Source organism: Chitinimonas prasina (assembly GCF_030160395.1).
Taxonomy (GTDB): Bacteria; Pseudomonadota; Gammaproteobacteria; order Burkholderiales; family Chitinimonadaceae; genus Chitinimonas; species Chitinimonas prasina.
Genome location: NZ_BSOG01000001.1, coordinates 559,688 through 788,515, shown reverse-complemented (window position 1 = coordinate 788,515; position 228,828 = coordinate 559,688). Strand labels below are relative to the sequence as shown.

At 62.0% G+C, this 228,828-nt stretch carries 201 protein-coding genes and 5 tRNA genes (2 of these 206 only partly in view); 122 read left to right on the top strand and 84 right to left on the bottom strand.

Annotated features, from left to right (window positions below; genetic code table 11):
• Together QQK16_RS03770 and QQK16_RS03765 are read left to right on the top strand one after the other, a co-directional pair.
• Positions 1-927: the 3' portion of a secretin N-terminal domain-containing protein gene (locus QQK16_RS03770; protein WP_284195088.1), read on the top strand. 1,464 nt of this gene lie to the left of the window's left edge; the window shows 927 of its 2,391 coding nt (coding positions 1,465-2,391); its start codon lies beyond the left edge, outside the window; the stop codon is at positions 925-927.
• A gap of 439 nt (positions 928-1,366) precedes the next feature.
• On the top strand, positions 1,367-2,956 hold the full coding sequence (locus QQK16_RS03765; RefSeq protein WP_284195087.1) for a hypothetical protein: 1,590 nt from the start codon (positions 1,367-1,369) through the stop codon (positions 2,954-2,956).
• A gap of 403 nt (positions 2,957-3,359) precedes the next feature.
• On the opposite strand, the gene QQK16_RS03760 is transcribed toward QQK16_RS03765, so the two are convergent.
• The 13 genes from QQK16_RS03760 to gspD form a co-directional block, all read right to left on the bottom strand.
• Entirely contained in the window at positions 3,360-5,057 is a 1,698-nt protein-coding gene (locus QQK16_RS03760) for a matrixin family metalloprotease (RefSeq protein WP_284195086.1), read from the bottom strand.
• Positions 5,058-5,349: 292 nt separating this feature from the next.
• Complete coding sequence (locus QQK16_RS03755) at positions 5,350-5,814, bottom strand: type IV pilus modification PilV family protein (protein WP_284195085.1); 465 nt, start codon at positions 5,812-5,814, stop codon at positions 5,350-5,352.
• Entirely contained in the window at positions 5,807-6,316 is a 510-nt protein-coding gene (locus QQK16_RS03750) for a prepilin-type N-terminal cleavage/methylation domain-containing protein (RefSeq protein WP_284195084.1), read from the bottom strand. The genes QQK16_RS03755 and QQK16_RS03750 overlap by 8 nt, the downstream gene beginning before the upstream one ends.
• On the bottom strand, positions 6,294-6,755 hold the full coding sequence (gspG, locus tag QQK16_RS03745) for a type II secretion system major pseudopilin GspG (RefSeq protein ID WP_284195083.1): 462 nt from the start codon (positions 6,753-6,755) through the stop codon (positions 6,294-6,296). Before gspG ends, QQK16_RS03750 begins: the two co-directional genes overlap by 23 nt.
• 79 nt (positions 6,756-6,834) lie before the next feature.
• Positions 6,835-8,043, bottom strand: coding sequence for a type II secretion system F family protein (locus tag QQK16_RS03740; RefSeq protein WP_284195082.1), 1,209 nt, complete (start codon positions 8,041-8,043; stop codon positions 6,835-6,837).
• On the bottom strand, positions 8,043-9,611 hold the full coding sequence (locus QQK16_RS03735; RefSeq protein WP_284195081.1) for a GspE/PulE family protein: 1,569 nt from the start codon (positions 9,609-9,611) through the stop codon (positions 8,043-8,045). The genes QQK16_RS03740 and QQK16_RS03735 overlap by 1 nt, the downstream gene beginning before the upstream one ends.
• Positions 9,612-10,358 (bottom strand): hypothetical protein, encoded by a 747-nt coding sequence (locus QQK16_RS03730; protein ID WP_284195080.1) that lies wholly within the window; start codon positions 10,356-10,358, stop codon positions 9,612-9,614.
• Positions 10,355-11,041: a hypothetical protein gene (locus QQK16_RS03725; protein WP_284195079.1), complete on the bottom strand. Its 687-nt coding sequence runs from the start codon at positions 11,039-11,041 to the stop codon at positions 10,355-10,357. Before QQK16_RS03725 ends, QQK16_RS03730 begins: the two co-directional genes overlap by 4 nt.
• A complete protein-coding gene (locus QQK16_RS03720; RefSeq protein ID WP_284195078.1) occupies positions 11,013-12,293 on the bottom strand; it encodes a PilN domain-containing protein in 1,281 nt (426 codons plus the stop codon). Before QQK16_RS03720 ends, QQK16_RS03725 begins: the two co-directional genes overlap by 29 nt.
• Positions 12,290-13,210 carry a hypothetical protein gene (locus QQK16_RS03715; RefSeq protein ID WP_284195077.1) on the bottom strand — a complete coding sequence of 307 codons (921 nt, stop codon included), beginning with the start codon at positions 13,208-13,210 and terminating at the stop codon, positions 12,290-12,292. Before QQK16_RS03715 ends, QQK16_RS03720 begins: the two co-directional genes overlap by 4 nt.
• Positions 13,211-13,214: 4 nt before the next feature.
• Positions 13,215-13,814 carry a prepilin-type N-terminal cleavage/methylation domain-containing protein gene (locus QQK16_RS03710; protein ID WP_284195076.1) on the bottom strand — a complete coding sequence of 200 codons (600 nt, stop codon included), beginning with the start codon at positions 13,812-13,814 and terminating at the stop codon, positions 13,215-13,217.
• Positions 13,815-13,821: 7 nt separating this feature from the next.
• Complete coding sequence (locus tag QQK16_RS03705; RefSeq protein ID WP_284195075.1) at positions 13,822-14,610, bottom strand: ABC transporter permease; 789 nt, start codon at positions 14,608-14,610, stop codon at positions 13,822-13,824.
• Positions 14,607-16,916, bottom strand: coding sequence for a type II secretion system secretin GspD (gene gspD, locus QQK16_RS03700; protein ID WP_284195074.1), 2,310 nt, complete (start codon positions 16,914-16,916; stop codon positions 14,607-14,609). The genes QQK16_RS03705 and gspD overlap by 4 nt, the downstream gene beginning before the upstream one ends.
• Before the next feature lie 246 nt (positions 16,917-17,162).
• Between gspD and QQK16_RS03695 the strand changes: the two genes are divergently transcribed.
• Positions 17,163-19,091, top strand: coding sequence for a PIG-L family deacetylase (locus QQK16_RS03695; RefSeq protein WP_284195073.1), 1,929 nt, complete (start codon positions 17,163-17,165; stop codon positions 19,089-19,091).
• Between the two features lie 55 nt (positions 19,092-19,146).
• Positions 19,147-21,000, top strand: coding sequence for a glycosyltransferase family 2 protein (locus tag QQK16_RS03690; RefSeq protein ID WP_284195072.1), 1,854 nt, complete (start codon positions 19,147-19,149; stop codon positions 20,998-21,000).
• Positions 21,001-22,227: 1,227 nt separating this feature from the next.
• On the opposite strand, the gene QQK16_RS03685 is transcribed toward QQK16_RS03690, so the two are convergent.
• The 12 genes from QQK16_RS03685 to QQK16_RS03630 all read right to left on the bottom strand — a co-directional run bounded on the left by QQK16_RS03685 (position 22,228) and on the right by QQK16_RS03630 (position 34,035).
• On the bottom strand, positions 22,228-22,788 hold the full coding sequence (locus tag QQK16_RS03685; protein WP_284195071.1) for a dihydrofolate reductase family protein: 561 nt from the start codon (positions 22,786-22,788) through the stop codon (positions 22,228-22,230).
• A 394-nt stretch (positions 22,789-23,182) separates the two neighbouring features.
• Positions 23,183-23,710, bottom strand: coding sequence for an REP-associated tyrosine transposase (locus QQK16_RS03680; RefSeq protein WP_284195070.1), 528 nt, complete (start codon positions 23,708-23,710; stop codon positions 23,183-23,185).
• A 287-nt stretch (positions 23,711-23,997) separates the two neighbouring features.
• Complete coding sequence (locus QQK16_RS03675) at positions 23,998-24,765, bottom strand: hypothetical protein (protein WP_284195069.1); 768 nt, start codon at positions 24,763-24,765, stop codon at positions 23,998-24,000.
• 197 nt (positions 24,766-24,962) lie between these two features.
• Entirely contained in the window at positions 24,963-25,928 is a 966-nt protein-coding gene (locus tag QQK16_RS03670; protein ID WP_284195068.1) for a GNAT family N-acetyltransferase, read from the bottom strand.
• Between the two features lie 7 nt (positions 25,929-25,935).
• Positions 25,936-26,727, bottom strand: coding sequence for a class I SAM-dependent methyltransferase (locus tag QQK16_RS03665; RefSeq protein WP_284195067.1), 792 nt, complete (start codon positions 26,725-26,727; stop codon positions 25,936-25,938).
• A 97-nt stretch (positions 26,728-26,824) separates the two neighbouring features.
• Positions 26,825-28,087, bottom strand: a complete 1,263-nt coding sequence (locus QQK16_RS03660) for an ABC transporter ATP-binding protein (protein ID WP_284195066.1) — start codon at positions 28,085-28,087, stop codon at positions 26,825-26,827.
• A gap of 1 nt (position 28,088) precedes the next feature.
• Positions 28,089-28,700 carry a 2OG-Fe(II) oxygenase gene (locus QQK16_RS03655; RefSeq protein ID WP_284195065.1) on the bottom strand — a complete coding sequence of 204 codons (612 nt, stop codon included), beginning with the start codon at positions 28,698-28,700 and terminating at the stop codon, positions 28,089-28,091.
• A complete protein-coding gene (locus QQK16_RS03650; protein WP_284195064.1) occupies positions 28,697-29,320 on the bottom strand; it encodes a glutathione S-transferase family protein in 624 nt (207 codons plus the stop codon). Before QQK16_RS03650 ends, QQK16_RS03655 begins: the two co-directional genes overlap by 4 nt.
• A gap of 2 nt (positions 29,321-29,322) precedes the next feature.
• Entirely contained in the window at positions 29,323-29,910 is a 588-nt protein-coding gene (gene metW, locus QQK16_RS03645; RefSeq protein WP_284195063.1) for a methionine biosynthesis protein MetW, read from the bottom strand.
• Positions 29,907-31,049 carry a homoserine O-succinyltransferase MetX gene (gene metX / locus QQK16_RS03640; protein WP_284195062.1) on the bottom strand — a complete coding sequence of 381 codons (1,143 nt, stop codon included), beginning with the start codon at positions 31,047-31,049 and terminating at the stop codon, positions 29,907-29,909. The genes metW and metX overlap by 4 nt, the downstream gene beginning before the upstream one ends.
• Positions 31,050-31,147: 98 nt before the next feature.
• A complete protein-coding gene (gene msbA, locus QQK16_RS03635) occupies positions 31,148-32,935 on the bottom strand; it encodes a lipid A export permease/ATP-binding protein MsbA (RefSeq protein WP_284195061.1) in 1,788 nt (595 codons plus the stop codon).
• A gap of 71 nt (positions 32,936-33,006) precedes the next feature.
• A complete protein-coding gene (locus QQK16_RS03630; protein WP_284195060.1) occupies positions 33,007-34,035 on the bottom strand; it encodes an extracellular solute-binding protein in 1,029 nt (342 codons plus the stop codon).
• 239 nt (positions 34,036-34,274) lie between these two features.
• Here QQK16_RS03630 and QQK16_RS03625 point away from each other — a divergent pair, with 239 nt between their 5' ends.
• Together QQK16_RS03625 and QQK16_RS03620 are read left to right on the top strand one after the other, a co-directional pair.
• Complete coding sequence (locus QQK16_RS03625) at positions 34,275-35,621, top strand: flagellar cap protein FliD N-terminal domain-containing protein (protein ID WP_284195059.1); 1,347 nt, start codon at positions 34,275-34,277, stop codon at positions 35,619-35,621.
• Positions 35,614-36,438 (top strand): substrate-binding periplasmic protein, encoded by an 825-nt coding sequence (locus tag QQK16_RS03620; protein WP_284195058.1) that lies wholly within the window; start codon positions 35,614-35,616, stop codon positions 36,436-36,438. The genes QQK16_RS03625 and QQK16_RS03620 overlap by 8 nt, the downstream gene beginning before the upstream one ends.
• A gap of 194 nt (positions 36,439-36,632) precedes the next feature.
• Here the strand turns inward: QQK16_RS03620 and QQK16_RS03615 are convergent, their stop codons facing one another.
• The 3 genes from QQK16_RS03615 to QQK16_RS03605 all read right to left on the bottom strand — a co-directional run bounded on the left by QQK16_RS03615 (position 36,633) and on the right by QQK16_RS03605 (position 38,287).
• Complete coding sequence (locus tag QQK16_RS03615) at positions 36,633-37,406, bottom strand: SIR2 family NAD-dependent protein deacylase (protein WP_284195057.1); 774 nt, start codon at positions 37,404-37,406, stop codon at positions 36,633-36,635.
• Between the two features lie 5 nt (positions 37,407-37,411).
• Positions 37,412-37,981, bottom strand: a complete 570-nt coding sequence (locus tag QQK16_RS03610; protein WP_284195056.1) for a phosphoglycerate mutase family protein — start codon at positions 37,979-37,981, stop codon at positions 37,412-37,414.
• Between the two features lie 129 nt (positions 37,982-38,110).
• Positions 38,111-38,287, bottom strand: coding sequence for a hypothetical protein (locus QQK16_RS03605; RefSeq protein WP_284195055.1), 177 nt, complete (start codon positions 38,285-38,287; stop codon positions 38,111-38,113).
• A gap of 1,072 nt (positions 38,288-39,359) precedes the next feature.
• Between QQK16_RS03605 and QQK16_RS03600 the strand changes: the two genes are divergently transcribed.
• Positions 39,360-40,160: a transporter substrate-binding domain-containing protein gene (locus QQK16_RS03600; RefSeq protein WP_284195054.1), complete on the top strand. Its 801-nt coding sequence runs from the start codon at positions 39,360-39,362 to the stop codon at positions 40,158-40,160.
• 132 nt (positions 40,161-40,292) lie between these two features.
• On the opposite strand, the gene QQK16_RS03595 is transcribed toward QQK16_RS03600, so the two are convergent.
• Entirely contained in the window at positions 40,293-41,027 is a 735-nt protein-coding gene (locus QQK16_RS03595) for a substrate-binding periplasmic protein (protein ID WP_284195053.1), read from the bottom strand.
• A gap of 535 nt (positions 41,028-41,562) precedes the next feature.
• Here QQK16_RS03595 and QQK16_RS03590 point away from each other — a divergent pair.
• Together QQK16_RS03590 and QQK16_RS03585 are read left to right on the top strand one after the other, a co-directional pair.
• Positions 41,563-41,895: a hypothetical protein gene (locus QQK16_RS03590; RefSeq protein ID WP_284195052.1), complete on the top strand. Its 333-nt coding sequence runs from the start codon at positions 41,563-41,565 to the stop codon at positions 41,893-41,895.
• Between the two features lie 215 nt (positions 41,896-42,110).
• Positions 42,111-42,494 (top strand): hypothetical protein, encoded by a 384-nt coding sequence (locus QQK16_RS03585; RefSeq protein WP_284195051.1) that lies wholly within the window; start codon positions 42,111-42,113, stop codon positions 42,492-42,494.
• Between the two features lie 145 nt (positions 42,495-42,639).
• Here the strand turns inward: QQK16_RS03585 and QQK16_RS03580 are convergent.
• From QQK16_RS03580 to QQK16_RS03530, 11 genes are all read right to left on the bottom strand, one after another.
• A tRNA-Thr gene (locus tag QQK16_RS03580) sits at positions 42,640-42,714 on the bottom strand.
• A gap of 89 nt (positions 42,715-42,803) precedes the next feature.
• Positions 42,804-42,879 (bottom strand) — tRNA-Phe (locus QQK16_RS03575).
• A 78-nt stretch (positions 42,880-42,957) separates the two neighbouring features.
• Positions 42,958-43,473, bottom strand: a complete 516-nt coding sequence (locus QQK16_RS03570; protein ID WP_284195050.1) for a hypothetical protein — start codon at positions 43,471-43,473, stop codon at positions 42,958-42,960.
• A complete protein-coding gene (locus QQK16_RS03565; RefSeq protein WP_284195049.1) occupies positions 43,470-44,084 on the bottom strand; it encodes a hypothetical protein in 615 nt (204 codons plus the stop codon). The genes QQK16_RS03570 and QQK16_RS03565 overlap by 4 nt, the downstream gene beginning before the upstream one ends.
• Positions 44,081-45,709 carry a hypothetical protein gene (locus tag QQK16_RS03560; protein WP_284195048.1) on the bottom strand — a complete coding sequence of 543 codons (1,629 nt, stop codon included), beginning with the start codon at positions 45,707-45,709 and terminating at the stop codon, positions 44,081-44,083. Before QQK16_RS03560 ends, QQK16_RS03565 begins: the two co-directional genes overlap by 4 nt.
• Positions 45,709-46,911, bottom strand: a complete 1,203-nt coding sequence (locus QQK16_RS03555; protein ID WP_284195047.1) for a type II secretion system F family protein — start codon at positions 46,909-46,911, stop codon at positions 45,709-45,711. The genes QQK16_RS03560 and QQK16_RS03555 overlap by 1 nt, the downstream gene beginning before the upstream one ends.
• A 10-nt stretch (positions 46,912-46,921) precedes the next feature.
• Complete coding sequence (locus QQK16_RS03550) at positions 46,922-48,607, bottom strand: GspE/PulE family protein (RefSeq protein WP_284195046.1); 1,686 nt, start codon at positions 48,605-48,607, stop codon at positions 46,922-46,924.
• Positions 48,608-48,615: 8 nt separating this feature from the next.
• Entirely contained in the window at positions 48,616-50,403 is a 1,788-nt protein-coding gene (locus tag QQK16_RS03545; protein WP_284195045.1) for a tetratricopeptide repeat protein, read from the bottom strand.
• A gap of 9 nt (positions 50,404-50,412) precedes the next feature.
• The gene (mshL, locus tag QQK16_RS03540; protein ID WP_284195044.1) at positions 50,413-52,284 is read right to left on the bottom strand and encodes a pilus (MSHA type) biogenesis protein MshL; all 1,872 of its coding nucleotides are present in this window, start codon (positions 52,282-52,284) and stop codon (positions 50,413-50,415) included.
• Positions 52,285-52,343: 59 nt separating this feature from the next.
• Positions 52,344-53,705 carry an ExeA family protein gene (locus QQK16_RS03535; RefSeq protein ID WP_284195043.1) on the bottom strand — a complete coding sequence of 454 codons (1,362 nt, stop codon included), beginning with the start codon at positions 53,703-53,705 and terminating at the stop codon, positions 52,344-52,346.
• A 2-nt stretch (positions 53,706-53,707) separates the two neighbouring features.
• A complete protein-coding gene (locus QQK16_RS03530) occupies positions 53,708-55,117 on the bottom strand; it encodes a sigma-54-dependent transcriptional regulator (protein WP_284195042.1) in 1,410 nt (469 codons plus the stop codon).
• 202 nt (positions 55,118-55,319) lie between these two features.
• Here QQK16_RS03530 and QQK16_RS03525 point away from each other — a divergent pair, with 202 nt between their 5' ends.
• From QQK16_RS03525 to tatC, 24 genes are all read left to right on the top strand, one after another.
• Positions 55,320-56,150 carry an ABC transporter ATP-binding protein gene (locus QQK16_RS03525; protein ID WP_284195041.1) on the top strand — a complete coding sequence of 277 codons (831 nt, stop codon included), beginning with the start codon at positions 55,320-55,322 and terminating at the stop codon, positions 56,148-56,150.
• A gap of 49 nt (positions 56,151-56,199) precedes the next feature.
• Positions 56,200-56,937, top strand: a complete 738-nt coding sequence (gene mlaE, locus QQK16_RS03520) for a lipid asymmetry maintenance ABC transporter permease subunit MlaE (RefSeq protein WP_308446994.1) — start codon at positions 56,200-56,202, stop codon at positions 56,935-56,937.
• Positions 56,937-57,419 (top strand): outer membrane lipid asymmetry maintenance protein MlaD, encoded by a 483-nt coding sequence (mlaD, locus tag QQK16_RS03515; RefSeq protein ID WP_284195039.1) that lies wholly within the window; start codon positions 56,937-56,939, stop codon positions 57,417-57,419. The genes mlaE and mlaD overlap by 1 nt, the downstream gene beginning before the upstream one ends.
• Positions 57,420-57,434: 15 nt before the next feature.
• A complete protein-coding gene (locus QQK16_RS03510; protein WP_284195038.1) occupies positions 57,435-58,043 on the top strand; it encodes an MlaC/ttg2D family ABC transporter substrate-binding protein in 609 nt (202 codons plus the stop codon).
• A gap of 2 nt (positions 58,044-58,045) precedes the next feature.
• Entirely contained in the window at positions 58,046-58,321 is a 276-nt protein-coding gene (locus tag QQK16_RS03505; protein ID WP_284195037.1) for an STAS domain-containing protein, read from the top strand.
• Positions 58,322-58,459: 138 nt separating this feature from the next.
• Entirely contained in the window at positions 58,460-59,347 is an 888-nt protein-coding gene (locus QQK16_RS03500; RefSeq protein WP_284195036.1) for an MlaA family lipoprotein, read from the top strand.
• Between the two features lie 97 nt (positions 59,348-59,444).
• Entirely contained in the window at positions 59,445-60,350 is a 906-nt protein-coding gene (locus QQK16_RS03495; protein WP_284195035.1) for an ABC transporter ATP-binding protein, read from the top strand.
• A 40-nt stretch (positions 60,351-60,390) separates the two neighbouring features.
• Entirely contained in the window at positions 60,391-61,146 is a 756-nt protein-coding gene (locus tag QQK16_RS03490) for an ABC transporter permease (protein WP_284195034.1), read from the top strand.
• 47 nt (positions 61,147-61,193) lie between these two features.
• Entirely contained in the window at positions 61,194-61,433 is a 240-nt protein-coding gene (locus QQK16_RS03485) for a BolA family protein (RefSeq protein WP_284195033.1), read from the top strand.
• Entirely contained in the window at positions 61,415-61,537 is a 123-nt protein-coding gene (locus tag QQK16_RS03480) for a hypothetical protein (RefSeq protein WP_284195032.1), read from the top strand. The genes QQK16_RS03485 and QQK16_RS03480 overlap by 19 nt, the downstream gene beginning before the upstream one ends.
• Positions 61,538-61,587: 50 nt before the next feature.
• The gene (gene murA / locus QQK16_RS03475; protein WP_284195031.1) at positions 61,588-62,853 is read left to right on the top strand and encodes a UDP-N-acetylglucosamine 1-carboxyvinyltransferase; all 1,266 of its coding nucleotides are present in this window, start codon (positions 61,588-61,590) and stop codon (positions 62,851-62,853) included.
• 231 nt (positions 62,854-63,084) lie between these two features.
• Positions 63,085-63,732, top strand: coding sequence for an ATP phosphoribosyltransferase (gene hisG, locus QQK16_RS03470; protein ID WP_284195030.1), 648 nt, complete (start codon positions 63,085-63,087; stop codon positions 63,730-63,732).
• 81 nt (positions 63,733-63,813) lie between these two features.
• The gene (hisD, locus tag QQK16_RS03465) at positions 63,814-65,112 is read left to right on the top strand and encodes a histidinol dehydrogenase (RefSeq protein ID WP_308446993.1); all 1,299 of its coding nucleotides are present in this window, start codon (positions 63,814-63,816) and stop codon (positions 65,110-65,112) included.
• A complete protein-coding gene (hisC, locus tag QQK16_RS03460; protein ID WP_284195028.1) occupies positions 65,112-66,176 on the top strand; it encodes a histidinol-phosphate transaminase in 1,065 nt (354 codons plus the stop codon). The genes hisD and hisC overlap by 1 nt, the downstream gene beginning before the upstream one ends.
• 71 nt (positions 66,177-66,247) lie before the next feature.
• Entirely contained in the window at positions 66,248-66,841 is a 594-nt protein-coding gene (hisB, locus tag QQK16_RS03455) for an imidazoleglycerol-phosphate dehydratase HisB (RefSeq protein WP_284195027.1), read from the top strand.
• Positions 66,842-66,870: 29 nt separating this feature from the next.
• Positions 66,871-67,527 (top strand): imidazole glycerol phosphate synthase subunit HisH, encoded by a 657-nt coding sequence (gene hisH, locus QQK16_RS03450; RefSeq protein WP_308446992.1) that lies wholly within the window; start codon positions 66,871-66,873, stop codon positions 67,525-67,527.
• A gap of 13 nt (positions 67,528-67,540) precedes the next feature.
• Complete coding sequence (gene hisA, locus QQK16_RS03445; protein ID WP_284195025.1) at positions 67,541-68,278, top strand: 1-(5-phosphoribosyl)-5-[(5-phosphoribosylamino)methylideneamino]imidazole-4-carboxamide isomerase; 738 nt, start codon at positions 67,541-67,543, stop codon at positions 68,276-68,278.
• A gap of 94 nt (positions 68,279-68,372) precedes the next feature.
• Positions 68,373-69,143, top strand: coding sequence for an imidazole glycerol phosphate synthase subunit HisF (gene hisF, locus QQK16_RS03440; protein WP_284195024.1), 771 nt, complete (start codon positions 68,373-68,375; stop codon positions 69,141-69,143).
• On the top strand, positions 69,140-69,538 hold the full coding sequence (hisI, locus tag QQK16_RS03435) for a phosphoribosyl-AMP cyclohydrolase (protein WP_284195023.1): 399 nt from the start codon (positions 69,140-69,142) through the stop codon (positions 69,536-69,538). The genes hisF and hisI overlap by 4 nt, the downstream gene beginning before the upstream one ends.
• A 187-nt stretch (positions 69,539-69,725) precedes the next feature.
• Positions 69,726-70,058 (top strand): phosphoribosyl-ATP diphosphatase, encoded by a 333-nt coding sequence (locus QQK16_RS03430; protein ID WP_284195022.1) that lies wholly within the window; start codon positions 69,726-69,728, stop codon positions 70,056-70,058.
• 3 nt (positions 70,059-70,061) lie between these two features.
• Positions 70,062-70,421, top strand: coding sequence for a histidine triad nucleotide-binding protein (locus QQK16_RS03425; RefSeq protein ID WP_284195021.1), 360 nt, complete (start codon positions 70,062-70,064; stop codon positions 70,419-70,421).
• Between the two features lie 47 nt (positions 70,422-70,468).
• Positions 70,469-70,687 (top strand): Sec-independent protein translocase subunit TatA, encoded by a 219-nt coding sequence (gene tatA, locus QQK16_RS03420; RefSeq protein ID WP_284195020.1) that lies wholly within the window; start codon positions 70,469-70,471, stop codon positions 70,685-70,687.
• Between the two features lie 3 nt (positions 70,688-70,690).
• Positions 70,691-71,167: a Sec-independent protein translocase protein TatB gene (gene tatB / locus QQK16_RS03415; RefSeq protein WP_284195019.1), complete on the top strand. Its 477-nt coding sequence runs from the start codon at positions 70,691-70,693 to the stop codon at positions 71,165-71,167.
• A gap of 14 nt (positions 71,168-71,181) precedes the next feature.
• Positions 71,182-71,928, top strand: coding sequence for a twin-arginine translocase subunit TatC (gene tatC, locus QQK16_RS03410; protein WP_284195018.1), 747 nt, complete (start codon positions 71,182-71,184; stop codon positions 71,926-71,928).
• 182 nt (positions 71,929-72,110) lie between these two features.
• Here tatC and QQK16_RS03405 read toward each other — a convergent pair whose 3' ends face one another.
• Positions 72,111-73,280, bottom strand: a complete 1,170-nt coding sequence (locus QQK16_RS03405) for a Do family serine endopeptidase (protein ID WP_284195017.1) — start codon at positions 73,278-73,280, stop codon at positions 72,111-72,113.
• 23 nt (positions 73,281-73,303) lie between these two features.
• Between QQK16_RS03405 and QQK16_RS03400 the strand changes: the two genes are divergently transcribed.
• The 6 genes from QQK16_RS03400 (at position 73,304) to QQK16_RS03375 (ending at position 78,589) form a co-directional block, all read left to right on the top strand.
• Positions 73,304-74,050: a Nif3-like dinuclear metal center hexameric protein gene (locus QQK16_RS03400; protein ID WP_284195016.1), complete on the top strand. Its 747-nt coding sequence runs from the start codon at positions 73,304-73,306 to the stop codon at positions 74,048-74,050.
• Between the two features lie 395 nt (positions 74,051-74,445).
• Positions 74,446-75,033, top strand: a complete 588-nt coding sequence (petA, locus tag QQK16_RS03395; protein WP_284195015.1) for a ubiquinol-cytochrome c reductase iron-sulfur subunit — start codon at positions 74,446-74,448, stop codon at positions 75,031-75,033.
• A 15-nt stretch (positions 75,034-75,048) separates the two neighbouring features.
• Positions 75,049-76,404 carry a cytochrome b gene (locus QQK16_RS03390; RefSeq protein ID WP_284195014.1) on the top strand — a complete coding sequence of 452 codons (1,356 nt, stop codon included), beginning with the start codon at positions 75,049-75,051 and terminating at the stop codon, positions 76,402-76,404.
• A gap of 18 nt (positions 76,405-76,422) precedes the next feature.
• A complete protein-coding gene (locus tag QQK16_RS03385; RefSeq protein WP_284195013.1) occupies positions 76,423-77,241 on the top strand; it encodes a cytochrome c1 in 819 nt (272 codons plus the stop codon).
• Between the two features lie 163 nt (positions 77,242-77,404).
• Positions 77,405-78,010: a glutathione S-transferase N-terminal domain-containing protein gene (locus QQK16_RS03380; RefSeq protein ID WP_284195012.1), complete on the top strand. Its 606-nt coding sequence runs from the start codon at positions 77,405-77,407 to the stop codon at positions 78,008-78,010.
• Between the two features lie 84 nt (positions 78,011-78,094).
• A complete protein-coding gene (locus tag QQK16_RS03375; RefSeq protein ID WP_284195011.1) occupies positions 78,095-78,589 on the top strand; it encodes a ClpXP protease specificity-enhancing factor in 495 nt (164 codons plus the stop codon).
• A 128-nt stretch (positions 78,590-78,717) separates the two neighbouring features.
• Here the strand turns inward: QQK16_RS03375 and QQK16_RS03370 are convergent, their stop codons facing one another.
• The 6 genes from QQK16_RS03370 to purM all read right to left on the bottom strand — a co-directional run bounded on the left by QQK16_RS03370 (position 78,718) and on the right by purM (position 85,500).
• Entirely contained in the window at positions 78,718-80,313 is a 1,596-nt protein-coding gene (locus QQK16_RS03370; protein WP_284195010.1) for a methyl-accepting chemotaxis protein, read from the bottom strand.
• 243 nt (positions 80,314-80,556) lie between these two features.
• Complete coding sequence (locus tag QQK16_RS03365) at positions 80,557-81,813, bottom strand: RsmB/NOP family class I SAM-dependent RNA methyltransferase (RefSeq protein ID WP_439954230.1); 1,257 nt, start codon at positions 81,811-81,813, stop codon at positions 80,557-80,559.
• Between the two features lie 11 nt (positions 81,814-81,824).
• The gene (locus QQK16_RS03360) at positions 81,825-82,502 is read right to left on the bottom strand and encodes a DUF3108 domain-containing protein (protein ID WP_284195008.1); all 678 of its coding nucleotides are present in this window, start codon (positions 82,500-82,502) and stop codon (positions 81,825-81,827) included.
• Between the two features lie 65 nt (positions 82,503-82,567).
• Positions 82,568-83,731 carry a DUF3108 domain-containing protein gene (locus tag QQK16_RS03355; RefSeq protein ID WP_284195007.1) on the bottom strand — a complete coding sequence of 388 codons (1,164 nt, stop codon included), beginning with the start codon at positions 83,729-83,731 and terminating at the stop codon, positions 82,568-82,570.
• Between the two features lie 4 nt (positions 83,732-83,735).
• Complete coding sequence (gene purN / locus QQK16_RS03350) at positions 83,736-84,332, bottom strand: phosphoribosylglycinamide formyltransferase (RefSeq protein WP_284195006.1); 597 nt, start codon at positions 84,330-84,332, stop codon at positions 83,736-83,738.
• Positions 84,333-84,456: 124 nt separating this feature from the next.
• Positions 84,457-85,500, bottom strand: coding sequence for a phosphoribosylformylglycinamidine cyclo-ligase (gene purM, locus QQK16_RS03345; RefSeq protein ID WP_284195005.1), 1,044 nt, complete (start codon positions 85,498-85,500; stop codon positions 84,457-84,459).
• 245 nt (positions 85,501-85,745) lie between these two features.
• Between purM and QQK16_RS03340 the strand changes: the two genes are divergently transcribed.
• Positions 85,746-86,816 (top strand): AI-2E family transporter, encoded by a 1,071-nt coding sequence (locus tag QQK16_RS03340; protein WP_284195004.1) that lies wholly within the window; start codon positions 85,746-85,748, stop codon positions 86,814-86,816.
• Positions 86,813-87,532: a DnaA regulatory inactivator Hda gene (gene hda / locus QQK16_RS03335; protein WP_284195003.1), complete on the top strand. Its 720-nt coding sequence runs from the start codon at positions 86,813-86,815 to the stop codon at positions 87,530-87,532. Before QQK16_RS03340 ends, hda begins: the two co-directional genes overlap by 4 nt.
• 27 nt (positions 87,533-87,559) lie before the next feature.
• Here the strand turns inward: hda and QQK16_RS03330 are convergent, their stop codons facing one another.
• The 6 genes from QQK16_RS03330 to yedA all read right to left on the bottom strand — a co-directional run bounded on the left by QQK16_RS03330 (position 87,560) and on the right by yedA (position 97,109).
• Positions 87,560-89,194 (bottom strand): hypothetical protein, encoded by a 1,635-nt coding sequence (locus QQK16_RS03330; RefSeq protein WP_284195002.1) that lies wholly within the window; start codon positions 89,192-89,194, stop codon positions 87,560-87,562.
• Between the two features lie 2 nt (positions 89,195-89,196).
• Positions 89,197-89,628 carry an HIT family protein gene (locus tag QQK16_RS03325; protein WP_284195001.1) on the bottom strand — a complete coding sequence of 144 codons (432 nt, stop codon included), beginning with the start codon at positions 89,626-89,628 and terminating at the stop codon, positions 89,197-89,199.
• A gap of 324 nt (positions 89,629-89,952) precedes the next feature.
• A complete protein-coding gene (locus QQK16_RS03320) occupies positions 89,953-93,786 on the bottom strand; it encodes a DUF3683 domain-containing protein (RefSeq protein ID WP_284195000.1) in 3,834 nt (1,277 codons plus the stop codon).
• 153 nt (positions 93,787-93,939) lie between these two features.
• Complete coding sequence (locus QQK16_RS03315; RefSeq protein ID WP_284194999.1) at positions 93,940-94,446, bottom strand: hypothetical protein; 507 nt, start codon at positions 94,444-94,446, stop codon at positions 93,940-93,942.
• Positions 94,447-94,553: 107 nt separating this feature from the next.
• Positions 94,554-96,068: a threonine ammonia-lyase, biosynthetic gene (gene ilvA / locus QQK16_RS03310; protein ID WP_284194998.1), complete on the bottom strand. Its 1,515-nt coding sequence runs from the start codon at positions 96,066-96,068 to the stop codon at positions 94,554-94,556.
• A gap of 96 nt (positions 96,069-96,164) precedes the next feature.
• A complete protein-coding gene (yedA, locus tag QQK16_RS03305; protein ID WP_284194997.1) occupies positions 96,165-97,109 on the bottom strand; it encodes a drug/metabolite exporter YedA in 945 nt (314 codons plus the stop codon).
• A gap of 46 nt (positions 97,110-97,155) precedes the next feature.
• On the opposite strand from yedA, the gene QQK16_RS03300 reads away from it, so the two are divergent.
• A complete protein-coding gene (locus QQK16_RS03300; protein WP_284194996.1) occupies positions 97,156-98,739 on the top strand; it encodes a two-component system sensor histidine kinase NtrB in 1,584 nt (527 codons plus the stop codon).
• On the top strand, positions 98,736-100,091 hold the full coding sequence (locus QQK16_RS03295) for a sigma-54-dependent transcriptional regulator (protein ID WP_284194995.1): 1,356 nt from the start codon (positions 98,736-98,738) through the stop codon (positions 100,089-100,091). Before QQK16_RS03300 ends, QQK16_RS03295 begins: the two co-directional genes overlap by 4 nt.
• A gap of 98 nt (positions 100,092-100,189) precedes the next feature.
• On the opposite strand, the gene QQK16_RS03290 is transcribed toward QQK16_RS03295, so the two are convergent.
• The 8 genes from QQK16_RS03290 to QQK16_RS03255 form a co-directional block, all read right to left on the bottom strand.
• On the bottom strand, positions 100,190-101,461 hold the full coding sequence (locus tag QQK16_RS03290) for an Hsp70 family protein (protein ID WP_284194994.1): 1,272 nt from the start codon (positions 101,459-101,461) through the stop codon (positions 100,190-100,192).
• A 124-nt stretch (positions 101,462-101,585) separates the two neighbouring features.
• Entirely contained in the window at positions 101,586-102,233 is a 648-nt protein-coding gene (gene can / locus QQK16_RS03285) for a carbonate dehydratase (protein ID WP_284194993.1), read from the bottom strand.
• Positions 102,234-102,428: 195 nt separating this feature from the next.
• Positions 102,429-102,806: a DUF2237 family protein gene (locus tag QQK16_RS03280; protein WP_284194992.1), complete on the bottom strand. Its 378-nt coding sequence runs from the start codon at positions 102,804-102,806 to the stop codon at positions 102,429-102,431.
• Positions 102,807-103,493: 687 nt separating this feature from the next.
• The gene (locus QQK16_RS03275) at positions 103,494-105,557 is read right to left on the bottom strand and encodes a TerD family protein (protein WP_284194991.1); all 2,064 of its coding nucleotides are present in this window, start codon (positions 105,555-105,557) and stop codon (positions 103,494-103,496) included.
• 205 nt (positions 105,558-105,762) lie between these two features.
• The gene (locus QQK16_RS03270; RefSeq protein ID WP_284194990.1) at positions 105,763-106,002 is read right to left on the bottom strand and encodes a DUF6959 family protein; all 240 of its coding nucleotides are present in this window, start codon (positions 106,000-106,002) and stop codon (positions 105,763-105,765) included.
• A 221-nt stretch (positions 106,003-106,223) separates the two neighbouring features.
• Positions 106,224-106,299, bottom strand: a tRNA-His gene (locus QQK16_RS03265).
• A gap of 52 nt (positions 106,300-106,351) precedes the next feature.
• Positions 106,352-106,428 (bottom strand) — tRNA-Arg (locus tag QQK16_RS03260).
• Between the two features lie 41 nt (positions 106,429-106,469).
• Positions 106,470-106,546: transfer RNA gene (locus tag QQK16_RS03255), tRNA-Pro, on the bottom strand.
• A gap of 120 nt (positions 106,547-106,666) precedes the next feature.
• On the opposite strand from QQK16_RS03255, the gene folD reads away from it, so the two are divergent.
• The 10 genes from folD (at position 106,667) to QQK16_RS03205 (ending at position 114,249) form a co-directional block, all read left to right on the top strand.
• The gene (folD, locus tag QQK16_RS03250) at positions 106,667-107,521 is read left to right on the top strand and encodes a bifunctional methylenetetrahydrofolate dehydrogenase/methenyltetrahydrofolate cyclohydrolase FolD (RefSeq protein WP_284194989.1); all 855 of its coding nucleotides are present in this window, start codon (positions 106,667-106,669) and stop codon (positions 107,519-107,521) included.
• A 13-nt stretch (positions 107,522-107,534) separates the two neighbouring features.
• Positions 107,535-108,560, top strand: coding sequence for a quinone-dependent dihydroorotate dehydrogenase (locus QQK16_RS03245; RefSeq protein WP_284194988.1), 1,026 nt, complete (start codon positions 107,535-107,537; stop codon positions 108,558-108,560).
• Positions 108,561-108,563: 3 nt separating this feature from the next.
• Positions 108,564-109,136 (top strand): GNAT family N-acetyltransferase, encoded by a 573-nt coding sequence (locus QQK16_RS03240; protein ID WP_284194987.1) that lies wholly within the window; start codon positions 108,564-108,566, stop codon positions 109,134-109,136.
• Positions 109,133-109,876 (top strand): RnfABCDGE type electron transport complex subunit B, encoded by a 744-nt coding sequence (locus tag QQK16_RS03235; RefSeq protein ID WP_284194986.1) that lies wholly within the window; start codon positions 109,133-109,135, stop codon positions 109,874-109,876. Before QQK16_RS03240 ends, QQK16_RS03235 begins: the two co-directional genes overlap by 4 nt.
• Positions 109,873-110,103 (top strand): hypothetical protein, encoded by a 231-nt coding sequence (locus QQK16_RS03230; protein ID WP_284194985.1) that lies wholly within the window; start codon positions 109,873-109,875, stop codon positions 110,101-110,103. The genes QQK16_RS03235 and QQK16_RS03230 overlap by 4 nt, the downstream gene beginning before the upstream one ends.
• 36 nt (positions 110,104-110,139) lie before the next feature.
• Positions 110,140-110,490, top strand: coding sequence for a PilZ domain-containing protein (locus tag QQK16_RS03225; RefSeq protein WP_284194984.1), 351 nt, complete (start codon positions 110,140-110,142; stop codon positions 110,488-110,490).
• 22 nt (positions 110,491-110,512) lie between these two features.
• Positions 110,513-111,145 (top strand): endonuclease III, encoded by a 633-nt coding sequence (gene nth, locus QQK16_RS03220; protein ID WP_284194983.1) that lies wholly within the window; start codon positions 110,513-110,515, stop codon positions 111,143-111,145.
• Positions 111,142-111,594 carry a GFA family protein gene (locus QQK16_RS03215; protein WP_284194982.1) on the top strand — a complete coding sequence of 151 codons (453 nt, stop codon included), beginning with the start codon at positions 111,142-111,144 and terminating at the stop codon, positions 111,592-111,594. Before nth ends, QQK16_RS03215 begins: the two co-directional genes overlap by 4 nt.
• Positions 111,578-112,135 (top strand): 1,6-anhydro-N-acetylmuramyl-L-alanine amidase AmpD, encoded by a 558-nt coding sequence (gene ampD / locus QQK16_RS03210; protein WP_284194981.1) that lies wholly within the window; start codon positions 111,578-111,580, stop codon positions 112,133-112,135. The genes QQK16_RS03215 and ampD overlap by 17 nt, the downstream gene beginning before the upstream one ends.
• Positions 112,136-112,344: 209 nt before the next feature.
• Positions 112,345-114,249, top strand: a complete 1,905-nt coding sequence (locus tag QQK16_RS03205) for a potassium transporter Kup (protein WP_284194980.1) — start codon at positions 112,345-112,347, stop codon at positions 114,247-114,249.
• Between the two features lie 64 nt (positions 114,250-114,313).
• On the opposite strand, the gene tal is transcribed toward QQK16_RS03205, so the two are convergent.
• The 3 genes from tal to phoB all read right to left on the bottom strand — a co-directional run bounded on the left by tal (position 114,314) and on the right by phoB (position 117,661).
• Positions 114,314-115,387: a transaldolase gene (tal, locus tag QQK16_RS03200; protein WP_284194979.1), complete on the bottom strand. Its 1,074-nt coding sequence runs from the start codon at positions 115,385-115,387 to the stop codon at positions 114,314-114,316.
• Between the two features lie 188 nt (positions 115,388-115,575).
• Positions 115,576-116,889, bottom strand: coding sequence for a phosphate regulon sensor histidine kinase PhoR (phoR, locus tag QQK16_RS03195; protein WP_284194978.1), 1,314 nt, complete (start codon positions 116,887-116,889; stop codon positions 115,576-115,578).
• Positions 116,890-116,974: 85 nt separating this feature from the next.
• Entirely contained in the window at positions 116,975-117,661 is a 687-nt protein-coding gene (phoB, locus tag QQK16_RS03190; protein ID WP_284194977.1) for a phosphate regulon transcriptional regulator PhoB, read from the bottom strand.
• A 189-nt stretch (positions 117,662-117,850) separates the two neighbouring features.
• Between phoB and QQK16_RS03185 the strand changes: the two genes are divergently transcribed.
• From QQK16_RS03185 to QQK16_RS03135, 11 genes are all read left to right on the top strand, one after another.
• Entirely contained in the window at positions 117,851-118,225 is a 375-nt protein-coding gene (locus QQK16_RS03185) for a DUF971 domain-containing protein (RefSeq protein ID WP_284194976.1), read from the top strand.
• Positions 118,222-118,962: a bifunctional demethylmenaquinone methyltransferase/2-methoxy-6-polyprenyl-1,4-benzoquinol methylase UbiE gene (gene ubiE, locus QQK16_RS03180; protein ID WP_284194975.1), complete on the top strand. Its 741-nt coding sequence runs from the start codon at positions 118,222-118,224 to the stop codon at positions 118,960-118,962. Before QQK16_RS03185 ends, ubiE begins: the two co-directional genes overlap by 4 nt.
• Entirely contained in the window at positions 118,962-119,639 is a 678-nt protein-coding gene (locus tag QQK16_RS03175; protein ID WP_284194974.1) for a zf-TFIIB domain-containing protein, read from the top strand. The genes ubiE and QQK16_RS03175 overlap by 1 nt, the downstream gene beginning before the upstream one ends.
• 97 nt (positions 119,640-119,736) lie before the next feature.
• Complete coding sequence (locus tag QQK16_RS03170; protein ID WP_284194973.1) at positions 119,737-120,357, top strand: NYN domain-containing protein; 621 nt, start codon at positions 119,737-119,739, stop codon at positions 120,355-120,357.
• A gap of 3 nt (positions 120,358-120,360) precedes the next feature.
• The gene (locus tag QQK16_RS03165) at positions 120,361-120,939 is read left to right on the top strand and encodes a ubiquinone biosynthesis accessory factor UbiJ (RefSeq protein ID WP_284194972.1); all 579 of its coding nucleotides are present in this window, start codon (positions 120,361-120,363) and stop codon (positions 120,937-120,939) included.
• A complete protein-coding gene (locus tag QQK16_RS03160; protein ID WP_284194971.1) occupies positions 120,936-121,646 on the top strand; it encodes an alanyl-tRNA editing protein in 711 nt (236 codons plus the stop codon). Before QQK16_RS03165 ends, QQK16_RS03160 begins: the two co-directional genes overlap by 4 nt.
• Positions 121,647-121,679: 33 nt before the next feature.
• Positions 121,680-123,200: a ubiquinone biosynthesis regulatory protein kinase UbiB gene (ubiB, locus tag QQK16_RS03155; RefSeq protein ID WP_284194970.1), complete on the top strand. Its 1,521-nt coding sequence runs from the start codon at positions 121,680-121,682 to the stop codon at positions 123,198-123,200.
• Positions 123,201-123,265: 65 nt separating this feature from the next.
• Complete coding sequence (locus QQK16_RS03150) at positions 123,266-124,495, top strand: porin (RefSeq protein WP_284194969.1); 1,230 nt, start codon at positions 123,266-123,268, stop codon at positions 124,493-124,495.
• A gap of 11 nt (positions 124,496-124,506) precedes the next feature.
• Positions 124,507-124,914: a hypothetical protein gene (locus tag QQK16_RS03145; protein ID WP_284194968.1), complete on the top strand. Its 408-nt coding sequence runs from the start codon at positions 124,507-124,509 to the stop codon at positions 124,912-124,914.
• A gap of 453 nt (positions 124,915-125,367) precedes the next feature.
• Entirely contained in the window at positions 125,368-125,646 is a 279-nt protein-coding gene (locus QQK16_RS03140; protein WP_284194967.1) for an HU family DNA-binding protein, read from the top strand.
• Positions 125,647-126,292: 646 nt separating this feature from the next.
• Positions 126,293-128,107: a monovalent cation:proton antiporter-2 (CPA2) family protein gene (locus QQK16_RS03135; RefSeq protein WP_284194966.1), complete on the top strand. Its 1,815-nt coding sequence runs from the start codon at positions 126,293-126,295 to the stop codon at positions 128,105-128,107.
• A gap of 280 nt (positions 128,108-128,387) precedes the next feature.
• Here QQK16_RS03135 and QQK16_RS03130 read toward each other — a convergent pair whose 3' ends face one another.
• The 3 genes from QQK16_RS03130 to QQK16_RS03120 all read right to left on the bottom strand — a co-directional run bounded on the left by QQK16_RS03130 (position 128,388) and on the right by QQK16_RS03120 (position 132,164).
• Positions 128,388-129,041, bottom strand: coding sequence for a glutathione S-transferase family protein (locus QQK16_RS03130; RefSeq protein WP_284194965.1), 654 nt, complete (start codon positions 129,039-129,041; stop codon positions 128,388-128,390).
• Positions 129,042-129,169: 128 nt separating this feature from the next.
• On the bottom strand, positions 129,170-130,117 hold the full coding sequence (locus QQK16_RS03125; protein ID WP_284194964.1) for a complex I NDUFA9 subunit family protein: 948 nt from the start codon (positions 130,115-130,117) through the stop codon (positions 129,170-129,172).
• A gap of 118 nt (positions 130,118-130,235) precedes the next feature.
• A complete protein-coding gene (locus QQK16_RS03120; RefSeq protein WP_284194963.1) occupies positions 130,236-132,164 on the bottom strand; it encodes a lytic transglycosylase domain-containing protein in 1,929 nt (642 codons plus the stop codon).
• Positions 132,165-132,268: 104 nt separating this feature from the next.
• Here QQK16_RS03120 and QQK16_RS03115 point away from each other — a divergent pair, with 104 nt between their 5' ends.
• The gene (locus QQK16_RS03115) at positions 132,269-132,622 is read left to right on the top strand and encodes a 2Fe-2S iron-sulfur cluster-binding protein (protein WP_284194962.1); all 354 of its coding nucleotides are present in this window, start codon (positions 132,269-132,271) and stop codon (positions 132,620-132,622) included.
• 575 nt (positions 132,623-133,197) lie between these two features.
• Positions 133,198-135,033 carry a S8 family peptidase gene (locus QQK16_RS03110; RefSeq protein ID WP_284194961.1) on the top strand — a complete coding sequence of 612 codons (1,836 nt, stop codon included), beginning with the start codon at positions 133,198-133,200 and terminating at the stop codon, positions 135,031-135,033.
• Between the two features lie 215 nt (positions 135,034-135,248).
• On the opposite strand, the gene QQK16_RS03105 is transcribed toward QQK16_RS03110, so the two are convergent.
• The 3 genes from QQK16_RS03105 to QQK16_RS03095 form a co-directional block, all read right to left on the bottom strand.
• Positions 135,249-136,463, bottom strand: coding sequence for a deoxyribonuclease II family protein (locus QQK16_RS03105; protein ID WP_284194960.1), 1,215 nt, complete (start codon positions 136,461-136,463; stop codon positions 135,249-135,251).
• Between the two features lie 188 nt (positions 136,464-136,651).
• On the bottom strand, positions 136,652-139,738 hold the full coding sequence (locus tag QQK16_RS03100; protein WP_284194959.1) for an efflux RND transporter permease subunit: 3,087 nt from the start codon (positions 139,736-139,738) through the stop codon (positions 136,652-136,654).
• 83 nt (positions 139,739-139,821) lie between these two features.
• A complete protein-coding gene (locus QQK16_RS03095) occupies positions 139,822-140,973 on the bottom strand; it encodes an efflux RND transporter periplasmic adaptor subunit (protein ID WP_284194958.1) in 1,152 nt (383 codons plus the stop codon).
• Between QQK16_RS03095 and QQK16_RS03090 the strand changes: the two genes are divergently transcribed.
• From QQK16_RS03090 to QQK16_RS03030, 13 genes are all read left to right on the top strand, one after another.
• Entirely contained in the window at positions 140,972-141,214 is a 243-nt protein-coding gene (locus QQK16_RS03090; protein ID WP_284194957.1) for a hypothetical protein, read from the top strand. The two genes, QQK16_RS03095 and QQK16_RS03090, sit on opposite strands and share 2 nt — an antisense overlap.
• Before the next feature lie 52 nt (positions 141,215-141,266).
• The gene (locus tag QQK16_RS03085; protein ID WP_284194956.1) at positions 141,267-142,265 is read left to right on the top strand and encodes a sulfate ABC transporter substrate-binding protein; all 999 of its coding nucleotides are present in this window, start codon (positions 141,267-141,269) and stop codon (positions 142,263-142,265) included.
• A 133-nt stretch (positions 142,266-142,398) separates the two neighbouring features.
• A complete protein-coding gene (locus QQK16_RS03080; protein ID WP_284194955.1) occupies positions 142,399-143,037 on the top strand; it encodes a peroxiredoxin in 639 nt (212 codons plus the stop codon).
• A 76-nt stretch (positions 143,038-143,113) separates the two neighbouring features.
• Positions 143,114-143,638, top strand: a complete 525-nt coding sequence (locus QQK16_RS03075; protein ID WP_284194954.1) for a hypothetical protein — start codon at positions 143,114-143,116, stop codon at positions 143,636-143,638.
• Between the two features lie 151 nt (positions 143,639-143,789).
• Positions 143,790-145,157: a cystathionine beta-synthase gene (locus QQK16_RS03070; RefSeq protein WP_284194953.1), complete on the top strand. Its 1,368-nt coding sequence runs from the start codon at positions 143,790-143,792 to the stop codon at positions 145,155-145,157.
• 71 nt (positions 145,158-145,228) lie between these two features.
• A complete protein-coding gene (locus QQK16_RS03065) occupies positions 145,229-146,383 on the top strand; it encodes a trans-sulfuration enzyme family protein (protein ID WP_284194952.1) in 1,155 nt (384 codons plus the stop codon).
• A 93-nt stretch (positions 146,384-146,476) separates the two neighbouring features.
• Positions 146,477-147,478: a sulfate ABC transporter substrate-binding protein gene (locus QQK16_RS03060; protein WP_284194951.1), complete on the top strand. Its 1,002-nt coding sequence runs from the start codon at positions 146,477-146,479 to the stop codon at positions 147,476-147,478.
• 62 nt (positions 147,479-147,540) lie between these two features.
• Positions 147,541-148,374: a sulfate ABC transporter permease subunit CysT gene (gene cysT / locus QQK16_RS03055; RefSeq protein WP_284194950.1), complete on the top strand. Its 834-nt coding sequence runs from the start codon at positions 147,541-147,543 to the stop codon at positions 148,372-148,374.
• Between the two features lie 9 nt (positions 148,375-148,383).
• A complete protein-coding gene (gene cysW / locus QQK16_RS03050; RefSeq protein WP_284194949.1) occupies positions 148,384-149,262 on the top strand; it encodes a sulfate ABC transporter permease subunit CysW in 879 nt (292 codons plus the stop codon).
• A gap of 170 nt (positions 149,263-149,432) precedes the next feature.
• Positions 149,433-150,473, top strand: a complete 1,041-nt coding sequence (locus tag QQK16_RS03045) for a sulfate/molybdate ABC transporter ATP-binding protein (RefSeq protein WP_284194948.1) — start codon at positions 149,433-149,435, stop codon at positions 150,471-150,473.
• Between the two features lie 646 nt (positions 150,474-151,119).
• On the top strand, positions 151,120-152,094 hold the full coding sequence (locus QQK16_RS03040) for a hypothetical protein (RefSeq protein ID WP_284194947.1): 975 nt from the start codon (positions 151,120-151,122) through the stop codon (positions 152,092-152,094).
• Positions 152,095-152,405: 311 nt separating this feature from the next.
• Positions 152,406-152,690: a hypothetical protein gene (locus QQK16_RS03035; RefSeq protein WP_284194946.1), complete on the top strand. Its 285-nt coding sequence runs from the start codon at positions 152,406-152,408 to the stop codon at positions 152,688-152,690.
• 1,420 nt (positions 152,691-154,110) lie between these two features.
• On the top strand, positions 154,111-154,560 hold the full coding sequence (locus tag QQK16_RS03030) for a hypothetical protein (RefSeq protein WP_284194945.1): 450 nt from the start codon (positions 154,111-154,113) through the stop codon (positions 154,558-154,560).
• Between the two features lie 368 nt (positions 154,561-154,928).
• On the opposite strand, the gene QQK16_RS03025 is transcribed toward QQK16_RS03030, so the two are convergent.
• From QQK16_RS03025 to QQK16_RS03015, 3 genes are all read right to left on the bottom strand, one after another.
• On the bottom strand, positions 154,929-155,498 hold the full coding sequence (locus tag QQK16_RS03025) for a YceI family protein (RefSeq protein ID WP_284194944.1): 570 nt from the start codon (positions 155,496-155,498) through the stop codon (positions 154,929-154,931).
• 76 nt (positions 155,499-155,574) lie between these two features.
• Positions 155,575-156,123 (bottom strand): YceI family protein, encoded by a 549-nt coding sequence (locus tag QQK16_RS03020; protein ID WP_284194943.1) that lies wholly within the window; start codon positions 156,121-156,123, stop codon positions 155,575-155,577.
• Between the two features lie 52 nt (positions 156,124-156,175).
• Entirely contained in the window at positions 156,176-156,700 is a 525-nt protein-coding gene (locus QQK16_RS03015) for a cytochrome b (protein ID WP_284194942.1), read from the bottom strand.
• 229 nt (positions 156,701-156,929) lie between these two features.
• Here QQK16_RS03015 and QQK16_RS03010 point away from each other — a divergent pair, with 229 nt between their 5' ends.
• The 19 genes from QQK16_RS03010 (at position 156,930) to QQK16_RS02920 (ending at position 181,079) form a co-directional block, all read left to right on the top strand.
• A complete protein-coding gene (locus QQK16_RS03010; protein ID WP_284194941.1) occupies positions 156,930-158,639 on the top strand; it encodes an Hsp70 family protein in 1,710 nt (569 codons plus the stop codon).
• Complete coding sequence (locus QQK16_RS03005) at positions 158,639-160,642, top strand: hypothetical protein (RefSeq protein WP_284194940.1); 2,004 nt, start codon at positions 158,639-158,641, stop codon at positions 160,640-160,642. Before QQK16_RS03010 ends, QQK16_RS03005 begins: the two co-directional genes overlap by 1 nt.
• A gap of 214 nt (positions 160,643-160,856) precedes the next feature.
• On the top strand, positions 160,857-161,705 hold the full coding sequence (locus QQK16_RS03000) for a hypothetical protein (RefSeq protein ID WP_284194939.1): 849 nt from the start codon (positions 160,857-160,859) through the stop codon (positions 161,703-161,705).
• Between the two features lie 156 nt (positions 161,706-161,861).
• Positions 161,862-164,456, top strand: coding sequence for a CHASE2 domain-containing serine/threonine-protein kinase (locus QQK16_RS02995; protein WP_284194938.1), 2,595 nt, complete (start codon positions 161,862-161,864; stop codon positions 164,454-164,456).
• Between the two features lie 9 nt (positions 164,457-164,465).
• Entirely contained in the window at positions 164,466-165,296 is an 831-nt protein-coding gene (locus QQK16_RS02990; protein WP_284194937.1) for a Stp1/IreP family PP2C-type Ser/Thr phosphatase, read from the top strand.
• 18 nt (positions 165,297-165,314) lie between these two features.
• Positions 165,315-166,061, top strand: coding sequence for an FHA domain-containing protein (locus QQK16_RS02985; RefSeq protein WP_284194936.1), 747 nt, complete (start codon positions 165,315-165,317; stop codon positions 166,059-166,061).
• Positions 166,062-166,067: 6 nt separating this feature from the next.
• Positions 166,068-168,296 (top strand): CHASE2 domain-containing protein, encoded by a 2,229-nt coding sequence (locus QQK16_RS02980; RefSeq protein WP_284194935.1) that lies wholly within the window; start codon positions 166,068-166,070, stop codon positions 168,294-168,296.
• 65 nt (positions 168,297-168,361) lie between these two features.
• Positions 168,362-169,084, top strand: coding sequence for a 3',5'-cyclic-nucleotide phosphodiesterase (locus QQK16_RS02975; RefSeq protein ID WP_284194934.1), 723 nt, complete (start codon positions 168,362-168,364; stop codon positions 169,082-169,084).
• Between the two features lie 12 nt (positions 169,085-169,096).
• Positions 169,097-171,460: an ATPase, T2SS/T4P/T4SS family gene (locus QQK16_RS02970; RefSeq protein WP_284194933.1), complete on the top strand. Its 2,364-nt coding sequence runs from the start codon at positions 169,097-169,099 to the stop codon at positions 171,458-171,460.
• Between the two features lie 35 nt (positions 171,461-171,495).
• Positions 171,496-173,082: an HD family phosphohydrolase gene (locus tag QQK16_RS02965; protein ID WP_284194932.1), complete on the top strand. Its 1,587-nt coding sequence runs from the start codon at positions 171,496-171,498 to the stop codon at positions 173,080-173,082.
• A gap of 78 nt (positions 173,083-173,160) precedes the next feature.
• The gene (locus QQK16_RS21560; RefSeq protein ID WP_439954228.1) at positions 173,161-173,343 is read left to right on the top strand and encodes a prepilin-type N-terminal cleavage/methylation domain-containing protein; all 183 of its coding nucleotides are present in this window, start codon (positions 173,161-173,163) and stop codon (positions 173,341-173,343) included.
• A 93-nt stretch (positions 173,344-173,436) separates the two neighbouring features.
• Positions 173,437-173,619 carry a prepilin-type N-terminal cleavage/methylation domain-containing protein gene (locus QQK16_RS21555; RefSeq protein WP_439954227.1) on the top strand — a complete coding sequence of 61 codons (183 nt, stop codon included), beginning with the start codon at positions 173,437-173,439 and terminating at the stop codon, positions 173,617-173,619.
• A 31-nt stretch (positions 173,620-173,650) separates the two neighbouring features.
• Entirely contained in the window at positions 173,651-174,025 is a 375-nt protein-coding gene (locus QQK16_RS02950) for a hypothetical protein (protein ID WP_284194931.1), read from the top strand.
• 25 nt (positions 174,026-174,050) lie between these two features.
• Positions 174,051-174,854 (top strand): ABC transporter permease, encoded by an 804-nt coding sequence (locus QQK16_RS02945; protein WP_284194930.1) that lies wholly within the window; start codon positions 174,051-174,053, stop codon positions 174,852-174,854.
• A 29-nt stretch (positions 174,855-174,883) separates the two neighbouring features.
• Positions 174,884-175,690: a hypothetical protein gene (locus QQK16_RS02940; RefSeq protein ID WP_284194929.1), complete on the top strand. Its 807-nt coding sequence runs from the start codon at positions 174,884-174,886 to the stop codon at positions 175,688-175,690.
• Between the two features lie 10 nt (positions 175,691-175,700).
• On the top strand, positions 175,701-176,606 hold the full coding sequence (locus QQK16_RS02935) for an ABC transporter ATP-binding protein (protein WP_284194928.1): 906 nt from the start codon (positions 175,701-175,703) through the stop codon (positions 176,604-176,606).
• 46 nt (positions 176,607-176,652) lie between these two features.
• Positions 176,653-178,653 (top strand): O-linked N-acetylglucosamine transferase, SPINDLY family protein, encoded by a 2,001-nt coding sequence (locus tag QQK16_RS02930; RefSeq protein ID WP_284194927.1) that lies wholly within the window; start codon positions 176,653-176,655, stop codon positions 178,651-178,653.
• 291 nt (positions 178,654-178,944) lie between these two features.
• Complete coding sequence (locus QQK16_RS02925) at positions 178,945-179,556, top strand: fused MFS/spermidine synthase (RefSeq protein WP_284194926.1); 612 nt, start codon at positions 178,945-178,947, stop codon at positions 179,554-179,556.
• Positions 179,553-181,079, top strand: a complete 1,527-nt coding sequence (locus tag QQK16_RS02920; protein ID WP_284194925.1) for a spermidine synthase — start codon at positions 179,553-179,555, stop codon at positions 181,077-181,079. The genes QQK16_RS02925 and QQK16_RS02920 overlap by 4 nt, the downstream gene beginning before the upstream one ends.
• 228 nt (positions 181,080-181,307) lie before the next feature.
• Here QQK16_RS02920 and rpoH read toward each other — a convergent pair whose 3' ends face one another.
• Together rpoH and QQK16_RS02910 are read right to left on the bottom strand one after the other, a co-directional pair.
• On the bottom strand, positions 181,308-182,153 hold the full coding sequence (gene rpoH / locus QQK16_RS02915) for an RNA polymerase sigma factor RpoH (RefSeq protein WP_284194924.1): 846 nt from the start codon (positions 182,151-182,153) through the stop codon (positions 181,308-181,310).
• A gap of 141 nt (positions 182,154-182,294) precedes the next feature.
• On the bottom strand, positions 182,295-182,783 hold the full coding sequence (locus tag QQK16_RS02910) for a MarR family transcriptional regulator (protein WP_284194923.1): 489 nt from the start codon (positions 182,781-182,783) through the stop codon (positions 182,295-182,297).
• Positions 182,784-183,598: 815 nt separating this feature from the next.
• Here QQK16_RS02910 and QQK16_RS02905 point away from each other — a divergent pair.
• The 24 genes from QQK16_RS02905 to QQK16_RS02790 all read left to right on the top strand — a co-directional run bounded on the left by QQK16_RS02905 (position 183,599) and on the right by QQK16_RS02790 (position 216,563).
• Positions 183,599-185,428: a S8 family peptidase gene (locus QQK16_RS02905; protein WP_284194922.1), complete on the top strand. Its 1,830-nt coding sequence runs from the start codon at positions 183,599-183,601 to the stop codon at positions 185,426-185,428.
• Positions 185,429-185,918: 490 nt separating this feature from the next.
• Entirely contained in the window at positions 185,919-186,635 is a 717-nt protein-coding gene (locus QQK16_RS02900; protein WP_284194921.1) for an autoinducer binding domain-containing protein, read from the top strand.
• 457 nt (positions 186,636-187,092) lie between these two features.
• On the top strand, positions 187,093-187,683 hold the full coding sequence (locus QQK16_RS02895) for an acyl-homoserine-lactone synthase (protein WP_284194920.1): 591 nt from the start codon (positions 187,093-187,095) through the stop codon (positions 187,681-187,683).
• A gap of 27 nt (positions 187,684-187,710) precedes the next feature.
• A complete protein-coding gene (locus QQK16_RS02890; RefSeq protein WP_284194919.1) occupies positions 187,711-189,948 on the top strand; it encodes an AMP-binding protein in 2,238 nt (745 codons plus the stop codon).
• Complete coding sequence (locus tag QQK16_RS02885; protein WP_284194918.1) at positions 189,932-190,198, top strand: acyl carrier protein; 267 nt, start codon at positions 189,932-189,934, stop codon at positions 190,196-190,198. Before QQK16_RS02890 ends, QQK16_RS02885 begins: the two co-directional genes overlap by 17 nt.
• Positions 190,195-191,301 (top strand): Rieske 2Fe-2S domain-containing protein, encoded by a 1,107-nt coding sequence (locus QQK16_RS02880; RefSeq protein ID WP_284194917.1) that lies wholly within the window; start codon positions 190,195-190,197, stop codon positions 191,299-191,301. Before QQK16_RS02885 ends, QQK16_RS02880 begins: the two co-directional genes overlap by 4 nt.
• Before the next feature lie 67 nt (positions 191,302-191,368).
• Positions 191,369-193,282 carry an aminotransferase class I/II-fold pyridoxal phosphate-dependent enzyme gene (locus tag QQK16_RS02875; protein WP_284194916.1) on the top strand — a complete coding sequence of 638 codons (1,914 nt, stop codon included), beginning with the start codon at positions 191,369-191,371 and terminating at the stop codon, positions 193,280-193,282.
• Between the two features lie 110 nt (positions 193,283-193,392).
• Positions 193,393-194,985, top strand: coding sequence for an amino acid adenylation domain-containing protein (locus QQK16_RS02870; protein ID WP_284194915.1), 1,593 nt, complete (start codon positions 193,393-193,395; stop codon positions 194,983-194,985).
• On the top strand, positions 194,985-197,663 hold the full coding sequence (locus QQK16_RS02865; protein ID WP_284194914.1) for a polyketide synthase: 2,679 nt from the start codon (positions 194,985-194,987) through the stop codon (positions 197,661-197,663). The genes QQK16_RS02870 and QQK16_RS02865 overlap by 1 nt, the downstream gene beginning before the upstream one ends.
• A gap of 3 nt (positions 197,664-197,666) precedes the next feature.
• The gene (locus QQK16_RS02860; protein WP_284194913.1) at positions 197,667-198,839 is read left to right on the top strand and encodes an acyl-CoA dehydrogenase family protein; all 1,173 of its coding nucleotides are present in this window, start codon (positions 197,667-197,669) and stop codon (positions 198,837-198,839) included.
• Between the two features lie 149 nt (positions 198,840-198,988).
• Complete coding sequence (locus tag QQK16_RS02855) at positions 198,989-201,826, top strand: aminotransferase class III-fold pyridoxal phosphate-dependent enzyme (protein ID WP_284194912.1); 2,838 nt, start codon at positions 198,989-198,991, stop codon at positions 201,824-201,826.
• A 14-nt stretch (positions 201,827-201,840) separates the two neighbouring features.
• Positions 201,841-202,977 (top strand): hypothetical protein, encoded by a 1,137-nt coding sequence (locus tag QQK16_RS02850; protein ID WP_284194911.1) that lies wholly within the window; start codon positions 201,841-201,843, stop codon positions 202,975-202,977.
• 65 nt (positions 202,978-203,042) lie between these two features.
• Positions 203,043-203,837 (top strand): outer membrane lipoprotein-sorting protein, encoded by a 795-nt coding sequence (locus tag QQK16_RS02845; protein ID WP_284194910.1) that lies wholly within the window; start codon positions 203,043-203,045, stop codon positions 203,835-203,837.
• 10 nt (positions 203,838-203,847) lie between these two features.
• The gene (locus QQK16_RS02840; protein ID WP_284194909.1) at positions 203,848-205,272 is read left to right on the top strand and encodes an ABC transporter permease; all 1,425 of its coding nucleotides are present in this window, start codon (positions 203,848-203,850) and stop codon (positions 205,270-205,272) included.
• Positions 205,269-206,537 (top strand): ABC transporter permease, encoded by a 1,269-nt coding sequence (locus QQK16_RS02835; protein ID WP_284194908.1) that lies wholly within the window; start codon positions 205,269-205,271, stop codon positions 206,535-206,537. Before QQK16_RS02840 ends, QQK16_RS02835 begins: the two co-directional genes overlap by 4 nt.
• A gap of 70 nt (positions 206,538-206,607) precedes the next feature.
• Positions 206,608-207,324, top strand: a complete 717-nt coding sequence (locus QQK16_RS02830) for an ABC transporter ATP-binding protein (RefSeq protein WP_284194907.1) — start codon at positions 206,608-206,610, stop codon at positions 207,322-207,324.
• Positions 207,314-208,546: a hypothetical protein gene (locus QQK16_RS02825; protein WP_284194906.1), complete on the top strand. Its 1,233-nt coding sequence runs from the start codon at positions 207,314-207,316 to the stop codon at positions 208,544-208,546. Before QQK16_RS02830 ends, QQK16_RS02825 begins: the two co-directional genes overlap by 11 nt.
• 65 nt (positions 208,547-208,611) lie before the next feature.
• Positions 208,612-209,640, top strand: coding sequence for an SAM-dependent methyltransferase (locus QQK16_RS02820; protein ID WP_284194905.1), 1,029 nt, complete (start codon positions 208,612-208,614; stop codon positions 209,638-209,640).
• A gap of 50 nt (positions 209,641-209,690) precedes the next feature.
• On the top strand, positions 209,691-212,429 hold the full coding sequence (locus QQK16_RS02815) for a PEP/pyruvate-binding domain-containing protein (RefSeq protein WP_284194904.1): 2,739 nt from the start codon (positions 209,691-209,693) through the stop codon (positions 212,427-212,429).
• Entirely contained in the window at positions 212,423-212,731 is a 309-nt protein-coding gene (locus QQK16_RS02810; RefSeq protein ID WP_284194903.1) for a hypothetical protein, read from the top strand. The genes QQK16_RS02815 and QQK16_RS02810 overlap by 7 nt, the downstream gene beginning before the upstream one ends.
• A complete protein-coding gene (locus tag QQK16_RS02805) occupies positions 212,698-213,501 on the top strand; it encodes a 4'-phosphopantetheinyl transferase family protein (RefSeq protein ID WP_284194902.1) in 804 nt (267 codons plus the stop codon). The genes QQK16_RS02810 and QQK16_RS02805 overlap by 34 nt, the downstream gene beginning before the upstream one ends.
• Before the next feature lie 4 nt (positions 213,502-213,505).
• The gene (locus tag QQK16_RS02800; RefSeq protein ID WP_284194901.1) at positions 213,506-215,230 is read left to right on the top strand and encodes an acyl-CoA dehydrogenase family protein; all 1,725 of its coding nucleotides are present in this window, start codon (positions 213,506-213,508) and stop codon (positions 215,228-215,230) included.
• A 104-nt stretch (positions 215,231-215,334) separates the two neighbouring features.
• On the top strand, positions 215,335-215,889 hold the full coding sequence (locus QQK16_RS02795) for a hypothetical protein (protein WP_284194900.1): 555 nt from the start codon (positions 215,335-215,337) through the stop codon (positions 215,887-215,889).
• A gap of 2 nt (positions 215,890-215,891) precedes the next feature.
• Positions 215,892-216,563, top strand: a complete 672-nt coding sequence (locus tag QQK16_RS02790; RefSeq protein ID WP_284194899.1) for a GNAT family N-acetyltransferase — start codon at positions 215,892-215,894, stop codon at positions 216,561-216,563.
• A gap of 171 nt (positions 216,564-216,734) precedes the next feature.
• Here the strand turns inward: QQK16_RS02790 and QQK16_RS02785 are convergent, their stop codons facing one another.
• From QQK16_RS02785 to QQK16_RS02745, 9 genes are all read right to left on the bottom strand, one after another.
• Positions 216,735-217,178 (bottom strand): DUF2214 family protein, encoded by a 444-nt coding sequence (locus QQK16_RS02785; protein WP_284194898.1) that lies wholly within the window; start codon positions 217,176-217,178, stop codon positions 216,735-216,737.
• Positions 217,175-218,389: a heme biosynthesis HemY N-terminal domain-containing protein gene (locus tag QQK16_RS02780; RefSeq protein WP_284194897.1), complete on the bottom strand. Its 1,215-nt coding sequence runs from the start codon at positions 218,387-218,389 to the stop codon at positions 217,175-217,177. Before QQK16_RS02780 ends, QQK16_RS02785 begins: the two co-directional genes overlap by 4 nt.
• Entirely contained in the window at positions 218,386-220,185 is a 1,800-nt protein-coding gene (locus QQK16_RS02775; protein ID WP_284194896.1) for a uroporphyrinogen-III C-methyltransferase, read from the bottom strand. The genes QQK16_RS02780 and QQK16_RS02775 overlap by 4 nt, the downstream gene beginning before the upstream one ends.
• 5 nt (positions 220,186-220,190) lie before the next feature.
• Complete coding sequence (gene hemC / locus QQK16_RS02770) at positions 220,191-221,120, bottom strand: hydroxymethylbilane synthase (protein WP_284194895.1); 930 nt, start codon at positions 221,118-221,120, stop codon at positions 220,191-220,193.
• 106 nt (positions 221,121-221,226) lie between these two features.
• Positions 221,227-221,727 (bottom strand): DUF2199 domain-containing protein, encoded by a 501-nt coding sequence (locus tag QQK16_RS02765; RefSeq protein ID WP_284194894.1) that lies wholly within the window; start codon positions 221,725-221,727, stop codon positions 221,227-221,229.
• Positions 221,727-223,061: a deoxyguanosinetriphosphate triphosphohydrolase gene (locus QQK16_RS02760; protein ID WP_284194893.1), complete on the bottom strand. Its 1,335-nt coding sequence runs from the start codon at positions 223,059-223,061 to the stop codon at positions 221,727-221,729. Before QQK16_RS02760 ends, QQK16_RS02765 begins: the two co-directional genes overlap by 1 nt.
• A 141-nt stretch (positions 223,062-223,202) precedes the next feature.
• Complete coding sequence (locus tag QQK16_RS02755; protein ID WP_284194892.1) at positions 223,203-224,831, bottom strand: isovaleryl-CoA dehydrogenase; 1,629 nt, start codon at positions 224,829-224,831, stop codon at positions 223,203-223,205.
• Positions 224,832-225,065: 234 nt separating this feature from the next.
• Positions 225,066-225,236 carry a YodC family protein gene (locus QQK16_RS02750; protein WP_284194891.1) on the bottom strand — a complete coding sequence of 57 codons (171 nt, stop codon included), beginning with the start codon at positions 225,234-225,236 and terminating at the stop codon, positions 225,066-225,068.
• Between the two features lie 212 nt (positions 225,237-225,448).
• Positions 225,449-228,828: the 3' portion of a beta strand repeat-containing protein gene (locus QQK16_RS02745; protein ID WP_284194890.1), read on the bottom strand. Its footprint extends 1,258 nt past the window's final position; only the last 3,380 of its 4,638 coding nucleotides appear in the window; the start codon falls outside the window, past its right edge; its stop codon occupies positions 225,449-225,451.

The window sequence follows — 228,828 nt, the reverse complement described above, 5'->3', positions numbered from 1 at the left end:
CCGCGTATCATGGCCCGCAATGGCGAATCAGCAACTATCCAAGTGGGCCAGGAAGTGCCCATTATTACCAGCCAGCAGAGTGATTCAAATACCAATACCAATAATGGCGGCCCCTTGCAGACGGTGCAGTACCGTACCTCTGGCGTCGTGCTCAAGGTACGCCCCGTGATTCACGCCGGCGGCAGGGTAGAGCTGGAAATCAGCCAAGAGGTCAGCAGCCCGACTGCGACCGATACCGGTGTGAGCAGCAGCCCAACCTTCAGCACCAAGCGAGTGGACACCAAACTGTCGATACGGGATGGCGCCACCGTGCTGATAGGGGGGCTGATTGAGCAGCGGGGCACCGACAACAATGCGGGTGTCCCCTTCCTGAAAGATCTGCCCTTGGTGGGCCAATTGTTTGGCCGCACCCAGAAGGACGATGACCGTACCGAGTTGCTGGTGCTGATCACCCCCTATATCTTGAATGACGACTACGAAACCGAAGCGATCAGCGATGCGCTAAGGGCCCAAACCAAGGATGGCTGGGGGCGCGCTACATCCGATGGCTTGTCTGTCATCCCCAACCGGCCTGCAGCTCCGCCTGTTATGGAAGCTCCCAAGGCCTCGATTCCTTCGGTTCCCACCCCGGTTGTGGCTGAGCCCGCCGAGCCACTGCCAGCGACCAGCTTGAGTGATGGCAGCAAGGGATATGAGACGACTGCTGTTGATACGCCCAGAGCAGATACGCCTGTGTCGATGCAAGAGGCAGCCGGTGTCAATGATGCGGCTCCTCCCATAGCCGCTCCTGCTACTCCTGTACCAGTAGCGCCCAAGGCGGCTGCACCTGCGGCCGCACCTAAAGCCGGGGCGCCGAGAGAAACGGTAGTGACCGATAAGGCCTTGCTGGATGAAATACTGCGGGCTGCAAAGGGGCAGGGCAAGTAGTGAATATTAAGACTGGCTGTGGTGTAAATGTTGCAGCCATCGAAGGTAAGGGGGGCGGATTGGATATCAGCAATGTGGCGTGGGTTTTCTTTGGAAAGTAATGTAAGCCCATGATTATGCTGCTGCTTTTCGGGTTTTTTGGCTGATGTGTCATATTGCCAGACAGAAGCCCCGAAAGCCGCGCCGCTGCTGGGAGTTATGGCGTTGACACCCTTCTCCCCTTTGCTATACTGCGCCTGTCTTTCGAAAGACATTACCTAGTTATTAGTCCCACGCCGATCAATCTGGAAGGAAGATCACTGTGAAAACAAAGAATCAAATGATTAAGGCCGCTGTAGCTCTCGCCTTCGCTGGCGTTGCTGCCTCTGCCTTCGCAGTTACCAGCTCGACTGGTAGCCTGACTGCGACCACTGGCGCAACCGTCAAGGTCGCTACCCACATGTTCGGCACCAACTCCGACGAAACCCTGATCCAGCTCAGCAACGTCAACATGAACCTGGACGCTGTTACCGTTGCTGCTGGTCAGCTGGTTACCGTCAAGTACACCCTGGACAAGGGCGCCGTGTTCGGTGAGGCTGTGCGTGTCAGCGCTGTCGAGGCTAACGCAGGTACCGTAAGCGCTACCAACAATGCACTTGAAGTTGCTGACGTCGCTGCCGTGTTCTCGACCGCTGTTGGTGGTCAGGCTTTCTTCGTCTATGCCGGTGACAAGTTTGTCAACCCGGTTAAGCTGTCGGGCGGCGAGATCGGTGACAACACAGTGGTTATTCAACTGGAAACGGTGGGCGCCACCGATATCCCTGCCACCCTGGGTGTTGCCGAATCGAACTTCAAGTTCGGTGCGATTAAGATCAAGAAGCTGAAGGAAGCTGGTTTCGCCACTCCTGGTACTAAGGTTTCGCTGGGTCAGGAATTCCGCGCTACTACTGCTACCGCGAATGGCATCCAAACGACGACTGCAGTTGCTGTGCTGGAGTCTAAGGAAGCCCTGAGCGCGACGGTTGTCGGCAATGCCAAGATCGATGCGACCACCAACGGCGTTGACAACTTTGCTACGCCTAGCACCCCCCTGTACATTCAGGTTGGTGATCAGCGTAAGTCGTTCACCCAGACTCCGGCTTCGTTCACCGATGCCAACCGTACTGCTGTGATCGGCCAAGTTACGCTGAACCTGGTTGCTGGTGTGAACAAGGAAGACGGCGTTGCGTACGACTTCAACGGTTCGGATGACATCAAGCTGACCTTGGGCGGCGCTGAGGCTGGTAAGCTGAAGGCCTTCGTGGGTGCCGTTGCAACCGGCGCTGGTATCTGGTTGTCGGCTGACCCGCTCGAGTGCGAAGCTGGTGATTCGGCTCCGACCGCTTCGGCTGCTGGCCTGCGCTACCTGGCTGCAGTGAATGACACCGCCGGTACCATCACTATCGCCATCAACTCGGGTTCGGTTGCTTCCAACACCACCCAAGCTACGGCTACCTACAATGTTTGTGTCCGTTCCAACGGCACTGACGCTGTGGAAGAAGTGAAGGAATCGGGCTGGAAGCCTTCGTACGAAGTCAACTGGTTCAACCCGCGTTACATCAAGCGCAATGTTGAAGACAAGACCCTGGCTCCGCTGGTCAACAACGGTACCACCCTGGCAGTGCCGCTGGTCTACAAGACCGACACCATTGCTGCTGGTTACCAAACCTTCGTTCGTATCCAGAACACTTCGGCCACTGCTGGCCGCGTGACCATCCAGTGCTTCCGTAACAAGGGCAAGGGTTACGAGTTCGACGGTGGTACGCCTGCAGTGGACAGCGTTGTGAAGACTGCTACCCTGCTGAACCTGCTGGGTGCTTACCAGTCGACCGTGCTGGCCGGTAACAAGGTGGTTGAGGCCTGTAACTTCGATGCTCAAGCTGGCAACCAAGACTTCCACTACGTGCGCGTGACCGGTGAATTCCCGACGATGGATGTCGTGCAATTCTCCTTCGCACCGAATGGCACTGTGACCCAGCTGCACACCCACGACTTCAACACCCGTCAGTAATATTTGACGCTAGTTGAAATCTGAGAACGGGGGCTTCGGCCCCCGTTTTTTATTGCCGTGACAAGATGTTGAGAATGCCCTGCAGGGTAGTGATAGGGGGGGTGACCTTGCTGCGTCATCGGGTCGCGTCTACCCAATGTCAGCGTAATGAGTACCAGGGTATCGGGGGTTCTGCTTTCTCGAGGGCAAGGGGGAAGCTGCTTAGGAATGTGGTTTGGTGGCGGATGTGCTTATCGGAGCACACTTTATAGCGTCGCTACTTTCGCTATGTAAATTACGCAGGTTGGTTTTTAGCGATGCCTTGATAGTCGCTAGCCATTGCCCGCAGAGAGGCCTTTGCTGGCGGGGCGTCAGTGCGTTATTGGACCTGGTATCCCAGCTATAGCGTTGACAGGACTGGATTTCAAAAGGTCTGTACCAGTTTGTATTGGCCGCGGTTGACGACGTCTTCTAGAGAGGTGCCGTAGCCGATATAGAGTGTGGTGCCGGTTGGGAGCCAGCGGATGTCCATTGCGGTGAGGGCGCTGAAGGTGATGGCGGCGGGGGCGGTGAGGGTGCTGAGTTCGGCGGGGATGTCGCTCCAGCCTTGGCGGGTGCGGTAGTACCACTTTGTTCCTACCTGTGCGGCCTGGTAGATTTTCATGGGGCCGGTTTGGGCGATCTGGATGTGGGCGGTGCCGAAATAGCTGAATTGGCTGCCGGTATGGTCATAATTGATGAGGTCGCGGTCTATGCGGCCTTGGGCGTTGGTGGTGAAGTTCAGGCGGCGTATATTGTTTGCACTATCGCTATCGTTGCCGCCATAGTATTTATTTGGATCGTAGGGGTAGCGTGGCTGGTCGGATTGCAGCCAGAGTTCGACCTGATTATTGCTGCCTGCCAGCGGGACAAAGGGGGCGCCTGTGACCAGGGGGCCGGTGCTGCCGTTGGGGTAGAACTCGATGCGCTTGGCGCCGATGCTGGAGTAGTTATCCAGTCTCGGAGTGATGTTGCCGTTGCTGGCCTGTTCGGCGATTAGGGCGTATTCGATCCGGTTGAGTGGCGCGAGGCTGCCGCCCTGGACGGTGAATTCCTGTTTGGCGGCGACTTTGCCTTTTACTACGGCTTGAATCTGCCATTTTCCGTTAAAAGGGAAGTTCTTGCGTGGTAGTGCCGTGCCGCCTGCGCTGCTACGGGCTGTGGTGTCGTAGGTTTCCCAGGTGGTGCCGGCGGGTGTGATGAAGCGCCAGGCGATGGCGTCGCCGATGGTGAGGCTGTTCCAGGCCAGGTTAAAGTAGAAGTAGGCGTTGCTTGAGACATCCAGCGTCTGTAGTGCGGGAGGCGGGGTGCCGCCGTTGTCGAAGCGGTCTGCGATCAGTATGCGCATGCCGCTGCTGCCGGGTTCCAGCGGGGCGTTGCTGTGGTCGGGCAGGGTGATCATGCCGCGTCCGCCGTAGAGTTCGGCGCAGATGGCGATGTCGTCGCCGGTCAGATCTTCTATCTCGCTGAGATAGGGGGCGGCGTAGAGTATGGAGTAGGGGTCGTCGCTGTGGTGGAAGTTCAGCAGGTGGCCCAGCTCATGCCGGGCAGCGCGGATGCCGCCGTTGTCCAGGCGGCTGCGCAGGGAGGACTGGGTGCTGTTGATATTGATGCGTATGGCGCCGCCGGAAAAATAGGGGTAGGGCATGCTGCTACCGAAACGGGGGCCGGCGTCCATGAAGGCAAATTCGCCTATGTCCTTGTAGCCGACCACCACGATCTCGTTGGCATTGTTGACATCTACCGAGGTGACGCCGCCATAGGTGCCGGTGACCTGGCAGACGTTCTCCCAGTCGGCAAAGGCATTCTTGAAGAAGTTGATGATCTCGCTATCGCTGACATCGCTGGGGCGGCCGCTGGGGTTGTAATACCAGGTGACCTGACCATTGGCCCAGCGGGCGGGCATGTCATAGAGCAGTACGCCCTTGGGGGTGACGGTGCTTGCTGCAGCGTGCAGCCTGGTAGCCTTGGGTGGGTGGACCATTCGTGCCGGGTCGAGGATGGGCGCGGGCGGTTCAGCGGCCCAGCAGGCGTTGACGAGGCTGATGGCTACCAGTGAGAGGCGGCTGCAGGCGTGAAACATGATGGTCTCCATGCAACGGATGCGACGAGGCTATGTAGGCAGTATACGAGCTTGGCCGGCACTGTGTACCTATCGCCGTGGCGAACTGGGGGGGGCGTGTGTGATCTGGCGTGGCGGCTGGTGCTGCCATGGCTTGCTGCCCTTGCTATCGCTCGCCCGATCGGACTGGGCGGTGGCAATCTGGCGCCGCCTAAAAAAACACTTCTGGTCGCCTGGTGTGAGTGTGTTCTACCCACGACGCCTGCTGCCTAGCCTGGTCAGAACCGTTGCGACCGGAGGGCGCGAGCGGCGCTTAGGTGGTCGGGGGGGCGGGCGGCGGTGCTGTGCCGCTGGCGGCGGCAGGGCGGCGGGGGAGGCGGTGGTAGTTGAGCAGCTGGTAGCGTTGTGGGCGATCTTCACTGCCCCAATATACGTCTATCTGTATGACTTCCAGCCGGGGGGCGTCGGGTAGGCGCTGGTACAGGCCTTCGTCCAGCAAGGGGTAGGGGGTGCTGGTTATGCGGTAGGTGTAGCGGGTGCCGTTGTAGATTTCCTCCGCCTCATCGCCCTTGATGTCGGCGTTCTTGCTGGCCAGGGTTTCGTCCAGCTTGCTGCGGGCCAGTGTGGCGGCAACGGTCTGGTCCTGCGCGCGCTGGGTGAGGCGCAGCGAGCCGCTGTAGGCGATCAGCAGGCTGGCCAGCCCCAGGCCCAGTATGGTCAGGGCCACCAGGACTTCCAGCAGGGTGAAGCCGCGCTGTCGCTTGTCCTGTCTAGACATCGGGCGTCTCGCTGGCGAGAGGCTGGATGCTCAGGCGGCCGGTGTGGGGGGAGATATGGAACTGCCAGCCGGGGCGGGATGGGCCCTGCAGGGCAAAGCGCAGGCTGCTGGCGCTGCCGTCGGCCAGGAATTCCAGGCTCAGGATTGTGGGGGGGGCTGCCGGGGCTGCCGCGGGATCGGCAGTTGCCGCGACCTCTGGTAGCGCGACAAACAGCCAGCCTTCGGGTGGGCGCCAGTCGCCACGCGGGGTGTGCAGGACGTTGGCTTCGATATCGATTTCGGCAGCCTGGGTCTTGCGCCGGAAAACGGCATCGCTGCGCAGGCGGTCTATCTGTTCCACCAGCTGTCGGGGTAGATCCCGTTCAGGCGAGGGCTGCAGCATGGCCCACAGGCGGGGGCCGGTGAGGCTGGCGGCGATGGCCAGCAAGGCCATCACCACCATCAGCTCAAGCAGGGTAAAGCCGTGCCGCTGGGCGTGGCTACTGGGCCTTGTCCGTGTCACTGCCGGCTTCCCAATTCGTCAGGTCGGCGTCGTTGCCCTCGCCACCTTCCTTGTTGTCGGCACCGTTGGACCATAGATCGAAATCGCCGTGTTCACCGGGGGCGCGGTACTGGAACACATTGCCCCAGGCATCCCTAGGCGTTTTCTTGAGATAGGGGCCGCGCCAGCGACTAGCGCCGGGGGTGTCTTCTGCCGGGGCTGTCTGCAGCAGCAGCAGGCCTTCCTCGGTGGTGGGATAGCGGCCGATATCGAGGCGGAAGGCGTCCAGCGCTGTCTCCAGTGCGGTGAGCTGGGTGCGGGTGGCGTCGAGCTTGGCGCCGTCCACCTTGCCGAACAGCTTGGGCACCACGATGGCGGCCAGTAGGCCCAGTATGACCATCACGATCAGGAGTTCGATCAGGGTAAAGCCGAGTGCGCGGCGGGCGTGTGGTTTGTGCATAGATTTCCTGGTATTGCGCGGATGGCGAGCGGTATGCCTGGATGGTAGCGGGTTTGTTGTGGACAAGCAGGTGATTGCCTTACAGGCCCATGTCGTTGATGGAAAAGATGGCAGATAGCATGGACAAAACAATGGCGCCGATCAAGCCACCCATGATGATGATCATGGTGGGCTCGAACAGTGCGATCAGGCGCTTGGCGGCCTTGCGCACATCGGCGTCGTATTGCTCGGCAACCTTGATCAGCATGGCGCCGACATCGCCGGTCTCCTCTCCCACGCTGACCAGATTGGACAGCAGGGGCGGGAAGAACGGGTCATTGCGCATCGGTGCCGCCAGCCCCTCGCCGTCGCGTATGCCGCGTTCCAGCCGGCCGAGTGCCTGATTGACGTGGATATTCTCGGATAGCCGCGAGACGATGTGCAAGGACTTGAGTATGGGTACGCCGGCCTGCAAAAGGGTTCCCATGGTCCGACAGGCGCGACTGAGGTTGGCCTTGAGCAGCAGCGAGCCCAGCAAGGGCAGGCGCAGTACCAGGCCGTGCCACCACAGCTGGCCAGGGCGGGTGCGGCCATAGGCCCAGGCGGTGATCCCAAGTATCAGTCCGGCCGCCAGCAGTTCCAGGCCATGCTGGCTCAGCAGGCTGGAGGCACCGATCAGGAAGGCGGCGCTGCCGGGCAGCTCCTGCCCCATGCTGTCGAAGACATCGGCAAACTTGGGGATGACGGCCAGCGTCAGTACAGCGATGGCGGAGATGCCGAACAGCAGCAGGGTGATGGGGTAGATGGAGGAGGAGATGAGGAAGTTGCGGAACTCGATGCTGCGTTCGTAGAACTCGATCAGGCGTCGCAAGGTCAGCGGCAGGATGCCGCCCTCTTCACCCGCCCGTACCATATTGACGTACAGCCCGGGAAAGGTTGCGCCATGGCGCTCAAAGGCAGCGGCCAGGGTGCTGCCGCGCTCGATGTCGAGCAGCAGCTCGCCCACGATATGGCGTGCAGCCTCGCCGGGCAGGGTGCCGCGCAGCAACTTGAGCGCCCTGTCTATGGGCAGGCCGGCATCCAGCAGGCTGCCCAGCTGTTCGGTCAGCTCCAGTACCTGGCTGCGGTTGAGGCGAGCCGCTGGCCGCTGGGTCAGCAATTGGCCCAGGCTGACACGGGGCTTGATCGAGAGTATGTGGAAGCCATCTGCCCGCAAGGCGGCTTCGGCCTGGGCCAGGTCGCTGGCTTCGAGGCGGCCGCTGACCTCGCGGTCGGTGTCGGCCAGGCGGATGCGGTAGTTGAACTGCACTAACCGTCCTCCCGCGTGACGCGGCCCAGTTCTTCCAGGGTGGTCTCGCCTGCCAGGGCCTTGAGTATGCCGGCCTGGCGCATGGTGCGTACCCCTTCTGAGAGGGCGATGCTGCGTAGCTCGGTGCTGGGCGCCTTGCGCAGGATGGCGGACTTGATGGCCTCGGTGACCGGCATGATCTCGTAGATGCTTTGCCTGCCGCTGTAGCCGGTATGGCTGCAGTGGCCGCAACCGCGACCATGCCATAGCGTGGTGGCCGAGTCGGCCTGGTAGCCTTCCTGCGCCAGGAACAGGCGGTCGGCTGCGTCGGCGGGGCGTGGCTCGCGGCAGTGCGGACAGATCAGCCTGACCAGCCGTTGGGCCAGCACCATGATGAGGCTGCTGGCGATCAGATAGCTTTCTGCGCCCATGTCCTGCAGCCGGTGGGGGGCGCTGAAGCTGTCGTTGGTATGCAGGGTGGACAGTACCAGGTGGCCGGTCAGGGCAGACTGGATGGCGATGTCCACGGTCTCGGGGTCGCGGATTTCGCCGATCATGATGATGTCGGGGTCTTGCCGCACGATGGCGCGCAAGGCACGGGCAAAGGTCAGGTCTATCTGCGGCTTGACCTGGACCTGGTTTATGCCGTGTATCTGGTACTCCACCGGGTCTTCCACCGTGATGACCTTGACGTCAGGGCGGTTGATCTCGGACAGGGCGGCGTAGAGCGAGGTGGTCTTGCCCGAGCCGGTGGGGCCGGTCACCAGAATCATGCCGTGGGGCTGGGCGATGGCATGGCGGAACGCCGCCAGGGTGTCGGCTTCGAAGCCTAGCCGAGCCAGCGACAGGCTGGCATCACGCTGGTCCAGCAGGCGGATGGCCATGCTCTCGCCGTAGACCGTGGGCAGGGTGGAGACACGCATGTCGATCTCACGCTCGCCCAGGGCCATCTTGATGCGGCCGTCCTGCGGCAGGCGCCGTTCGGCGATGTTCATCCTTGCTCTGAGCTTTAGGTGCGAGATGGTAGGCAGAAACATGCGCCGGGGCGGCGATTCCACATCGTGCAGCACGCCATCGAGCCGGTAGCGGACCTTGAAGACGTCCTGGTAGATCTCCAGGTGGATATCGGAGGCGCCGCGTTCGGCTGCTGTCTGTATCAGGTATTGGGCCAGCCGGACCACCGGTGCGTCTTCGGCCTGGCTGCGCAGGCTTTCCAGATCGTCTTCATCGCCAGCCTGAGCGTCTTCGGGGGTGTTGGCCATGCTGCGACCGTCGTGCTGGCCGGCCAGGAGGGCGAGACCCTGAGCAATCAGCTCGGGGGAGGCCAGGGCCAGGTGCAGTTCGCGCTGGCCGGCAAATTGCCTGAGCGCCTCCAGTGCCGCCCAGTTGAGGGGGTAGCTGCAGGCGACCTTCAGGGTTTCACCATCGAAACCCAGCGGCAGCAGGCTGTTGGCTGCCAGGAAGGCGCTGGGCACACCCTGCATGGGCAGCGGCGGTGGGTCCAGTGCGTCGGCGCCCAGCAGGGGCAGCCCCAGTTGCCGGGCTGCCGCTGCCAGATCCAGCGGTGGGAGCGAAGGAGTGGCGATCATCTATTTGGGCGGGTTGTTCTGCTGGTTTTGCTGATTCTGCTGATTGCGCCTGGCCAGCTGGATGGCTTCCAGCAGGGTCATGCCGGTGGGGGCGGGCGTGGCAGGCTGGTTGGTCTCGGGCTGCTGGCCCGGTTGCGGCGCTGCCGGGTTGCTGGCAGGGGGTTCCTGCACCGGCGGGGCGGCGATGACGGGGGCGGGCAGTGCTTGGACTTCGGCCGCGACAGCCGGGCTGGCCTCGCCATTGTCATTGACGATGGTGGGTACGGGTGCGGCCAGCACGATGGCGACCTGATCGGGCGGTGGCAGGGCCGTGCCGACGGCGGGTCGGCCCTTGACGATCTGGTAGGGCAGGGTGGTGGTGCCGCTGCCGGCATCCAGTACCACCTCGCTGGCATTGATCTGGCTGATCCGGTATTCACCCAGGTTGTCGCCCACGCCGACCAGCCGCAAGGGCCGGGCAGGCTTACCGGCCTGCGGCGGTGCCTGCAGCTTGGGTGAAAGCACCTCCAGCAGGGCCTTGCGAGTGCTGCCAGCCAGGATGATGCCCCGCACCCGGACTTCGGACTCGGTCAGTGCCGGTGGGGGCGGGGGCGGCGGAGCCGGCGCCTGCCAGCTTTGCCGCTTGGGGTCGAAGGGATTGCTGGTGACGATGCGTTCCAGGCTGGGCTTGGCGGGTTTGGCCTGGGCGGGCGGGGCCGGGGGGGTGGTCTGGGCCAGCGAGCCGGCAAACAGTAGGGCGATCATCATGGCATCTTGCTCCCTGCGGGCAATGCTGCTTTGAGTGGCTTGCCGGGGCGATTATCCGCCTTGGGCGGAAAATAAAGTGCGGCCAGCTCCAGCTGCACCCGGAACTGCTGGCGCGCCACACCGTCGGCGGAATTGATGTCGATACGTGTCATGCGCTGCAAGCGGCCGGTGCTGTTGACCAGCTGGTCTATGGCCAGCAACTGCTGCGGTATGGCCGAAAAGGTGAGGGTAAGGCCCAGCTGGCTGGGCTGGCCGCGGCTGATGCTGCCTGGCTGGGCGGTGGCATCGCTGATGCCCTGGCTGCTCAGTTGGCTCAACCATTCTTGCTGCCAGGCGGCTTGGGCGGCTTCGGCGGTGGCGCCCTGCAGGGCGTTCTGCAGCATGGCGGCATGCTCGGGCTGGCTATCGCGTAGGCCTTGTTCTATGCGTTTTTTCTGCTCGGCCAGGGTCTTGATCTCGGCCAGGTCGGCGGCGGCGCGGCCATGCAGCTTGCGCTGGCCGGCCAGCTCGGCCAGCGTGCTGTCCAGCCACAGCAGGCAACCCAGCAGCACGATGGCCAGCACGCCCAGCACCTTGAAACCCAGCAGCCGGTACAGCCGCTCAAGGTTGCGGCGCCAGCGGGGCCAGGGTGATAGCCGGGGTAGCCGCATGGGCTCAGGAGGCTTGGGCAGGCTTGCGGACATGGAATTCCAGACTGAACTGTTTGGGTGGGTCTATGGTGGGGGCCGGTTTGCCAGTATCCAGCGGCGCCAGGCCCAGCGGCTTCAGCCGTTTCTGCATGTCGGCCTGGCTGGCGCCTTCGCCGGCGATCAGCACCTGCTTGCCATCATGCCGATAGCGGGTGAGCCAACTGCCATCGGGCAGCAGGGGAGTGGACAGGGCAAGCGCATCGAGCAGGGCTGGGCCACGGACAAAGCTCTCGGCGGCCAGCAGTTGCTCGCGCAGCGTCAAGAGTTCGCGGCGCTTGGCCTGCAGGCGCTTGTGGGCCGGCTGCATCTTATCGGCGGCTTCGTTGAGCTTGTCGGTCTCGGCCCGGAGATTCTGCTGCTGCCAATGCAGGCCGCCCATGCCGGCAACCAGCAGCAGGCCGACCGCTGCGGCCCAGGGGGTAAAGCGCGAGACCAGCCAATCGCGCGAGGGTGGCTGCCACCAGCCCCTGGCACCGGCCAGCCAATGGCTGAATACCTGCTGGGACAGGTCGGGCGGGGCCTGTGGGCTGAGCACATGGCGGCCACCCAGGGTGGCTTCCAGCTGGGCCTGCTGCTCGGCAGGGAAGCCGGAATGCAGCACAGGCGCGCCTTCGCTGTGCCCCAGACTGGCCAGCAGCAGCGACAGTCGTTGCGGCCAGCCGGTCTGGGCGGTGCTGAGAGAGGCGACGGTGATGGGGATGCCGGCGCCATCGCAACGCCAGACGATCAGCTGACTGGCCTGGCACCAGAGCCAATAGGCATTGCGGCTGGCTGGGCTGGCCTGAGCCAGCAGTTGCGCTGCCGGGTAGCATTCCTGCAGGCGCATGCCCAGCTTGTCTAGCGTGGTGCGCAGGTTCTGCAGCTCGCTGGCGGCGATCCAGCACAGCCTGAGCTGGTCGGCCGGGCCGGCCTGGCTGCAGATGGCCAGCGAGGCGGCTGGGTAGGGCAGCTGACTGGCCAGCAGTTCGGCCTCCTGCTCCGGCGGTGCCAGGGTTTTGCTGCGGGGGGCTTGCAGCAGCCCGCCACTGGCGGCGTCTGGCACGGCCAGTACCCGGCAGCCTGGTGGGACGCCCCAGGCCAGCAGGCAGGGACGCAGGGTGCCGGGCAGTTGTTCCAGCAAGGGGGCTTCGCCGCTGTCCAGCCGCCAGGGCAGGGTGGCGTGCTCGGCACGATACCAGCCGCGCCAGTCACGGCGGTAGAGGCTGACCTCGAGATGAGCGGCATTCAGGACTATGACCAGTTTCACGGCGGGCTCGTTGTATCGCTTCGGCTATCTTCGGTTTCGGTGAGCAGTATCAGGGGTTGGCTGTGCCAGCCGCTGTCGCGCCTGAGCAACTGCACTTCGGCGTAGAGAGGGCTGCCATCCAGCTTGAGACGTGCCAGCAAGGCTGTGCCAGGCGAGAGAAAGCGGCCACTATCGCTACCGAAAGTGTCCAGCCATAGCTTTCTATCGACCTTGCCGTCAGAGCGCAAGCGTTTGAGCGTTGCCAGTTGTTCCGCAGTGTAGCCTGTCAGGGCGGCGACCACAGGCAGGGGCGTGGTTTCGGGGTCTACCCATTTGCCACCGCTGCCCAGGGTGATGAGGTCGTAGAAGCTGGGGTTGTCGCTGCCTGCTTCGCTGGTTTGCAGCAAGGCAGGGGGGAGGCCGGCGATGTCACGAAAGCTGCTGCGGTCGGTAAAGCCGGTATCGGGCCGGGCGGCAACGATGAGGCCGGCGTACTGTGCGGCGGCTTCGGGCGCTATGCCTAGTTCCTGCAGCAGCCGGGTGTATTCCTTTTCATCCAGCAGGTTGAAGTCGGGCTGAGCGGCGCGGTCTTCCAGGGTGATGCGGACCTGCTGCTCGCCTATGGTGACCTCCTGCTCGTCGCCGGCCCCCCAGCGCGGCAGCTTGCTCAGTACCGGGTCGCCGGCATGGGCGGGCGCTGCCAGTTGCTGGGCCAGATCGAGCTGCGCCAGCAGCAGGGTATGGGCAGCCTGCAGGGTGTGCTCGTCCTGGGTGCCGCTGACCTGGTTGATCACCAGCTGCATGCCCAGCCGTTCGCGGTAAGCCACGGTCAGGGCCAGGCTGGCCAGGGCGATCAGCACGGCCATGACGTACAGCAGGACATAGCCTGACTGGCCGGCCGGGGGGCGGGCCTGAGTGGGATGGGCGGGTGTACGCAAGGGGCTAGCCACGGCTGAAGACCAGCGGGGGCAGTGTGAAATAGCTGCCGCCAAGGTGGAGCCGGAAGGCGACCGGCGGGGGGGTAGCGCTGCTGTCCAGCCAGCGGTAGGCGGTAGGCTGGCGCTCGCTACCCTCCTGGGCGGCCGTGGGCTTGGGACTATCTGGATCGGCCTGCAGGTATTCGAAGCGACATTGCGTCAGCTGGTCCAGCAGGGTCTCGGCCTGGATGGCGGGTTCTTCGTCGCTGGCCGTGGCGGCCTTGTCAGTCTTGGGGCGCTCGGTGCTGATCAGCTCCAGCCGCCAGGTTTGCTCACCGTCCTGCTGGCAGCGCAGGCCCTGCTGCGCGGCGTCCTTCTTGCCTACCCATAGCTCGGCATCGCTACCCTTGGCGATGGCTAGCCCAGGAGCAAAGCGCAAGCGCAGATAGCTGGCCACTGCCTGCATCTCTTGTAGCTCGCTATAGAAGGCACGGGTGCGTTGGGTGTGCTGCAGGCCCAGGCGGAAGGCGCTGGACAGGGCGATGCCTATGGCGGCCGCCAGCAGCATGGCGATCAGTAGCTCGATCAGCGTGAAACCCTGTTGGCGGCGGCGGGCTTGGGGCATGGTGCGATCACAGCACGTCGGCAAAGCCCTTGCGCAGCAAGCGGAATGCCGACAGGCCCAGCAGCGCGACCAGGCCGGCTACCAGCCAGTAGGCCAGCAGCAGCTCGCCTGCAGGTTGTGCGGCGCCCAGCAGCCAGCTGCGGGAGAACTCGATGGGCAGGGTCAGCGGGTTGATGATCAAAAGTCGGGCTATCCAGTCGGGGAGTATCTCGACCGGATAGAAAATCGGGCTGAGGAAGGACAGCAGGGTCAGGATGAAGGCGACCACCGGGGCCAGATCGCGCAGATAGACGCCGAAAGCCGAGACCAGCCAGCATAGGCCCAGGGTCATCAGGGCCAGCGGCAGCATGACCAACGGCAGCCACAGCAGGCCCAGCGGCAGGCTGTGATGGACCACGGTATAGAGCACTGACCACACCAGTACGCCGATCAGCCAGTTAAAGCCGGCGGTGGCGATGGTGACCAGCGGTAGGGCCGGCAGGGGAAAGATGACTTTCTTGACGTAGTTGGCGTTGGCCTGCAGCAGGCCGGGCGCCCGCCCCAGGCTTTCGGCGAAGAACTGCAGGAACAGCATGCCGGCAAAGACATTGAGGGCAAAGGCGGTTTTATCGTTGGCGGCATCGCCTACCCAGCGTGCCTTGAATACCTCGCTGAACACCCAGGTGTAGACCGCCAGGGTGAGCAGCGGTGTCAGCACGGTCCAGAACCATCCGAGAGTGGTGCCCCGATAGCGGGCGGCGATCTCGCGCCGCGACAACTGGCCCACCAGATACAGCAACGAACGCAGCTTTCTCATGGCTTGGGTGCATCTATGGCCAGGGTGGGCGGCAGGCCGGCTTTCTGGCGCCTGGCGGTGTTCAGCAGTTCGCGGACTTCTTCCATGGCGTCGTCCAGTTGGCGGTTCAGCCGGTCGGCGTCGCTTTGGTTGTTGATGACGTAGGGGGTCAGGGTCAGCAGCAATTCGGTCCGTTCTGTCTTCTTGGTTTGTGCCCGGAACAGATTGCCCAGGACGGGGATGTCCTTCAGATAGGGCACGCCTGTTTCGTTGACGCTACCGTTGTCCTGGATCAGCCCGCCTATGACCAGGGTCTTGCCTTCCTGCAGGCTGACCTCGGTCTGCACGCTGCGCTTGGTGAAGCGGGGCAGGGTGGTGGCGCCATTGGTATCGTTGGCCACGGTGCTGACTTCCTGGTTGATTTCCAGGTTGACCAGGCCCGATTCGTTGATGCTGGGCTTGACCTGCAGGATGATGCCGACGGTGCGGTAGGTGAAGCTTTCGGCGATGGTGGAGCCGGTGGTGCCGGTGTTGGCGTTGCTGATCTGCTGGGTCCGTACCGGGACTTCCTGGCCGATTTCTATCTTGGCTTCCTTGCCATCGCTGGCGACGATGCGGGGCGAGGCGAGGATGGTGATGTCGTCGTCGTTGGCCACGGCCTGGATGGCGCCCATGGCGGTGCCCACGCTGTCGGTGACGCTATAGAGCAGGCCGCCGGCCTTGGCGTCTATGGTGCCGCCCAGCTTGGCGGCTGCCTTGTAGATCTGGCCGTCTATGCTCAGCTTCTCGTGCAGCAGGGTCCACTCTATACCCAGGCGGTTCTGCTTGCTCAGGCCGACCTCGATTACATTGGCCTGTATCAGCACCTGGCGGGAGACGGTGTCGAGTTGCTCCAGCAATTGCAGTATCTGCAGGTAGTCTTGCCGGCTGGCCTTGATGATCAGCGAGTTGGATTTCTCGTTGGGGATGATCTGTACCTCGCCCGACAGGCCGGTGCCCGAGGCGCTGGTGGTGGGGACGTTGCCTTTTTGCACCACCTTGGTGGCCCCGGTGCTGGTGGCCGGTGCGGCGCCACCGTAGATCTGGCTGATCAGGCCGGCCAGGTAGGCGGCCGTGCTGTTCTTGACGGTGTAGATGTTGATGCGGGAGTTGAGGCCTTCCTTGGGGGCGATATCGACTTCGCGTATCTGCTTGCGGGCGGCTTCCAGCACGTCTCGGTTGGAGGCGGCCACCAGGATGGCATTCATGCGCTTGATCGGCATGAAGAACACCTTGTTGGCTTCGGTGCCCCGCCAGTTGTACATCTGCGAGGTCTTGAACAGGGTTTCCATCTCGCGGGCTACTTCGGTGGCATCGCCGTTTTCTATCTGCACCATCTCGGTCTGGACCTTGGCCAGATAGTCGATATCCAGCGACTGCACCAGTTCCTGCAGTTTTTTGACGTTGCGGGCGCGGTCGACCACGATCAGGTAGTGATCAGTGGGGTCGTTGACCAGGGTGGCCTGCGGGCCGATGAAGTTGCGCAGGGTGGCGATCAGGGCCGAGGGCTGCACATGGCGGGGCGCGAAGATCTGCACCACGCTGCCGTTGTCGCCCACGGCGGTACTGGAGACGGTATCGCGGGCGGCTAGGTTGTCGCGCACCACCTTGTACAGATTGCCGTCGCGGATGATGGAGATGTTGTTGAGCGCCAGCACGCTTTGCAGCACGCCCAGCAGGTCTTCTGAGTTGACCGGGCTGAGGCCGTTGATGTTGACCTTGCCGGTAATGCCCGGATCGACGATGTAGTTGAGCTGCAGGATGTCGCCCATGATGGTCTGCACCACCTCGTAGACATCGGCATTGTCGAACCGCAGGGTGACGCCACCCGCGCCGACCAGTTGCGGCTGCTGTGTCAGTACCCTGTCGCGCGGGGCGATGGGCTCGATGGCGGCGACCGTCTGCGTGGTGGGGGCGGTAGCGGTGGGTGCCGGGGTGGCGGTGGTGGTGGCCGCCGGCGTGGTTGCTGCAGGCTTCGCTGCCGTGGTACTGGCGGGTTTGACCCGTGTCTCGGTGGGCAAGGGCTTGGCCACGGGCTGCGCGGTCGGCGGCGTGGCCGGGGCGGGCGTGACGGCTGTGGGTGTGGCAGGCTGGGCCGGCGGTGGCGGCACGCCGGGCGGCAGGTTGCGCTGCATCTGCCGTATGGCATCCAGCAGCGTGGGTGCGGCGGCGGGGGCAGGCGGCGGCGGGGTTTCTTCGGCCAGGGCTGTGGTCAGTGCCAGTGTCAGAACGATGTTCCGGGTGCAGTCCGGAAGGCGGGGCGTGGGCTTGCTGATTTTGCTTGGCATCGTTTGAGTGTCGTCTCTGGAGGGGACTGGCCAATCTATGTATAGGGAGGAAGCGGTTCCGAGAACCTGGAATGATCCGTCAGCCTGAGAAAATCTTATCATACTGGCCGAGCAGCATAGGCTGCGCCGCGCGATTGCCTGCTGCAGCACATGCCTGGTGCAGGGCAGCCACCCAGCCATGCTGCCGCACCCTGCGGCAGATGCAGGGGTAAAATGCGGCCGACGCGCTACAGACATTGGATAACCATGCCGGACACCCACACCCTACGCGAAGAGAACCTGGTTCCTTTTATGGCTGAACCCGTGACTGCGGCCCGCCTGCTGGTCTTTGCGCCGCACCCTGATGACGAGGTGTTCGGTTGCGGCGGCACCTTGGCCCTGCATGCCGCCACGGGTGCGGAGATCCAGGTGGTGATATTGACCAGTGGAGAGCATGGAGAGTTCGGCAAGGACCCGGCGGCCAGGCGAAATGAAAGCGCCCAGGCCGCCAGCTTGCTCGGTTATGCCGCGCCGGTGTTCTGGGGCTTGCCGGACCGGGGGGTGGTATGCGACGAGGCCCTGGTGGGCCGCATGCTGGCCCTGATGAGCGAGTTTGCACCTGAGCTGGTGTTTGCTCCCTCGGTATGGGAGGTCCACCCTGACCATGTGAATACGGCCCTGGCGGCCCTGGAGGCTTTTCGCCGCTGGGCGGCGCCGACGGCACGCTTGCTGGGATACGAGGTGGGATCGGCGCTGCAGCCAGACGCCCTGTTTGACATCACTACCACGTTTGCGGCCAAGGAAGCCGCCATGGCGGTATTTGCCAGCCAGTTGGGCGTGCAGCGCTATGACAGGCAGATCAGCGGGCTGAACCGGTTTCGCAGCTATACCTTGGGTGCTGCCGAGGCGGTAGAGGCCTTCCATGTGACGGAGGCGGAGGATTGCCGCCATGGGCTGCCGGACAGCCTGCAGGGGATTGCCGGCTACCGCCGCGTTATCCAGCACAAGCTGGCTGCCAGCCGACCTGCGACGGTGAGTGTGTGCCTGCCAGAGGTAACTCCCGCCCTGCTGCCCTCGCTGCTGGCCGACCTGGCACACCAGACCCATGCTGCGGTAGAAGTGCTGGTGGACCGCGAGGTTTTGGCGGCGGCAGTGCTGCCGGCAGGCTTGAGCGAGGCGCTGGCGCTGGTGGGGGTGGCAGAAGCGCATCCCGGTGGCCTGTGGGGGGCCGCCAGCGGGCACTTTGGCATGGTGCTACGGGGCGGCGTAAGGCTGCTGCCTGACCACCTTGCCAAGCTGCTGGCCAGCTTGCAGGAGGATGATGGCGCCGTGCTGGCCGTGGCGGCCTGTGCTGCCGATGCCAACCTGGCACATGCGCAGGAAGGCTTGTTGCCGCCCGCAGGCAGCGCTGCGGCTTGGTGGACTTTGGCGCCCCTGTTGCCTGCCGCGGCCTATTTGTTCCGGCTGGATGGGGTGGTCTGCCCCGATGCGGGGGCTGTGCAATCGGACTGGGTGCATGCGCTGGCCACGGCCAAGTATGGGCGCGTACTATGCCTGCCACAGCCTACCGTACACCTGCTTGAGCGTCTGCCTATGCCGGATTGCCATTTGGTTGCCGATATTCTGGCGCGGTTTGGGCGTAACGTGGGTGCGGAGACAATACGCGAGTTGCTGGGGGTAGTGAGCCAGATCGGGGCGGTGCAACTGGCCCGCGAGACGGCATTGCTGACTTCGCTGGAGCAATATGCGCCTGCCGTAGTCGGCTTGCGGCGTAGCCTGGCCGAGCGGGATACCACCCTGGCCCAGCGGGAGGCGACACTGGCTGCACGGGATGCGGAGCTGGCGCACCTGTTAGGGGATATGGCGAGCTTGCGGGCGACGATTGCGGCGGAGCGGCATGAGCTGGCCGCCCAGCTGGCGGCCAATGGCCAGTTGTTGGCGCAACAGGTGGCGTTGGAGCGGGGCTTGGGGGCTGAGCGGCTGGCCTTGGCTCAGGCCACTGCGCAGTGGCAGCAGGCGCAAGCACAGGCCGAGCAACTGCGCCTGGAAACAGCGCAAAGACTGGCCGAGCAGCAGGCGCAGGCACAGCTTGCGCAGGCTGAGGCGTTGCGGTGCCAGGCCCAGCAGTATGAGGCCAGCCGATCGTGGCGCTGGACCCGGCCCTTGCGCTGGCTGACAAGTTTGCTGGCTCGTTGAGCCGCATGCCTTTATCATCAGCGCCCGCCGCAACGTACTGAAGTGTTTGGAAGCCATGTCGGATTTGGTCAAAGAAATGGATGTGCTGGTTGTCTGTTACCAGCCCGCACGGGAAGGCCTGGATGAGCTGCTGCAGAGCCTGGACAGGGAAAGGCTGCGCAGCGGGGTGTCGTTGCGGCTGCTGGTGTGGGACAACTCGATCAGCGAGGACGCGCGGGAGCGGGTGAACCAGTGGGTGGCTGCGGCACCAGCTGCGTTTGCGGCACAGGTATGGCGTGATGGCGGCAACCTGGGTTTTGGCGGCGGCCATAATGCCTTGCTGGCCCATGCCAAGGCCGATTGGCTGTTGCTGCTGAACCAGGACCTGACGCTGGAGCCCGATGCGCTGGGCCAGTTGCAGCAACGCGCTGGCAGTGCCGCTGATGTGGCGGTATGGGAGATGCGCCAGCTGCCCTATGAGCATCCCAAGGTATATGACCCCAGCAGCCTGGACACGCCCTGGTTCAGCGGTGCGGCCTTCCTGATACGGCGTACGGCCATGTTGCAGGTGGGGGGGTTCGAGCCGCGCATATTTATGTATGGCGAAGATGTAGACCTGGCCTGGCGACTACAGGCCAAGGGCTGGCGTACCTGCTACCTGCCGCAGGCGGCGGTGGTGCACCATACCTATCGCTATGCCCATGAGGTCAAGCCCTTGCAGGCGCTGGAAGGCACGCTGACCAATCTGTGCCTGCGGGCCCGCTTTGGCAACTGGAGCAATGTGGCACGTGGCCTGGCCATGCTGGGCACCGAGATCATGATGCCGTCCAGTTTCCCTGGCCGGCGCTGGGGACTGATCAAGCTGTTCTTCCGCTTCTGGCTGCGTTTTCCGTATTTCTGGCGCAGTGGCCGGGAGTGGCGCGGCAAGGGGCAGTCGCAGTTCCTGTTCTGGAACTATGCCATGCACCGCGATGGCGCCTTCGAGGTGTTCAAATCCCGCGTGGGTGTGGACGTGGCCGAGCTGCCGCTGGTGTCGGTGATCGTGCGTACGCACGCCCGCCCGGATGTGCTGCGTGAGGCGCTGCAATCGCTGGCGAACCAGACCTACCCACGGCTGGAAGTGGTGGTGGTGGAGGATGGCGCACCCACGGCCCAGGCCATGGTGGAGGCCGAGTTTGCCGGGCGCATGAATGTGCGTTATTTCGCCACCGGGGAGAAGGTGGGGCGCTCGGAAGCCGGTAACCGCGCCATGGCTGCGGCCCAGGGCGAGTGGATGAATTTTCTGGACGACGACGACCAGCTGTTTGCCGACCATGTGGAAGTGCTGCTGGAAACGGCCCTGAGCCAGGGCAAGCGCGGCGCCTATGGCCTCGCCTGGGAGGTGGCGACCGAGATCGACTCCTACAGTCCTTTCCGCTACCGCGAGCTGAACCATGCGACGGTGCACAGGCAGCCGTTTTCGCGCTTGACCATGTGGCACCACAACTACCTGCCCATTCAGGCGGTGCTGTTCCACCGCAGCCTGTTTGAGCGGCATGGCGGCTTTGCCACCGAGATGGACCAGCTGGAAGACTGGAACCTGTGGACCCGCTATACCCTGCATGACGACTTTGTGATGGTGGAGAAGACCACCTCCAAGTACCGGGTGCCGGCCAATGCCGAGGTGCAGCAGGCACGGCAGGGCAAGCTGGACGAGGCTTACCAGTATGCGCTGGCCAAGCAGGCCGAGATGAAGCTGACCATGACGCCGCAGGAGATATTGGCGCTGGTGGGGGATTTCAACCGCAGCCAGACGGTGGTCTATATCACCAAATCGTCGCTACGCCATATGTTCCAGACCTGGCCGGGCCTGCGCTGGCTGTATGCCCGGCGGCAGGTGGTGCGGCTGGGGTTGCGGCGCATGCGGGCTTGGTTGCCGGGGCGGGCGTAGGTTTGGGTGGTGTTGATGTAGCGTGGGGGTGTGGTGGCGTTGGTGGGCGGTGAGTGCTGGGAAATGCTTGGTGTGCCGGCGTGTTTTGAGGTGCTTGCCGAGTGAGGGCGTGCGGCGCAATGCGCTTTGCTTATTGCGCCCTACGCGCTTAATCCTAGGAGACGTCGTTCGTATGAGACCAGGCGCACTCGTTGCAATCGGAGCCGTGATACTGCCCAGTGCGGCGTTCGCACTTGGGGGCGAAGGAATGGTTGGGGGCTTACTCAAGGGTGCTGGGATCCTGGTCGCTTGGTTCGTCATAATGATCTGGAGCTTTTTTTGGCCTTTTAGGCCATTCGAATTCGCTTGGTTCTTGACATGGGCTGTGCGCTTGAGCGTGCCAATGTACGTCTTGTGGGAAGTCCTTGCGATTGATGGCTTAAAAAATACGGACTGGGAGAGGCAAGAGCATAAGGCGAAGCAAGAGCATAGTCGTCGCGAGCTTGCTGCTACGTTCAAGGCTAGTTGCGAGGCACACGCTCCGAATGCAACACGCATCCTCCAAGTAGAGACCGCGGAACGTCCAAAGACTGTCTATGTGGAGGATTCGGACGGGCTGTCCGGGCCAGAAATAAGCTCGCGCTTGGCAGAGTGCGCGCATCGTCGCGTGCCCGCCTGCCGGGCGCTGGGCCTTGATGCAGTTGAGTCGGCCTGGAGAGACGCGAGAGGGTTCTCATACTGCAGAGTAGGGATCGATCCGTCGCGTCCTAGAGAGTGCCTTCTTGAGTTCAAGCGAACCGATGTTGGCACCGAGCGACTCACGAGCACATCGATCAAACAGCCGATCTCCCGGTATGTTATTCGAGTTAAAAGCACATCGCGTAGCTTCCGTCCCGACCAAGTGAGAAGTTATCGGGTTACGCTTGAATCACTTCAAACGAAACAGGTGCTGGCAAGGACAGAGCTACTGATGAGCAGTTTGGCACCTCCTTGCCAGGACTTTGGGACCGAAGTCGCCAGCATGCTGATGCGCAGCTTCTCTATCCGCTAATCGAACAGCAACCCTTGCGCTGAAAGTGAAAAACCCGGTGGCGGCATACGTCCTATTGCGACGAGGGGAGTGCGCCGACGTGACCAAGGCTCAAGATGCTGCTGCCACGCTAGCTTATGCCGTCTTTACGGCGCAATGCGCTTTGCTTATTGCGCCCTACGCATGGCGTTTTCTGGGGGGCTATTCGCGGGTGATGGCTATCTTCTCGGTTCATACCGCATTGCTACCGCGCCTGAGCCGACATCCAGCCGGCTGACGAACTGCAGATCTAGCGGCTTTGACAAGCCCGCGAACAAGGTTGGGCCATGGCCTACCAGCCTGGGATGTATCACGAACTCGTACTCATCTATCAGGCCCAGCTCAGCCAAGGCTTGGGGGAGCTGCACGCCGCCGACGAACAGCCCTTTGCCGGGTTGCTGCTTGAGTTGCTGCACAGCGCTGCCCAGGTTGCCGCGCAAGCGTTCTGCGTTCCAATCGACCTGCTCCAGGGTGCTGGACACCACGTACTTTTTTGCGGCGTCTATCGTCCGTGCGAAGGGTTCCATCCAGGGCGCCATCCAGTCGGGTCTTGTTCCTGTTTGCGCTGGCGACCGAAACGCGGCCTCCATCATTTGGTAAGTCACCCGGCCGAAGAGGAGGGCGTCGGCCTGTTTGAGGTTTTCGATGGCGTGACGATGCAGCGCTTCGTCTGAGGGCATCATCGTGTGATCGTAGCAGCCATCCAGTGTGATATTGATGGAGTAGCGAAGCGGGCGCATGGTGTGCTCCTGACGTGGCTGGACGTTGTAGTTTAGTGGCACCTGCGCGCGCGGGAGGCTTGGTCTGGTCATAAGCGGGTGCGGCCTTGGTGTGTCGATACACATCAAGGTGGGCCATGCCGAGTGAGGAGATGCGGCGCAATGCGCTTCGCTTATTGCGCCCTACGCATTCAATGCGGCTAGTTATCGCGTATTGCCATGGGAGGACGATGGTGTCTCGTACTTGGGTATATCGAGACAGTATGGGGTGGCTCTATGAGCCGCTAACAAAACCCTTCTGGCGTTGTTGTGCGAGCTTGCCGTACCCACGTACTGCCATCGCTCGCACGCCTAGCCAGAACCGCTACGCTAGGTTTTGTTAGCCGCTCTAAGCTAGCGCGCAGTGCGCCCGTATTCAATCGCTGTAGCTCAGTCCACCGCTTGGTACGCCAGCCCAATCTGCGGGATAGACTCCCCTGGCAACCAGCCGATGGAATGTGGAATAGGGCCAGTCTGATACGGATTGGACGAGGCCATGCTTTACCGGGTTGATATGTACGTAATCCATATGTGACCGATAGTCCGTTTCATCACGGATAAGGTGCTCCCAATAGCGCCGTTGCCAGATGCCACGTTCACCCCTCTGCATGCGGGTGGTGCTGCGTATCTCCAGTTTGGGGATTTGCTTGGAGAAGTGGCCCTTTATCAGGCGCCAGCGCAGGGAGAAATCAGCGTCGCCGTGTGGTAGTTCGATTACACAGTGCAGGTGATCGGGTAGTACCACCCAGCCATGGATGATGAAGGGATGCGAGGCGCGCACGTGCGCTACTGCGGCGCGCAGCGCAGCAACGTGGCGTACCAGGAGATCGTTGTTGTGCCGTTGCAGGAGGTTGACGGTGAAGAAGTAGGTGCCGCCAGGGCACCAGGCGCGCCGGTAATCCATGGGCAGATTTTGCCCAGCGGAATCGTGCGGCGCAATGCGCTTTGCTTATTGCGCCCTACGGTGATGGTGGCGTGCCTTGCATTGGGGTGTTTGCTGGGTGAGGGTGCATTGTGTGGGCAAGCCATCGTGCCTTTGGGTGGCGTTGGCTCGACTGCGTCTGGGGGGCTTTGCGTAGCTTTTCCTGTGGATGTTGAGGTTGCGACCGTAGTTGAATCTGCCAAGCGTGCCATGCGGCGCAACGCGCTGTGCTGATTGCGCCCTACGGAGTGGGGTATCCCGGCGTGGGATCAGGTGAGGGGTTGCAGCACCATGCTGGACTTGTTTTCCTGTCGTTCGCCGGCGCCGGATGAGCGGTTTTTTTCTTCCTTGCGGATCAGGACCAGGCGGTCGCCGACTACGCTGTAGCTGCGGTCTTCGTCGCTTTGCTGCTCGAAGCTGACGACGATGAAGGCGCGGCCGGAGAGGTTGAGGCGCATGGTGCTGGCGAGTGGTGTGCCGTCTGCGGCGATCCAGATGGTCAGGCGTCCTTCGAAGTCCTTGACGTATTTCCGGTCGCGTTCGGCCAGTTTATCTATGGTTTTCTCGAAGATCAGCTTGCGGGCGGGTTTGCCGTTGTAGGTGTCGGCGGTTTCGCCTTTGTAGGTGCTGTCTTCGATCTCGCGCGCCAGCGCGGTGGCGGCGGAGGTCATGCTGCGCAGTTCGGTGAAATCCAACGCGCGAAGGGCGTACAGGGTGGGGGTCTTGCTGTTTTTGTCTTTGCTGTTAGCGCGTTGTTCGTTCTCGGCCCGCGTCAGTATGTCCTTGCCATACAGCAGTTGCAGGCCGCGGCTGCTGTCTTCCAGGGTGAGGCTGGCTTGGCCATGGCGGTCTTCTGCTTCTTTGCCGTCGCCCTGGCGCGTGCTGGTTTTGATCTCCAGGGCGGCTTTCAGCGGCATCTGCCCCTGCAGGCGGGTTAGGGCGGCCTTGAGGTCGGCCAGGCCATCGGCATGGGCCTGTAGGCTAACGAGCAGCAGGCAGGCCAGCAGGGCGGGGATGTGGATACTGGGCAGGTGCATGGGCGGCTTCCTGTTGGGGGGAGTGCTGAGACAGGGGGCTGCCGGGGGGAGTTCGCGGGCGGCTGAAATTCGTTTCGCCTGCGGCTTTGTGAGCCGGTTCAGGCTGCGCTGCCGTTTAACGCCAGGGTTGCCCTGGCGCTTGCACAGTACCTCATCGCTGTCATCACCTACCAATGACCTGCGTCCATAACAGGCCCTTACCGGAAGTCGGTATCGCCGGCGGTGAGCAGCCAGCGGTTGGCGACGGCATCGGGGCTGGGGCCGGGGGACCAGGCGTTGCAGGGGATGAGGACGTCGATGTCGATCTGCTTGGGGCGGCTGAGGAAGTGGCGGGCATGTGCCTGGCTGAGCCACATGGTGAGCAGGGGAGTGTCCTGCTGGCGGGCGATCTGGGCGGCGGCTTGGGCGCAGGCGTCCCAGTCCTGGGGGGCGGCGACCAGGTCGAGCAGTTCCATGTTGCTGGCGTGGCGCCGTAGTACGACCAGTCCGATGGGCTGGCGGCTGAGGCGATGGCGCAGCAGCCAGAGCTGGTAGTCCACGGTGGGGTGGTTGAGGTAGCGCTGCTGCAGGCGGGCGGCGTCGCGCAGGCCCAGGATGTCGTGTGGTAGAGAGGTGTGCATGGCCTGCCAGAGTTGGGCCAGCTCGCGGCTGTGTGGGTGCAGCTGTTGCAGGCGTTCGGCTTGCTGCGACCAGGGGAGGGGTGCGACCTGGGCGGTGAGCCAGTGCAGTTCGATGACTTCGCCGGTGGGCTGATACAGGCCCAGCCGCTGGGCGACCTGCATGGCGCGGCGGTTGGGGAAGCCGAAGCCGTGCAGATAGGGGCGGCCGTGACCGATGTAGCGGTCGAGGAAGGTGGAGGCGACTTCGAAGAAGGGGCCTTTGCGGCTGAGCGAGCTGCGATCCTGCTGTCTGACCATGACGTCGCCTATCTGTACGGCCAGACAGGGTTTGCCGGCGTCGAGCACGGGGCGCGGCATGGCGCCGTAGTGGGCGGTCAGGTGGCCGTCGGCCTGCCATAGGCCCATGGCCAGGCCGCGTCCTTCGCCATACTTCCAGTGCCAGAGTTCGGGGGGCATGGCGCTGCCGAAGGCGACGCTGAACAGGTCGTTCATGGCGCTTGCGTCGGCTTCGGTGAGGAGGCGCAGGGTGGCGGCGTCGGTCATGGCGGGGTCAGGCGGCTTGGACCGGGCTGGGGCGGGTGAATTCCAGGTAGCGGTACTGGTATTCGCCCTGGGCGTAGTGGTGCTGGTAGCGCTGGTTGGCGGTCTGCAGGTGATCGAGCATGGCGTCGTCGATGGGCAGGGTGGCCAGGAGCTGGGGGCGCAGCTGGGCGACGGTGCGTTGCAGGTAGCTGACGGTGTGGGCGGCGGCGGTGGAGTGATCGTGGTTCTTGATCAGGCTGTAGCCGTGCGCTGCTGCGGTGTCGAGGAAGGTGGTGAGGGCGTGCAGGCCGGCGATGTGGGTATCGCGGGCGAATTCATCGAGCACCAGGACCCGGCCCTGGGGGGCGAGCAGGCGGTCTATCTGTTGCCATAGCTCGGCGGTGGGGATGTATTGGCTGGATTCCTGGAACAGGATGAGGTCGTATTGTTGGTCGGTCTGGTATTGCTCGAAGGTGGAGTGCACGACCTGGGTGCCGGGGCAGCGCTCGGCTGCGATGCGTACCTGGGCGGGATCGGGCGTGAGGCCGGTGACCTGGTAGCCGGCCTGGACCAGCTTGCTCAGGGTGGTGCTGAGGCCGATGCCGACTTCGAGCAGCTTGAGGGGGGCGGGGGGGAGTTGCTGGAACAGCCAGGTGGTGGAGCGTGCCTGGGCGGCGGCGACGGGTTCGTCGGCGGTTTCGAACAGGCCGTAGTGCAGTGAGTCGATATGGCCGGTCTGCAGTTGCAGGAGTTCGGCATAGACATTGAGCGGGAACGGGAACTGGCGGGCTTCGAGGTTTAGTGGGGTGGGGGTTTGCATGGCTGGTAAGTGGCGGCGCCTGGGCCGGTTCAGTGTAGGGGATGCGGCCGTGCCCTGGCAGGTGTTCCGGAGGGCGTGGCGGCAAAATAGGGGTGGTTCATCGGGAGATTTCGCCAACCTGCCAGCTGTGGGGCAGGGTGACGACGCCGATCTCCAGGCCTTTCTGATAGACCCGGAGGCTGACGGCAGCCTCTACCGTATCGTAGGGTTGGATGGCGTTCTCATCAAGCAGCCAGACATCGACCAGGTAGTGGCCCTTGAGCAGGGGCAGGGTGGGGTAGGTGAGTTGTACTTCACCTTGGCCTTGCGGGTTGAGCCTGAGGTTGATGTTGTCGTTGTGGGTGCCGCTGGAGCAGACGACGCGGCGGTCTTCGGTATGTATGCCGATGGCGACGGAGGGGGCGGGCAGGCCTGGGGCGCATTCGAAACGGATGCGCAGGGTGAGGTCGGTAACCCCGGTAGTGGCTTCGATCTCGGATACGGCTTCGCCGTCGTGGGCGATGGCTTTGACGTCGAGGATGCGGCAGGGGGTGTCGGTATTGTCGCGGACGGAGGCGGTGGGTTCGGTGGCCTGGGTGGGCTGGAACGGGGTGTCGTTCTGTTCGGCGGCTTCCTGGCTGCGCAGGAAGCCGGTGTAGGCGGTGACGACGCTGGCGGGATCGCCGGCGGCCATGACCTTGCCTTTCTCCAGCCAGACGACCTTGTTGCAGAGGGCTTCGACCTGGTACATGGAGTGGGAGCAGAACAGGATGGTGGTGCCGGCGGCCTTGAGCTGCATGATGCGCTCGAAGGATTTGCGGGCGAACATGCCGTCGCCGACCGACAGGGCTTCGTCGATGATCAGTATCTGGGGGTCGACGTGGATGGCGACGGAGAAGGCGAGCCGGACGTACATGCCGCTGGAGTAGGTCTTGACCGGGCGGTCGATAAAGTCGCCTATGCCGGAGAAGGCGACGATCTCGTCGAAGCGGGCCAGGGTTTCTTCTTGCGACAGCCCGAGGATGGCGGCGTTGAGCAGGACGTTTTCGCGGCCGCTGAAGTCGGGGTTGAAGCCGGCACCCAGCTCCAGCAGGGCGGCGACGCGGCCACGCACTACGCAGCTGCCGGTGGAGGGGGTGACGGTGCCGGACACCAGTTGCAGCAGGGTGGATTTGCCAGCGCCATTGCGTCCGACCAAGCCGATGACGTCGCCTTGGGCGATGTCGAGGTTGATGTTGTCGAGCGCGACAAAGGGTGGGGCGCTGCGGTAGAAGCGACCCAGCAGCAGTTTGCGCAGGCGGTCTGCGGGGTTGGCGTGGAGGTCGTAGTGCTTGCTGACCTGGCTGAGTGTGATGGCGGGGGCTTGCATGGGGTGGGACATATCAGCGCCTCATCCAGCCGGTGATGGACCAGCGCGGTTGTTGTGCGGGCAGGACTTCGTGCCAGTAGCGCTCGGACAGGAACAGGACCAGCCGGCCCGCCTGGGGGGCGATGTCGGTGTAGTGGTCGGCCTGGTCGGGGTCGTGCCATAGCCTGAGCTGGCCGCCGTCGTGGGTCTGCCAGCCGCTGTTGAGGTAGCAGACCACCGATACCACGCGGGCATCGTCGTCGCGGAAGCGGTCGAGGTGGCGTTTGTAGAAGCTGCCTACGGGGTAGTGGGCGTAGTGGAATTCACCTTCGCGTATGCCCAGGAATAGTTCGCGGTTGAGGCTGCCTTGCAGGGCGTTGATGCGCTGCCAGTAGGCGTGTTCGGGATCTGAGGGCTGCTGGGGGTCGAGCCAGCGGACGTTGTCGCCACGGATTTCATCGCGTTGGGAGCGGGCGTCGGCGCGGCCTACGGCGGCGCGGTGGAATTCGCCTAGCTGTTGGCGGCGTTGGCCTTCGGCCCGCAAGGCGGTGGCTTGATCCTGGCTGAGGAAGTCGTCGTAGACCACCCAGCCGGTATGTGCCAGCGCGTCGATCAGCGCGGGCAGTTGTGCTTCAAAATCATTCATGCGGTGAAGTTGCGTTTCCAGATGGGGGCGAGCGCGGTGTGGCTGAGAGTGCTTTGCAGCGCCGCCGTGAGTTTGGGGCATTCCTGCTGGAACCAGTCGCGACCGGGGCGCCAGTGGCTCATGGTGGCGGCCAGGAGATCAAGGACGGTGAGCTGCTGGGTGAACAGGAAGGGGGTGTCGCCCAGTTGGCGTTCTAGCGTGCGCCAGTAGTCTTCCAGGCGGGCGCGGGCGAAGGCTTTGAGGGAGCCTTGTTCGGCTTCGCCGGCAATCCAGCGTTCGGGGAAATCGCCGATGCCGATGGCGGCGTAGGCGTTGGCGGTGAGGTAGACCAGCCAGCGCAGTACGGTGGCCCTGGCGGCGGCATCGGTGGGCAGCAGGTGGCTGGCGGGATATTGCTCTGACAGCCAGATCAGGATGGCGACGCTCTCGGTGAGGACCGTGCCATCCGGGGTGAGCAGGGTGGGCACCTGGGCCAGCGGGTTGAGCCGGCGCAGTTCGTCGACGGCGGGGCCGCCGCTCCATGGTTCGGCCTCGATGTACTGGTAGGGGGCGCTGACCAGGGTGAGGGCGGCTTCAATGGCGGCGGAGCCGCAGCCTTTGCAACCATAGAGCGTGTACATGCTCAATCCTTTTCGAAGCGGACCAGGGCCAGGCTGCCCAGCAGGTTGGGCAGGAAGGTGATGCGGCGGCCTTGGTGCATGACGATCTGGCTGGTGATGCGGGCGCCGTGCGAGACCAGCAGGGCGTCGAAATCATTCAGCGTGCAGAGGTGGATGTTGGGGGTGTTGTACCACTGGTAGGGTATGGTCTCGGACACGGGCATGCGGCCCAGGGCCAGTTGCCAGCGGTTTTCCCAGTAGCCGAAGTTGGGGAAGGTGACGATGCCGGTGCGGCCTACCCGCAGCATTTCGTCGATGATGGCTTCGACATGGCGCATGGACTGGATGGTGAGCGATAGCACGACGTAGTCGAAGCTGCTGGCTTCGAAGCCGGCGAGGCCGGATTCGAGGTCGCGCTGGATGACGTTGACGCCTCGGCCGACAGCGCCGATGACGCTGTCCATGTCGATTTCTATGCCGTAGCCGCTGACCTGCTTGTGGTCGCGCAGGTGGGCCAGCAGTTCGCCGTCGCCGCAGCCGAGGTCGAGTACGCGGCTTTCGGGGGCGATCCAGCCGGCGATGCGGGCCAGGTCGGGACGTAGTTCGCTCATGCGCCCACCTCTTCGGCGACGCGTTTGAGGTAGGCATCCATCAGGCGCATATAGGGTTCATCTGTCATCAGGAAGGCGTCGTGGCCGTGGACCGATTCGATTTCGGCGTAGACCACGGGTTTCTTGGCGTCGAGCAGGGCTTTGACCGTCTCCTTGGAGCGTTCGGGCGAGAAGCGCCAGTCGGTGGTGAAGGCGACGATCAGGTATTTGGCGGGTGAGGCGGCGAGGGCGGCGGGCAGGCTGCCGCCGTAGTGGCGGGCCGGGTCGAAGTAGTCGAGCGCCTTGGTCATCAGCAGGTAGGAGTTGGCGTCGAATACGTCGGCAAAGCGGTCGCCCTGGTAGCGCAGGTAGCTTTCGATCTCGAATTCGGTGCCGTAGCCGAACTGGTAGCCTTCTGCCAGCAGTTGGCGGCCGAATTTGCCGCCCAGGCCTTCGTCGGACAGATAGGTGATGTGCCCCAGCATGCGGGCGAGCTTGAGGCCGCGCTTGGGCCAGACGCCATGCTGGTAGTAGTCGCCGCCGTGGAATTCGGGATCGGTGAGGATGGCGTTGCGGGCGACGTCGTTGAAGGCGATGTTCTGGGCGGTGAGCTTGGGGGCGGAGGCGATGCTGAGGCAGTGCCTTACCCGGTGGGGGAAGGTGACGGTCCATCGCAGTGCCTGCATGCCGCCCAAGCTACCGCCGATGACGGCGGCCCAGCGTTCGATGCCGAGGCGGTCGGCCAGGCGGGCCTGGGCATGTACCCAGTCGTTGACCACCACTACCGGGAAGGCGGAGCCCCAGGGCTGGCCGGTGGCAGGGTTGATGCTGCTGGGGCCGGTGGAGCCGTGGCAGCCGCCCAGGTTGTTGACCCCCACCACGAAGAAGCGGTTGGTATCGATGGGTTTGCCGGGGCCTATCATGGTGTCCCACCAGCCGGGGTATTTGTCGTCGGGCTGGTAGCGGCCGGCTACGTGATGGCTGCCGGACAGCGCGTGGCAGATCAGGATGGCGTTGGAGCGCTCGGCGTTCAGCGTGCCATAGGTTTCGTACATCAGCTGATAGCGAGGAATGACGGCGCCGCCCTGGAGTACGAGCGGTTCATCGAATTCGGCGCATTGTGCGCTGACGATGCCTACGGAGTGTGGGTCTGGGGTCATTGCCGGAGCGGGGCTGGAATGGATGGGAGAGTGTAATGGATGCGGCAGGTGTGGCCTAGGGTGTGCGCGCTGGGTGTCGGTGCCCGGCTGGGTGTGGATCAGGGGGCATCGCTGCGCTGTTGTCGGTACAGGTTGGCATAGACGCCGTTTTGCTGCAGCAGTTCATCGTGGCTGCCGACTTCGGCGATGCGGCCGCCCTGCATGGCGACGATGCGGTCGGCTTTTTCTATGGTGCTGAGGCGGTGGGCGATGACGAGGGTGGTACGGCCCTGCATGAGGACGTCGAGGGCGGCCTGTACCTGGCGTTCGGATTCGGTATCGAGTGCGCTGGTGGCTTCGTCCAGTATCAGGATGGGGGCGTTCTTGTAGAGGGCGCGGGCGATGGCGAGACGCTGGCGCTGGCCGCCGGAGAGGCGGGTGCCGTTCTCGCCTATCTGGGTGTCGTAGCCCTTGGGCATGGCGCTGATGAAGTCGTGGGCGTAGGCGGCGCGGGCGGCGGCTTCGATGCGGGGCTGGTCTAGCTGTTCTGCGCCGTAGGCGATGTTGGCGGCGATGCTGTCGTTGAACAGGATGACATCCTGGCTGACCAGGGCGATCTGCCGGCGCAGGCTGGCCAGGGTGTAGTCGCGCAGGTCGTGTCCGTCCAGCAGGACGGCGCCTTCGATGGGGTCGTAGAAGCGGGGCAGCAGGGTGGCGATGGTGGTCTTGCCGCCGCCGGAGCCGCCGACCAGGGCGATCACTTCGCCGGGAGCGATGTCGAGGTCGACGCCGTTGAGTGCCCAGGCGGCTTCGTCGCTGTAGCGGAAGCGTACCTGCTGGAAGCGGATGGCGCCTTGGGTGTGGGTTAGCTCCTGCTTGCCGTTATCGGGCTCGATGGGCTGGTCTATCAGACCGAACGCGGTCTGGGCGGCGGCGAGGCCGCGCTGCAGCTGTTCGTTCATCTTGGTGAGGTTCTTGATGGGTTGCTGCAGTTGCAACATCCACACCATGAAGGCGATGAAGTCGCCGGCGCTGAGGACATGTGCCTGGCTGCGCAGGCTGGCGAAATAGATGATGGTGGCCAGCACGATGGCGACGATGAGCATCACCACGCCGGAGTTGAGGGCTGAGCTGCTGTCCAGTTTGACCATGGCTTGGCGCACCTGCTTGGCGGCGTCGTCGAACCGGGCTTCTTCGTAGCGCTGGCCGCCGAAGACCTTGACGATGCGCTGGCCGCCCAGGGCTTCGTCGAGGATGCGGGTCAGCTCGCCCATGGTGCTTTGGTTGAGCAGGCTGAGACGACGCAGGCGGCGCCCCATGACGGTGACGCAGACCGCGATGGCGGGGATGACGGCGAAGCAGAACAGGGTGAGCTGCCAATCTATCAGCAGTAGCGAGCCCAGCAGGAAGACCACGGTGAGGCTGTCCTTGAACAGGACGGTGAGTACCTGGGTATTGGCCTGGGTGATGATGCTGACGTCGTAGGTGACACGTGACAGCAGCACGCCGGCGGATTCGCGGTCGAAGGCGGCGACGGGCAGCCGCATCAGCCGGTTGAACATGAGTTTGCGTACATCGTGCTGCACCCGCGAGGCCAGCCAGGAGGCGGCATAGGCGTTGACATAGGTGGCGATGAAGCGGATGAGGCCGACGATGACCAGCGCGACCGGCACGCCCCACAGCGGCCAGGCGGCGGTGAGGTTGTCTGGCAGCAGCTTGCCCAGGGCGGGCACGGCGCCACCCTGCTGGCCGAAGTTGTGATCGATCAGCGGCTGCATCAGCCAGCCGAAGCTGGCTTCGGTGGCGGCGACCAGGGCCAGCGACACCATGGAGGCGAGCAGGGGCCATTTATAGGCCAGGGTATGGCGCAGTATGCGTAGGTAGAGTTGGCGGCTACTGGGCGGCACGGGGAGATCGCTGAAGGGGGGAAGGCGGCATTGTAACGCAGGGGGCGGTGCCGCCGGCCATGCGGGTGGGGTCAGAACATGCCGCGGCGGTAGCCTGACAGGATGCGCTGCCAGAACTGGGCTCGGCGCTCCGGGTCTTCGACCGGCTGCAGCCAGACCAGTTTGTCTTCTTCGGTGCTGTCGGTGGAGGGCTCGATAGTATTGGAGAGGCCGTGGCGCAGGGTGAGCTGGCGGCTGACATCGCGGTTGAGGGTGTAGTTGATCCAGGCGCTGGCCAGCGGGTTGTCGCGGCCGCCCATCAGTATGGCCCAGCAATCCAGCCAGGCCAGTGCGCCTTCACTGGGGATGATGTAGCCGACGTCCTGGCCGCTGGCGCGCAGGGCCTTGATCTGCTGGCCGCCGTAGTTGCCGAAGGCCAGGGCGACAGGCTTGGTGCGGAACAGTTTCACTACGTCTTCGGGTGAGCTGTATAGCAGCGGGCGGTTGGCGCGCAGGGCGATCAGTTGCTTGACGGTTTTGTTGAAGTTGGCGTCGGACAGCTGGAAGGGATTGCTGATGCCGGCCAGCAGGGCGGCCATGCTGAAGTTGTGGCTGCTACCTTCGTAGAGCAGGATGCGGCCGCGATAGCGGGGCTCCCATAGCGCTGCCATGGAGGTGGGGGTGGTCTTGACCAGCTTGCGGTTGTAGATCAGGCCCATCTCGGCGTAGGTGTAGGGCACGGCATAGAACTTGCCGTCGCGCTGCAGGGCGGGCAGGGTGGCGGGATCGCGGAAACGCTTGAGCTGGTGGCGGGCGTTGGGGATACTGTCTGGTTTTATGGGGACAACCAGGCCGCGATTGACCAGGCGCTGCAGTTCGGCAAGGTTGACGGCCAGCACGTCGAAGGATTCACCGCCTTGGGTGCTGGCGCGCTCCCAGAGGTCGTCGTCGGTGGTGACGAAAGTGACTTCGACCCGGGCATCATTTTGCCGCTCGAAGGCTTGTACCAGATCGGGATCGGCATAACCGGGCCAGGCCAGGACCCGCAAGGTGCCACCGGCCTGGGCGGTAAGGCTGGCCAGAAGGAGACACAGGTAGAGGCGTAGTGCGTTAGGGAGCATGGTTCGTTAAGGGCAGAGGTGTTCTAGCAGCTTGGCAACTGCAAGCCCGCTTGTCCAGTAAGCTGCTATGGATTGTTGTTGGCGGGGCTGGGACACTACACAAAGCGCGCTGGGAGACTATAGTGGGAGTAGCCCGGTTGAGGGCGTGATGCTGGGCTGAGATGTGATCAATTACCCAGCAATATACTGAATAATTGCTTAAAATTAATACCTTGCTGGATATTCTGGGAGCAGGAGCCATGCAACTTTCATTGGTTGACGCCGTACTTTCGAATCGCCTGAGCCAAGCGGGTTTGCAGGCTTTGCCAACGGCTGGTGCTGGCGGCACGGCCAGTTCGGGCGATGTCTATGCGCCGGACCCCAGCAAGCTGGTGGAGTTGTCGGGCTATGGCCAGTTGCTGTCGGCCGCCTCCCGCTTCAACGATACACTGGCGGCCGGTGCCGGTAGCTTCAGCGGTACCCGCGATGCCAACAGCACTAGCAGCAGTGTGGCGACGGCCAGCTATGATGCGTCTGCCGCTGCGGCAGCGTATAGCCTGAACGTGACTGAGCTGGCCAAGGGCCGTAGCGTGGCGAGTGCTTACTTCGCGTCATCGTCTGAAGGTGTGGTCAGCGTGGGCAGCTTTACCATACAGACCGGCACGGTGGATGGGGTGGGGGCGTTTACGGCGGATAGCAGCGAGGCCAAGACGGTGACGGTGACCGATGGTTCGCTGGCCGGCTTGGCGACGGCAATCAATCAGAGCGGTGCTGGGGTGACCGCTGCGGTCGAGAATGATGCCTATGGCTACCGCCTGAAGATTACCGGGAACCAGATTGGCGCGGGCAACAGCTTTCAGCTGCAGACCAATACCTCGGATCCTTTCGTCAACTACACCGCCAATTTCAACATACTGAATTTTGCCCAGACCCAGGCGGCGACCAATGCCAGCTATACGGTCAACGGCGGGAGCGTGCAGACCAGCACGACCAATAATGTGCCGGTGGGTACCGGGATCAATGCCACCTTGAAGGCGGTGGGAACGACTACCCTGGCCACCGTGGATGCCACAACCCTGGCGCAGAATCTGACCAGTGCCTACAACGCCTTGCAAGGCAGCATCAAGCAGGCTACTGGTACGGGTGGGGCGGTAAATACCAATGCCGGTACCGCCAACCAGTTGGCGACCGATTTGCGCAGCCAGGTTACAGCTACCTATGTCAATGCGCCGTCAAGCCTGACCAGCCTGAGCCAGTTGGGGTTCAGCCTGAGCAATGGCGATGCCACCAGCCCTCTGGCGCTGAACACCACGACGCTGCAGGCGGCGCTCAATAGCGATACCAGCGGGACGCTGTCCTTGCTGGCGCAGGCGGTTTCGGCCCTGAAGGGAACCAGTGCGGGTTATACCGATGCGGCCAATACCAATCCGGCCAATGGCTTGCTGGCGCAGCAGCTGAGCTTGTTGGACAGTATCAAGACGGGTATTACCACGGCGAATCCTGGCTTGAGCGGCTTGTCATCCAATGTGGTGGATAACCTGGTGCGGCGCGAGATTGGTGCGGGCGCCGCTGCGCTGGGGCTCTCGGGTATCTCGATCTATGCGTGATTGGCACCAACCCATGCAGCCCGGCTCGTCTGCGCCGGGCTTTTTTGTGCGCGTCGTGGCCAGTATGGTGCTGGCGGCGCTGGCGTTGGCCGCCAAGGCAGAAGAGCCAACGACCTTACGGGTAGCTGGGGCGGTTTGGTGCCCTTACAACTGCATGATCGACAACAACCCCGAGCGGCGCGGTTTTATGTTCGATATGTTGTATGCCATCGCTGCCAAGCAGGGTCTTGCGGTGGAGTATGTGGAGCAACCCTGGCGGCGGGCCATCATCACTACCCGCGCCGGCCAGCAGGCCGCGCTGGCGGGGACGCTGAAGACGGATACGCCGGATTTTGTTTTTGGCAAGCAGGCGTTTGGCCATAGCCGTAGCTGCTTTGTAACGCGCAGCGTGTCGAAGTGGCAGTACCGGGGTGAACGCAGCCTCAAGCGCTTGCGGCTGGCGGTGAACAAGGACCAGACCTTTGGCGACCCGGTGGACAAGGCGGTCAACGACCCGCTGAACCGGCTGTATATCTTTTTTGGTGCCGGCAGCGATTACTTTCCGCGCCAGATGGAGGCGGTGGCCCGTGGCCAGGTGGAGGTCACGCTGGAGGATGAATATGTGATTCGGGACTGGCTCAAGCAGTCGGGCCGGCAGTCGGAGTTTCGGCTGGCTGGCTGCCTTGATAGTGGTGAGGTGTATATCTCGGTGCCGCCAGGCAACCCCCAGGCCAAGCAGTTGGTCGCCATGTTCGACAGCGGGGTGCAGGCCCTGCGGCAATCGGGTGAGCTGGCGCGCATATTGGCCAAGTATGGTTTGGAGGATTGGCGGCGTTGAGCGCCTGCTATGAACTCAGGTCATTGGCTGGTGATGAGGGACTGAGCGGGTGCCAGGGCAACCTTGGCGCGGGTGGTCAGCGCAGCCTGAGCCCGTAGACTCGCTCTTGATTGGTTCCACCCCGCGTCTGGCTTTGCTGGTGATCGTCGTTGTTTTAAATAGCCGTCTTTTCTTGGAGCCTGTTCACAAATTTTTCACCCAGCGTTCCGGGCTGTGCCGGATGGCGGCCAAGCCTGGGCCAGCAGGGCGGGGAGCCAGGTGCCGGATGGACCTAGCAGGGTGTGTTGGGCCAGATCCTGATGGGCGGTGGCCTCGGCATTGATGAGGGCGATGGTTGCGCCCTTGCGCTGTGCCAGTTGGGGCAGGCTGGCGGCGGGCATGACCAGGCCAGAGGTGCCGATGATCAGGAACAGGTCGCAATCTGCCGCGGCTTGCTCGGCGGCGCGGTAGATGGCCGTAGGCAGCTGCTCGCCAAACCAGACGACATTGGGGCGCAGGCTGCCGCCGCAGTGCACGCAGCGTGGTGGGGTGTCGTCGTCAGGGCCGGCCTGGCCCGGCCTGCGGCAGGCAAAGCAGATGTTCTCGCGCAGATTGCCGTGCAGGGCCAGGACGCGGGTGCTGCCGGACTGTTGGTGCAGATCATCGACATTCTGGGTGATCACCGTCACCTGTGGGACATATTGCTCCAGCGCGGCGATGGCGTGGTGGCCGGCATTGGGTTGGGCCTGAGCCAATAGTTGCCTGCGCCATTGGTACCAGCGCCAGACCAGCAGCTTGTCTTGCCGGTAGGCTTCGGCGGTGGCCAGGTCCTCGGCACGGAAATGGCTCCAGAGCCCGGTCTGGGCATCGCGGAATGTGGGTACGCCGCTTTCTGCCGATATGCCGGCACCGCTGAATACCACCACATGGCGGGCCTGGCGCAGGGCTTGCAGCAAGATCTCGGGGATGGTGTGGGCGGCGCTGGGCATTGTGCTTAGTTGAACAGGCTGAGGCGGTTGCCGTGGGGGCTGCGTTGCAATTGGTAAATGTCGCCAAAGGCGGTTTCGGCGATGACCACAGGCTGGCTGATGCCTGCCAGTTTGATCAGCTCGGGCACCGTGTTGCTATGGCCGACGATGACGACATGCTTGCCGCAGTAGTCCTGCGCCAGTCGCTGTAATAGTTGGGCCGGTTGATCGGGATTGTAGAGGATGACATCCAGCTGCCTGGCCTTGGCCAAGGGCGTGGCGGTGGCGCGGGTGCGTTGGTAATCGGTGCTGAATACGGCGGCGATGGCCTGCTGGCTGAATTTCTCTACCAGGGCCTGGGCACGCGCCTCGCCCTGGGCCGACAGGGCAGGATCGCTGCCGCCCTGGGCGGATTTTTCGGCGTGGCGCATCAGGTAGAGTGTGCCGCTATCGCATGCCTGGGCGGTTAGGGAGAGACTGCACAGCAGGGCCAGGGCGTAGAACCAGATTGAACGCATGAGGGAGCCGGTACGGAAACGGGAAAGCGCCATGGTGCTATGGATGGGGCCGGCTTGACCAGTGTGTTGTAGCAACATGGTGGGGCAACGCCCTTGGGTTGCATGGCAAAGCCGGGTTAGCGGCTGGCGCAGGCTTGGACGCTGCATTGGCCGCCGCAGCCAGGGCAGGGCCCGGCCGGAATAGCGGCCGGGACGGGTGAGTGGTCGCTACCAGAGTTCCTTGGCCACGCTGGCCTTGTCGCGCAGGTCTTCTATCTTCCTGCGGACATCGCGCCGGCGCACCATTTCCTTGAGGTAGCCCTCGGCGCTGACCAGGGGCAGCGTCATCATGGCGGCGAGGGAGTCGTTGGCGGGAGCCTTGGGACTGGCGGGTTTTTTCGGCATGGTGTTGTGCATCCATTCGATAAGGTGGCGCGCTGTCACCGCACTGCTTTTCTAACACGTTCTGCAGGGGGCTACCAGCCTGCCAGGCTGGCAATATGGGCAATCGGGCCGGCGTGGGCGAGGAGCGGGCTGGTGTTGTGGATGGACGGCGTGCTGGCTGGCCGACGGCATAGATGGTGACTGCCTTGCCTGGCATGGCCTCTGGCGTTTTAGGCGGGGGCAAGGGCGGGGTTTGGGTGCCAGGGCGGCGCGGCACCGGGCAGGTGCCGGCTGTTGCTGGGATTGCCCTAAAGTTGCGGCTGGCTAGCCACAGTGGCGCGTGCGGCTGAAATGACCGATTGTCGGAAACTATGCCGTTGTCACTTCCGTTATCCCTCAAATGGGGGATAATGAAGCCTTCCTCCTCCTCTGGCCGCCGATGTTTGGCGGCCGTTTTTTTTTGCCTTGCGGGGGAGTGGACTAAGGGACGCTACGGTAGCTGCCGTCGCTGAGGCATTTTGCGCCAGGGCTGCCGCAAATGGCAGCCGCGCGGCTTGGCAGTATTCCCCCTTTTTGTTCAGGACCTATTCCACCTTTGTAGGTGCGAAGGGGCTGGTTGCCTTGTATGCCCAGCATGCCTCCCCTGATTGAAGCCACCCCCACACATTCCTCGTCACCGCGCCGGAAGTCTACGCTGCACGATACGTGGCGGGATATCACTGATGGCTGCCATCATCTGTATGGGCAGCAATACACTACGATTCAATGGCATAGCGGACTATTGGAAGGCCGGCGGTCTGTTGCCATGGTCGCCATCGCGTTCGTTGATCTGATGCTTGCGGTGCTTTCTGATCTGGGCGGCGACTGATGGATTTCTGCCTATAGTGGCATATGGAGCAGCGTCGATTGTTGGGGGGGGGGCGAGAAGCCTTCATGCCTCATGAGCAGGCGTTGTTCGACAAATTTCGTCTTGAGGGCAGGGTAAACCGCAGCATACATGCCAAGCGGATAATGGCATGCTAATGGGATAAGCGGCTTGCGCGGACATCGTCTTGCGGCCGTTTTTTTATTTGGATTGTTAGACGGAATAGCCATGATGACTCGAAGCCTTATCTCTTATCTTGTAATTGCGGCCCTGTCGCTGACGGCCCAGGCCGACCTGGTGGATGACATCCGCGCCCGTGGCCAGTTGGTAGTGGGTACCAATGCTGATGCACCGCCGTTCGGCTTTCATAACCGCGACAAGACCATCTCTGGCTACGACGTGGATATGGCTGCGCTGGTCGCCAAGAAGCTGGGGGTGAAGTTTGTGGTGCAGAACCTGGACCCAGCACAGCGGATAGAGCTGCTGCGCGGCAAAAAGGTGGACCTGATTGCCGCCATGCTGACCAAGACGGTGGAGCGGGAGCGGCAGGTGGATTTCTCTTATGGCTATTTTGTGACCGGACAGAAGGTGCTGGCGCGCAAGGGCCGTTTTGCCGACCTGAAAGCGCTGGAGACGGGCAGCATAGGCGTGGCGCGGGGGACGACCTCGGAAGCGCAGTTCAAGCAGCTGTTCCCCAAGGCGACCTTGGTCTCCATGGATGACACCAATGCCGCTGTGGGTTTTTTGCAGGGGGGCAAGATTGATGGCGTAACCGCCGACGAGCCGGCCCTGGCGGGCTTGCTGGCCAAGCTGCCGAATCGTCAGCAGTATGAGATATCGGTGTTCTCGCTCTCGACCGAGGCTTATGGCATGGCAGTGCGCAAGGGCGAGCCGCGCATGCTCAAGCTGGTGAACGAGGCTCTGATCGAGGCTGAGCAAAGCGGCGAGGCCGCCCGTATCTTTCAGCGCTGGTTCGGGCCGGAGACTTCGGTGCCGCTGGCGCGCTTCTTCAAGATAGGCGGCGCCTGACAGGGTGTTGGCCAGACGTGTGGAGCCCGGCGTAGTTGTGCCGGGCTTTTTTGTTTTGGTGCAGCTAAGCAAGCTCTTTTGGCGTGGATGTGCGAGCGTGCCTTTGCCCATTGCCGCTGTGCGCTGGCTGAGTCATTGTATGCTGTACTTGGTCAATATTGCCTGCCATGCGGGGTCAGCCTTGCTTGCCAGCAAGACTTCATCAAGCGCAGCGACCATTTTGTCTTCGTGCTTGGCGGCCAGGATATGGCGGCTGAAGCTGATGTGGGGGCGAGCGGAAACATATAAGCGGTTCTGCAGCCCATGCCAGTTGACCAGGTAGCGGTAGATGGTCTGAGGGGCGATGGTGACATCGCAGCGCCCCGCTGCCACTTTGTGCAGGTTGGCGAGCTCCGCGGCGACATCTTCCCTTTGTATATCCTTGCCAAACCGTTCATCCAGATCCACATATCGATGGCCCAAAACCCCGGCGAACAGTTTTCCCTTTAATGAATCCGGGCCTGTGTATTCGATCTTTCGTGCGGGGTGGGACAGTACGGCGTTCGCATCTTCCATCAGGGGGATGGACCATCTAAAGCGGGTCTTGTTGATATCGCCAACAAAGCGCGGGCTCATGAATAGTACGAGGCCTTTGAAGTCTGGCTGATGGATGACCGTGGTGTTCAGCCTTTCGCGCGGCATGGTCTGGAGTACAAACTGGTAGCGGCCTTTGAGCTTGCTATTCAGATAGGCGACAACATCGGCGGCTAAACCACCTTTGTCCAGCACAAACGGTTGCGATAAGTAGGTGTTGTAGGCATTCAATACTTCTTCTGCCATGGCAGGCGCGGCCAGTATCAGCAACAGGCAATGACGGAACGTAACCATGCTGCCTCCTGTGACCTCGGGATTTGTGGCCATGTCGTTGACGGCCGCTTGCGTATGGGTGAGGCACTTACGCATGAAGTATAGTTAGCGGGCGGCAGAGTGGCGCTACTGTGTGGTGGCGGCGCGTGTTCGAGGCGCTGTCTTGGTGGTGGTGCGGTATCTGGCGCGGCTGCTTGGCCTTGTGGTGGTGCGTGCTTATCTCCACGCGGATGGGGTGGCAAATCGCGCGGGATTTCCTGGGTACGCCTGAATGCTTAGATTGCTGCTTCGGTCTGAGCGCTGCCAACAAGACCCTTTGGGTTTTGGTATGCGAGCTTGCCGTAACTACTTGCTGTCTGTTGCTAGCGCTCACACGCCTCGCCAGAGCCTCTATGCTGGGCTTTGTTAGCGGTGCTAAGCGACTGATGATTACATACGGCGCAATGCGCTTTGCTTATTGCTCCCTACGGAATGGATACAACGTGATGACGATTATTGAAATAAGGCCAAAAGTTTCCGTGGGGGCATCTATTTTGATGAAAACTGTCAAGCGCTTATGAGTGATGGTTATGTCGAGTGGCCCGATGAGTATGATAGTTATACAAATTGGAGGGTGTTCAAGAGGGGTGTTGAGATGGACGTATATGTGAAAGATGATTCTGTGGTGTGCGTGGCTTGTTTTGAGGGTTGTACATTAGATGGGGTCTGTCTGATTGACATGTCGCCGTCTGAGCTAGTAGTGATTCTGGGATGCCCCGATGAAATTGGTGAGGCTGTTTGGGTGTCGGAGGATAGGAGGCAGGTGCCGTATGAGTATTTTTCGCTTGGCCTGCAGATTTGGTTTGAGGCGGACAAGGTGGTTTCGGTGTTCTGCAACGCTACCTATTGAAAATGGTCTAAGTGCAAGAGAGGGCGTACGCCGGAATGCACTTTGCTTGTTGCACACTGCGCGCTAGCCAAAACCGCCACGCTGGCCTTTGTTGGCGGCGCTAAGTGGCAGATTATTACATACGGCGCAATGCGCTTTGCTTATTGCGCCCTACACGCTAGTGGCCATTTCATGGTGTTGATAAGGTGGTTTTGAAAATAGATTAAGGGCATTCGATGAGGGTTAAAGTTGGCAGTGTCAAAGAAAGGCGGGCGAATGCGACCGTTGTTGCCTTTGATTCATCTTTCGGCGGAGCATCTGCATATTGGATTGGTACGGCTCCGGTTGAGGGTGCATCTTACGACGTTGAAATGGAGGTGTCCGGTGTTTTGACCTGGGGCGCTGAAATTGCCGAGGCCACGGTTGGTGAGTCGATATTTGAGGAGGAGGGGTGTGTTTGCCTCGTGGGGAGTGTCCAGTCTTTGAGCAATGATGGTGTGGCGGTGGTGCAGTTGGGAAACGACATCGTGCTCGTTGAGACCGTCTGTATGCTGCCGGTAGTTCCACGCAGAGTAAAAATGCGAGTGCCGAAAATTATGTTGTTTGACACCAATACGTAAGCCCAGCACCCATGCATCCTGGTAAGGCGTTCTGTGGGGCTAAGGCGAGGTGCTGGCCGAGCTGTGTGACCAGTTTTCGGTGTTGGGCCTTGTAGGCAGAAACAATAAAGCCCGGTACTTGCGTACCGGGCTTTGTGTTTACTGCTGGTGCCCATGGGCAGATTCGAACTGCCGACCTCTCCCTTACCAAGGGAGTGCTCTACCCCTGAGCTACATGGGCTTCCAATCTGGATGTGATTGGCACCGGGCGGTGCGTATCAAGCCTTGGAGGACAAACGGCCTTCAGTGTTGAAGGCCGTCTGGGGTATTTGGTGGCCAGTCGCGGAATCGAACCACGGACACGCGGATTTTCAATCCGCTGCTCTACCAACTGAGCTAACTGGCCTGCGTTGAGAGGCCGCATTAAACAGGAAAGCCGACAGGGCGTCAAGCGTCTGTGTGCAAAGTTTTTATGGGGCGGCACTCAGGGCTGCTTGATCTGGCCGGGTTTTGCGGGTTTTTTGTCTTTTGCTTCAGTGGCTTGGGGTTGATTTGTGCCGCTGCGGCGGGATAGCAGCTGCAGTAGTTGGTTGAGCTCTTGCGGGGGGCGTTGGTAGACCTCGCGCAGGTTGCCGCCGGCGGGGTCCAGTGTCTGGCCCACCTTCAAGACCATGTCGCGGGCCTGGGGCGGGGGCATGCTGACCACCAGGGTGCTGGCGCTGAGGTTGCGGTTGGCGATGCTGGCACCGGCGATGTCGCGGCCCTGGTAGCGGGTGCCGTTGATCCAGAGGACGGGGGGCTGGTTGTTCTGCTGGACGATGCCGTCCAGCCTGACGGTGCGGGAGGCGTCGGCGCTGTCCTGTATGCCGACCCGGATGCGGTCTAGCTCCATGCGTTCAGCGGGGCTGAAGAACAGGCGGCCCAGGCCTTCACCGGGCTGGGCAGCATGGGCGGGCGGCAGGCAGGTGCAGAGGGCGAGGAGGGTGGCGGGCAGTTTCATTGCGGGATGGCCTCTGCAGGGGGCGTGTCCAGGGTGATGATGTCGCCTTCGCAGGTCATGAGCAGCAGGAAGGGGCGGGCGGAGCCGGTGCCGTCGCTGCGCTTGAGCGCGCATTGGCGGACGATGGCGGCGCCTTGCACGGTGCGCAGCCTGTCCAGCATGCGCAGGGCATCGACCTCGTGCAGCAGCTTGGTATCGAGGGTGAGCTTGCTGGCGTAGAACTGCAGGTTTTCCAGCATAGCGGTGTCGGGTGGGTCTTCCAGCGGGCGCCGTGGTTCGATTTGCAGGCTCAGGTCGGCGGGGTTGCCGGCACGGCTCAGGGCGGTGTAGTACTCGACCCAGGGCAGGCGCTGCTCCGGGCTGATGACGGCGCGTTGCTGCAGGCTGGTGTAGGCGGCCCGGTAGGTGGCAATGTCCTGGCTGTCTGCCACTGCGGCAGCGGCGCGGGTTTCGGACTCGACGGCAATGGCTTCGCTTTGCATCTGCTGTTGCTGGGCGGCCTGCCGCAGCAACCAGGCGCCGCCCACCACCAGGCCACAGAAGGCCAGTGACAGGCCGGTGTAGATCAGCGGCAGGCGGATGCGGCGCAGGTCTCGGGTCTGCCAGCTCATGATGTAGCCTCGGCAGGCGTGGGCGGGGTAAGCGGGATGACAAACTTGAGGCTGAAGGGGGCCCCCAGCGTTTGCTCGGCGCTGTCGCCCCCCAGCTTGATACTGGCTTCGGGGCGGATATCGATGGGCAGGGTGATTTTTTCGACGACTACGTCGGGGCGCAAGACGAAGGCAGCCGCGATCTGGTCTACCAGGGCCAGGGCCTCGCGGTAGCGATCTTCGTAGCCCAGCAGCCTGGCTTTGATGGCGACGATGACATAGCGCTTGCCGGGTGGTGGGGCGAGCGGCATGCCGTTGGCGTCGACAGCGTTGGGGTCGGCGGCTTGCACGGCGGCGGGTGTCTGGCCGGGTGTGGCAAAGCCCAGGGGTAGTTCGGCCGGGTTGCTGCCGACCAGCCAGCCCATTTCGTCCAGCTCGGCCATGGGGAAGCGGGCCATGACGGTGGCGACGTCGCGCATGGCGCCTTCCAGGGCGGGCCATTGCTCTACCAGCGTGCGATAGGCGTTGACGGCGTTTTTCATACCGCTGGGGGTAAGCTCGCCTGGCTTGAGGTTGGGCACATTGGCGGCGAACAGGCGTTCGGCTGCCTGCCGCCGCTGTTCGTTGATCTGGCTTTGCCGCTCCAGCGCGCTGGTCTGGCGGGTGAGCACGGCGCCGGCTGCCAGCGTGCCCAGCAGGATGGCGACGGACAGGTAGCGCAGGGCGCGGCCTATTTGCCAGGCGGTATGGGGTTTGCGCTGATCTGCCGTGGCGTACTGGTTGCCGGGGTGTTTGCTGGCGACGAAGCGTAGCCAGAAGGGTTCGGCCGTGGCCTGCTCGGGTGCGACAGAGATGCCCAGGGCGTGGGCGACCTGGTGGACCGGCATGAAGTGATAGTGCAGCAGTTCGGTATCGGGGCAGGCGGCGCGCAGGGCGGCTTGCTCGGTGGTGCTGCACAGCATGACCACCTGCAGGGCTTCGGTACGGTCTACGGCCCGCAGGCTAGCCAAGAACTGGCGGGCGCGGGCGGCTTCGGCAGCCAGCTGGCTGGCCAGGGCTTCGTGGTCGTCGCCTTCCAGCACGGTGAGGCGGGAGAAACGCAGCCCGCCCTCGGCCAGGTAGCTTTGGCGCAGGCCGCTACCTGTCTGGCGGCTGACCACCAGGGCGCGTGGGGGAATGTGCGTTACCTTGCGCAGGTGGCGGGCGGAGAGGAGGGCGATGGAGTAGACGCCGACCAGCTGGGCGTCGCGCTTGACCAGGGGCTGCAGCCACATGTCCAGCGGCAGGCGGTTGGTCAGGGCGGCGAACAGCACTCTGTCGTCGCGCCGGCCGTCGGGCTCGCGGCCTTGCAGGGTGGCGCTGCGGTAGTGCGATTCCCGGTAGAGCTGGTCCAGCCGGCGGCGCATGACCATGGCGCGGTCCCGCGCGTTGACGTGGGGTACGGTCTCGATCCGGTAGTCTTCTTCCTGCAGGTCGAGCACTACATGCCATTGCGCCTTGGGCTGGCTGGCGACCAGCAACTCGAACTCGGCTACGCCGCCGGGATGGGCTTCGAAACGGACGGCTTCGGCCAGCTGGGCGGCATCGCCTTGCCACAGCGTGAGGCCGGTGTCGGTGACGAAAAGGTAATAGCGCGTGATGGCCATCAGGTTTTGATCTTGGTCAGCAGGTCGTATATGGGGCCGAGTACGGACAGCATGACCGAGCCCAGGATAAAGCCCAGCAGCACGGTCATGGCGGGTTCGATCAGGGCTTGCACCTTCTCTATCGATTCCTTGACGTCGCGGTTGTAGAAGTAGCTGACGTTTTGCAGCGATTTATCCAGCGCGCCCGTGCTTTCGCCCACCCGCAGCATGCGTATGACCAGCGGCGGGAAGAGCCTTACCCGCTCGAAGCTGGCGGCCACGCCCTGGCCTTCGCCTATCTGGGCACGCACATCCTTGAGGCCTTGTTCGACGACCTTGTTGCCAACGACGCCCTCCAGGATCTTGAGGCTGTCGAGGATGGCAATGCCGGCGTCGTACATCAGGGCGAAGTAGTTGGCAAAGCGGGCCAGCATGATTTTCTCCAGCACGGCGCCGATAAAGGGCAGCTTGAGCTTGAGCTTGTCGACCTTGAACTGGTAGCGCGGGTCGCTGACCTTCCACAGGGCCCAGGCGGCCACCGTGCCCACTATGGCCAGCACGATCACCCACCACTGGTGCACCATGAAGTCGGAGATGGCGATCAGCAGCCGGGTGTTCCAGGGCAGCTCCTGCTGCATGCTCTGGATGAACTTGACCAACTGCGGCACCAGCCAGGTCATCAGGAAGATCACCACGCCACCGACCACGCTGCCGACAAACAGGGGGTACATCAGCAGTTTCTTGGTCTGGGCGGCCAGTTCGTCCTGCCACTTGATGGTGTCCACCAGGTTTTTCAGTACGTCGGGCAGCCTGCCGGTGGCTTCGCCGGCCTGTATCAGGTTGACGAAGACGGGGGCAAAGACGGCCGGGTGATTGGCCATGGCCTGCGACATCTGCAGGCCGCCCTCGATGTCTTCGATGATGTTGGCGATCACGTCGCGAAAACGGGGATGCTCCAGGGTGTCGCGCAGGTCGGTCAGGCCTTCAAGCAGGGGCACGCCGGCACGTGTCATCTGCTCCATATGGAAGCAGAAGGTGATCAGCTCCTTGCGCCCGACCTTTTTGCTGGTGAACAGGCTGGGGCTGTCGGACAGTGCCTGCTCCTGGATGAGGAACAGGCCCAGCTTGACCAGCCGGGCCTCGAGGTCGACCACATTGCTGGCCTCCAGCTTGCCGCGGACGGTGAGTCCTTCCTGGTCGATGGCGCGATACTTGAAGAGCACGGCGGGCCTCTCAGATGCGGTCCGTGAGGTCGACCACGCGGGAGATCTCGTCCAGCGAGGTCACCCCCTCGGCCACCCGCCGGATAGCGTCATCTGCCAGCGGCCGGAACCCCTTGGCCAGTGCGGCCAGGCGCAGTTCGCGGGCGGTGGCGCGACGGGCGATCATCTCGTCCAGCTCGGCATCGAGCTTGAGGATTTCCAGCACCGAGATGCGGCCTTTGTAGCCCTGGTTGTTGCAGTGCTCGCAGCCCTGGGCGCGGTACAGGGTGAGCGGAGCGCTGCTGTCCAGCCCCAGTATCATCCGCTCGAAGGCATCGGGCTCATAGGGGCTGCGGCAGCGCAGGCAGAGCTTGCGCACCAGCCGCTGGGCCACGATGCCGATAATGTTGCCGGCCATGATGTCGGGCTGTACGCCGATATCCAGCAGCCGGGGAATGGCACCGATGGCGGAGTTGCTGTGCAGGGTGGAATACACCTGGTGGCCGGTCATGGCGGCGCGCAGACCCATCTCGGCGGTGTCCCGGTCGCGGATTTCGCCGACCAGGATGATGTCCGGATCCTGCCGCATCATGGAGCGGATGCCGGAGGCGAAGTCTATCTTGTCGGTGACGCTGGTCTGCCGGATCATGGGCAGCGGGTATTCCACCGGGTCTTCCAGGGTCATGATGTTGACGCCTTCCTCGTTGATATGGCTGAGGATGGAGTACAGCGTGGTGGTCTTGCCGGAGCCAGTGGGGCCGGTGACCAGGATGATGCCCTCGGGCCGGGCAATCATCAGCTTGAGCAGGTTGAGGTTGTCCTCGGGCAGGCCCAGCTGATCCAGCGGTACCAGGCCTTTCTGTTTGTCCAGTATGCGCAGCACCACGTTCTCGCCATAGACGGTGGGCTGGGCGGCGACCCGGAAATCCAGCTGGCGGCCGGAGATGGTCAGCGAGATGCGGCCGTCCTGCGGTGCACGGGTCTCGGCGATGTTCATATGGCTCATGACCTTAAGCCGGACCACCATGGCTGGCCAGTAGGTCTTGTGCAGCGAGCGTATCTGCCGCAGTACGCCGTCGATGCGGTAGCGGATACGGACGAATTGTGGCTCGGGCTCAAAGTGTACGTCGGAGGCGCCCTGGTGGACGGCGTCGGCCAGCAGGGCGTCGATCAGTCGCACTACCGGCTGGCTGTATTCGGCATCGGCGTTGGACAGGCTGGCGTAGTCGATCTGGCCGGTTTCGATTTCGTGCAGGATGCCGTCTATGGACAGCTCGAAGCCGTAGTACTGATCGATGGCGCGGATGATGTCGGCTTCCGCCGCCAGCATGGCTTCGATCTCGTAAGCATTGCGTAGCAGTGCCCGCACCTGATCCTGTGCCACCAGGTTGTTGGGGTTGGCCATGGCCACGGTCAGCTTGCGCGTCTCTGGGTCCAGCGACATGGGCAGCATCAGGTTGCGCTTGGCCACGTCCTTGGGTATCAGGCTGATGGCGCTGGCCGTCGGGATGATGGTGGCGAGGTCGACTGAGTCCTGGCCCAGGTTCTCGGACAGGGCTTCGCGCAGGGTGGCGTCGGAGACGAAACCCAGTCTGACCAGTTCCTTGCCCAGTGGGGTGCCGGTCTTTTTCTGTTCGGTGAGGGCGATGCGCAGCTGGTCGGGGCTGATCACACCCTTGTGAACCAGCAGCTCTCCCAGCGGCAGTTTCTTGCGCATCTCGGCCACTAGTTCGCCCCCAGCGTCTGCAGGCGTTGCTGCACCACATCCGGGTTGAAGCTGCCTGGCTTGCTGCCGCGCAGCTTCAGGGCGGTGCCGTAGTACTGGCTGGCCAGCCTAGCCTCGCCCAGTGCATCCAGGGCGACAGCCAGGTTGTAGGCGTAGTCGGGTTCGGCCGGGTCGGCGGCATGGGCCTTGAAGTAATACTCCTGTGCCTCGCGCCAGCGGCCCTGCCGGGCCAGCAGGCCGGCCACGGCGGTGGCGGTTTCAGGGCCGGGCTGGCTGGCTTCGGCGGCCTTGAGCCGGCCCTCGTTGCCATCGGCGTCAGCATCGGTGCTGAGGCTCAGCAGGGCGGTGGCGGCCAGGGCGTCTTTGGGGTCGTTGGCCAGCAGGCGGCGATACAGATTGCGTGCCTCATCGAGCTGGTTGCGTTTGACGGCCACGGCGGCGAGGCCCAGCAGGGCATCGCGGTTGCGGCTGTCCTGCTGTAACTGGGCACGGTACAGCTCGGCGGCGCGGCCGTAATCGCCTTGCTGAAAGGCCTCGAAGCCCTGAGCCACGTTGCGGGCGATGCTGGGGGGCGGGTTGTCGCGGACAAAGCGGACATCGGGTGCGGCGAGGCCGGCGGGCAGCTCGACCACTTGGGCACGGTCGCCAGGCTTGGGGCTGACCGGCAAGCTGGGCTGGGCTGCGACCTGGGCTGGTGTGGCTTGGCCGGTGCTGGCTGATGCGACGGGCAGTGGCTGCATCGGGCTTGGTGGCAGCACCGACTGAGGGCCGCTGCTGGGGGCGGCGGGTGTCGGTGTCTGGGTGGTTGCACCGGCATTGGCTGCCGCAGCATCGGCTGCCGCAGCTTCGGCTGCCGCAGCATCGGTGCCGGGAGGGGGGCTGGGCTCGCCTGTTGCTGATGTGGCGGCGGGGTCTGTCAGTTCTGCCGGTGCGGGCTGGACGACCGCGCCGGGGTTGAAGCTGCCGACCTCGCGTGTTTGCCACCATAGCCAGCCACCCGCTGCCAGCAGGCCCAGTACGCCCACGCCGGCAATCAGGGCCAGCCGCAGGCCTGGTGAAGGGCCGCTGCGCTGGGTTTTCTGCTTGCTGTCGAACAACTGCCGTGCGGCTTCGGGCGAGAGCTGGGCGGGCGGGGCCTCGCTGCGCGCAGTGGGGGGCATCAGCGGGGCGGCGGGTGCCGGTGCGGGGGCTGCCAGTATGGGTTCGCTCGGTCTGGCGCGTTCTGTTGGCGGCGGGCTTGCTGGCGTAGCTGCGGGGACGGTAGCAGGATCTGCCATTGGCTGCGTGACAGAGGCTGCTTCCGCGACTACCAGCTTGTCCGGCGCTACATCCTGGTTGCCTGCGTGCTCGGGATCCAGTGCCAGCAAATGGCCGGCAGGGTGCGCTGCAGGTGAGGCGTCGAGCGGCCCGGCAGGCGGCTCGGCGGGCGGCTGCGGCAGGAGTTCAAAGCGAAGTTCGGGCAGGTCGGGCTTGACCGAGGGGGCGGTGGGTGCCGGTTCCGGTTCCGATACCGGTTCCGATACCGGCTCCAGTTTCGGTTCGGCCGGTGCCTCGGGCTCGGCCGTGGCGGTTTCCTCGACGACATCCTCCAGACTGAGGCTGGGGTAGTCGGGTGTGACGGCCTCTACCGGCGCAGGCAGATCCGGCGCCGGGGCGGCACCGGTCTCGGCCCCGCTCTCGGCGCTGGCCGGCAAGGTGGTTGCTGGCAGGTGGCTGGCGCTTGCCCCCTCTTGTTTACGGCGCTTGGCCGCCTCTGCTTTCTTCAGCGCGTCGAGCAATAAACTCATGCTGCCCCCTCAGTGCGCCGTCAGGCCACTGTTGAAGACGGACATCTCGTCCTTGGCGTTCTGGAAGAACTTGTCATCCGGCAGGTATTGGCGATAGGTCGACAGGTCGCCGTTGAGGCTGGGGTCGCGTACCACGATGGGGCGCATGAAGATGACCAGTTCGCTTTTGCCAGCGATGTCGTCACGCGAGCTGAACAGGTCGCCCACGCCCCAGGGCAGGCGCGACAGGCCGGGCAGGCCGTTGCGGCTGGTCTGGACATTGTCCTGGATCAGGCCGCCCAGCACTGCGACCTGGCCATCGGCCAGGGTCAGGGTGGATTCCAGCTCCCTGACCTGTATCTCGGGGATCATGCTGTCTATGGGTGAGCCCAGTATGCGCACGGCTGGGTCGGGCTTGTAGCCGGTGATGCGGGAGATGGTGGGTCGGACATTGAGCGAGACCATGTCCTGCGCCGATATCTGCGGTGTGACGCTCATGACCATGCCTACCGGTACGGTCTTGATATCGCTGGTGTAGGTGGCGGCTGTGGTGGTGCCGTTCTCAGCGGTCTGCGGTGGGGTGTAGGTCAGCTGGAAGTAGACTTTTTCGTCCACCACCTTGAGGACGGCGGTCTGGTTGTTCAGCGCCATGATCTTGGGGCTGGACAGCACCTTGGTCTTGCCGAACTGTTCCAGCGCCTTGATGGTGACGTTGAAGTCCGCGCCCTTGAACAGGCTGCTGGCGGTATTGGTGTAGGACAGGATGGACAGCGGGCCGGTGATGGACTTGACCTTGTCGTAGGCCGAGGTCAGTGGGTTGGAACCGGTCAGGTTCTGGTTGAAATTGAGCCGGTTCTCCTGGTTCTTCAGCACGCTCCAGTCTATGCCGGCCTGGTATTGGTCACCCAGGGTCACCTCGACGATGGTGGCTTCGATCAGCACCTGCCGGCGGGCGCCAGCGGTGACACGGTCCAGGTATTCCTGCACCTTGGCGTGTTCGCGGCTGCTGGCATTGACGGTAATGACGCCGGTTTCGGGGTGGATGAAGACGTCGTCGGCGCTATCGCCGCTGCCACCTGTCGAGGGCGTGGCGGGGGGGGCAGTCAGCTTTTCCAGCACGTCGCCGGCACCGGGGCCGGCCTGCACGGCGATCTTGGCTGCCTCGAGCTTTTCGTTCCGCTCAGCGGTCTTGCGCTGCTGGCTCAACTCACTTTGGCGCAGCGACTCGTCCTTGCTGGCCAGCGCTTCGCGTTCGACCTTTTCGCCCTCGGTGACACGCCGGGTGGAGGTCAGCAGACTGCGGATATTGGCTTCCAGCCGTTCCCAGAACTTGTTCTCGGAGAGGTTGGTGATTTCGGTGTTGGAGCTGTTGCTGCCGCCGCCCCCGGATGCCCCGCCGGTTGAGGCTACAGAAGTGGCGATGACGACCTTGCCGGTGGCGGTGCGGGCGGTGTTGACGTAGTCCACCGTGTAGGTCTTGACGAAGGGACGGTCGGGCACCACGGACAGCACACCGTTTTCCATGGTGTAGCGCATGTCTATTTGGCGCGAGATGCGATCCAGGATCTGCGGCAGGGTCTGGTTCAGCGCGTTGACGGTGACGGTGCCGGTGATCAGCGGGTGCACGTCCACATTGAGCTTGGCGTCGCGGGCCAGGGCGAACATCAGGTCGCGCACCGGGACATTGTTCACCACCACGCTGTAGGTGTCGCTGCGGTTCTGGGCGCCGGGCTTGGGCAGGAAGGCCGGGCGCTCCACCAGCTGCGGCAGGCCGGCGGGTGTGGCGGCGGGGGCGGCGACATGGCGGCCCTGTTCCACCTGCATGGGTTGGGTGGCGCAGCCGACGGCAAGCAGCGGGGCGAGTAGGAGTAGGCGGTGGCGGCTCATGGCGTGGTAGGGCATTTGCTCTGATTCTATACCTGTACTTTAGCTTTAGCTTGGAAACGGCTGATTTATAAGATTTATTGCTGTTTCCACATTTCTTCGCGTATGCCGCCCACGGTGCGCAGTATGGGTTGGTTGCGCTGCAGGTTGGGCGGTAGCTGCGCCAGTGCCTGGGCGGCTGCGCGCTGGTCGGTAAACAGGCCGTAGGCCAGGCCGTAGTGCGGCGTGCCTTCGCGGGTGGTGGTGGGGTAGAGATACAGGCTGTCTGCCGGCAGCTTGCGTGCGGCCTGCCCCAGGAAATCGGCCAGCTCGGCCCGGCGCTGCTTGGGGGTGACCGACAGCAGGATGGTGTAGGTGCCTGCCGGTTGTTGGTTCAGTGCGCTGCGGCTTTGTGTCAGACGGGTGTCGAATAGCGCATCGGCCGTGGCGGGCTGACTGGCCGGTAGCGGGGTGGGTGCGGCGGCGGGTGGCGTGATGGCTGGCGCGGGGCGGGTCTGGGCTGCCGGCTGGGTGGTGTGGGCGGGAGGCGCTACCTGGGGGGTGAGCCAATGGCCGCCGGTGGCGCCGGCGATCAGTCCCAGGCTGACCAGGCCGGTGCTGGCCAGGGGCCAGCCCAGGCGCAGGGGGCGGCGGTGGCGAAATCCGCTGTCCTTGATGGCGGCGCGGGCTTCGGCCTGGTCCACTTGGTGGCGGCCGGCGGCAAACGAGGCGATCAGGCATTTGTCTGCCAGGATGTTGATGCGGCGGGTCAGGCCTTCGGATTCGGCCGAGATCAGCTGCACTGCCTTGGCGGTGAAGATGTCCGGGCCCTTGTAGCCGGCGGCGCGCAGCCGGAACATGAGGTAGTCGCCGACATCGGTCTGGCGCAGGGGGGCCAGCTCGAAGCCATGGGTGATGCGCTCACGCAACTGGCGCATATGCTGGGCGGCCAGCTTGTCGTTCAGCTCGGGCTGGCCAAACAGGACGATCTGCATCAGCTTGTGGTGGCCATGCTCCAGGTTGGACAGCAGCCTGACTTCTTCCAGGCTTTCCTCGGGCATGGCATGGGCCTCGTCTATCAGCACCACCACCTGGCGGCCTTCGGCGTAGCGGGCGATCAGGGCTTCCTGCAGGGCGCGTATCAATACCTTGGCGCGGGCGTTGCCCAGGTCCAGGTGCAGGTCGTCGGCGATGGCCAGCAGGATCTCGTCCTTGCTCAGGCTGGGGTTGGCCAGGTAGACGGTGTCGATATTGGCCGGCAGCCGTTCCATCAGTACCCGGCACAGCATGGTCTTGCCGGCACCGACCTCGCCGGTGACCTTGACCAGGCCTTCGCCGTGCAGGATGGCGTATTGCAGGGCTTCCAGCGTGGCGCCGCGGTTGGCGCCCTGGTAGAAGAACTCGGTGTGAGGGGTGATGCGGAATGGCGGCTCGGTCAGGCCGTAGTGCTCCAGGTACATGGCTAGCTTACCTTCCGCTGGCTATCGAGCCGGCTGTACAGGGTGGTTCGGTTGACGCCCAGCAGGCGGGCGGCCTGGCTCATATTGCCGTCTGCCAGTTGCAGGGCGGCGGCGATGCAGCTTTGCTCCCAGGCGGCCAGCCAGGCATCCAGGTTGAAATCGGGCTGGTTGCGCAGCAGCTGGATGGCGGCGGCCAGATCGGGTTGCGTGGTCGCAGCCTCGGCGTCCATCTGCTCGCTGTCGAATTCGTCTGCCAGCGTAGCCTTGTCTATCTGCTCGCCAGGGTGCTTGGCCAGCAGCCGGATGGTGATGTTGCGCAGCTCCCGCACATTGCCGGGAAAGCGGTAACGCTGCCAGGCCTGCCTGGCCTCGGGGTCGAGCTGGAAGGGGGCGACGGCCAGTTGCTGGGCATAGAGTCGCAGAAAGTGTTCCAGCAGCAGGCTGCGGTCGTCGCCGAGTTCCCGCAGGGGTGGGGTGTCGATGGCCAACACCGACAGCCGGTGATAGAGGTCGGCGCGGAAGTCGCCGCTGCGTGACTGCTTGCGCAGATCGCGATTGGTGGCCGCGACCACCCTGGCCTGGCTGACACGGGTCTGGGTTTCGCCCAGGCGCTGGAACTCGCCGTTCTCCAGCACGCGCAGCAGCTTGGCCTGCAGGCCCAAGGGCAGCTCGCCAATTTCGTCGAGGAACAGGGTGCCTTCGCCGACTTCCTCGAAATAGCCTGCACGGGCCGTGGTGGCGCCTGTGTAGGCGCCCTTGGCGTGGCCGAACAGGGTGGCTTCGATCAGGTTTTCGGCCAGGGCGGCGCAGTTGAGGGCCAGGTAGGGTTGCTCGCTGCGGCGGGAGGCGGCGTGCAGGGCTCGCGCCACGCCTTCCTTGCCGGAGCCGGACTCGCCGGTGACCAGTACCGGGAAGGGGGAGTTGGCAAACTGGTGTATCTGCCGCTTGAGCCGTTCCATCGAGGGGCTCTGGCCTATCAGGCCGGCGACCTGCAGTTGTGGCGCCAGCGTGACTTCGGCGGCACGCCAGTTAAGGGCGCGGGTCAGGGCTGCCAGGATATGGTCCGGGCTGGCTGGCTTGGCGATGAAGTCGATGGCGCCCAGGGTACGGGCATGGCGGGCGTTGTGTTCGCTGGTCTGGCCGCTGAGGGCCAGTATCTTGATGGCGGGCACCAGGGCGGCCAACTCGACGATCAGGCGGAAGCCTTCGTCGGGCTGGTGGGGGGAGGGGGGCAAGCCCAGATCGACCAAAGCGATGGCGGGGCGGAACTCGACCGAGCTGGCGAGTGCGACGGCTTCTGGCCGGCTGGCGGCACTACGGACCTCGAAGGCTTCGCCGAGCACAAAGCCCAGGGTGTCGCGTATCAGCGGGTCATCATCCACCAGTAGGAGGCCAGGCTTGGCTATATCCATTCAGTGTTCCCAATGCGCGCAGGGGCGTCGAAGTTTCGACAATCCTAGCACCCGCTTGCGAGGCTGTTGAAGTAATTTCATGGCCTCATGGGTGCACCTGTTTGGTGCTTGCCACGGAAGGCCGTGTTGTTGCATTGCAACATGAACCCGGCATGAAAATTGTTGTCGGATGCTGGCTTACTTTAGAATTATGAATCCCCCAATGCCCTTGAGCTCCCCCGACGTGCCCGCCGACTCGCTTGTCGACATCGACAACGTAACATTTTCCTACGACCGCCGTACCATACTCAAAGGTATCAGCCTCAAGATACCAAAGGGGAAGGTGGTTGCCATCATGGGTGGCTCCGGCTGCGGCAAGACCACCCTGCTGCGCCTTATCGGCGGCCAGATCAAGCCTTCCAAGGGCGAGGTCCGTGTCGCTGGCCGCGTGGTCCATGAGCTAGACAGCGATGGGTTGTACCACTTGCGCCGCAAGATGGGCATGCTGTTCCAGTTCGGCGCCCTGTTCACCGATATGTCGGTGTTCGACAACGTGGCTTTTCAGATGCGCGAGCATACCGAGCTGCCCGAGTCGATGATACGGGACCTGGTGCTGATGAAGCTCAATGCGGTGGGCCTGCGTGGCGCTGCCAAGCTGATGCCATCGGAGCTGTCTGGCGGTATGGCTCGCCGGGTGGCGCTGGCCCGTGCCATTGCGCTGGACCCGGTGCTGATGCTGTATGACGAGCCGTTTGCCGGCCTCGACCCCATTTCGCTGGGGGTGATAGGCAAGCTGATACGCGATCTCAATGATGCCTTGGGTGCCACCTCCATCATGGTGACGCATTCGGTGCAGGAGTCGCTGCGCATAGTCGACTATGTCTATTTTGTGTCCGAGGGCAAGATCGTGGCTGAAGGTACGCCGGCCGAGATCACGGCTTCGGCTGAGCCCTATGTGCATCAGTTTGTCGATGGCCTGCCTGATGGCCCCGTGCCTTTCCAATACCCGGCCAAGCCGTATACCGATGAACTGATGGGAGTGCGCCGTGCTTGATTGGCTGGAAAAGCGGGTGCGCCGTATTGGCGAGCCTGTCGTCAACACGATGGAGAAGCTGGGTTTCGGTTTCCGTTTCATGATGGCGGTGCTGTGGCATTCCGGCACTTCCTTCCGCCGGCCTGGGCTGGTGATACGCGAAGTGTTTTTTACCGGCGTGCTGTCGCTGGTCATCATTCTGGTATCGGGCCTGTTCGTGGGTATGGTGCTGGGCCTGCAGGGCTACGACACCCTGGTGCGCTTTGGTGCGTCGGAGGCGCTGGGTGTGCTGGTGTCCCTGAGTTTGTTGCGTGAACTTGGGCCGGTGGTGGCAGGTCTCTTGTTTGCCAGCCGGGCAGGTTCTGCCATTACTGCCGAAATCGGCATGATGAAGGCGACCGAGCAGCTGGCTGCCATGGAGATGATGGCCGTGAACCCGGTGGCCCGGGTGGTGGCGCCACGTTTCTGGGCGGGTGTGCTGTCCATGCCCATCCTGGCTGCGTTGTTCTCGGCCATGGGCATCCTGGGTGGTTATGTGGTCGGCGTGGTGCTGATCGGCGTCGATGCCGGTACGTTCTGGTCGCAGATGCAGGCCCAGGTCGATCTGTTCAACGATGTGGGCAATGGCCTCGTCAAGAGCGTGGTGTTCGGCGTGGCTGTTTCGATTATTGCGGTGTTCGAGGGCTTTGATGCCCCGCCCACTGCGGAAGGGGTATCCGGTGCGACCACTCGCACGGTAGTGACTTCTTCGCTGGTTATTCTGGGTCTGGATTTCATCCTGACCGCATTCATGTTTAGGGGTATTTGATGAATCGCCGCGTTTATGATTTCTGGGTCGGCCTGTTTGTAATACTGGGCGTGGCCGCGCTGGCCTTCCTGGCGTTGCGTGTCAGCAACGTTTCCAACGGGGGCACCAAGCCTACCTATCGGGTGACGGCTGCCTTCGACAATATCGGTGGCCTGAAGGCCCGTGCGCCCATCAAGAGCGCGGGCGTGCTGGTGGGCCGGGTGGCCGGCATCCATCTGGATTCCACCACTTACCGTGCCGTGGTGGACCTCGATATCGAGCAGGGCTATCAGTTCAGCCGCGATACTTCGGCCGAAATCCTGACCTCGGGCATACTGGGCGATCAGTACATAGGGCTTGAAGCTGGCGGAGATGAAACCATGTTGAAGTCTGGCGATCGAATCACCCTGACTTCGTCTGCCGTCGTGCTGGAGAAACTGATCAGTCAGTTCATGTTCAGCAAGGCTGCGGAGAATCCCTCTCAGGCACAACCCGCCCCATAACAGGACACGACGACTATGCGTAAATTTTTTGCTTTCATGATGCTGGTGGCCGGCCTGACCGCTACCGCCGATGTACCCGCGCCCGAGCAACTGGTGCGCACCACCAGCAAGGATGTGCTGGAGGTGATCAAGAAGGAAAACCTGACACCGGCTGACAAGCGCTTCCGCGAGCTGGTGGAAGCCAAGGTGCTACCCAGCTTCGACTTTAACCGGCTGACCTCGCTGGCTGTGGGCAAGTACTGGAAACAGGCGACCCCCGAGCAGCAGGCCGCCCTGTCGCGCGAGTTCCGTACCCTGCTGGTGCGTACCTACTCCACCGCCATTGGTGTGAACAAGCTGCAAGGTATTGAAGTGAAGCCGGTCAAGATGGCAGATACCGACACCGATGTGATCGTGCGTACCGAAGTGTCGGCCGCCAGTGGCCAGCCTTTCCCTATCGATTACCGTCTGGGCAAGACCGGCAGCGACTGGAAGGTCTATGACGTGACCGTTGAAGGTGTGAGCCTGGTGACCAACTACCGCACCAGCTTCACCCAGACCATCCAGAAGGATGGCATTGACGGCCTGGTAAAGGCGCTGGCTGACCGCAATGCGGCCCAGTCGGCCAAGGCTCCGGCCAAGTAATCATGGCTGAGACCGTCAAGCTCAGCGGTGCGCTGACGCTGGATTCGATCTGCCGGGTACAGGCCGAGGTGGCCGCCAGGTTGTCGGCGCCGGACTTGCTGATCGATCTGTCCGAGGTCAGCGAGATTGATTCCACCGCTGTCAGCCTGCTGCTGCACTGGCAGCGTGATGCGCTGGCGCAGGGCCGGCGGATTGCCTTGTCGCAGCCGCCCGCCAACCTTACCAGCCTTGCCGCCTTGTATGGTGTTGAGGCCTTCCTGCCCAGCGTGCAGGGATGATGTCCTAGTGTCTACCCAACAGCATCGGCGCCTACAGGCGCCGTTGCTGATTGCCTGGAGCCTGTCGGTGAACCGTTTCGTCCGCGAAATTGTTCGGGACAGGCTCTATGCTTCAGTCTAAACGGCTACGGAGTTTTTATGCGCCACCCCTACACCTTGCTGCTCAGCCCGCTGCTGCTGGTGGCCTGTGCTACGCCCGCCAATCATTACGACCCGCTGGAGCCGGTGAACCGTAAGGTCTATGCCTTCAACAGTGCCTTGGACAAGGCGGTGCTCAAGCCGGTGGCGCAGGGTTATGTGGCGATCACGCCCAAGCCGGTGCGGGCGGGGGTGAGTAATTTCTTCGGCAACCTGGAAGACATCTATATCGGGGCGTCCAACCTGCTGCAGGGCAAGTGGCGTGAGGCGGTCAGCGACGGTGGCCGGGTGGTGTTCAACTCCACGCTGGGCCTGTTTGGCCTGATTGATATCGCCACGCCGGCTGGCCTGCCCAAGCATGATGAAGACTTTGGTCAGGTGCTGGGTGCCTGGGGTGTACCGTCCGGCCCCTATATCGTGATGCCGTTCTTGGGCCCCAAGACCTTGCGGGACAGCAGCGACTGGGTGGGCAGCTATGCCCTCAACCCCATGCGTGCCCTGCATGATGACGACACCAGCCTGGGGCTGAACCTGCTCAAGCTGGTGGATACCCGCGCCACGCTGTTGCCGGCTGATGCGCTGATCGAATCGGCCTCGTTTGGTGATGAGTACGGTTTTGTGCGCGACAGCTATCTGCAGCGCCGCTACAACCTGGTCTGGGATGGCGCACCGGCCCAGCCCTTGCCACTGGGTGAGGTTGAGGCGGACGAGACTGAACCAGCACCGGCCAATCCCGCAGCCCCTGCTGCGCCACAGCAACAGCCGGTTGAGACCGTGTCGGAGCCTGTGCCGGCGCCCGTGCCGCAGCCGGCTGCCATGGCTGAGCCACTGGACGCCGAGCCTGCCGCTGCCGAACCTGAGGCAGCCCCCCTGCTGCCTGCCCCCTGAGTGCGCCTGTCGCAGGCGGCCTAGGGCCGTCCTGCGTAATGTTGGTTTGCTCCTCGCCCGGCTCGGGTAGAATTCACGTTTTCCGCCTTTTATCGCCATGTCCGTAGCTATCCGCTTTTCCGCCGTCAAGAAGCGCTTTGGGGAGCTTGAAGCCCTCAAGGGGATAGACCTTGAGGTGCGCGAGGGCGAGTTCTTTGCCCTGCTGGGCCCCAATGGCGCTGGCAAGACCACCTTGATCTCAGTGCTGGGCGGCCTGACCCAGGCCGACAGTGGCAAGGCAGAGGTGCTGGGCAGCGATGTGCAGCGCGACTACCGGGCGGCCCGCCGCAAGGTAGGCATCGTGCCGCAGGAGCTGACCTTCGACCCTTTCTTTACCGTGCGCGAGACCTTGCAGTTCCAGTCCGGCTATTTTGGCTTGCGCCGCAACCATGCTTGGATAGATGAGCTGCTGGAGCAGCTGGGCCTGGCCAGTAAGGCGGACGCCAATATGCGTTCGCTCTCTGGCGGCATGAAGCGGCGGGTGATGGTGGCACAGGCGCTGGTGCACAAGCCGCCGGTCATCGTGCTGGACGAGCCTACGGCCGGCGTGGATGTCGCCTTGCGCCAGACCCTGTGGGCGTTTATCCAGCGGCTCAATGGCGAAGGCCATACCATTGTGCTGACCACCCATTACCTGGAGGAGGCTGAGACGCTGTGCAACCGGATTGCCATGCTCAAGCAGGGCGAACTGGTGGCGCTGGATGACAAGGCCGCCTTGATGGCCTCCCATTCGGCGCGGGTGCTGTCGCTGCGCTTGTTCCCCGATGTGCTGCCAGCGGCGCTGCAGCCATTGCTGGTCAGCCAGGAGGGCGGGGCCTATCAGCTCAAGCTCGATGACTGCGGTACGCTGGAGGCCATGCTGGCCACCCTGCGTGAAGCAGGGGTGGCGGTGCAGGACATGGAAATACTCAAGCCCGATCTGGAATCGGTATTCCTCGACGTGATGGGAAGGAAACGCGGGTAGGCCGGTGCGCGCATAGCGCCCTGATTCTGCTCCATACACCATGCAAGGCTTCAGTACCCTGTTCTACAAGGAAATCCTGCGTTTCTGGAAGGTCAGCTTCCAGACCGTGGCTGCGCCCGTCCTGACGGCGGTGCTCTATCTGCTGATCTTCTCGCATGTGCTGGAGTCGCATGTGGAGGCCTATCCGGGGGTGCGCTATACCGCCTTCCTGATACCGGGCCTGGCCATGATGTCCATGCTGCAGAATGCGTTCGCCAATACCTCCAGCAGCCTGATCCAGTCGAAGATCACTGGCAATATCGTGTATATCCTGCTGCCGCCGCTGTCACATCTGGAGTTCTTCCTGGCCTATGTGCTGGCTGCGGTGGTCCGTGGTCTGGTGGTGGGGTCGGGGGTGCTGGCGGTGACCATGTGGCTGGCCTGGCCGGAGTTCAAGTATCCGCTGTGGATACTGGCCTTTGCCTTGCTGGGTTCGTCGGTGATGGCCATCCTGGGTCTGATTGCCGGTATCTGGGCGGAGAAGTTCGATCAGTTGGCCGCTTTCCAGAATTTCATCATTGTGCCGCTGACCTTTCTCAGCGGTGTGTTCTATTCCATCCACTCGCTGCCGGCCTTCTGGCTGGGTGTATCGCACCTCAATCCGGTGTTCTACATGATCGATGGCTTCCGCTATGGTTTCTTCGGGGCATCTGATGTATCGCCCTGGCTGAGCCTGGCCGTGGTCTCGGGCACGGTGGTGGTGCTGGCTGCATTTACCTTGCAACTCCTGCGTACGGGCTACAAGCTCAAACACTGACAAGCTGGCGGCTACCGTCCGCCGGGACTCCAGAAAACAGAAACGTCATGGTTACTCCTGAACAAGTCAAACAATACATCGCCGCCGGCCTGGCCTGCGAAGTGCTCGAGGTCAGCGGTGACGGCCATCACTTCGAGGCCGTCATCGTGGCACGCGCTTTCGATGGCCTGCCGCGGGTGCGCCAGCATCAGCTGGTCTACCAGGCGCTGGGCGAGCGCATGCGTGAAGAAATACACGCGCTGTCGATGAAGACCTATAGTCCGCACGAATGGAAAAACCAGCCCTGAAGCAGCCCGAGCCCAAGCGTCGGCCCTTAAGCGACCGGCTGGGACTGGTGTTGATCAATCTGCCGTGGTTGCTGTTGCTGCTGATCTGGTGGCTGGCAGTCTGACCCGGTTGCGAACCTTAGCTGGCGGCCTGTTGCCGCCTTGAGAGCAAGACATGGACAAACTGAGTATTACCGGCGGCAACCCCCTCAGCGGCGAGATCACCATCTCGGGCGCCAAGAACGCGGCCTTGCCCATACTGTGCGCCTCGCTGCTGACGGCCGATACCCTGCGGTTGACCAATGTGCCGCAACTGCGTGACGTGATGACCACACAGAAGCTGCTGCAGGGCATGGGCATGCGGGTGATGACTGACAATGTGCACGAGTTCGAGCTGACCGGTGCCAGCGTGGACAAGCTGGAGGCGCCGTATGAGCTGGTGAAGACCATGCGGGCGTCCATCCTGGTGCTGGGCCCTACGCTGGCGCGCTTCGGCGAGGCCCGTGTGTCGCTGCCCGGTGGCTGCGCCATAGGCAGCCGGCCAGTGGGTGAGCACATCAAGGGCCTGCAGGCCATGGGGGCGGAGATCAATATCGAGCATGGTTATATCCATGCCCGCGCCAAGCGGCTCAAGGGCGCCCGGATCATCACCGACATGGTGACGGTGACCGGTACCGAGAACCTGCTGATGGCTGCTGTGCTGGCCGATGGCGTGAGCACCATAGAGAATGCCGCGCGCGAACCCGAGGTGGTGGACCTGGCTGAGTGCCTGATCAAGATGGGTGCCAGGATTACCGGCCACGGTACCGATACCATACGCATCGAAGGGGTGGAGCGGCTGCATGGCGCAGAGCATGCCGTGATGCCGGACCGGATCGAGACCGGCACCTTCCTCTGTGCCGTGATGATGGCCCGTGGCCGGGTGGTGCTGCGCAATACCCGTGCTGATATTCTGGATTCGGTGTTGGACAAGCTGCGCGAAGCCGGTGCTTATATCGAGGCTGGCGACGGCTGGATTGCCATCGAAATGCGGGAGCGGGCCAAGGCTGTCAGCATCCGCACCTTGCCGTATCCTGCCTTCCCCACCGATATGCAGGCCCAGTTCATGGCCATGAATACCCTGGCTACCGGTACCAGTGTCATTACCGAAACCATTTTCGAGAACCGCTTCATGCACGTCTCGGAGCTGGCGCGGATGGGGGCTGATATCCATATCGATGGCCATACTGCCGTGGTGAAGGGCGTGGACAAGCTGTCGGGCGCCACCGTGATGGCGACCGATCTGCGCGCTTCTGCCTCGCTGGTGATTGCGGGGTTGGCGGCTGAGGGCGAAACCATCGTGGATCGCATCTACCATCTGGACCGTGGTTACGAGCATATCGAGGCCAAGCTCGGTGGCGTGGGCGCTGATATCAAGCGGGTAGGTACGGCAGCCCATTGAGGCTGGCCTGACTGCGTGAGAGAACCCCGCTGTGAGCGGGGTTTTTTATGGGCGCAGGCAGGCGGTGCGTGAGGCGGGTTTTAGGTGAATTCATCTAGACAAGTTGTCTGATTGCTTGTCTAAGCGACTGAGGTGTAAATAACATTTCATTATGATGATGGTAGACAACTATTGCTCGCCAGCCTTGCCGCACACCGGCATAATCCGCCTTCTGTCGTTTTCTGCCTTGCCATGATCACCATCGCCCTGTCCAAAGGACGCATCTTCGAAGAAACCGTACCGCTGCTGGCCGCCGCGGGCATCGTGCCGAGCGAGGACCCGGAATCGTCGCGCAAGCTGATACTGGGTACCAACCGCGCTGATGTGCGGCTGGTGATCGTACGGGCTACCGATGTACCCACCTATGTGCAATATGGCGCTGCCGACCTGGGCATCGCCGGTTATGACGTGCTGCTGGAGCATGGCGGTGCGGGACTGTATCAGCCGCTGGATCTGGAGATAGCCCAGTGCAAGCTGATGGTGGCCGTGCGCGAGGGCTTTGATTACTTCGGGGCGGTCAAGCAGGGTGCCCGCCTGCGGGTGGCGACCAAGTATGTCGAATCGGCCCGCGAGCACTTTGCCCGCAAGGGTGTGCACGTCGACCTGATCAAGCTGTATGGCTCGATGGAGCTGGCGCCCCTGGTGGGGCTGGCGGATGCCATCGTCGATCTGGTCAGCACCGGTGGTACCTTGCGCGCCAACCAGCTGGTGGCAGTGGAGCACGTGCAGGATGTCAGTTCCCGCCTGGTGGTGAACCAGGCTTCGCTCAAGCTCAAGCGCCTGGGCGTACAGCCCATCATCGACGCATTCGCCCAGGCGAATGTGCATCATCACGCCTGAAGCGGATCGCTGTTGCATCCGCCCGCTACGTCTATAACAACGTCGGGCGCGGCCCGAACAGTGAAGCAGAGCCTCTCCATGATGAAACGCCTCAGCACTACCCAGATTGATTTCCAGCCCCAGTTGGCTGATTTGCTGGCCTTCGAGACGGCCCAGAATCCTCAGGTGGACGCTGATGTCGCAGCCATACTGCAGGCGGTCCGGCAGCGTGGCGATGCCGCCCTGCTGGAGTACACCCGTCGCTTTGATGGCCTGGAGGCCGCGGATATGGCTGCGTTGACGCTGCAGCCGGCCGAGTTGTTGGCCGCCTACCAGCGTCTGGCACCCGTCCAGCGAGAGGCGCTGGAGGCGGCTGCCGACAGGGTGCGGCGCTATCACCAGCGGCAGCTGCAGGCCAGCTGGCAGTACACCGAGGAGGACGGTACGGTGCTGGGCCAGGCGGTGACCCCGCTGGACCGGGTTGGCCTCTATGTGCCCGGCGGCAAGGCCAGCTATCCCTCGTCGGTGCTGATGAATGCCATTCCCGCCAAGGTGGCCGGGGTGGCCGAAATCATCATGGTGGTGCCCACCCCCAGGGGCGAGCGTAACGACCTGGTGCTGGCCGCGGCGCATATTGCCGGGGTGGACCGGGTATACACCCTGGGCGGTGCCCAGGCGGTGGCAGCATTGGCCTATGGTACGGCGACCATACCGCAGGTCGACAAGATCACCGGGCCGGGCAACCAGTATGTGGCCGCCGCCAAGCGGGCGGTGTTCGGTGTGGTGGGCATCGATATGGTGGCCGGGCCGTCTGAAATACTGGTGATCTGCGACGGCCAGACCGACCCTGACTGGGTGGCCATGGATCTGTTCAGCCAGGCCGAGCATGACGAGATAGCCCAGAGCATCCTGCTGTGCCCTGATGCGGCCTATCTGACGCAGGTGGCCGAGAGCATGGCGCGCCTGCTGCCGGGCATGCCGAGGCAGGACATCATCCGCGCCAGCCTGGCCAACCGGGGTGCCTTGATACAGGTGCGCGACCTGGCCGAAGCGGCCGAGATTGCCAATCAGATTGCGCCTGAGCACCTGGAGTTGTCGGTAGCCGACCCCTGGGCGCTGCAGGCGCAGATACGTCATGCCGGGGCCATCTTTCTGGGCCGTTATGCGTCGGAGGCGCTGGGCGACTACTGCGCCGGCCCCAACCATGTGCTGCCGACCTCGCGCACGGCGCGGTTTGCCAGCCCTTTGGGCGTGTACGATTTCCAGAAGCGCAGCAGCCTGATCTATGTGTCGGCAGCCGGGGCGCAGACGCTGGGGCGGATTGCCAGTACCCTGGCCCATGGCGAGGGGCTGCAGGCGCACGCGCTGTCGGCGGAATACCGTTTGCAGGAGGGCTGCTGATGACTTCGGCCCTGGATTATGTCCGCCCCGAGATTGTGGCGCTGTCGGCCTACCATGTGGCCGATGCCACTGGCTTGATCAAGCTCGATGCCATGGAGAATCCCTTTGGCCTGCCGCCCGATTTGCAGGCCGAGCTGGGCCGGCGGCTGGCCGTGGCGGCGCTCAACCGCTATCCCGATCCGCATGGTGGTGGGCTGAAGGAGCGCCTGCGCGAGGCGTTTGGCATTCCGGCAACGGCTGGTGTGCTGCTGGGCAATGGCTCGGACGAAATCATTACCTTGATCTGCCAGGCGCTGGCCCGGCCAGGCGCCAAGCTGCTGGCGGCCGAGCCGTCCTTTGTGATGTATCGTATGAACGCGGTATTCAGCCGGCTGGAGTATGTGGGCGTACCCCTGCGGCCGGATTTTGCGCTGGATCTGCCTGCCATGCTGGCCGCCATGGCCCTGCATCAGCCTGCCGTGGTGTTCCTGGCCTACCCCAACAACCCGACCGGGCCGCGCTATGCCCGCGCCGAGGTGGAGGCGATCCTGGCGCAGGCGCCAGGGCTGGTGGTGGTGGATGAGGCCTATACTGCCTTTGCCGATGACAGCCTGATGGCCCTGGCCGGCGAGCATCCGCGCCTGTTGGTGATGCGTACGCTGTCCAAGCTGGGCTTGGCCGGTATACGGCTGGGCTATGCGGCGGCCCAGCCACAGTGGATGGACCAACTGGACAAGGTGAGGCCACCGTATAACGTGAATGTGCTGACCCAGGTGGCGGCCATGTTTGCCCTGGAGCACAAGGCGGTGTTCGACCAGCAGGCGCTGTTGCTGCGGCAGGAACGGGCAAGGCTGGCCGAGGGGCTGGCAGGCACGGCAGGAGTGACGGTGTTTCCCTCCGAAGCCAACTTCGTGCTGGCGCGTGTGCCTGATGCGCCGCGTTGCTTTGCGGCGCTCAAGGCGGCCGGCATATTGATCAAGAACCTGCATGGCGCCCATCCGCTGCTGCAGCACTGCCTGCGCTTTACCGTGGGTACCCCGGACGAGAATAGCCGGGTATTGTCCAGCCTGCCGGCGTGCCTGTAGCGCGTGCCAGCTATCTGCGCGGGCAAGCTTGCCGCTTTTCCTCCTGCCCGGAACCTTTCAGAGCCTTAGTCATGAGAACAGCTACCGTCAGCCGCAACACCCTGGAAACCCAGATCACCGTGACCCTGAACCTGGATGGCACGGGCCAGAGCCGTTTTGATACCGGCGTGCCGTTTCTTGAGCACATGCTGGACCAGGTGGCTCGCCATGGCCTGGTGGATCTCGATATTGTGGCGCGGGGCGACCTGCATATCGATGCCCACCATACGGTCGAGGATATCGGCATCACCGTGGGCCAGGCCCTGGCCAAGGCCCTGGGTGACAAGAAGGGTATACGCCGCTACGGCCATGCCTATGTGCCGCTGGACGAGGCCTTGAGCCGGGTAGTGATAGACCTGTCGGGCAGACCGGGGCTGGACTATGGGGTGGAATATACGCGCGCCAGCATAGGTCAGTTCGATGTGGACCTGTTCAGCGAGTTTTTCCATGGCTTCGTCAACCACGGCATGGTGACTCTGCATATCGACAACCTGAAGGGCAAGAACGCCCATCACCAGGCCGAGACCATCTTCAAGGCCTTTGGCCGTGCTTTGCGCATGGCGGTAGAGGTGGATGAGCGGGCGGCGGGCAGCATGCCCTCGACCAAGGGAACGCTGACCGCCTGAGGCGGTTGGCATTGCGTGAGAGCATGTCGATGAAGATAGCCGTGATTGATTACGGTATGGGTAATCTGCGCTCGGTGACCCATGCGCTGGAGCATGTGGCGCCGGAGGCGACAATACAGCTGAGCAGTGATCCGGCGGTGATTGCCGCCGCCGACAAGATCGTGTTCCCTGGACAGGGGGCCATGCGCGACTGCATGCGTGAGCTACTGGCCCGCGATCTGCGCCCAGCTGTGCTGGCAGCCGCCGCCAGCAAGCCCTTTTTGGGGATATGCGTGGGGGCGCAGCTGTTGTTTGAGCTGAGCGAGGAGGGCGGCAACACACCGGCGCTGGGCTTGTTCCCCGGGCAGGTCAGGCGTTTTGAGGCCGAGCGCATGGTGGCCGCCGACGGCAGCAGGCTGAAGGTGCCGCACATGGGCTGGAACGAGGTATGGCAAACCCGGCCGCATCCCTTGTGGCAGGGTATTGCAGACGGGTCGCGCTTCTATTTTGTCCACAGCTACTATATGGATACGCCTGATGCGGCGCTGCCGGTGGGGCGTAGCGACTATCCGTTTCCCTTCACCGTTGCCGTGGCCCGCGCTAATATCTTTGCCACCCAGTTTCACCCCGAGAAAAGCCATGCTGCCGGCCTGCAATTGCTGAAGAATTTCGTAGCCTGGGACGGCACGGTTCAACCTGCTCAATAAGCTGAAGAACATCATGCTCATCATTCCCGCAATCGACCTGAAAGATGGTCAGTGCGTGCGCCTGAAACAAGGCGAAATGGACTCTGCCGACGTCTTTGGCGACCCGGCCGAAATGGCGCAGCGCTGGCTGGATGCGGGTGCCCGCCGCCTGCACCTGGTGGACCTCAACGGCGCCTTTGCTGGCAAGCCCAAGAACCTGGAGGCCGTGCGCGCCATCCTGGAGGTGGTGGGTAGCGAGATACCGGTGCAGCTGGGAGGGGGCATACGCGACCTGGAGACCATAGAGAAGTACCTGGAGGCCGGTCTGCGCTACGTCATCATCGGTACGGCGGCCGTCAAGACGCCGGGCTTTCTGCATGAGGCTTGCGATGCGTTTCCCGGCTCGGTGATCGTGGGCCTGGATGCCAAGGACGGCAAGGTGGCCATTGATGGCTGGAGCAAGATCACCGGCCATGATGTGGTTGATCTGGCCAAGCGTTTCGAGGATTACGGCGTGGAGTCGGTGATCTACACCGACATAGGCCGCGATGGCATGCTCAGTGGCGTGAATATCGAGGCGACGGTCAAGCTGGCCCAGAGCCTGACCATACCGGTCATTGCTTCGGGCGGGCTGACCAATCTGGATGATGTGCAAAAGCTCTGCGCTGTTGAAGGCGAGGGCGTCAGCGGGGTGATTGCCGGCCGCTCCATCTACCAGGGAACGCTGGACTTTGCCGCTGCCCAGCAACTGGCTGACGAGCTGGGTGGCTGAACTGCTTGTCGGGGCGGGGCGGCAGGGCTGGACCTGAGCCGGCTGCCTTGTTCCTTCCTCATTCTCATTTTCGATTTCGCTGCACAGGCCCGCCATGCTCGCCAAACGCATCATTCCCTGTCTGGACGTTACCGATGGCCGCGTGGTCAAGGGCGTGAATTTTGTTGGCCTGCGCGATGCAGGCGACCCGGTGGAGATTGCCCGCCGTTACGACCAGCAGGGCGCTGATGAGCTGACTTTCCTGGATATCACGGCCAGCTCCGATAACCGCGACCTGATACTGCACATCATCGAGGCTGTGGCCGAGCAGGTGTTTATCCCGCTGACGGTCGGTGGCGGTGTGCGCAAAGTCGAGGATGTGCGGCGCCTGCTCAATGCCGGTGCCGATAAAGTGGGTATCAACACCACGGCGGTGACCCGGCCGGAGGTGGTGGAGGAGGCGGCCGGCTATTTTGGCTCGCAAGCCATTGTGGTGGCCATCGACGCCAAACGGGTCAGTGCGCCCGATGCCGCGCCGCGCTGGGAGGTGTATACCCACGGCGGACGCAATGCCACCGGGCTGGATGCGGTGGCGTGGGCGCTGGAGATGCAGCGCCGGGGGGCAGGCGAGATACTGCTGACCAGCATGGATCGCGATGGCACGCGTTCGGGTTTTGACCTGGCGCTGACCCGTGCAGTCAGCGATGCGCTGACCATACCGGTGATCGCCTCGGGTGGCGTGGGCAAGCTGCAGGACCTGGCCGACGGCATCAAGCTGGGCCGTGCCGATGCGGTGCTGGCCGCCAGCATCTTCCATTTTGGTGACCATACCGTGGGAGAAGCCAAGCAGCTGATGCGCCAGCAGGGTATAGAGGTAAGGCTATGAGCAGTTGGCTGGATGAGGTGCGCTGGGATGCCCAGGGCCTGGTGACGGCGATTGCGCAGGATGCGCACAGCCAGCGGATACTGATGGTGGCCTATATGAACCGGGAGTCGCTGCAGCTGACGGCGCAGACCGGTATCGCCCATTATTTTTCCCGCTCGCGCCAGCGGCTGTGGAAAAAAGGCGAGGCATCAGGGCATTTGCAAACCGTCAGCGAGTTACGGCTCGACTGCGATGGCGATGTGATCGTGATGCAGATTGCCCAGGCCGGTGGCATTGCCTGCCATACCGGCCGCGAGAGCTGCTTGTACCGCAAGCTGGTGGATGAGCAGTGGGTGGTGACGGATGCGGTACTGAAAGACCCTGATGCCATCTATGGTGGCCACACTGGCCATTAGCCGGCAGCGTAGCCTGCTCCCAAGAAAGAGCCGGGCTTGCGCTGGATAGGCGCATTTGCAACGACCGCGCTGGCGGCTGCGGCTTTTTTTACTGCGCCAGTGTTGCGCGCCATGCGCATCCGCGCAGACTTGTCACCCAACTGTCTTTTTCCCCGCCTATAATCGCCCGTCTTGTTGAGCCACCCATATGATCAACCCCGACATACTCTATCGCATCGCCCAGACCCTGGAAGACCGCAAAGGGACTGACCCGGCGTCTTCCTATACCGCCAAGCTGATGGACAAGGGCCTGGATGCCATCCTGAAGAAGGTGGGCGAGGAGGCGGTGGAGACCGTGATGGCGGCCAAGGATGGCGACCGCCTGCATCTGGTGTACGAGGTGGCCGACCTGTGGTTTCACACCCTGGTGCTGTTGTCGCACCAGGGCCTGGGCCCGAATGATGTGCTGGCTGAATTGGCCCGGCGCGAGGGGATTTCGGGCATAGATGAAAAAAATGCGCGCACGGCGGGCAAGGAGTAGGCAATGAGTGATAACTGCATTTTCTGCAAGATAGCGCAGGGGCAGATACCGTCGAACAAGGTGTACGAGGATGACGATGTGATCGCCTTCCACGATATACACCCGATTGCGAACGTTCACTTCCTGATCGTGCCTAAGCGCCATATCGAATCGCTGTTGACCCTGGTGCCGGATGACCAGGCCTTGCTGGGCAAGGTGCTGGCGCTGGCGCCGCAGCTGGCGCGTGAGCAGGGTCTGGGTGAGGGCTTCCGCACCATGATCAATACGGGCGCCAAGGGCGGTCAATCGGTTTTCCACCTGCATCTTCATGTGTTCGGCGGCGGTGGCAAGGCCGAAACCATGATGGCGCAGCTGGTACAGTAAACAACGCCGTGCTTGAGCACGGCGGCAACGTTGGGAGAGGTAGCAAAATGGGTTCCTTCAGTATTTGGCATTGGCTGCTCGTGCTGGTTATCGTGGTGCTGGTATTCGGCACCAAGAAGCTGGGCGGCGTGGGCAAGGATCTGGGTTCGGCCATCAAGGGCTTCAAGGAAGGCATGAAGTCGGATGATGACAAGCCCAAGATTGCCGAGAAACCGGTGGAAGGCGCCCGGGTGTTCGAGAACGAAGCCAGCAAGGACAAGCGCTAAGCCGTGTTTGATATCAGTTTTGGCGAGCTCTTGGTGGTGGGGGTGGTGGCCCTGGTGGTCATCGGCCCGGAGCGCTTGCCCAAGGTCGCCCGCACGCTGGGCAGCATGGTGGGGCGTTTGCAACGCTATGTGGCCGGCGTGAAGGCCGATATCCAGCGTGAGATAGACCTCGATAGCCTGCGCCAGATGGAAGCCGAGATGAATGAGGCTGGGCGCACGATGCACCAGCAGCTGAATGGCGAGCTGAAAGAGGTGAACCAGGATCTGCAGGGGGTGCTGGGCGAGGCGCGTGACGCGACGGCGGATCCCCTCGGGCATTCTGCGGCGGACCAGGCTGCGTTGGCGGCCGGCACGCCCGAGGCGCCGCAGTTCGACCTGTTTGCCCCGCCTACCACTACCACGCCGCCGCTTGAGATAGCGCCTATCAGCCCCCTGCCCGAGCCTGCCGCACAGTCCAGCGCTGTGCGTGACCGTCGCTGAGCGACTGGATAGTCATGCAACAAGACCTGCAACCCCTGATCGAGCACCTGATCGAGCTTCGCAGCCGGCTGGTGCGCGCCGTGCTGCTGATGGTGGTGGCATTTTGCCTGCTGTTCAATTGGGCTGGCGATCTCTATCACCTGCTCGCCATGCCCATGCTCAAGGCCATGAAGGTGGGCAGCCAGATGATAGCCACCGATGTGACCTCCAGTTTCTTTGTGCCCATGAAGGTGGCGGGCATGGTGGCTTTTCTGCTGACCTTGCCGCATACCCTGTACCAGGCCTGGGCCTTTGTGGCGCCGGGCCTGTACCAGCATGAGAAGCGCTTGATACTGCCCTTGATCGTTTCCAGCGTGGTGCTGTTCCTGGTCGGCATGGCCTTTGCCTATTTCCTGGTGTTCCCCGTGGTGTTCGGTTTTATGACCGGTGTCACACCCGAGGGGGTGGCCATGATGACGGATATCGATAAATACCTGAGCTTTGTGCTGGGTATGTTCCTGGCCTTTGGCGCTACCTTTGAGACACCGGTGATTGTGATGGTGCTGGTACGCATGGGCATTGTGACCGTGGCCAAGCTGCGCGAGGCCCGGCCCTATGTGATCGTGGGCGCCTTTGTGATTGCGGCCGTGGTGACCCCGCCTGATGTGTTGTCCCAGGTCATGCTGGCGGTGCCGCTGTGGCTGTTGTTTGAGCTGGGTGTGGTGCTGGCCGCCTGGCTGATGGTGCCCAAGCAGGCGGAGAATACTGAGGCTTCGGGCTAGGCTGGCGGGCAAAGGGCAGCGATGCCCAGTCCAATCGGCCGCGCTGGATTCGCCATGAAAAACACCCCAATAGCCTGGATCTGTGTCCGGGCCTTGGGGTGTTTTGTATCAGGCGGGGGGTAGGCGTCGCAAGCAAAACCCGGCGTAGCGGTTCAGGCTAAGTGAGCGCGCGCTGGCGGCGCTTATTCCTCGCCTGGGTCGCTGGCCAGTGGTGGGCGCTTGCCTATCTTGACCTTGTATTCCTGCGGCTTGCCGCCGCGCAGTACCTTGATGCTGGCTTCCTGGCCGGGCTTCTGGTTGGCCACCAGGTTCAGCATGCCGTTGAAGTCATGGATGGCTTCGTCATTGACGGCAATCAGCACATCGCCAGGCTTGACGCCGCCACGGTCGGCGGGGCCGCCTCTCACCACGCCATTGATCAATACGCCTTCGGTGCCTTCGGCCAGGTTGAAGCTGGCCGCCAGCTCGGGCGTCAGGTCCTGGGTGTCCACCCCTATCCAGCCACGGGTGACGGCGCCGTCCTTGATGATCTGTTCCATCACGCTCTTTACCGTGCTGGCGGGAATGGCGAAGCCTATGCCCACGGCGCTGCCGGTTTGCGAATAGATGGCGCTGTTGATGCCCACCAGATTGCCGGCGTTATCAACCAGTGCGCCGCCGGAGTTGCCGGGATTGATGGCGGCATCGGTCTGGATGAAGTTCTCGAAGGGATTGATGCCCAGATTGGTCCGCCCCAAGGCAGAGACGATGCCCATGGTGACGGTCTGGCCCACGCCAAAGGGGTTGCCTATGGCCAGGACTACGTCGCCGACATTGAGCTTCTCGACCTGGCCGAAGGTGATGGCAGGCAGGTTGGGCAGATCGATCTTGATCACGGCCAGATCGGTTTCAGGGTCGGCGCCCACTACGATGGCGGTGGTGGTGCGGCCGTCCGACAGGGCCACCTGGATTTCGTCGGCTGAGGCCACCACATGGTTGTTGGTGATGATATAGCCCTGCGCCGACACGATGACGCCAGAGCCCAGGCTGGAGGTGCGCTGGCTTTCGCTATTCTCAAAGCGGTCGCCGAAGAAGCGGCGGAACAGCGGGTCGTCCAGCAACGGGTGGCGCCGTTTCTTGATTTCCTTGCTGGTATAGATGTTTACCACGCTGGGCATGGCATGGCGTACCGCTTCGCGGTAACTGATATTGCCAGGCAGGTGCACGGGGGCTTCCACCGCGGGTGCTTCGCGCAGCGTGACCACATCGGCCATCTGCTTGGGTATCCAGCCCGGCTTGAGCAGGGTGAGCAAAAACCAGACCGCCAGACCCACGGTGGTGGTTTGTGCGAAAATCAGCCAGAGTTTTTTCATGTGATTTGCGAACGGCGGCCGCTATGTTATTGCGTGAGTTGGAAAATTATACCGGACAACTGCTCCAGCAAGACCGTTACAAAGACTATGCCCCTAATGGCGTGCAAGTCGAGGGGCGTGCCCAAGTGCAGCGCCTGCTGTGTGGCGTGACGGCCAGCGAAGCTTTGATCGATGCTGCCATCGCCTGGGAGGCAGATGCCATCCTGGTGCATCACGGCTATTTCTGGAAAGGCGAGGATGCCCGGGTGGTGGGCAGCAAGCGTCGCCGCCTGGGCAAGCTGCTGCAGCATGATATCAGCCTGCTGGCCTACCATCTGCCGCTGGATGCGCATCCGGAGCTGGGCAACAACGCCAGCCTGGGGGCGTTGCTGGGCCTGGTGGCGGAGGGGCGCTTTGGTGAGCAGGAGCTGGGCTGGCTGGGTGTGCCGCAGCAGGCGTGCAGCCTGGCGGGGTTTGCCCAGCGGGTCGAGGCCAGCCTGGGGCGGCGGCCCCTGGTGATTGGTGAGGGCGACCGGCCGGTGCGGCGGGTGGGCTGGTGTACGGGCGGGGCGCAGGGTTATTTTGCCGCGGCCATTGCGGCGGGTTGCGATGTCTTTCTGACCGGCGAGGCGTCCGAGCACAACTACCATGCCGCGCTGGAGCATGGTGTGGCCTTTGTCGCGGCGGGCCACCATGCCACCGAACGCTATGGGGTGCAGGCGCTGGCGGCCCATCTGGCCGGCCAGTTTGGGCTGGATACCCATTATGTGGAATTGGCCAACCCGATCTGATGCCGCCTGGTCATGGCGGGCTGTTGCAGGTGGTTGTTTGGGTGTTGCTGTGGCGCCGAAAGTACAGTGCCGGGGGGGCTTTCAATAACCCCTTTGCGGCAAAGGCTTATCCAAGCTGGGGGAATCGGTTAAAATCACCTAGTTTAGGTTCTGTTGTGATGTGCTTCTGCCTGAGGCAGATGACAACAGAGCCTAAGAGCTGCTGACAAAACCCTCCCGGTGTTGTGGCGCAAGCTTGTCGTACCCCAGGTACAGCCTACGCTTGCGCACATGGCCGGTGTTGCTGTGCTGGGTCTTGTCGGCTGCTCTCAGTGCCGTCGGTCTCGGTAAGCAGACCTGCTGCCGGCATCCTGGGTTTACACATTTCAAAAAAGTCAGAAAGTCAGGGACTGGGTATGACGAATCAAGTGGACAACAGCAAGCGGCGCTTCCTGACGCTCGCGACCGGCGCCGTGGGTGGCGTCGCCGTGGTCGGGGTCGCCACGCCCTTTATTGCCAGCTTCTTCCCGTCTGAGCGTGCCAAGGCTGCCGGTGCGCCGGTAGAGGTGGACATCAGCAAGCTCGAGCCAGGCCAGAAGATAGACGTCGAGTGGCGCGGCAAGCCGGTGTGGGTAGTGAACCGCACCAAGGAAATGGTGGATAGCCTTGCCAAGATCGAAAGCAAGCTGACCGACCCCGACTCGAACGGCAGCGATCAGCCGGAGTACGCCAAGAACAAGACGCGTGCCCGTGCCGACAAGGCCAATATACTGGTGGCCCTGGGGGTGTGTACCCACCTGGGCTGCTCGCCGACTTTCCGTCCCGATCTGGCCCCGGCTGATCTCGGTGCGGACTGGATGGGTGGTTTCTACTGCCCTTGCCACGGCTCCAAGTTCGACCTGGCAGGCCGCGTCTATTCCGGCGTGCCCGCTCCCAAGAACCTCGACATACCGCCCTACAAGTACCTGAATGATGCGGTGTTGCTGGTCGGCGAAGACAAATAAGAGGGAAGGCCTGAAATGAGCAAGCTGCAAGCCCTGACGAATACCGTGGTGAACTGGGTGGATGACCGGTTCCCGGTGACGGCATCATGGAAAGCGCATATGTCCGAGTACTATGCGCCCAAGAACTTCAACTTCTGGTACTACTTCGGTTCGCTGGCCCTGTTGGTGCTGGTGATACAGATTGTCACCGGTATCTTCCTGACGATGAACTACAAGCCGGATGGGTCGCTGATCCCCGGCACCAATGTGTCGGTCGCCTTCAATTCGGTCGAATACATCATGCGCGATGTGGCGGGTGGCTGGATCATCCGCTACATGCACTCCACCGGCGCCTCCATGTTCTTCGTGGTGGTGTATCTGCACATGTTCCGTGGTCTGGTCTATGGCTCCTACAAGCAGCCACGCGAACTGATCTGGATCTTCGGCATGCTGATCTTCCTGTGCCTTATGGCCGAAGCCTTCCTGGGCTATCTGCTGCCATGGGGCCAGATGTCGTTCTGGGGTGCGCAGGTGATCGTCAACCTGTTTGCTTCCATCCCGGTGATCGGGCCTGACCTGTCGGTGTGGATACGGGGTGACTTCGTGGTGTCCGATGCGACCCTGAACCGCTTCTTTGCCCTGCACGTGATTGCCGTGCCGCTGGTCCTGTTGGGCCTGGTGGTGGCTCACCTGGTAGCGCTGCACGAAGTGGGTTCGAACAACCCCGATGGCGTCGAAATCAAGAAGAACAAGGATCCCAAGACCGGCATTCCGCTGGATGGCATCCCCATGCACCCCTACTACACCATCAAGGATATCTTTGGTGTGGCGGTGTTCCTGGTGATCTTCAGCTATGTGGTGTTCTTTGCGCCGGAGATGGGCGGCTTCTTCCTGGAGCACCCCAACTTCGATCCGGCTGACCCGCTGAAGACCCCGCCGCATATTGCACCGGTCTGGTACTTCACGCCTTACTACGCCATCCTGCGCGCCATTCCGTCCTTCCTGGGTACCCAGGTATGGGGTGTGATAGGCATGGGTGCGGCTGTGGTGATCATTGCCTTCCTGCCCTGGCTGGATCGCAGCCCGGTCAAGTCCATCCGCTATCGTGGCAAGAAGTTCAAGACGGCCCTGGTGCTGTTCCTGATCTCCTTTATCGGCCTGGGTATCCTGGGTGCCAAGGCACCGACTGAGCTGCGCACCATCCTGTCGCAGATCTTCAGTGTCATCTACTTCGGCTTCTTCCTGCTCATGCCGTTCTATACCAAGAACGACCCAGGTACCGAGCCGGTGCCGGCACGCGTTACCGAAACCAATACCTCGCGCCAGCTGGCATTCCTGATGTACGTGGGTATCGCCATCCTTGGTTCGTTTGTGTTCGCCAAGCTGGTTTGATCGAGGGAGACGAATAAGATGAAAAACAAGATTGCCCGGATTATCGCCGCCTGTGCCTTGCTGGCCCCGCTGACCGCCCTGGCGGCCTCTGGCGGTGTCGCGCTGGACAAGGTTGAGCTGCGTGTCGCCAATGCCGAATCGGTGCAGCGCGGCGCCAAGGTGTTCGTGAACTACTGCTTGTCGTGCCATGGCGCCAGCTCCATGCGCTATAACCGCCTGACCGACCTGGGGTTGAGCGAGCAGCAGATCAAGGACAACCTGATGTTCGCCACCGACAAGGTGGGCGACCCGATGCGCGTGGCCATGCAGGCCAAGGACGGCAAGGCCTGGTTTGGCGCCACCCCGCCCGACCTGACCCTGATTGCCCGCTCGCGTGGTGCCGATTGGCTCTACACCTATCTGCGCAGCTTCTACCGCGACAGCAGCCGTCCCACTGGCTGGAACAACGCGGTGTTCGACAAGGTTGGCATGCCGCATGTGCTGTGGCAGCTGCAGGGCGACCTGGAACTGCGTACCATCGAGGGCAAGGCTGAGGCCAAGGGCCCGGTGGCGCGCTCCTGGGAGACGGTGGAGCATGTGAACGGCAAGGATAAGATCACCACCCACCAGCTGGTGCTGACCAAGGCGGGCGAACTGACCCGCCTGGAAGACGGCAAGGCCAATATGCTCGACTTTGACGAGCGTATGACCGACCTGACCAACTACATGGTGTGGATGAGCGAACCGGCCCAGGTGAAGCGCGAGAGCATAGGCTACAGCGTGCTGCTGTTCCTGATCTTCTTGCTGGTGCCCATGACCTATATCCTGAAGCGCGAGTACTGGAGCGACCTGCACTAAGCCTGCTCCGCAGCTGTGTGGTCCTGCAGTCGGAAACGGGAGGTGATTCCTCCCGTTTTCTTTTTTGAATCAGTTGCTTATGTTGCTTTTCTGGCTATTTGCCTAGGCAAAATGCTAAACTCGATCGTTTACGACTATTGCCGTTGATGGAGATCCCCCGCTTATGATGACCCTGTACTCCGGCACTTCCTGCCCTTTCAGCCACCGCTGCCGTATTGTCCTGTTCGAAAAGGGCATGGACTTCCAGATCGTTGACGTGGACATACACAACAAGCCGGAAGACCTGGCCGTGATGAACCCGTACAACGAAGTGCCTGTGCTGGTCGAGCGCGACCTGTGCCTGTACGAATCCAACATCATCAACGAATACATTGATGAGCGCTTCCCGCATCCGCAGCTGATGCCGGCCGACCCCATCATGCGCGGCCGTGCCCGCCTGATGCTGTTCAACTTCGAGCGCGAACTGTTCGTGCATGTGCGTACCCTGGAGAACAGCGCGTCCAGCAAGAAGGACCTGGAGAAGGCCCGCACCACCATCCGTGACAACCTGGGCCAGATCGCGCCGCTGTTTGCCAAGCAGAAGTTCATGCTGGGCGAAGAGTTCTCCATGCTGGACGTGGCGATTGCGCCCCTGCTGTGGCGTCTGGAGCACTACGGCGTGGAAGTGTCCAAGCCGATGGCACCCATCCTCAAGTACGCCGAGCGTCTGTTCGGCCGTCAGGCGTTTATCGATTCGATGACGCCTAACGAAAAAGCCATGCGCAAATGATGTAAGGCGTGATGGGCCCGACCGGCCATGCCGTGTCGGGCCTATTGCCTTGTACCGACTCCTTCCTTCTCCTACGCGAAGCGCATGAAACCAGTTCCGATCAAGCCTTACCTGATGCGCGCCATCCACGAATGGTGCTCCGACCACGGCTATACGCCTTATCTGGTGGTCGCCGTGCGCGGCAAGATGCAGGTGCCCATGGAGTTCGTGAAGAATGGCGAGATCACCCTCAATGTGAGCTATAACGCCACCCGCAATATGCAGCTGGGTGACGATTATGTGCACTTCTCGGCACGCTTCAATGGCGTGTCCCGCGACATCGCCGTGCCCATAGGCGCCGTGGTATCCCTGTTTGCCCGCGAGACGGGCGAGGGCATGGCCTGGGAGCCGGAGTTCGCCGAAGCGGGTGAGGAGGAGCACGGCGAGGAACGCGTCAGCGCCTTGCGGCCGGTGTCGCCCAGCGTGCCGGAAGCCGTGGTGCTGAAGGAGGATGCCAAGGAGGCACCGCCGGCCGATGATGAGGAACCGCCACCCGCTGCCCCGCCTGCAGGGCGTGGGCATCTGCGCGTGGTGAAGTAGGCCTTTGAACAGGCTCTTACTGCTGCGCATCCAAAAAAACACGCCGATGGCGTGTTTTTTTGCTTTATCGGCCTGACAACTTGGGCGGCGAGCACCACAGCAAGGCCGCTGGGATGTCGCCGGTAGTACTACGCCGGCCCATCCGGCGGCAACCGGAAGCGGTGCGCTATTTCCTGCAATTGCTGGGACTGTTCATTCAGGCGCTCGGATGTGGCGGACAGCTCTTCGGAGGAGGCGGCATTGGTCTGGGTAGTGGCAGACAGGCGGCTGGCGGACAAGGCTATCTGTTCCAGGCCATTGCGTTGTTCGCGACTGGCGGCGGCGATCTGTTGAACCAGTTCGGCGGTCCGGCGTATGGATGGCTCGACCTGGTCAAGCAGGTGGCCGGCCTGTTCGGCCTGGTCCACGCTGTTCAGGGATAGTTGGCCTATCTCCTCGGCGGCGGTACGGCTACGCTCGGCCAGTTTGCGTACCTCGGTGGCGACTACGCCAAAGCCCTTGCCGCTTTGCCCGGCGCGGGCAGCCTCGATGGCGGCATTCAGGGCCAGCATATTGGTCTGGAAGGCGATATCGTCTATCAAGGCTACTTTGCGGGCAATTTCACGCATGGCCTGTACGGTCTGCTGCGCCGATATCCTGGCCTGACTGGCAGCGTCTGCCGCCTGCCAGGCAATGGCATCGGTGGTCTGTGCATGGCTAGCGTTGAGGCTGACGCTGGCGCTCATCTGGGTCAGGGCGGCGCTGGCTTCTTCCACATTGGCGGCTTGCTCCGAGGTGGTGGCGCTGAGCGCCTGCGAAGCGGCGGCCACGTGGCCGGAAGCCGAAACGGTGACGGCGGCAGAGGCATGCAGCTCGGTCACGACTTGGCGCAGGCTGTCGACCATATGCTGCATGGCATGCAGCTGGCTGTCGCTGTCGTTGCGGTGCGTTTGCACGGCAACCGACAGATCGCCCTCTGCTACCCGCCTGGCGATATCGGCTGCGTATTCAGGCTCGCCACCTACCTGCCTGAGTACCTGGCGAGTCAGCCACAGCGCTACGCCGGTGATCAGGCAGAAGCCGGCCAGCACCAGCAGGCCCAGGCTGGCCATGCCATGGCTGACCTGGGCGGCAACGTCCTCCACTGGCACCGTCACTGAAACTACACCACGTACATCGCCCACCTTCCAGTCGCGCTTGGGGGAGTCGGGGTGGCTGTTATGGCAGCTGACGCAGGCCTGCTGCATGCGGTCGGCAACGGCATAGCGGGCGTAGAGCCGGTCGCCCACGCGCTGCAGGGTTTGCTGGGGGATGTCGGGATTGCGTTCCAGCGCGGTGATGCTGGCCAGCTCGAAGGCATCGTAGCTTTCGGTGGCCACCCGGTTGGGGAAGGGGTGGCGGCTATAGAGGCGGATAGCCGTGCCGGGGTAGTCCTTGCTGATGGCGGTGCCCAGGGCTTTGACCAGGGTGGCAGGCAAGGGCAGGGTATTGGGCTGCTCGCGGAAGTTGGCACCGAAATGCATGCCTGCGGCACCCGCCCGGGTGGTGATCTCGCTGGTATAGAAGGCGCGCAGCACGGTGGTCTGCTGGGCCAGGGTCTGGGCGGCCTTGATGCCGGCGGTGCGCACCATCTGTTCACGCAATTGCATGGTAAGGGCGACGCAGGCCAGCGCCACGGCAGCGCCCACCAGCAGTATGGGCAGCAGCAGGCGCTGGGTCAGGCTGCTTCTGGGCAGTAGGCGCATGGGCCTCCGGGTGCACAAGAATATATTGGCTACATGAGCAGCATAGCCAACATTTCCTGCCGCCTCGGCGTGATTTATGAACTTCAGCCACTGACCGCTGCAGCGGATTCAAAACACGCCGCGCGCTGCGCGGTGACGCCCGTACCCGTCATTCACCTACGCCAGCCTAGGATGAGCACTCAACACAGGACCGGTGATCAGGGGCGCCCGCACTTGCCGGGCAGGCGGCCCATCATCGCTAGATCAGGCCTTGCGTGTCATCACGGCGGCGAAGAAGCCGTCGCAGCCGTGTATCTGCGGGTGCAGCTGCAGGTAGTTGCCTGTGTCGAGGTCTACCCGCTGTTCCTTCAAGACCTGGCTGGCGGGAATCAGCTCGAAGCCGGGGTGGGCGGCCAGGAAGGCTTCGACTATGCCCTGGTTTTCGCGCGGCAGTATGCTGCAGGTGGCGTAGACCAGCCGGCCACCGACCTTTACCAGGCGGGCGGCCGAGGCCAGGATGGCGGTCTGCTTCTGGTTCAGTTCGTCCACGCTGGTGGCGCTCTGGCGGAACTTGAGGTCGGGGTTGCGGCGCAGGGTGCCCATGCCGGAGCAGGGGGCGTCGACCAGCACGCGGTCCAGCTTGCCGGCCAGGCGCTTGATGCGGCTGTCGTTCTCGCTCTCTATGCGCTGTGGCTGGACATTGGACAGGCCGGAACGTGCCAGGCGGGGCTTGAGGTTGGCCAGCCGCTTCTCGGAGACATCAAACGCATACAGGCGGCCGCTGGAGGCCATCAGCATGCCCAGCAGCAGCGTCTTGCCGCCCGCGCCGGCACAGAAGTCGGCCACCATCTCGCCGCGCTTGGGGCCAACCAGCAGGCCCAGCAGCTGGCTGCCTTCGTCCTGCACTTCGATGGCGCCTTCGGTGAACAGGGTGTGGCGGTTGATGGCGGGCTTGCCTGCCAGCCGCAGGCCGAAAGGCGAGTAGGGCGTGGGGCTGTGTTCGTAGCCCAGGGCTTCCAGTTCGGCCTGGACGGCCTCGCGCTTCATCTTGAGGGTGTTGACGCGCAGGTCCAGCGGAGCGGGCTGGGACAGGGCTCGGCCCAGGCTGAGGATGTCGTCGTCGCTCATGCCACTGGCCTGCAGCTCGCTGCCTACCCACTCGGGCAGCTCGGCCCGTTCGGCCAGGGTCAGGGTTTCCAGCTTGAAGGCTTTGACGCCGGCCAGGAAGGCGCGCTCGTCCTCGCGCGAGACGATGGGCTCGAATTCGCGCAGGTTGCGGCCACCACGTATCAGCCAGGCCAGCAGGAGCCGGCGGGGGCTGTTGTCTTCGCCGCAGATGCGGTCCAGTGCGAACTTCTGCCGCATGACGCCAAACACCGCTTCGGCGATGAAGTGCCGGTTCTGGCTGCCCAGCTTGGGGTTCTCGCGGAAGTAGCGCGACAGTACGGCATCGGCCGGTGCGGCGAAGGACAGGGCGTTGCGCAAGGCATCCAGGGCGGCGTGGAATTGTTCTTGATTCAGTGGGGGCATGGTTATTCCAGTTGGTATTCGATGTGTTTGGCGATCAGCTGCAGCTCGCCCTTGTCGTCGTGGCGGACGATCTTGACGGGCAGGTTGGCGTAATCGGTGGCGAGCCAGAACTCGGTGCGCTTGTCACCATCCGGGGCGCGCCAGATACGGGTGGCCGTTTGCTTGCCCATGAGGGCGAACGGGCTGCCAGTGCTGGCGGTAAAGGCGTCATCACGCAGCTTGCGGCCGGTGATGATCTGCAGATTGGCGGTGGTCTTGGTGCCCAGCCAGGCGAGCTGGAAGGGCAGGGTGTTGAGATCCTGCGCGCCGCTGTCTAGCGGGGCGCTTTGCAAGGCGTCGGCCTGGCCATAGCTGACTTGCCGGGTGCGCCAGTCAAACTGGGCCTGCTGGCGCGGGGTGCTGCTGCTGCCACGGAACTCGCCGTAGCTGCTGGGGCGCAAGCCGGCGGGCGTCAGCTCGCCTTCGCTGTGATAGCGGATGCGGGAACCCAGGATGGGGGTGATCTCGGTATCCAGTGTGTACTTGCTGCCTTCCCGCTGCCAGCGTTGTACGGCCTCGCCCACCGGCAGGCCACTCAGCCTTGCTTCGTAGGTGATGCGGGCCTGGCGTGGCAGGTCGGCGGCCTGGAGCGCAGTGGCGGCCAGGAGGCTGAGGGTCAGTAGCAGGGAACGTGCAATCATGATGCGTGCCTTGAGCGTTGGGGATGGCGACCACCTTAGTGGCTGGCGGCTGACCTCCTGCTGAATCAACGGTCTCTCTCGCGGGGTGCGGCGCGTGCCAGCACGGTATTGCCGTCAAAAGCGACCTCGACGGCGATCATGTCCTGCACGGCTTCGCCATCATCGCTGCGTATGCGCACGGGCAGATTGTGCCAGTCGGGCGCCAGGTAGAACTCGAAGCGGCGCTTCTCATGGCTGCCGGACAGGACCAGGGTGGGCACCTTGATGCCGGACAGGGTCAGCGTCGTTTCGCCTATCAGCTTGAATGGCACAGTATAGGTCTTGCGGCCGCTGACCACCTGCATGGTGAAGTCGGGCAGCCTGCTGCCCTGCAGGGCGAACTGGTAGGGTGCGGAGAACATGTCCTGGGCGCCTTCCTGCAGCGGCGCAGTCTGGCGCTTGGCGGGCTCGCCAAAGCTGACCTGCTGTGCGGGCCAGTCGAACTCCACCAAGTAGCGGGGGGCGGGCTTGCGGTTTCGCCACTCGGTAAAGCGCTTGGGCCGTAGGCCGTGGGGGCCGACCTCGCCCTCGCTTTTCCATTCGTAGGTCTGGCCCAGGAAGCTACCCAGCAGGTCTATCTCATATTCATCACCATCCTGGCGCCATTTGAGCTTGGCCAGTGCCACGCCTTTGATCAGGTAGCTGACGTCGATCTGGCGGGGGAAAGGGCCATCCAGCACCGGGCGCGCGGCGGCGGTGGCAGCAGCCGGTACGACGGTGACGGTGGGCTCGGGTGGCGTCACTACCGCGATGGCGGTGGCCGGTGGGCTGGGTTCGGCTGTTGCGGCCACCTGGGGGGGCGATACTGGCGCTTGGGGCGCTGGTGTGCTGGGTTTGGGTGGGGGGGCAGCCGGCTTGGGGGGCGGCACGATGGGTTGGGGCGGTGCCCCGGGCGCAGCCGGCGCCGTGGCCTCAGACAGGATAGGGGCAGGGCTGGCCGGTACGGCCGGCAGGCCTAGCTGCACCTGCAGGGCGTCGAGCGGCTGGATGCCTGCCAGCAGCCGACGGCTGGCATGGTCTGCCAGCTGCCTGCCCTGGAGCGTGCGCTGCGAGGGCTGGATCAGCGGGGTGTCGGTCAGTGGGTCGTGCTGCCACCACAGCCACAGGGTATCGCCCAGGCTGGCAGTGAGGTGCAGCAGCAGGGAGGTGAGTAGGGCGATGAGGAAGAGCGGCGACAGCCTGGCTCGCATAGACCTATCCGAGATGACGGACACGCAGTCCGTCCACTTCCAGCCGACCTTGGACAAACGCCTGCACGGCGGCGGGGTAGAGCCGGTGTTCCTCTGCCAGCACTCGCTGGGCCAGACTGGTCTCGGTGTCGTCGTCCAGCACCGGCACAGCAGCCTGGAACACGATGGGGCCATGATCAAGCTCGGCCGTGACGAAGTGGACGGTACAGCCGGCCAGCTTGCAGCCTGCATCGATGGCGCGCTGGTGGGTATGCAGGCCGGGGAAGGCGGGTAGCAAGGAGGGGTGGATATTGAACATCCGGCCTGCGTAATGCTGGGTGAAGGCGGGCGTCAGTATGCGCATGAAGCCGGCCAGCACCACCAGATCGGGCTGGAAGCTGTCTATGCGGGCGGCCAGTTCGGTATCGAAGGCTTCGCGGCTGGCGTATTGCTTGTGATCGAGCGCGACGGTGGCAATACCGCGTTCAGCCGCCCAGGCCAGGCCAGCCGCATCGGGCCGGTTGGCAATGACGGCGGCGATGTGCGCGCCGGGGATGGCGGCTTCGACGATGGCCTGCATATTGGAGCCACGGCCGGAGATCAGGATGACGATGTTTTTCATAGGTGCAGCGGCTATCCTGCGGGCCTGGCTGCTTGGCCAAGCGCCGCGATGGCATATCGGACGGGCGGATCAGTCCCGGGCCGGTGCCGGCAGTGCCGGCTTGGCCCGGATGGACCGATGGGACTCAGGCAACCTGGGTCTGGTGCTCGTCACCGTTGCGGGCACGGATGGTGCCCAGGCGGTAGACGGTCTCGCCTTCGGCGGCCAGCAGCTTGCTGGCGGCTTCGGCGTCTGCCGCCGAAACGATCACCACCATGCCGATACCGCAGTTGAAGGTTCGATACATTTCCTGCGTTTCGACATTGCCCTGGGCTTGCAGCCATTGGAACAGCTTGGGCAACTGCCAGGACTTGGCGTCGATCTGGGCCACGGTGTGGTCGGGCAGCACGCGCGGCACGTTCTCGGTGATGCCGCCGCCGGTGATATGGGCCATGCCCTTCACGGTGAGGCTTTCCATTAGCTTGAGGATGGGTTTCACATAGAGACGGGTGGGGGCCATCACCACATCGGCCAGCGAGCGTCCGCCGTCGAAGGAGGCGTTGTAGTCGGCTTCGGTCAGATGCAGGATCTTGCGGATCAGCGAATAGCCATTGGAGTGGGCGCCATTGGAGGCCAGGCCCAGCACCACATCACCGGGGGCGATATGCTCGCCTGTGATGATCTTGCTCTTTTCCACCACGCCGACGGCAAAGCCGGCCAGATCGTACTCGCCCAGGGGGTACATGCCTGGCATTTCGGCGGTTTCGCCGCCGATCAGGGCACAGCCCGATTGTTCGCAGCCGCTGGCTATGCCCTTGATGACTTCGGTGGCGCTGGTGACATCCAGCTTGCCGCAGGCGAAGTAATCGAGGAAGAACAGGGGCTCGGCGCCTTGCACCAGGATGTCGTTGACGCTCATGGCCACCAGGTCTATGCCTACGGTGTCGTGGCGGTTCAGTTCGAATGCCAGCTTGAGCTTGGTGCCCACGCCATCGGTGCCCGATACCAGCACCGGTTCCTTGAACTTCTTGCTGATCTCGACCAGGCCGCCGAAGCCACCGATGCCGGACAGGACTTCCGGCCGCATGGTGCGCTTGGCGAAGGGCTTGATGTTCTCGACCAGCTGGTCACCCGCATCGATATCGACGCCGGCATCGCGATAGGAAAGGCTTTGTGGGGCTTGGCTCATGGTAGGCTCGGTGAACGTTGGAATCTGGGCCGCCCCTGCCATTCGCGCCCTGGCCCTCCATCGGGTTGGAGGCGGGCTGCGCACACTGGCGGGGTTGCGGGTCTGTGTTGTGGCCATCAGGCCGCGAAAACCGGCGCGTTGGCGACGGCGGTGCGGTTACAATGCAGCACTGGCGGCAACAAGCCATGCCAGATTTATAGGCCTTATCACTGTAAGCACCGGAATTCGCGCGCATTTTACCCGAAATGAAACGTCGCCGCCCGCTCAAACCTACCTGGACCCGCTACTGGCCGCTTGGCCTGGGGCTGGCCATACTGATCGTCCTCTACCTGCTGGCACCGGTACTGGCGCCCTTTGTCACGGCTGCTGTGCTGGCCTATATCCTGGAACCCCTGGTGGGCAGGCTGGCTGCGCGGGGCTGGGACCGCAGCGTGGCGGTGGGCGTGGTGCTGGCGGGCCTTCTGCTGATGCTGGTGGCGCTGGTGTTGATCGTGGTGCCGCTGTTTGTGCAGCAACTGAGCGCGCTATATGGCTATGTGCCGGAGCTGCTGGCCTGGCTGCGTGACCGGGTGGCGCCGTTGATGTCGCAGCGACTGGGTCTGGAGCTGTCGCTGGATACCGAATCCATCAAGACCTGGCTGACTGCCCATGGGGCCGAAGCTGGGCAGGCCTTCAAGGCGGTGCTGCCCTCGCTGACATCGGGTGGTTTGGCTGTGGTGGGGCTGCTGGCCAATCTGGTGCTGCTGCCGGTGGTGCTGTTCTATTTCATGCGCGACTGGCATGTGCTGATAGGCCATGTCAGGGCCTTGATACCGGTACGCCTGCAGGCGACCGTCACTGGCCTGGTGGCGGAGGTGGATGATGTGCTGGGGGAATTCCTGCGTGGCCAGATCTCGGTCATGCTGCTGATGGCGGTGTTCTATAGCCTGGGCCTGTGGCTCTGTGGTGTGAAGTCGGCCCTGCCCATCGGCATCATCGCCGGCATCCTGGTGTTCATCCCTTACCTGGGGGTGATAGTCGGCGTGCTGCTGGCCACCTTGGCTGCTGGCCTGCAGTTCCAGTCGCTGGGCGGCTTGCTGCCGGTGTGGGGGGTGTTCCTGATGGGCCAGTTGCTGGAAGGCTTTGTGATTACCCCCAAGCTGGTGGGCGAGCGTATCGGCCTGCATCCTGTGGCCGTGATCTTTGCCTTGATGGCCTTTGGCCAGCTGTTCGGCTTTGTCGGCGTGTTACTGGCGCTGCCGCTGGCGGCGGCCCTGCTGGTGGGCCTGCGCCATGTTCGGCAGCAATATCTGGATAGCCCCCTGTACCTGCGATGAAGCAGCTGCCGCTGGATCTACAGCTACCTGAGCCCTTTGGCTTCGATGATTTCCTTATCGGCCCCAATATGGAGGCCTTTATGGCCTTGCAGAACCTGGCTGATGGCCAGGGGGGCGAGGGGTGCGTGTATCTGTGGGGTGCCCACGGCACCGGCAAGAGCCATCTGCTGCGTGCTACCGTCCAGCGGGCCATGGCCCATGGCCTGTTTGCCTATTATTGGGACGCTGCCCGGCAACCGCTGGCCGAGGCGGCCCATGGCTACGAATTGCTGGCGGTGGACCATGTGGATGGCCTGGGCGAGGAGGAGCAGATCGTATTGTTTGGACTGATCAACGCCCAGCGCGAGGCGGGACGGGTGATACTGACGGCCGGCCTGCAGCCGCCGGCCCGCCAGTTGCTGCGCGAGGACCTGACAACCCGCCTGGGCTGGGGCTTGGTGTTCGAGATAGGCGAGCCTGACGATGAGGACAAGGCCGCGCTGCTGCGCCATCGGGCCCGTGCCCGTGGTTGCGAGGTCGATGAGGCGGTTTGCCGCTGGCTGGTGCTGCATCGCAGCCGCGACCTGGGCGAGCTGACCCGCCTGCTCGATAGCCTGGACCGGGCGGCCTTGGCCCGTGGCCGCCCCTTGACCTTGCCCCTGGTGCGAGAGGTGCTGCGCGATGCTGATGAGGCACCGCAGGACCAGGGGTCTTGGAATGGCACCCTGCCCTGGTAGTGGCGCCGGCCTGGTGGCGGATGTGGGCTAGCCTATCTCGCCCTGGAAGGCGACACGCTCGAAATCCTGACCTCGCTCTATCAACTGGTCCAGCCTGACCTTCTTGATCTGACCTTCGATATGTACTTCGATGATGCGGCCGGCCTTGAACCAGGTGGGCGGCAGCAATAGGCTGGGCAGTGCCTGCAGGGTAGGCATGCCCGGTAGCAGCAGGGCCTGGGTGAAGCGATTGGAGAAGGTATTGAGGCCGGTGGCGCGCACGGCCACGGCTTGCGGCATGCCGGGCAGGGCGCGCACGCCCATGGCGATCTCGCCGTTGCTGCCTTCCAGCAGCCAGCGCACGGTACCGACCATGTATCCCTGGCCTGGGCGGGGGCGCACGGCAACCAGTTGGCCATGCATCAGTCGGCCACCGGGCTCGTTGCGCTCTAGCTTGAAGCCCAGCGCGCTCTCATTGTGTACCCGCCAGGCCTCCATCTCGGGTTCCGGCTCGGCATCGCGATTGACCTTGGCAGCGCTCAGGTGATGGGCCTGGCCGCCGAACAGCTGGAAGTCGGCGATGGCGCGGCCACGGACTTCCATGGGTTCGGCCGGCTGGCCAAAACGCTCGCCGCCGACGGCGAAGTGGGTGGCCACCAGTCCCAGGCCGACCTGGGCCTCGGGTGCATCATCCCTGGCAGGGCGACGGGGCATGCCGCGTTCTATCGGCAGGTCGCACCATTCCTGGTAGAGCCCGATCAGGTGGTTTTCCACCGTGGTGGCGGCGTATTCTTCGCCCAGGCCCAGCTGGGCAGGCGATTCGCCGGCACGCAGGTATTTGATGCGCTTCTTGATGCTCTTGCCTATGGGGTCGATATCAAGGAAGCGCCAGCCTTCGCCGCTGGGCGGCGGGTCGTGCCGCTTGAGCTCTCCCGGCGCCGCCAGATTGAAGGCCAATACCCCTTTGTCCTGGTCTGCGGGGGGGGCGCTCGCCATGGCGGCCTGATTGGACCAGCGATCCAGCAAGCGATCTGTCCAGATGATCTGCCGCACCGGCATGGAGCTGGGATTGGCGGCCGCCAGCAGCAGGGCTTGCAGGAAGGCCGCATGACAGGACGAAAGCTCGGTCTGCTTGTTGAGGCTGTCCTTGACGATCTTGGTGGCGACATCGGCATCGGTTGCGATCTGGTAGAGCGCGTACAGATCATCCCAGCGCGCTTGCGGCACAACCCGGTAGGCCAGGTGGTGCTCGCGTATGGCCAGGGCGGCATAGCGCAGGGCGCGCTGGCCGGCCAGGGCCTTGTGATCGGCCACCATCACGTCGCCCTTGATGGCCGCTTGCCAGCAATGCCGGTAGCCGGTGCTCATGGCTAGCCAGAGCTGGTTGTTGGCCAGCCAGATGCCGTCTTCGGTCAGGGCCAGGGGGAAGGGCTTGCCGAAGTAGCGCTTGGCGTTTTCCTCCTGCAGCATGGCGACCGGCTCGCGCAGCATCTCCAGCATCTTCAGCCGCTCTATCGGCAGCACGGGGCTGACGTTGAGGCGGGCCAGTGTGTCCAGCACCTCGCCGTGGGCCTGCCGCACATTGATCATGGGCACCAGTTTTAGCCAGTCCCGGAAGCCGCGTGCGTCGGCAAACTCCATGGGCAGGGAGGCATCGAAGGGCGGTAGATCGAGTGCGTGCATGTTTATTCCTTGAACGACTCTAGCATCAGCAGCCTGGACGCCAGCGCGGCCTTGAGGCGGGTGGTGTCGATGGCCTTGTCATGGCCCTCACGCATGGGTTGCGCCCATATGGGGGCCGGGAAGTGCCTGTCATCCAGCCAGCGGGGGATGACATGCCAATGCACATGGGGCACGACATTGCCCAGGCTGGCCAGGTTGATTTTGTCCGGCGACAGTTCGCTGCGCAGGACTTCTTCAACGGCCCAGACGGCATTCATGATTGCGACTCGGTCTTCGCTGGCAAGTTCGGTCATCTCGGCCAGGTGCTGGTTGAGTATGACACGGCAAAAACCAGGGTAGCCGGGTTCATCCACCAGTACCACGCGATACAGGGCTGATTGCCAGAGCAATTCGCCGCCGGGGGTGGCGCACAGCGGGCAGGGGGATGCGGTCATGATGGCTGCCTAATATCAAAAAATGCCAATTCTATTACGTTGGCATTGTGCGGCCGTAAGCCAACGAACTCAAGTGTGCTGGCTACCGTTTGGCTGTTCTGGTAATACGGCCAGCGGCTTGTGCTGCTGACGGATATGACGTAGGTCGGTGGCCGGTACGCAGGCCCTGATGGTGCCGGGGCCTGCGCGGCAGCTGCGGTGGCAGGTGCTGGGCGGCGTGCGGCCAGGCCCAATTCAGCAGTCATCAGCATAGCCGGCGTTGGACTGAATGCAATGCGATGAGGGCCGCATGGGCGGCCCTCATACAGCTCACAGTCCCGCTGCTTACAGCAATACCCGCTCGATACCGCCGTTGCGGGCGGTTTCCACATAGGTCGGCATCCAGTTCTCGCCCAGCACGTGCTTGGCCATCTCCACCACGATGTAGTCCGCCTCGGTGCCCGCGTCGTCGTTGTAGCGGGACAGGCCTTGCAGGCAGCTGGGGCAGGAGGTCAGTATCTTGACCTTGTCCTCGCTACCAGCCCGCGCCTTGTCGGCGCCCTTGCGCATTTCTTCTTCCTTGCGGAAGCGCACCTGGGTGGCGATATGCGGGGTGGAGGCGCCAAAGGTGCCCGACTCGCCGCAGCAGCGCTCGTTCAATGCCACGTCGGTGCCCATCAGTTCATTGGCCAGCTTGATCGGGCTCATTGTCTTGATGGGTGTGTGGCAGGGGTCGTGGTACATGTAGCGGGTACCAGTCAGGCCGCTCAGCTTGATGCCCTTCTCCAGCAGGTACTCGTGGATATCCAGCAGGCGGCAGCCGGGGAAAATCTGCTCGAACTGGTATTTCTGCAGCTGGTCCATGCAGGTGCCGCAGCTGACGATCACGGTCTTGATGTCGAGATAGTTGAGGGTATTGGCCAGGCGGTGGAACAGCACCCGGTTCTCGGTGGTGATCTGCTCACCCTTGTCGGCAAAGCCTGAGGAGGTCTGCGGATAGCCGCAGCACAGGTAGCCGGGTGGCAGCACCGTGGTGGTGCCCACATGCCAGAGCATGGCCTGGGTGGCGAGGCCGACTTGGGAGAACAGCCTTTCCGAGCCGCAGCCGGGGAAGTAGAACACCGCTTCGCTGTCTTCGGCGGCCAGCTTGGGGTTACGTATCACCGGCACGATATCGCTGTCTTCCACATCCAGCAGGGCGCGGGCGGTTTTCTTGGGCAGGTTGCCCGGCATCTTCTTGTTGATGAAGTGGATGATCTGGGTCTTGACCGAAGGCTTGCCTACGCTGGCTGGCGGCGCGGCTGTCTGTGCCTTGGCGGCCACCTTGAGCACATCATGGCCCAGGCGCTGCAGCTTGAAGCCCATGCCCATCATGCCGGTGCGCAGGGTCTTGATGGTGGTGGGGTCCTTGGCCGTGAGGAAGGCCATGGCCGCCGCCGTGCCGGGGTTGAACTTGCGGTTGCCGGTCTTGCGCAGGAAGTTGCGCATGGCGATGGTGACATCGCCGAAGTCGATCTTGACCGGGCAGGGGTTGACGCATTTGTGGCAGACCGTGCAATGGTCGGCCACGTCGCCCAGTTCCTCGAAGTGCTTGAAGCTGACGCCACGACGGGTCTGTTCTTCGTACAGGAAGGCTTCGGTCAGCAGGCCTACGCCCAGTATCTTGTTTCGGGGCGAATAAAGCAGGTTGGCACGCGGCACGTGGGTGGCGCAGACCGGCTTGCATTTGCCGCAGCGCAGGCAGTCCTTGACCATGTCGGAGATATGGCCGAGGTCGGATTGCTCCAGTATCAACGACTCCGCGCCCAGCAGGCCGAACGAGGGCGTATAGGCGTTGCGCAGGTCGGCGCCGGCCAGCAGCTTGCCCTTGTTGAAGCGACCGTGCGGGTCTATCCGCTGCTTGTAGGCGCGGAAGGGGCCAATCTCCTCTTCGGTCAGGAACTCCAGCTTGGTGATGCCTATGCCGTGTTCGCCCGAGATCACGCCGTTGAGCTGACGGGCCAGCACCATGATGCGGGCCACGGCCTTGTGGGCGGTCTGCAGCATGTCGTAGTCGTCGGAGTTCACCGGCAGGTTGGTGTGCACATTGCCGTCGCCGGCGTGCATGTGCAGGGCCACGAAGACGCGGCCGTGCAGGGTCTTCTTGTGGATGGCGCGGATGGCTTCGCGGATGGGTGCATCGGCTTCGCCCGAGAACAGGGCATCCAGGTCGGCCAGCAGTTCGCGCTTCCAGGAGATGCGCAAGGCAAAGTCGCGCAGGGCGTGGAACACTGACTGCGGCGGCTCGATATCGCTGGCCGGCTCCAGCGGGGCGTCGGGATAGTTGCTGGTGTATTGCTCGTAAGCGTCGTCCAGGTGTTGCAGCAGCCAGTTCCAGCGGCCATGGACGGTCCGTATCAGGTTCAGTGCTGCTTCGCGCCGGTCGGCTATCAGCTCCTCATGGCTGACGGCTGTGTCGCCGGCATCCACGATGAGTTTGCCATGGCTGAAGAAATCATCGAGCCGTGACAACAGCTGCAGCTTGTTCTGGGTGCTGAGCTCGATATTGATGCGCTCGATGCCGTCGGAGTAGTCGCCCAGGCGCGGCAACGGGATGACCACGTCTTCATTGATCTTGAAGGCGTTGGTATGGCGGGCGATGGCGGCCGTGCGGCTGCGATCCAGCCAGAACTTCTTGCGTGCTTCGGCAGTAACCGCCACAAACCCTTCGCCGTGGCGGGCATTGGCCAGCCGTACGACATGGCTGGAGGCTTCGCCTACAGCGTTTTCGTCGTCCGAGACGATGTCGGCCAGCAGCACCATCTTGGGCCGGCCTCGGCTCTTGGCCTTGGTGGCATAGCCCACGGCGCGCACATAGCGCCAGTCCAGATGCTCCAGGCCGGCCAGGATGGCCTTGGGATGGGCATCCAGGTAGTCCTTGATCTCGACGATGGCCGGCGTGGCCTGTGCCACGGTACCGAAGAACTCCAGGCAGACGGTGCGGCTGTGCGCCGGCATCTTGTGCAGGATGAAGCGGGCCGAGGTGATGATGCCGTCGGTGCCTTCCTTCTGCACGCCGGGCAGGCCGGCCAGGAATTTGTCGGTGACGTCCTTGCCCAGGCCCACCTTGCGGAACTGCGGGCCGGGCACGTCGAGCAGGGTCTCGCTGATCAGGGTCTTGCCATCGGGCTGCAGCCGGCGCACTTTGAAGCGGACCATCTCGGCGTCATGGATCTTGCCGCGGTTATGGTTGATGCGCTCCACCAGCAGCCAGTTGCCGTCGGGGTCCACCATTTTCCAGGAGGCCAGGTTGTCGAGTGCCGTGCCCCATAGTACGGCCTTCTTGCCGCCGGCATTCATGGCCACGTTGCCGCCTATGCAGCTGGCTTCGGCCGAGGTGGGATCGACGGCAAACACCAGGCCCTCGGCTTCGGCGGCTTCCATCACCCGCTTGGTGACGACGCCGGCGCCGCAGTTGATGGTGGCGACTTTGCCTTCGACGCCGGGCAGGTCGAGGTATTCCACGCCGTTGTGGCGGTCGAGCTTCTCGGTGTTGATCACGGCCGACATAGGCGTCAGTGGTACGGCGCCGCCGGTGTAGCCGGTGCCACCCCCGCGCGGGATGATGGTGAGGCCCAGCTCTATGCAGGCCTTGACCAGGCCGGCCATTTCGTCCTCGTGGTCGGGGTTGAGCACCACGAAGGGGTACTCCACCCGCCAGTCGGTGGCGTCGGTCACATGGCTGACACGGGCCAGGCCATCGAAGCAGATATTGTCCTTGCGGGTCAGGCCGGCCATGCGCTTCATCACCTTGCGGCGCAGTTCGGCCGTGGCGGGGAAGGAGGCCTCGAACGCCTGTACGGCTGTCTGCGCGCGGGTCAGCAGATCGCCTACGCCTGGGTTGTCGCCGCGCCGTGCCTCGATCTCGCGCAGGCGGTGGCGCATGGCATCGGTCAGGGCGGTCAGGCGCTTGGGATTGTCGAGCAGGTCGTCCTGCAGGTAGGGGTTGCGCTGCACCACCCAGATATCGCCCAGTACCTCGAACAGCATGCGGGCAGAGCGGCCTGTGCGGCGCTCGCTGCGCAGGATGTCGAGCACGGACCAGGCATCTTCACCCAGTAGCCTGATCACGATTTCGCGATCCGAGAACGAGGTGTAGTTGTAGGGGATTTCGCGCAAGCGGGGGGCGTCGGCGACCATCGGGAGGCTAACCATTTCGGCGGGGATCGGGAGGATCGATTCTAGCTGAAATGTTGCATTGCATCGAACGCTTAAGCGACCCGCTATTGCCTGGCTGGGACAGGAAAACCGCAGTAAAAACAGGGTTTTGCAACAGTGACGTTTACGTCAACGTCAGTCGCACACCTGTTTGGGCAGTGTCTTGCACATCGGGCTGGGATCGCCCGGTGGGCAGATGCCGGTGATCTTGTTGTGTTTGAGCAGGCGCTGCAGCTGCTTGAAGCCCTTGCCCTGCAGGTAGAAGCCAAAGCCATCGTTGAGCGACCAGCGTATGCCGCCACCGGTTGCATCGCCGCCCTGCCGGTTGAGGCAGACTTCGCTGTTGCTGGCAGCGGCCAGCGCTCGTATCTCCAGCGACCGTACCAGTTGCTCGTTGGCCAGGTTGGGGTCGCTGCTGTTGATGTCCTGCAGCGGCCTGCCCTGTGCCATGGGCTCGACATAGGTCCGGAAGATGGGCGACACCACATAGGCGGGTGTACGTTCATACGCGGCGGGTGGCTCCAGGTTCAGGGGGAGCACGGCAATGCTGCCGGCCCGCAGGTTGTCGGCGGGGCCGGCATGTGCCGTGCCATAGCCCAGCAGGGCAAAAAGGCAGCAGCACGGTAGGCGCAGGTACGTCATGGTAGCAATCGGTAACTGTGGTTGCGGCACTATAGGACGCGGGTACTTGCTTGCCAAGCAAGCAAGGCTCCCCTCATCCGGTTTGGACGCGCGTCTGTCGCCGAGGTTCAGGCCAGGAACAGCCGATAGGCCGGGTTGTTGCGCTCGTCGCTGTAGTCGTAGCCCAGTTCGGCCAGGAAGGACTGCAGGGCGGCCTCATCCTCGGGCGGTACCTGCATGCCTACCAGTACCCGGCCGTAGTCGGCACCATGATTGCGGTAGTGGAACAGGCTGATGTTCCAGCCCCGGCCCATATGGGTGAGGAAGTTGAGCAGGGCGCCGGGTCGCTCGGGGAACTCGAAGCGATAGACCAGCTCGTGGCTGATCTGCGGCGCGCGGCCGCCAACCAGGTGGCGGATATGCAGCTTGGCCATCTCGTTGTCGGTGAGGTCCAGTGCCTTGAGCCCGGCAGCATTGAGCTTGGCCACCAGTTCGGCGGCTTCCTGGCGGGTGTTGATCTTGACGCCGACAAAGATGTGGGCCTCGGCAGGGTCGGCCGCACGGTAGTTGAATTCGGTGATGGCACGGTTGCCCAGGAGTTCGCAAAAGTGCCGGAAGCTGCCTGGTTGCTCGGGTATGGTCACGGCCAGGATGGCTTCGCGCGCCTCGCCGATTTCAGCCCGTTCGCTGACGTGGCGCAGGCGGTCGAAGTTCATGTTGGCGCCACTGGCGATGGCGATCAGGGTTTCGCCCTGCACGCCTTCGCGCTCTGCCCAGGCCTTGAGCCCCGCCAGCGCCAGCGCCCCGGAGGGCTCCAGGATGGAACGGGTATCTTCGAAGACATCCTTGATGGCCGCGCACATGGCATCGGTATCTACCAGGATGATTTCGTCGAGCACCTCGCGGCAGAGGCGGAAGGTCTCTTCGCCCACCTGCTTGACGGCCACACCATCGGCAAACAGCCCCACATGCTCCAGGGTAATGCGCTCGCCCGCCGCAATCGAGCGGCGCATGGCATCGCTGTCTATTGGTTCGACACCGATGAGGCGTATCTCAGGCCGCAGGCGCTTGACATAGGCACCCAGGCCGGCCGCCAGGCCGCCACCACCTATGGGCACGAAGATCGCGCGGATGGGATCGGGGTGCTGGCGCAGGATCTCCATGCCCACCGTACCCTGGCCGGCAATCACATCCGGATCGTCGAAGGGCGAGACATAGGTGGCGCCCGTCTGGGCGACCAGTTCCATGGCATGGGCGTAGGCGTCGCTGTAGGAATCGCCATGCAGCACCACCTTGGCTCCGCGCCGGGTGACGCCGTTGATCTTGATCGAGGGGGTGGTCGCCGGCATCACGATGGTGACCTTGCAACCCAGCTTTTGGGCCGACATGGCGACGCCTTGGGCGTGGTTGCCGGCCGAGGCGGTGATCACGCCGCAGGCCAGGGCTGCGGGGCTCAGCTTGGACATCTTGTTGTAGGCACCGCGCAGCTTGTAGGTAAAGACAGGCTGCATGTCCTCGCGCTTGATCAGCACCCGGTTTCCCAGGCGCTCGGCCAGGTTGGGCATGGGGTCCAGCGGGGTTTCGATGGCCACGTCGTAGACGCGGGCGGTCAGTATGCGTTCTAGGTAGTCCTGGGCGGGCATGGCGGCGTGGGTGTCGGGTGCAGGGAACCTGGAAAGCTAACAGGATTCGGCCGGCCGGGCGAGTTGCCGCAGACGTCAATGCACGCTTGCCGCCGGTTATTTGCGTGCCGTTGCCCAGCCTATCAGGCCCACCCCTGCCAGGATGATGACCATGCCCAGCAGCAGCGAGGGGCTGACCTGCTCGTCAGCAAACAGCCAGCCCAGCGACAGGGCCACCAGGGGATTAACATAGCTGGAGCTGGTGGCCAGCGCAGGCCTGGCGTGCCGCAGCAGCCAGACAAAGGCCGAGTAGGCAATGATGGAGCCGAACACCACCAGATAGGCTAGTGCGGCGACCGCTTCCAGCCTGGGGGAGGCGGGAAAGCGCTCGCCGGCGATCAGGGCCACCGGCAGCGAGATCAGGCCGCCTGCCAGCATCTGCATGGCGGCCGACATCGGCCCTGCCGGTAGATCCAGCCTGGGCATCAGTACCGAGGCCACCGCCCAGGCGAGGCAGGCGGCACCCATCAGGGCTACGCCTTTGGGATCGCCGGCCAGACTGGCATCGTTGTGCATGACCACCATGCCGACCAGGCCCAGCGCGATACCGCACCATTCCAGGCCACGTATGCGGCTACCCAGCAGCTGGCTTAGTCCTACCGTCAGCAAGGGGGTACCGGCCACGATCAGAGCGGTGGCGCCCGAGGGCAGGGTCAGCTCGGCCACGCAGGTGAGGCCGTTGCCCAGGGTCAGCATCAGCAGGCCGATCAGGCTGGTATTGCCCAACTGGCGTAGCGTGGGCCAGGGTGTGCCGCGCCACTTGAGCCAGGCCAGCAGCAGGCCGCCGGCAAACAGATAGCGGGTGCCAGATAGAACATAGGGCGGAAAACTCAGCAGTGCATACTTGATGGCCAGGTAGGTGGAACCCCACACAAGCCAGGTGGCGGCAAGGCAGAACGGCAGGAGCAGGCGGGAGGTGGATGGCATAGGTGGGGGCAGGTAGGCGGCTGGCGAACCGGTGCCAGGCAAGGCAGCGGTCGGCACGGCGGCATAGCTTATCATCTGCCGGACTGGTGCTTTTGGCGCAAGACCTTTATAAACTTCCGCCATGCTACAGACACGCACCCTGATTTCGAGCGACCTCTGGCGTTCCGCCAGGATATTCAACTGGTTCCGCGCCCTGATTGCCGTTGCCCTGGCTTTTGTCAGCTGGCGCCTGAGTGATGCCTTCTTCCCGACCCTGGGCGACAGGGTGTCGCTGGTCTGGTTGTCGCTGGTTTATTTGCTGCTGGCCGTGGTATTCGGCATCTGCCTGCAACGGCGCTGGCCCAACTTCCGCCTGTTGCTGACACTGCAGGTGGCCTGCGACATCGGCTTTATCGTAGCGGTCATGGATATCGTCGGTGGTTTACGGACCGGCATGGGTCTGATGCTGCTGCCCTATCTGGCCGGTGCGGGGCTGATCAGCCGTGGCCGCACCACCTTGTTCCATGCGGCGCTTGCCAGTATTGCCCTGCTGCTGCAGCAGGCCTTGCAGTATGTCGCCACCGAGGGGGGCACCGCTGATTTCTTCCAGGCGGCCATGCTCAGCATTGCCTGTTTTGCCACGGCCTGGCTGGCGCACCGGCTGGCCAGCTATGCCACCGAGTCGGAGCGGCTGGCGGCTCGGCGCGGCAGTGAGCTGGCCAATATGGCGCAGATCAACCGCCTGATCTTGCAGGATGTGTCGGACGGCGTGCTGGTGCTGGACGAGGCCGGCGTGATACGGCAGTTCAACCAGCAGGCTGAGCGGCTGCTGGGGCCGGGCATGGTGGCTGGAAAGACCCGGCTGAGCGAATTCAACCCATTGCTGACTGGTGCGTTGGCCAGCTGGCAGGCCGGCCACAGCTTGCTACCGGTGGACCTGGAGATTACCCGCCAGGTGGTGCGGCCCCGCTTCATGCCCATCAAGGTGGGCAATGCCGAGGGCGGCACGGTGGTGTTTCTGGAAGACATAGAGCGGCTGCGGCGCGAGGCGCAGCAGATGAAACTGGCTGCGTTGGGCCGCCTGACGGCGAACATTGCCCATGAGATACGCAATCCCTTGTCGGCCATAGGCCATGCTGCCCAATTGATGGCGGAGGAGGCCCAGGACCCGGCCAGTTTGAGGCTGACCCGCATCATGGTGGAAAACAGCCGGCGGCTGGATGGCATCGTGCGCGCCGTGCTGGACCTGAACCGGCGCGACCGGGCCGAGCCGGTGGATATACGCCTGCATGAATGGTTGACTGCCTTTGTAGAGGAGTTCCGCGAGGTGGAAGGCATTGCTGCCGAGCTGACCCTGCACTGCCCCAAGGGGGCTGTGGCCCGCTTTGATGAGGGGCAGTTGCACCAGGTGCTGTGGAATCTGTGCCGCAATGGCTGGCGCTACAGTACACGGATGGATGGCGCCCTGGGTTTGCGGGTGGCGCGGCTGGCGGATGCCTGGGTACTGGATGTGCATGACGACGGCCCTGGTGTACCGGCAGCCGATGTGAGCAAGCTGTTCGAGCCTTTCTTTACCACCGATGCCAAAGGGACGGGCTTGGGCCTTTATATTGCCCGCGAGATTTGCGCTGGCAATGCCAGCGTGCTCGAATATGTGTCTTCACCACCGGGCGACAAGCTCGGTGGTGCCTGTTTCCGTATCACTTTTCCGGCCCGCCCTGCATGAGCAAACGTACAAGCAAAGTCCCCTGCATCCTGGTTGTTGATGACGAACCGGATCTGCGCGAGCTGGTCGAATTGACCCTGCTGAAGATGGGTCTGGACGTCAAGATGGCCAGCGGCGTGGAAGAAGCCAAGTCCGTGCTGGACGCCGGCGGCGTAGACCTGTGCCTGACCGATATGCGCATGGGTGATGGTTCTGGCCTGGATGTGGTGAGGCATATCCAGACGCAGGGTTTCGATGTGCCTATCGCGGTGATTACTGCCTATGGCAGCCTAGACAACGCGGTGGAGGCGCTCAAGGCTGGTGCCTTTGACTACCTAGCCAAGCCGGTATCGCTGGACCAGCTGCGCACCCTGGTACGCTCGGCCCTGGTGCTGGACACCCCGGCCGCCAAGGTGGTTGAGCCGGGCGATAGAACCTTCATAGGCGAATCGCCGGCCCTGCAGCAGGCGTTGCAGCTGATAGACAGGCTGGCGCGCAACCAGGCGCCGGTTTACCTGACCGGCGAATCGGGCAGCGGCAAGGAGCGGGCGGCACGGCTGATCCATGCCCAATCCAGTCGGGCGTCCCAGCCCTTTGTGGCGGTGAACTGCGGCGCCATCCCCGAGAATCTGATGGAGAGCGAGTTCTTTGGCACCCGCAAGGGGGCATTCACCGGTGCCGACGCCGAGCGTGATGGTTTTTTCCAGGCGGCCAATGGCGGCACCCTGTTCCTTGATGAAGTGGCGGATCTGCCGCTGGCCATGCAGGTCAAACTGCTGCGGGCCATACAGGAAAAGAGCGTGCGCAAGCTGGGCGATACCAAGGAAATCCCCACCGATGTGCGCATCATCTGCGCCACCCACCAGAACCTGGCCAAGTGTGTGGAAGAGGGGCGCTTCCGGCAGGACTTGTATTACCGCCTGAACGTGATCGAGCTGAAGATGCCAGCGCTGCGCGAGATGCGCGAGGATATACCGGTGATCGCCAAGGGGGTGCTGGCGCGGTTGGCGGTACGCAATGGCATGGATGAGCCCAAGCTGGCGCCTGATGCGCTGCAGGCGCTCAGTGCCTATGACTTCCCCGGCAATGTGCGCGAGCTGGAGAACGTGCTGGAGCGTGCGCTGGCGCTATGCGATGGCCGCCAGATACGGGTGGCAGACCTGCAGCTGAGCCTGCGCGACGGTGACGAGGCGCTGCCGGCTGCCGCCATAGGCGACAAGTATCCGCTGCAGGACTACCTGGACCGGACCGAGCGTGAAGCCATACTGGAAGCGCTGGACAAGACCCGTTTCAACCGAACCCAGGCGGCCAAGATACTGGGCGTGACCTTTCGGTCGCTCCGCTATCGGATGGAGCGCCTGGGTATCAACTAGGCGTAGCTTAGCCTCGCAGGTTGGCCGGTGCCTCCCAAGCAAAAGCCCGCTCTCTGCAGCGGGCTTTTGCTTGGGTGATCAGCCAGATGCGCAGTGCTTCAGTCGGCAGGGCCGTAGCGTCGCATGGCTTCCACGGCCAGGCCGGCGCCTATGCTGCCGAACAGGTCGCCTTCGACGGCACGTGCGGCGGGCAACAGGGCGGCGATGCGGCGGCGCAGCAGCGGTATGCCGCTGGAGCCGCCGGTGAAGAACACCGTGTCTATGCCCTCGGCCTGCACCCCGGCATCGCGCAGCAGGTTGGCTACGGTCCGCTCCACATCGTCCACCAGGCTGCTGGTGGCCTGCTCGAAGGTGGGGCGATCGATATCGTGGGTCAGGCCGGTTTGCAGCCTGTCCAGCAGCAGGGTGGTGCTGGGCTGGTCGGATAGCGCGATCTTGGCTTCCTCCACCCGCAGGGCCAGCCAGTGGCCGGCCCGCTGTTCGATCAGGCTCAGCAGGCGATCCAGCTTGTCCTTCTCCATGGCATCGCGGTAGACCTCCTGCAGCTCCATCCAGATCTTGCGGGTGTAGGTGAAGTTGATGGTGTGCCAGGTGGCCAGGTTGAAGTAGTAGCTGGACGGCACCTCGGCGTTGTTGCGCAGGCGTGTGCGGTAGCCCAGCAGCGGCATCAGGCCAGCCAGGCTGAGGTATTTGTCGAAGTCGGTGCCACCTATGTGCACGCCGCCGTTGGCCAGCAGATCGTCGCGCCTGTCCAACTGCTGGGTGCGCTGGGGCGACAGGCGGACCAGCGAGAAGTCCGAGGTGCCGCCGCCGATATCGGCAATCAGCACCAACTCCTCGCGGGTGATGGTTTGTTCGTAGTGGAAGGCGGCGGCAATGGGCTCGAACTGGAAGCTGACTTCCTTGAAGCCCACGGCGCGAGCGGTTTCCTCCAGGGTACGCTGGGCCTGCTGGTCGGCGGTGGGGTTGTCGTCCACGAAATGCACGGGCCGGCCGAACACGGCCGTATCGAACTCGCGGTCGGCCGACTGCTCGGCCCGCAGCTTGAGTTCGCCGATGAAGCGCGACAGCAGCTCGCGGAAGGGCAGGGCGCGGCCCAGCACTTCGGTCTGGCCGTCGATCAGGCTGGAGCCCAACAGGCTCTTGAGCGAGCGCATCAGGCGGCCTTCGTAGCCGTCCAGGTATTCGGCCAAGCCTTGGCGGCCAAAGGCCACTGATTCTTCCTCGGCATTGAAGAACACCACCGAGGGCAGGGTCAGCTTGCCGTCTTCCAGCGCCAGCAGCGCCGATTGGCCCGGCCGAAGCCAGCCCGCGGTGGAATTGGAGGTGCCGAAGTCGATGCCGCAGGCACGGGCAGGGGAGGAATACATCGGAACGCACCTTTTTCAAGAGGGGCGCGGATGCTACGCAAGTCGCTGGAATGTGTCCAGTTTTCTTTTCTGTATCAGCGGCTTAAGCCCGCCCGGGCGAGTGCCTGGGCGGGTTGCCGGGTGATCAGGGCAGGTCACGCTTGAAGAAATCGCGGTAGCGGTCCATCAGTTCCTCGGGGTGGCCTACGGTAATCTGCATATCGTGCAGCAGTCCGTCAGACAGCCTATACACCCAGCCGTGCACAGTGACCTGCTGGCCGCGTGCCCAGGCATCCTGCACCACCGTGGTCTGTGAGGCGTTTACCACCTGCTCGATCACATTGAGCTCGCACAACTTGTCCAGGTGCATCTCGGGCGGAAACTTCTCCAGCCAGCGGCCATGTACCCGGCGCAGGTCATGGATATGTCGCAGCCAGTTATCGGCCAGGCCCACGCGACGGTCTTCCAGCGCTGCACGCACCCCGCCGCAGCCATAGTGGCCGCACACGATCAGGTGCTTGACCTGCAGCATATCGACGGCGAACTGCACCGCAGACAGGCAGTTGAGGTCGGAGTGGACGATCAGGTTGGCCACATTGCGGTGGACGAAGACTTCGCCCGGCAGCAGGCCTATCAGCTCGTTGGCCGGCACGCGGCTGTCGGCGCAGCCTATCCACATGTATTCCGGCGTCTGCTGCTTGGCCAGTTGCTCGAAGAAATCGGGTACCTCGGCCTTGACCTTGTCCGCCCAGCGGCGATTGTTGGCAAACAGGTTGTCGAGATCATTGCTCATGCGTTGAAAGCTCCTCGGTTTGCGGTGAATAGGGTTTGTTCGTATGGCAGGGCGCTTAAGAGCGGCTCACAAAAACCGGCGTAGCGGTACTGGCTAGGCGTGCGAGAGCTGGCGCGCGCAGCTGGTGCGCGCAGCAGACAGTACGCGGGTACGGCAAGCTCGCTCAACAACGCCAGAAGGGTTTTGTCAGCGGCTCTAAATGGGCGGTAGCTCCAGCGCGTAGTCCACCAGGGTTTCCAGCGACACCAGCTCCAGAACGTCCTCGTGGGTGGCGGCCAGCACGATGGGGGCGGCTGCGCCTTCCACCAGGGCCTCTACCCAGCGGGCGGCGCAGACGCACCAGCGATCGCCAGGCTTGAGGCCAGGGAACTCGAACTCGGGCCGGGGTGTGCTGAGGTCGTTGCCACGGGCCATGGAAAAAGCCAGGAACTCGCGGGTAAGCTGCACGCAAACGGTATGGCGGCCCACGTCCTCGGGGCTGGTATTGCAGCAGCCATCACGGAAAAAACCGGTCAGCGGCTTGAGGCTGCATGGCTCCAGCGGTAGGCCGAGCACATTGAGCGCGTTTTTCATGGGCATCCTGCGGGCTGAGATGGCTGCGATTATGGTGGGAGCGGGGAAAAAGACAAAGTGCCATCGTGGCGCGGGCGGCTAGCGGTGATTGTGCCGGCCTTGGCGTAGTAATCTGCCGCCTTGGGGTGGGTGGCCGTGCCCGCCTGATATCTAACACATTGCTCTGGCATCGCCATGTCCCTTCTGGAACCCCTCACTTTGTCCGGCATCAATCAATTGGTGGATGCCAAAACCTTTGCCCGTGGGCTTGACTACTACCATGCCGAAGCGGTGGGGCTTGCTCTAGAGCGATGCGGAATTTGTCAGTGCCGTGTTGCAGGGTACATGTCCTTACCAGGTGTCCTTGCGGATATCGGCGGGCAAGCTGGGGTGGTACTGCTAAGTTGAGCATAGCTTGCCGGGGATACTGCAGAGCGGGGATGTCAGCATGAACCTCACAGTAGGCAGTGCAAGAAACAAGGCCCTAGTGATGTTGTTCATCCTGCAAAGACTGCAAAGAATAGAGCGACTTGGCAGAAGGGCGCTAAGAGCGGCTAACAGAAACCTTCTGGTGTTCTTGTGCGAGCTTGCCGTACCCACGTACTGTGATCGTTCGCTCTCCTAGCCAGAACCGCTACGCTGGGTTTTGTTAGCTGCTCTAAGCTGAGCCTCACAACCATTCGTCCTCGGAACACGTTCGAGGCGGACTCAAAGGTAATCTGCGCGAATCCGATCGATATCCATCGGGGTCGTGCCTTCGTGCTCTGAATACACGTGATCGGCGTTTGCCGCATCCACGACCAGTGTCCCCCGGGCGCGGGCGTGCAATGAGAAAAGGGTGTGCAAGTCTGGCTTGATACCGTAGACCATTGCGCGAAGCATGAGAGAGATGCCGGACAGGTTGTTGATCGTGTTGTTCCAGCCGATACCATGGGTCAACCCAATATCAGCCCAGATGATTCGTCTCGTGGTCAGGTCCACGATAAAGGGGATGCATTGCGCCGTATTGGACGCTAGATCGATCCGATCTTCGACAGTTCGAGGCTCGAATACCTCTCCAGACTGCAAGTCCTCACGCGCCATCCATCCCGCGAAGCATTCCGGTAGGTCGCAGTACGGCTGCATGGTGTAGCTGTTGATGGCGGTGACGATGAATCGTACGCCTGCTTTCTCAAGGTGTGCGAGATCCAGGTCGATGAATTCGGCTGCACCTGTTGGTGCATCGACGATATCACCGCTATGGTAGGCACCCCACTGCCGCAAGTTGAAGTAGGCCAGGGAAGAGAGATAGCGGAATTCGCCGTCGTAGAGTACTGCGGACAGGTCGATGTCAGTTCGGCTACGTCCGTTCTGCCACCATAGGAACAAGCGCATGAATCGGGCTGGCGGTAAGGATAATTGGCTACCGCGCACCAGTGTGCGAAGCGATTTGGCGGCGGCGCGCTGCGCCATGGGTACCAGATGGCGTTTCAGCGCAGGGTCGACATAGCATCTGCCCAATGCGGGAAGCTGCGAGAAGCGTGCAATCAAAGCGGATTCACATAACGCTACAACGCATGCTGCCGTGGCAGTGGCGATGGCAGGCCGCGTATCCTTCCTTGCAAATATCTTGGCGATTTCGCCCTTGGGCAAGAAGAAGCGTAAGGACATCGGAAGATGGCGATGCTGGAAATGGCACAGTACCTGCAGCAGAACCGGCGTGGACACACACGCTACAACGCGCTCGAACGCCGCAATGATGCTGTCAGGTGTCGTTTCATTCCGGAGTAGGTGATCAAGTCGTCGAGCGAATTCCCCGGGGCGGCTTACTAGGTGGTTGCTCGCGGCATGCGTCTGGCCTTTGGCCAAGTACCGTTCGATTTCGCTATTGAAAGTCGCGTATGGTAAGCCGTCGCGCAGTATCTTGAATCCGGTGTAGGCCTTCGGATAGCGTTCTGCATATTCGCCTGGGTGCAAGACTTCACCCAAGCGCTTCCAACGTTCGGCCCAGCGAAGCATGTCTTCTGCAACTTGATCGATGCCATCCAAGCATGCCAGGACGAAGCGGCGTTCATGCCGTGCGAAGCGTTTGAAACGGCAAGCAGTGGCAAGTGAAACATCGCCGCCGCAAAGCGCGACAGCAAATCGTAGAACGTCGGTAGCAGTGCGCAGATGCTTCTGCAGGAATCGATCCGTCGCTTCACATGGCGCATGTCGATACAGCGATGCGCCAACGTATGCCAGATTTTCCTTGAACGGCAAGACGGCGGGCAGCAGGGCGTGGATACCGTCGCTGTACCGGCGTACAAACCAGTCGAGGTCCTCTCGATCCTGTAGGGAGAGCGATGTCTTGGCGCCCGCAAGCTGCGTGAACAGCTTTTCGAATTCGTCGGATGTGCCAAGGTGAATGACTCGTGGTTGCTTGCCATGCAGTAACGGTGGGCGCTCATCGGGCTGGCGGGCCGTACGCCAATGCGTAGCGTAGTGCAGCACGGCATTCAGATATAGCTCGGCCTCGCTTGCCTGGATAACCTGATTGGGGAAGTTGGGGTAGAGCGGCTGGTGGCGCCGATGGGCGCCGAGGTGGCGTGCGACGACGGGTTGTATTTTACTCAGCAATGCCGCCAGTTCAGCCGGGGATTGCTCGTACAGGCAGTCGATGAGTTCGGGCGCAAAGACATACCCAAATATCTCGATTTCCTTCTGCACCGTAGCGACGTGCGCAGGCGATGCGCCGCCCGATCCTGGCGTGACGAGCAATTTGCTGCGTCGACGAAAATAGATGTCGTGCACGGCGAACCCTCTGAAAGTAGCAACGCCTGCCATCAAGGCAGGCGCGGGTGGAAAGCGGGAACCCTAGTTCATCGAGAGTAGAAGGAAGGACTCCCATAGCCACCTAGGGAGCATATCCTGCGCTGGTTGCCTGCGCAACGATGCGCTGGCGGATAAGATCTACTTGAAGTACGGTAAATCAATCCCGCGTATCTGGCATATACCTTCATAGTGGATCTGGGCCGCAGAAAGCACGCCCTTCAAGTGGTTGATTTGGCTTTTCCATTTCATCCAGATCTCTATCCTTCAAGGCTTGCATCATCGAGTCCAGCGCTTGGACAAGTGAGTTGAGGGCGTCTCCTTGGCACACAACGCCAGGAAATTTTCTATCTGGCAATTGCACGGCAGCAAAATTGACAGGGTCACTTAACAGTAGCGCATGCGTATTCATGTCATCCTCGCTCATGGGGAGAGGCGGGTAAGCGCTTGATGCCGTGGGTAAAGCGCTTTTTGCGGTATCGTGCCGCTGGTACTTCGGTTGGGTGGTGTCTGTATTGCTGCTTGGAGCTATGCCGGCCCTGGCATTGGGGGGATGGCTGCTCGGTGGCGTATCGGCGAGGACGGCGAGGTCGGGAGCGGGAAAAACAAATGGCCCAGTCTCGCGACTGGGCCATTGCTTTGATACTTTGGGGTGGATGATGGGACTCGAACCCACGACGACAGGAATCACAATCCTGGACTCTACCAACTGAGCTACATCCACCGCCGTTAAACCTGCGGCACTACCTTGGCGACATCCAACCGATCATACTGGTTGGCGCGCCCGACAGGAATCGAACCTGTAACCTACGGCTTAGAAGGCCGTTGCTCTATCCGGTTGAGCTACGGGCGCCGGGCCTGGTTGATTCTACTGCCTGGTACTACTGAAAATCTTGGTCGGGGCGGTGGGATTCGAACTCACGACCACCTGGTCCCAAACCAGGTGCGCTACCAGGCTGCGCTACGCCCCGAAGAGGGCAGAATACTAAGGTGGGGCGGCACCCTTGTCAAGCTACTACTTGGGACAAAACGCAAAAAATGCGAGAATTCAGCCCTTTGCATCAACTGGCCACCGCCGATCGGAGCACGCAATGAGCGCACAACTACTTGATGGCAAGCTGATTTCTGCTGAAATCATCGATGAAGTTCGCAGCCAGGTCGACGCCCGGTTGGCGTTGGGGCGGCGAGCTCCGGCACTGGCTGTGGTGCTGGTTGGAGATGACCCGGCCTCGGCGGTTTATGTCAGCAATAAGAAAAAAGCCTGCGAGCGGGCAGGTTTTCGCTCGCTGTCCTATGAGTTCCCGGCCAGCCTGAGCGAGGCGGATCTGCTGGCGCTGGTGGAAAAGCTCAATGCCGACCCGAGTGTGGATGGCATCCTGGTGCAGCTTCCCCTGCCCAAGCATATCGATGCCGAAAAGGTGATCGAGGCCATCAATCCCTTGAAGGATGTGGATGGCTTTCATCCCTATAACTTTGGCCGCCTGGCCTTGAAGATGCCGCTGCTGCGCCCCTGCACCCCTCATGGCGTGATGGTGATGCTGGAAAAAACGGGTGTGGACCTGGTGGGCAAGGATGCCGTGGTGGTGGGCGCCTCCAATATCGTCGGCCGCCCGGCAGCGCTGGAACTGCTGCTGGCGCGCGCTACCGTGACGGTCTGCCACAGTAAGACCCGTGACCTTGCCGACAAGGTCAGGGCGGCGGATGTGGTGGTGGCGGGGGTGGGGATACCGAATTTCGTGAAGGGCGACTGGATCAAGCCGGGCGCCATTGTGATTGATGTGGGCATCAACCGGCTGGACAATGGCAAGCTGTGCGGCGATGTGGAGTTTGAGCCGGCGCGTGAGCGTGCCAGCTGGATTACCCCTGTGCCCGGCGGTGTCGGTCCCATGACCATCGCCATGCTGATGCGCAATACGCTGGACGCCAGCATCAACCTGAACCCCTGAATCGAGCCTGCCCATGCTTTACCCCCTGTTGCGTCCGCTACTGTTTGCGTTTGAGCCGGAAACCGCGCACAAGCTCACCTTTACCAGCCTGGAGGCCTTGCATGCCCTGGGTTTTGCCACGGTGCTGGGGAGCCGCGAGGAGGATCGACCGCTGGAGGTGATGGGCTTGACCTTCCCCAATCCGGTGGGTCTGGGTGCCGGCCTGGACAAGAATGGCGAACATATCGATGCGCTGGCCGACCTGGGTTTTGGCTTTATCGAGATCGGGACGGTGACGCCCAGGCCGCAGCCCGGCAATCCGCAGCCGCGTCTGTTCCGGCTGCCGGCAGCCGAGGGCATCATCAACCGCATGGGCTTCAACAACGGCGGCCTCGATGCCCTGGTCAAGAATGTGGAAGCCTCACAGTACAGGGGCATACTGGGTATCAATATCGGCAAGAACTTCGATACCCCGATAGAGCAGGCGGCCAATGACTATCTGACCTGTCTGACCCGGGTCTATCCCTATGCCAGCTATGTGACGGTGAATATCTCTTCGCCTAATACCAAGAACCTGCGGCAGCTACAGGGGGCGGATGAGCTGGAGAAACTGCTGTCGGCGCTGAAAGACGAGCAGGCGCGGCTGACAGTGCGGCATGGCCGCTATGTGCCGCTGGCGCTGAAGATTGCGCCGGATCTGGAAGGCGAGCAGATACAGGAGATCGCCCGTTTGCTGGTGGAGTACCGCTTTGACGGGGTGATTGCCACCAACACCACGCTGTCGCGGGTGGGGGTTGAGCATCTGGCCCATGGCAAGGAGACCGGCGGCTTGTCTGGCACGCCGGTACGGGCCAAGTCCACCGCCGTGATACGGGCGCTGGCTACCGCCTTGAACGGCCGCGTACCCATCATCGGTGTGGGCGGCATACTGGAAGGTAGCCATGCCGCCGAGAAGATGGAGGCGGGTGCCTCGCTGGTGCAGATCTATAGCGGCCTGATCTACCGTGGCCCGGCCCTGGTGGCCGAGAGCATACGCGCCATCCGCGCGCGCAAGGGCTGAGGTATGGCTGCGCAGACCTTGCCGCGAGACTGGCAGCTGCAGGACGGCGCGATACGGCTGCGGCCTTTCCGCTTTGACGATGTGGTGCCATTCCATGCCATGGTGGATGCGTCGCGCGAGGTGGTCGGCCGCTGGCTGGCCTGGTGCAATGCGGATTACGACATGGCGGCGGCGGAGCAGTGGGTAGCACGCTGCATACAGGATTGGCCATCTGGCCAGAAGTACGCCTGCGTGATCGAGGATGTCCGCGACGGCAGCCTGCTGGGGGGCATAGGGCTGATGATAGAGAACAGCCCGCTGACCCACCATGCCAACCTGGGTTACTGGCTGCGCAGTGATTGCCATGGCCGCGGGGTCATGACCCGTGCCGCGCGCATGCTGGCCGAATTTGGCCTGCGTGAGCTGGGCCTACCACGGGTGCATATCTATGCCCTGGCCGACAATATCGCCAGCCGGCGGGTGGCCGAGAAGGCGGGCTTCCAGTTTGAGGGCGTGTTGCGCCGCTACTGCAAGCGGCCTGATGGCTCGGCCAGCGATAGTGCCTGGTACTCGCTGATCGCTGAGGACCTGCAGTGAACCTGACTCTGGTCGAGCGCATTGATGCGGTGTTGCCGCAGACCCAGTGCACGCAATGTGGCTACCCCGACTGCCATCGCTATGCCGAGGCCATCGCGGCGGAGGAGGCGGGTATAAACCAATGCCCGCCGGGCGGCGAGGAGGGAGTGGCGCTGCTGGCGGGCTTGACCGGCCTGCCGCGGGTGCCGCTAAATCCTGTACACGGCGAGACCAAGCCGTTTGCGCTGGCGTTGATAGATGAAACCCATTGTATAGGCTGCACCCTGTGCATCCAGGCCTGCCCGGTGGATGCCATACTTGGCGCGGCCAAGCTGATGCATACGGTGCTGGTGGACGAGTGTACCGGCTGCGAGCTGTGCATTGCGCCGTGCCCCGTGGATTGCATCAGCATGGTGCCGGCCACACGCCCTGTGACCAAGGCGGCGCGGGAGGCGCAGGCGGAACATTGGCGTTCGCGCCATCGTTTTCATCTGGCGCGGGTTGCACGCGACAAACGTGAGCGTGCGGACAGGCTGGCGGCCAAGGCGCTGGCCAAGCGCGATGATCCGCATTTTGCCGATGCGGCCAGGCAGGCGAAGATTGCCGCGGCACTGGACAAGGCGGCGAGCCGACAAGCGGCCGATCTGGCCGCCCCAGCGCTAGATCCAGCGGCGGCGCGTCGTGCCAAACTTGAGGCCATCATGGCTAAGGCCGCCGCCAGATTGGCGCCGCCCGGCAAAAACGGAGATGAATCGCAATGAATATGGGTATCTGGGGGGCGGCAGGCTTTACCGTCCTGTTTCTCGTCCTGTTGTTTTACGGCTATAACTCGCTGGCTTTGCTACTTTTGGTGCTGCTGCCACTGTTGTTGGCCGTGCTCGGTGTCCGGCATATGCGGCACAAGCGCGAGCTGGCGCAAATGCGCGAGGCGGAGGTCTGGCAGACCGTGATGGTGCTGCCGGAGAAAAAAGACAAAAAGCCGCAATAGCCCGGCACGGGTTGGCGGACGACCTATACGTGGATCATGAAGCTCAATACCCGACTGCATAATCGCATCCGCTTCAAGACCTGGGTCAAGGTTGTCCCCAGGCAAGGCCCTGGCTTGTTGGGGAATATCGAGGATATTTCCAGCGCCGGCCTGGGTATCGAGCATGACCGCATGATCGCTACGGGTGGTGACTGCCATGTCTATTTCATGTTGCCGCTGGATGGCCGCGAGAATATCGTGCAGGCCCATTGCCGCATTGCCAGTTGTCGGCCAATAGAGGGCAACCGCTATCACGTGGGTCTGGCGTTTGTCGATTTTGTGTCTGACCCGCGCGCCACTGCGACCCTGATCGAATCCTTTATTCGCCACGTTGAGCAGACCGCTTAGCCTCGCCGCCGGAAATCACACCTTGAACAAAGACAGTCGCCGCGCCTTTTTCGAGCGCCTGCGCGCGCAGAACCCTGAGCCCCGCACCGAACTGGAATACAGCAGCCCGTTTGAGCTGCTGGTGGCCGTGGTGTTGTCGGCCCAGGCGACCGACGTGGGCGTCAACAAGGCCACCCGCAAGCTGTACCCGGTGGCCAATACACCGGCTGCCATTTATGCGCTGGGGCAGGATGGGCTGGAGCGATATATCCAGACCATAGGCCTGTATCGCAGCAAGGCCAAGCATGTGATTGAGTTATGCCGCATGCTGATGGAGCTGCATGATGGCGAGGTGCCGCAGACCCGCGAGGCGCTGGAGGCGCTGCCGGGGGTGGGCCGCAAGACGGCCAATGTGGTGTTGAACACGGCGTTTGGCCAGCCTGCCATGGCGGTTGATACCCATATTTTCCGGGTGTCCAACCGTACCGGGCTGGCGCCGGGCAAGGATGTGCGGGCGGTGGAGGACAAGCTGGTGAAGGTGATACCCCGCGAGTTCATGCTGGATGCGCACCATTGGCTGATACTGCACGGGCGTTATGTCTGCAAGGCGCGCAAGCCGGATTGCCCGGTGTGTATCGTGCGCGACCTGTGCGATTACCGGGGCAAGAGCGAATGAAGACCTACGGCGGTGCTTGCCAATGCGGGGCGGTGGCCTACCGCGTCAGCGGCGAATCGCTGACCTTGTTTGCCTGCCACTGCACCGATTGCCAGCGGCAATCTGCCAGTGCATTTGGCATGGCCTTGTGGCTAAGGGGGGCGGAGCTGACCCTGCTGCGCGGCAGCCTGTCCAGCTGGACACGTGATCTGCCCTCGGGTGGGCAGATGGCATGCCGCTTCTGTCCGGTTTGCGGTAGCCGCTTGTTCCATCAAGTAGTCGGCAGCGAGATACTGAGCATCAAGCCCGGTAGCCTGGACGACAGCACCGGCTTGCAGCCGGTCGGCCATATCTGGACCGACAGTGCCCAGCCCTGGATACGCCCAGCATTGCAGGGGTTGTGCTACCCCGGCAACCCCGACGGCTTTAGCGAACTGATGGAGGCCTGGCACCATGAAGGTAGACGCTGAAGGCTGGCTGGACGGCGTGCGGCGCATTGTCTCGCCCAACCAGGATGCACGGGCTGAGGGCATGGCCGTCGATATGGTGGTGATCCACTCGATCAGCCTGCCGCCCGGCCAGTTTGGCGGAGACGGCCCGATACGGTTGTTTACCAATACCTGCGATCCGGCTGAGCATGTCTGCTTCGAGGAGCTGCAGCATGTTCGGGTCTCCTCGCATTTCTTTGTCCGCCGCGATGGCGAGATCATCCAGTTCGTACCTTGCCTCGCGCGTGCCTGGCATGCCGGGGTGTCGCGTTGGCAGGGGCGCGAACGCTGCAATGATTTTTCCATCGGCATCGAGCTGGAGGGGGGCGATGCCTGGCCCTATGAGGCTGCCCAGTACCAGGCGCTGGATGGCCTGCTGGCGGCACTGTCAGAGGCTTATCCCATACGGCACCTGCTGGGGCATTGCCATATTGCCCCTGAGCGCAAGACCGATCCTGGTCCTTATTTTGACTGGGCGCGCTACCCGGCCACCTTCCAGGCGGGGCGGGATGTACCGGGCTAGGTGGCAAAACCGGCAAGCTGGTGTGGCAAACGCTGCACCATTCGGCGGCATTATCCTTATTGCAGCGCACCATGCTGGCGCGGCAGGTCTATAATCCGCCGCCATCAGGGCACATCCCGACGCCAATGCTTGCCATGCGAGGTCGTATCGCGATGCCGGCAGGGCGGTCGGGCCCGCCCCTTACCTTGTTTGCTGCATAGAAAGCTGACATGAGCGCCACGCAAGACCCACAAGACCCCAAGAAGCTTGCCGCCCTGACGCTGACCGCCCTCGGGGTGGTTTATGGCGATATCGGCACCAGCCCGCTCTACGCCTTTGCCGAGTGCTTCAGTCCGCACCATGGGCTGGTGCCCAATCCGGCCAATGTGCTGGGTATCCTGTCGCTGATCACCTGGGCGTTGCTGCTGGTGATCTCGTTCAAGTACGTGCTGTTCATGTTGCGCGCCGACAACAACGGCGAAGGCGGCATCCTGGCGCTGATGGCCCTGGCCTTGCGCAATACCCAGCGCAAGCGCGGCCAGTTCTCCATCTTTATCCTGCTGGGCATCGCCGGCGCTGCACTGTTCTATGGCGATGGGGTGCTGACGCCTGCGGTATCGGTGCTGTCTGCGGTGGAGGGGCTCAAGGTCATTGATCCCGCGTTCGAGCGCTATGTGCTGCCGTTGACTGTGCTTATCATCATTGTGCTGTTTGCCGTGCAGCGGCACGGCACGGCTGGTGTGGGCAAATTCTTTGGCCCAGTGGTGGTGCTCTGGTTCCTGTCGCTGGCCGTGCTGGGCATAGGCGGCATCCTGCGCGACCCCAGCGTGTTGAAGGCGCTGTCGCCTTATTACGCGATCCAGTTCTTTGCGGCACAACCTTTGTTGGCGTTCCTGTCGCTGGGTGCCGTGGTGCTGGTGGTGACGGGCGGCGAGGCCATTTATGCAGACATGGGCCACTTTGGCCGCAAACCCATACAGTACGGCTGGTTTGGCGTGGTGCTGCCGGCGCTGCTGCTCAACTACTACGGCCAGGGCGCCCTGGCGCTGCACGACCCCAGTACTGTCGGCCAGGCCTTCTTCCTGCTGGCGCCCAAGGGCATGATCCTGCCATTGGTGATATTGGCTACCGGCGCCACGGTGATCGCCTCGCAGGCACTGATCTCCGGGGTGTTCTCCATTACTCGCCAGGCCATACAGCTGGGCTATATGCCGCGCATGAACATCGAACACACCTCCGATAGCGAGATCGGCCAGATTTACATACCCGGTGTGAACTGGGCGCTGTGCGTGGCGGTGTTGCTGCTGGTGTTCAGCTTCAAGACCTCGGCCAACATTCTGCCAGCCTATGGTTTTGCCATTTGCGGCATCATGATCATGACCACCGCTACGGCGTTTGTGGCGCTCAAGCAGGTAAACAACCCTGGGCGCACCCGCGCCATACGGCTGCTGCTGGTGGCATTTGCCGTCATCGACATTGCCTTGCTGGCGGCCAATGTGCCCAAGATACCTACCGGGGGCTGGTTCCCCATGGCGGTAGGCCTGGTCATGCTGGTGATGATGTTTACCTGGAAGCGTGGCCGGCGTCAGTTGTTCCACCGCATACACGATGGCGAGCTGCCTCTGGAAATGTTCGTACAAAGCATAGAGGCCAGCCCGCCGCACCGAGTGGAGGGGACGGCCATCTTCATGACCGGCAGTGCTGACACCACGCCACATGCCTTGCTGCATAACCTCAAGCACAACAAAGTGCTGCACGAGCAGGTGATCTTCCTCACCATAGGCTCTACCGATGTGCCCAAGGTGGCGGACAAGGACAGGCTCAAGGTCACGCGGTTGTCGGAATCGTTCTGGCAGATCGTGGCGACCTACGGCTTTACCGAAGACCCTTCGGTGCCCGAGATACTGGTGCTGGCGGAGCGCGACCATGGCCTGGTCTGTGATGAGATGACCACCTCCTATTTCCTCTCGCGCGAGACTATTATCTGCGATCGTCATCCGGCCAAGCGCTACGATATGTCCTGGCCCCAGCTAAAGGTGTTTACCTGGATGCAGCGCAATGCCTCCCGCCCCACCGATTTCTACAAGATTCCGGCTAACCGGGTGGTGGAGATGGGTACGCAGGTTGAAATGTAGATACAGCCACAAGCAAAAAAGCCGGATCACACGATCCGGCTTTTTGCATTTCTGGGCTTATCGCTCAGGCCAACAGGGATAGTAGCTTGTCGAAGGCATCGTCGAACAGCTTGAGGCCATCGGCCTGCAATTGTGCCGAGACGGCATCCATGTCCACGCCCAGTTCCGCCAGCTGCGCCAGCACGGCGGCTGCTTGCTCGTGGCCTTCCAGCAGCCGTGGCTGGGCCTTGCCGTGGTCGCGGAAGGCGATCAGGGTGGCATCGGGTAGGGTGTTGACAGTGTCGGGTCCGATCAGCTCATCGACATAGAGGGTGTCGGGATAGGCGGGATTCTTGGTGCCGGTACTGGCCCAAAGCAGGCGCTGTATATGGGCGCCTGCGGCACGCAGGTCGGCGCATTCGGGGCCGTGCCAGCGGGCTTGCCAACGGGCATAGGCCTGCCGCACGACCGACACGGCGACCTTGCCCTTAAGCGCCTGGCCGGCCTGGCCCAGGCCATCGAGCCTGGCGTCCACCAGGGTGTCGACGCGGGACAGGAACAGGCTGGCCACCGAGCGCAGCTGGGCCACGCTGCCGCCGCTGGCAAGACGCTGGCGCAGACCGGCGACGTAGGCTTCGAACACGGCGTCGCAGTGTTGCTGGCCAAACATCAGGGTCACGTTGACATTGATGCCGGCAGCAATGGCGGCTGTAAACGCGGGCAGGCTCTCGGCTGTGGCCGGTATCTTGATCATGGCATTGGGGCGGTCTATTGCCGCCCACAGGCGCTGGGCAGCGGCCAGGGTGCCGGCGCCATCGCGGGCCAGGTAGGGCGAGACCTCCAGGCTGACATAGCCATCCAGGCCGCCAGATTCACGATAGCTGGCGGCAAACTGGTCGCAGGCCCTCTGAACGTCTGGCACGGCCAGGGCCTCGAAGCGTTGCTCGGCGCTCAGCGGCTGGGTTTTCAGGCGTGCCAGGTCGTCGCCGTAGCCTGCACCTGAGGAAATGGATTTCTGGAAGATGGCCGGGTTGGAGGTCACGCCGGCCAGGCCGTCTTCGGTGATCAGTTTCTGTAGCGGACCGGCCAGCAGTTCGCGAGAGAGGTTGTCCAGCCAGATGCGCTGGCCCAGGGATTTGGCGACAAGCAGGGGGTTCATGGCAACGCTTTGCGGGTGGAACAAAGAGGCCCATCTTAGGGTAGACCGTGAGCCCTGGGCAACTGGCACCAACGGCAGTCTAGACAAGCTATGGACTGCCTCTGCGTTGCTAGGGGGCAATGCCAGAAACTGCACTTTCGTCGCAATGCGGCATTGCCTGTCGAGAAACTGAGGCCGCTTGGGGCGACCTATTTGCTGCTCAGCAGCAGCTCCTGAGGCTCCAGCACCCGGTTGGCGGGAAAGCGGATACGGAAGCAACTGCCCTTGCCCAACTCGCTGCTCACTTCGAGCTTGGCCTGGTGGCGCTGGGCGATATGCTTGACGATGGCCAAGCCCAGGCCGGTACCGCCGGTGGAGCGGGAGCGGCCGCGATCGACCCGGTAGAAGCGCTCGGTCAGGCGGGGAATGTGCTGGGCTTCGACGCCCAGGCCGGTATCTTCCACGGCGAACACCCCGCAGCCGTCTTCCAGCCGCCACTTCAGCCTGATCTGGCCGCCTTCAGGGGTATAGCGCACGGCATTGCTGACCAGGTTGCCAAAGGCGCTGTGCAGCTCGTCGTAATTGCCGCGCAGGCCGGCTTCGCTGAGTACTTCCACGCACACCTGGTGGCGGCCCTTGGACAGGCCCTCGGCTTCGGCAGCCAGTACCTGAGCCAACTGCACCGCATCGACCCTATCCTCGCGGCCTTCGGCGCCGCTTTCCAGCCTAGACAGCGTCAGCAGGTCTTCCACCAGCCGCTGCATGCGGCCTGTCTGGTCGAACATCATTTTCAGCTGCGACTGGCGAGTGGCGAGATCCATGTCCGGCATGTCGATCAGCGTTTCCAGGAAGCCACCGACCACGGTCAGCGGCGTGCGCAGCTCGTGCGAGACATTGGCAACAAAGTCGCGGTGTACGGTTTGCACACGCTCCAGCTGGGTGATGTCGCGGGTCAGCAGCAGCTTGCGGGTGCTGTCGAAGGGCACCAATTGCACGCTGAGTATGGTGTCGCTGCCAGCCACGTTGCGGAGGATGACCGGCTGGCTGTAATCCTGGGTGGTGAGGTAGTGCTGGAAGGCGGGCAGGCGAACCAGATAGGCCACATGCTGGCCTAGGTCTTTCTTGCGATCCAGCCCCAGGTGCTGCATGGATCGCGGGTTACACCATTCGATGCGGTCATTGCTGTCCAGCACCACTACGCCCTCGGGCATGGCTTCGCCGGCTGCCACAAAGCGATCGAGGGCGGCAGAGAGCTTGCGCTGGCTCTTGCCCTGCGCCCGCACCATGCGGTACAGCCGGCTGTAGACGCCTTCCCAGGCGCCGTAGCTTTCCGGCACGGTATCGGGGGTGGGGTCGTTGAGCCAGCGGCCCAGCCGATCCAGGTTGTAGAGGTGATAGCCCAGCAGGGCCAGCAGGCTGCCCGACAGCACGGCCAGTGATATCCGCCAGCCGACGATGGGCTGCAGCAGCAGGGCCAGGAAGATTGCGCCTAACAGCAGCGCGGCAGTACGCCACCAGAACATGAAGTCAGTCCGTTCAGAAAAACGCAGTAGGCACGGCGGCCTGATTGCCTCGCCGTGCCGCGACCACTATTGGCTTGCGCCGAGTTTACAGGGCGGAGAGCCGATAGCCCGTGCCACGTACGGTCTGGATCAGTGCATCGTGCCGGGTTGCTTCCAGCGCCGAACGCAGGCGGCGGATATGCACATCCACCGTGCGTTCTTCCACGAATACATGGTCGCCCCATACATGATCCAGCAATTGGGCGCGGGAATGCACGCGCTCTGGGTGGGTCATGAAAAAGTGCAGCAGGCGGAACTCGGTGGGGCCCAGGTCTATGGGCTGGCCATTGCCGTTGACGCGGTGGGTAGCGGGGTCCAGCGACAGGCCCTTGACCTCGACCAGGTCGTCGGTCATCTGTGGCGCGCGGCGGCGCAGCACTGCCTTGATGCGGGCCTGCAGCTCGCGGGGGCTAAAGGGCTTGGTGATGTAGTCGTCGGCCCCGGTCTCCAGGCCGTTGATCTTGTCGGTCTCTTCCGAGCGGGCGGTCAGCATGATGACCGGTACCTGGCGGGTGCGCTCGTCGCTACGTATCTTCTTGGCGAACTCGATGCCAGACATGCCAGGCAGCATCCAGTCCAACAGGATCAGGTCGGGCAGGGCGTTCCTCACCACGCTCATGCCGGCCTCGGCGGAATCGGCGCGCAGGACGTGGTGTCCGGCCTGTTGTAGATTAAAGGCGATCAGTTCCTGGATGGCGGGTTCATCTTCGACGAGCAGAATATTGGCTGGCATCTTGGGTAGGCTCTGTTGTGCTCTGGATTGAGGAGTTGTTGCGAGCTTAAGTAACCAGCGTGACGGAAATATTACAAGTCGTCAGATTATAATGCGCTGCCTTGCACCATGCCCGGGATATACCCATACCCGGCAGGCGGCCCAACGCGGTATCATAGTGAGTTAACGTGTACATGATATCGCTTCCCCATGGCTGGTCTGCGCCCCGATAGCCCCATTCCTACCGAACTTACCCTGCATGCGGCCAGCCGTATGCTGGAGGTTGCGTTCGACGATGGTGCGCGCTTTCAGTTGCCTTGCGAATACCTGCGGGTGTTTAGCCCATCGGCCGAGGTGCGTGGCCATGGCGGGCCGATGCAGACCGTGCCGGGCAAGCGCCTGGTGGGGATACGCGGCATTGAACCGGTTGGCCACTATGCCGTGAAGCTGGTGTTTGATGATGGCCATGACAGTGGCCTGTATGGCTGGGATACGTTGTACGAGCTGGGTCGCGATCAGGCGGCCAACTGGAACGACTATCTGCAAAGGCTGGCGGACGCCGGCCTCTCTCGAGACCCCGTATGAGCGACGACCAAACCACCCATTTTGGCTACAAGACCGTTGCCGAATCGCAGAAGGCCCAGAAAGTGGCTGAGGTCTTCCACTCCGTGGCCAAGAAATACGATGTGATGAACGACCTGATGTCCGGTGGTCTGCACCGGGTATGGAAGGCCTTCACCATTGCCCAGAGCGGTGTGCGCGAGGGCGGCAGGGTGCTGGATATCGCTGGCGGCACCGGTGACCTGTCGCTGGCTTTTCTCAAGCGTGTGGGCAAGAGTGGCCAGGTCTGGTTGACCGACATCAACAGCTCAATGCTGACCGTGGGGCGCGACCGCCTGCTGGACAAGGGTTACTTGAACCCGGTGGCTCAGTGCGATGCGGAGAAGCTGCCCTTTCCAGCGAATTATTTTGATTGCGTTACCGTGGCTTTCGGCCTGCGCAACATGACCCACAAGGATGCCGCGCTGGCTGAGATGCTGCGCGTGCTGAAGCCCGGCGGCCGTCTGCTGGTGCTGGAGTTCTCCAAGGTGGCCAAGCCGCTGGCGCCGCTGTATGACCTGTATTCCTTCAAGCTGCTGCCCAAGATGGGCGAGCTGGTGGCCAACGATGCGGCCAGCTACCAGTATCTGGCGGAGTCCATACGGATGCATCCTGGCCAGGAAGAACTGGCGCAGATGATGCGCGACGTGGGCTTTGCCAAGGTGGACTACTTCAACTTGACCGCCGGTGTGGTGGCGCTGCATAAAGGTTTCAAACTCTGATGGCGGTGAATTGCCCCGGTTGCCGCGCACCGATGACGGCGGCCCACTATGCCCGCCGCCAGGGCGGCACAGTGGAACTGGACTTCTGCTTCAGCTGCCAGCTGATTTGGCTGGACCAGCACGAGAGCGCCCAGCTGGCGCCCCAGGCGGTGGTGCAACTGTTCGAACTGTTGCATGTCCATAAGGAAGAAGGCCGTTACGGCCTGCCCGACAAGTTCAATTGCCTACGCTGTGGCGTTGCCATGCAGCTGACCCACGATGCCGTCCGCAACAACCGCTTTGTCTACCACCGCTGCACAGCGGGACATGGCCGATTGATCGGGTTTTGGCATTTTCTGCGCGAGAAGCAGTTTGTCCGCGATCTGAGCGCACCGGAGCGGCAGGCATTGGCGGTGACCGTGGCCCAGGTCAAATGCACGGGCTGTGGCGCGCCGGTCGATATCCGCAAGGACGATGCCTGCGGCTACTGCCGTGCGCCGGTAGCGGTGCTGGACAAGGAGGCTGTGGCCAAGGCGCTGGAAGGCTATCGTGCCGTGCCCATACCGCAAGCGGCTGCCGCTCCGGCCGCGAGACCGGCGCCAGCGCCGGTTCAGGCGAGCAACGGCAGTGGCAATCTGATTGATGCGATCGATCTGGTTGGGACGGGCCTTGCCGTGGTGCTGGCTTTACTGGACTAAAAGCGGCATGGTGAATGCCATGCAGCAAAACGGCCGGAGGTGGATACTTGGCCGATACTCGATAACTTGATTTATTGACTTGCTGGGAACGTTCAAAATGAGCATCGGTTTGTTTATCGACGGCGCCTATGCCTACAAGGCATTTGGCCGGGAAAAGATCAACTACCTGGAATTGCGCAAGCTGATAGAAGAGGAACTGGGTGACCAGGTGGATGAAGGCTATTTCTTCAATGCCGACGACAACCAGTCCATGTCCTCCAAGCTGCACAATGCCTTGTCGTTTCCCTATCCCAAGGGCCCTGGCCTGCGGGTGAAGAATTACTGGTTGCAGAAAAAACAGCTGTACTGGCCCAACCACCTTGGCGGTGGCCCGGTGGTGCACCCCGAGCAGACGCACGTCACCTACGAGATCACCACCCAAAAGGCGGTCGACGTGGGCCTGGTCTATCACATGACCCGTTCCTTCCATAAGCGCAAATGGACCAAGCTGGCCCTGTTTGCCGGCGATGGCGATTTCCATGAGCCGGTGCAGAACCTGGTGGAGTACGAGAACGTCGATCTCTACCTGATCGGTTCGCTCAACAGCATCGCCGATGTGCTGCGGCCCTATGCCCGCCGCATCATCGAGGTGGATACCGACCCGGTGAAGAGCCGTCTGCGTTTTGTTGACCGTTGGCGCGAGCCCAACGAGCGCTACAACGACGAACAGCCGGTCTGATCCATGCTGCGGCTGGCCTTGCTCAATCACCTGCTGAACCAGCGGGCAGACCTGCGGGGCGAGTTGCGCCACCATGCCGGACAGGTGGTCGCCATCAGCGTGCCGCCTTTCCGCCTGGTGTTTGTCATTGGTGACGACGGCTATCTACTGGCCAGCGTGGCACCCCCTCACGCCAGTATCGCTATTGCCCCCTGGCTGCTGCCCCGCCTGGCCTTGCGCGACCCTGCCGCCGAGCGTGAGCTGCAACTGGCCGGCGACAGCCAGTTGGCGGCCACGGTAGGCCGGGTACTGCAGGCGCTGGATTGGGATGCGGAGGCGGATCTGGCGCGGGTGGTAGGTGACATACCGGCGCACCGGATGGCTACTTGGGCACGCGGGCTGGTGGGCGACCCCCGCCGCATTGCCCGCAATCTGGCCGAAGCCACCCAGGAATACCTGCAGGAAGAAGCACGGCTGCTGGCTACCCGGCCGGCCACGGCGCATTTCGTGACGCAGGTGGATACCCTGCGTGACGATGTGGCCAGGCTGGAGAAGCGGCTGCAGCGGCTGGAACGACCCACCACGCCACCCGAGACGCCATGAGCGAGCTATTGTTCCGTACCGACGCCTATCTACGCCTGTGCACCGCCATCGTCACCGCGGTGGATGAGCAGGGGATGCAGTTTGACCGCACCGTGTTCTACCCCAACGGCGGCGGGCAGCCCGGCGATAGCGGCCAGTTGTTGCGACAGGATGGCAGCATTGTCGTTATCAGCAATACGGTGAAGGGGGCGACGGCTGATGCCGTGCTACACCTACCCGCCGAGGGCAGCAGCCTGCCGCAGGTGGGTGAGGAGGTGACCCTGGTGCTGGATTGGGATCGCCGCTACGCCCATATGCGCTACCACACCGCCCTGCACCTGCTGTGCAAGGTGGTGGCGGCGCCGGTCACTGGCGGCCAGGTGGCGGCCGACAAGGCCAGGCTGGATTTCGCGGTGGAGATGGAAGCGCTGGACAAGGAGGCCATCGAAGCAGGCCTCAATGCCCTCGTAGAGGCGGCGCAGCCGGTGACTGCCCGCTGGGTGGACGAGGCCGAGCTGGATGCCAATCCCGAGTTGGTCAAGACCATGTCGGTATCGCCCCCGCGTGGCACGGGCACGGTCAGGCTGATCGAGGTGACCGGCACCGACCTACAGCCCTGTGGTGGTACCCATGTGCACAATACGGCCGAGGTAGGCCGCCTAGTGGTGCAGAAGATACGCAGCGAAGGCAAGCAGAACAAGCGCATCATCATCGCCTTCGCCTCCTAACACACAGCAGGCGGGTGCTAACCCGTCCCATTCATGTTCCTTCTGCGCCTCTTCAAGATCATCCGTATCGTCTTTGCCTATGGCCTGGATGAGTTCATCCTCGGCCATGAGCGCGTGCGTGGGCTGGAAGCGCTGGTCAGGCTGGTGTTGTTCTGGCGCCGGCTGGATGCCCCGCGCGCTGTCCGTTTGCGCCGCGCGCTGGAGCGGCTGGGGCCTATCTTCGTCAAATTCGGCCAGGTGCTGTCCACCCGGCGCGATCTGCTGCCGCCCGATCTGGCCGACGAGCTTGCACGCTTGCAGGACAAGGTTAAACCTTTTGACAACCGATTGGCCGAGCAGGTCATTACCGAGGCGCTGGGCTGCCAGCTGGAGCAGGTGTTCCGCCGTTTCGACGCCAGCCCGGTGGCGTCGGCCTCGGTCGCCCAGGTGCACTACGCCGAGCTGCATGATGGCCGGCGGGTAGCGGTGAAGGTATTGCGTCCCGGCATCCAGCCAGTGATCGAATCCGACCTGGCCTTGCTCAAGGTCATGGCCTGGCTGGTGGAGAAGCTGTTTGCCGATGGCAAGCGGCTCAAGCCCCGCCAGGTTGTGGCCGAGTTTGATCGCTATCTGCATGATGAACTGGATTTGCAGCGCGAAGCCGCCAATGCCAGCCAGCTAAGGCGCAATTTCCTCAATAGCGACAAGCTGATCGTGCCTGAGGTGTTCTGGGATTACACCAGCCGCAAGGTCATGGTGCTGGAATGGATGGACGGCACGCCCATTTCGCAGATCGAAGCCATGCAGGCAGCCGGCATAGACCTGAAGAAACTGTCACGCTTCGGGGTGGAGATATTCTTTACCCAGGTATTCCGCGATGGCTTCTTCCATGCCGATATGCACCCCGGCAATATCTTTGTGGCGCCGGACAATCGCTATATCGCCCTGGACTTCGGCATAGTCGGCAGCCTGTCTGACAACGACAGGCGCTACTTGGCCATCAATTTCCTGGCCTTTTTCCAGCGCGACTACAAGCGGGTGGCGACTGCCCATATCGAATCGGGCTGGGTGCCCAAGGACACCCGCGCCGAGGAGCTGGAGGCGGCCATACGAACCGTCTGCGAGCCCATATTCGACAAGCCGCTGGCCGAGATATCGCTGGGCCAGATACTGCTGAGGCTGTTCGAGACCTCCCGCCGCTTCAATGTGGAAATCCAGCCGCAGCTGGTTTTGTTGCAAAAAACCCTACTCAATATTGAAGGCCTGGGCCGCCAGCTCGACCCCCAGCTGGACCTGTGGGCCACCGCGCAACCCTTTCTGCAGCGCTGGATGAACGAGCAGGTGGGCTGGCGTGCGCTGTTGCGCCAGATCAAGAACGAAGCGCCTTATTGGGCGGAGACTTTGCCTGCCCTGCCGCGAGCCATTGCCAACCTTGCCGACCCGGCACGGCAGACTAAGCTGATTGAAGTGACTGAGCATTTACTCGAAAGCCAGCGCCAGCGCAATGAGTGGCTGGCCACCATCGCCGGCCTGCTGGCGGCGCTGCTGGTGATACTGGCACTGGTATTACGCTAGCCCGGCAGGCGCTCCGGGAGGCGAGGCAGAACATGCGCCCTTCCTTCAACTCCCGGAGACTGCACGTGCGAACCTTCAAGCCCCTAGCCCTTGCCGTAACATCCGCGCTGGCCGTCACGGCCTGGGCGGATGAGTCCAGCTTCAGTGTTTCCGGTTTTGGCACGGTCAGTGCCGTCAAGACCGATACCAACGATGCCCAGTTCCGCTCGGGTACCCGCCAGCCCAACGGGGCGGACCGCTCCGTCAATTTTGGTGTCGATACCAAATTGGGGGTGCAAGTGGTCGGCAAGATGAGCGAGCAGTTCTCTGCCACCGTGCAGGTGCTGTCGCAGAAGAACCGCGACGGCAACTTCAAGCCCGATGCCGAGTGGGCCTTCCTCAAATACAACATCACCCCCGATCTGTCCGTGCGCGGCGGCCGCATGGGTCTGCCCATTTTCCTGATATCGGACTACCGCAACGTGGGCTACGCCAACACCTGGGCGCGGCCGCCGGTGGATGTGTACGCGCAAGTTGCTGGTGCCTCGTACGGCGGCCTGGACCTGATCTGGAAAATGTCGCTGGGCGACAATACCCTAACGGTGCAGCCCTATGCCGGTGAGTCCAAGTCGGAGCTGCCCAGTGGCTTTGATTTCCATTTCAAGAAATTGCTGGGGGTGAATGCTACCTACGAAATGGGCTCATGGCTGTTCCGCGCCGGCTATGTGGGCACGGATATCACCGCCACCAGTCCTGGGCTGACCACCCTGATTGCCACCATGCGCGGCGTGGCGGCCAATCCGGCATTGCCGGCCTCGGTGCGTGACCCCTGGGGCAAAGCCACCAGCGAGCTGGAGATCAAGAAAAAGAAAGCTTCGTTTGCGGGCCTGGGCGCCATCTACGACGACGGCCAACTAGTGTTCCAGGGCGAATACACCCAGCGCCGCACCGATAGCCTGGTAGAGGATACTGATGGCTGGTACACCACCCTGGGCTACCGGTTCGGTGACTTTATGCCTTATGTCAGCTACGCCGATGTCCGCACTGACCTGAACCATGCCGCAGACAACCTGCCCACCCCCACTGCCAGCCTGGCCGGGTTGAAGGCTGCCATCATCGATACCAAGGCCGGGGCCGATCAGAGCACTACGACCTTGGGTGTGCGCTGGAATGCCTGGAAGAACGTGGCGCTCAAAGCCCAGTTTGACCGGGTGGAGACGGAGGTGGGCAAGGATCATTTCTTTGCTGCTGCCAAGCCTGGTTTTGCCGGTAAATCGGTGAATGTCTACACCGTTGCTGTCGATTTTATCTTCTAAGGGGGACGACCATGAGAGTCAGTCATTTCGTGCTGGTCACCCTGCTGACCGCGGCGGCACAGGCGGATGTGGCCGTGGTGGTCAATCCCAAGGCGGCGGTGGATAGCCTGTCGGCCGAGCAGGTGGCCAACCTGTTCCTGGGCAAGGCCAATAGTTTTCCTGGTGGCGGGGCAGCCACGCCGGTGGAGCAGACCGATGGCGCCACCCGTGCTGAATTCAGTACCAAGGTGCTGAAGAAGGACTCGGCAGGGGTGAAGGCACACTGGGCCAAGATGCAGTTCACCGGCAAGGGCACGCCGCCCAAGGAGCTAGGCGGCAGCGCCGAGGTAAAGAAGTTTGTGGCGGGCAATCCCAATGCCATTGGCTATATAGACAAGGCTTCGGTGGATGGTACGGTCAAGGTGGTCGGCAGCTTCTGAAGCCAGCGAGCAGCCGCTTGGCCTAGCCAATGCTGCTGTTGTGGTGCTATGAAGCGGGCGCTCTGGGCGCCCGTTTTCATGTGCTGGCGCGGTGTTGTGGGTCTGCCGGAGGTGGGGCGGCACATGCCGATAGCATCAATCGGGCAACAAATTCGTCATCAGGACTCGCCAGTGCGCCAAGTTATCGACGGGCGGGCATTGGTCACTAAGCATCTAATCAGCAAGCGAAATTTCTACAATAGCTTGCTGTGACAAGGTCGCGGCAGGGATATCCGATACCACATACGGGTTGAATTGCTGCGCCGCTATGAGGTAGGGTGCGCGCTGATCATCGAACTGGCCCGCTTGCCGCAAGGCAGTACGGCGGGTTGCGATGCGCCATCGAGCCCCTGGGGACCCCTTGACGGGGTGCTTGGCTGGGCTTGCCCAAGACACCCATTCTGAGAGAATTCCATGCGGACCAAAAAAGAGCTGATCGACGCACTTGCCGAGCGTACCCAACAACCCAAGACCGTTACCGAAGCTTTTGTCGATGCCCTGGGCGATGCCCTGCGCGACACCCTGGCAAAGGGCGAAGAGGCTGTGTTGCCGGGCGTAGGCAAGTTCTCGGTTAAGGCCAAGGCTGCCAAGACCGGCCGTAACCCCAAGACTGGCGAAGCCATCCAGATCGCCGCGCGCAAGTCGCCGGCTTTCAGCGCCCTGAAGGCCCTTAAGGATGCCGTCAACGGCTGATCGTCGTGCCGGCGGGGCCCACCCTGCCGTACGTAAGAACCCCGCCTTGGCGGGGTTTTTTATTGCCACAGCCGTGGCCTGGTCATAGGCGGGGCGATAGACCGTGAACAGGCACTTGATACCCAATGTGGATGCGCTCTTGCCGCGCATACACAAGCGAAGGTGGCAGCATTGCTGGCAGATTGCGTCGACGACGAGCAAGTGCGGTTGCTCGAAGCGTTGGTAGGGGATGGGCCATTTGCCCTACGGTGCATCAAGCAAGGCGAAAAGCTGCACCACCCGACTTATTTCGATGCGCTGTCAGGCCCGTGCCGCCGTAACCAGTGTCCCAGCCAGCTACAAAGCGCCCGCCATAACGAAGTGAGGGATGGATAAAGGTCGATCTGGTGCATGTCTGGCCGCGAAGCTGAAGGCTGCACCGAGCAGCCGCCAGTTCACATAGCATTACCAGCTGCGTGTTTGCCTGCAGTCCGGCCATATGGTGGGCGCGGCAGTCTGAAGGTGAGTCGCTTTCCTGTGGCTGTCGGCGGGCTCGTCTGGGGTATGTCACTTTGCGGAATGCGCTTTTCGCCGGGCCCGGGTCTGTTGTGGTGGGGGGCTGGCGTGCGATTATCCACACCTGTCCATTCAACAGAACTGTCTGCCCATGTCGCTGCTCTCGCAAGGTGTTGTCCTGCTCGCTTCCGCCGTGGTGGCGGTGCCCTTGCTCAAGCGCCTGGGCCTGGCCTCGGTCTTGGGCTACCTGGCCGCAGGGGTGGCCATCGGCCCCTGGGGCCTGGGGCTGATTGCCCAGCCTGACGCCATATTGCACACCACCGAGTTCGGCGTGGTGCTGCTGCTGTTCATCATCGGGCTGGAACTGCAGCCCTCGCGGCTATGGGTGCTACGCCGGGCGGTGTTTGGCCTGGGCGGCGCCCAGGTGCTGCTGACCTCCTTGTTGCTGGCCTTGCTGGCCTGGCTGCTGGGCTTGCCCTGGCTGGCGGCGATCGTGGCGGGCCTGGCGCTTTCGCTGTCCTCCACCGCCTTTGTGCTGCAGATGCTGGCAGAGAAGAACCAGCTCACCACCCGTCATGGGCGTGACGGCTTCGCCGTGCTGCTGTTCCAGGATCTGGCGGTCATTCCCTTGCTGGCCATTTTGCCCCTGCTGTCGCCGCTGGCATCGACCGCCAGCCGGCCGCCGGCTTGGGTTTCGCTGGCCGCCGTGGCCGGTGTGGTGCTGGGGGGGCGCTTCGTGCTGCGCACCTTGTTGCGCAAGGTGGCCAAGGCCAATAGCCATGAGCTGTTCGTGATGGCTACGCTGCTGATCGTCATGGCGACGGCCTGGGGTATGGAGGCGGCCGGGCTCAGCTTGTCGCTGGGTGCCTTCCTGGCTGGGGTGCTGCTGGCTGATTCCGAGTACCGGCATGAGCTGGAGGCCAACATCGAGCCGTTCAAGGGCGTGCTGCTTGGCCTGTTCTTCGTGGCGGTGGGCATGGCGGCCAATCTGGGCCTGCTGCTGGCACAGCCGCTGCTGTTGCTGGGCTTGGCGCTGGGCCTGATCGTGGTCAAGGCGGCCGTGCTGTTGCTGATAGGACGGATGGCAGGCATGGAGGGCCGTACCCAGCGCCGGTTTGCGGTCTACCTGGCGCAGGGCGGTGAATTTGCCTTTGTGCTGCTGACCCTGGCAGTGGGGCAGCATCTGATGGACAAGGCGACGGCGGACCTGCTGGCCATGGTGGTGACGCTTTCCATGGCCATGACGCCGTTTGTGGTGCTGCTACATGAACGCTGGATTGCGCCACGGCTGGACGAGCAGACGGTGCGTGAGTTCGATCAGATCAAGTCAGACCAGCATAGGGTCATCATTGCCGGCTTTGGCCGGTTTGGCCAGATCGTGGCGCGGGTGCTGCGCATGCGCAAGATACCGGCCACCGTACTGGAACACAGCTTTGAACAGGTGGATTTTGTCCGCCGCTTTGGCAACCGCATCCATTACGGCGATGCCTCGCGGCTGGATGTGCTGCGGGCGGCGGGCGCTGCCGATGCCGAGTTGTTCGTGCTGGCCATAGATGACGTTGAAGCCTCATTGCGCACGGCCGAAACCGTGCGCGAGCATTTCCCGCACCTCAAGATCTACGCCCGTGCGCGCAATCGTTTCCACTACTATCGCCTGCGTGACCTGGGCGTGACGGTGGCGACCCGCGAGACCTTTGCCGCTAGCCTGGAAATGGCCGGCGGGGTGCTGCAGGGGCTGGGTGTTTCATCGGTAGGCGCAGCCAGCACCTTGGCGGCATTCCGTGCCCATGACGAGGCACTGCTGGACAAGCAATACGCGGTGCACCACGACGAAACCCAGCTGATGCAGACCGCCCGCGATGCCGCCCAGGAGCTGGAAGGCCTGTTTGAATCCGACGGGGAGAAAGATGCCCCCAGCACCAATGGCGCACCCGACATCGAGGATATGCGCAGCTGGGGGGCATGAAGGGGGCTTTGCGGGGGCTGCACTGGCGCCTACTCCATCCGCCACCGCCCATCCAGGACCTACGTTGATCGCAGGCGCTGAAGCCATTCAGCGAGATAACGAGCGCCAGCGAGGCTCCCCCCACGCACCGTGCAACGTGGACTTCCGGCGCGGCGGCGCGGGCGGGGGGGGTGGATTCAATCAGGGGAGAGCCTACTGGTTCAGGCTGCGCTGACGTCCTGCGCCAGGGTTGCCCTGGCGCCTGCTACATCCGCCACCGCCCATCCATGACCCATGTTCCTCACAGGCTCTTAGGTTCGCTGGCCTCTATCACCCACGGCTCTGCCGCTGCGGCGGCATACCATTCCCGCATGGCGGGCAGGGCCAGGATATGGTCTACCCAGGCCTGGGCGCGGGCGGGCAGGGCGATGGAGTAGGTGTGGCAGCGGGTGGCCACCGGGGCGTACATGGCATCCAGTATGCCGAACTCGCCCATCAGGAAAGGGCCGGCAGCGGCATGGCGGCTGCGCAGGCTTTCGATCAGTGCGGCGAAGCGGGTGATGTCGCGTTCCACCTCGGGTGGACGCGCGCTGGGTGGCACCTGGCGGCGTACATTCATGGGGTAATGCTGGCGCAGGGCGGCAAAGCCGGCGTGCATCTCTGCTGCCAGCGAGCGGGCCTCGGCCCTTTGGGCTGGATTGCTGGGCCAGAATGGCTGCTCTGCAAAACGTTCTGCCAGGTACTCGCAGATGGCCAGTGATTCCCACACATGTATCGGGCCTTCCAGCAGGCAGGGCACCTTGCCAGTCGGCGCGTAGCGCAATATGGCTTCATGGCTGCCGGCCTGCTGCAGCGGTATCACGATCTCCTCGAACGGTATGCCGGCCTGCTTGAGCAAGAGCCAGGGCCGCAGGGACCAGGAGGAGTAAGCCTTGTTGCCGATGACCAGTTGCATGGGACGATTCCTTGGAAGACAGGCGACAGCGGGAGTGGTGGTGCAAGGGTCTGTTCACAGTCTTCTCGCCGCAGCGAAAAAACTGTGAACCGCGCTAAGGGTTGGCGCTAGCCAGCGGCTGCGTTGTCCTAGCGGTGCTGTCGCCTCAGTTGCAGATAGCGATCACGCGGGCGGCCTTGTGTCAGCAATAGCGGCAGGATTGCTTCCAGCGCCGTGGCCTGCCAACCCAAGTGGGCGGGGAAGCCGGCAGGATCGACGCTATCGATCTTGAGTGAATCGAGGTTGTCGGTGCTCAAGGGCGGGTTGGGCAACAGGCCCAGCAGGCTGGCCTGCAGGCGTGCCAGGCCGTCAGGCAGGCTCAGAACGGGCCTGGGTGTGCCAGCGGCCCGCCCGATCAGGCGGACCAGCTCTGCCATGGTGTAGACCTTGGGGCCGACCAGATTGAGCGACTGTCCTATCAGGGCATCGTCCGCCAGCGCTGCCACAAAGGCACGGCTGACATCCTCCACCCAGACGGGCTGCATGCGGGCCTGGGCGCCGCCCATGGGCAGGCAGGGGGCCAGCTTGAGCAGATCGGCAAACAGGCTGACAAAGCAGGTGCCCGGGCCAAAGATCAGGGAGGGGCGGAATATTGTCCAGTCCAGCCCGCTGGCGCGTATGTGGGCCTCAGCCTCGCCCTTGCTCTGCTGGTAGTGCGACGGCCCGGCCGGGTCGGCGCCCAGCGCGCTCATATGCAGATAGCGCTTGATGCCGGCTGTGGCCATGGCCGACATGATCTTGTCGCTGAGTGCCACATGCGCGTGACGAAAGCGCTCGGGCGAGCCGTGCAGTATGCCGACCAGATTGATGACGGCAGCGTGGCCGGGCATCAGTGCCGCCAGGGTGGCGGCATCGTGCACATTGGCGTTCACCACCTCGACGCCGGGCAGTGGGATGAGGTTCTGCCGGACCTTCTCGCGGTCGCGGGTGGGCAGTGTGACGATGTGGCCACGGGCGGCAAGCCGCTCGGCCAGCGAGGTGCCGACAAAGCCGGTGCCACCTATGACCAGCAGGCGGGCATTGCGAGGGACGGGCATGGCGGGCTCCAGCGAGAGGGTATGTATTGTTCTAGCCGGTTTTGCATGGGGAGGCCAGCTTGGCACCCGTCGGCTGCGCCCCTGCCTGGATGATCCGCCAGGCGGGGGCGGCGGCTGGTTAGGGGGTATCGCCCAGCGACACGTCCACTCCGCCCTTGGGCGGAATGACGCCCAGGCGTTTCTTCAGCGAGGTTTCGCCCCGGCCAAAAGCCTGCGAGTAATAGATGGCGTTGCTCATCACCTTCTTGACGTAGTCGCGTGTTTCGCTAAAGGGGATGCTCTCGGCGTAGATGGCGCCCTCCAGTGCGCGGTTGGCGCGCCATACGCGGGCGCGGCCTGGGCCGGCGTTATAGGCGGCGGTGGCCAGCACAGGCTGATTGCCCAGGCTTTCCAGCACGTGCTTGAGGTAGAAGGTGCCCAGCTGCACATTGGTGCCTATCTCATTGACGGCCACCGGGCTGTAGCTGACGCCGACCTTCTTGGCCACCCAGCGCGCCGTGGCCGGCATCAGCTGCATCAAGCCCTGCGCCCCCACATGCGAGCGGGCCACAGTGACAAACCGGCTCTCCTGCCGTATCAGGCCATAGACCCAGGCATCGTCCAGTTCCAGCTCGCGGGCATAGCTCTGGGTGACATCGCGGTAGGGGGCCAGGAAACGCAGGCTGAAGTCGTGGATTTCACGCGTGCGTTCCGCCGAATAGATGGCGCGGTCGTACCACTGCGCCTGGCGGGCGACCTCGGCGGCGGCCAGCAGCTGTCTGTCGCTGAGCCCGCGCATGGTCCAGTTCCATTCGCGCAGGGCATCCAGCCGCCAGTCCATGTCATTGAGCAGTAGGGCGCGCTGCACCCCGGGCAGCTTGCGTATGGCTTGCAGTTCTTCGGCATTGGGCTTGTAGCGGCCGGCGGTGACATCAACCACCGGGCCGATCTCGTCTCGTGCCAGTAGACCGTAGAAATGGTGTTCCGCCATCAATTCGGCGTAGCGGCGGTTGGCTTCCACGCTGTTGCCGGCTTGCTGGTAGGCACGGGCGCGCCAGTAGCGCCAGGCGGGGTCGCGCTGCTGCTCAGCCGGCATGGCGTCGATCACCAGCGCGACGCTGGCCCAGTCGCCTTGGCGCAGCGCGCTGCGCACATACCACTCGCGCCCTTCGCTATCGAGCTGGGCCGGGGCGGCACCGCGCGCAAACCACTCCAGCGCCCTGTCATCAAGCTTGCGGGCGGCCTGGTAAGCAATCTGGCTCCAGGCATGGCGGCGGTCGGCTTCCGGCAGGCGTTCGCTCAGCTTGCCCAGCAGGGACACGCCAGCATCGGGTGCACTGCGCGCCAGCCGGTCGACGGCGAACAGGGCCAGTTCGCGGCCGCCACGGCTGTTGAGTGCCAGCAGGGTGGCCGCCTTGTCGGGCTTGGCGGCGATGGCACGCACGGTACGGGCATCCATGCCGGCGGGGTTGTCCAGCCTGGGCAGCAGCTGGATGGCGAATTCGGGGTTGTTGGCATCGAAGGCCAACCGTATGCGCGCCCATGCCGATTCATTGTTCAGGTAGCCCAGCTTGAACAAATGGTCGAATACCGGGGCACAGGCGTCGGCCAGGCCCTTGGCGTTGAACCACAGTGGCTTGCCCTCGCGCAGCACGGTGGCCATGTCGCCTTGCTGCATGGCCAGTTGCAGGCGATAGCAATGCAGTTCGCTGGCGGGTTCCCATTGCAGCAGCTTGGGCCACTCGCGTGCGAAAACCGACCAGTGGCCGCGCTTGCCCAGGCTCTTGAGCCAGTCGCCCCTGAGCCTGTCGGCCAGCAGGCTGCCTTGGTAGCGCTCCAGGTAGTCGGTCACCTCGTTATCGGCCACATCGTCGATCTGGGCATTGAGCAACCAGTAGCGGGGGTACATCTCCAGTGGCGTACCGTCGATACGCTCGGTCAGGTCGGCCACCTGGGTCAGGCGGCCAGTGCGGGCTGCGTCGCGCGCTGCACTCATGTCGTCGGGCAGGGCGGCGTGGCCGAACAGGGTGGCAAGGCTAAGCAGCAGGGCGGGCAGGGCAGGCTTCATAAGGCGGGCATTCGGGCAAGGTTGAATCGACTGTAACACAAGCTGTAGCAAGGGTTATCAGGCAAAACTTGCATAGCGGCACCGACTGTCATTCCATTAAGCCTATGACCAAGTTGATATTGCAAGGTGGCGGCATGGCCGCGCCGCTAGAGACCGAGGCCGAGACAGGTAGTCTGCTGATCGATACGGTGCGCGATCTGGCCCGTGACGGCTGTCTGCCACTGTACTGGAGATGTGGCCGTGGCACTTGTGGTGCGTGTCTGGTTCATCTGACGGTTTATCCGGTACAAAATGATGCTTTGGTCGTGATGTCAGGCAAGGAGCGCAATGTGCTGGCGCGCCAGGGCCTGTTGACCGCAGAGCAGTGCGCTGCAACATTTTTGGCCGATACGCCAGCATTGCCCAGGCTAGCCTGCCATGTGGTACTGCCACCCGGTTTGCTTAAAGTGGACTGGTAAGCGGCAGTGCCTTGATTGGCGCGGGTCTGCACTGTCATGTGTTGCAGTTTGCAAACAGCGCAACTACAAAAAATTGTTGGTACGGCACGATGTCGCTTAGATTGCATTCCACACCAACCGGCACATAGACCGGTTTTACCCGCCGCGTGAGTTCTCGCCGCTGCGCGGGTTGAAGACAGTCACATCCGGGCCACAAGCTCGATGGCGACAGTCAGGCTTCCCCAATGCAATTCCAGTAACTGAACAACACGCCGCCGGGCCGTTGCCCGGCTCACCGTTTTCGTCACGGTGGGGAGAGCATTTTCGCTTCTTCCTGCTGTCGGAGGGTTAGGCATGTCCTGGTTTGCGAGCGCTGCTGCGCTTCCTCCCGTCCTGGCGCTATCGCCGGGTTGCCACGCTATTGCCGTGCGCCGCCATGTTGCGGCCGACTCGCCCTTGCCAGCCTGACGCTGGCTGATCGAACACCCCCCAGGCTCTACGTCCCCGCCCCACATCCATGGGGGAGGGTCGGTGGTTTACATCCAGCGTCGGCGGAGCCACGGCGCGAAGTAGCAGTGCAAACGGAGCAATAAGCAATGAGAAGAAACACTGAGTGGGCACCGTTGTTCAAGCAAGGCGGTGTCGCCCTCGCGTTGGTCATGTTGGCTGGCACGGCGGTAGCGGGTTCGGGTTCGTCCAAGTCGAACACCATCGACATGACGAATCGCATCATCCTGAAGTACAAGGCTACCGGTCTGAGCGCGGCTCAACTGGCTGGCCCAAGCGCTGCGTCGCTGCAGGCCGGCATCCAGGCCGAGCGCCAAAGCCGTCTGCAAGCCGTGGCTGCCCGTTTCGGCGGCAACGTCACTTTCCTGCGCTCCGGTGGTCTGGGTACCCAGGTCTGGAAGCTGGACAAGCGCATGAAGGTGAAGGAAGTCGCCGCCCTGGCCGAGCAAATGGCCAAGGCCGATGCCAATATCGAATACGCTGAGCCTGACCGCGTGATGACGGCCATGGCTGCTGCGCCTAACGACAGCCGCTGGGCTGATATGTGGGCCCTGCAGACCAGCTCGGTCGGCATCAATGTGCTGAACGCCTGGGATCTGTCCACCGGTAGCGGCGTCAATGTGGCCGTGATCGATACCGGCTATCGTCCACACGTCGACCTGGCTGCCAATGTGGTGGGCGGCTACGACATGATCAACGATACCGCCGTCTCCAACGATGGTAATGGCCGCGACAGCGATGCCAAGGATACCGGTGATTACACTGCCGCCAACCAGTGCCAGCAAGGCGACCCCGCCTACGGCTCCAGCTGGCACGGCACCCACGTTGCCGGCACCATTGCTGCCGTGACCAATAATGGCGCTGGTGTTGCCGGTATTGCCCCCAATGCCAAGATCTTGCCGATGCGCGTTCTGGGCCAGTGCGGTGGCTATACCTCGGACATCGCCGATGCCATGATCTGGGCAGCAGGCGGCACCGTCAGCGGCCTGCCCACCAACCCGAACAAGGCACGGGTGCTGAACCTGTCCCTGGGCGGCGGCGGTGCGTGTGATACCACCAGCCAGAACGCCATCAACGCTGCACGCGCCAATGGCGCTGTGGTGATCGTGGCTGCCGGTAACGAGAACCAGAACGTCAGCAACTCCAGCCCGGCCAACTGCTCGGGCGTGGTGGCAGTGGCTGCCTATGGCAAGACTGGTGCTCGCGCTTACTACTCCAACTACGGCACCCTGGTGGATATCGCTGCTCCTGGCGGTGACCAAAGCAGCGGTGACGCCAACGGCATCCTGTCGACCCTGAACGCTGGCAGCACCACGCCAGGTGCAGACAACTACGCTTACTACCAGGGTACCTCGATGGCTACCCCGCACGTAGCTGCTGTTGCTGCCCTGATGATTGCGGCCAAGCCCACGCTGACGCCGGATGAAGTGGAAGCCAAGCTGAAGTCGTCGGCTCGTCCTTTCGTGGCCACCTGTAGCGGTTGCGGCACCGGCATGCTGGACGCCTATGCTGCCGTGCAGGCTGCCATTGGTACCACCCAGCCTCCGGGCGGCGGCACCACCATGAACGAAACCGAGTCGAACAACACCCGTACCGCTGCCAACAGCGTGGCCACCAGTGGCACCACCGTTAGCGGCAACATGGGTTCCAGCAGCGACACCGACTACTTCAAGGTGACCTTGCCTGCTGGCAAGACCCTGGCTGCAGTCATGACCCCGGGTTCGACCACCGCTGACTATGACCTCTACCTGTACAACTCCGCCGGCAGCCAAGTGGCATCCAGCGAATTGGGCGCAGGCAAGGTTGATAGCGCTTCGGTGAAGAACAACGGCAGCGCTTCGGCTACCTACTACGCTCGCGTGTACTACTACGCTGGCGGCACCGGCAGCACCAACGGCAAGTACACCCTGAAGCTGACCTGGTAATCGGTCACTGCATGATGTACAGCAAGCGGGGCCAGCTCTGGCCCCGCTGGATGGCTGGCCGTAGGTCAAGGCTGCACACAGGGGGCTGGACGGTTTCCTGACCGACCAGCGCTGCAGCCTTACTCCCGGTACGCGCCGGCCATCCTGCCATGCAATACCAAGGCCGACATCATGGTGTCGGCCTTTTCATATTCTGTATCCGCACGCGGTAAGTGCTAATTGGCGGGTGGCGATACCGCGCCGCCGATCAGCTCGCCCAGGCTGCGGTTGAGCGCCGCATCCTCGACCACGAAGAACATACCACCCCGGCCATTCTGCGAGGCGCCACATTTGCCGGCGAGTGTGCCTTCCTGATTCATGTCGCCAAATATGGCATAGGGCCGGTCGCCCGAAGTGCTGATGCCCAGCTTGGCATGATTGTGGTTTTTACCCAGCCCGCCGGTCAGGCTGAATGGGGTGCCGCCCCACTGGCCAGCCAAGACGTTGACCACCGGGCCTGGCTGGGCCAGGCTGCTGTCCCAGCAGGCTGGCGGCTTGGACCCATCAGTACTGGGGATGACCTGACTGGGTTTATCGGCCTCCCACCAACTGGCCACCTTGAGGGCGGCGCTCTGTAGCTCGGTCGATACCAGTTGCCAGGGCGGCACCTGCAGGCGGGCGGGCTTGGCGATGATGCGCACGCCGGTGGAGAGGGGGGCGGAGGTAACGATACGTGCCTGCGACTTCGTCCCTAACTGGGACACTAGGTCCTGAATCTCCTGCGGGCCGCCATTGTGCACGATCTGTGGATTGGTGGGGTCGGTCACCACGCTGGCGGTCTGCATGGCCAGCAGGACGGTTCGGACATCGGCGCGATTCAGGCGCAAGGCAAAGAAATGCTGGCTGACCATGATGTTGTCGGTCGAGGCGATGCAGCCCAGGGTATTGCCATCGCCGCTGCGCGGGCGTGCCTGGCTGGCTGCCGCCGGCCAGGAGGGGGTGCTGACCTGCATGACCAGGCCATTGCCCGTGTCATCCCAGGCGAGCAGGCCCTTCGAATGCCCCCACGGTGCACTGCAGCTCTTGCCGCAGTGGGCGACATCGGGGGCTGAATAGAACTGGTCGTTCCACACCACGTAATAACTGCTGCCCTGGTAGACCTGGCCGAAGGTGGCACCTACCGGGTCGGTGGGCGTCGTACCCAGGCAGTTGCTGCCCTGTTTCAGCTCGGCGTTGGCGCTGCTGGCATAGACATATTGCTGGCTATAGCCCGACGACGGTGCCTGCAGGGTGCCGCCAAAGGCGCAGGTATTGGCTGCAGCAGCCTGGCCGCAGCCGGGAAAGGTCTGGGCGTTGAACTTGAAGGCGAACCACCAATCGACCGGTTGGCCTGCTGCCAGGATAGGGCCAGGCCCTGCATGGGCCAACATAGCTGAAACGGCCAGTGTCATCAGTGCCAGCCGGTGGGCTCGGCAGCCTGCGCGGACGCTGCCCGCGTGCCGCCCGCTGTTGCCAACGCTACGCATATTGCCCATGAATCCCCCGTTGCTGGCGCCGCCGCCATGACCACTGCAATGTAGCTGGGCGAGGGCGCTACGCCATCATTCATATGGGGGAAGGTGCGCCTGTCCTCAGATCCTCAGCCTGGGTGAGCCGCTGCCGGCTTGCCACTGAAGCGCACCTGCAGGCCGTCAAAGAACAGATAGAGCACCGGCGTGATATAGAGGGTGATCAGTTGGGAGAACACCAGCCCGCCGACGACCGCCAGGCCCAGAGGCTGCCGTAGCTCGGCCCCGGCCCCCAGGCCGGCTGCGATGGGCAGGGCACCCATCATGGCGGCGAGGGTGGTCATCATGATGGGGCGGAAGCGCAGCAGGCAGGCATCACGTATGGCTTTCACCGGGTCAGTCTCGCCCCGGTGGCGGGCCTCGATGGCAAAGTCGATCATCATGATGGCGTTCTTCTTGACGATGCCTATCAGCAGCAGGATGCCTATCACCGCGATCAGGGTCAGTTCCATATTGAACAGCCTGAGCGTGACCAGTGCCCCTACTGCCGCCGATGGCAGGCCGGCCAGGATGGTGATGGGGTGGATATAGCTCTCGTACAGCACACCCAGCAGTACATAGATGACCGCCAGTGCAATCAGTATCAAGGCCAGCTGGCTGGTCTGACTGGACTGGAAGGTAGCAGCATCACCGCCCAGGGTAGTCAGCACGGTCTGGGGCACGCCCAGTTCCTCTTTGACGGCCTCGACCCGCTTGAGTGCCTCCCCCAGGGTGGCGCCGGGCGCCAGATTGAAGGACAGGGTCACGGCCTGCAACTGACCGCGGTGATTGACCGAGGTCGGGCCTATGGTCCGTTCCACCTGGGCAAAGGCTTTTAGCGGTACCAGCTGGCCGGTACTGGCACGTACCCTGACCTTCTCGAAGGCGGTTTCGTCGGTACGATAACTGTCGTCAAACCGCATCATCACGGCATAGTCGTCGGACGAGGTATAGATGGTAGCCACCTGTCTGTCGCCGAACGCGGCGTAAAGGGTGTCGCGCAGGGTGGCCATGCTGACGCCTAGCCGTGCGGCCTGCTCGCGGTCTATCTTGAGCGTGGCCTGCAGCCCCTTGCGCTGGGCATTGCTGCTGATATCGGTGAGCAGGGGTTCCTCGCGCAGGGCTTTCTGCAGTTTTTCCGACCACTCGTATAGCTCGTCCGACTGCACGCTCTGCAGCACGTACTGGAACTTGCTGTTGGACTGCACGCTGCCTATCTGCAGATTCTGGTCGGCGCTGAAGAACATGCGCAGGCCGGCGATATTGCTGGTGCGTTTGCGCAGGTCGGCAATGACGGCCTGCATATCGGGCCGTTGTCCCTTGGGTTTGAGGTTAATGAACATGCGGCCGCTGTTGTTGCTGTTGAAGCCGCCGCCAACGATGGAGACCACCTGATCCACATGGGGGCTCTGCCGCACCAGGGTCTCGGCTTGCTTTTGCAGCGCATGCATGGCGGGGTAGGAGGTATCCAGCGCTGCCTCGCTGCGGGCAGTGATCTGGTTGATATCTTCCTCGGGAAAGAAGCCCTTGGGTATGGTGTAGAAGAACCAGGCGCTGAGCCCGAAGGTCAGTACTGCCACGCCCAGGACAAAGGGACGGTGGCGCAGGGCAGTATCCAGGGTGTCGCGATAGGCACCCAGCAGGCCGTCGAAGAAACGCTCGAAGGCGCGGCTGACGGCGTTGGCCGGCTTGCTCTCGTCCTCATGCTTGAGAAAGCGTGCACAGAGCAGCGGAATCAGTGTCAGCGAGGCGACGCCCGAGACCAGGATGGCCAGGCTCACTACCAGTGCAAACTCGTGGAACAACTTGCCTATCACCCCCGGCATATAAAAGATAGGGATGAAGACCGCCACCAACGAGAGCGAGATGGAGACGATGGTGAAGCCCACTTCGCGGGCGCCCTTGATGGCGGCGTCGAAGGGCTTCATGCCTTCTTCTATATAGCGAACGATGTTTTCCAGCACCACGATGGCATCGTCCACCACCAGGCCCACCGCCAGGGTAATGCCCAGTAGCGAGATATTGTTGAGCGAATGCCCCAGCCAGGCCATCAGGGCGAAGGTGGAGATCAGCGACACCGGCAGCGTGACGGTGGGGATGAGCGTGGCGGTGGCGCGGCGCAGGAACAGGAAAATCACCAGCACCACCAGGGCCACTGTCAGGCCCAGGGTGAAGTTCACATCGTGTATGGCCTCGCGGATAGAGGTGGAGCGGTCATTGCGGAACTGCAGCTTGACCGAATCCGGCATCTGTTCGACCAGGCCGGGGATGACTTCGCGTATGCGGTCTATCACGGCCACGGTATTGGCGCTGGGCTGGCGCTGCACGCCCATGACCACCCCGAGTTCGCCATTTATATAAGCGGCCGAGGTCACGGACTGGATGCTGTCTTCCACCCGTGCCAGTTCGCCCAGGCGCACCGGGTTGCCGTTCTTGAGGGCGATGATGAGATTACGGAAGTCCTCGGCGCGGCTCAACTGCTTGTTGGCTTCAATGATGAGCTGCTGGCGCTGCCCATCCAGTATCCCGACCGGGCTATTGGCATTGGCTGCGCGTAAGGCGGCGGCGACTTCAGCCATGGTCAGGTCGCGGGCGGCCAGCTTGTCGGGATCCATGCTGACCCGGACGGCGTACTTGCGCTGTCCAAACACGTTCACCTGGGCTACCCCAGCTATGGTGGCCAAGCTGGGCGAGATCAGGTTTTCGGCATAGTTGTTCAGCTCCGACAGCGGCATGGACGGCGAGGTCATGCTGATCAGGATGATGGGCTGGTCGGCAGGATTGACCTTGCGGTAGGAGGGCAGGTCCACCATGTCTTCGGGCAGGCTGCGCTGTGCTTGCAGCAGGGCCGCCTGCACATCGACGGCGGCCTTGTCGATATCGCGGTCGTCGTCGAACTCCAACGTGATGTTGGTGGAACCCTGGCGCGATGTGGAGGTGATGAGCTTGAGGCCGGCAATGGTGGAGAACTGCTTCTCCAGCGGTGTCGCCACCGAGGCTGCCATGGTGTCGGGCGAGGCGCCAGCCAGGTTGGCTGAGACGTTGATGGTGGGTGTTTCGAAGGACGGCAGTGCTGCAATCGGCAGCTTCTGGTAGGCAAACAGGCCCAGTAACACGACCGATACCGACAGCAGGGTGGTCATGACAGGACGGCGAATACAGATTTCTGAGAGGTGCATATGGGCTCTACGCTGCGTTATCAGGGCTATGCTGCCGGGCAGGCCCTATGGGCATGGTGTGGTAGGCGGTGCCATTGGGGCTGTCAGCCTGGTTTGCCCTGGCGTTTTTCACCACCGGCCTTGCCTTCGCTGATGGCGGCGCCGGGGCGCAGGTTCTGGCCGCCTTCCACCACGACCTTCTTGCCAGCGGGCAGGCCACTGACCACGCCAAACTGCTTGCCGTCCTGGGTTATGACCCGGCTGAGTTTGATGGCTTGGGGTTTGACGGTACTGTCGGGCGCCACCAGGTAGACAAACTGGCCTTGCGGGCCGGTCTGCAGGGCGCCGACGGGCAGGGTGACGGCCTGTTTTTCCATGCCCAGATCCACCGCCACCCGTGCGAAGGCGCCAGGCCAAAGCTGGTGCCTGCCGTTGGGAAACTCCGCCTTGAGGCGGATGGTGCCGCTATCGGCATTGACGTTGTTGTCGATGAAGCTGAGCTTGCCTTGGATGCGCTCGCCGCTGTCCAGCGTGACATAAGCCGGTGACTGGCCGGCCTGCTGTGCGGCCAGCAGCCGCTGCAGCTCCCGTTCGGGCAGGGTAAAGCTGACGGCAATAGGGTCGAGCTGGGTGACGCTGGTCAAGGGCTGTGCCATGCCGGGCTGCACCAGCGAGCCGGGGTGGATGTCGATGGCGCCGGCCCGACCGGCAAACGGGGCGATGATGCTCTGGTAGCTGAGCCCCACCTTGGCCGAGCCCAATGCTGCCTGTCGGGCTGCCAGACTGGCGCGCAGGCTGTCGGCTGTGGACTGGGCGCTGTCGACGGCGCTCTGCGAGATGAACTGCTGCTTTAACAGTTCGCGGGACCTTGCCAGGTTGCGCTCGGCTTCGTGCAGCTGTGCACGGGCCTGGGCCAGCTCGGCACTGCTTTGCTCGACCCGGCTGTTGTCCACGCGGCTATCGAGGGTAAACAGAAGCTGGCCCGCCTTGACGTCCTGGCCTTCGCGGATATGGATGGTGCGTATGGTGCTGGATACCTGCGGGCGGAGTTCAACCATGTTCAAGGCGGCGACCGTGCCCTGTGCTTCGAAGCGCAAGGGTACATCCTGGGCCTGGCTCAATACCGTGCTTACCAGGGTGGGTTTGTCGCCGGGGCCTCCTTTGTCTGCCTGGCCGCCAGCGGGTTTGATGGCAGCCCAGGTGACGACGGCAACTAGGCTGCCGCCAAGCAGCCAGGGAACAATGGGGCGTGACATGGAATTCCTCTGGAACGAGTTAGGGTGGGGCGGCCCAAGTGATGGCTCTATCAACAGACGGCAAGTGTGTTCAGTTCAGGCTTTGTTGAGTTTAGCATCGGCATCCTTGCTGGCCGATGACGAAGATGTTTATAAACATGTATCCGGATTCAAGCTGCAAACTGTGATGGTGCGGGTGGTCAGAAAAACTCTCAATATTTCTAAATGGAATAAAAATCTAATTTCAAATTCATTAATGTAATTTATGGGCTTCGGTACAGTGGCGACATCACAACGAACAACCGGAGCGCACCATGTCCCGCAAGATTCTCGTCGCCCTTGTCGGCACTGCACTGCTGCCCTTGTCTGTGCATGCCGCCAGTATTGATCTGCTCAATGTCTCCTACGATCCGACCCGCGAGCTGTATCAGGACTTCAACAAGGCCTTTGCCGCCGATTGGAAGAAAAAGACGGGTGACGATGTCAACGTCAAGCAATCGCATGGTGGTTCGGGCAAGCAGGCGCGCTCGGTGATTGATGGGCTGGAAGCCGATGTGGTGACGCTGGCACTGGCCGGCGATATCGATGAGATTGCCGACAAGTCCAGGCTGTTGCCGGCCGATTGGCAGAAGCGCCTCAAGCACAATAGTGCCCCCTATACCTCCACCATTGTTTTCTTGGTACGCAAGGGCAACCCCAAGGGCATTCGTGACTGGGGTGATCTGGTGAAGCCGGGGGTGGAGGTGATTACCCCCAATCCCAAGACTTCTGGCGGTGCGCGCTGGAACTACCTGGCTGCCTGGGGTTGGGCACTGAAGCAGCCGGGCGGCAGCGAGGCCCGAGCCAAGGACTATGTGGGCAAGCTGTACCGGAATGTGAAGGTGCTTGATACCGGTGCCCGTGGCTCGACGGTGACCTTTGTCGAGCGAGGTATTGGTGATGTGCTGATCGCCTGGGAGAACGAGGCCTATTTGTCGGTAAAGGAACTGGGGCCGAACAAGTTCGACATTATCACGCCCTCAGTGTCCATCCTGGCTGAGCCTACTGTTGCCGTGGTGGACAAGAATGCCGCCAAGCGTGGCACGGCCAAGGTGGCGCAGGCCTACCTTGAATACCTGTACTCTCCCGTTGGGCAGGAGATTGCGGCTCAGAATTACTACCGTCCCGTCGACGCCAATGTGGCAGCCAAGTACGCCAGCAAGTTCGCCAAGGTCAATCTGTTCACCATCGATGCGGTGTTTGGCGGTTGGTCCAAGGTGCAGAAGGCCCACTTTGGTGATGGCGGTGTGTTCGACCAAATCTATAGCAAGTGATAGTTGGTGGGCAGGGGCAGCGCGCGCATGATCTGCCGGGCATGGCGCGGCCCAGTCGGCCGGCCTAGCTGCAGCACCCCCCGTTGCCCTAGCAAACTGAGCTTTTATCCCATATTTGATAGAGGAGAGAAAGATGACCCTGCGCCTTGGCGATATCGCCCCCGACTTTACCCAGGAATCCACCGAAGGCCCGATCACGCTGCATAGCTGGGCCGGCAATAGTTGGGTGCTGCTGTTCTCTCACCCGGCCGACTTCACCCCGGTCTGCACCACCGAGCTGGGCTTTACCGCCAAGCTAAAGGGGGAGTTTGCCAAGCGCAATGTCAAGGCGCTGGCCGTCAGCGTGGATAGCCTGGAATCGCACAACCGCTGGGTGAGCGACATTGAGGAGACTCAGGACGTCAAACTCAACTTCCCCATCCTGGCCGATGCCGACCGCAAGGTGGCCACGCTGTACGACATGATCCACCCCAACTCGCTGGCCAACCTCACGGTGCGCACGGTATTCGTGATCGACCCGGAGCGAAAAATACGGCTGACGCTGACCTACCCGGCCAGCACTGGGCGTAATTTCCACGAGATACTGCGGGTGATCGATTCGCTGCAGCTGACCGACAACCACAAGGTTGCCACCCCGGCCAACTGGCAGGATGGTGACGATGTGGTGATCGTACCCAGCCTGACCGATGCAGAGGAAATACAGCGCCGCTTTCCTCGGGGCTACCGCGCTTTGCGGCCCTATCTGCGCCTGACGCCGCAGCCTAACCGCTGAGGGAAGCCATCGTGCTGCACGTGCTCGTACGCTACGCCTATCACGCAGCCCTGGTCACCGCCGGGGTGCAGGCATCATGAGCCCTGATCAGCAGGCGACGCTGGCTGCCTTGATAGGCAGCCTGCCGACCCAGTGGGTAGCTGGCTATCCGCTGTTGCTGGACGAAGGCGGTGTGGTGGGGCGTTTTTTCAAGTGCGAATTGCGCAGCCATTTCAGCCGTATCGAGGTGGGCGGCGCCCACCTCGCTCGGGCCGACTTGCAGGTGCGCGGGCCGGATGGCGAACCTTTTCCGGCCGGCAAGCTGTTTACCCTGGCGGCGGGCGAAGATGGCCTGCTCAAGCTGGACCGATTGTGCCGGCTGATACACGCGCTCAATCATTTCAAGGTGGCGGGCCGGCGAGACCCGCTGGTCATTGCCATACACCCTCGCCTGTTCGATTACGTCAAGACGGCGCATGGCCGCACGTTTGCCCGCATGCTGTCGCATTTTGACCTGACGCCCGCCGGCATCGTGCTGGAGCTGCCACCGGATTTGCCCCAGGCTACGCTGGATGGCTATCTCGGTGAAGGCTTTACGCTGCACTTTTCCCGGCTATCCTGATCCAAGCCACCTTACCGTATGCTGGTTGTTGCATTATGTCGGCTCCCGGCCGCCCCGGTGCATTCGTGCGCCTAGGGGCTGGATGTGCCCTTTCCCGGCGCTGTGCCGACACAATCGGCCAGTGGCCTTAGCCCTGTTATAGAGACTCATCATGTCTTTTGATCCCATGCTAGGCCTGATAGGCCAGACCCCGCTGATACAGCTTACCCGCCTGGATACCGGCCCGTGTGAGCTGTTCGTCAAGCTGGAAAGCCATAACCCCGGCGGCTCCATCAAGGACCGCATTGCCCTGACCATGATCGAGGCGGCAGAACGTGAAGGCAAGCTGCAGCCAGGGGCCACCATCATCGAAGCCACGGCCGGCAATACCGGCCTGGGCCTGGCACTGGTGGCGGCCCGCAAGGGCTACAAGCTCAAGCTGGTGGTGCCCGATAAAATGAGCCTGGAGAAGATCTTCCATCTCAAGGCCCTGGGGGCCGAGGTCATCATTACCCGCTCGGATGTGAACAAGGGCCACCCGCTTTACTACCAGGACTACGCCCGCCGCATTGCCGAGGAAACCCCTGGTGCCTATTACATCGACCAGTTCAACAACCCGGCCAACCCCGCTGCGCATGAGCACGGCACGGGGCCGGAGCTATGGCAGCAACTGGGGCACGCTGTGGATGCCGTGGTGGTGGGCGTGGGCTCGGCCGGCACGCTGACCGGGCTGTCGCGTTTCTTCAAGCGGGCCGACCCGGCCGTGGAGTTCGTGCTGGCTGACCCGGTGGGCTCGGTGCTGGCCGACTATGTGGAAACCGGCAGCTATGGCGAGGCCGGCAGTTGGCGGGTGGAGGGCATAGGTGAGGACTTCATTCCACCCATGGCCGACTTCAGCGCGGTGCACCGTGCTTATCGCATAGGCGATGAAGAGAGTATCGATACCGCACGGCAGTTGCTGGAGGTGGAAGGCGTGCTCGCCGGGTCGTCCAGCGGCACCCTGGTGGCGGCTGCCTTGCGCTATTGCCGGGCCCAGACCGAACCCAAGCGGGTGGTGACCTTTATCTGCGATAGCGGCAACAAGTATCTATCCAAGCAGTACAACGAGGGCTGGTTGATAGACCAGGGGCTCAAGCACCTGCCGCAGCAGGGCAACCTGACCGACCTGATTACCCGCCGCCATGACCTGGGGGCAACCGTGACCTGCCGGCCGGACGAAACCCTGGCCGACGTCTACGCCCGCATGCGCCGGCATGATGTGTCGCAACTGCCGGTGGTGGAGGGCGATGCCGAGGTGGTGGGCATCATCGACGAATGGGATCTGTTGCTGGCGGTGCATGATGAGCCCGAGCATTTCCGGCTGCCGGTGCGCAAGGCCATGAGCACCGAGCTGGAGACCCTGTCGCCCACCGATAGCACCGAAAAGCTGCTGCGCACCTTCAACGAGGGCCATGTTGCCATCGTGGTGGAGCGTGGACGCTTTCTGGGCCTGATTACTCAGGCCGACCTGATCAACCACTGGCGGCAACGCTGGCGCTAGGCGCATGGCACCGGCAGGCATTTGATGCGATAACCGGGCCATGACCCTGGCCCAAGCAGGAGCAGGACACGATGACACAACACCTGGATACCTTGAGTGTGCACGCGGGCTACACCCCGGACGCGACTGGCGCGGTGATGCCACCTATCTATACCAGCTCGACCTATGCCCAGCGTGCACCGGGCGAGCACAGCGGTTATGAATACGCCCGTAGCGGCAACCCTACCCGGTGGGCGTTCGAAAAGGCACTGGCCGAGCTGGAAGGCGGTGTCGCCGGCTTTGCCTTTGCCTCGGGCCTGGCGGCCATGTCTACCGTGCTGGAGCTGCTGGATGCCGGCAGCGAAGTGGTGGCGGTGGATGACCTCTACGGCGGTGCTTACCGCATGTTCGAGCGTGTGCGTAACCGCAGTGCTGGACTCAAGGTGCGCTATGTGGCGCCCGAAGATACCGCCGCCGTGCGTGCTGCCATTGCCCCAAGCACCAAACTCTTGTGGATAGAGATACCGACCAACCCGCTGCTCAAGCTGATCGACCTGCGAGCTGCCATCGACGCCGCCCATGCCGTTGGCGCCATGGTGGTGGTGGATGCCACCTTTGCCACGCCGTATCTGCTGCGCCCGCTGGAATACGGCGCCGATATCGTGCTGCACTCGATTACCAAATACCTCAATGGTCATTCGGATGTGATCGGGGGGGCTGCCATTGTCCGTAGCCCTGAACTGGCCGAGCGGCTGGGCTATCTGCAGAACGCCATAGGCGGGGTGCTGGATCCGTTCTCCAGCTTCCTGGCCCTGCGTGGACTGCGCACCCTGCCACTGCGGGTGCAGCGCCACTGCAGCAATGCCCAGGCGATAGCCGAATGGCTGGGGCAGCAGGCTGGGGTGGCCGACGTCATCTACCCCGGGCTGCCCAGCCATCCCCAGCATGCGCTGGCCAGGCAGCAGTTCCCGCGCGGCTTTGGTGGCATCGTCTCGGTACGCTTGCAGGCAGACGAGGCCGGCGTGCGGCGCTTCTTGGCGGCGCTCAAGCTGTTTACCCTGGCCGAGAGCCTGGGTGGAGTGGAGAGCCTGGTCAATCTGCCATGGGCCATGACCCATGCGTCCATTCCTGAGGAAGACCGTTTGCGTCGAGGCGTTGGCCCCAATCTGCTGCGTCTCTCGGTGGGCGTGGAGCATGTGGATGACCTGATAGACGACTTGCGCCAGGGTTTGGCACAGATAGGCTGATCTGGTTATTAGGGCTTAATAAAGCATTCTTAATGGGAATAAGGACGGACTGTTATGCTCAGCCCGTCCTTATTTTCATCTGGCGTGACTGATATGACCAAGCTGACCCGATTGCTTACTGCTGCAGTGGCTACCGCGCTGTCGGCGGCCTCCCTGGCGGGCCCCGAGCTGCTCAATGTCTCGTACGACGTGATGCGCGATTTCTACAAGGATCTGAACCCGGCCTTTATCAAAGCCTACAAGGCCAAGACCGGCGAGGATCTGGTGATACAGCAGTCGCATGGCGGATCGGGCAAGCAGGCCAGGGCGGTGATAGACGGCCTGGAAGCCGATGTGATCACCATGAACATGCCGCCGGATATCGATGCCCTGCACGACAAGGCCAAGCTGATACCGGAAAGCTGGGCTAGCCGCCTGCCCAACAACAGCCTGCCGTTCACCAGCCTGCAGGTGCTGATTGTGCGCAAGGGCAATCCCAAGCAGATCAAGGATTGGTCCGATCTGGTCAAGCCGGGTGTGCAGGTGGTGATGCCCAATCCCAAGGTGACCGGCAATGGCCGCTACAGCTATCTGGCCGCTTGGGGCTATGCCCTGCGCCAGCCGGGCGGTAACGAGCAGAAGGCCCGTGATTTTGTGGCAGGTCTCTTGAAGAACGTGCCGGTGCTGGATTCGGGCGGCCGTGCCGCGACCACCACCTTCATGCAGCGCCAGATCGGCGATGTGCTGCTGACCTTCGAGAACGAGGCGGAAATGATTGCCCGCGAATTTGGCCGTGGCCAGTTCGAGGTGGTGTACCCCTCGCTGTCCATCCGTGCCGAACCCCCGGTTACCGTGGTGGACAAGGTGGTGGACAAGAAGGGCACACGCAAGGCGGCCGAAGCGTATCTCAAGTTCCTGTGGACTCCGGCGGCGCAGGAGATCGCGGCGCAGAACTACCTGCGCCCGCAGGATGCGGCCATCGCCAAGAAGTATGCTGCCCAGTTCCCTGCCATCAAGCTGTTTACCGTGGATGAAGTGTTCGGCGGCTGGCGTCGCGCCCAGAAGACCCACTTCGACGATGGCGGCAGTTTCGACCAGGTCTATACCAAGAAGTAATCGCCGCATCGGGGGGCGCTGTGGCGCCCCCTGCCTTCCATTCCCCGATGATCTGACGCCCCATGCGATTCAAACAACCCAGCGTCCTGCCTGGCTTCAACCTGGCATTTGGCTACACCATTGTGTACCTCAGCCTGCTGGTGCTGATCCCCTTGTCGGCCCTGGTGATCAAGACCACAAGCCTGAGCCTGGCCGAGTTCTGGCAGGTAGTCAGCAGCGAGCGGGTGGTGGCGGCCTACCAGCTGACCTTTGGCGCCAGCCTGATCGCCGCCGTCATCAACCTGTTTGCCGGCCTGCTGGTGGCCTGGGTGCTGGTGCGCTATTCCTTTCCTGGCAAGCGCATCGTCGATGCGCTGGTTGATCTGCCATTCGCCCTGCCTACCGCGGTGGCGGGTATTGCCCTGACTACCCTGTATGCGCCCAATGGGCTGATAGGCGAGCAACTGGCCAAGCTGGGCATACAGGTGGCTTTCAAGCCTTTGGGTGTGGTGGTGGCGCTGACCTTTATCGGCCTGCCCTTTGTGGTCCGCACGGTGCAGCCGGTTCTGCAGGACCTGGAGGCCGAGCTGGAAGAGGCCGCTGCCTGCCTGGGGGCCAATCGCTGGCAGACCTTCTGCAAGATCATTTTTCCGGCGGCACTGCCTGCCTTGCTGACCGGCTTTACCCTGGCCTTTGCCCGGGCCATAGGCGAATACGGGTCGGTCATCTTTATCGCCGGCAACATTCCGCTGGAGTCGGAAATCGTGCCGCTGCTGATCATAGGCAAGCTGGAGCAATACGACTATGCCGGGGCAACGGCGATCGCCACGGTGATGCTGCTGATCTCCTTTGTCCTGATCCTGGCCATCAATCTGATCCAGTGGTGGCATGCGCGCCGCCACGGCATGCGCAAGTAAGGAGCCGACATGCAGGCTGTTTCCACTACCGCCGTCCGTTCGGCCGCCACGCAGGAGGCCGTATGGGTGCGTTGGCTGCTGCTGACGGGCGCGCTGCTGTTCCTTGGTTTCTTCCTGGTACTGCCGCTGGTGTCCATTTTTGCCGAAGCCCTGCGCAAGGGCTGGGCGCTGTACTGGGAGGCGCTGAAGGAACCCGATGCGCTATCGGCCCTGCAGCTGACGCTGACGGTGACGCTGATCTCGGTGCCGATCAACCTGGTATTCGGGGTGGCGGCAGCCTGGGCCATCGCCAAGTTCGACTTCAAGGGCAAGAGCCTGCTGATCACCCTGATAGACCTGCCGTTCTCGGTCAGCCCGGTGGTGGCGGGCCTGATCTATGTGCTGATCTTCGGTGCTCAAGGCTGGCTGGGCCCTTGGCTGCAAGCGCACGATATCAAGATCATCTTTGCCGTGCCCGGTATCGTGCTTGCCACCATGTTTGTGACGTTCCCCTTTATCGCCCGTGAGCTGATCCCCCTGATGGAGGCACAAGGTACTGAAGAAGAGCAGGCGGCCATGGTGCTGGGTGCCAGTGGCTGGCAGACCTTCTGGAAGATCACCCTGCCCAATATCAAATGGGGCCTTCTGTATGGCGTGATCCTCTGCAATGCCCGGGCCATGGGTGAGTTCGGCGCGGTATCGGTGGTCAGCGGCCATATCCGTGGCATGACCAACACCACCCCGCTGCACGTGGAGATACTCTACAACGAGTACAACTTTGTGGCCTCGTTTGCCTGCGCCTCCATCCTCGCCCTGCTGGCGCTGGTGACCCTGGTGGCCAAGACCTGGGTGGAGTGGCAGACCGAGCGGCAGATGGCGGCGGAGCGCGCAGCCGTTTACGAATCATGACGCGCTGATGCATGGCATGTGGCTTGGGGAGGCCGCTGTGCTGGCCCCTGTGATGAGTGCGGTGTGGGATGAAGCCCATATGCCCATCCTTGTCGGCACGCGCCAGCCAGCGAATTGGCGTCAGTTTTCAACGATATAAACCCGTAGCAGGCTCTTACAGGTGACTCGCAATGAGCATAGAAATCCAATCGATCGCCAAGCAGTTCGGCAGCTTTACTGCCCTGGACAAGGTCAATCTCAAGGTTGAGACCGGCGAGCTGTTGGCGCTGCTGGGCCCCTCGGGCTGCGGCAAGACCACCCTGCTGCGCATCATCGCCGGCTTGGAGACGCCGGATAGCGGCCAGATACTGTTCCATGGCGAAGACGCCACCGACACCCATGTGCGCGAGCGCCAGGTGGGTTTTGTCTTCCAGCACTACGCCCTGTTCCGGCATATGACGGTGTTCGAGAACGTGGCCTTTGGTCTGCGGGTAAGGCCCAAGCACACACGCCCCAACAATACCGAGATCAAGCGGCGGGTGCATGAGCTGCTCAATCTGGTGCAGCTGGATTGGCTGGCTGACCGCTATCCGGCCCAGCTATCAGGCGGCCAGCGCCAACGTATCGCCCTGGCCCGTGCCCTGGCTGTGGAGCCCAAGGTATTGCTGCTGGACGAGCCGTTTGGCGCGCTCGATACCAAGGTGCGCAAGGAGCTGCGCCGCTGGCTCAAACGCCTGCACGAGGAAGTGCATGTGACCTCGGTGTTTGTGACCCATGACCAGGAAGAGGCGCTGGAAGTGGCCGACCGTGTGGTGGTGATGAACAAGGGGCGGATAGAGCAGGTGGGCACGCCCGAACAGGTGTATGACACCCCTGCCACCCCCTTCGTCTACCAGTTCCTCGGTGATGTGAACCTGTTCCACAGCCGGGTACACGGTGGCTTTGCCCAGGTGGGCGAGCACCCCGTGGCAGGCGACGGTGCCGTGGCCTATGTGCGGCCACACGATATCGAGCTGCTGCGCGAGCCGGCGCCGCAGACCCTGGCGGCCAAGATAGATCATGTCCGCGCCATAGGCTCCATCGTGCGGCTGGAACTGAGCCTGGAAAACGGCGACCCGGTCGAGGCTGAGCTGAGCCGCGATGCCTACGCTGGCCAGCGTTATGCCTCGGGCGAGCGGGTCTATATACGCCCCCGGTCGGCCAGGGTATTCGCTGAGGATTATGCGATTTAGCTTGGGGTGTTTGGCCTGAGGGTATTGCGGATTGCCTGTGCCCTGCTGATTGGGGTGGGATTATGGGATGGCAAGCCCAGGTGCAACTGCTGGGGCAGGTAGGCTAGGCTAGCGATGCATCCTTTGATCTCATGCCGGCGGGCCTTAGTCAGCAGGCCGCTGGTGTAACCCGTCTGCGGGGTTTGCCCCTGCTCAGTGTCAGCACGTGGCCAAGCCCTTGCTTGGGTGTGCACGCTTAGCCGGAACCAGCTACGCGGGGTTTTGTTAGGCGCGCTAAATAGGCTCGTATCCCGGCATGCAAAGTCCAAGAATCCTGTAGGCGCCCCGCCATTGGCGTGGTGTGTGACCCCGTTGACGGCGTGGCGGGCGTCAGGATACGGCGGACAAACGCGTCGATATGGCATCTTTCGTCTCTGGTGGGGTATCGGTACAATGACATTGCTTCTCTGACTTGGCGGTTAATAGTCGGTGACGTGCCTTTATCCGGCCCTACTTTCAACCCTTGCCTTGAAACTGTCGCGTCATTCCATGACGGGCAATACTCGATCCCAGCTCAAACAATTGATCTTATTGGGGTCGGGAGGGGTTAATCTGTCAATGCAGTATCTTTGCGTTCTCTTGTGACGCCTGCTTAATAATAACCACCATGCAATTTACCTCACTTGAGCGTCAGACTTTAGATTGGTTCGCCTTAAAATGTGGCAGTGAGCCGCTCAAGGCTCAATGCAATCTGGCACAGCCACTTGAACGCAGCATAGACGGCTCTACCTTAATCTTAACACTCAGCGTCCCGCCCGGTGTGCAGCCCGTCAATTATACCAACGCTCCTGGGGCGCCGCTGATTAAAAGCACAACATTGTTTTACGGTGTCGGGGTTGATCTATGGCTTAGAAATGGCTTCATACAGAAGCTTGAATTCTCAGCTATTGGCGGGGCGGATTTTCCGGAAGGTGAGTTCCCGTTTCAACTGGTTAGCTCATTGAATACTCCTTATGTTAGCTCATGGAATACTCCTCAATTGCCGGGGTTTGATCAAGTATGCGGGGGGCGAATCCAATCAGCTATGTTGGTATTTCTCATATTGCTCTTGGTTGCTAACTTGTTGGCGGTGTTTTACGCCTGCATTGTATCCAGTGCGATATTTATTCCTGCGGACGAAGTGGTGGTTTATTCAACTTCCCTGTATGTGGGCTTTGCTGTTGCTTTTATTGGCTATCTTGCTATTTGCAGAAGATTAAATGGCGGTTCCAATACAGAGCCGCAAGAGTCGCTTTTGCATAGAGTGGTCGATCCTGTGCTGGGCGGTATAGTCATTGTTATTGTTCTTGGCGGGCTTGGTTTTGGGACTGCATACCTCCCTGGTGAGTTAATAAGGTTGACTGAAAATCCCAACTCCAATTTGGATATATTCATACTGTCAAAGAAAGAAAATCTTCCGCCTAGGAAAAAAGGGCAGTGTCAATATGTTGTTGAGTTTAATATAGGTAGTGAACTTATCCATGAAAGTCGTTGTGTCACTGAGCGATTCTACGCAACAGCCATGACTGGGAAATCCATGAAAATTCTTGCTCACAAGTCATTGTTCGGCATCGTATTGGATAACCAGCTGTCTCCGCAGTGACGCTGTTGACCCTTAAGGCAGTTTCAGCGCCGCAGGGTTACAATCATAGGGTCGCCCATCGGCGCCTGAAACCATGAAGGTAGGTCTCAATACTATTTGGTTGGATTTATTTGCCTATAACGAGCCGTCTCCCTGCAAGGAGCAGCAGTGGCTCGAACCAAGGCAGGGTGCAATGCGCTTTGCTTATGGCGACCTACGCACTACCATGTAAACAACCCACAAGGCCAACGCTTGGGAATTAATGGCAACTTGGTGCCTACTGAGTCGCCAGCGGCACATCTTCCCCTGGGTAGGAAATAAAAGGATACTCTGTGCATGATTGGACTCTTGTTTCGCTGGCATTTGATTGGAAGGATGCTTGCGTAACATTGACTTTACTCAATCCAAATTCGGAGACGGTCTCCTTAAAAGCTGAGAATGTTGTAAGGCTGTTTGTACCGAAACGAAATGATTGGGGGCGAAGTGTTAGTGTGAATGGGGTGATGGGACCAACTCAACAGGCAGATGGGACCGAAACCCTGCAGATTGAAATGCAATCTGGAGATATTATTGAGATTGCAGCAGGTTCTTTCGTTTTACCCCTGCGTACGGGGTAATTCGCCAGGACAAGTTGTTGCTCCGACCGTAGGGCCGTGGTGCCCCGTCCGCTCGTCCGCAACAGCTAGGGTACACATAGCGAGTGGGCTTTTCACTAAAAGCCCGCCACTTTTCAGGCCACCAGCGCGTAGGTCATGCCATTAAAACTAAATATAGCACGATACAGCCCGATTGCTCAGGGGCACTAATTTTGCTGGCTTTGGTGATATATTGATGGGCAGGCGTGAGCTACGCCTTAGCGTATGTAAGCGATGTTGACCACTGCTACATTCGGCATTAAACTGGGCGCTGAGTCATTCTTGTACGATGAAATGCGCTTTGCGCCTTATGCGCTGCCCCTCCTGCGATTTTGGTATCACGGCCTACGACCTACATGTTGAGTATCAAGGAGGTGTAGGTGAAATCATTTAACGCACTCAGAAAAGGTGCGCGCGAATTAAGTGATGTCTTTAAGGCGGGCTTGAGGGGGTTGGTTCCAAACCCCATGCAAGGCTATGTGAGATAGTTGGTTTTAGTCGAGGGTAGAAATGCGCACTAGTCCTTACCAGCATTATCTTCTTACTATTTGGGTGCCAATACTTGCCTTTGCGGTTGTGATGTTAGTGATTATTCTGACGGAGGTGGTGCATCCAGTTGTAATAATCTTTTTGTTTTTTGCAATGCATGTTGCTACTTTCTACTACGCGAAAAGAATTGTTTGTCCGCAATGTGGCAAGCAAGTAGGAGCTACGGGGCTTCTTAAGTTTTCGATATACATTAGCGATCATTGCCCCCATTGTGATTGTGACTTGAATACAATCCCTAGCTCAGACTGAGAGAAAACTGAGGGGGCAGGCCTCAACTGTTCGGTTAGACTGAGCTCGACGGTTGCTGCCGTGGGTGAATCAGCTGGGGCTCAGCCATGACTACAGTGCAATCCAGTGACTGTCGTCGTGGATATCGTTGATCGCGCGAGGCGTACGGTGAATTGCGCCGCTTGACCTGTCGTGGCGCTCGCTGACCCAGGGTGCGCAAAGCCCGCAGTAATTGCTAACTAATCCCTGGTAGACCTGCGTGGGGGAAGGTCAGACCCCGTGCAACTGGAAGATGTTTTTGGCCAGATAAATACCCAAGCGCTTAAGCTTCATGGTGGACCCCTTCTTATCTGACTAACTGGTGGTTTGACGATTTCCAGTTTGGCATTTGGATGCCGTTTCAGGAGGGGGAAGTCCATCCCATTGCCCTACACACTGGGGCAATAGACAATGTCCGTGTTACACCGTCAGGAGAGGTTTGGGTTGAGCGCCCTGACGGATCTTGGATTTATACAGGTAGCGCCGGCGACATGATTGGCGGAAGTGAGGCTGGCGGTCGCCGCAGGAAGGATCGTGAGCTTCCATGGAGGAGAGGTCGTGGTAATAAAGGGCGGAGAGATTGGTAATGAGTGAAGTACTGTCTAGCCACGATAGCATTAGGGCTCATCTTTACAGCATTCGTTTGCTTATAAGACATCCAAGGCTGTCTGTTTCCTCAATCTCGGAGGGTCTGGGGGTCAGTCCTACCCATTCTTGGGATGTAAACGATGTTAATCGACCTAGCACGATGTGGTCTCTTCAAACTTGGACAGAGGGTGAACGCTATTTCTTCGATGAAATAGGCGATGTTGTATGTTGGCTTGAGGGGAGGTTGGATTTTGTTAGGGCGGTAATTGAGAGCGGTGGCAAGGTCGATCTAATCGCTCAATTGCCTGGGTGTTTAAACATCGGGGATCTGCTATGCCCAGAAACAATGGCTCGAGCGTCGAAAATCGGCATAGCCATTGGTGTAGAGGTATTTCCAAATCTTCGTCGGGAACAAAAAGGTGTGTCAAAGCCAAAGTACAACAAATGAGAGTGAGCTTGGGCGTGGATTTCGGATACCAATCGTAACCGGGTAAACAGGTCTACAGAGGTACCGAATGCACAAAATTCCACGACAAAGCTACACCACCGAATTCAAGCAAGAAACTGTCCGCCTGGTCGAAGTTGAAGGCAAGACCCCGCTTAGTTTGCGCGCGACCTGGGCATTTCCGAACAGACACTCGACCACTGGCGCACGGCCAACAAGGTGGGGGCGCTGGTCGGTTACAGTCAAAGTTAAAGAGGATCCATTCTTCGAAGCCCCAAAAACCAAGGCGACGGATAACCGTCGCCCTGGTTTTTCCTGTCGCAGCGGTAGGCGGCGTGCGACTCGCCCCGCACCGCTGCTGTCCAATCTACTTACTTCTGCTTTTCGGCTTCGACCTGGACGGTGATCTTCACGTCGTCGCCCACGAAGGGCACGTAGGCCTTCATGCCCCAGTCGCTGCGCTTGATCACGGTGGTGACATCGGCGCCGCAGACGAAGTCCTTGCCCATGCGCATGTCGCACTTCATGGGGGTGATGTTGAGGGTGACAGGCTTGGTCACGCCCAGCATGGTGAGGTTGCCTTCGGCCTTGACGGGCTTGTCGCCTTCGAAGATGAACTTGTCGGCCTTGACTACGGCGGTGGGGAATTCGGCTACGTTGAAGAAGTCCTTGCCACGCAGGTGGTCGTCGCGCTTGCCCAGGCCGGTTTCGATGGAGCTGGCCTTGATGGTGGCTTCGAGCTTGCCGGTCTTGGCAGCACGATCCAGTTCCAGGGTGCCCTCGGTTTCCTTGAAGAAGCCACGGGTGATGGAGAAGCCCAGGTGATTGACTTCGAAGCTGGGGTAGGTGTGGGTGGTATCCAGCACGAACTTCTCAGGGGCGGCCAGGGCGGTGGCAGAGAGGGCGGTGGCGATGAGCAGGGCGGTCAACTTGGTTTGCATGGGTGAAACTCCTTGGTTTGGGTTTTAACAGGCTCTTACTGTGGGGCCAGCCGCTGGCTACCCACACGAACGATCTCTACTTTGCTACATACAGCTTGAACTTGACTTGAACGGCGTCGGCGACGGCGCCGACATCGCTCCACTCGCCTTCGCCTATCTTCCAGGCCAGGCGTGAGAGGGGGAAGCTGCCTTCGTACCAGCTGCCCTTGGCATCGGGCTTGACGGTGAAGGGGACGGTCAGGTTGGCCGTCTTGCCCTTGACCGAGAACTGGCCGGTGGCGCTGAACTTGCCGCCGCCCAGGGGCTTGAACTGGTTGGCGCTGAAGGTGGCTTTGGGGTAGCTGCTGGTGTTGAACCATTCCTTCATCTGCACGGCCTGGTTGGCATCGCTGCTGCCGGCATCGGTGGCGGCCAGGTCGACGGCGATATTGACCTTGCCGGTATCGGGCTTGGCGGTGTCGAAGGCGATGTCGGCGGAAAATTTCTTGAACTGGCCCTCTACCGGGACGTTCATCTGGGTGAATACGAACTTGACCGAGCTCTTGGCGGGATCGGCCGGGGCGGCCTGGGCCTGGCCCAGGGTGCCGGCGGCGAGCAGGGACAGGAATAGGGCGGTACGACGCATGATGGCTCCTGATAAAGCGGGGCGGTGTTGAATGGCGCTGTTCGATTGAAAATTACAGCATTCGTTTCAGCACATCATCCTTCTGGATGAAATGATGCTTCAAGGCAGCTGCAGCATGGGCCACGGCCAGTAGTACCAGGGTCCAGGCGCCGATCTTGTGCATGAACTTAATGGTGCCGGCGAGTTCCTCGTTCTTGTCCATCAGGTTGGGCAGTTCAACCAGGCCCAGCCATACGACCGGGAAGCCCTTGGCGGAGGAATACAGCCAGCCACCCAGGGGGACGGCAAACATCAGCACATAGAGCAGCATATGGGTGTAGTGGGCGACCTGTTTCTCCCATGGCTGCATCTGGGCTGGCAACTCGGGCGGGCGGTGGCTCAGGCGCCATAGCAGCCGTATGGCCACCAGCGCCAGAACGCTTATGCCCAGCCACTTGTGGTAGTTGATCAGCTTGAGCTTTTGCATGCTGAAGCCTTCCATGCTGTCGGTAGTCAGCCCCAGGGCGAAGGCGGCGATGATGCCGAGCGCGACCAGCCAGTGCAGCAGGCGGGCGGGTAGGGTGTATTTGATGGTCATGTTGTCTGCCTTTCCCGGTACGTGGCCGTTATCGGATTTGATCAACGGCTTCGTTGTTGATGTGCATTATTCCGCCGAGTTCCAAGCAGGGATAGCGGAGCTTTTTAAAGATTTCATTCAGAAAATGCGAACAAGGTGTGGCGCGTACGACTTCTCTGCGCCGTATTGCGGCCCCCTGACGTAAAATAGTCGCTTTATTTTTTGGCGTAGGCCATAAGCGGCATTAGTCATGATTATCGGTATTGACCTGGGTACGACCAATAGCCTTGTTGCGGTCTGGCGTGATGGCCAGGCAGAGATGATTCCCAATGCGCTGGGCCATGCCCTGACACCGTCTGTGGTGGGGCTGGATGACAGCGGTGCGGTGTTGGTGGGGTTGGCTGCGCGTGAGCGACTGATTACCCATCCGCAGCTGACGACGGCAGTGTTCAAGCGCTATATGGGCTCTGACCGGCAGACGCGGCTGGGCACCCAGCTGTTCCGGCCGGAGGAGCTGTCTGCGCTGGTACTGAAATCGCTCAAGGCTGATGCGGAGCGCTATCTGGGCGAGGCGGTGACCGAGGCGGTGATTACCGTGCCGGCCTATTTCAGTGACGCCCAGCGCAAGGCCACCAAGATAGCGGGCCAACTGGCCGGGCTGAAGGTGGAGCGGCTGGTGAACGAGCCGACGGCGGCGGCGCTGGCCTATGGCCTGCACCAGAACGAGCCGGAAAGCCGCTTCCTGGTGTTTGACCTGGGCGGTGGGACATTCGATATCTCCATCCTTGAGTTGTTTGAGGGGGTGATGGAGGTGCGCGCCAGCGCGGGGGACAATTTCCTGGGCGGCGAGGATTTCAGCGAGGCGCTGATAGACGGGTTTATCGAGGCGGTGGGCAAGCAGCACGGGCTGACCGACAAAGAGGCCGACCCCGTGGTCTATCAGGCGCTACGCAAGCAGGCCGAGCAGGCCAAGCGGGGCCTGAGCGGGACGGCCGAGGTGGCGATGGAGCTGCGCTACCAGGAGCAGAGCCTGCGCTGGGCGATAGGCGAGGAGGCCTTTCTCAAGCTGTGCGAGCCCCTGCTGAAACGGCTGCGCGAGCCGATTGAGAAGGCCTTGCGCGATGCCCGCCTGAAGGCCATAGACCTGGACCAGATCGTATTGGCTGGCGGGGCGACCCGCATGCCAGCGGTGCGCAAGCTGGTGGCCAAGCTGTTCGGCCGCATGCCGGCCATGAACCTGAACCCGGACGAAGTGGTGGCGCGTGGTGCGGCGGTGATGGCCGGGCTGAAGGCACGCGATGAGACCCTCAATGAAGTGGTGATGACCGATGTCTGCCCTTATTCGCAGGGTATCGAGGTAAGCGAGCAGATTGCGACCGGGCGCTTCCAGCCGGGTTTTTACCTGCCCATCATCGAGCGCAATTCGGTGGTGCCCATCTCGCGCGAGCAGGTGGTGAGTACCATCGTCGATAACCAGATGGCGCTGCATGTCAGTGTCTACCAGGGTGAGAGCCGGCTGGTGAAGGACAATATCTTCCTGGGCGAGATCACCATACCCGTGCCGCCCCGGCCGGCGGGGCAGATCAGTGTGTCGGTGCGGTTCACCTATGACGTCAACGGTTTGCTGGAAGCGGAGATGACGGTGGCCGAGACGGGCGAGAAGCACAGGCTGATCATCGAAGAGAACCCTGGTGTGCTGACACCGGCGGAGATAGAAGAAAAGCTGGCGGCCCTGGCCAAACTGAAGATACACCCGCGTGAACTGCTGCCCAATGCGCAGCTGATGGCGCGGGCAGACCGAATGTTCCAGCAAGCGCTGGGTGAGGAGCGGCAGTGGATCGCGCAGGCGACGGCGCGGTTCCAGTCCATGCTGGAGAGCCAGGAAGAAAACACGATCAAGCAGGGGCGCGATGAGTTGAAGACGCTGCTGGACCAGCTTGAAGGCGAAGGCTGGCTCTGATGCCGTGGGATGTACTGGGCCTGGCCGAAACCACCGATGAGCGTGCCATACGGCGCGCCTATGCGGCCAGGCTGAAGCAGACCCGGCCGGAGGACGATGCTGCCGGTTTTGTGCGGCTGCGCGAGGCCTATGAGCATGCGCTGGGATGGTCGCGCTGGCAGGCCATGCAGGCGCAAGGCGGCGAGGCGGTGGCCGCGCCTGAGGGCGAGGTCTCGGCAACGGTGGTGCCAGGCGCATTGGCGCCGGCCGATGAGCTGCACGCCAGTACGGCGTCGCCGGCTGCAGCAGTATCCGCCATGGCAGAGACACGGGTGGAGATGCCCGCGCAGCCGACTGTACGTACTGTTTGGCAGCGTGATGCTGGCGCCCCACGTGATCAGGCCCGCGAGGCCTTGCGGCAGGTGGCATTTGACCGGGACATGGGCGATGAGCAGGTGCTGGGGCTGGCCGAGGAGTACGGCTGGCTGGGTGAGGCGCCTCGTACGGGTGACGCGCCCATGGAGTGGCTGGCCAGAGCGCGGTCGCGTTGCGCTTACATCCACGCCCAGAAGGCGGTAAAGCTGATTGCGGCGGCACTGGAGGAGAGTGAGTCGCGGGCGGTGGCGCGGTTTGAACTGATCGTGCGGGCATCGCGGTGGGAATCGCTGGATGGGCGCGACATGCTCAAGCAGGTGCTGGCCAATTGGCTGCGCGGCAGGGCAGAGCCGCCCATGCTGTTGCTGCGGGCGGTTATTGACTGGGCCGGCTGGCTTGATGATTTCCACAGCTCTGCGCCCACCATGGCACCCGATGAGATGATGCTGTGCCTGCTGTCTGAGCTGGTGGCGCTGCCTGGACAGACGGTAGCGCCAGCTGGCCTGTTGGCCAAGCTAGAGCGGCTGTGCCATGCCGCTTTCGCACAGGAGCTGGACCCGGAGTCCTTGCTGCTCACGGCCAGGGAGGACTGCTGGCTTGATCCGCAGGCCGATTGGACGGGCTGGCCGCAAAGCTGGCTGAGCCGTGCGGGTGGCCGGGTTTACCAGCTGTGCGCGCAGCGCATGCAGCAGGCCCTGGAGGCAGCCGACCGGCAGGATGAGGTCGCGCGCATGGCGGCCTTGCGGGCGGGTTTTGATGATCCGGCCTGGGTGGACGGGGCGGCCCGGCATGCCATGGCTGAGCGGCTGGCGACATTGTGGCAGGAGGAGTCGGAAAAGCATTTGCTGCTATGGGGCGCGCTGGCGCGCTGGGCTGGCTGGCAGGATGCCGATGGCCAAAGCTGCGAGGGCCTCAGTGGTGCGGCGGCTTGGCTGTGTGGACAGCTGGACCAAGAGCGGGTCTGGCAGCGTTGGTGCGAAATGGCGGCCGCAGGGGCGCGGCAGACGGATACCGATGCGGCGGCGCTGCATGCGCTGCTGCAGCCCATGCCTGCCTGGCGCCAGCACTGGCTGGCAGGGCGCTTCCCGCTGCAGTTGCGGGTGCGGCATGTGTTGGCCTATGTCGAACAGCATTGGCCGGCCTTGTTTGCGCGTATTGCCCCCGAGCGGGTGACTTTCTGGCGACGTGACCGGCTGAGCTTGCAGGGGGGCTGGTGGCATGGGCTGGTCGCCTGCTGGCTGCCCGCGATACTGCCGGCAATAGGTATCCTTACCCAGGAGGAGCTGGCGCTGGCTTGGCGGGTGCTGCTCTGGTTGGCCACCATGTTTGTACTGCCGGCGGCGCTGGTATTGTCTGTTGCTGCCGTGCAGAAGGGCTGGCGCAGGCTGACGGGCTTGCATCGCCAGCCTGAGCGGCAGGATGTGTTGGCGCGTGCTGCCCGCAATGGCTTCGGCCCGTTGTCGGTCTTGGCGTGCGCCTTGCTGGCGACCTTTGTCGGTACGGCCAGCCTGGCGATCATGGAGATCGAGAGCTGGCTGGCGCTGGCGTTTGCCATGCTGGCATTTGCTGCGACGCTATGGTTTTGGCTGGAGCATCAGGCCGGCAAGCCTGCTGCCGCTCCGGATGAGGGCGGTGTCGCAGATCGCTGACGGTATCCGCCCGGGGCGCGGTTTGTACCTTATGCTTGTGGCTTGCATGGGCAGCGACCTGGCGAGCCGAGGTGTGGCGCACAGGCCTTGAACTGGCGACCGGTCGCTGCAAATAAAGTACTGCTGGCCGCGCTTGCGTGGGCGCACCACCTGCTTTTCTGAACCGAACCCCATTGCGCCGGAGAGCCGGCGGCAGTGCTGAAAGCCGAATGCCATGTCTGATATGAACTGCTGGGACCGCCTGGGGCTGGCGCCTACGCCTGATGAGCGCGAGATCAAGCGTACCTATGCCCGCCTGCTCAAGGCCACCCGGCCGGAGGAGAATCCGGAGGGGTTTCAGGCGCTGCGCCTGGCATTTGAGGAGGCCATGTGGCAGTCGTCGGAGATGAGCCGTACCCCGCCGCAGCCGGTGGTGCCGCCTGATAGCGAGCGCGACCCGCGCGAGGTGGAGGCGGAGGCGCTGCTGCGGCCGCATATCGAGAAACTGGCGGAGTTGAACGAACAGGGCACGGAGGAGGAGGCCATGGCCAAGCTTGATGCCGTGCTGGATGCCTTTGAACTGCGCGACGCAGGCGCGCGCGATCCCTTGCTGTGGCAGCTGTTTGAAGACGGCATGCTGTGGGTATGCTGCGACATTGCCGCCAACCATGATGCCTTCCTGCGCGCCGGGGTGGACCTGTTCGGCTGGATGGAGCCCGATAGCTGGTTGCGGCAGCGCGACCCCAAAACCGTGGAGTGGCTGGGGCTGCGCTTACATGAGGCCGATGCCCTGGAAGCCGTGGATGAATTGTTAGCGCTGCTGGATGAGGGCGAAGAACGGCAGGCCATGGTGGAGCTGGCGCGCTTGGCCGAGGCGGAAGTACTGATCAATGTGGACGTGCGGCACCTGTTCGAGGCGGAGCTGATGGTCAGTCTGTCGGAGTATGACAACATGCCCCTGCAGTTTGCCGGTGCGGCCCTGACCTTGTTCGGCTGGCGCCGTGACCACCGCCATCTGGAAGAGTATCACCCTGATGCATGGCGGGAATTTGGCCGCAAGATCAAGCCGCTGATCGCGTTTTGACACCGTTTACGCCGCCTTTTGCGCGCGGTAACCGCTGATGAAGTTGTCTGCAAGCCGACTTTTTACCCCGCGAAAATGGCTTGGAGGCTGGCGTTGCGCGCCTTTGCCATCTAATCTTCCTACAGCCCGAAAAAGTAACTGGGCCAGGGAGAAATAATGAAGCGTGCTTTTTGGAAGGCTGACTGGTTTGTCGGCATCGTGGTCGTGGTGGTTTTTGCCATCGCCGGTATAGGCACCAATGTGCTGGCCGGGCTGGAGCGCAAGGCCTACGACACCGGTGTGGGCATGACCAGCCGTACCCCAAACGACCGTATTGCCGTGATTGCGATAGACCAGCAGAGCCTCGACAACATAGGCCGCTGGCCCTGGTCGCGCGATGTCCATGCCGATTTCATCAACAAGCTGGCAGCGGCCAAGCCCAAGGTGATCACCAGCACGGTGTTCTACACCGAGCCGCAGCAGGACAAAGGGGCCGATTACCTCAAGCAATTGCTCGACATCTATCGCAAGCAGCATGGCGACGCTGCTGCTGCTGCTGCTGCTGCCGCTGCGGCGGCACAGCCGACCATCGCTGCCGACGGCACTGTGATACCGGCCGAGCCTGTGGCGGCGGCGCCGGACAAGTTTGGCGCCTTGCTGGAGGGTGCAGTCAGCCAGCTGGATTTCGACAAACAGCTGGCTGATAGCGTGGGCAAGGCGGGCAATGTGTTGCTGCCTATGTTGCTGGAGCTGGGTGAGCCGGTAGGAAACCCCGAGGAAGAAACCCCGGCTTATGTCTTGAAGAACGAGGTGGGTGTAGCCGGTGACCCCTCGTCTGGCTGGCCAATTCCGACCATGTATATGGTGCCACCCATTTCCCGCATAGGAGAAAAGGCTGCTGGCGTGGGGCATTTGACCGTGCGGCCCGATGCCGCCGATGGCGTGGTACGCGAGGAACCGCTGGTACTGCGTTATTACGATGAGATCTACCCTTCCCTATCGTTGCTGACGGCAGCCAAGAGTTTGAACCTGGCGCCCAAGCAGGTGACGGTGAACCTGGGCGAGTCGGTGCAACTGGGCGGCATCAATATCAAGACCCAGTCGTATTCCACCTTCCTGACCTATTACTACCCGGATGTGGATGGCCGCTCGGCGATACCCGTGGACTCTTTCTACGATGTAGCCAGTGGCAAGATTCCGTTCGCCAAGTACAAAGACAAGATCGTACTGATCGGGCCGACGGCACCGGGCCTGGGTACTACCATGGTGACGCCCATCTCTTCTGGTACGCCACCTGTGCTGTCTTTGGCACACAATGTTTCCAGCATTCTGCAGCAGGATTATTTCTCTTCACCCGGTTGGAGCGTGTGGGTGCAGCTGGGGCTGTGCCTGCTGGTGGCAGCCTACCTGATCGCACTGCTGCCGCGCCTGGGGGCGGGGGCTGCTGCCATGGTGACGGGCGGCCTGTTCGTGGTGCTGGTAGTCGCGCATTTTGTCCTGATGACCACCCAGCTGTTGTGGCTGCCTATGATGACGCCGGCCGCGTTACTGATCGTCGGGCATCTGGTGCTGACTACCAAGCGATTCTTGATGACCGAACGCCGCAGCGAGGCATCCGAGCTGTCGGCGGCGGAGTCCAATCGTATGCTGGGCCTGGCTTTTCAGACTCAAGGCCAGCTGGATATGGCTTTTGACAAGTTCCGCAAGATTCCCATGGACGACACCATGATGGATACCTTGTACAACCTGGCGCTGGATTTTGAGCGCAAGCGCCAGTTCAACAAGGCGGAGTCGGTATATCGGCATATGGCCGGTTTCAACCCCAAGTTCAAGGATCTGGACCAGAAGCTGAACCGTGCCAAGCAGATGGCCGAAACGGTGATACTGGGCGGTGCGGGCAACCGCAGCAATGCCAGCACCCTGATACTCGATGGTGGCGCTGTAGAGAAGCCCATGCTGGGCCGCTACCAAGTAGAGAAGGAACTGGGTAAGGGCGCCATGGGCGTGGTCTATCTGGGACGCGACCCCAAGATAGGCCGGGTGGTGGCCATCAAGACCATGGCCTTGAGCCAGGAGTTCGAGGCGGATGAGTTGGAGGAGGCGCGCAGCCGATTCTTCCGTGAGGCCGAGACAGCCGGGCGGCTGAACCACCCCAATATCGTGACCATCTACGATGCGGGTGAGGAGCATGACCTGGCCTATATCGCCATGGAGTTCCTCAAGGGCAAGGACCTGGCCCCGCATACCAAGGCCGGTCAACTGCTGCCGGTGGCGGATGTGGTCAATATCGCCATCCAGACTGCCGAGGCGCTGGACTATGCCCACAAGCAGCATGTGGCGCATCGGGATATCAAGCCTGCCAATATCATGTATGAGATGGACACCAAGATCGTCAAGGTGACCGACTTCGGCATTGCCCGTATTACGGATTCCAGCAAGACCAAGACCGGGATGGTGCTGGGTACGCCCAGCTATATGTCGCCGGAGCAGCTGAGCGGCAAGAAGGTGGATGGTCGCTCCGACTTGTTCAGCCTGGGGGTGATGCTGTATCAGATGACGGTCGGCACACTGCCGTTCAAGGGAGAATCCATGGCGGAGCTGATGTTCCGTATTGCCAATGAGCCGTACACCAACCCCAGGGAACTCAACCCCAACCTGCCTGCCAGCGTCGTGGCGGTGATCGATCGCGCCTTGAAGAAGAACGCGGACGAGCGCTTCCAGACCGGGGCGGAATTCGCCGAAGCGCTCAAGCAGTGCGCGGCTGGACTGTAAGGGGTTGCCATGAAGACACTTGCACACGCAATTGAGATGTATGGGCTGACCGACGCCGGCATGGTGCGCAGCCACAATGAAGACGCAATCGTGTTTGACGCTGACAGTGGCCTGGCCATATTGGCCGACGGCATGGGGGGCTATAACGCGGGTGAGGTGGCCAGCGGCATTGCCACCACCTTGCTGGCCCAGGGCGTCAAGGCGGCCATCGAGGTGGTGCCGCCCCATGCACCGGAGGCGCTCAGCGGCAAGTCTGCCGCCCATCGCATCCTGCGTCTGGAAATCGAAAAGGCTAACCTGGCGATCTTCCAGACTGCACAGAGCCAGCCACAGTGCGCAGGGATGGGCACCACGCTGGTATCAGCCTTGTTCTACGATAACCGTATGACCTCGGCCCATGTGGGTGATTCGCGCTTGTACCGTCTGCGCGGCGCAGAGTTCGGCCCGCTGACCCGCGACCATTCGCTGCTACAGGAGCAACTGGATAATGGCCTGATTACGCCCGATGAGGCGCGCCGATCCCAGAACAAGAATCTGGTGACGCGTGCGGTCGGCATCGATCCACAGTTGGACCCGGAATTGAATGATTTCGAGGTGCAGGTTGGCGATGTTTACCTGCTTTGTTCGGACGGTCTTAACGACATGGTGGATGATGCCGACATTGGTGCGGTGCTGAGTACCGTGTCGGGCAATTTACCGCTGGCGGCCGAGCAATTGATACAGATGGCTAATGACAACGGCGGACGCGATAATGTTTCCGTGATATTGATCCGTATTAATCGTAGTTTTGCCGCCGAACGCAGTCTGTGGGCTCGCCTGTTTGGCTGGCTGGCAGGCTGACATAAGAGGACTAAGCAGATGGCCAAACTGATTTTGAGTCTCGATGGCATGGTGCTACGCGAGTTCAAGCTGGAAAAGAACACGGTGACCATAGGTCGTAAACCCCATAACGATCTGCAGATCGACAATCTTGCGGTGTCGGGCGAGCACGCCCGGCTGAGCATGATAGGGGCAGATGTGTTTCTGGAGGACCTGGATAGCACCAATGGCACTCAGGTGAACGGCCAGCCAGTCAAGCGGCAGTTGCTGCAGGATGGGGACCTGGTGGAGTTGGGCAAGTACAAGCTCAAGTTCATGGCCGAGGGGGCTGCCAAGGCTGCCGCTGGCGCGCCGCAGGAAGATTTTGAGAAGACCATGGTGATACGGCCGGGCGGGGTGAAACCCACGGCGCCGGCGGCGCCACCGGCTGCCACACCGGGTGCGACGCCTAGCTATCGCGCTGGCGATACGGTGATGGAGCTGCCGCCCGCCGCAACGCCTACTGCTGCACCCGCTGCCGAGGCGCGGGCTGCTGGCATCAAGGTGCTGAGCGGCGCCAATGCCGGCAAGGCACTGGACCTGGTGAAGAACCTGACCTCGCTGGGCAAGCCAGGCGTGCAGGTGGCCATCATTACCAAGCGGCCCACCGGCTATTTCATTACTCATGTGGAAGGCCCCAGCCGACCGCTGGTGAACGGGCGGCAGATCGGGGTGCAGGCGGAAGAGCTGAGCGACCGGGATGTGATCGAGCTGGCTGGTGTGAAGATGGAGTTCTTCTACAAGTAAGGCGCCATGAAAACGCTGCGTAAATACTGGCTGCAACTCGCCCTGAGCCTGCTGGTACTGATCTACTTCATGGGCTATGCCGCCAGCTTCTGGCGGCCAAGGCTGGTGGAGCAGATGGATTTGTGGCTCTACGATGCCCGCGTGGTGCTGACCATGCCGGGTGGCGTAGACCCGCGCGTGGTGGTGGTGGACCTGGACGAGAAGAGCCTGGCCGAAGTAGGGCGCTGGCCCTGGCCCCGCAACACCGTGGCGCAGTTGGTGGACAAGTTGACGGGGGACTACAAGGCCGCGGCGGTGGGCTTTGACATTGTGTTTGCTGAGAAGGACGAGAGCTCGGGCCTGCCGGTGTTGAAGCGGCTGGCCGAGACCGAGTTCAAGGGTGACGATAACTTCAGGCTCAAGCTGAGCGAGCTGGAAGGCAGGCTGGATTACGACAGCCTGTTTGCCGCCAGCCTCAAGGACAAGCCGGTGGTGCTGGGCTATTACTTCAGCTTTGAAGATGGCGCCCGCAAGGCGGGGCAGCTACCCAAGCCGGTACTGCCTGCTGGCATGTTCAAGGGACGCAATGTCAACCCTATACCGGCGCCGGGATATGGTGCCAATCTGCCCGTATTGATGCAGCAGGCGACCTTGGCCGGGCATTTCAATCCGCTGCCGGATTCTGATGGTGTGACGCGCAGGGTGGCCATGCTGGTCGAGCACGAGGGCAAGTATTATGAGTCGCTCTCGCTGGCCATGGTACGGGCGTATCTGAGCTTCCCCGAGATTGTGCCGCTGTATGGCACGGACTCCTGGCTGAGCTCCTATCAGCCGCTGGAGGGCCTGAAGATCAACCATCTGACCGTGCCGGTGGATCAGTCGGTACGCGCGCTGGTGCCCTATCGTGGCGGGCAGCGCAGCTTCAAGTACATATCGGCTGCCGATGTGCTTAATGGCAAGGCTGATGTCGACGCCATTTCTGGCCGCCTGGTATTGGTGGGCACCACCGCCCCCGGCCTGCTGGATTTGCGGGTGGCGCCGGTGGAGTCGGTCTACCCGGGGGTAGAGGTGCATGCCAACCTGATAGCTAGCCTGCTGGACAACACCCTACCAGCCAAGCCGGATTATCTGATCGGAGCTGAGATGGTCTTGCTGCTGCTGGTGGGCGGGACCCTGATGCTGGCCCTGGTCAAGCTCAATCCGTTGCCGGGTACGGTGGTGACGGCAGCCTTGGCCGTGCTGGTTGTCGTGGGCGATTTCGCACTGTGGAAGTACTCCCAGCTGGATCTGCCGCTGGCATCGTTGCTGTTGAGCATCATGCTGCTGTATGCGATCTCCATGTCGTATGGTTACTTCTTTGAATCGCGCAACAAGAAGCAGATGGCCAGCTTGTTTGGCCAGTATGTGCCGCCCGAGCTGGTGGCCAAGATGAGCGAGCAGCCTGAGAAGTATTCGATGGAGGGGCAAAGCCGCGAGCTGACGGTGCTGTTCTCGGACGTGCGCAGTTTCACCACCATTTCGGAGAGCATGGACCCGAAGGAGCTGACGCGGTTCATGAATGAGTTCCTGACCACGCTGTCGGATGTGATACGGACCCAGTATCTGGGCACCATCGACAAATACATGGGCGATTGTGTGATGGCCTTCTGGGGCGCGCCCATCCATGACCCTGACCATGCACGCAATGCGGTGCTGGCCGGTCTGGAAATGCAGCGTGCCATGGCGGCGCTAGGGCCCAAGATGCGCGAGAAGGGCTGGCCCGAGATCCATATCGGGGTGGGCGTCAATACTGGCCGCATGACGGTGGGCGATATGGGCTCGCAGATACGCAAGGCCTATACGGTGATGGGCGATGCGGTCAACCTGGCCTCCCGGCTGGAGGGCATTACCAAGCAGTATGGCGTGGGAATGATCGTGGGTGAGCAAACCCATGAGGCAGTCAGGGATGGCATCGTGTTCCGGGAACTGGACCGGGTAAGGGTGAAGGGCAAGGATGAGCCCGTCACCATCTACGAGCCACTGGGCACGGTGGAGGCGGTCGACAAGGCGTTGAAGAAGGAAGTCGAGCTGTTCCACAGCACCCTCAAGCACTATCGCGGCCAGAACTGGGACTTGGCTGAGATGCAGCTGATCAACCTGAAGAACCAGCGACCGGACTGTAAGCTATACCAGGTTTATCTGGACCGTATTGCGCACTTCCGCAAGTCACCGCCGCCCGCCGACTGGGATGGTGTGTATGAGTTTGATACCAAGTAGCCGTCGGCAAGGATAAGAGGATGCGTCTCAAGGTGCTCGGTTGCAGTGGCGGAATAGGCGGTGGCATGCGTACCACCGCCTTTCTGGTCGGCCGCCATACGCTGATCGATGCGGGGACGGGGGTGGGCGACCTGTCGGTGGCTGAGTTGAGCCAGATAGACCGGGTGTTCCTGACGCATTCCCATCTGGACCATATTGCCATGCTGCCTTTGCTGGTGGATACCGTGGGCGCCATGCGCGACAAGCCGCTGGATGTGTATGCCAGCCGGGCCACCCTGGATATCTTGTCTGCCCATGTATTCAATTGGCGGGTTTGGCCGGATTTCCGGGAAATACCCAATAAGGCGGCGCCCTTCCTGCGTTTTGTCCAGTTTGAGCAGGGGGAGACGGTGATGCCGGAACCGGGGCTGAGCGTGACCGCCCTGCCTGCCCTGCATACGGTACCGGCCGTGGGCTATCAGCTGGATTCGGGGAAGCATAGCCTGGTGTTTACCGGGGATACCACGATCAACGATGCGTTCTGGCCGGTGATCAATGCTATCGAGAATCTTAAGACGCTGATCATAGAAACGGCGTTCTGCAATCGTGAGCGCGCCCTGGCCGAGGCATCGCGCCATCTTTGCCCTGCCATGCTGGCCACCGAACTGGCCAAGCTGAACCGCCCGGCTGAAATCTTCATTACCCATTTGAAACCGGGGGAAATTGAACTGACCATGCAGGAAATCGGGGAGGACGCGGCCAGCTTCCGTCCCAAGATGCTCAAGAATGGGCAGATGCTCGACTTCTGATCGCCAAAGACCATGAACCAGCCAGCTGCAGCCCCGGAACTCAATATCGAACTGCAATTCATCCGTGATTTGCAGGCGGTGACTAACAAGATACATGCCACCAGCAATGTGGACGAAATCATGCTGGAGGTCAGTCAGTCCATCTGCGAGCTGTTCAATGCAGACCGGCTGACGATCTATGTGCTCAACGATGAGCAGAATGCCATCGTGTCCAAGGTCAAGATCGGGCTGAATTCCTTCAAGGATCTGAAGCTGCCGATTACCGAGCAGAGCGTGGCCGGTTATGTGGCCATGAGCAAGAAGCTGGTGAACATCAAGGATGTCTACGATGTGAATGAGCTCAAGGCTATCCACCCCCAGCTGACCTTCTTGCAGGAGGTGGACAAGCGTACCGGCTACCGCACCAAGCAGATGATGGTGGCACCCATAGTCGAGGAAAAGAGCGGTGGCCTGATCGGCGTGGTGCAACTGATCAACAACCGAGCCGGGCGTCCGTTTCCGGGCCTCACAGAGAAGGGGGCGGTTGAACTGTGCAAGACGCTGGCCATCGCCCTGAAGCAGCGCCAGCATGGCGGCCCCTTTGTGGCGCGCACCAAGTATGACTACCTGGTGCTCGATGGGGTGCTGTCTGCCACTGAGCTGGAACTGGCCATCAAAGGGGCCCGTGAGCATGGCACCGAGATAGAGGACATCCTGCTGAAGGAGTTCAAGGTCAATGCTGCCCAGGTGGGAGCTTCGCTGGCCCGCTTCTTTGGGGTGGAGTACGAGCCATTCAAGCCCGACCGCATCAAGCCCCTTGATCTAGTCAAGAGCGTGAAGCGCGACTTTGCCGAGATGGCGCAGTGGCTGCCGGTGGAGGAAGGCAAGGATGGTGTGATGATTATCACGCCGGACCCTGAGAAGGTGCGCAGCAGCGGCATGGCCGGGCAGGTGTTTCCCGGCAAGAAGCTGATCTACCGGGTCTGCAGCCTGCGAGAGTTTGGCCAGTCGCTGGATCTGTTCTTTGGCTCGAACTCTGCCATGGACGGCAGTTCCATCGGTGATCTGCTCTCGGGTTTGTCCGAGGACTCCGATGAAGTGGAGGGGGTGAGCAGCGAGGCGCTGTCACTGGCGCAGGACAATGAGCTGGTCAAGCTGGTCAACAAGGTCATTGTGGATGCCTACCAGCAGGGGGCGTCCGATATCCATATCGAACCCTTTCCTGGCAAGGGCAAGACCGAGATACGGTTTCGCAAGGACGGCTCCTTGCAGCCCTATATCGAGGTGCCTTCGGCCTATCGTGACCCTATTGTCACCCGGCTCAAGATCATGTGCGACCTGGATATCTCGGAGCGCCGCAAGCCACAGGATGGCAAGATCAAGTTCAAGAAGTACGGGCCGCTGGATATCGAGCTGCGGGTGGCGACTGTGCCGACGGCGGGCGGCATGGAAGATGTGGTCATGCGTATCCTGGCTTCGGGTGAGCCCTTGCCGCTGGACAAGATGGGTTTCAGCAAGCGCAATGACGAGACCCTGCGCAAGGTTATTTCCAAGCCCTATGGCCTGTTCTTTGTTTGCGGCCCGACCGGCTCGGGCAAAACGACCACCCTGCACTCGGTGCTCAAACACCTGAATACCTCTGAGACCAAGATCTGGACGGCGGAAGACCCGGTGGAAATTACCCAGAAGGGCTTGCGGCAGGTGCAGATGAATCCCAAGGCGGGATTGACCTTTGCCGTTGCCATGAAGGCCTTCTTGCGGGCGGACCCCGACATCATCATGGTGGGGGAAATGCGGGACAAGGAAACCACCAGCACCGGCATTGAAGCCTCGCTGACCGGCCACCTGGTGTTGGCCACCCTGCATACCAATTCGGCGCCGGAGTCCATCATCCGCTTGCTGGACATGGGGATGGATCCGTTCAACTTCTCTGACGCGTTGCTGGGGATTCTGGCCCAGCGCCTGGCCAAGCGTCTGTGCGCCAAATGCAAGCAAGCCTACCAGCCTGATGATGCCGAGCTGAAGCTGATACTGGCCGAGTATGCGGAGGAACTGAAGAACACGGCCAGCTGGGCCAAAGACCCTGCCGCTGCCCAGAAGGCCCTGATGGACGAATGGCGGCGCGATTTTGCGGGCAAGGATGGCAAGTTCACCCTGTACAAGCCGGTGGGCTGTGAGGCTTGCAACGGCACAGGCTACAAGGGGCGTGTGGGCTTGCACGAATTGCTGGTGGGCACCGACGCTGTGAAGAAGCGCATACAGGAGCATGCGCGCGTGGCCGAGCTGCTCGCCGTGGCCTTGGATGAAGGCATGCGTACCCTGAAGCAGGATGGCATAGAAAAGGTATTGCAGGGCGTGACGGATTTGCACCAGGTGCGGGCGGTCTGCATCAAGTGATCGAGCAGTGGATGACGGGAGAGGGGTGCGGCACCATGCAAAGCGCCGACCAGCTCATGCAGCGGCTGGAGATGCTCAATGCAATCGGCATTGCGCTTTCCAGTGAGCGCAATATCGGCAATCTGGTCGAACTCATCCTGCTCGCCGCCAAGAATCTGGTCAATGCTGATGCCGGCACGCTGTACCTGGTAGAGGGCGACACGCTCAAATTTGAGATAGTCCGTACCGATTCGCTGGGGATCGCACTGGGCGGAAGCACCGGCCGCGTCCCACCCATGCCGCCTATACCGTTGCATCTGGGCGATGGCGTACCCAATACCAGCACGGTGGTAGGGTGCGCCGCCTTGCTGGGCGAGACCTTCAATATTCCCGATGCCTATCAGGCCGTAGGGTTTGATTTCTCGGGCACCAAGCGCTTCGATGCGGCCAATGGTTACCACTCCAAGTCGTTTCTCACTGTGCCTATGCGCAATCATGAGAACGAGATCATTGGCGTGCTGCAACTGATCAACAAGCTGGCGCCCGATCGCAGCATCGAGGATTTCAGCACCGACGACCAGCGCCTGGTCGAATCGCTGGCCTCGCAGGCGGCCATTGCGCTGACCAACCGGCATCTGATCAACCAACTGGAGAACCTGTTCGAGGCCCTGATCAATCTGATCAACACCGCCATCGATGACAAGAGCCCCTATACCGGCGGCCATTGCGAGCGGGTGCCGGTGCTGACCATGATGCTGGCCGAGGCCACCAGCAAGGCGAATTGGGGGCCGTTCAAATCCTTCCACATGACGGAGAAGGATCGTTATGAACTCAAGATTGCGGGCCTGCTGCACGATTGCGGCAAGATCACCACGCCCGTGCATGTGGTGGACAAGTCCACCAAGCTGGAAACCATTTTCGACCGCATTGCCCTGGTCGATACCCGCTTTGAGGTACTTAAGCGTGATGCCGAGATTGCCCACCTTAAGGGCGAGCTGGATGCGGGGGCCTACGCGGCTCGCCTAGCGCAGTATGCAGACGACAAGGCCTTCCTGCGGCGTACCAATCAGGGGGGCGAGTTCATGCGGCCGGAGGATCAGGCCAGGGTGCGCGGCATAGCGGCCTATGTCTGGAGCGGTACTGACGAAAATTGTCAGTCTGTGCCGTTCTTGAGTGAGGATGAGGTCACCAATCTGGGTGTGGCGCGCGGAACCTTGACCGATGCGGAGCGGCAGATCATCAACCACCATATTGAGGTGACCATACGCTTGCTGGAGGCCCTGCCCTGGCCGCGCCACCTGACCAATGTGCCGGAATATGCGGGTGGGCACCATGAGCGCATGGATGGACGGGGTTACCCCAGGGGCCTGACGCGGTCACAAATGAGCGTTCAGGCACGCATGATGGGCATCGCGGATATTTTCGAGGCGCTGACGGCGCGGGACCGCCCCTACAAGCCAGGCAAGACCCTGTCCGAGTCGCTGGGCATATTGGCGCGGATGACGCGTGATCAGCATGTGGACCCGGATCTGTTCGAGATCTTCATCCGTGAGAAGGTCTATATGCAATACGCCAGGATGTTCCTGGAGCCGGGGCAGATTGATGCCGTGGATGAGGCGCAATTGCTTGCAATGGCAGGGTAGTGGTGGGGGTGTGCGCGATCCTTGGCATGGAGATTGCTTTGTTTTGCATTAGGCAAACTAAGTACATTGGTGGTTGCTATGTGTGTGACTCGCCAGTCGGGTTTTACGCTGATAGAGCTGATGATCGTGGTTGCGATCATTGGTATCTTGGCAGCCATCGCCATTCCTCAGTTCGGCGAGTATACCAAGCGTGGTGAGGATAAAGCTGGGCAGTCTGATGCCAGGAATTTTTTAACCTTGGCGCAGGCAAATAGCGTTTAGTATCTGGCATGGTTATTGCTTTTGTTGCCGAAGTATCGATGTAGTGTTGATGGCTTGCATAGGGCGAGCCAGACTCGACAGAAGGAGAAGTTCATGAAGCGCCTGCAAAAGGGTTTTACCCTGATCGAACTGATGATCGTTGTTGCGATCATCGGCATTTTGGCAGCCATTGCCATCCCTCAGTTCAGCGAATACACCAAGCGTGGTGAAGACAAGGCTGGCCAGTCTGACGCCCGGAACTTCCTGGGTCAGTCCATTGCGAACAGCACTGAATAATTCACCCGCCAAAGATTAAGGAGTTTTTGCTATGAAAAAGAGTATTCTGCTGGCTAGCCTGTTGGCCACTTTCTTCGCGATCAATGCAAGCGCTGCTGTTACTAGCCCCTGTACCGGTACTGCGACTGGTGGCAAGACTACCATCGCAGGTGGTGCCCTGGGTACCGACTTCATCATCCGCGATTTCTCTCTCGCCTGCTCCAAGAATGTGTTCTTGAGCTATAACTGGAATGCGACTTCTGCTTGGGTTGCTGCTGGTTCCGGCAAGGGCGCCACGATTTTCGGTGGCACGACTGAGGGTGGTGGTGGTGCAAACTGCTTGAATAAGACGGCTGGCCTGAAGCCTGATGCTTCGAATGTTAGTGCGGCATTGACTAATGCTGAGACTGCTACCTTCTGCAAATAAGGTGGCCTAGGGCACAAGAAAACTTATGTGGTCTTATTGCCTGACCGCGTGGTACTCCGGCTTTCGTGGCCGGAGTTTTCACGCGGTGTTTGCTTTTACATTGTTACTTCTAGGTGTGGCCTATCTGGGGGCCTCCTTCTCTGCAAGGCAGCCGCAAACTGTGGCGCTCGACATTGGTTTTTCTGCCGTTCGTTTCTCCTTGGTGCTCATGTCCTTGTTCTGGGTGCAGGAGTTGGTTGGTAGGGAGCTGGAGCGCAAAACCATTCTGTTTGCCTTGACCTACCCAAGGCCACGTAGCGACTACCTGTTAGGGCGCTACTTCGGCATAATTTCTTTGTTGGCGTTGGCTACCCTGGTTTTAGGAGTGGCTTTGCTCGTGATTACCAAGGCATCGGCCTGGGGTTATGCCCAGCCCTATGGTGTGCTGCTAGGTGGCGCGTATTGGCTGACATTGTTTGGCCTATGGCTGGACGCCTGCGTAGTGACGGCGTTTTGCTTGGCGATCTCCAGCGTTGCGACCAGTGCAGTTCTACCCTTTGCGGTAGGTGCATGTTTTGCCATTGCAGCGAAGATGCTGGGGCCTGTGGCGGGTTATCTGGCGCGTGGCGCAGAAGGGGACGCCGACCTAGTTGCTAGCTACGGCTCTACCTTGGATGCGCTGTTGCTGGTGATTCCTGATCTGAGTCGCCTGGATTGGCGCGATATGCCGCTGTATCACCAAGCGCTACCGATTGAATTGATCTCGGGTGCGATAATCATGGCTGTTGCCTATATCGCCATACTTCTAAGTGTGGCTGCGTTGGCATTCCGCCAGCGGGAATTTAGTTGATGCGATGGCGGCATGTTTGCTGGTGGCTGATGCTGGTCGGTGCCGCATTAATCTATGGGGGGGCCGCCAGCCACCTTAAGGGACTACCGCGTGCTGTCGCGGTTGAGGACATGCAGGTTTCTACGCCTATACCGGTGCAACTTCTGTTGGCTGGCGGCGATAGGTTCCTTGCCGCCAATATAGCGGTGTTCAGGGCCCTGATGCTACGGACGGATAGGGCTCAGGAGGCAGCAATTCCCGTCTTGGCTAAGGTGCAGCGTGATGCTGCCTGGCTGAATCCGGGCCATGCCGATAACTACTACACTGCTGCTGCGATTCTGGCTTGGCAGGGGCAGACTAATTCGGCGAAGTATGTGTTGGTGCGTGCAATACCTGCGCGGCCTGGTGACCTGATGCCGTCGTATTTCCATGCTTTCAATCTATTCCATTTTGCCAAGCAGCCTCGTGAGGGCGCACAGGTATTGCTGGCAGCAGCAGCACGTAGCAGCAATGAGGAAGAACAGCTTAGCCTGCGTGATCTTGCGGCACGCTGGTTGAACAGGGAGCCAGATGCGCGTGCCGCCATTTTACTGATCAAGAAAATGGCTGAGCAAAGCAGGCATGTTGGCTTCAAGCGCTATCTGGAAGCACGTGCAGCCAGGATGGAGGGGCTGGAGCAACTGCGGGACGCGCACGCTCGTTTTATTGCGGCTTTTGGCCGGCAGCCAGCATCGCTCGATGAACTGGTTAAGCGCAAGATGATTGCGCGAATTCCTCAGGACCCTTTGAAACTTGGTTACGCGCTGAGTCCCAATGGGGAGCCCATCTATCAGCGCCGTATTCCGGCCGCGCAGTAAAAGTGACGCTATGACTGCAGTGATCCAGCTGGAAAAACTGTCCAAGACTTATTTAAACCGCTGGCGTAAGCCGGTTCATGCGTTGCGGTCGCTAGATTTGACAGTGATGCAGGGCGAGGCGTTTGGTTTTGTAGGTGCTAATGGAGCCGGTAAGAGTACAACGATCAAGCTGTTGACCGGGGCCATGAAGCCCAGTTCAGGTACTGGCTTGCTGATGGGGCGACCTTTGGATGACCACAAGAGCCGTGCCTCGCTGGGCTATGTGCCAGAGAACCCTAGCCTATACGATTATCTGACTCCGCTCGAGGTGCTGGGGATCAGCGCACGTATGCGTGGGGTACAGGGGGATGTCAAGGCGGAAAGCATGCGCTGGCTTGAGCGTTTTGGCATAGTGCACGTGGCGAAGAAGTTGATACGTGACTTTTCCAAAGGGATGGCGCAGCGTACTGCATTGGCGCAGGCGATGGTTGGAAATCCCGGCTTATTGATACTAGACGAACCCCTGTCAGGACTTGACCCGCTTGGGCGGCGAGAGGTGGTGGATATTCTGGCCGAGTATCGTAACAATGGCGGTACGATTTTTTTTACCTCACATGTATTGCATGACGTTGAGCGGATTGCTGATCGATTTGGCCTGATACACCAGGGTGAGATGCGGATGGTGCGCAGCCCGGCGGATCTGGCGCGGGAAGATAGCCGCGTACAGATACGCTCCATGGGGTCTACGGCAGTGGCTGGTATGAAAAGAGACGTGGGTGAACGGTGGGCAATCGAGTTGCCACATGATCAGGTCTGGGCGCAGTTAGAACGATTGCGCGATGCGGGCCACCAAATTGTTGAAGTCCGTGCTTCGCTCTCGCTAGAGCATTTATTCATGCAAACGGTGCAATCGGGTTCTGTTGGCGATACGGATTGACCTTTATTACCCCTTGGATGCCAGCTCCTTTCGCTTGTCGAGATTCATGAAACCAGCAAAAATTGAGAAGAAACGCCAACAGGCGGGCGTGCGCGTGATGGCTGCGTTTGCGGCAAAGGAATACGTATTGCTCGAGCGTTTGGCGGGCGAGTACCTCACCCAATTTCCTGACGATGCCTTTGGTGTCAAGGCCATGGCCAGCAGTCTGCTGGCGCAGTCGCGCTTTGCTGATGCAGAACCATGGCTGCAGCGTGCGGTTACGTTGGCGCCCGATGATGATGAAGCCATTAATAATTTCGCCGTTTTTTTGGTTAGGGTGGGGCGGCTGGATGAGTCGACACCATTGTTTGAGCGGGCATGCAAGCTGGATCCGAGCGACGGGGGGCGTGTAGGTAACCTGGCCCGCTGCTATCGGCTTCAGGGTAGGGTAGAAGACGCGGAGGCAATGTATCTAAAGGCCTTGGCACTGAGCCCTGGTGATCCCGCGCTGCAGTCGGGTCTCGGCGAGCTGTATTATTGCGCTGGGCGTGCGAACGAGGCCCTACCTTTGCTGGAGCAAGCCACCCGGCGGCGTTCAGGAGATGCGGAGCTGTTGGCAGCTGCATTGGCCTTGGATAAGCAATACCATGAGGCTGTCAGGGTCAATCAGGCCGCACTGGAGGTGAAGCCGGGCGATGTGATTCTGCTGGCGCAATTGCTTCATGCCGCACAATACTTGTGTGACTGGGCTTTGGCTGCGGAGATAGCGACAAAGCTATGTGTCGCTTATGAGAGAGGAATCCCGTTCCAGATTCCGCCTTTCCCATCGCTAGCGATACCGGGTTTTGATCGAAGGCAGCATAGACATATTGCTGAGAGCTTCGGGACCAGTCGCTTTATTGGCTGCGCACCGGTGCAACTTCAACCTGCAGATACGGCGCTCACCCACCGATTGCGCCTAGGTTATCTGTCTGCTGATTTCCATGAGCACGCTACGGCCTATCTGCTGGCGGGGGTGTTGGAGCAGCACGATCGGAGTCGTGTTGAAGTCTATATTTATTCTTATGGCATACACGATGCCAGCCCCATGCGTCATAGGCTTGTTGGCGGTAGCGATGTCTTCCGGGACATTCGAGCATGTTCGTATCGGGAGGCTGCTGAAGTTATCGCAGCAGATAGGATAGACATCCTGGTCGATCTCAAGGGATGGACTCAGAATGAGCGGCTGGTCATCTCTTCCATGAGGCCAGCGCCCATCATCGTGAGCTGGCTTGGCTATCCAGGTAGTCTTGGTTTATCTGTATTGGCTGATTACGTCATCGGCGACAAATGGGTAACACCGATCGAGCATGCAGACGGGTATAGCGAAAAAATTGCCCAACTGCCGCATAGCTATCAGCCCAACGATAATACACGTGTTGTCCGTAAAGGGGCGTCCAGGGTCGGGCATGGCTTACCTGAAGGTGCTGTCGTCTACTGCTCGTTCAATCAGAGTTACAAGATCACGGAGCCGGTTTTCAAAGTGTGGTGTGAGGTGCTAAAGCAGGTGCCTAATGGTGTGCTTTGGCTGCTAAAGCCCGCGGCTGAGACGGCCAGCAAACTGATTGAGGCGCTCGCAGGGGAAGGTATTGCGCGGGATCGTCTGATATGGGCTGATGATATGCCCTTGGACGATCATCTCGCCCGTCTGACGCTGGCTGATGTCGCCCTGGATACGTCGCCGGTGGGGTCGCATACAACAGCCAGTGATGCCTTGCGAGCGGGGGTACCGCTGGTGACCTGCCCTGGTGAGATATTTGCCAGCCGCGTTGCTGCCAGCTTGCTAGCGGCTTTGGAGATGGAGTCATTGATTGTTTCTAGCTGGGAAGAGTATATCGCTCTGGCGGCGAAGATGGGGGGGGATGCGGACTATCGGCAGCAGGTAAGAAGTCGTCTGGCTGGCAAATTGGTGACCGCACCACTTTTCGATACCCAGCGCTTCACCCGCAATCTTGAGCATTTGTATGTGCGCATTTGGGAAAACCATTTGGCGGGCAGGCATGAACATATCTTGTCGGTTGATGAATAGGAGCGGCTAACAAAACCCTCCTGGCGTTGTTGTGCGAGCTTTCCGTACCTTCGTACTGTCTGCTGCGCGCGCCAGCGCACTCGCGCCTAGGCTGAACCGTTACGCTGAGTTTTGTTAGCCGCTCTAAGCGGGGTGGGCGGCGTTGACAAGCCCTTGCGCTGGTCAACTGCTTGCCACACGCGCCTGTGTGTGCAAGGGTTCTGCGCATGGCTAGTATGACCTGCGCGTCTGTAGTGACCGATAAATTGCAAGCACCTGCGGTAGGTGGGTGACACAACAGGAAGTGGGTCCATGCAAAGCAGTAAATTGGCGATTGCCAATGTTTTTACTTTATCTGGTGCGGCCGGACTGATCTACCAGATATGCTGGCAGCGTCTGTTGTTCGGCAATTTCGGCGTGGACATGGAATCCATCACCATCGTCGTGTCGGCATTCATGCTTGGGTTGGGATTGGGTGGATGGTTTGGCGGTCGGCTCGCGGACCGTTACCCCGATGCAACACTGAACCTGTTTGCCCTGTTCGAGCTGGGCATTGCTTTGTTCGGCATGGTCAGCCCGATGTTGATAGGTGCGGCTGGCGACCTGTTCAGCCGCTCGCCATCATGGCAGGTTGGGCTTATCAATTTCATCCTTGTGTTGCCGGCGACGTTCGTCATGGGGGCGACTCTCCCGCTATTGACTACCCATTTCGCCAGGCATGACAAGGCCGTGGGTGAGTCCATAGGCTTGCTGTATTTCTTCAATACCATGGGGGCGGCGCTGGGAGCGCTTGCATGTGGTTTTGTGTTGTTCCGATATGTGACGCTCAATCAGGCCATCGGTATCGCTGTCGCCATCAACGTGCTGGTTGCTGTATTGGTCAAGCTGGTGCAGTGGCGCCAAGAAAGGGTGCTGCAGCCATGATACGTTTCGCTGGCCTATTGGCCTTCTTCTGCGGTCTTAGCAGCCTGGGGCTGGAAATACTCTGGGTCAGGCTGGTGGGCTTTGCCCACCATTCCGTGCCCCAGGCCTTTGCCTTTGTCCTGTTTGCTTTCCTGATTGGCATTGCTGCCGGAGCACACTATGGCAAGCGGCTGTGCCGTGATAACCATGCGCCATTGCAAGCGGCTGGCATGCTCTTGGCCGTGTCTGGCCTATATGACATCCTCGCCCCATTGGTTTATGCCTTGGTAGTGTCAGTGCCTGCGCTGGAGACGGTAGTACTCTTTATCCTGGTGGCAGTGGCATCTGCATTGAAAGGGTTGTTGTTTCCCTTGGCTCATGAACTGGGCTCACGCGGTGCGACAGTCTTGGGGCGCTCTGTTTCCAATGTCTATTTTGCCAACGTATTAGGTGCGACCGTAGGGCCGATACTGGTTGGATTCGTGTTGCTGGATCGCTTGGGTGTGCAAGCCAGTTTCGTGCTGCTGGGTGTGCTTTCGCTGATCGTCGGTCTGGGCCTGCTGGCCGCAACGTTCTCCGGCGGCGCCAAACCCTGGAGACTTGGCTTGGCTGGTGTCGCTACGCTGCTTTGCCTGGTGTGGGTGCCCGCTGATTGGGTGGTGCAACGCATTGCGGCCTCAGGTCGTCCAGCCTGGGAGGCAGTTGGGAATATCATCGAGAACCGTCATGGCATTATCTATACGGTAACCAGGCCGGTGCTGGCAGATAGCATCTACGGTGGCAATGTGCTGGACGGCGACTTCAACACCAGCATAGTGAGCAATAGCAATGGTATCGAGCGGATGTATGCGCTGGCGGCGTTGCGGCCGAATGCAAAGCGCATTCTGGTGGTGGGGCTGAGTGGCGGTTCATGGGTAGAGGTGCTGCGACACTTGCCCGAGGTTGAGCGCATTGATGTAGTCGAACTCAACCCGGGTTACTTGGACTTGATACAGCGCTACCCAACGGTGAGGGGGGTGCTGCATGACCCCAAGGTGCATATCCATGAGGCAGATGGCCGCCAGTGGCTTAAGCAGCATGAAGGTAGGTATGACCTGATAGTCATGAACACCACCTGGCATTGGCGTGCTTACACAAGCTATTTGTTGAGCCAGGAGTTCTTGACTGTCCTTTCGTCACGCCTGGCGCCCGGCGGGATGCTGGCATTCAACAGCACTGGTTCGCCGGACGTGATGGAAACTGCGGCTCAGGTGTTTCCACACCTGTTCAGGTATCGCAACTTCATCTTTGCCGGGCACCATGACGCACGCTCTAGTCTTGCCCAGCACGCGCACCTGATACGGCTGGTGCGTCCTAACTGCGGTAGCCAGGGTTGTGGCAGCGAGCCCAAGCTTGATCGGGCGATTGAGCGGGTGGCGCATTGGCGAACTGAAGACCTGGAGATGGTACGTGCGGGGGCAGGCAGGCCGCTGGAAGTGATTACCGAGCAGAACATGCTGACCGAGTACAAGTACGGTCGGGGATTCATGGCGCTGGAGTGGTAGTGGTAAGCAGTAGGCGGTGAGTCAGCCAGACCATGGGCAGATAAGGATGAGCCGTTGCTAACCGTGATAAGCTTGGTGGCGCTCTTGTGCGGGCATGTCGTATCCCCAAGCGGTCTGCGGCACTCTGCCTACGCCCGTAGACGGGTTGGAGCTGCTGCGCAGGGCAGGCTAGCGGCACCAAGCAAAAAGGCGAACCCTAGGTTCGCCTTTTTGCATGATCATGCATAATCAGGCCGGAGCCAGGGCAGTCTTCATCTTCTGCAGTGCCTTGACTTCGATCTGCCGGATGCGCTCGGCCGAGACGCCGAATTCATCGGCCAGCTCGTGCAGGGTGGCGCCGCTGTCATCGGCCAGCCAGCGGGCTTCGACGATGCGGCGGCTGCGGGCGTCCAGGCCTTCCAGTGCGGATTGCAGGCCTTCGCCTTGCAGCCTATCAGTGGCGCGACGCTCGAGTACGGCAACCGGTTCGTTGTCGTTGTCGGCCAGCCAGTCTATGGGGGCGTAGCTGTCCTCGTCACCGTCATCGGCTACCAGGGCAACATCCTGGCCGCTCATGCGGGTTTCCATCTCCAGCACTTCTTCGGGCTTGACCCCCAGGTCGTCGGCGATCTGCTTGGCTTCGGTATGGCTGAGCGAGGCTAGGCTGGACTTCATGCTGCGCAGATTGAAGAACAGCTTGCGCTGGGCCTTGGTGGTGGCGATGCGAACCAGGCGCCAGTTGCGCAGGATGTACTCATGGATCTCGGCGCGTATCCAGTGCACCGCGAAGGAGAACAAGCGCACGCCACGGCTGGGTTCGAAGCGCTTGACCGCCTTCATCAGGCCGATATTGCCTTCCTGGATCAGGTCGGCCTGAGGCAGGCCGTAGCCGGCGTAGCCGCGGGCGATGGAGACAACCACACGCAGGTGCGACATCACCAGTTTACCTGCGGCATCAAGATCATTGTGCTCATGCAGGCGCGTGGCCAGCGAGACTTCTTCGTCCTGGCTGAGCAGCGGAATGGCGTTGATTTGCTGGATGTAGCGATCCAGGCTGTCGCCTGAGGCAATGGCCGGCAGGGTCATGGTGGTCATGTTGGTCTTGCTCCTTGTTGCGGCCTGTTGGTTGACCGCAAAACGATATTAGCACTCTCAACCAGAGAGTGCCAATAGCGTAGAAGGTTCAGTCGGGGCAAGCATTTTTTTGCATGGTGAGTGCACGGCTGCGTGGCCTGATCAACGCAGGCTTGGCCTGACCTGCGGGTCTTGCCGCAGCCTTTGGGTATGTTGCTGCAGCAGATCGCACAAGCTGCCCAGGGCCTGGTGTATTAGCCGTTGCTGTGCAGCCGGATAGCTGGCATCCAGCGCCTGTATGGCACTGGAGAGCGGCTGGTAGAGGTGGTTGATGGCACCTATACGGTCGGCAACCGGCATGAGCACCACGCTGCGGCGATCCTGCGCATGAGGTTGGCGTTGTACAAATCCGGCGCGCTCCAGCCTATCTATCAGGCCGGTAATGGCGCCCGAGGTCAGTTGGGTCTGATCGGCCAATTGGCGCTGGGTCATGCCTGGCTGCTGCACGATCAGCCCCAGCGCCTTGTGATCGGTCACGCTCAGGCCTATGGCGTCGGCCAGCGCGGCATCCAGCATGGCGGCGTAGTTGGCGAAGGCGATTGCCAGCTCATCAAGCCGTCCATAGGCGGGGTCAGGGGGCGGTATCTTCATGTTTATTCACACCACGGGTTTGAAGCTTTGCGTAGACCCTGGGCGCCGCTTGCGGCTTTGCTTTGCTTTATGCGGCGTTGCGGTTGTCGGGAATGTGCAGATACTTCGCTGTCGTCGCAATACGGCGCCAATGAGAAAACTTCTCCTGGCATATCAACCCTATGCTGCTTGGACATTTCTCACTCGCACCTGTGCTTGCCTGGATATCGAGGTTGCGGGGGCACTTGTAGCCGCGCTCCGACTCTTGGGGTGACAGGCTGCGTCGAAACATGGCACTTGGTCTGGGTCTAGATGTGCAATCGAGGTTATTGGGCACCTCCGTCGGGCTGCACCTTATACAGGGTGTCTCTTTCTGGATGGTATTCAATGCGCTGTTGCTAGCAGAAGTGATAGCCCCTGCCGGGCATGACGACAAGCTTTGGACTTGAATATTTAAATAACAAATTGATTTTAAATGACTTTCATTTTCTACTGGGGAGGGAGGGAGCTGTCCTTCCCTGCGTTGACAATGATTGGAATGCTGATTTAGATTGGAAACTAACTTAGCTGCTAAGTAAATAATAAGTATAGCAGATTTGATGCTATAGCCTGGCTGTGCAGCCAGGTGTGCAAAGGATGCGATGGTATGGAGGACAGGCAAGACAGCTCGGGTGACGCTGTCTCGGCGGCACATGCCACGTACTGCGATATTTCAGCCAAGGTATCCCCTGGCGCTACGACCGCTGTCTTTACACAAGGACGGTGGTCGGTGGTTTATTCCCTGCGCTGATGGCGTCTCGGCGCAAATGCAAGTCCGATAACAACGGAGCAACGCAATGAAGAAGAACAAACAGCGTTTCGTAGCATTGAGCAAGGTGACTCTGGCGGTAAGCTTGGCACTATCTGGTGCTGCAGTCCTGGCCGCCGATGCAGGTAATGGGACTGACCGTATCATCCTGAAGTATCGAGACAGCGGCCTTGCCGCACCGCAGCTGAGCGGGCCGAGTGCGGCCAGTGCGCGTGCCACGGTGCAGGCACAGCGGCAAAGCCGGGTACAGCGCGCCGTGTCGGGGTTTGGCAGCTCGGCTACCTTGCTGCGTGAGGGCAGCAAGGGTGCGCAGATCTACAAGCTTGATCGCCGCTACAGCCTGGCCGAAGTGGAAGCTATGGCAGCAAATATCGCCAAGGGCGACGCAGGCGTGGAGTATGCCGAGCCCGACAGGATGAAGCGCCATATGGATGTACTGCCGAACGACCAGTACTGGTCGCAGCAGTGGGATCTGCACAATAGCGTGGCGGGGGTGAATGCGCTGCTGGCGTGGGGTCAGTCTACCGGCCTGGGTGTGACCGTGGCCGTGGTGGACACCGGCTATACACGCCATGCGGACCTGACCCGCAACCTGGTCAGTGGTGGTGGCTATGACATGATCAGCGACCCGGCAGTCAGCCGTAAGCCGGCTGGCCGTAGCCGCGATGCCATCGACGCGGGCGACTGGACCGTGGTGGACAATGAATGCGGCCAGGGTGAGCGGGCGTCGGGATCGAGCTGGCATGGTACCCATGTGGCCGGCACCGTTGCCGCGACCGCCCACAACGCCATGGGGATTGTGGGCCTGGCCTATGACGCCAGGATACTGCCGGTGCGGGTACTGGGCCGTTGTGGCGGCTATACCTCGGATATCGCGGACGGCATGGCGTGGGCATCGGGTGCCAGCATACCCAATGTGCCGCAGAACACCACGCCGGCCAGGGTGATCAATCTGTCGCTGGGGGGGACAGGTGCGTGCAGCCAGTATGAACAAGATGCCATCAACACGGCCCGTGCCAACGGCGCGGTGGTAGTCGTGGCGGCGGGCAATGATGGTATGGATGTCAGCACTGCCAGCCCGGCCAACTGTCAGGGCGTGGTGGCTGTGGCCGCTTTGCGGGTAGATGGTGGCCTGGCGTCCTATTCCAACTATGGTAATGGTGTCGATATCGCAGCGCCGGGAGGTGGTGGCCGGGATGACCCGAGCGAATACCGGGTGGGCATACGCTCGACCCTGAATACCGGGACAACGGTGCGCGGTGCGGATACCTATGGCGACTACTCGGGTACTTCCATGGCCAGCCCGCATGTGGCTGCCGTAGCCGCCATGATGATTGCGGCCAAGCCTTCGTTGACGCCCGATCAGGTGGAAAGCCTGCTGAAGTCGTCGGCACGGGCCTTTGTCAAACCCTGCTTGCGGCTGGATGGCCGTAGCGTGAGCTGTGGTACAGGCATGCTGGATGCCGCTGCCGCCATGGAGGCCGTGTTGGGTAGGCCACTGCCCAGTGGCGTTGAGCGTGAGCCCAACAATACGCTGGGTACGGCCAACCGTGTTGGTGCGCCTGTTACCTTTGAGGGCATCATAAGCAATACCAGTGATCAGGACTGGTTTGTCGTCGATCTGCCGGCAGGCAAGACGCTGGCGGCGACACTGGTGCCGGCTGCCAGCAATGCTGACTTCGATCTTTATGTCTACAACAGCAGCGGTACCTTGCTGGGCAAGAGCGAGAAAGGGGCTGGCCAGTCGGATCTGGTCAGTAGCAGCAACAGCAGTGGGGCGACCGCTGCGCGTTATGTGAAGGTGCTGCGCTACAGTAGCTCGCCAGTTGGCAAGTACAGTCTCAAGTTGAGCTGGTAAGGCGGCTAGCAAGATTACTAGTAGCTGCGGCCGCTGTTGCGGCGCAGCATACTGGTAATAAGTGTCTTTAGCAGGAGGGCGGATGCCGAAAGGCACCCGCTTTTTTTTTGCCTGCGCGTCAGGCTGTGCCTGCAGCCGGGCTTGGCCCCACCAAGCAGGCGGATAGGCGCTGCACTCACCCTGGCTTGCCGACAAGGTTATCAGCATATTCTGATGGGTAATATTTTGTATATCAAGCTGTTGCTGCTGTGCTTACGCTTGCAGCGGCTGGGGGTGACGCGGGCCGGCGGTATTGTTTATGCTGTAGGCATAATTGGCTGGTGCGAGGTGTGACAGGCTTAAGGATTGAAGTCAGGACATTTAGAAGAACAAGCAGTGTCAACAACTGCGGCATGAAACGGGGCACCTATTACCCGGCCCGTTCAACTCGCCTGCTTGCAGGCTGTTGGGTGGGTGGTTGAGTTCCGTTGGAATCACTCAGGAGGGATGGATGAAGAATTGGCAAGCGGACTTGTTGGCTGCCCAGGAGTCGGTGAATTGTGAAAAGACCTTGCTTAAACAGATTGAATTGGCTGCGATTGCACTGGGCTTTGAGTATTACGCCTATGGCTTGAGAGTGCCTTTACCGCTGTCTAACCCCAAGATGGTCATACTGAATAACTATCCGCTGGCATGGCAGCAGCGCTATATGGAGCAGGGCTATCTGCGCAAGGATGCGACAGTGCAGCATGGACGCAGTTCGCAGACGCCCATCGTCTGGTCTAACCAGGTATTCGCTTCGGCCACCGATCTGTGGGACGAGGCGCAATCATTCGGCCTGCGACATGGCTGGGCGCAATCGAGCTGCGCCGCCAACGGCGTGGGTGGCATGCTGACGCTGGCCCGCTCCAGGGGGGTGATCACAGCCAAGGAATTGCAAAGCAAGGAGCTGAAGATGCGCTGGCTGGTGCAGACCTCGCACAATGCATTGGCCCGTATCCTGTCGCCCAAGTTGGGCATAGGCGGGGGCAAGCTGAACCTGACCCAGCGGGAGATGGAAGTGCTGAAGTGGACGGCTGACGGGAAAACCGCTGGTGAGATATCCGAGATACTGGCTTTGTCTGAGAACACGGTTAATTTTCACATCAAGAATGCGGTGGCCAAGATGGGGGCGTCGAACAAGACGGCGGCCGTGGTTCGTGCGGCTATGTTGGGTTTTCTGAATTGATGACCTGATAGGGAGGCATTGAATGGCAGTACCTGGAGCGGCGCATTGCGCCGCTTTTTGCATTCTGGAGACCGTCCACGCGCTGTCTCCATGGCGGCCGTAGGGCCGATGCGGGGCTGGCCTCCCACATCAGGAGCGCCGCCCCGGCGCCTTAGCGTTTGCTTGGCCTGTGACTACCCATGTGTCGGGCATGATGGCGGGCTGTTACCGGCAGGTGATGTTGCGAAAAGATGACGGTCAGGCGCCTAGCCGCTGAAACGCCTTACTTCAAGGTGTTTGGCCGTGTTCGATGGGGAACTTAGGCGGGCGCGAAACGATGAGGTGTCGCGGCTGTGCGCCCTGGCAGCATGCCGGGCAGAAGGCGACCCCACCAAATCTGGTAGTTACGTGAAGTCACCAAGCTCTATTCAATACGCTCCGATGCTCTCGCCGAGAAGAGCCGAATAAGGAGGTAGTGGTGCAAATCGTCACTGGAAGGTCTGACCATCTGCCGTCCGGCGTGTTCATGGGACTGGCCCGATATCGTCACCGGGTGTTCGTGGAAAAGCTGGGCTGGCAGCTCAAATGCCAGGATGGTCTCGAGTTTGATCAGTTCGACCGGCCCGATACGCTTTATGTGGTGGCCCAGGATCAGGATGATCAGGTAGTCGGCGGTGCCCGGCTGCTTCCTACGACCCGCCCCTATCTGCTGGGCGAAATTTTTCCTCAACTGCTCAACGGCCAACACGTACCGAATTCGCCCGATATCTGGGAGCTGTCGCGCTTTGCTGCGGTGGACTTCAGCGAGGCAGCCAGTTCGGCGGCCAATCCGGCCAAGCTGCCGCTGGGGCAGTTTTCCTCCCCCGTGGCGGTGGAGCTACTGCAAGCCACGCTGGAACGTGCTGCCGAAAGCGGTGCCCGGCGCGTGATCACTGTCTCGCCATTAGGCGTGGAGCGTTTGCTGCGCAAGGCCGGTTTCAGTGCCGACCGGGCGGGTTCACCTGTGCTGGTGGATGGCAACCCCATCATCGCCTGCTGGATCAATGTTCCTGGTTACTCCCCTTCCTGAGTCGGTTACAACTTCCGAAAGCGCACGATGACATCAAGCGATATTCGTATCCAGGTACTGGGCGGCGAAGGCGGCCTGCTCGCGGCAGATGAATTGATGGGTGGACAAGGTGGCCACGCGCACTATCGCAATGGCCCTGCGGACTGCCATACCTTTCTTGACCTGCTGAAGTACCGGGTTGAGAGCGCACCGCGCGAAATGGTTTATACGGTGCTGGGCGAGGATGCGGAGCAGGAGGAGACGCTCAGCTACTTCGAGCTGGAATCGCTGGTTACCCGCATCGCCCACGCCATCAAAGGCGTACAGCGCTTGGAAGAAGCGGGGCAATCCAAGGTGGTGCTGGTACTGCCGCAAGGCAAGTACTTTGTGGCCGGGTTCTATGCCTGCCTGGCCGCTGGCGCCATTGCGGTGCCAACCTTTCCGCCCCGCAACCCGCTGCAGCGCGACAGGCTCAAGCTGATACTGCAGGATTTGCAGGACCCCATCGTCCTCACCGATCTGGCCGGTCTGGACGGATTGCTGGACGACATCGAGCAGGATGCTGCACTCAAGGGCTTGCGTTGGCTGAGCATGGAAGACTGCCTGGGTGAGCGGGCAGGGCATTTCAGTGAATTCCAGGCGAATCCTGATGATATCGCCATGTTGCAATACACCTCGGGGTCTACTGGCAAGCCCAAGGGTGTCATTGTCAGCAACCGCAATCTGGTGGAGAACTCCCGCCTGATAGAACAGTGTTTCGGTCATCGTGAAGGTGTCAGCCGCTCGGTGATCTGGTTACCGCCGTATCACGACATGGGCTTGGTCGGTGGCATCTTGCAACCGGTCTGCGCTGGCTTTGCCACCATGCTGATGCCGACCAATCTGGTGTTGCGCAGCCCTTATCGTTGGCTGGAGGCGGTGTCTCGGTTCCGTGGCACCAGCAGCGGCGGCCCGAACTTCGCTTTCGAGCTGTGCGTCAACAATATCCGCGACCGCCAGCTGGAGCAGTTGGATCTCAGCAGCTGGAACATTGCTTTCTGCGGCGCTGAACCCATCAACTACCACACCATGCAGCGCTTCGCCGAGCGCTTCGGCCGGGTCGGCTTCGATCCTGCTGCGCTGTATCCCTGCTATGGCATGGCCGAGGCCACCCTGATGGTGTCCGGTAAGCCGCTGGATACCCACTTCAAGTCCCTTAGCGTCAGCGCGCGGGAGCTGGGCAAGAACCAGCTGAGCCCCTTGCCTGAGACCGATCCGGAGAGTCGCTATCTGGTCAGCAGTGGCCGGCCACATGATTCGCTGGATGTGCGGGTGGTGGACCCGCAGCTGGGTATTGCGCTCAAGGATGGCGAGATAGGCGAGATCTGGATCAGTGGCCCCAGTGTGGCGCAGGGCTACTGGAACGACCCTGCCAAGACGCGCCAGCAGTTCGGCCTGCACATTGGTGGCCAGGCAGGGCATTACATGCGCAGCGGTGACCTTGGCTTTCTTGCAGACGGCGAGCTGTTTGTCACCGGTCGCTTGAAGGAGGTCATCATCATCCGTGGGGTTAATTTCTACCCGCAGGATTTGGAATACGAAGCGGCAGTGGCCTGTGCCGAGTTGAAGAGCGGCCGGGCGGTGGCCTTCTCGGTGGAAGCGCAGGAACGCGAACAGCTGGTGCTGGCGATTGAGGCCAGGCAGGCCGACCTGGATTTTGCCAGCCTGGTGGTGGCCATCAACCAGCGGCTGATACAGAAGTTCGGCATCAAGGCGGACAAGGTTGTCTTTGTGCCGCGCAAGACGGTCAAGATTACTTCGTCGGGCAAGCTGCAGCGCGTTGCGCTCAAGGGCGAATACCTGGATGGCAGCCTGAGCAGCTACTTCAGCTGGTGCGAGGCCGGAGGTGACGTGAGCGGCGCCAGCCACGAGCAGGCGACCGATGCGGCGCTGGCGGTGCTGGACCTGGCATCGGCAGACAGCATCTGCCTGTGGCTGCGGGCCATGATTGCCAAGCTCAACCGCTGCAGTCTGGAACATGTCCGCGCCGAGGACCCGTTTGCGGCGCTGGGGCTGGACTCGGTTTCGGCACTGCACATCCTCTCGGTGCTGGAGGCCGAGCACGGCGTGTTGGTGTCGCCAGAGTCGCTCTACCAATTCAATACCCCGCAGTCGCTGGCCTCGGAAATCGCCAGGCTGAGCTATCTGCGCTCGGCTGCAGCCTCTGCAGTGCATGAGCTCTGCGAGCTCGCTGCTACCCCGGAAACCCTCGTTCCAAGCCAGGACAACTATGCAATCCCTACATGATTTCACCGGAAAGATACTGGGCTTCATCTCCCGCAGCTTTCTGGATGGCGACAAGAACCTGACGGTGGAGACGCCGCTGATGGAGCTGAACATCCTCGATTCGGTATCGGTATTCGACATCGTCGACTTCATCTCCAGTGAATTCAAGATACGGATTCCCCTGGAGGAGATAGACCCGGTGAACTTCCAGAGCGTGGTCAGGCTGGAAGAGATGATTCTTAGATTGGCTAGCGGAGAGGGCGGAAAATGATACCCAACCAGTGGTATGCCGTATTACGTGGTCAGGATGTGAAGAACAAGCCGGTCGGGATTACCCGGCTGAACAAGAAGCTGGTGCTTTACCGCGATAGCAACGGTGAGGTGGCCTGTCTGGAAGACCGCTGCGCCCACAAGGGCGTGCTGTTGAGCAAGGGCAAACAGCATGGCGATGCCATCGCCTGCCCCTATCACGGCTTCCAGTACAACCAACAAGGCAAGTGCGTGCACATGCCGGTACTGGGCAAGTGCGGCGTTATTCCCCGCACCATGCAGGTACCCGCTTATAAGGTTCACGAGCAGCACGGCTTGATCTGGCTATGGAATGGCGAGCAGCAGGACAGCTATCCCGAAGTGCCCATGTTCGCCAATTTTGCCGAGTACAAGGGCTTTACCTCGCTATATGGCTGGACCGCGCCCATCCATTACACGCGCTACGTCGAGAGCGTGTGCGAGGTCTACCACGTTCCCTTTGTGCACAAGGGCTCCTTCCTGAATATCTGGGATCCCAAGGGGGGGCGGGTGGATGACTTCCGCTGCGCCATCGATGGGCATCTGATTACCAGCGACTTCATTCTTCGGCCCGATGACGAGCGCCCGGCTCAGGACACGCTGACGGCCAAGTTTCCATGGCAGCGGGGCTGGCGCATAGGCGTGGATGTGCTGATGCCCAACCTGGTGCAGATACGTAATGACGTATTTGACGTCTACCTGGTGGCCACGCCCATAGACGATGAGAACACCTGGGTCTGCTTCTGCTATCAGGAGCCCAAGAAAGACCTGTTGTTCCCTTTCTTCAAGCCCTTGCCCATACCGCTCTGGCGTCAGTTGCGGCCATGGATGATGTGCCGGATGGAACGCTTCATCCAGCAGGCCAAGGACCTGGAGGCCATAGAAGGGCAATGGCCGCGTGCCTCCAGCCTCAGCGCCAACAATCTGATACCGGTGGACAAGGTCAACGCCTACTACCTGCGTCTACGGGACAAGTTAATCCGCGAAGCGGAGGCCGGCAAGTCGACCCAGAGCAAGGCGCCGGCTGTGCCCATCCACTTGGTGACCGAGCCGGCAGGTTCGGCCCTGGAAACCAACTCTCTTTGAAACTCTCGCCGCCCGATTTTTGCCGCCGCTTGCCCGGCTGGCCCAGACCACGCACAAGGACCGCGCAATGAATGAGCAAGCCATCGCCTCGCGATCAGCACCGGAAGAACTGATCCTCAGCGTCGTGAAGACGCATACCCGCTATGCCGAAGAGGATCTGATCGCCGACGCCTTGCTCCAGGAGGAGCTGGGCATAGACTCCATCATGATTGCCTACATTGGGGCGGATCTGAACAAGCTGTTTCAGGTACCGCATACCGTGGGCACCCAGGGCGTGGAAACCCTGGCCATGCTGATGGCGCGTTTTCTACCCTATCCGCTCCGCAACGATGCCACCCAACTGCTGGCCCGCCTGCAGGCGGCTGCCACGGAGGATGGGGCGGAAGGTTCTGACGAGGAGGGCGGAGACGCCCGCCGTGCTGTCATCCTGGACGTGGTGAAGCAGCATACCCAGTATGCCCTGGCTGATCTGCAGCCTGCCGCCCTGCTGCAGGAAGACCTGGGTGTGGATTCCATCATGCTGGCCTATATCGTGGCAGACCTGAACAAGCTGTTCGAGCTGCCGGTGGCTGCCGAAGCCAGTGGCATGGAGACACTGGACAGCCTGATCGAACGGTTTGCCGCCTACCCACTAAAAGCTGGCGCAGCGGCGCGGCTGCAGGCGGGAGGGGAGGCGGTGGTGGTTGAGCCGGAGACTGCTGCTGGGCTGCAAGACGCGTCTGACTACGATAGCCTGACCATGCGTGACTTTGCCGGCGACAACGGTCGCGACCTGTTTGGAAAGGTGCAGCGGTTCGCGCCTTTCCTGCGCGATCGTACGGACAAGGGGCTGTTCTGGTACGGCATGCCGTTCCGTAGCGCTTGTACCAACCGTGCCGTCATCTTCGACGAATACAGCGGCATGGAACGCGAGTTCCTGATGTTTGCCTCGAACAACTACCTGGGCTTGGCCAACGATCCCCGTGTGATTGATGCCATCGTCGATGCAACCCAGCGCTTTGGCGCCACCAATACCGGTTGCCGGCTTATCGGGGGTACCAATACCTTGCATCTGGAGCTGGAGGCCAAGCTGGCTGCCTTCAAGGGGCGAGAGGCCTGCATCGTGTTTCCGTCCGGCTACTCGGCCAATGTGGGGGTGATCTCGGCCTTGCTGGGCGGTAACGATACGGTGATCAGCGATGTCTACAACCATATGAGCATACAGGATGGCTGCAAGCTGTCTGGCGCTGCACGCCGAATCTACCAGCACAACGATATGGCCTCGCTGGAGATGGCGCTGCAGAAGGCGGACAGCCGCTCGGGCGGCAAGCTGATCGTGGCGGACGGCGTCTTTAGCATGCATGGCGATATTGCCAAGCTGCCGGAGATGGTGGCCCTGGCGCGGCAATACGATGCCCGACTGCTGATAGACGATGCACACGCTACCGGCGTACTGGGGCGTCGGGGCTCTGGCACGGCCGAGCACTTCGGCCTGGGCCACGAGGTAGACCTGGAGGTGGGCACCATGAGCAAGGCGCTGGCCGGTATGGGGGGCTTTGTGGTGGGTGACCGTGAGGTGATCGACTACCTGCGCTTTTACGCCAACTCCTATGTTTTCGCCGCCACCATCCCGGCCGGCGTGGCTGCCGGCCTGATCCGCTCGGTGGAATTGATGGAGCAGGAACCGGAGCGGCTGGAGACCCTGTGGGCCAATATCCGCTACCTCCGCACTGCCCTGCAGGCTGCCGGATTCAATACCGAGCACAGCGAAAGTGCCGTCATTCCCATTGTCATTGGTGATGAGCAGAAGACCATGGCCATGGGCCGGTCGGTGCGGCAGCGCGGCCTGTTCTGCCAGACCGTGGTGTTTCCTGGCGTGGCGGTGGGCGATGCGCGCTTACGTGTCAGTGTGCTCTCCACCCATACCCGCGAGGATCTGGACCAAGCCATCGCCATCTTTACCGAGGCGGCGGAGGAAAACCAGCTGTTCGCCAGGCACTAGCCATCTGCCGAAGGCTGGCCGGCCCGCCATGGCCGGTCAGCCGCTGAAACCCGCGCTGTATTCGCTTCTTCGAACCTAGCCCGCGTCAGACCAACACCGGAAGACCCGCCATGCCACAACACCGTCAGATTGCACCGCCAGAGGCCGTGCACCAGCCCCTTGCGCGCTACGCCCAGACTAGTCCGGAGCGGCCTTTCCTGTTGGCAGAGGGGGGCATCAGCTATGGACGAGCGGCCGCCTGGGTGGCTGCATTGGCGAGTGAGCATCTTGCCGATGTGGCCGAGCAAAGGGTGGCGATCTGGATGGGCAAGGGCAATCACTATGCCTTGTCCATCCTGGCCAGCCTGTATGCAGGTGCCTGCTATGTGCCACTGGATGGCGGCCAGCCCGTACATCGTGCTGCGGGCATCGTGGAGGATGCGCAGGCCAGGGTGCTGATAGTCGATTCCGCCCACTATGCCGAACTGCAGCTGCTGGGTGTGCCCGATTGCGTGGAGCGCCTGATCCTGCTGTTGTCGCAGGGTGAGCAGGCTCCTGATGGCGAGGATGGCAGGCTGGTGGTGGTGCGCGATGCCATGCTGCTGGACAGGGAATTGTCGCTGGATGTTGGGATGCCGGTGCCGCCCAGCCAGGTGGCCGCCATACTCTATACCTCTGGTTCGACCGGCAAGCCCAAGGGTGTGCAGCTGAGTCACCGCAACCTGTCCAACTTCATAGGCTGGTGTGGCGAGGAGCTCGCACTGAGCCAGGATGACAGGCTGCTGAACATTGCCAGCTTCAATTTCGACCTCAGCACCTTCGACCTGTTTTGCAGCCTGCTGCATGGCGCCTCGGTCTATGTGAGCCAAGAGCAGGAGCAGCAAACCCTGGGCCGTCTGGCGGATGTGCTGCGGCAGCAGCAGATTACCGTGCTGTACACCGTGCCGTCGCTGCTGGCCCTGCTGAGCCGGGCAGGTATCTGGCAGGCGCTGGCACCGCTGAGCCTGCGTTATGTGATCTTTGCCGGCGAGGTGATGCCCTTGCCGCAGCTGCAGTCGCTGGCGAGGCAGTTGCCGGCCAGTTGCCAGCTCTACAATTTCTATGGCCCGACCGAGACCAATGTGTGTTTGTATCACAAGGTCAGCGAGGCGGACCTGGCAGGATCGGCACCGTTGCCCATAGGCCGACCCATACGGGGGGCAGAGGTCTGGCTACGCGATCAGGATGGCCGTCGCCTGGGGATGGAAGAGGGCCAGCTTGGCGAGATCTGGGTAGCGGGTGCCTGTGTCACGCCGGGCTACTGGCGGCGGCATGATGCCGTCAATGCCGAGAACCATGTGCTCAATCAGCATGCCACAGGTGACTACGGGTCGTTCCGCGATGGGGTGTTGGTCTACCACGGCCGTATGGATCGCATGCTCAAACTCAATGGCTACCGGGTAGAGCTGGGCGAGATCGAGGCGGTGCTGGCCACCCATCCCGATATCCATGAGGTGGCGGTGTTGGCGGAAGCTGGGCCTGTTGTACGGCTGATGGTCTACCTGGCGACCCGTCAGGCTGATGCCAGCATTTCGATTGCCGACCTCAAGATATTCTGCGCGACCCGTTTGCCGCGCTACATGATTCCACATGGCTTGTGCCAGATGGCAGCATTGCCGAAAAACGCCAATGGCAAGATTGACTACCGAGCCCTGGCTGATGCCGACAAACTGGTGAGCGCCTGATGCAGCGGACAGACGATCACGCACCGGCAGTGGCCGTGGTGGGGATGGCCTGCCGCTATGCCGGTATAGAATCACCGGATGCGCTGTGGCAGCGCTTGCAGATGCCAAGGCAGGTTGCAGCGGAAGGTTTGCGGCGCATGGGGCCGGTCCGTGCGGAGCTGGCGCAGTTCGGGATTCCCCCCATCTATCGGGACTCCATCAACACCTTGCAGCTGCACCTGTTCGAGCTGGCGCAGCAGGCCTTGCAGCAGGCCGGCTTGGCGGACGGTGGCATTGATGCCGAGTACACCGATGTGATTTTCTGCAGTGGCTTTGGCCTGAACCGCGGCTACGAGAACTTTGCCCGTATACAGGCGCAGCACCTGGCTGTTGAGTTTGCGACGGCAGCGGCAGGTGACGATGGCCACGCTGAGCTGTTGGCAGGCAAGCTGCGCCAGGGGCTGCAGCAGGATTTCTCGGCCAGCTCGCACGACAAGGTGGGTGAGATGGCCAGTTCCATCCCTGCCCGCATTGCCGGCTTCTTTAAGCTGCGCGGCCAGTCCATGGCGCTGGAGTCGCTCGATGGTGGCGGTGTTCAGGCTTTGCTGGCAGCGTGTGAGTCTTTGCGGCAGGGTCGTGCCAAGGCCGTCTTGCTGCTGGCAGGGCAGGGGCTGGAATCGGAATTGATGCTGGAGGTACTGGCAGGCCAGGGCATTACTGCCGAGCTACCCGGACCGACGCATGCCGAGGAAGGCTTGGGCGGGGTGGGTGAGGGTGCTTGCGCCCTGGTGCTGAAAGCCTGCCATCAGCCGGAGCCGAGGGCGCTGGCCTACCTGGGGGGGCTGTACGCCTGCCCGGCCGGTGAGGAGGCTGAGCTGGCGATGCAGCGATCGGCCCTGTGCACTGCCGACCTGGTCTATGTGGACATGCTGCGCAATTGCTGTGAGGCCCGCTACGCCACCATGCTGGCGGCGACTGCTGCCGCTGCCTACCGTAGTGATGCACAGCGCAAGTGCTATTGGGGGGCCGCCCAGAATGCCACGGGCTACACCTATGCGGCCAGTGTGCTAACCGGGATGTTGAAGGCGCTGCTGGTACTGGGACACCGCCAGGTACCGCCTTCCCGTGACCCAAGTGACGCGGTAGCTCGCCCCTTTACTGACTTACTCAACCTGATACTGCCCAGCCAGACCGTGGCCTTGGGTGGCGGTGCCATTGCTGCCTTGGTAGCGGGCGAGGATCTACGCGGTTGTGCCTTTGGCGTGCGGCTGCAAAGCGAATTTCCTGGGGCTGCCACAGCTACGCCCGTCGGCACGGCGCAGCAGCCTGTTGCGCTGGTGGGCATGGGAGGCTGTTTCGGTCAGGCCATTGGCCTGGATGAATACTGGGAATACCTGAGTGGTGCAGCTGACAGCTTTGGCAGCCTGGATGGGCAGCGCTTCATGCCCCAGGTTTACCGCCATGATGATCCGGCAGCCCCTGGGAGTTACTACATCGCCCGCGCCTCTGCCATGCCGCTGGGCTGGCTGGAGCGGATACAGACAGGACTGGCCGAGCAAGGTTATGGGCCGGCCCAGTTGGCGGCCTGTACGGCGGCGCAGGAGGCGGTGCGCAGCGTTCCTGCGACGGCAGTGGGGGGACGGGTGCTGGCGGTGACTGCCTCCAACCTCACGCTGGGCGTAGAGAAGCTAGCCGCCAGCCGGTACTTCCGCCAGCAGGTGGTGGCTTGCTTCCGCAAGGTGTCACAGGCGCAGGGTCTTGCTGAGTCTGCGGTGCAGGCTGGCCTGGCTGCGGTGTCGCGACAGTGGGCTCTGCAGGGCGAGCATGCGCCGGCGCTGGAGCTGCTGGCTGCCAGTGGCATCAGCCGGCTGGTGGCGGAGCAGTTTGGATTACGCGCCCAGTGCGTGGCGGTGGAGGCAGCCTGTGCCGGCTCGCTGGCGGCCCTGGACTTGGCAGTGAACAGCCTGCGTGCTGGTCGGTGTGATGTGGCCCTGGTCAGCGGGGTGGAATTGCCGGTCAATATCAATGACCTTTGCCTGTGCTCTTCGCAACGGATGCTGGCACCAGACCTGATTGCCACCTTCAGCAGCACGGCCAGCGGCTTCACTCCCGGCGACGGCGCCGGCACTCTGGTGTTGCGCCGAGCCGATGACTTGCCGGCTGGCCTCACTGCGCGTGCGCTGATTACCGCGCTGGCCGGCAGCACGGATGCCAAGTCGATGATAGCTCCCAATACCGAGGGGCAGGTCAAGGCCATGGAAAGGGCGCTGGTCCAGTCCCCGCACGGCACGGATCAGATAGATTTCATTGAGACCCATGGCACCGGCACCCGGATTGGGGACCAGGTGGAAATTAGCTCACTGGCCCAGGTCTACCGCCCCCTGCCGGGGCGTACGCGCAAGCTGGGCGCGCTCAAGACCCGTTTTGGCCATTGCTTTGCCGCAGCGGGCATGGCCAGCGTAATCAAGACGGTGCTGGTGATGGAGCGGGGACAGTTGCCAGCCAACCGCCTGCGCGGTGCCGTGAATCCTGAGTTGCAGCTGGCTGAGCGAGGCTTCGATGTGCTGGCGCATACGCAGAGCTGGCCCCGACCTGCGCAGGGGCCGCGCCGCGTCGCCATCAATGCCTTTGGCACCGGCGGTATCAATTTCCATCTGCTGATGGAATCTCCTCCCATTGCTGCACCCCTTCCCGAGTAAACCATGGATTTTTCGCTTAATGCACAGCAAGCCGCCATCCAGCGCGGCATTGCCGAGATCGCCGCAGAACTGGCCGATCCCCAACTGACCCAGCGCGACCTGGCTGCGGCGTTTTCCCGACCGCTCTGGCAGGTGCTGCACCGGCACGGTTTCAGCAGCCTGTTTGTCGATACCGAGCGAGGCGGGTTGGGCTATGGCGCCCTCGATGCCGCCCTGGCCCTGGAGGCATTGGGGCAGCATTGCCAGGACACCGGCCTGGTATTCGCGCTGTCGGCCCATCTGTGTGCCTGCCTGCATCCCTTGCTCAAGTATGGCAAGCCGGCGCAGTTGGAGCGGTGGCTGCCTCGGGTCATGCAGGGGCAGATAGGCGCCCATGCGGTGACCGAGGTTGAGGCCGGCTCGGATGTGTTCGCCATGCAGACCCAGGCGAAGAAGGAGGGGCCGGGCTATGTGATCAATGGCAGCAAGTGCTACATCACCAATGCACCGGTGGCGGACTTCCTGCTGGTCCATGCCCGTACCGGCCCGGGCCAGGGATATTTCGATTTCAGTACCTTTATCCTGCCGGCCGATGCGCCGGGGGTCAGCATCAGCGCGGTGCCGCACGAGAAGCTGGGGCTGCGCACGGCGGCTATGGGCGATATCCGCTTTGAACATGTCTGGGTGCCCGAGGAGGACCGTATCGGCGCCGAGGGCAGTGGTGGCCCGATCTTCCAGGTATCGATGGAGTGGGAGCGTACCTGTCTGTTTGCCCTGTACCTGGGGGTGATGCAGCGCCAGCTGGAACTTTGCGCGACCCGTAGCGAGTCGCGGCAGCAGTTCGGCCAGGCCATTTCGGCCTACCAGGCTGTCAGTCACAAGCTGGTTGATATGTCGCTGCGGCTGGAGTCGGCTCGGCTGGCCATCTACAAATCGGCCTGGTTGCTGGACCAGGGCCGGCCGGACAGCGCCTGTGCGGCCATGGCCAAGCTGCTGGTGTCGGACGCGGCCATGCAGAACGGCCTGGCGGCCGTCCAGATTCATGGTGCCCAGGGAATACTCTGCGGCGAGATAGAACGGCAGTTGCGCAATGCCATGCCGGCCAGCGTGTTCTCCGGCACGACAGAAGTCCTCAAGAACAACCTTGCCCGCCAATTGCGGTCGGCAGTGTCGATACGCCAGGCATCCAGCCAATAAGAGCCGCTAACAAAACCCATCTGGTGTTGTTGTGCGAGCTCGCCGTACCCACGTACTGCCATCGCTCGCACGCCTAACCAGAGCCGCTACGCTCGGTTTTGTTAGCCGCTCTAAATACCTAGCCAAACAAGCAAGAAGGAACGAGGAAGATGGAAAAGCTGGTCGGTCAGAGTGTGATGGGTAAGGAAGCCCTGCTGCAGGCAGCCGGCCTGCTGGTAGATTTCAGCAAGGCCGAGGGCGATATGCTCTATATGGAGGGCGGCGAAGACGGCGAAACCGGGCTGACCCCCATACTGGACATGGTGGGGGGCTTTGGTTCCACCCTGCTGGGACATAACCACCCGGAGATACGCCAGGCGCTGGAGCAATGCGTGGCGGCAGGTCGTCCCATCCATGCCCAGGGTGCCAGGCGCGGCCAATCGGTGGCCTTGCGTGAAGCCTTGGCAAACAGCTTGAAGCGCCACTGTGGGCGCGATTACCAGATTGTGGTGCTCAATACCGGCACCGAGGCGGTCGAGGCGGCCATCAAGCATGCCCAGTATGAGTATGCCCGTCGCCTGCAGCGCATGGCCGACGAAGCGGCGGATAGCGTACGCATGCTGCAGATCAAGCTGGAACGCGGTGAACTGGAGATCAGCGAGGCGTTTCTGCTGCAGTGTGAACGGGTGCTCCAGCAAGAGCCGCTGGACGACCTGGATGCGCTGTTGACGGCCTTGGCACACCGCAATCAGCAAGCCTTCAATCGCCATGAGTTTGTGGCGGCCTTCAAGGGGGCCTTCCACGGCAAGACCCGTGGTTCCTTGGCGCTGACCTGGAACCGCGATGCCCGCCTGCCCTTTATCCGCAACAATCCTGATGCAGTGTTCATTGACGATTGCGCGGCATTTGCCGACCTGCTGGCTAGCCGCCGGCAGTGTTACTACCAGTTTGCCTTTGCGCCGTTGCGGTTGGAAGTACGCCAGTTCAACACCCTGGCGGCCCTGATATATGAGCCCATACAGGGCGAGGGCGGGATTGTGGAGGTGAGTGCCGAGCGTCGCGCCCTGCTGCTGCGTATCAAGGCCGAGCACCCTGAGGTGGCCATCATTGCCGACGAAATACAGTGTGGCCTGGGCCGTTCGGGCAGCTTTCTGGAGAGCCATGCGCAGGGCCTGCCCAACGACTATCTGACCTTCTCTAAATCGCTGGGTGGCGGATACGCCAAAATTTCGGCACTGGCGATAGCCGCCGACCGCTACCGCAATGAGTTCAGCATGCTGCACAGCTCGACCTTTGCCGAGGACGATCTGTCGACCACCCTGGCCAAGCGTACGCTGGAGATCATTGAGCGTGATGGTCTGCCTGCACGCTGTGCGCAACTGGGCACCGCCCTGACCGAATCCCTGCAGGCCTTACAGCGCAAATGGCCTGGCGTGATCAAGGATGTGCGCGGCAAGGGCACGATGCTGGGGTTGGAGTTGCAGGACCTGTCGGCTCATCCCTCGGCGGTACTGTCCAGCCTGGCGCAGGACGGCATGCTGAGCATGATCTGCGCGGGCTATCTGCTGCATCGCCGGCAGATACGGGTGCTGCCTTCGCTGGGCAAGCGCGGTGTACTGCGGCTGGAGCCCTCGGCTTACTTCCGCCCTGAGTACATCCCGCAGCTGCAGGCGGGCTTGGATGATCTGTGTGCCTTGCTGGCCGGTGATGATGTGGCGGGCTTGCTGGCCTATCTGATCGAGCCCGGTGCAGCAGGACGGCAGCCGGCCAAGGCTAACGCCCCTTTGTTGCATCCGCAGCGCGAGCCGGCGGAGGCGGTAGCCATGGAAAAGGTGGGTTTTATCGCCCACCTGATCGACACCAGCAGTTTGCTGGAGTGGGATCCGTCGCTGGCCGCCTTTGACGAGGATGAGCTGTGCCGCCTGCGGGAACAGATACAGTCCACCCTGGAGCCGCAGCGCATCGTACGGCGGCAGGTGCGCTCGCCATTGGGCAAGCAGGTGGAGGTCATACTCTACGGCATCCTGATGGATGCGGAGACGATAGAGGACGACATCCGCTTCAACAAATCGGACCGTATCCGCAAGCAGGTGCTGACTGCCTACGACCTGGCCCGCCAGGATGGCTGCTCCATGGTCGGTTTCGGCGGCTACACCTCCATCGTGACGGCCAACTGCAGTGAATTCGACTACAGTTTTCCTGCCGTGACCTCGGGTAATGCGCTGACCGTGGCGACCAGTTTGGCCACCTTACGCCACAGTGCCGCCGCGCATGGCCTGCGGCTGGGCGAGGCACACGTGGCGGTGGTGGGGGCCACTGGGAATATCGGCATGGTGCATGCCGCCCTGATCGCCCATGAGTGTGCCCGTCTGACCCTGGTGGGGCGTGCTGGCGCGGGATCCCGCCTGGCTGCTGTGGCTGACTATGTGGTGCGTGACCTGGCCGAGCAGGTGGAGGCAGAGGCCGCTGGTGGCGGTTTGCTCAAGCAGCGCTTTGCCCAGCATTATCAGCACGCGCTGCGCGATGGCATGGCATCCGAGAACGCAATGGTCGCTGCCATGCATCATCTGATGGCGGAAGGCCTGCTGGCCTACAGCGAGGAAACCCACAGCTGCCGGGCGGCCGATATCGTGGTCAGTGCCTCCAACAGCAGCAAGCCTTTCCTTGATGCCAGCCACTTCGCCGCTGACAAGCCGGTGTTGATCAGTGATATCGCCATACCGGGGGACGTAGTCCGCGATCTGTCGCAGAAGGTGCCCAGCCTGCGGCTGATACGGGGGGGCGTGGTCAGCATGCCGCACAACCCCGACTTTGACCTGCCTGGCATACAGCTTGGCCGTGGCCAGGTTTACGCCTGTGCCGGTGAGACCCTGTTGCTGGGGCTGGCAGGCATCAAGTCAGACTACAGCAAGGGGGCGGTGACGACCCGCCAGGTACGCGAAATCGAGGCGCTGGCGCGCATGCACGGGTTTGAGTTGAACCGTGAGAAGTTGGTGAGCGTGTTTTGAACCTGCACGACACCATGCTAATTGCTGAAAAGATCAAGCGCGCTGCCGATCTGGCCAGGCTGGCGCCGTCGTCGCACAACTGCCAGCCATGGCAGGTGTGCAGCTTCGAGCCGGACTTCTATTTCACCCACCTGGACCTGGTTCCCGGAGCCCATCGCGACCTGAGACAGGTGTTGGTACTGGGGCTGGATCGTGAACGCTGCCTGACGGCCTTGCCCTCGCTGCGGCGTGAAATGCGCATGAGTGCAGGAGCCTTTGCCACGCTTTTCTACAACTTCCTGCGCTTGCAGGGCGTGATGGTGGAGGCTCGCCTGGTGCCTGAGCATAGTGCGGCGTTGACCGAGCTGGGCGCCCTGCAACTGCATCATTGCGAGCCCCTGTTGGTGTTGCTGCTGGGGGCGGTGGAGCAAGCGCCGCAAGCGGAAGCGCTGGCACGGCTGCAGCAACTGGTGGAAAGCCGGCGCACCCTGCGGACGCCTTACAAGCGGCCAGTTCGGGGCGGCCCCGCACCGTCGCTTCCGACCGTGCTGCCTTACCGCCTTCAGGACGACGGCCCGTTACGCTGGACACACTGCGACAACAGCATCGATATCGAGCGGCTGGCGCGGTTCGTGGGCCAGTATGCCGAGCGCGATTTCAGCGACAGCCGCGCCTGGCGGGAGACCTACCGTTATATCGACTTTTCGGCCCGCAGCGGGGTGATAGAGGGCGAGGGATTCAATATTCAGCAACTGACCGGCCCCTTGCCGGCATGGAAGCGCTGGGCCTATCGCGCTGCCCTGGCGCCTGCCCTGCTACCCCTGACGGCGAGGTTTGGCCTGACTCGCAATATCGCCAGCCAGTTGGGCGGGTTGGTACGCAACAGCGCCGCGCTGTGCTACCTGAGCTATGCCGGCAGCCCGGCCAGGGCGGCTGAGCAGCAGCTACTGGCCGGTGAGGCCATGCTGGATTTATGGCTGGCTGCCACCGATAGGGGCATGGCACTGCATCCGGTCAGCGTGGTGCTACAGCACAGCGAGATACGCGAGCGGCTGGAGTGCCTGCTGGCCGAGCCCGATGAGATCTGGTTCTTTGCTCGCCTGGGTGAGCCGATACAGCCGCCCACCACTGAGTTCCGCTACCGCCGCGCGGTGAGTCCGCTGGCATGTTGAGCTCCGTTTGCCACCTGCGGCGCAGCCGCACCGTGCACCCATCATCATTCCGTTGGAAAGACAGCATGGCTACATATCGCACCCTTACCGTTCCCCTGGCATTGCTGCTGAGCCTCGCGGCCCATGCCAGTGCCGCGGACAGCCTGCCCCTACAGCAATGGATCAAGCAGGCAGAGACCATACTGCGCGGCGATACATCGGCCGCCATCATGAGCATGAAGATCAAGAAGGAAGCCTATCAGCGTGAGTATGACCTGATGGTGCTGACGGACGACAGGGCAGAATCGAGCAAGGTCCTGATCAAGATGCTGGGACCGGCACTGTGGCGCGGCAATGCCACGGTGAAGGTGGACGACAAGATCAGTTTCTACGACCCACGCAACAGCCGGGTCACGGTCATGGGCAGCTCCATGCTGGGTGACAACTGGATGGGCAGCCACTTCAGCAATGACGACCTGATGCGGGAGACGGATCTGTCACGCCACTACGACTACCAATTGCTGCAGCAACAGACCGGACAGGAGGAGGGCATAGGGGCGGTCCGCCACTACACCATCAAGCTCAGTCCCAAGCCGACTGCACCCGTGGCCTGGGGCAAGGTGGTGTACCAGCTGTACCTGGATGGCCAGCAACGGGCATATCCCAAGCAGCTTGATTACTTCCAGCGTGCTGACGACGCTCAGGCTGCGCGCACGCTCAGTTATTCGGCGCTGAAGGCCATGGACGGCAAGACCGTGCCTACCCGCATGACCATGCTGCTGCCGGCCAAGCGGGGTGAGTTCACCGAGATCGAGTATCGCAAGCTGAAGTTCAACGTGAAGGTGTCCGCCGAGAACTTCGGCGAACGCGCCTTGCAATAGGAGACGGTGCATGAACGCCATTGCAAGGATTGCTTTTCGTAACTTGGGCCGTAACCGGCGCCGCTCCTTGATCACCGGCGCGGGTATCGCACTGGGGGTAGGCATGTGCATTGCCGTGCTGGGCATCATGGAGGGGCTCAGTGCGGAATTGATCAACGGCACTACTGATGGGCAATTGGGCCATATCCAAGTGCACCATCCCGACTACCTGTCGCGCCGGCAATTGCTCAAGACCGTGCAGCAGGCGCCGGCACTGAGCGAGAAGGTGGCAGCGCAGCCGGGTATTGCGGCAGTCAGTGGCCGCCTGTATGGCTGGGCCTATCTCAGCTATCGCCAGCGTGCCATCGGCGTGCAGTTGTTGGGCGTGGACCCGGTGCATGAGGGGGCGGTGACCCGTATGCCACTGCAGATCGTGGCGGGTGGATTTCTACCGGCCGCCCCCACGCCTTGGCCGGCTGGCAAGCAGCTGACCGAGGCGCAGGCGGCCCAGGACAGGGCGTTGACCGAGCAGGCCATTGCCAGCGCCTTCGACCAGATCGAGCAACTGGATGCGGCACCCACTGCTGCGGCACCGGCCGGGCTGGCGGCGCAGACCCAAGCCATTGTCGAGCAGATAGCCCCGACCCCCAGCAAGCCTCCCGCCGTGGTTTTGGGCAACAAGCTGGCCCGCAATCTGGGCGTGCGGCCTGGTGATCTGGTGACGGTGCTGTACGAGAACGCGCAAGGCGCCCAGCTATCGCTGCAGGTTCAGGTGGTGGGGATAAGCCGTACCGGTACCGACCTGCTGGACCGTACCCGCGCCTTGCTGCATCTGGCGGACTTGCAGCAGATGCTGGGCCTGCAGGAGCAGGTGCATGAACTGGCCATACGGGTGCAGCAGCCACAGCAGGCGCAGGCGCTCGCGGCCGGCCTGCAGCAGGTATTGAGCGGTGGCCAGGACTTGTCGGTGCAGGATTGGGCGGCGTTGCGGCCGGACATCCTGGCCTTGATCACCTCCAACCGCATGCTGATGGGCAGTTTGGTTTTCATCGTGTTTCTGATTGCCGGTAGCGGCGTGCTCAACACCATGTTGATGAGCGTGCTGGAGCGGCAGAAGGAGTTGAGCATGATGAAGGCACTGGGCTTGTCGGCACCGGGCGTGACCTGGCTGGTACTGCTGGAAACCCTGTTGCTGACCCTGCTGGCCACAGCAGCGGGCTTGGTGCTGGGGTTGGGGCTGATTCTGTACCTACAGCAGGTGGGCTGGGATATCCGCAGCTTTGGCGAGTTCTCGCTGTCCGGGGTGGAAGTGGCGCCGGTACTGCGGGCTGAACTGACGGCCAGCGGTGTTGTGATTCCCTTGGTAGCCATGTGGCTGATCGCCATCCTGGCAGCGCTGCACCCGGCCATCCGGGCGGCGCGTATCTCACCGGCTCTGGGCATGAGGTCTGCATGAAACTGGAACGTAAACTTGCCATGCGCAATCTGTTGCGCAACCGTCAGCGCAGCCTGCTGACGTCCATCATGATCGTGGCCACCGTCAGCCTGATGATCCTGTTCCAGGGATTGTCGGACGGCGGTCATCGGGCCATGGTCGATATCGGCATCAAGATGGGCCTGGGCCATGTGCTGGTGTACCAGCAGGGCTACAACGATGATCCCTCGCTGGAACACCTGCTGGTAGATGCCGCCGACACGGGGCAGCAGCTGCAGCAAAGTGTGCCCGAGCTGACCCATATGGTGCGGCGCCTGCACCTGAATGGCCTGATACAGGCAGGTGCCAATGGCGTGCCCATCACGCTGGCAGGGGTGGACCCGGGCCTGGAAGTGCAGGTGTCGCGCATCGCCGACCGCAAGTCGATGATGGCTGGCCAGACCCTGGCCGAGCTGCCACGCGAGCGCTCAGGCAATGGCTTGCCCGGCATCGTGATAGGTGAGCAGTTGGCGCGCAATCTGGAAGTGGGGCTGGGCGACCGGGTCACTGTCAGCGTCAAGCCCAAGGGGAGCTCCGATCTGTCGCGCGAGGCCTTCCTGGTCACCGGTATCTTCAAGACCGGCATGCAGGAGCTGGATGCCTTCTGGGCCGAGTTGGACATTGCCGATGCACAGCGGCTGGCCAGGCTTGGGCAAGAGGTGAGCGTGCTGGCGCTGTATCTCGATGACGTGGAGAAGGTGGGGCCGGTGGCGGCCAGGTTGGCTAGCCAGTTGCCGGCTGGCAAGTACGAGGTACTGCGCTGGGATCAGGTCGCGCCGGAGCTGCATTCGGCGGTGATGTTGGATGCGGCGGGCATGTACCTGTTGATGGTCATCGTCTTTGTGGTGGTGGCCGCTGCCATCCTCAACACCATTTTGATCTCGGTGATGAAGCGTACCCGCGAGTTCGGGGTCATGCTGGCGCTGGGGGCCAGCCCCGCACTGGTGGTGCGGGTGGTGTTCTGGGAGGCCCTGTTCCTGGCGCTGTTCTGCATCGCACTGGGCGGTGCCCTGGGGTATGCCGGCCACTATCACTTTGCCACCGAGGGGCTGAACTTCCGCGAGGTGTTCGGTACCACGCTGGAGGCTGGAGGTGTGCTGCTGCCCGATCGTTTCTTCTCCTTCATTTACCCCGGCAAGTTGGCCTTCAGCCTGTTGTTCGTGCTGTTGCTGACCTTGCTGGTCACCATCTATCCGGCCATCCGGGCCAGCCGGCTGGCGCCGGTGGAGGCGACACGACATGGCTAGGCCCACAGCAGGCAAGACAGCAGCGCTGGATGCGCCTGGCAGTGCATCCTCAACGAAAAAGGCGACCACTATGGCGAATACAAGCGTGATCAGGCTCGAACAGGTAGGCAAGGTATTCGAGCAGAAGAAACAGCGTTTTCAAGCGCTGAAGCAGATAGACCTGACGGTGGAGTCCAGTGAGTTCGTGGTGATTGCCGGGCCGTCGGGTTCCGGCAAGACCACCTTGCTGAACCTGATCGGACTGCTGGATCAGCCCAGCTCCGGCAAGCTGTTCTTCAACGGCCGCGATCTGTCGCAATGCTCCAGTACCGAGCTGGCACAGCTGCGCCGCGACCAGATCGGCTTTGTGTTCCAGGCCTACAACCTGATGCCGGTGCTGACTGCGCTGGAGAACACCGAGATGGTGATGGAGTTTCGCGGCATGGCAGCCGACAAGCGCCGCGCTGCGGCCCGCAAGACCCTGACGGCACTGGGGCTGGGGGAGCTGATGGATCGCTATCCCGACCAGTTGAGCGGTGGCCAGCAGCAACGCGTAGCCGTGGCCCGCGCAGTGGCGGGCGAGCCCATGCTGGTGATCGCCGACGAGCCGACGGCCAACCTGGATTCACGTACGGCCGAGAGTCTGATGGACCTGATGTCGCAGTTGAATCGCGAGCATGGCATCACCTTTATCTTCAGTTCGCATGATCCACGGGTGATCTCGCGGGCCAAGCGGGTGATTTCGCTGTGCGATGGCAGCATCGTCGCCCCGGTTTCGCAGGCCGTCGAATTCAGCCATGCCGTTTGAGGTGGTGCTTAGGCGGCACAGCCTGGGGGCGGGCCTGGTCTTGCTGCTGGCGGGCCAGGGTGCCGCGCAGGCGGACAATGCCCTGTTTGCCGATGAGCTGGGTGGCCGCGAAGCCCGCCTGGGCGGCGTCTTGAAGCTGGGTAGCACGCTGGTGGACGAGCCGGAACGTGAGCGTGCCTACCTCAGCAGCGGCTTTGCCCGGCTGGAGTATGAGCAGCCCCTGGGGCCGTCCGGCAAGCTGATTGCCCATGGCCAGCTGGACCTGCTGGCAGCGTCGGACCGGCGCCTGTACCAGGCCATGCGTGACCAGCCTGGGCCGGTGGACCGCTCGCTGACCCTGCACAAGCGGCTGGAGCATGGCCACCAGCACCAATGGCGCGCCTCGCTGGACTGGCTTTATTACCAGCACGACTGGGAAGGCGGGCGGCTGACGCTGGGGCGCCAGCCGGTGAGCCTGACCCAGGGCCGTATCTGGTCGCCGGCCGATCTGCTGGCACCGTTTGCCCCCGGTGACCTGGAGCGCTTGTACAAGCCCGGTGTGGATGGGATACGGCTGGCCTGGTCGGCCACGGCGGATTTGAATCTGACCAGCATGGTGACCAGTGCGAAGGTGCAGGGCGAGGGTAGCCATGCCAATTTTCTGCAGCAGGCCGATTGGGCGGACGAGCGGGGCAAGACTACCTTGCTGCTGAGCTATCGCGATGGCCAGCGCAGCGTGGCACTGAGTCGTCAGCATAACAATCTGCTGGCTGGGGCCGATGTCTATGGCGAGCTGGCAGCCAGCCGGCTGGAAGCGCGCAGTGCGCAGCTCTGGCGGGATCGCACGGCTGTGCGGGCGGTGGTGGGGCTCAATCGCAAGGTGGCGGAGAACACCTTGCTGACGCTGGAGTACTTCTATCAATCGCTGGGCGTGACCGAGCCTGCCGACTATGCGGCATTTGAGCAGCGTGCAGCCCAGACCGACCTGCCGGCCATGGGGCTGGGCCGCCATAAGCTGGGCATGGCCTTGAGCCGCCAGGTTTCGACCTTGCTGAGCCTGGAAGGGCAGTGGCAGGCCAATCTGAATGATGGCAGTAGCGCGGTGTCTGGCCTGCTCAAGTACTCGTTGCAGAAGGATCTGGAGTTACGGGCCGCCTTCAGTCTGGCCGTGGGCGGCAAGCGGGACAGCGAATACCGGCGTCTGGGCAACGCCTGGCAACTGGGCATGTTTTATTACTGGTAGGACCGATGGAAACGTCGGGTCGGCAGCCAAGCCGGCCCTGGGGATGGACAACAACAGGAGGCGCCATGCGGCTGAACACACTAAAAAAACTGGTGTTCGACAAGAACATCTTCGGCTTTCTGGGACTGAGCGGCAATATCAACCAGCTCTACAAGACAAGTTTTGCCACGGCTGCCAGCTCGTGCGGCCTGCTTGACTACCTGCACGCCAGGCCGCGTACGCTGGCCGACATCCAGTTGAAGCTGGCTACTGACCATACCCAGCAGGCAGGCCTGGAGGCCTGGTTGGGCTGTGGCGTGCGGTTTGGCGAATTACGCCTGAAGGATGGCCACTACACGCTCAAGGGCAAGCTGTCGCGATCGCTGGCGCAGCCGCGCAATGAAATTGCCGCCGCGACGCTGGAGGAGGTGGTGCGCTACCACTACGATGCCCTGCTGAACGCGCCCAGCCGCCTGCGCAGTGGCCATAAGTACAGCCTGGCGGACCAGGACGGGGAGTTGATCGCCCGCTCCTCGCGCATACTCGAACCCTTTGTGGAAGAGGCCATCGAGTGGGCCTTGCGCGATGGCAAGGTGCAACGGGTGCTGGAGGTGGGCTGCGGCTCGGGCTACTACCTCAAGTATCTGAAGCAACTGTCCCCGAACTTGCAGATAGATGCCATCGACTACCAGCAGGAGGTGGTGGCGTCGGCCAAGGACAATCTCCGCCTGTGGGGCCTGGAGGGCCAGATCGAAGTGAGCTGTTGCGACGTCATGGACTATTCCGCGGCGGGCGCTTACGACCTGATTACCCTGCATAACAACATCTATTACTTCCCGCTGACCGCTCGGATGGCCCTGCTGCGCCACCTGCATGGACTGCTGGCGCCCGGCGGGCAGCTGTTGCTGACCACCAGTTGCCGTGGCGGCAGCCCAGCCATTGCAGCGCTGAACCTGTGGTGGTCGCTGTCGGACGTGAGTGGCGCCCTGCCACACAGGGATGAACTGGTCGGCATGCTGAATCAGGCTGGCTTCAGCCGGGTGGAGGCCCGGCAGATGCTGCCCGGTGAGAGCTACTACGGATTTCTGGCCAAGGCTGACAACACCATTCAATAAGGCAGGGGCGGGCGCACGCAGGTGCACCGTACCCAGGAGCAGGAGGCGCTATGAAACAACTGGAGTCGGTAGTGGGGCTGGAGGCCATCCAGGGCTGGGTGTGCGATTTCGACGAGGGCGCTGCGCTCTCGGTGCAGCAGATAGGGGGCAAGGGGTACAACCTGATACGGCTGCGGCAGTTTGGCTTTACCGTGCCGGAGGGGTTTTGCATCAGCACGGATGCTTACCAGTATTTCATCAAGGAAACAGGGCTGGGGCAGGATATCTATCAGCTGCTGCAGCTGGGGGATGAGACGGTCTACAGCGAGATTGCCGAGTTGATCTGCAAGACTGCCATGCCTGCGCCACTGGCCGAGGCGATATTGACGGCATACCGGCGACTGGGGGCTGCGCTGGTGGCAGTGCGGTCGTCCGGTGTGGACGAGGATGCTGCCGAGCATTCCTTTGCCGGCCAACACGATACCTTCCTGAATATCGCTGAAGCGCAGCTGGTACTCGATAGCGTGCGCGCCTGCTGGGCCTCGATGTGGAACGCCAGTGCCATGGCCTATCGCGCCAGGCAGGCAACGCCGGGCATGCCCCAGGCCATCGGGGTGGTGGTGCAGGCCATGATCAATGGCGAAGCATCGGGGGTGGCATTCAGCGAGAACCCGTTGCAGGGCCAGGCCGATCAGTTGTTGATAGAGGCCTGCGTGGGCTTGGGTGAGGGCCTGGTCTCGGGGCGGGTGGTATCGGACAGCTATGTGCTGGGCAAGTCGCCACTGCAACTGACCAGCAGCCAGATCAACTACAAGCCGACGGCGTTGCAGCGGGGTGAGGATGGCAGCACGGTGGAGCGCGAGCTGGATGCTGCGCTGGCTGTGCGCCCGGCTTTGAGCGAGGCGCAGGCGCTGGAACTGGGGCGGCTGGTTGTGCTGGTGGAGCGCAGCTATGGCAAACCGCAGGACATCGAGTGGACCTGCCGAGCCGGCCAGTTCTTCCTGCTGCAGAGCCGGCCCATCACCACCACGGCAGTGTCGCTCGATAGTGGCTCGCCCCATGTGGGTGAGCCGGATGAAGCCATCGCCAAGCGCATCCTGTGGTCGCGCATGGACATAGGCGAGATATTCACCGGTCGCCTAACGCCGCTGGGGGTCTCCTTTGCCAAGTACTACCAGTACCGGGTGCATCGCGATTGCGGAGTTGGCCTCGGCTTACTGGACCTGGGCAAGGAGGACGAATACATGGGCTATTACAAGGGCCATGTGTACCTCAATGTCGCCTATACCGCCTACCTGCTGGCGCAAACACCGGCGGGCAAGGACCAATCGGTATTCATCAAACGCTTTGCCAGTGCCGAGGTCGATGTAGAGCGCTACCAGAACCCCTACGGCGCGGTACATCACCACGAACGTCACACCCCAGGCAGGACCAATCGTTACTGGCTGCGCAAGACTGCACAGGAACTCCTGGGCGCCAAGGCTCGCGCCAAGCATATGGTGGCATCGCGCTACCAGGAGTTCGACCGGGCCATGGCCATGGATCTGGGCCGGCTCAGCCTGTTTGAGCTGCGCGAGGAAATGACTCATTGCCTGGATTACTTCAAGGCCATGCATGTGGGCTATATGCCCTTCTACATCAATGCCTTCGGTCTGTATGGCGTGCTGGAGGAGCTGTGCCACGCCTGGCTGCCGCAGGATGGCAAGCATCTGCAGAATCGGCTCAAGGGCGATATGTCCAATCTGCGCACGGTGGAATCGGCACGCGATATCTGGCGCCTGTGCAAGGCGCTGGATGCCTACCCCGAGGTCAAGGCGCTGTTCCTGCAGGCCGATGTGGCGGCCATCGAGGCGGCTTTGCCGACGTCCAGCCAGGGCCGTGAGTTTCTCAAGCGTGAGATGTCACCGTTCATGCGCGCCAACGGGGTGCGCGGGCGTGAGGAGATGGAGCTGACCTATCCACGCTGGATTGATGACCCGGGCTATGTGCTGCAGATGATCAAGACCTATCTGGAGCAGGGCTATGAGGTGGAAAACAAGCTGCAGGCCTCCAGCCAGGTACGCAGCGTGGACACCGACAAGCTGCTGGACAGCCTGCCCTGGTTCAAGCGTCTGGTCATGAAGCGGGTGATACGCATGTACAGCGCCTGTAGTCGCATGCGCGAAGAGACCCGTATGAGCATGATTACCTCGATCTGGCTGGTTCGGCGCATTGTGTATGAGCTGGGCAGACGACTGACCGAACAGGGTCTGCTCAAGCATATCGACGAAGTGGCCTATCTGGACTTTGGCGACCTGTTGACCCATGTGAACGACTATGAGACGGCGGAAACCTTGTTCAGCCGCGCCAAGATAGAGCAGGCGCGGCGTCAGCATGTCAGCTATCTGGAGCAGCCCGAACCACCGCTGACCTTTATTGGCAGCGCCCACAATGCCGTGCCGGTCAAATTGCCGGAGGCGGGCGAGCATCTGCAAGGCCTGGGTACGTCCAATGGACGGATATCGGGGCGGGCCAGGGTTATTACCGATCTGCGCCGGGAGGCCGGACTGCTGCAGAAAGGCGAGATCATCGTGGCGCGCTTCACCGATGCCTCCTGGACACCGTTGTTCGCCCTGGCCAAGGGGGTGGTGACCGACATTGGCTCCATGCTGTCGCACAGCTCCATTGTGGCACGCGAGTTTGGCATCCCGTCGGTGGTCAATACCAAGCTGGCGACCGAGCTGATCAAGACCGGTGACTGGATCACCCTGGATGGCGACAGCGGGGTCGTCATCATTGAAAACGACAAAGAGGAGAACACACCATGCTGACCATCATCGACAAGATCAAGCTAAAGGACCCGGCCTACGAGGACGACTTCGTCAAATGGGTGCGTGAGGTGGACTACCTGACCTGCCATGAGTTGCCCAGCGTGCAGTCGTTTTGCGTGCACAAGGTCATGCGTGGTGCGGATTGCGACTTTGTCGAGACCATTACCGTCAGCTCCTGGAAGGCGTTTGAGCAGGACATGGCCAGCCCGCAGTTTGCCGGCCTGGTGGCACGGTTCAGCCAGATGGCCGATGTGAGCGAGCAACTGGTGTGCGATCCGATAGCGCCCGGTTACCGGAAGTAAGTCTTAGCCGGCACGGTGACCCGGCGGAGGCTGGCGTGGTTTGCGCCAGCCTGCCGCTGGCACCCCTACGTGAAGCCTGGCAGGCCGATGGTAGGTTGGCGGCCGGCCTGCCCAGCTGGCTATGTGCTGATGAGATGGGCTTGCTGGCTCAGTTTCCGGTGCAGAAGCGGCAGCTGGAGTGGCTGGCGGGCCGCCTGGCGGCGAAGCAGGCGCTAAGCCACTACCGCAACTGGCTGGATGCCACAGTGCCGCACCCAGCGGGCATGGCCATTCGGCGGCAGCCGGATGGGCGGCCCTTTGTGGATGAGCGCACCTATCTCTCCATCAGCCATAGCCGTTGTCAGGCAGTGGCGGCGGTAGCCAATTGCCCGGTGGGTATCGATGTTGAGTCCTTTGATGCCTTGCAGGCGGGCAGCATTGCCGACCTGCTGGCCGAGCAGGAGGTAGCGGCGGTGGCGGCAGGGCAGGGCTGTGATCGCAGCCAGGCCCGTACCTTGATCTGGTGCCTGAAGGAGGCCTTGTTCAAGGCCTGCGGCCAGCGAGCCTTTGTGCCGTTTGCCAGAGCCATACAGATACTGGACTGGCCGCAGGGAAAGGCGCCGCTTTGGCGGGTGGACAGCCGTGCTGCGGGCCAAGCCTGGACCGAAGAGGTAGCGCCAGCCTGCGACCATTGGCGGGTAGAGACAGTGTGGACCGAGACCAGTGCCCAGGTACTGGTGTATCGGAAAGGGCGGCCTGGTGTCGACCCCATAAAACGAGCGGAGGAATAAGGGAATGAGTTTGAACCGTATCAGTGAGAGCGAGCAGCTGGAAGCCCTGCTGGGTGACCCGTACGCACAGGAGGGGCGTCTGGGATATGCGCTGAGCCATGAATACGATGAGGCGGAGCGGTTTCCCGAGGCCCATATCGACACCCTGCGGGAATTGGGCTGCTTTGCGCATTTTGTGCCTGAGCGCCTGGGCGGCAAGCTGGCCGAGTTTGAGCAGCTGGCGCTGATATGCCGGGTGATTGCCCGGCGCGACCTGACCACGGCCATCGCCTTTGGCCAGACCTTGTTGGGCGCCTTGCCGGTATGGCTGGCAGGGAATGCCCAGCAGCAGGCCAGCCTGCAGCAACAGATGCAGGAAGGTGGGCTGGGCTGCCTGGCACTAACCGAGAAAGCCCATGGCAGCGATATTTTTGCGACCGAGGTCCAGGCACGGCAGGTGGGCGACCAGTTGTACCTGAATGGCAGCAAATGGCTGATCAACAATGGCAGCCGGGGGGTGTCGGCCACGGTGCTGGCCAAGCGCAGCCAGCCCAGTGGGACGTCTGAACTGTGCCTGCTATACCTGCAGAAAGCTCAGATGGACAAGCGGCACTGGCAGCCGCTGGCCAAGATACGGACCCACGGCATACGCGGCGCCGACATCAGTGGGCTGGAGTTCACAGAATGCAAAGTGGCTGCGGACAGCCTGCTGAGCGGTGGCGAGCCGGCGCTGTTTACGGTGATCAAGGGGCTGCAGATATCGCGCATACTGTGTGCCGGTTTCTCGCTGGGTGCCTTGGATACGCTGTTCCGCCTTACCTTGGGTTTCAGCCGGGAAAGAGTGCTGTATGCCCGCACCGTGCTGGAGATTCCTGCTGTGCGGGCTAATCTGGCACAGTGCTATAGCCGTACCTTGATGGCCGACCTGCTGACCCAGGTGGGTAGCCGCGCCATCAGTCATCTGCCAAGCCAGCTCAGTCTTTATTCTGCCATCGTCAAATACCAGGTGCCGACCGAGGCCGAGCAGTTGTGCCAGCAACTGAGCGTCACCCTGGGGGCACGCCACTATCTGCGCGATGCCTACCAGTTCGGCATGTTCCAGAAGTTCATGCGCGATAACCAGGTGGTGAGCCTGTTTGACGGCAGTACCCAGATCAATCTGGGCCTGATTGCCAGCCAGCTGAATGCCCTGAGTGCGGGCCTGCTGGCGCGGCAGGCAGCGCCGGCCGGCATGTCGCATCTGCAGCAGGTGATACCTTTGTTCCAGGTACAGGCGCGTTGTGCCGGGTTCCCTGAGCAGTCGCAACTGGCGCTGAACAACGGTGGACAGGATGCCATCATGGCGGCTTTTCTGGAACTGCTGGCCGAGCCTGCGCGCTTGCGCTGTTGTGCCGAGACCTTGCCCTTGGTGACGAAGCTGCATGTCGGCCTGCTGCAGTTGTTGCGCGAGATACAGGCGCTGGCCCAGCCACCGGCCACACCCATCAACTCGGCCTGCTATATGGATCTGGCCAAGCGTTATGTGCAGTACTTTTCCGGCGCCTGCGCAGTATTGGCCTGGCATTGCAATGACGAGACCCAGGCCCAGGAGTTTGCGGGCTTTGCCTTGCTGCAGGAATATCTGCGCTACCTGTTGGATGTGCCTGTGAGCCCGGCTTGCGCAGCCCGCCATAGCGAGATTGTGGAGATGGCTGTCGCCAAGGTGGATCAGCGCCAGCTGTTGTCACTGAATCGGGTGCAGATCAGTTAGCCTCTTAGCCTCTGTTCAAGGCCTTGGGGCGGGGACGGTGGGGAACTATCGCACCGGCTGGCTGGACTGACACTTTAAACAGAACAGCCAGCCGGAGGATATTCATGCGGCAGATCGTCATTCCATCCCTGTTTCGAGAAGTACTGGGCGAGTCTCAAAGTGTGGTGGAGGTTGCGGCCATATTGCTGGTGAGCCTGGGGCTTACCGGCCTCTTGTGCTTGCTGCATGCCGATGCGGTATTTGCAGTGGCACCCTGGCGCAGCGTGCTGGCCATCTTGCTGGTGCTCGATATCATCGCCGGCTGCATCGCCAATTTCAGTTACTCCACCAACCATTACTACGCTAACAACAGCAAGGCTAGGCTGGTCTTTATTGCCATCCATGTCCACCTGTTGGCGGTTGCCTGGTTGCTGGACCTGGGCTGGCAGCATGCGCTGGTGGTATGGGGCTACACCATGGGTGCAGCCCTGGTGGTGAATGCCCTGCACGGCAATCGACTGCAGCGTTTTACCGCCGGTGTCCTGCTGGTGCTGGGAGTGGCACTGGTGTTGCTGGCACCTGCTGCGCCGTCGTTCTTTATGGTGGTGTCGCTATTGTTCATGATCAAGGTCATGTTCAGCTTCGCGGTTGACCACTACGGCAGCCCGGTGGAGGGCTGAGCATGGATGCCGCACCAGGGGCCAGCCGGGCCTTGCAGTGGCGCGATAAAGCTGCGTTCGTGGCGCTGATGAGCCAGGCTTTTATGCCAGACCCACTGTTCCAGCGCCTGTTTGCGGCGGGCCAGACCGAGGTCGAGGCTAGCCGTAGCAGCCGGGCTTTCCTTGCTTTTCTGTTTGACCAGGCCTTTCTGATGGGCCATCGCTTGCGCGGGCTGTTTGATGGCGACCGATTGTTGGCCTGCTATCTGCTGGAGACCCCTGGCACAAACCTGCTCAGGCGGCTGGCTGGGGGCTGTTGCCTGTTGTTCAAGTCGCTAGGCCTGCCCTGGCGGGTATCGTTTGCCGCCTTTGGCCTGATGAATGCCTATATGCGGGCTACACGACGGGCGGCGCCTGTCGTCCCGCACTATTACCTGCGCATGATAGGGGTGCACGATAGTGTGCGGGGCACCGGCCTGGGTGGCTGTCTGCTGCGAGAAATCATTGCCCAGGCAGAGGCTGATGGGCGCGTACAGGGCCTGGCCTTGGATACCGAAAACCCAGGCAATCTGGCGCTCTACTATCGCTACGATTTTCTGCTGGGTGCAGTACAGGACCTGCGCGGTCTGACTCTCTACTGCCTGTTTCGTCCCAACCGGGGTGTCGGACTGCCCGGCACCAGATCAACAAACTGATTTACATCAGGTAAGTGCACATGGGCAGGTGGGTATGCCTGAATTGCCCTCAGATGTTATGGGGCTAGCCGAGCAAACCCGCCGCTGTCCTAACTGTCGTAACCTTGTTCAAACAGGTGATTTACCGAGCGCCTGCTAAAGGCCGCAGGTAAAAGACGCTGAAGGTGGCGTTCAGAGCCCCACGCCCCGTGCCATCAAGCTGGCCATTATGGGCAGGGCCAGTAGTAGCAGCAATTGCACCCGTATCAGCATGATGACCCGTTTGTACTCAGTCGGTATCAGCAGGCCAGCGCTGCGGGCGGCACGGCTCCAGGCGATGAAGCGCAAGGTGGGGTAGATGGAGAGCAGGCCCAGCAGCACGAAGACGGTGATCTTGAGGTGGAAGACCGGATTCTGTAGGTAAAGTGCCGTGCCTTTCTCGCTATACATGCGGGCAATGCCGGTGGCGATCTGGGTGATGGCGGTGAGACCGTAGATGGCGTCGATGCGGGCCAGCTTGCGTGCCAAGGGGGCGTCTAGCTCAGGCTTTAGCAGCAGATGCTCGGCCAGCAGGCAGGCCATCATTACCATGGCGCCCAGGTAGTGCAGGCTGGCAAGCAGGGCATTGCTCATCATGTACGTTTCTCCAGCAGATCCAGCGCCAGGCCCAGGCTTGCGCGGTAGTGTTCCTCGGCGGACTCGCGCTCGTCCAGTTGTTCCAGCAACTGGCCCAGCTCGGCATGGGCCACCGGGGTGGCGGCTACGGCCACGCTGGCTTCCAGATAGTTGCGGGCTTTGCCCCATAGTGCGGCATCGCGGCACATGCGGCCCAGGGCCAGCAGCAACTGGTGGTCATTGGGGTGGTGGCGCAACCAGTCCTCGGCGCGCGCCAGGCGTTTCACTGCATCGCCCTTGACCCCCAGGCGGCCCAATTCGCCATAGGTTTCCAGCGGTGCCACATCCCAGTTGGCTTCCAGTGCATCGACCAGGATGGACTCGGCCCGTTCGCCCACGCCCGCCCGGATGAATTGCCTGGCAGCGGCGGCGGCCAGCTTGGGCAGCAGCTTTTCGTCCTTGCGCAAGCCATGCCACCAGCGCTCCAGCTCGCTGGCATCCATTGGGTCCAGCTTGAGCTGGTTCAGGCGGGCTTGATTGCGTATGCGGGCGGCGTGGCTGGGGTCCAGCGCGTCGCTTTTCTCCAGCATGTCGGTCAGCTCTATCACCCGGGCTGGATGGTTGTCCTGCTGCCGTATCTTCAGCTCCAGCTTGAGGGCGGCGGTCAGCTTGGGCGACTGGGCGTAGACGCGCTGCAGGGCCACCAGGGCTTCGCGGTTACGATATTGCTCGTACATCATCTCGGCTTCGAGCATGTCCAGCGCCAGCGAGCGGCCACCGCAGGCGACACGGGCCTGTTCGATATATTGGTCGCGCGCGTCGAAATCGCGGCCAAAGTGGGCGGCGCGAGCGGCGATCAAGGTGTCGATCAGCTGCATCTCACGTTCGTCCTCGGCGTCACGCGCCACTTTGATGGCCCTGACCGACTTGTGGTAACGGCCTTCGATCAGGGCGGTGATGGCTTCGCGGCGATAGCGACGGGCGTCGTTGACACGTTTGGCGGCCTTGTAACGGCGTACATTGCGTGGCATGGCCAGCAACCAGTCCACCAGCTTGACCAGGCCGTAGCCACCCAGTACCAGCAGGGCGAACAGCAGCACAAAGGCGTTGAGCGATAGCTCCATGCGCCATGGCGGGAAGAACAGCAGGGCGTAGCCGGTATTGAGGCGGGCAAACATGGCCAGCCCCACGGCCAGCCCGAACAGGGCAATCAGCCAGAACAGGATTCTCACTTGCCTTCCTCCCGGCTGACCTTGCGACGGGCATCCCGCGCGGCATTGAGACTGTCTGACAGGCTGGGCAGCACCTGAGCCGGCTGGGCCGCCTGCAGCTCGCGCAGGGTGGCGAGGGTGGCGACTACCGGCTTGGAACGGGTGTCGAAGTGCTTGCGCAGCGTGCCGTCTGCCGCCTGCAGATCGCGGCGGAAGGTGATTTCATCGCGCTGCAGCAGGGCAAGACGGGCGTTGAGCAGGCGCAGCTTGATCTGCTCACGCAGGTAGACGGCCTGTTCGGGTGCCAGCAGTACCGGGTCGGGTTGGTCTATGCGGCGGATTTCCACCAGGGCGCCCAGTGCCCGGCTCAGATCGCCGAGCAGGCCCTTGCGCTTGTCTGCGTCTGGCTGCACCTGATCCTCGGTCGATTTGGCATCCACGGCCAGTGGCAGTTTATCGATGCCGCCGGCCAGGCTGTCCAGTCGGGCCGACAGGCCGACATAGTCTATCCAGGGCATGCGCTTGAGGGCGTCCAGATCGCGCGCCAGGGCGCGGCGCAGGGGCAGCAGGCGGGGTTGGTCATGGCCTGCCAGCCGCTCGTCCAGGCGATAGAGGGCGGCCAGGGCGGCACCCACATTGCCGGTGAGCTGTAATTGCTGGCTGGCCAGCGAGAGTGTCAGCTCGGCATCGGCCAGCAGGGTTTCCTCCTGATCGCCCATGATGGCGCCGTACAGGGCCTGTTGGTCATCCTGGCGTGCCTGCAGCTCGCCGATACGGTGGTCTATGGTGGCCAGCCTGGCGTCCAGTTGGGACATACGGCCGCCATCGCGGCGCTCGCCAGCCGTGAGCAGGCCCAGGCGGCTCTCCAACTGGCTTAGTTGCTTATCCATGTCGGCCTGCATGTCCTGCCGCTGCAGGTGCTGCCAGGCCAGCGACACGCCAATGGCAATGGCGGCGCCGCCGAGTGCCCAGCGCCATTGGCCGGCGCTGCGGGGGCGTACTGGCTTGCGCGGTGGCTCCATGGCTGGCCGCGGGGGCGGTGTCGGCGTGGCGGCGACATTGCTGCCGGCAAAGCATTCGCTCAGCGAGGCGACGATGCCTGTATCGCCAGCGGCGGTGGTAAATACGCTGGACACGCCATTGCGCCTGGCCGCCTCGGCTATGGCCGGGTGGCTGGCAAAGAACAGGGTGCTGCGCAGCAGGTCGGTCAGGGGCTCGTCGCACAGGCTGAAGAGGTTCTGCACGGCCTCGCTGCTGGTGACGATGACACCATCGCAGCCGCCGGCCAGCAAGGTGGCCAGTTCTTCTCGCGCCATGGTGGGGGGCAGGCGGCGATAGGCCTCGACGATATCGACCTTGGCGCCACGGGCGGCCAGTGTCTCGGCCAGCAGCTCGCGCCCGCCATTGCCACGGAACAGCACGACGCGGCGGCCTTCCATGCGCTGCATGGCGGGGTGTTCCAGCAAGCCTTCGCTATCAAAACGGCTGTCGGGCGAGATGACATCCAGTATGCCCAGCTCGTGGGCACGTTCGCGCGATGCCGGGCCGATGACGGCAGCGGGCAGTTCGGTGGGCCAACGTTGGACGCGGGCGCCGACCTGGTCCAGCGCGGTCGGGCTGATGAATACCGCCAAGTCGTAGTCGTCCAGCCGCGTCAGTGCGGCATCGAGCGCGGCGGGTTCGGCTGCCTCGCCGATGGCGATCATGGGCGCCAGCAGGGGTTCGGCACCGGCCTCAAGCAACAGCGCGGTCAAACGATCGGATTGGTTTTCCGGGCGGGTAACGAGAAAGCGGCGTCGGGCAAGAGGACGGGTCATAGCGTTCAGCTTCTTGGTATCAGCAGGGCACGGGCGCCCTCGGTCAACATCAGGTCGGCCACCTGCCGTCCCAGGCCCTGGGCGGCGGCACGGCTGCCATTGGATTCGGCACGGAGGATCTCGCTGCCGTCGGGGCGTGCCACAAAGCCCCGCATGCGCAGGAAATGCTCGTCCACGATCTCGGCATAGCCGCCCAGCGGTGTTTCACAGGAGCCATCCAGCCGCAGGCTCATGGCCCGCTCGGCGGTGACGCAGTCGGCAGTTTCGGCATGGTTGAGCGGCGCCAGCAGGCCCTGCAGGTCAGCACGATCCGCGCATATCTCTATGCCCAGGGCGCCCTGGCCGGGTGCGGGCAGGCTCTCATCGGTGCTCAAGAGGGCGCGGATACGGTCGCCCAGACCCAGGCGCTTGAGTCCGGCTGCGGCCAGGATGATGGCGTCGTACTCGCCAGCATCGAGCTTGCCCAGGCGGGTCTGCACATTGCCACGCAGCGGTTTGACCACCAGCTCGGGGTAGCGTGCCCGTATCTGTGCCTCGCGCCGCAGGCTGGAAGTGCCGACCACGGCGCCGGCAGGCAAGGCGGCCAGATTATCGTAGTGCTTGGAGACAAAGGCATCGCGCGGGTCTTCCCGCTCGGTGATGGCGGCGATGGCAAAGCCTTCGGGCAGGCGCATGGGCACGTCCTTCATGGAGTGCACGGCAATATCGGCGCGGCCTTCCTGCAAGGCGGTTTCCAGTTCCTTCACGAACAGGCCTTTGCCGCCTATCTTGTTCAACGTTACGTCCAGTATTCGGTCGCCCTGGGTGGTCATGCCCAACAAGGTAACCGTCAGGCCGGGGTGGAGGGCTTCCAGCCGGGCGGCAATGTGGCGAGCCTGCCACAGGGCGAGGGCGGATTCACGGGTGGCAATGACTAGGCGATCGGGGACAGACACAGCGTAAAGTCTCGCAGGGATTTGATTTGCGGGAATTCTAGCACGCGCGCCGCCGCAGGCTTGGCAGGACGGCGTTGTGGTTTTTCCGCATATGTGTGCTTGCGACCTAATCGTGCATCATTAGCGCGTAGAGTTCTGCCGCCCGCTCTGGGCTTATCCCGCTTCTCTGCTCCTGCGCCAGCGGGTGGTCGGTAGGTTCCAGTTCGATATAGGGGCGTATGCCATCATTGCGCAGGTGCACCCGGGTTTTCAGGTTGATGGTATTCGGGTACGGTGATAGGTGGGCGTTCAGCCAGCCGAAGAACGGGCCGAGATGGCCTCTTTCTGCGAGATCGAATGCACCGCGCCATGTTTGGTAGCTAGCCTCGCTAAGTGATACCCAGACACCCCAGGAAAAGGGCTCGATTTCGCCATGGACTGGTATTTCGATGCAGCCCCGTACAAAGAACGACGCTTTATCAATGATGCAATCATCGCTGCCTAGGTCACAGCGGGTTTCGCGCTCATTTTTGGGGATGGCGTAGTAACTTATCGGCGCGGCTGCATCGAAACTTGGCATGCCATGATGAATCTCGCCACAGCTCTGGCAGTGAAATTGGAATCCCATTATCTACCCATCCCGCCCACCTGTTGGGCCAGATAGGTGGCGTAGTTGTCGGTCATGCCGCCAATGAAATCCAGCACCCGCATATAGCTCTCATACAAGGGCCATTCCTTGTTCGGCGCGTTGTATTCCATCAGGTCCAGGATGCGCTTGTTGCGGAAGCTCAGTTTGTCCGGCTCGGTGCGCAACTGGTAGGCGGCGCCGCAGAAGGCTTCCAGCAGGATGTCGAGGCAGGTGAAGCTGCCGACTTCGATCTCGACCTTGCGGCGATTGTTGAAGATACGGTCGCGCGCCAGTTGCTTGGCATCTCGGATGCCGTGGCGGACAAAGTCGGGGCAGGCTGCGATCAGGTCGCCCTCGTATTCGCCCCGCAGCATGGATTCGTGGTGGCGCAGGAAGGCGGCGGTGACTTCGCGCACGCAGCGATCCACTGCCTTGGAGCGCAGCAGCGACATCTTGCGCCGCACCGAAGGTGCACCGGCCACTTCCAGCGCCAGCAGGTCGTCATCGATGCCGGCCAGGCGTATCAGCATGGGGGCGATGGTCTCGAACGGCAGCATGCCTATCTCCACACCGTCTTCCAGATCCAGGATGGCGTAGCAGATATCGTCGGCGGCTTCCATCAGGTAGCTGAGCGGATGGCGGCAATACACCCCCGACCCTTTGGTGATCAGCCCCAGTTCGCTGGCAACTTCGTCCAGCAGGGACTTTTCGGCCTGGTAGCAGCTGAATTTTTCCTTGTAGCCGGCGTGCTCGCTGGTCCAGGGGTATTTGAGGGTGGCGCCCAGCGTGGCGTAGGTCAGCCGCATGCCGCCGTCGAAGCGGTGGTTCTCCAGCTGGGTTACCACCCGGAAGCCTTGCGCGTTGCCCTCGAAGGTCTGCACATCGCGGCGCTCGTCGGCGCTCAGGTTTTGCAGCATGAAGGCGTTGGACGACTGCCGAAACCAGTCGCGTATGGCGTATTCGCCGGCATGGCCAAACGGTGGGTTGCCGATGTCGTGGGCCAGGCAGGCCGCCTGCACGATGGCGCCCAGGTCGTAGGGAATGATGTGGGCTGGCAGTTTGTCGCCCAGCGCCTGGCCCACCATGATGCCCAGGGAGCGGCCCACGCAGCCGACCTCGATGCTATGGGTCAGGCGGGTATGCACATGGTCGTTCTCGGTCATCGGATGCACCTGCGTCTTGCGGCCCAGACGGCGGAACGGCGACGAGAAGGCGATGCGGTCGTGATCCTTGTGGAAGTCGGAGCGGCCTATGGCCGGGCCGGTCTCCGGCAGGCGGCGTGGTGCGCCGAGACGATCGGCCGATAGCAATTGCAGCCAGTTCATTTGCGACATGGTACGAACCCCGGTGCTTCTAGGCGAAAGAATCGCACCTTAGCGGTTTTGGCGCAGCGCCGCCATGCACAGCTGCCGCAAGCTGCCATGGCGGCGCTGCCAGTATGGGTGCAGGCAGGCTGCGCCCCTGCCTGGCAGCGGCTAGATCGCCAGTGCCCGCGCGATCAGCGCCTCCTTTGCTACCGAGGCGCCCAGGGTGCCGAAGCTTTCACCCCAGTCGCCTTCCAGCCGGGATGCCACAAAGGCCTCGGCCACGAAATCGGGCGCATGCTGCAGCAGCAGACTGGCCTGCACGGCCAGCACCAATTGCTGGGTCAGCCGGCGGGCGCGGGTTTCCAGCGCTGCGGTATCGGCAAACTGAGCCTGTAGGCGCGCCACATAGCGGTCGTAGCCGGGGTGCCGGCCCAGGGCCGGGGCCAGCTCGGCCTGCAGGACTTCGACTGTGCGGGGGCTTTTGCCTATGGCGCGTAGCACATCCAGGCACATGATGTTGCCCGAGCCTTCCCAGATGGAGTTCACCGGCATCTCGCGGTAGATGCGGGCATGAACCCCTTCCTCGACATAGCCATTGCCACCCATCACTTCCATGGCCTCGGCAGCCAACTCTGGCCCACGCTTGCACACCCAATACTTGGCCGCAGGAGTCAGCAGCCGGCGTAGCAGGGTTTCAGGTTCATCGTCCTGGGCGTCGAATGCCCTGGCCATGCGCAGGCTCAGGGTGATGGCGGCCTCGGTCTCTAATGCCAGATCGGCCAGTACGTTCTGCATCAGCGGTTGTTGGGCCAGCAGTTGACCAAAGGCGCTGCGGTGGCGGCTGTGGTGTATGGCCTGCGAGACAGCCTGGCGCATCATGCCGGTAGTGCCCAGCACGCAGTCGAGCCGGGTATAGGTGCCCATCTCCAGTATGGTGGGCACGCCTCGCCCCGCTTCGCCCAATAGCAGACCATAGGCCGCGTGGAATTCCACTTCGCTGGAGGCGTTCGATTTGTTGCCCAGCTTGTCCTTGAGCCGCTGTATCAGTACCGGGTTCTTGCTGCCATCAGGGCGCCAGCGCGGCACAAAGAAGCAGCTCAGGCCTTCCGGTGCTTGCGCCAGTACCAGGTGTGCGTCGCATTGTGGCGCTGAGAAGAACCACTTGTGGCCGGTAAGGGCGTGGCTGCCGTCTGCCTGGGGCAGGGCTAATGTGGTGTTGGCACGCACGTCCGAGCCGCCTTGTTTCTCGGTCATGCCCATGCCGATCAGGCCGCCGCGCTTTTGCGGCAGCGGCAGGTCGCGGGCGTCATATTCGCGACGGTACAGGGTGGGTAGCCAGTCACGCGCCAGTTGCGCATGCTTGGCAAGGGCTGGGATGGCGCCATAGGTCATGGTGGTGGGGCAGAGCGTGCCGGCCTCGACCTGGGCCTGCAGCAGATAGCCGGCGGCGCGCGCCACATGGGCGCCCTGGCGCGGCTGTGCCCAGGGGGCGCTATGAAAGCCCCGTGCTGCGATGCCTTGCATCAGCGTGTGCCAGGCCGGATGAAACTCGATCTGATCACGCCTGTGGCCCTTGGCATCGAAGGCACGCAACTGCGGCGCATGCTGGTTGGCCAGGCGTCCCAGTTCCAGGCTGTCGGCACGCCCCAGTTCAGCGCCGGTGGCATTCAGTTCGCCTACCGCCCAGGCAGCACCTTCGCGCTGTACGCCTTCTTGTAGGGCTGCATCGCTCTGGTAAAGATTGTAGTCGGCCAGGGCTGGGGATTGGTTCAGGACTTCGTGGGTGGGCCAGTGCATGGTTGTCTCCAGTTATGCCATGGAGACTAGCCACTCATACCAACTCAAGCAAGCGCTCGAATTTGCTGCGTATAGCCCGGCGAGGTGCGTCTATTGCTCGGCTGTTCATCAGATCATCAGAGCGGGCCGGCCGGAGGCGAAAGACTTTGAACAGGCTTCTTAGGTGCACCGCTTCGACTCGGTTGGCGGAGGCGCCGGTTACCCCTGCCCTGCAGCCTGTTACGGCGCACATTCTTACTCAGTGCTCGCCGGTTTCAGTGTCTCCAGCACGAAGTAGCCTTCGTAGCGGATGGGGCCGTCGAACCAGATGCAGAAGGCCTTCATGGCTTGTGAGAGTGATTCGACGGTCATCAGTGGTCCACCACTCTTCAGCATGACTACGTCGCCTACCTTGATAGTTGCCATTTGCTACTCCCTGAGCGTGATATGCGGCGCATGTTTTGCACCGTCATGACAATGGTATGCCAAATTGGATGATAGGTAAAAAATCGATTGCGTGGGGTGTCAGGGGGCGTGACGCCGCACGACGGGGGATCTCCTCACGGGACCATCTTGGCAGCTAAAAGAAAAGCGCCCTCCGAAGAGGGCGCTGCGTGAGTGGCCGGCCGGCGTGAGGCTTACTGCTGGCGCCTGAGCAGTTTGCTGAAGCTGGATACCTCGCCTGGCTGGTAGGTCAGGCCAAATGCCTGGGCCTGGTTGTTGGCGTAGCGCAGGTAGATGAGTTGATTGTTACCTGCCCACCAGGCGTCGTTGGCGTGCTCTGCCGGGATGGTAGAGAGCGCGTAGTCCGGCCGCAGGTAGTAGATGCCGTTCAACAGCTTCAGCTTGATACTGCCATCGTCCGCGACCTGTGCTCGGGCTTGTGGGTCGAGTGTGGCGAGCACGCTTTCCAGGGCGGTGAATTCGACGATGGCGGGGTAGATGACCTTGCAGTCACCATTGGCATCACCGTAGCGTACCCAGCCAGCGGCTGTGGTGGTAAAGCCTGGGGCGTTGCAGGCCAAGGTATCCCAACCTGGGCGGCCGGCGTAATGCTGGTTGCCCAGTTCCAGCATCAGCAGGCCGGTCTTGCCTATGGTGGCTTTGCCTTGGCCCTGGGTGAGGCGGTTGGCGAAGTCGGCATAGTCGATCAGGCCGGCGGCGTAGGTCACGATAAAGCCGCGATGGGCAACGTCATACATGCCGTCTGGCCGCCAGGTAATGCCATCTGCCTTAGCCATGTCGATATGGACGCGGCCCACGGGTACCACGGTGTAGTGTTCGAGGTTGTGGGCCAGCGTGACCACACCGGTGGTGCTGATGGGGTTGCTGTAGGCCAGACCCAGGCTGCTGATGTAGTCCTGCATATCGTTGCCGACATGGCGCAGATTGCGCTTGCTGATGCCCTGCAGTTGCGGGCTGTGCAGTTGCAGCACCAGGGTGCCGGTTGGCGCAGCTTGCGTTCTGGCATCACCCAGCAGGCCATCGGTGCCGGTGCCGGAGCCTAGGTAGGCAGCAGTCAGCTGACCCTGGCCGTTCAGCACGACAGACTCGCCGGTATAGACGATGCCATCCGGCAGGTAGGGTGTGCTGGATGCGGCTTGCTGCCTGGCCGGGGCGGCTGGGTTGGTGGAAGGCAGCCTGGCCAAGCCGGTTCGCACCGTCAGGGTTTGTTGGCCTGGTGCGCCAATCACGGTCAGGCGGCTGCCCGAGTCGGCTGCCACAGGCTGGCTACCGGCGGCGATGCCGGTGCTGCCTGATATCGGCACGTTGATCTGCACATCGCCACCTGTGACGACCAGGGCGCTGGTCTGGCCACCGCCGAGCAGATTGACAGGCTGTACTGCAAACACAGTGCCTGAGCTGCCGGGTGTCAGTGTGACGGGTTCGCTGCCTCGGCTGGCCTCGAACCTGACGGACTGACCACCCGCGCTGCTGCCCAGTAACTGCAGCGTGGAGCCGGCAACCTGCTGGGGGGTACCCAGTATGGTTACCGTGGTATTGCCGCCGGTGTTGACCACAGGGGCGTTGCTGCCTAGTGAAGTGATGGTGGTACTGGCGCCGCCGCTGTTGGCTGTCACCAGTATCAGGCCGTCGGCGGTCCCAAGGGGCTGGCCCGCCCTTGCCGAGGTGAAGGTGGCGCTGCCGCTGTTGACCGACAGCACGGGCTGGCTGCCGCCGCCGGTGGTCGGCACGTTGACGACGCCCAACTGGGTGCCACCACTGCCGCTGACGGTGATGGTGCCGGTATTGGGCAACTGCACATTGCCGATGATCACCGTGCTGCTGCCGGTGCTACCCAGGGTGATGGTGGAACCAGTGCCGCCGTTGTCGGTGACAAAGATGGTTTGATCCGGTGCGAGGGTTGCCGATCCGCCACCTGTGGGCAGGGTGTCGCTATTGCTGCTGGCGGCTGCGGTAGTCAGCGTGGCGGTGGCGACGGCTGCCACTAGGTTTCCTGCTGCGTCTTCGGCAACCAGGTACAGGGTGTAGCCGGTACTGGCGGTCAGGTTGCTGAGGGTAAAGGTGGCAGTGCTACCGGCAGGCATGACACTGCTGCTGGCAGCGGCCACCACCACGGCGCCATAGTTGACTCCCGCCTTGACTTGGTTGACGGTGGGTGCGGTGGCGCCATTGGGCACCGCTATCCAGTAGCCACGGGCCTTCTCGTTAGACGATGCCGACAGGGTGCCGCCGGTATCGGTGGGGCTGCTGGTGGCTACGCTGCTGAGTGTGGGTGCTGTGGTGTCGAGTACATGGGTGGCACCGGCCTCAGTGACCAGGCCTGCTGCATAGGTGTTGCCTGCCACATCTGCCAAGGTGGCGGGCGGTGTGACCTTAAGGTGCGCATTGGCAGCAGCATTGGGGATGTAGCTAGTCGTGCCGGCCAAGTTGACGGCTGCCAGTGTCAGGGTCACTTCGTTACCAGAGGCCAGAGCGACCGATGTGACATCGTAGGCTGGGGTGCCGCCATTGGCAGTGACGGTCCAGGCGCTACCGCTGCCCAGGGTTGCGGCATCCAGGTTCTCGCTGAAGGTCAGCACTACCTTGTGCGGGTCGGCTTGGTTGTTGACGACGATATTGGCCGCCGGCAGGCTGGGAGCCACGGTTTCGACCAGCACGGCCGCAGTGCTGCCCACGCTGTTGAGCGTGAGCGTGGCATTGACCAGGGTACTGCTCTGTATGGTGCCGCCGTTCAGGGTCAGAGCGCCGACGGCGATGCCGTTGCCGTCGGTCTCACCGGCCTGCACGGTGTAACGGAACAGGGTGGTGGTGGCCGTGGGCGAGGAGATGTAGTTGGCCTGGACGGTGGTGGCGCCTATGGTCAGGGCGATCTGCGGTGTGCCAGTGACAGTAACGTTCTGGTCCCAGGTAACGGTGAAATCCAGTTGTCTGCCTACGCCATAGCTGGCATTGGCAGGCACTGCGACGCTGGTGACGGCAGGGCCGGCTGCGGGGGTGACACTGTTGGAGGCCGCCGAGGCGGAGCCCGTGCCGGCAGCGTTGGTGGCAGTGACAGTGAAGGTGTAGGCCACGCCATTGGTCAGGCTGGTCACATTTATCGGGCTGCTGACGCCGGTGCCGGTGAAGCCGCCAGGGTTGGAGGTGACGGTATAGCCGGTGATGCTGGTACCACCGGTAAACGCGGGTGCGTTGAAGCTGACGGAGGCGAGGGTATCGCCAGCGGTTGCCGTCGCGCTGGTTGGTGCGCCGGGCGCCACAGGGGCCACGGTGAAGGAGCGGCTGACCTGGCTGGCTGGCAGGTAGCTGCCGTTGCCAGCTTCATCGGCATTGATGGTACAAGTGCCGGTGGTGACAAAGGTCAGGGCACCGCCACTGGTAATGGTGCAGACGCCTGTGGTGCTGGAGGTGAAGGTTGGCGTCAGGAGCGAATCGCTGGTAGCAGTTAGCGTAGGCGTAGTGCCGAAGTTCTGGGTGCCAGGGTTGGCAAAGGTAATGACCTGGGCGGCTTTTGGGGTGACCGAATTCGAAGCAGCCGAGGCCGCCCCCGTACCGG

Excerpts from the sequence above, each read along its gene's own strand:
- QQK16_RS03765 (WP_284195087.1), top strand. The coding sequence starts at position 1,367 with ATGTTCGGCACCAACTCCGACGAAACCCTGATCCAGCTCAGCAACGTC.
- QQK16_RS03760 (WP_284195086.1), bottom strand. The coding sequence starts at position 5,057 with ATGTTTCACGCCTGCAGCCGCCTCTCACTGGTAGCCATCAGCCTCGTC.
- QQK16_RS03755 (WP_284195085.1), bottom strand. The coding sequence starts at position 5,814 with ATGTCTAGACAGGACAAGCGACAGCGCGGCTTCACCCTGCTGGAAGTC.
- gspG (WP_284195083.1), bottom strand. The coding sequence starts at position 6,755 with ATGCACAAACCACACGCCCGCCGCGCACTCGGCTTTACCCTGATCGAA.
- QQK16_RS03735 (WP_284195081.1), bottom strand. The coding sequence starts at position 9,611 with ATGATCGCCACTCCTTCGCTCCCACCGCTGGATCTGGCAGCGGCAGCC.
- QQK16_RS03730 (WP_284195080.1), bottom strand. The coding sequence starts at position 10,358 with ATGATGATCGCCCTACTGTTTGCCGGCTCGCTGGCCCAGACCACCCCC.
- QQK16_RS03725 (WP_284195079.1), bottom strand. The coding sequence starts at position 11,041 with ATGTCCGCAAGCCTGCCCAAGCCTCCTGAGCCCATGCGGCTACCCCGG.
- QQK16_RS03710 (WP_284195076.1), bottom strand. The coding sequence starts at position 13,814 with ATGCCCCAAGCCCGCCGCCGCCAACAGGGTTTCACGCTGATCGAGCTA.
- QQK16_RS03705 (WP_284195075.1), bottom strand. The coding sequence starts at position 14,610 with ATGAGAAAGCTGCGTTCGTTGCTGTATCTGGTGGGCCAGTTGTCGCGG.
- gspD (WP_284195074.1), bottom strand. The coding sequence starts at position 16,916 with ATGCCAAGCAAAATCAGCAAGCCCACGCCCCGCCTTCCGGACTGCACC.
- QQK16_RS03695 (WP_284195073.1), top strand. The coding sequence starts at position 17,163 with ATGCCGGACACCCACACCCTACGCGAAGAGAACCTGGTTCCTTTTATG.
- QQK16_RS03690 (WP_284195072.1), top strand. The coding sequence starts at position 19,147 with ATGTCGGATTTGGTCAAAGAAATGGATGTGCTGGTTGTCTGTTACCAG.
- QQK16_RS03685 (WP_284195071.1), bottom strand. The coding sequence starts at position 22,788 with ATGCGCCCGCTTCGCTACTCCATCAATATCACACTGGATGGCTGCTAC.
- QQK16_RS03680 (WP_284195070.1), bottom strand. The coding sequence starts at position 23,710 with ATGGATTACCGGCGCGCCTGGTGCCCTGGCGGCACCTACTTCTTCACC.
- QQK16_RS03675 (WP_284195069.1), bottom strand. The coding sequence starts at position 24,765 with ATGCACCTGCCCAGTATCCACATCCCCGCCCTGCTGGCCTGCCTGCTG.
- QQK16_RS03670 (WP_284195068.1), bottom strand. The coding sequence starts at position 25,928 with ATGACCGACGCCGCCACCCTGCGCCTCCTCACCGAAGCCGACGCAAGC.
- QQK16_RS03665 (WP_284195067.1), bottom strand. The coding sequence starts at position 26,727 with ATGCAAACCCCCACCCCACTAAACCTCGAAGCCCGCCAGTTCCCGTTC.
- QQK16_RS03660 (WP_284195066.1), bottom strand. The coding sequence starts at position 28,087 with ATGTCCCACCCCATGCAAGCCCCCGCCATCACACTCAGCCAGGTCAGC.
- QQK16_RS03655 (WP_284195065.1), bottom strand. The coding sequence starts at position 28,700 with ATGAATGATTTTGAAGCACAACTGCCCGCGCTGATCGACGCGCTGGCA.
- QQK16_RS03650 (WP_284195064.1), bottom strand. The coding sequence starts at position 29,320 with ATGTACACGCTCTATGGTTGCAAAGGCTGCGGCTCCGCCGCCATTGAA.
- metW (WP_284195063.1), bottom strand. The coding sequence starts at position 29,910 with ATGAGCGAACTACGTCCCGACCTGGCCCGCATCGCCGGCTGGATCGCC.
- metX (WP_284195062.1), bottom strand. The coding sequence starts at position 31,049 with ATGACCCCAGACCCACACTCCGTAGGCATCGTCAGCGCACAATGCGCC.
- QQK16_RS03630 (WP_284195060.1), bottom strand. The coding sequence starts at position 34,035 with ATGCTCCCTAACGCACTACGCCTCTACCTGTGTCTCCTTCTGGCCAGC.
- QQK16_RS03625 (WP_284195059.1), top strand. The coding sequence starts at position 34,275 with ATGCAACTTTCATTGGTTGACGCCGTACTTTCGAATCGCCTGAGCCAA.
- QQK16_RS03620 (WP_284195058.1), top strand. The coding sequence starts at position 35,614 with ATGCGTGATTGGCACCAACCCATGCAGCCCGGCTCGTCTGCGCCGGGC.
- QQK16_RS03615 (WP_284195057.1), bottom strand. The coding sequence starts at position 37,406 with ATGCCCAGCGCCGCCCACACCATCCCCGAGATCTTGCTGCAAGCCCTG.
- QQK16_RS03610 (WP_284195056.1), bottom strand. The coding sequence starts at position 37,981 with ATGTTGCTACAACACACTGGTCAAGCCGGCCCCATCCATAGCACCATG.
- QQK16_RS03605 (WP_284195055.1), bottom strand. The coding sequence starts at position 38,287 with ATGCCGAAAAAACCCGCCAGTCCCAAGGCTCCCGCCAACGACTCCCTC.
- QQK16_RS03600 (WP_284195054.1), top strand. The coding sequence starts at position 39,360 with ATGATGACTCGAAGCCTTATCTCTTATCTTGTAATTGCGGCCCTGTCG.
- QQK16_RS03595 (WP_284195053.1), bottom strand. The coding sequence starts at position 41,027 with ATGGTTACGTTCCGTCATTGCCTGTTGCTGATACTGGCCGCGCCTGCC.
- QQK16_RS03590 (WP_284195052.1), top strand. The coding sequence starts at position 41,563 with ATGAGTGATGGTTATGTCGAGTGGCCCGATGAGTATGATAGTTATACA.
- QQK16_RS03585 (WP_284195051.1), top strand. The coding sequence starts at position 42,111 with ATGAGGGTTAAAGTTGGCAGTGTCAAAGAAAGGCGGGCGAATGCGACC.
- QQK16_RS03570 (WP_284195050.1), bottom strand. The coding sequence starts at position 43,473 with ATGAAACTGCCCGCCACCCTCCTCGCCCTCTGCACCTGCCTGCCGCCC.
- QQK16_RS03565 (WP_284195049.1), bottom strand. The coding sequence starts at position 44,084 with ATGAGCTGGCAGACCCGAGACCTGCGCCGCATCCGCCTGCCGCTGATC.
- QQK16_RS03560 (WP_284195048.1), bottom strand. The coding sequence starts at position 45,709 with ATGGCCATCACGCGCTATTACCTTTTCGTCACCGACACCGGCCTCACG.
- QQK16_RS03550 (WP_284195046.1), bottom strand. The coding sequence starts at position 48,607 with ATGCGCAAGAAACTGCCGCTGGGAGAGCTGCTGGTTCACAAGGGTGTG.
- QQK16_RS03545 (WP_284195045.1), bottom strand. The coding sequence starts at position 50,403 with ATGAGTTTATTGCTCGACGCGCTGAAGAAAGCAGAGGCGGCCAAGCGC.
- mshL (WP_284195044.1), bottom strand. The coding sequence starts at position 52,284 with ATGCCCTACCACGCCATGAGCCGCCACCGCCTACTCCTACTCGCCCCG.
- QQK16_RS03535 (WP_284195043.1), bottom strand. The coding sequence starts at position 53,705 with ATGTACCTGGAGCACTACGGCCTGACCGAGCCGCCATTCCGCATCACC.
- QQK16_RS03530 (WP_284195042.1), bottom strand. The coding sequence starts at position 55,117 with ATGGATATAGCCAAGCCTGGCCTCCTACTGGTGGATGATGACCCGCTG.
- QQK16_RS03525 (WP_284195041.1), top strand. The coding sequence starts at position 55,320 with ATGCCCTTGAGCTCCCCCGACGTGCCCGCCGACTCGCTTGTCGACATC.
- mlaE (WP_308446994.1), top strand. The coding sequence starts at position 56,200 with ATGGAGAAGCTGGGTTTCGGTTTCCGTTTCATGATGGCGGTGCTGTGG.
- mlaD (WP_284195039.1), top strand. The coding sequence starts at position 56,937 with ATGAATCGCCGCGTTTATGATTTCTGGGTCGGCCTGTTTGTAATACTG.
- QQK16_RS03510 (WP_284195038.1), top strand. The coding sequence starts at position 57,435 with ATGCGTAAATTTTTTGCTTTCATGATGCTGGTGGCCGGCCTGACCGCT.
- QQK16_RS03505 (WP_284195037.1), top strand. The coding sequence starts at position 58,046 with ATGGCTGAGACCGTCAAGCTCAGCGGTGCGCTGACGCTGGATTCGATC.
- QQK16_RS03500 (WP_284195036.1), top strand. The coding sequence starts at position 58,460 with ATGCGCCACCCCTACACCTTGCTGCTCAGCCCGCTGCTGCTGGTGGCC.
- QQK16_RS03495 (WP_284195035.1), top strand. The coding sequence starts at position 59,445 with ATGTCCGTAGCTATCCGCTTTTCCGCCGTCAAGAAGCGCTTTGGGGAG.
- QQK16_RS03490 (WP_284195034.1), top strand. The coding sequence starts at position 60,391 with ATGCAAGGCTTCAGTACCCTGTTCTACAAGGAAATCCTGCGTTTCTGG.
- QQK16_RS03485 (WP_284195033.1), top strand. The coding sequence starts at position 61,194 with ATGGTTACTCCTGAACAAGTCAAACAATACATCGCCGCCGGCCTGGCC.
- QQK16_RS03480 (WP_284195032.1), top strand. The coding sequence starts at position 61,415 with ATGGAAAAACCAGCCCTGAAGCAGCCCGAGCCCAAGCGTCGGCCCTTA.
- murA (WP_284195031.1), top strand. The coding sequence starts at position 61,588 with ATGGACAAACTGAGTATTACCGGCGGCAACCCCCTCAGCGGCGAGATC.
- hisG (WP_284195030.1), top strand. The coding sequence starts at position 63,085 with ATGATCACCATCGCCCTGTCCAAAGGACGCATCTTCGAAGAAACCGTA.
- hisD (WP_308446993.1), top strand. The coding sequence starts at position 63,814 with ATGAAACGCCTCAGCACTACCCAGATTGATTTCCAGCCCCAGTTGGCT.
- hisC (WP_284195028.1), top strand. The coding sequence starts at position 65,112 with ATGACTTCGGCCCTGGATTATGTCCGCCCCGAGATTGTGGCGCTGTCG.
- hisB (WP_284195027.1), top strand. The coding sequence starts at position 66,248 with ATGAGAACAGCTACCGTCAGCCGCAACACCCTGGAAACCCAGATCACC.
- hisH (WP_308446992.1), top strand. The coding sequence starts at position 66,871 with ATGAAGATAGCCGTGATTGATTACGGTATGGGTAATCTGCGCTCGGTG.
- hisA (WP_284195025.1), top strand. The coding sequence starts at position 67,541 with ATGCTCATCATTCCCGCAATCGACCTGAAAGATGGTCAGTGCGTGCGC.
- hisF (WP_284195024.1), top strand. The coding sequence starts at position 68,373 with ATGCTCGCCAAACGCATCATTCCCTGTCTGGACGTTACCGATGGCCGC.
- hisI (WP_284195023.1), top strand. The coding sequence starts at position 69,140 with ATGAGCAGTTGGCTGGATGAGGTGCGCTGGGATGCCCAGGGCCTGGTG.
- QQK16_RS03430 (WP_284195022.1), top strand. The coding sequence starts at position 69,726 with ATGATCAACCCCGACATACTCTATCGCATCGCCCAGACCCTGGAAGAC.
- QQK16_RS03425 (WP_284195021.1), top strand. The coding sequence starts at position 70,062 with ATGAGTGATAACTGCATTTTCTGCAAGATAGCGCAGGGGCAGATACCG.
- tatA (WP_284195020.1), top strand. The coding sequence starts at position 70,469 with ATGGGTTCCTTCAGTATTTGGCATTGGCTGCTCGTGCTGGTTATCGTG.
- tatC (WP_284195018.1), top strand. The coding sequence starts at position 71,182 with ATGCAACAAGACCTGCAACCCCTGATCGAGCACCTGATCGAGCTTCGC.
- QQK16_RS03405 (WP_284195017.1), bottom strand. The coding sequence starts at position 73,280 with ATGAAAAAACTCTGGCTGATTTTCGCACAAACCACCACCGTGGGTCTG.
- QQK16_RS03400 (WP_284195016.1), top strand. The coding sequence starts at position 73,304 with ATGTTATTGCGTGAGTTGGAAAATTATACCGGACAACTGCTCCAGCAA.
- petA (WP_284195015.1), top strand. The coding sequence starts at position 74,446 with ATGACGAATCAAGTGGACAACAGCAAGCGGCGCTTCCTGACGCTCGCG.
- QQK16_RS03390 (WP_284195014.1), top strand. The coding sequence starts at position 75,049 with ATGAGCAAGCTGCAAGCCCTGACGAATACCGTGGTGAACTGGGTGGAT.
- QQK16_RS03385 (WP_284195013.1), top strand. The coding sequence starts at position 76,423 with ATGAAAAACAAGATTGCCCGGATTATCGCCGCCTGTGCCTTGCTGGCC.
- QQK16_RS03380 (WP_284195012.1), top strand. The coding sequence starts at position 77,405 with ATGATGACCCTGTACTCCGGCACTTCCTGCCCTTTCAGCCACCGCTGC.
- QQK16_RS03375 (WP_284195011.1), top strand. The coding sequence starts at position 78,095 with ATGAAACCAGTTCCGATCAAGCCTTACCTGATGCGCGCCATCCACGAA.
- QQK16_RS03370 (WP_284195010.1), bottom strand. The coding sequence starts at position 80,313 with ATGCGCCTACTGCCCAGAAGCAGCCTGACCCAGCGCCTGCTGCTGCCC.
- QQK16_RS03360 (WP_284195008.1), bottom strand. The coding sequence starts at position 82,502 with ATGATTGCACGTTCCCTGCTACTGACCCTCAGCCTCCTGGCCGCCACT.
- QQK16_RS03355 (WP_284195007.1), bottom strand. The coding sequence starts at position 83,731 with ATGCGAGCCAGGCTGTCGCCGCTCTTCCTCATCGCCCTACTCACCTCC.
- purN (WP_284195006.1), bottom strand. The coding sequence starts at position 84,332 with ATGAAAAACATCGTCATCCTGATCTCCGGCCGTGGCTCCAATATGCAG.
- purM (WP_284195005.1), bottom strand. The coding sequence starts at position 85,500 with ATGAGCCAAGCCCCACAAAGCCTTTCCTATCGCGATGCCGGCGTCGAT.
- QQK16_RS03340 (WP_284195004.1), top strand. The coding sequence starts at position 85,746 with ATGAAACGTCGCCGCCCGCTCAAACCTACCTGGACCCGCTACTGGCCG.
- hda (WP_284195003.1), top strand. The coding sequence starts at position 86,813 with ATGAAGCAGCTGCCGCTGGATCTACAGCTACCTGAGCCCTTTGGCTTC.
- QQK16_RS03330 (WP_284195002.1), bottom strand. The coding sequence starts at position 89,194 with ATGCACGCACTCGATCTACCGCCCTTCGATGCCTCCCTGCCCATGGAG.
- QQK16_RS03325 (WP_284195001.1), bottom strand. The coding sequence starts at position 89,628 with ATGACCGCATCCCCCTGCCCGCTGTGCGCCACCCCCGGCGGCGAATTG.
- QQK16_RS03320 (WP_284195000.1), bottom strand. The coding sequence starts at position 93,786 with ATGGTCGCCGACGCCCCCCGCTTGCGCGAAATCCCCTACAACTACACC.
- QQK16_RS03315 (WP_284194999.1), bottom strand. The coding sequence starts at position 94,446 with ATGACGTACCTGCGCCTACCGTGCTGCTGCCTTTTTGCCCTGCTGGGC.
- ilvA (WP_284194998.1), bottom strand. The coding sequence starts at position 96,068 with ATGCCCGCCCAGGACTACCTAGAACGCATACTGACCGCCCGCGTCTAC.
- yedA (WP_284194997.1), bottom strand. The coding sequence starts at position 97,109 with ATGATAAGCTATGCCGCCGTGCCGACCGCTGCCTTGCCTGGCACCGGT.
- QQK16_RS03300 (WP_284194996.1), top strand. The coding sequence starts at position 97,156 with ATGCTACAGACACGCACCCTGATTTCGAGCGACCTCTGGCGTTCCGCC.
- QQK16_RS03295 (WP_284194995.1), top strand. The coding sequence starts at position 98,736 with ATGAGCAAACGTACAAGCAAAGTCCCCTGCATCCTGGTTGTTGATGAC.
- QQK16_RS03290 (WP_284194994.1), bottom strand. The coding sequence starts at position 101,461 with ATGTATTCCTCCCCTGCCCGTGCCTGCGGCATCGACTTCGGCACCTCC.
- can (WP_284194993.1), bottom strand. The coding sequence starts at position 102,233 with ATGAGCAATGATCTCGACAACCTGTTTGCCAACAATCGCCGCTGGGCG.
- QQK16_RS03280 (WP_284194992.1), bottom strand. The coding sequence starts at position 102,806 with ATGAAAAACGCGCTCAATGTGCTCGGCCTACCGCTGGAGCCATGCAGC.
- QQK16_RS03270 (WP_284194990.1), bottom strand. The coding sequence starts at position 106,002 with ATGAGCGAGGATGACATGAATACGCATGCGCTACTGTTAAGTGACCCT.
- folD (WP_284194989.1), top strand. The coding sequence starts at position 106,667 with ATGAGCGCACAACTACTTGATGGCAAGCTGATTTCTGCTGAAATCATC.
- QQK16_RS03245 (WP_284194988.1), top strand. The coding sequence starts at position 107,535 with ATGCTTTACCCCCTGTTGCGTCCGCTACTGTTTGCGTTTGAGCCGGAA.
- QQK16_RS03240 (WP_284194987.1), top strand. The coding sequence starts at position 108,564 with ATGGCTGCGCAGACCTTGCCGCGAGACTGGCAGCTGCAGGACGGCGCG.
- QQK16_RS03230 (WP_284194985.1), top strand. The coding sequence starts at position 109,873 with ATGAATATGGGTATCTGGGGGGCGGCAGGCTTTACCGTCCTGTTTCTC.
- QQK16_RS03225 (WP_284194984.1), top strand. The coding sequence starts at position 110,140 with ATGAAGCTCAATACCCGACTGCATAATCGCATCCGCTTCAAGACCTGG.
- QQK16_RS03215 (WP_284194982.1), top strand. The coding sequence starts at position 111,142 with ATGAAGACCTACGGCGGTGCTTGCCAATGCGGGGCGGTGGCCTACCGC.
- ampD (WP_284194981.1), top strand. The coding sequence starts at position 111,578 with ATGAAGGTAGACGCTGAAGGCTGGCTGGACGGCGTGCGGCGCATTGTC.
- QQK16_RS03205 (WP_284194980.1), top strand. The coding sequence starts at position 112,345 with ATGAGCGCCACGCAAGACCCACAAGACCCCAAGAAGCTTGCCGCCCTG.
- tal (WP_284194979.1), bottom strand. The coding sequence starts at position 115,387 with ATGAACCCCCTGCTTGTCGCCAAATCCCTGGGCCAGCGCATCTGGCTG.
- phoR (WP_284194978.1), bottom strand. The coding sequence starts at position 116,889 with ATGTTCTGGTGGCGTACTGCCGCGCTGCTGTTAGGCGCAATCTTCCTG.
- phoB (WP_284194977.1), bottom strand. The coding sequence starts at position 117,661 with ATGCCAGCCAATATTCTGCTCGTCGAAGATGAACCCGCCATCCAGGAA.
- QQK16_RS03185 (WP_284194976.1), top strand. The coding sequence starts at position 117,851 with ATGGCTGGTCTGCGCCCCGATAGCCCCATTCCTACCGAACTTACCCTG.
- ubiE (WP_284194975.1), top strand. The coding sequence starts at position 118,222 with ATGAGCGACGACCAAACCACCCATTTTGGCTACAAGACCGTTGCCGAA.
- QQK16_RS03175 (WP_284194974.1), top strand. The coding sequence starts at position 118,962 with ATGGCGGTGAATTGCCCCGGTTGCCGCGCACCGATGACGGCGGCCCAC.
- QQK16_RS03170 (WP_284194973.1), top strand. The coding sequence starts at position 119,737 with ATGAGCATCGGTTTGTTTATCGACGGCGCCTATGCCTACAAGGCATTT.
- QQK16_RS03165 (WP_284194972.1), top strand. The coding sequence starts at position 120,361 with ATGCTGCGGCTGGCCTTGCTCAATCACCTGCTGAACCAGCGGGCAGAC.
- QQK16_RS03160 (WP_284194971.1), top strand. The coding sequence starts at position 120,936 with ATGAGCGAGCTATTGTTCCGTACCGACGCCTATCTACGCCTGTGCACC.
- ubiB (WP_284194970.1), top strand. The coding sequence starts at position 121,680 with ATGTTCCTTCTGCGCCTCTTCAAGATCATCCGTATCGTCTTTGCCTAT.
- QQK16_RS03145 (WP_284194968.1), top strand. The coding sequence starts at position 124,507 with ATGAGAGTCAGTCATTTCGTGCTGGTCACCCTGCTGACCGCGGCGGCA.
- QQK16_RS03140 (WP_284194967.1), top strand. The coding sequence starts at position 125,368 with ATGCGGACCAAAAAAGAGCTGATCGACGCACTTGCCGAGCGTACCCAA.
- QQK16_RS03135 (WP_284194966.1), top strand. The coding sequence starts at position 126,293 with ATGTCGCTGCTCTCGCAAGGTGTTGTCCTGCTCGCTTCCGCCGTGGTG.
- QQK16_RS03130 (WP_284194965.1), bottom strand. The coding sequence starts at position 129,041 with ATGCAACTGGTCATCGGCAACAAGGCTTACTCCTCCTGGTCCCTGCGG.
- QQK16_RS03125 (WP_284194964.1), bottom strand. The coding sequence starts at position 130,117 with ATGCCCGTCCCTCGCAATGCCCGCCTGCTGGTCATAGGTGGCACCGGC.
- QQK16_RS03120 (WP_284194963.1), bottom strand. The coding sequence starts at position 132,164 with ATGAAGCCTGCCCTGCCCGCCCTGCTGCTTAGCCTTGCCACCCTGTTC.
- QQK16_RS03115 (WP_284194962.1), top strand. The coding sequence starts at position 132,269 with ATGACCAAGTTGATATTGCAAGGTGGCGGCATGGCCGCGCCGCTAGAG.
- QQK16_RS03110 (WP_284194961.1), top strand. The coding sequence starts at position 133,198 with ATGAGAAGAAACACTGAGTGGGCACCGTTGTTCAAGCAAGGCGGTGTC.
- QQK16_RS03105 (WP_284194960.1), bottom strand. The coding sequence starts at position 136,463 with ATGACACTGGCCGTTTCAGCTATGTTGGCCCATGCAGGGCCTGGCCCT.
- QQK16_RS03100 (WP_284194959.1), bottom strand. The coding sequence starts at position 139,738 with ATGCACCTCTCAGAAATCTGTATTCGCCGTCCTGTCATGACCACCCTG.
- QQK16_RS03090 (WP_284194957.1), top strand. The coding sequence starts at position 140,972 with ATGGAATTCCTCTGGAACGAGTTAGGGTGGGGCGGCCCAAGTGATGGC.
- QQK16_RS03095 (WP_284194958.1), bottom strand. The coding sequence starts at position 140,973 with ATGTCACGCCCCATTGTTCCCTGGCTGCTTGGCGGCAGCCTAGTTGCC.
- QQK16_RS03085 (WP_284194956.1), top strand. The coding sequence starts at position 141,267 with ATGTCCCGCAAGATTCTCGTCGCCCTTGTCGGCACTGCACTGCTGCCC.
- QQK16_RS03080 (WP_284194955.1), top strand. The coding sequence starts at position 142,399 with ATGACCCTGCGCCTTGGCGATATCGCCCCCGACTTTACCCAGGAATCC.
- QQK16_RS03075 (WP_284194954.1), top strand. The coding sequence starts at position 143,114 with ATGAGCCCTGATCAGCAGGCGACGCTGGCTGCCTTGATAGGCAGCCTG.
- QQK16_RS03070 (WP_284194953.1), top strand. The coding sequence starts at position 143,790 with ATGTCTTTTGATCCCATGCTAGGCCTGATAGGCCAGACCCCGCTGATA.
- QQK16_RS03065 (WP_284194952.1), top strand. The coding sequence starts at position 145,229 with ATGACACAACACCTGGATACCTTGAGTGTGCACGCGGGCTACACCCCG.
- QQK16_RS03060 (WP_284194951.1), top strand. The coding sequence starts at position 146,477 with ATGACCAAGCTGACCCGATTGCTTACTGCTGCAGTGGCTACCGCGCTG.
- cysT (WP_284194950.1), top strand. The coding sequence starts at position 147,541 with ATGCGATTCAAACAACCCAGCGTCCTGCCTGGCTTCAACCTGGCATTT.
- cysW (WP_284194949.1), top strand. The coding sequence starts at position 148,384 with ATGCAGGCTGTTTCCACTACCGCCGTCCGTTCGGCCGCCACGCAGGAG.
- QQK16_RS03045 (WP_284194948.1), top strand. The coding sequence starts at position 149,433 with ATGAGCATAGAAATCCAATCGATCGCCAAGCAGTTCGGCAGCTTTACT.
- QQK16_RS03040 (WP_284194947.1), top strand. The coding sequence starts at position 151,120 with ATGCAATTTACCTCACTTGAGCGTCAGACTTTAGATTGGTTCGCCTTA.
- QQK16_RS03030 (WP_284194945.1), top strand. The coding sequence starts at position 154,111 with ATGAGTGAAGTACTGTCTAGCCACGATAGCATTAGGGCTCATCTTTAC.
- QQK16_RS03025 (WP_284194944.1), bottom strand. The coding sequence starts at position 155,498 with ATGCAAACCAAGTTGACCGCCCTGCTCATCGCCACCGCCCTCTCTGCC.
- QQK16_RS03020 (WP_284194943.1), bottom strand. The coding sequence starts at position 156,123 with ATGCGTCGTACCGCCCTATTCCTGTCCCTGCTCGCCGCCGGCACCCTG.
- QQK16_RS03015 (WP_284194942.1), bottom strand. The coding sequence starts at position 156,700 with ATGACCATCAAATACACCCTACCCGCCCGCCTGCTGCACTGGCTGGTC.
- QQK16_RS03010 (WP_284194941.1), top strand. The coding sequence starts at position 156,930 with ATGATTATCGGTATTGACCTGGGTACGACCAATAGCCTTGTTGCGGTC.
- QQK16_RS03005 (WP_284194940.1), top strand. The coding sequence starts at position 158,639 with ATGCCGTGGGATGTACTGGGCCTGGCCGAAACCACCGATGAGCGTGCC.
- QQK16_RS03000 (WP_284194939.1), top strand. The coding sequence starts at position 160,857 with ATGTCTGATATGAACTGCTGGGACCGCCTGGGGCTGGCGCCTACGCCT.
- QQK16_RS02995 (WP_284194938.1), top strand. The coding sequence starts at position 161,862 with ATGAAGCGTGCTTTTTGGAAGGCTGACTGGTTTGTCGGCATCGTGGTC.
- QQK16_RS02990 (WP_284194937.1), top strand. The coding sequence starts at position 164,466 with ATGAAGACACTTGCACACGCAATTGAGATGTATGGGCTGACCGACGCC.
- QQK16_RS02985 (WP_284194936.1), top strand. The coding sequence starts at position 165,315 with ATGGCCAAACTGATTTTGAGTCTCGATGGCATGGTGCTACGCGAGTTC.
- QQK16_RS02980 (WP_284194935.1), top strand. The coding sequence starts at position 166,068 with ATGAAAACGCTGCGTAAATACTGGCTGCAACTCGCCCTGAGCCTGCTG.
- QQK16_RS02975 (WP_284194934.1), top strand. The coding sequence starts at position 168,362 with ATGCGTACCACCGCCTTTCTGGTCGGCCGCCATACGCTGATCGATGCG.
- QQK16_RS02970 (WP_284194933.1), top strand. The coding sequence starts at position 169,097 with ATGAACCAGCCAGCTGCAGCCCCGGAACTCAATATCGAACTGCAATTC.
- QQK16_RS02965 (WP_284194932.1), top strand. The coding sequence starts at position 171,496 with ATGCAAAGCGCCGACCAGCTCATGCAGCGGCTGGAGATGCTCAATGCA.
- QQK16_RS21560 (WP_439954228.1), top strand. The coding sequence starts at position 173,161 with ATGTGTGTGACTCGCCAGTCGGGTTTTACGCTGATAGAGCTGATGATC.
- QQK16_RS21555 (WP_439954227.1), top strand. The coding sequence starts at position 173,437 with ATGAAGCGCCTGCAAAAGGGTTTTACCCTGATCGAACTGATGATCGTT.
- QQK16_RS02950 (WP_284194931.1), top strand. The coding sequence starts at position 173,651 with ATGAAAAAGAGTATTCTGCTGGCTAGCCTGTTGGCCACTTTCTTCGCG.
- QQK16_RS02945 (WP_284194930.1), top strand. The coding sequence starts at position 174,051 with ATGTGGTCTTATTGCCTGACCGCGTGGTACTCCGGCTTTCGTGGCCGG.
- QQK16_RS02940 (WP_284194929.1), top strand. The coding sequence starts at position 174,884 with ATGCTGGTCGGTGCCGCATTAATCTATGGGGGGGCCGCCAGCCACCTT.
- QQK16_RS02935 (WP_284194928.1), top strand. The coding sequence starts at position 175,701 with ATGACTGCAGTGATCCAGCTGGAAAAACTGTCCAAGACTTATTTAAAC.
- QQK16_RS02930 (WP_284194927.1), top strand. The coding sequence starts at position 176,653 with ATGAAACCAGCAAAAATTGAGAAGAAACGCCAACAGGCGGGCGTGCGC.
- QQK16_RS02925 (WP_284194926.1), top strand. The coding sequence starts at position 178,945 with ATGCAAAGCAGTAAATTGGCGATTGCCAATGTTTTTACTTTATCTGGT.
- QQK16_RS02920 (WP_284194925.1), top strand. The coding sequence starts at position 179,553 with ATGATACGTTTCGCTGGCCTATTGGCCTTCTTCTGCGGTCTTAGCAGC.
- rpoH (WP_284194924.1), bottom strand. The coding sequence starts at position 182,153 with ATGACCACCATGACCCTGCCGGCCATTGCCTCAGGCGACAGCCTGGAT.
- QQK16_RS02910 (WP_284194923.1), bottom strand. The coding sequence starts at position 182,783 with ATGAAGATACCGCCCCCTGACCCCGCCTATGGACGGCTTGATGAGCTG.
- QQK16_RS02905 (WP_284194922.1), top strand. The coding sequence starts at position 183,599 with ATGAAGAAGAACAAACAGCGTTTCGTAGCATTGAGCAAGGTGACTCTG.
- QQK16_RS02900 (WP_284194921.1), top strand. The coding sequence starts at position 185,919 with ATGAAGAATTGGCAAGCGGACTTGTTGGCTGCCCAGGAGTCGGTGAAT.
- QQK16_RS02890 (WP_284194919.1), top strand. The coding sequence starts at position 187,711 with ATGACATCAAGCGATATTCGTATCCAGGTACTGGGCGGCGAAGGCGGC.
- QQK16_RS02885 (WP_284194918.1), top strand. The coding sequence starts at position 189,932 with ATGCAATCCCTACATGATTTCACCGGAAAGATACTGGGCTTCATCTCC.
- QQK16_RS02880 (WP_284194917.1), top strand. The coding sequence starts at position 190,195 with ATGATACCCAACCAGTGGTATGCCGTATTACGTGGTCAGGATGTGAAG.
- QQK16_RS02875 (WP_284194916.1), top strand. The coding sequence starts at position 191,369 with ATGAATGAGCAAGCCATCGCCTCGCGATCAGCACCGGAAGAACTGATC.
- QQK16_RS02870 (WP_284194915.1), top strand. The coding sequence starts at position 193,393 with ATGCCACAACACCGTCAGATTGCACCGCCAGAGGCCGTGCACCAGCCC.
- QQK16_RS02865 (WP_284194914.1), top strand. The coding sequence starts at position 194,985 with ATGCAGCGGACAGACGATCACGCACCGGCAGTGGCCGTGGTGGGGATG.
- QQK16_RS02860 (WP_284194913.1), top strand. The coding sequence starts at position 197,667 with ATGGATTTTTCGCTTAATGCACAGCAAGCCGCCATCCAGCGCGGCATT.
- QQK16_RS02855 (WP_284194912.1), top strand. The coding sequence starts at position 198,989 with ATGGAAAAGCTGGTCGGTCAGAGTGTGATGGGTAAGGAAGCCCTGCTG.
- QQK16_RS02850 (WP_284194911.1), top strand. The coding sequence starts at position 201,841 with ATGCTAATTGCTGAAAAGATCAAGCGCGCTGCCGATCTGGCCAGGCTG.
- QQK16_RS02845 (WP_284194910.1), top strand. The coding sequence starts at position 203,043 with ATGGCTACATATCGCACCCTTACCGTTCCCCTGGCATTGCTGCTGAGC.
- QQK16_RS02840 (WP_284194909.1), top strand. The coding sequence starts at position 203,848 with ATGAACGCCATTGCAAGGATTGCTTTTCGTAACTTGGGCCGTAACCGG.
- QQK16_RS02835 (WP_284194908.1), top strand. The coding sequence starts at position 205,269 with ATGAAACTGGAACGTAAACTTGCCATGCGCAATCTGTTGCGCAACCGT.
- QQK16_RS02830 (WP_284194907.1), top strand. The coding sequence starts at position 206,608 with ATGGCGAATACAAGCGTGATCAGGCTCGAACAGGTAGGCAAGGTATTC.
- QQK16_RS02825 (WP_284194906.1), top strand. The coding sequence starts at position 207,314 with ATGCCGTTTGAGGTGGTGCTTAGGCGGCACAGCCTGGGGGCGGGCCTG.
- QQK16_RS02820 (WP_284194905.1), top strand. The coding sequence starts at position 208,612 with ATGCGGCTGAACACACTAAAAAAACTGGTGTTCGACAAGAACATCTTC.
- QQK16_RS02815 (WP_284194904.1), top strand. The coding sequence starts at position 209,691 with ATGAAACAACTGGAGTCGGTAGTGGGGCTGGAGGCCATCCAGGGCTGG.
- QQK16_RS02810 (WP_284194903.1), top strand. The coding sequence starts at position 212,423 with ATGCTGACCATCATCGACAAGATCAAGCTAAAGGACCCGGCCTACGAG.
- QQK16_RS02800 (WP_284194901.1), top strand. The coding sequence starts at position 213,506 with ATGAGTTTGAACCGTATCAGTGAGAGCGAGCAGCTGGAAGCCCTGCTG.
- QQK16_RS02795 (WP_284194900.1), top strand. The coding sequence starts at position 215,335 with ATGCGGCAGATCGTCATTCCATCCCTGTTTCGAGAAGTACTGGGCGAG.
- QQK16_RS02790 (WP_284194899.1), top strand. The coding sequence starts at position 215,892 with ATGGATGCCGCACCAGGGGCCAGCCGGGCCTTGCAGTGGCGCGATAAA.
- QQK16_RS02785 (WP_284194898.1), bottom strand. The coding sequence starts at position 217,178 with ATGATGAGCAATGCCCTGCTTGCCAGCCTGCACTACCTGGGCGCCATG.
- QQK16_RS02775 (WP_284194896.1), bottom strand. The coding sequence starts at position 220,185 with ATGACCCGTCCTCTTGCCCGACGCCGCTTTCTCGTTACCCGCCCGGAA.
- QQK16_RS02765 (WP_284194894.1), bottom strand. The coding sequence starts at position 221,727 with ATGGGATTCCAATTTCACTGCCAGAGCTGTGGCGAGATTCATCATGGC.
- QQK16_RS02760 (WP_284194893.1), bottom strand. The coding sequence starts at position 223,061 with ATGTCGCAAATGAACTGGCTGCAATTGCTATCGGCCGATCGTCTCGGC.
- QQK16_RS02755 (WP_284194892.1), bottom strand. The coding sequence starts at position 224,831 with ATGCACTGGCCCACCCACGAAGTCCTGAACCAATCCCCAGCCCTGGCC.
- QQK16_RS02750 (WP_284194891.1), bottom strand. The coding sequence starts at position 225,236 with ATGGCAACTATCAAGGTAGGCGACGTAGTCATGCTGAAGAGTGGTGGA.